At 30.1% G+C, this 230,686-nt stretch carries 215 protein-coding genes and 8 tRNA genes (2 of these 223 cut by a window edge); 86 read left to right on the top strand and 137 right to left on the bottom strand.

The window, feature by feature from the left end; translation table 11 throughout:
- The 3 genes in view from WHD07_RS06065 to WHD07_RS06055 are tightly spaced (at most 1 nt apart) and all read left to right on the top strand, a layout consistent with a single transcriptional unit that may run on beyond the window.
- Positions 1–636: the 3' portion of a glycosyltransferase family 4 protein gene (locus tag WHD07_RS06065; RefSeq protein ID WP_343330458.1), read on the top strand. The gene continues 555 nt to the left of window position 1, outside the view; the window shows 636 of its 1,191 coding nt (coding positions 556–1,191); its start codon lies beyond the left edge, outside the window; its stop codon occupies positions 634–636.
- Complete coding sequence (locus WHD07_RS06060; protein WP_343330457.1) at positions 633–1,898, top strand: glycosyltransferase family 4 protein; 1,266 nt, start codon at positions 633–635, stop codon at positions 1,896–1,898. The genes WHD07_RS06065 and WHD07_RS06060 overlap by 4 nt, the downstream gene beginning before the upstream one ends.
- A gap of 1 nt (position 1,899) precedes the next feature.
- The gene (locus WHD07_RS06055) at positions 1,900–3,387 is read left to right on the top strand and encodes a lipopolysaccharide biosynthesis protein (RefSeq protein WP_343330456.1); all 1,488 of its coding nucleotides are present in this window, start codon (positions 1,900–1,902) and stop codon (positions 3,385–3,387) included.
- Here WHD07_RS06055 and WHD07_RS06050 read toward each other — a convergent pair.
- The 10 genes from WHD07_RS06050 to WHD07_RS06005 all read right to left on the bottom strand — a co-directional run bounded on the left by WHD07_RS06050 (position 3,378) and on the right by WHD07_RS06005 (position 12,197).
- A complete protein-coding gene (locus WHD07_RS06050) occupies positions 3,378–3,686 on the bottom strand; it encodes a DUF6122 family protein (protein ID WP_343330455.1) in 309 nt (102 codons plus the stop codon). The two genes, WHD07_RS06055 and WHD07_RS06050, sit on opposite strands and share 10 nt — an antisense overlap.
- 137 nt (positions 3,687–3,823) lie before the next feature.
- Entirely contained in the window at positions 3,824–4,414 is a 591-nt protein-coding gene (locus WHD07_RS06045) for a Crp/Fnr family transcriptional regulator (protein ID WP_343330454.1), read from the bottom strand.
- A gap of 61 nt (positions 4,415–4,475) precedes the next feature.
- Complete coding sequence (locus WHD07_RS06040) at positions 4,476–5,078, bottom strand: WbqC family protein (RefSeq protein WP_343330453.1); 603 nt, start codon at positions 5,076–5,078, stop codon at positions 4,476–4,478.
- Between the two features lie 84 nt (positions 5,079–5,162).
- Positions 5,163–6,860: a signal peptidase I gene (gene lepB / locus WHD07_RS06035; RefSeq protein WP_343330452.1), complete on the bottom strand. Its 1,698-nt coding sequence runs from the start codon at positions 6,858–6,860 to the stop codon at positions 5,163–5,165.
- Between the two features lie 79 nt (positions 6,861–6,939).
- Positions 6,940–7,641 carry a 4-hydroxy-tetrahydrodipicolinate reductase gene (dapB, locus tag WHD07_RS06030; RefSeq protein WP_343330451.1) on the bottom strand — a complete coding sequence of 234 codons (702 nt, stop codon included), beginning with the start codon at positions 7,639–7,641 and terminating at the stop codon, positions 6,940–6,942.
- A gap of 1 nt (position 7,642) precedes the next feature.
- The gene (locus WHD07_RS06025; RefSeq protein WP_343330450.1) at positions 7,643–8,233 is read right to left on the bottom strand and encodes a DUF5683 domain-containing protein; all 591 of its coding nucleotides are present in this window, start codon (positions 8,231–8,233) and stop codon (positions 7,643–7,645) included.
- On the bottom strand, positions 8,234–9,118 hold the full coding sequence (locus WHD07_RS06020) for a ParB/RepB/Spo0J family partition protein (protein WP_105050496.1): 885 nt from the start codon (positions 9,116–9,118) through the stop codon (positions 8,234–8,236).
- A 1-nt stretch (position 9,119) separates the two neighbouring features.
- Complete coding sequence (locus WHD07_RS06015; protein ID WP_105050497.1) at positions 9,120–9,884, bottom strand: ParA family protein; 765 nt, start codon at positions 9,882–9,884, stop codon at positions 9,120–9,122.
- Between the two features lie 192 nt (positions 9,885–10,076).
- Positions 10,077–11,537, bottom strand: coding sequence for an aminoacyl-histidine dipeptidase (locus WHD07_RS06010; protein WP_105050498.1), 1,461 nt, complete (start codon positions 11,535–11,537; stop codon positions 10,077–10,079).
- A gap of 27 nt (positions 11,538–11,564) precedes the next feature.
- Positions 11,565–12,197, bottom strand: a complete 633-nt coding sequence (locus WHD07_RS06005; protein ID WP_343330449.1) for an NAD(P)H-dependent oxidoreductase — start codon at positions 12,195–12,197, stop codon at positions 11,565–11,567.
- A gap of 111 nt (positions 12,198–12,308) precedes the next feature.
- On the opposite strand from WHD07_RS06005, the gene WHD07_RS06000 reads away from it, so the two are divergent.
- A complete protein-coding gene (locus WHD07_RS06000; RefSeq protein WP_343330448.1) occupies positions 12,309–13,580 on the top strand; it encodes a DUF2851 family protein in 1,272 nt (423 codons plus the stop codon).
- Between the two features lie 3 nt (positions 13,581–13,583).
- On the opposite strand, the gene WHD07_RS05995 is transcribed toward WHD07_RS06000, so the two are convergent.
- The 5 genes from WHD07_RS05995 to uvrA all read right to left on the bottom strand — a co-directional run bounded on the left by WHD07_RS05995 (position 13,584) and on the right by uvrA (position 25,345).
- Positions 13,584–16,010: a zinc-dependent metalloprotease gene (locus WHD07_RS05995; protein ID WP_343330447.1), complete on the bottom strand. Its 2,427-nt coding sequence runs from the start codon at positions 16,008–16,010 to the stop codon at positions 13,584–13,586.
- Positions 16,011–16,153: 143 nt separating this feature from the next.
- On the bottom strand, positions 16,154–18,607 hold the full coding sequence (locus WHD07_RS05990) for an alpha-ketoacid dehydrogenase subunit alpha/beta (protein WP_343330446.1): 2,454 nt from the start codon (positions 18,605–18,607) through the stop codon (positions 16,154–16,156).
- Between the two features lie 156 nt (positions 18,608–18,763).
- Positions 18,764–21,523, bottom strand: coding sequence for an aminopeptidase (locus tag WHD07_RS05985; protein WP_343330445.1), 2,760 nt, complete (start codon positions 21,521–21,523; stop codon positions 18,764–18,766).
- 192 nt (positions 21,524–21,715) lie between these two features.
- On the bottom strand, positions 21,716–22,423 hold the full coding sequence (locus WHD07_RS05980) for a TIGR00730 family Rossman fold protein (protein WP_105050506.1): 708 nt from the start codon (positions 22,421–22,423) through the stop codon (positions 21,716–21,718).
- A 99-nt stretch (positions 22,424–22,522) separates the two neighbouring features.
- Positions 22,523–25,345, bottom strand: coding sequence for an excinuclease ABC subunit UvrA (gene uvrA / locus WHD07_RS05975; RefSeq protein ID WP_343330444.1), 2,823 nt, complete (start codon positions 25,343–25,345; stop codon positions 22,523–22,525).
- Positions 25,346–25,526: 181 nt separating this feature from the next.
- On the opposite strand from uvrA, the gene WHD07_RS05970 reads away from it, so the two are divergent.
- The 26 genes from WHD07_RS05970 (at position 25,527) to WHD07_RS05845 (ending at position 51,051) form a co-directional block, all read left to right on the top strand.
- Positions 25,527–25,748 (top strand): PspC family transcriptional regulator, encoded by a 222-nt coding sequence (locus WHD07_RS05970; RefSeq protein ID WP_105050508.1) that lies wholly within the window; start codon positions 25,527–25,529, stop codon positions 25,746–25,748.
- Between the two features lie 3 nt (positions 25,749–25,751).
- On the top strand, positions 25,752–26,756 hold the full coding sequence (locus WHD07_RS05965; RefSeq protein ID WP_105050509.1) for a potassium channel family protein: 1,005 nt from the start codon (positions 25,752–25,754) through the stop codon (positions 26,754–26,756).
- Between the two features lie 115 nt (positions 26,757–26,871).
- Positions 26,872–27,771, top strand: coding sequence for an SDR family oxidoreductase (locus WHD07_RS05960; RefSeq protein WP_343330443.1), 900 nt, complete (start codon positions 26,872–26,874; stop codon positions 27,769–27,771).
- 88 nt (positions 27,772–27,859) lie between these two features.
- The gene (locus WHD07_RS05955) at positions 27,860–29,446 is read left to right on the top strand and encodes an alanine/glycine:cation symporter family protein (RefSeq protein ID WP_105050511.1); all 1,587 of its coding nucleotides are present in this window, start codon (positions 27,860–27,862) and stop codon (positions 29,444–29,446) included.
- Positions 29,447–29,455: 9 nt separating this feature from the next.
- Positions 29,456–30,343, top strand: a complete 888-nt coding sequence (locus WHD07_RS05950) for a helix-hairpin-helix domain-containing protein (protein WP_343330442.1) — start codon at positions 29,456–29,458, stop codon at positions 30,341–30,343.
- A 25-nt stretch (positions 30,344–30,368) separates the two neighbouring features.
- Positions 30,369–31,535, top strand: coding sequence for an acyl-CoA dehydrogenase family protein (locus WHD07_RS05945; protein WP_343330441.1), 1,167 nt, complete (start codon positions 30,369–30,371; stop codon positions 31,533–31,535).
- A 306-nt stretch (positions 31,536–31,841) separates the two neighbouring features.
- A complete protein-coding gene (gene rpsU / locus WHD07_RS05940) occupies positions 31,842–32,039 on the top strand; it encodes a 30S ribosomal protein S21 (RefSeq protein WP_105050514.1) in 198 nt (65 codons plus the stop codon).
- A 106-nt stretch (positions 32,040–32,145) separates the two neighbouring features.
- Positions 32,146–33,039 (top strand): tyrosine-type recombinase/integrase, encoded by an 894-nt coding sequence (locus tag WHD07_RS05935; RefSeq protein WP_343330440.1) that lies wholly within the window; start codon positions 32,146–32,148, stop codon positions 33,037–33,039.
- A gap of 3 nt (positions 33,040–33,042) precedes the next feature.
- A complete protein-coding gene (gene hpf / locus WHD07_RS05930) occupies positions 33,043–33,351 on the top strand; it encodes a ribosome hibernation-promoting factor, HPF/YfiA family (protein WP_105050516.1) in 309 nt (102 codons plus the stop codon).
- Positions 33,352–33,457: 106 nt separating this feature from the next.
- A tRNA-Thr gene (locus WHD07_RS05925) sits at positions 33,458–33,531 on the top strand.
- 57 nt (positions 33,532–33,588) lie between these two features.
- Positions 33,589–33,670, top strand: a tRNA-Tyr gene (locus tag WHD07_RS05920).
- A gap of 16 nt (positions 33,671–33,686) precedes the next feature.
- Positions 33,687–33,759: transfer RNA gene (locus WHD07_RS05915), tRNA-Gly, on the top strand.
- Positions 33,760–33,774: 15 nt separating this feature from the next.
- Positions 33,775–33,847 (top strand) — tRNA-Thr (locus WHD07_RS05910).
- Between the two features lie 59 nt (positions 33,848–33,906).
- Positions 33,907–35,094 (top strand): elongation factor Tu, encoded by a 1,188-nt coding sequence (gene tuf, locus WHD07_RS05905; RefSeq protein WP_105050517.1) that lies wholly within the window; start codon positions 33,907–33,909, stop codon positions 35,092–35,094.
- A 73-nt stretch (positions 35,095–35,167) separates the two neighbouring features.
- Positions 35,168–35,239: transfer RNA gene (locus WHD07_RS05900), tRNA-Trp, on the top strand.
- Between the two features lie 20 nt (positions 35,240–35,259).
- Positions 35,260–35,457: a preprotein translocase subunit SecE gene (secE, locus tag WHD07_RS05895; protein WP_105050518.1), complete on the top strand. Its 198-nt coding sequence runs from the start codon at positions 35,260–35,262 to the stop codon at positions 35,455–35,457.
- A gap of 2 nt (positions 35,458–35,459) precedes the next feature.
- Positions 35,460–36,011 carry a transcription termination/antitermination protein NusG gene (nusG, locus tag WHD07_RS05890; protein ID WP_105050519.1) on the top strand — a complete coding sequence of 184 codons (552 nt, stop codon included), beginning with the start codon at positions 35,460–35,462 and terminating at the stop codon, positions 36,009–36,011.
- Between the two features lie 76 nt (positions 36,012–36,087).
- On the top strand, positions 36,088–36,525 hold the full coding sequence (rplK, locus tag WHD07_RS05885; RefSeq protein ID WP_105050520.1) for a 50S ribosomal protein L11: 438 nt from the start codon (positions 36,088–36,090) through the stop codon (positions 36,523–36,525).
- A gap of 20 nt (positions 36,526–36,545) precedes the next feature.
- Positions 36,546–37,235 (top strand): 50S ribosomal protein L1, encoded by a 690-nt coding sequence (rplA, locus tag WHD07_RS05880; RefSeq protein WP_105050521.1) that lies wholly within the window; start codon positions 36,546–36,548, stop codon positions 37,233–37,235.
- 19 nt (positions 37,236–37,254) lie between these two features.
- Positions 37,255–37,773 (top strand): 50S ribosomal protein L10, encoded by a 519-nt coding sequence (gene rplJ, locus WHD07_RS05875; RefSeq protein WP_105050522.1) that lies wholly within the window; start codon positions 37,255–37,257, stop codon positions 37,771–37,773.
- Between the two features lie 50 nt (positions 37,774–37,823).
- Complete coding sequence (rplL, locus tag WHD07_RS05870) at positions 37,824–38,198, top strand: 50S ribosomal protein L7/L12 (RefSeq protein WP_105050523.1); 375 nt, start codon at positions 37,824–37,826, stop codon at positions 38,196–38,198.
- Between the two features lie 148 nt (positions 38,199–38,346).
- Complete coding sequence (rpoB, locus tag WHD07_RS05865; protein WP_343330439.1) at positions 38,347–42,156, top strand: DNA-directed RNA polymerase subunit beta; 3,810 nt, start codon at positions 38,347–38,349, stop codon at positions 42,154–42,156.
- Positions 42,157–42,234: 78 nt separating this feature from the next.
- Positions 42,235–46,509 carry a DNA-directed RNA polymerase subunit beta' gene (gene rpoC, locus WHD07_RS05860; protein WP_105050525.1) on the top strand — a complete coding sequence of 1,425 codons (4,275 nt, stop codon included), beginning with the start codon at positions 42,235–42,237 and terminating at the stop codon, positions 46,507–46,509.
- A 153-nt stretch (positions 46,510–46,662) separates the two neighbouring features.
- Positions 46,663–46,974, top strand: coding sequence for a DUF3467 domain-containing protein (locus WHD07_RS05855; protein WP_343330438.1), 312 nt, complete (start codon positions 46,663–46,665; stop codon positions 46,972–46,974).
- Positions 46,975–47,172: 198 nt separating this feature from the next.
- Positions 47,173–50,022 (top strand): TonB-dependent receptor, encoded by a 2,850-nt coding sequence (locus WHD07_RS05850; protein ID WP_343330437.1) that lies wholly within the window; start codon positions 47,173–47,175, stop codon positions 50,020–50,022.
- Positions 50,023–50,028: 6 nt separating this feature from the next.
- The gene (locus WHD07_RS05845) at positions 50,029–51,051 is read left to right on the top strand and encodes a phytase (RefSeq protein WP_343330436.1); all 1,023 of its coding nucleotides are present in this window, start codon (positions 50,029–50,031) and stop codon (positions 51,049–51,051) included.
- A 35-nt stretch (positions 51,052–51,086) separates the two neighbouring features.
- Here WHD07_RS05845 and WHD07_RS05840 read toward each other — a convergent pair whose 3' ends face one another.
- Together WHD07_RS05840 and aroC are read right to left on the bottom strand one after the other, a co-directional pair.
- Positions 51,087–52,565 (bottom strand): hypothetical protein, encoded by a 1,479-nt coding sequence (locus WHD07_RS05840; protein WP_343330435.1) that lies wholly within the window; start codon positions 52,563–52,565, stop codon positions 51,087–51,089.
- A 31-nt stretch (positions 52,566–52,596) separates the two neighbouring features.
- On the bottom strand, positions 52,597–53,661 hold the full coding sequence (aroC, locus tag WHD07_RS05835) for a chorismate synthase (protein ID WP_343330434.1): 1,065 nt from the start codon (positions 53,659–53,661) through the stop codon (positions 52,597–52,599).
- 246 nt (positions 53,662–53,907) lie between these two features.
- Between aroC and WHD07_RS05830 the strand changes: the two genes are divergently transcribed.
- A tRNA-Ser gene (locus WHD07_RS05830) sits at positions 53,908–53,992 on the top strand.
- Positions 53,993–54,112: 120 nt separating this feature from the next.
- Here the strand turns inward: WHD07_RS05830 and WHD07_RS05825 are convergent.
- The 4 genes from WHD07_RS05825 to WHD07_RS05810 all read right to left on the bottom strand — a co-directional run bounded on the left by WHD07_RS05825 (position 54,113) and on the right by WHD07_RS05810 (position 56,332).
- Positions 54,113–55,102: an ISAon1 family transposase gene (locus WHD07_RS05825; protein WP_422897657.1), complete on the bottom strand. Its 990-nt coding sequence runs from the start codon at positions 55,100–55,102 to the stop codon at positions 54,113–54,115.
- Positions 55,089–55,439, bottom strand: a complete 351-nt coding sequence (locus WHD07_RS05820) for an ISAon1 family transposase N-terminal region protein (RefSeq protein ID WP_343329009.1) — start codon at positions 55,437–55,439, stop codon at positions 55,089–55,091. Before WHD07_RS05820 ends, WHD07_RS05825 begins: the two co-directional genes overlap by 14 nt.
- 306 nt (positions 55,440–55,745) lie before the next feature.
- Positions 55,746–55,818: transfer RNA gene (locus tag WHD07_RS05815), tRNA-Gly, on the bottom strand.
- Positions 55,819–55,885: 67 nt separating this feature from the next.
- On the bottom strand, positions 55,886–56,332 hold the full coding sequence (locus tag WHD07_RS05810) for a GNAT family N-acetyltransferase (protein ID WP_343330433.1): 447 nt from the start codon (positions 56,330–56,332) through the stop codon (positions 55,886–55,888).
- Between the two features lie 162 nt (positions 56,333–56,494).
- Between WHD07_RS05810 and WHD07_RS05805 the strand changes: the two genes are divergently transcribed.
- From WHD07_RS05805 to WHD07_RS05775, 7 genes are all read left to right on the top strand, one after another.
- Entirely contained in the window at positions 56,495–58,345 is a 1,851-nt protein-coding gene (locus tag WHD07_RS05805) for a tetratricopeptide repeat-containing sensor histidine kinase (protein WP_343330432.1), read from the top strand.
- Positions 58,345–59,082, top strand: a complete 738-nt coding sequence (locus WHD07_RS05800; RefSeq protein ID WP_343330431.1) for a LytTR family DNA-binding domain-containing protein — start codon at positions 58,345–58,347, stop codon at positions 59,080–59,082. The genes WHD07_RS05805 and WHD07_RS05800 overlap by 1 nt, the downstream gene beginning before the upstream one ends.
- A gap of 107 nt (positions 59,083–59,189) precedes the next feature.
- Positions 59,190–59,600: a hypothetical protein gene (locus WHD07_RS05795; RefSeq protein ID WP_343330430.1), complete on the top strand. Its 411-nt coding sequence runs from the start codon at positions 59,190–59,192 to the stop codon at positions 59,598–59,600.
- A 41-nt stretch (positions 59,601–59,641) separates the two neighbouring features.
- Entirely contained in the window at positions 59,642–60,613 is a 972-nt protein-coding gene (locus WHD07_RS05790; protein ID WP_343330429.1) for a hypothetical protein, read from the top strand.
- 15 nt (positions 60,614–60,628) lie between these two features.
- The gene (locus WHD07_RS05785) at positions 60,629–61,285 is read left to right on the top strand and encodes a hypothetical protein (protein WP_343330428.1); all 657 of its coding nucleotides are present in this window, start codon (positions 60,629–60,631) and stop codon (positions 61,283–61,285) included.
- 51 nt (positions 61,286–61,336) lie between these two features.
- On the top strand, positions 61,337–62,494 hold the full coding sequence (locus tag WHD07_RS05780; RefSeq protein WP_343330427.1) for a DUF6882 domain-containing protein: 1,158 nt from the start codon (positions 61,337–61,339) through the stop codon (positions 62,492–62,494).
- Positions 62,495–62,500: 6 nt separating this feature from the next.
- Positions 62,501–63,991, top strand: coding sequence for a M48 family metallopeptidase (locus WHD07_RS05775; RefSeq protein WP_105050548.1), 1,491 nt, complete (start codon positions 62,501–62,503; stop codon positions 63,989–63,991).
- Between the two features lie 88 nt (positions 63,992–64,079).
- Here the strand turns inward: WHD07_RS05775 and WHD07_RS05770 are convergent, their stop codons facing one another.
- From WHD07_RS05770 to WHD07_RS05720, 11 genes are all read right to left on the bottom strand, one after another.
- On the bottom strand, positions 64,080–64,688 hold the full coding sequence (locus WHD07_RS05770; RefSeq protein WP_343330426.1) for a hypothetical protein: 609 nt from the start codon (positions 64,686–64,688) through the stop codon (positions 64,080–64,082).
- A 345-nt stretch (positions 64,689–65,033) separates the two neighbouring features.
- Positions 65,034–65,219 (bottom strand): DUF3024 domain-containing protein, encoded by a 186-nt coding sequence (locus tag WHD07_RS05765; RefSeq protein WP_343330983.1) that lies wholly within the window; start codon positions 65,217–65,219, stop codon positions 65,034–65,036.
- A gap of 196 nt (positions 65,220–65,415) precedes the next feature.
- Positions 65,416–66,045, bottom strand: coding sequence for an NAD(P)H-dependent oxidoreductase (locus WHD07_RS05760; RefSeq protein WP_343330425.1), 630 nt, complete (start codon positions 66,043–66,045; stop codon positions 65,416–65,418).
- A 6-nt stretch (positions 66,046–66,051) separates the two neighbouring features.
- Positions 66,052–66,912, bottom strand: coding sequence for an MBL fold metallo-hydrolase (locus tag WHD07_RS05755; RefSeq protein WP_343330424.1), 861 nt, complete (start codon positions 66,910–66,912; stop codon positions 66,052–66,054).
- A 187-nt stretch (positions 66,913–67,099) separates the two neighbouring features.
- Complete coding sequence (locus tag WHD07_RS05750) at positions 67,100–67,684, bottom strand: TetR/AcrR family transcriptional regulator (RefSeq protein WP_343330423.1); 585 nt, start codon at positions 67,682–67,684, stop codon at positions 67,100–67,102.
- Between the two features lie 506 nt (positions 67,685–68,190).
- Positions 68,191–68,895, bottom strand: coding sequence for a hypothetical protein (locus WHD07_RS05745; protein ID WP_343330422.1), 705 nt, complete (start codon positions 68,893–68,895; stop codon positions 68,191–68,193).
- A gap of 153 nt (positions 68,896–69,048) precedes the next feature.
- On the bottom strand, positions 69,049–69,453 hold the full coding sequence (locus WHD07_RS05740; RefSeq protein ID WP_343330421.1) for a hypothetical protein: 405 nt from the start codon (positions 69,451–69,453) through the stop codon (positions 69,049–69,051).
- A 120-nt stretch (positions 69,454–69,573) separates the two neighbouring features.
- On the bottom strand, positions 69,574–69,723 hold the full coding sequence (locus WHD07_RS05735; RefSeq protein WP_343330420.1) for a hypothetical protein: 150 nt from the start codon (positions 69,721–69,723) through the stop codon (positions 69,574–69,576).
- Between the two features lie 282 nt (positions 69,724–70,005).
- A complete protein-coding gene (locus WHD07_RS05730) occupies positions 70,006–70,512 on the bottom strand; it encodes a hypothetical protein (RefSeq protein ID WP_343330419.1) in 507 nt (168 codons plus the stop codon).
- A gap of 9 nt (positions 70,513–70,521) precedes the next feature.
- The gene (locus tag WHD07_RS05725; protein WP_343330418.1) at positions 70,522–70,965 is read right to left on the bottom strand and encodes a hypothetical protein; all 444 of its coding nucleotides are present in this window, start codon (positions 70,963–70,965) and stop codon (positions 70,522–70,524) included.
- 90 nt (positions 70,966–71,055) lie between these two features.
- On the bottom strand, positions 71,056–72,108 hold the full coding sequence (locus WHD07_RS05720) for a type I restriction endonuclease (protein WP_343330417.1): 1,053 nt from the start codon (positions 72,106–72,108) through the stop codon (positions 71,056–71,058).
- 454 nt (positions 72,109–72,562) lie between these two features.
- On the opposite strand from WHD07_RS05720, the gene WHD07_RS05715 reads away from it, so the two are divergent.
- Positions 72,563–75,112, top strand: coding sequence for an adenosylcobalamin-dependent ribonucleoside-diphosphate reductase (locus WHD07_RS05715; protein WP_343330416.1), 2,550 nt, complete (start codon positions 72,563–72,565; stop codon positions 75,110–75,112).
- Positions 75,113–75,257: 145 nt separating this feature from the next.
- Here WHD07_RS05715 and WHD07_RS05710 read toward each other — a convergent pair whose 3' ends face one another.
- The 10 genes from WHD07_RS05710 to WHD07_RS05665 form a co-directional block, all read right to left on the bottom strand.
- Positions 75,258–75,647: a nuclear transport factor 2 family protein gene (locus WHD07_RS05710; RefSeq protein WP_343330415.1), complete on the bottom strand. Its 390-nt coding sequence runs from the start codon at positions 75,645–75,647 to the stop codon at positions 75,258–75,260.
- A 68-nt stretch (positions 75,648–75,715) separates the two neighbouring features.
- On the bottom strand, positions 75,716–76,606 hold the full coding sequence (locus WHD07_RS05705) for an MBL fold metallo-hydrolase (RefSeq protein WP_343330414.1): 891 nt from the start codon (positions 76,604–76,606) through the stop codon (positions 75,716–75,718).
- Between the two features lie 84 nt (positions 76,607–76,690).
- On the bottom strand, positions 76,691–77,272 hold the full coding sequence (locus WHD07_RS05700; protein ID WP_343330413.1) for a Crp/Fnr family transcriptional regulator: 582 nt from the start codon (positions 77,270–77,272) through the stop codon (positions 76,691–76,693).
- Positions 77,273–77,451: 179 nt separating this feature from the next.
- Complete coding sequence (locus WHD07_RS05695; protein WP_343330412.1) at positions 77,452–77,844, bottom strand: ACT domain-containing protein; 393 nt, start codon at positions 77,842–77,844, stop codon at positions 77,452–77,454.
- Positions 77,845–78,663, bottom strand: coding sequence for a type 1 glutamine amidotransferase domain-containing protein (locus WHD07_RS05690; protein ID WP_343330411.1), 819 nt, complete (start codon positions 78,661–78,663; stop codon positions 77,845–77,847).
- A 69-nt stretch (positions 78,664–78,732) separates the two neighbouring features.
- Positions 78,733–79,131, bottom strand: a complete 399-nt coding sequence (locus WHD07_RS05685; RefSeq protein WP_343330410.1) for a DoxX family protein — start codon at positions 79,129–79,131, stop codon at positions 78,733–78,735.
- Positions 79,132–79,226: 95 nt separating this feature from the next.
- Positions 79,227–79,790, bottom strand: a complete 564-nt coding sequence (locus WHD07_RS05680) for a Crp/Fnr family transcriptional regulator (RefSeq protein ID WP_343330982.1) — start codon at positions 79,788–79,790, stop codon at positions 79,227–79,229.
- A gap of 263 nt (positions 79,791–80,053) precedes the next feature.
- Complete coding sequence (locus WHD07_RS05675) at positions 80,054–80,734, bottom strand: N-formylglutamate amidohydrolase (protein ID WP_343330409.1); 681 nt, start codon at positions 80,732–80,734, stop codon at positions 80,054–80,056.
- Positions 80,735–80,736: 2 nt separating this feature from the next.
- Positions 80,737–81,969 carry a glutamate-cysteine ligase family protein gene (locus WHD07_RS05670; protein ID WP_343330408.1) on the bottom strand — a complete coding sequence of 411 codons (1,233 nt, stop codon included), beginning with the start codon at positions 81,967–81,969 and terminating at the stop codon, positions 80,737–80,739.
- Position 81,970: 1 nt separating this feature from the next.
- Positions 81,971–83,416: a RimK family protein gene (locus tag WHD07_RS05665; protein WP_343330407.1), complete on the bottom strand. Its 1,446-nt coding sequence runs from the start codon at positions 83,414–83,416 to the stop codon at positions 81,971–81,973.
- Between the two features lie 666 nt (positions 83,417–84,082).
- Between WHD07_RS05665 and WHD07_RS05660 the strand changes: the two genes are divergently transcribed.
- The 3 genes from WHD07_RS05660 to WHD07_RS05650 all read left to right on the top strand — a co-directional run bounded on the left by WHD07_RS05660 (position 84,083) and on the right by WHD07_RS05650 (position 87,131).
- The gene (locus WHD07_RS05660) at positions 84,083–85,042 is read left to right on the top strand and encodes a 1-aminocyclopropane-1-carboxylate deaminase/D-cysteine desulfhydrase (protein ID WP_343330406.1); all 960 of its coding nucleotides are present in this window, start codon (positions 84,083–84,085) and stop codon (positions 85,040–85,042) included.
- Positions 85,039–85,887 (top strand): glucosaminidase domain-containing protein, encoded by an 849-nt coding sequence (locus tag WHD07_RS05655; RefSeq protein WP_343330405.1) that lies wholly within the window; start codon positions 85,039–85,041, stop codon positions 85,885–85,887. Before WHD07_RS05660 ends, WHD07_RS05655 begins: the two co-directional genes overlap by 4 nt.
- 146 nt (positions 85,888–86,033) lie before the next feature.
- Positions 86,034–87,131: a DUF2652 domain-containing protein gene (locus WHD07_RS05650; RefSeq protein WP_343330404.1), complete on the top strand. Its 1,098-nt coding sequence runs from the start codon at positions 86,034–86,036 to the stop codon at positions 87,129–87,131.
- A gap of 84 nt (positions 87,132–87,215) precedes the next feature.
- Here the strand turns inward: WHD07_RS05650 and WHD07_RS05645 are convergent, their stop codons facing one another.
- A complete protein-coding gene (locus WHD07_RS05645; protein WP_105047874.1) occupies positions 87,216–88,256 on the bottom strand; it encodes an RluA family pseudouridine synthase in 1,041 nt (346 codons plus the stop codon).
- 108 nt (positions 88,257–88,364) lie between these two features.
- Positions 88,365–88,922 (bottom strand): PASTA domain-containing protein, encoded by a 558-nt coding sequence (locus tag WHD07_RS05640; protein WP_105047875.1) that lies wholly within the window; start codon positions 88,920–88,922, stop codon positions 88,365–88,367.
- Between the two features lie 92 nt (positions 88,923–89,014).
- Here WHD07_RS05640 and WHD07_RS05635 point away from each other — a divergent pair, with 92 nt between their 5' ends.
- From WHD07_RS05635 to WHD07_RS05600, 8 genes are all read left to right on the top strand, one after another.
- A complete protein-coding gene (locus tag WHD07_RS05635; RefSeq protein WP_343330403.1) occupies positions 89,015–89,989 on the top strand; it encodes a D-alanine--D-alanine ligase in 975 nt (324 codons plus the stop codon).
- Positions 89,990–90,273: 284 nt separating this feature from the next.
- The gene (locus WHD07_RS05630; RefSeq protein ID WP_105047877.1) at positions 90,274–90,633 is read left to right on the top strand and encodes a four helix bundle protein; all 360 of its coding nucleotides are present in this window, start codon (positions 90,274–90,276) and stop codon (positions 90,631–90,633) included.
- A gap of 86 nt (positions 90,634–90,719) precedes the next feature.
- Positions 90,720–91,175 (top strand): pantetheine-phosphate adenylyltransferase, encoded by a 456-nt coding sequence (gene coaD, locus WHD07_RS05625; RefSeq protein WP_105047878.1) that lies wholly within the window; start codon positions 90,720–90,722, stop codon positions 91,173–91,175.
- A gap of 2 nt (positions 91,176–91,177) precedes the next feature.
- Positions 91,178–92,935, top strand: a complete 1,758-nt coding sequence (locus WHD07_RS05620; protein WP_343330402.1) for a M14 family metallopeptidase — start codon at positions 91,178–91,180, stop codon at positions 92,933–92,935.
- A gap of 3 nt (positions 92,936–92,938) precedes the next feature.
- Positions 92,939–94,060 (top strand): lactonase family protein, encoded by a 1,122-nt coding sequence (locus WHD07_RS05615; protein WP_343330401.1) that lies wholly within the window; start codon positions 92,939–92,941, stop codon positions 94,058–94,060.
- Between the two features lie 252 nt (positions 94,061–94,312).
- Positions 94,313–96,001: an LIC_10190 family membrane protein gene (locus tag WHD07_RS05610; protein WP_343330400.1), complete on the top strand. Its 1,689-nt coding sequence runs from the start codon at positions 94,313–94,315 to the stop codon at positions 95,999–96,001.
- Positions 96,002–96,348: 347 nt separating this feature from the next.
- On the top strand, positions 96,349–96,747 hold the full coding sequence (locus WHD07_RS05605) for a (deoxy)nucleoside triphosphate pyrophosphohydrolase (RefSeq protein ID WP_343330399.1): 399 nt from the start codon (positions 96,349–96,351) through the stop codon (positions 96,745–96,747).
- Positions 96,740–100,102, top strand: a complete 3,363-nt coding sequence (locus WHD07_RS05600) for a DUF3427 domain-containing protein (RefSeq protein WP_343330398.1) — start codon at positions 96,740–96,742, stop codon at positions 100,100–100,102. The genes WHD07_RS05605 and WHD07_RS05600 overlap by 8 nt, the downstream gene beginning before the upstream one ends.
- A gap of 59 nt (positions 100,103–100,161) precedes the next feature.
- Here the strand turns inward: WHD07_RS05600 and WHD07_RS05595 are convergent, their stop codons facing one another.
- Positions 100,162–102,054 (bottom strand): SulP family inorganic anion transporter, encoded by a 1,893-nt coding sequence (locus WHD07_RS05595; RefSeq protein ID WP_105047884.1) that lies wholly within the window; start codon positions 102,052–102,054, stop codon positions 100,162–100,164.
- Positions 102,055–102,104: 50 nt separating this feature from the next.
- Positions 102,105–102,701 (bottom strand): NUDIX hydrolase, encoded by a 597-nt coding sequence (locus tag WHD07_RS05590; protein WP_343330397.1) that lies wholly within the window; start codon positions 102,699–102,701, stop codon positions 102,105–102,107.
- Positions 102,702–102,708: 7 nt separating this feature from the next.
- Here WHD07_RS05590 and pyrE point away from each other — a divergent pair, with 7 nt between their 5' ends.
- Positions 102,709–103,350 (top strand): orotate phosphoribosyltransferase, encoded by a 642-nt coding sequence (gene pyrE / locus WHD07_RS05585; protein ID WP_343330396.1) that lies wholly within the window; start codon positions 102,709–102,711, stop codon positions 103,348–103,350.
- A gap of 10 nt (positions 103,351–103,360) precedes the next feature.
- Entirely contained in the window at positions 103,361–103,750 is a 390-nt protein-coding gene (locus tag WHD07_RS05580) for an SRPBCC family protein (RefSeq protein WP_343330395.1), read from the top strand.
- Here the strand turns inward: WHD07_RS05580 and WHD07_RS05575 are convergent.
- Entirely contained in the window at positions 103,747–104,478 is a 732-nt protein-coding gene (locus WHD07_RS05575) for a biotin--[acetyl-CoA-carboxylase] ligase (RefSeq protein WP_343330394.1), read from the bottom strand. The two genes, WHD07_RS05580 and WHD07_RS05575, sit on opposite strands and share 4 nt — an antisense overlap.
- A gap of 87 nt (positions 104,479–104,565) precedes the next feature.
- Here WHD07_RS05575 and rsfS point away from each other — a divergent pair, with 87 nt between their 5' ends.
- From rsfS to WHD07_RS05540, 7 genes are all read left to right on the top strand, one after another.
- Positions 104,566–104,934 carry a ribosome silencing factor gene (rsfS, locus tag WHD07_RS05570; protein WP_343330393.1) on the top strand — a complete coding sequence of 123 codons (369 nt, stop codon included), beginning with the start codon at positions 104,566–104,568 and terminating at the stop codon, positions 104,932–104,934.
- A gap of 20 nt (positions 104,935–104,954) precedes the next feature.
- Positions 104,955–106,925 carry an ATP-dependent zinc metalloprotease FtsH gene (ftsH, locus tag WHD07_RS05565; protein ID WP_105047889.1) on the top strand — a complete coding sequence of 657 codons (1,971 nt, stop codon included), beginning with the start codon at positions 104,955–104,957 and terminating at the stop codon, positions 106,923–106,925.
- A gap of 181 nt (positions 106,926–107,106) precedes the next feature.
- The gene (locus WHD07_RS05560; protein WP_105047890.1) at positions 107,107–107,691 is read left to right on the top strand and encodes a hypothetical protein; all 585 of its coding nucleotides are present in this window, start codon (positions 107,107–107,109) and stop codon (positions 107,689–107,691) included.
- Position 107,692: 1 nt separating this feature from the next.
- Complete coding sequence (locus tag WHD07_RS05555; RefSeq protein ID WP_343330392.1) at positions 107,693–108,487, top strand: phosphatidate cytidylyltransferase; 795 nt, start codon at positions 107,693–107,695, stop codon at positions 108,485–108,487.
- A gap of 2 nt (positions 108,488–108,489) precedes the next feature.
- Positions 108,490–109,146, top strand: coding sequence for a phosphatidylserine decarboxylase family protein (locus tag WHD07_RS05550; protein WP_343330391.1), 657 nt, complete (start codon positions 108,490–108,492; stop codon positions 109,144–109,146).
- A gap of 4 nt (positions 109,147–109,150) precedes the next feature.
- Complete coding sequence (locus WHD07_RS05545; RefSeq protein ID WP_105047893.1) at positions 109,151–109,417, top strand: acyl-CoA-binding protein; 267 nt, start codon at positions 109,151–109,153, stop codon at positions 109,415–109,417.
- A gap of 7 nt (positions 109,418–109,424) precedes the next feature.
- Positions 109,425–110,054, top strand: a complete 630-nt coding sequence (locus WHD07_RS05540; protein ID WP_105047894.1) for a YceI family protein — start codon at positions 109,425–109,427, stop codon at positions 110,052–110,054.
- 6 nt (positions 110,055–110,060) lie between these two features.
- On the opposite strand, the gene WHD07_RS05535 is transcribed toward WHD07_RS05540, so the two are convergent.
- Positions 110,061–110,936 (bottom strand): TIGR01777 family oxidoreductase, encoded by an 876-nt coding sequence (locus tag WHD07_RS05535; protein WP_343330390.1) that lies wholly within the window; start codon positions 110,934–110,936, stop codon positions 110,061–110,063.
- A gap of 124 nt (positions 110,937–111,060) precedes the next feature.
- On the opposite strand from WHD07_RS05535, the gene WHD07_RS05530 reads away from it, so the two are divergent.
- Together WHD07_RS05530 and WHD07_RS05525 are read left to right on the top strand one after the other, a co-directional pair.
- Positions 111,061–112,185 carry a vWA domain-containing protein gene (locus tag WHD07_RS05530; RefSeq protein WP_343330389.1) on the top strand — a complete coding sequence of 375 codons (1,125 nt, stop codon included), beginning with the start codon at positions 111,061–111,063 and terminating at the stop codon, positions 112,183–112,185.
- 81 nt (positions 112,186–112,266) lie between these two features.
- The gene (locus tag WHD07_RS05525; RefSeq protein ID WP_343330388.1) at positions 112,267–113,733 is read left to right on the top strand and encodes a magnesium chelatase; all 1,467 of its coding nucleotides are present in this window, start codon (positions 112,267–112,269) and stop codon (positions 113,731–113,733) included.
- Positions 113,734–113,737: 4 nt separating this feature from the next.
- Here WHD07_RS05525 and WHD07_RS05520 read toward each other — a convergent pair whose 3' ends face one another.
- From WHD07_RS05520 to WHD07_RS05480, 10 genes are all read right to left on the bottom strand, one after another.
- Positions 113,738–114,313 (bottom strand): YdeI/OmpD-associated family protein, encoded by a 576-nt coding sequence (locus WHD07_RS05520; RefSeq protein WP_343330387.1) that lies wholly within the window; start codon positions 114,311–114,313, stop codon positions 113,738–113,740.
- Between the two features lie 39 nt (positions 114,314–114,352).
- Positions 114,353–115,048: a DUF4369 domain-containing protein gene (locus WHD07_RS05515; RefSeq protein WP_105047899.1), complete on the bottom strand. Its 696-nt coding sequence runs from the start codon at positions 115,046–115,048 to the stop codon at positions 114,353–114,355.
- A 40-nt stretch (positions 115,049–115,088) separates the two neighbouring features.
- A complete protein-coding gene (locus tag WHD07_RS05510) occupies positions 115,089–116,396 on the bottom strand; it encodes a DUF819 domain-containing protein (protein ID WP_105047900.1) in 1,308 nt (435 codons plus the stop codon).
- Between the two features lie 3 nt (positions 116,397–116,399).
- Entirely contained in the window at positions 116,400–117,077 is a 678-nt protein-coding gene (locus WHD07_RS05505; protein WP_343330386.1) for a DUF2490 domain-containing protein, read from the bottom strand.
- Between the two features lie 158 nt (positions 117,078–117,235).
- A complete protein-coding gene (locus tag WHD07_RS05500; RefSeq protein WP_343330385.1) occupies positions 117,236–117,406 on the bottom strand; it encodes an Arc family DNA binding domain-containing protein in 171 nt (56 codons plus the stop codon).
- Position 117,407: 1 nt separating this feature from the next.
- The gene (locus tag WHD07_RS05495; RefSeq protein ID WP_343330384.1) at positions 117,408–117,677 is read right to left on the bottom strand and encodes a hypothetical protein; all 270 of its coding nucleotides are present in this window, start codon (positions 117,675–117,677) and stop codon (positions 117,408–117,410) included.
- A complete protein-coding gene (locus WHD07_RS05490) occupies positions 117,674–118,327 on the bottom strand; it encodes an alpha/beta hydrolase family protein (protein WP_343330383.1) in 654 nt (217 codons plus the stop codon). The genes WHD07_RS05495 and WHD07_RS05490 overlap by 4 nt, the downstream gene beginning before the upstream one ends.
- Positions 118,324–118,824, bottom strand: coding sequence for a hypothetical protein (locus tag WHD07_RS05485; protein ID WP_343330382.1), 501 nt, complete (start codon positions 118,822–118,824; stop codon positions 118,324–118,326). The genes WHD07_RS05490 and WHD07_RS05485 overlap by 4 nt, the downstream gene beginning before the upstream one ends.
- A 2-nt stretch (positions 118,825–118,826) precedes the next feature.
- Positions 118,827–119,057 carry a DUF4177 domain-containing protein gene (locus WHD07_RS18260; protein WP_422897652.1) on the bottom strand — a complete coding sequence of 77 codons (231 nt, stop codon included), beginning with the start codon at positions 119,055–119,057 and terminating at the stop codon, positions 118,827–118,829.
- 3 nt (positions 119,058–119,060) lie between these two features.
- A complete protein-coding gene (locus WHD07_RS05480) occupies positions 119,061–119,921 on the bottom strand; it encodes an SPFH domain-containing protein (RefSeq protein WP_343330381.1) in 861 nt (286 codons plus the stop codon).
- Positions 119,922–120,042: 121 nt separating this feature from the next.
- On the opposite strand from WHD07_RS05480, the gene WHD07_RS05475 reads away from it, so the two are divergent.
- The 3 genes from WHD07_RS05475 to WHD07_RS05465 all read left to right on the top strand — a co-directional run bounded on the left by WHD07_RS05475 (position 120,043) and on the right by WHD07_RS05465 (position 122,068).
- Positions 120,043–120,822, top strand: a complete 780-nt coding sequence (locus WHD07_RS05475; protein ID WP_422897651.1) for a S1/P1 nuclease — start codon at positions 120,043–120,045, stop codon at positions 120,820–120,822.
- Positions 120,823–120,937: 115 nt separating this feature from the next.
- Entirely contained in the window at positions 120,938–121,444 is a 507-nt protein-coding gene (locus tag WHD07_RS05470) for a TlpA disulfide reductase family protein (RefSeq protein WP_343330379.1), read from the top strand.
- Between the two features lie 18 nt (positions 121,445–121,462).
- Positions 121,463–122,068 carry a thioredoxin family protein gene (locus WHD07_RS05465; RefSeq protein ID WP_343330378.1) on the top strand — a complete coding sequence of 202 codons (606 nt, stop codon included), beginning with the start codon at positions 121,463–121,465 and terminating at the stop codon, positions 122,066–122,068.
- A gap of 119 nt (positions 122,069–122,187) precedes the next feature.
- On the opposite strand, the gene WHD07_RS05460 is transcribed toward WHD07_RS05465, so the two are convergent.
- The 8 genes from WHD07_RS05460 to WHD07_RS05425 all read right to left on the bottom strand — a co-directional run bounded on the left by WHD07_RS05460 (position 122,188) and on the right by WHD07_RS05425 (position 132,041).
- A complete protein-coding gene (locus tag WHD07_RS05460) occupies positions 122,188–123,423 on the bottom strand; it encodes a DEAD/DEAH box helicase (RefSeq protein ID WP_343330377.1) in 1,236 nt (411 codons plus the stop codon).
- A gap of 179 nt (positions 123,424–123,602) precedes the next feature.
- The gene (locus WHD07_RS05455) at positions 123,603–124,244 is read right to left on the bottom strand and encodes an alpha/beta hydrolase (protein WP_343330376.1); all 642 of its coding nucleotides are present in this window, start codon (positions 124,242–124,244) and stop codon (positions 123,603–123,605) included.
- A 26-nt stretch (positions 124,245–124,270) separates the two neighbouring features.
- Entirely contained in the window at positions 124,271–124,597 is a 327-nt protein-coding gene (locus tag WHD07_RS05450) for a DUF4870 domain-containing protein (protein WP_105047911.1), read from the bottom strand.
- Positions 124,598–124,602: 5 nt separating this feature from the next.
- Complete coding sequence (locus WHD07_RS05445; RefSeq protein WP_343330375.1) at positions 124,603–125,856, bottom strand: dihydroorotase; 1,254 nt, start codon at positions 125,854–125,856, stop codon at positions 124,603–124,605.
- Entirely contained in the window at positions 125,853–127,802 is a 1,950-nt protein-coding gene (locus tag WHD07_RS05440; protein ID WP_343330374.1) for a BatA domain-containing protein, read from the bottom strand. The genes WHD07_RS05445 and WHD07_RS05440 overlap by 4 nt, the downstream gene beginning before the upstream one ends.
- 198 nt (positions 127,803–128,000) lie before the next feature.
- Entirely contained in the window at positions 128,001–128,765 is a 765-nt protein-coding gene (locus WHD07_RS05435; RefSeq protein WP_343330373.1) for a TIGR02757 family protein, read from the bottom strand.
- 5 nt (positions 128,766–128,770) lie between these two features.
- Entirely contained in the window at positions 128,771–129,439 is a 669-nt protein-coding gene (locus WHD07_RS05430; protein WP_343330372.1) for an ABC transporter ATP-binding protein, read from the bottom strand.
- A 178-nt stretch (positions 129,440–129,617) separates the two neighbouring features.
- Positions 129,618–132,041, bottom strand: coding sequence for a DUF5916 domain-containing protein (locus WHD07_RS05425; RefSeq protein WP_343330371.1), 2,424 nt, complete (start codon positions 132,039–132,041; stop codon positions 129,618–129,620).
- Between the two features lie 240 nt (positions 132,042–132,281).
- Here WHD07_RS05425 and sucC point away from each other — a divergent pair, with 240 nt between their 5' ends.
- Positions 132,282–133,484 (top strand): ADP-forming succinate--CoA ligase subunit beta, encoded by a 1,203-nt coding sequence (gene sucC / locus WHD07_RS05420; protein WP_105047917.1) that lies wholly within the window; start codon positions 132,282–132,284, stop codon positions 133,482–133,484.
- 114 nt (positions 133,485–133,598) lie between these two features.
- Here the strand turns inward: sucC and WHD07_RS05415 are convergent, their stop codons facing one another.
- The 6 genes from WHD07_RS05415 to WHD07_RS05390 form a co-directional block, all read right to left on the bottom strand.
- On the bottom strand, positions 133,599–135,065 hold the full coding sequence (locus tag WHD07_RS05415; protein ID WP_343330370.1) for a potassium/proton antiporter: 1,467 nt from the start codon (positions 135,063–135,065) through the stop codon (positions 133,599–133,601).
- 71 nt (positions 135,066–135,136) lie between these two features.
- Positions 135,137–136,183 (bottom strand): ACR3 family arsenite efflux transporter, encoded by a 1,047-nt coding sequence (gene arsB, locus WHD07_RS05410; RefSeq protein ID WP_343330369.1) that lies wholly within the window; start codon positions 136,181–136,183, stop codon positions 135,137–135,139.
- A gap of 2 nt (positions 136,184–136,185) precedes the next feature.
- Complete coding sequence (locus tag WHD07_RS05405; protein ID WP_343330368.1) at positions 136,186–136,818, bottom strand: protein-tyrosine-phosphatase; 633 nt, start codon at positions 136,816–136,818, stop codon at positions 136,186–136,188.
- A 161-nt stretch (positions 136,819–136,979) separates the two neighbouring features.
- Positions 136,980–137,447 carry a DUF6428 family protein gene (locus tag WHD07_RS05400; RefSeq protein ID WP_343330367.1) on the bottom strand — a complete coding sequence of 156 codons (468 nt, stop codon included), beginning with the start codon at positions 137,445–137,447 and terminating at the stop codon, positions 136,980–136,982.
- Between the two features lie 51 nt (positions 137,448–137,498).
- Complete coding sequence (locus WHD07_RS05395; protein ID WP_343330366.1) at positions 137,499–137,831, bottom strand: metalloregulator ArsR/SmtB family transcription factor; 333 nt, start codon at positions 137,829–137,831, stop codon at positions 137,499–137,501.
- 263 nt (positions 137,832–138,094) lie between these two features.
- Entirely contained in the window at positions 138,095–139,093 is a 999-nt protein-coding gene (locus tag WHD07_RS05390; RefSeq protein WP_343330365.1) for a YhdH/YhfP family quinone oxidoreductase, read from the bottom strand.
- A 141-nt stretch (positions 139,094–139,234) separates the two neighbouring features.
- Between WHD07_RS05390 and WHD07_RS05385 the strand changes: the two genes are divergently transcribed.
- The 3 genes from WHD07_RS05385 (at position 139,235) to WHD07_RS05375 (ending at position 141,075) form a co-directional block, all read left to right on the top strand.
- Entirely contained in the window at positions 139,235–139,555 is a 321-nt protein-coding gene (locus WHD07_RS05385) for a helix-turn-helix domain-containing protein (RefSeq protein ID WP_343330364.1), read from the top strand.
- A 312-nt stretch (positions 139,556–139,867) separates the two neighbouring features.
- Positions 139,868–140,179, top strand: a complete 312-nt coding sequence (locus tag WHD07_RS05380) for a transposase (protein WP_343328339.1) — start codon at positions 139,868–139,870, stop codon at positions 140,177–140,179.
- Positions 140,180–140,187: 8 nt separating this feature from the next.
- Positions 140,188–141,075, top strand: a complete 888-nt coding sequence (locus WHD07_RS05375) for an IS3 family transposase (RefSeq protein WP_343330977.1) — start codon at positions 140,188–140,190, stop codon at positions 141,073–141,075.
- A 647-nt stretch (positions 141,076–141,722) separates the two neighbouring features.
- Here WHD07_RS05375 and WHD07_RS05370 read toward each other — a convergent pair.
- From WHD07_RS05370 to WHD07_RS05350, 5 genes are all read right to left on the bottom strand, one after another.
- The gene (locus WHD07_RS05370; protein ID WP_343330363.1) at positions 141,723–142,271 is read right to left on the bottom strand and encodes a hypothetical protein; all 549 of its coding nucleotides are present in this window, start codon (positions 142,269–142,271) and stop codon (positions 141,723–141,725) included.
- Positions 142,272–143,560: 1,289 nt separating this feature from the next.
- Positions 143,561–143,968 carry a hypothetical protein gene (locus WHD07_RS05365; RefSeq protein WP_343330362.1) on the bottom strand — a complete coding sequence of 136 codons (408 nt, stop codon included), beginning with the start codon at positions 143,966–143,968 and terminating at the stop codon, positions 143,561–143,563.
- A 61-nt stretch (positions 143,969–144,029) separates the two neighbouring features.
- Positions 144,030–144,302, bottom strand: coding sequence for a hypothetical protein (locus WHD07_RS05360; protein WP_343330361.1), 273 nt, complete (start codon positions 144,300–144,302; stop codon positions 144,030–144,032).
- A 192-nt stretch (positions 144,303–144,494) separates the two neighbouring features.
- Positions 144,495–144,908, bottom strand: coding sequence for a hypothetical protein (locus WHD07_RS05355; RefSeq protein ID WP_343330360.1), 414 nt, complete (start codon positions 144,906–144,908; stop codon positions 144,495–144,497).
- A gap of 2 nt (positions 144,909–144,910) precedes the next feature.
- Positions 144,911–145,285, bottom strand: coding sequence for a hypothetical protein (locus WHD07_RS05350; protein WP_343330359.1), 375 nt, complete (start codon positions 145,283–145,285; stop codon positions 144,911–144,913).
- 381 nt (positions 145,286–145,666) lie between these two features.
- On the opposite strand from WHD07_RS05350, the gene WHD07_RS05345 reads away from it, so the two are divergent.
- Positions 145,667–146,635 (top strand): IS110 family transposase, encoded by a 969-nt coding sequence (locus WHD07_RS05345; protein ID WP_343328560.1) that lies wholly within the window; start codon positions 145,667–145,669, stop codon positions 146,633–146,635.
- 144 nt (positions 146,636–146,779) lie between these two features.
- Here the strand turns inward: WHD07_RS05345 and WHD07_RS05340 are convergent, their stop codons facing one another.
- The 11 genes from WHD07_RS05340 to WHD07_RS05290 form a co-directional block, all read right to left on the bottom strand.
- Complete coding sequence (locus WHD07_RS05340) at positions 146,780–147,376, bottom strand: YhgN family NAAT transporter (RefSeq protein WP_093145555.1); 597 nt, start codon at positions 147,374–147,376, stop codon at positions 146,780–146,782.
- Between the two features lie 175 nt (positions 147,377–147,551).
- On the bottom strand, positions 147,552–149,615 hold the full coding sequence (locus WHD07_RS05335) for a DUF262 domain-containing protein (RefSeq protein ID WP_343330358.1): 2,064 nt from the start codon (positions 149,613–149,615) through the stop codon (positions 147,552–147,554).
- 180 nt (positions 149,616–149,795) lie between these two features.
- Positions 149,796–150,449, bottom strand: coding sequence for a hypothetical protein (locus WHD07_RS05330; RefSeq protein ID WP_343330357.1), 654 nt, complete (start codon positions 150,447–150,449; stop codon positions 149,796–149,798).
- A gap of 123 nt (positions 150,450–150,572) precedes the next feature.
- Complete coding sequence (locus tag WHD07_RS05325; protein WP_343330356.1) at positions 150,573–152,513, bottom strand: hypothetical protein; 1,941 nt, start codon at positions 152,511–152,513, stop codon at positions 150,573–150,575.
- Between the two features lie 180 nt (positions 152,514–152,693).
- A complete protein-coding gene (locus WHD07_RS05320) occupies positions 152,694–152,969 on the bottom strand; it encodes a hypothetical protein (protein ID WP_343330355.1) in 276 nt (91 codons plus the stop codon).
- 1,555 nt (positions 152,970–154,524) lie between these two features.
- Entirely contained in the window at positions 154,525–155,997 is a 1,473-nt protein-coding gene (locus WHD07_RS05315) for a vanadium-dependent haloperoxidase (RefSeq protein WP_343329323.1), read from the bottom strand.
- Between the two features lie 168 nt (positions 155,998–156,165).
- Complete coding sequence (locus WHD07_RS05310) at positions 156,166–157,110, bottom strand: hypothetical protein (RefSeq protein ID WP_343330354.1); 945 nt, start codon at positions 157,108–157,110, stop codon at positions 156,166–156,168.
- 267 nt (positions 157,111–157,377) lie between these two features.
- Entirely contained in the window at positions 157,378–159,066 is a 1,689-nt protein-coding gene (locus WHD07_RS05305) for an ATP-dependent nuclease (protein WP_343330353.1), read from the bottom strand.
- Entirely contained in the window at positions 159,066–160,397 is a 1,332-nt protein-coding gene (locus WHD07_RS05300) for a restriction endonuclease subunit S (protein ID WP_343330352.1), read from the bottom strand. The genes WHD07_RS05305 and WHD07_RS05300 overlap by 1 nt, the downstream gene beginning before the upstream one ends.
- A 7-nt stretch (positions 160,398–160,404) precedes the next feature.
- A complete protein-coding gene (locus WHD07_RS05295) occupies positions 160,405–162,678 on the bottom strand; it encodes an N-6 DNA methylase (protein WP_343330351.1) in 2,274 nt (757 codons plus the stop codon).
- A gap of 5 nt (positions 162,679–162,683) precedes the next feature.
- The gene (locus WHD07_RS05290) at positions 162,684–162,890 is read right to left on the bottom strand and encodes a helix-turn-helix transcriptional regulator (RefSeq protein ID WP_343330350.1); all 207 of its coding nucleotides are present in this window, start codon (positions 162,888–162,890) and stop codon (positions 162,684–162,686) included.
- A gap of 490 nt (positions 162,891–163,380) precedes the next feature.
- Here WHD07_RS05290 and WHD07_RS05285 point away from each other — a divergent pair, with 490 nt between their 5' ends.
- Positions 163,381–164,349 carry an IS110 family transposase gene (locus WHD07_RS05285; protein WP_343328560.1) on the top strand — a complete coding sequence of 323 codons (969 nt, stop codon included), beginning with the start codon at positions 163,381–163,383 and terminating at the stop codon, positions 164,347–164,349.
- A gap of 99 nt (positions 164,350–164,448) precedes the next feature.
- Here WHD07_RS05285 and WHD07_RS05280 read toward each other — a convergent pair whose 3' ends face one another.
- The 11 genes from WHD07_RS05280 to WHD07_RS05230 form a co-directional block, all read right to left on the bottom strand.
- The gene (locus WHD07_RS05280) at positions 164,449–164,889 is read right to left on the bottom strand and encodes a UPF0158 family protein (RefSeq protein ID WP_343330349.1); all 441 of its coding nucleotides are present in this window, start codon (positions 164,887–164,889) and stop codon (positions 164,449–164,451) included.
- Between the two features lie 7 nt (positions 164,890–164,896).
- Positions 164,897–165,334 (bottom strand): hypothetical protein, encoded by a 438-nt coding sequence (locus WHD07_RS05275; protein WP_227478119.1) that lies wholly within the window; start codon positions 165,332–165,334, stop codon positions 164,897–164,899.
- Between the two features lie 342 nt (positions 165,335–165,676).
- On the bottom strand, positions 165,677–166,891 hold the full coding sequence (locus WHD07_RS05270) for a GIY-YIG nuclease family protein (RefSeq protein WP_343330348.1): 1,215 nt from the start codon (positions 166,889–166,891) through the stop codon (positions 165,677–165,679).
- Entirely contained in the window at positions 166,884–168,848 is a 1,965-nt protein-coding gene (locus WHD07_RS05265; RefSeq protein WP_343330347.1) for a DEAD/DEAH box helicase, read from the bottom strand. Before WHD07_RS05265 ends, WHD07_RS05270 begins: the two co-directional genes overlap by 8 nt.
- Positions 168,849–168,851: 3 nt before the next feature.
- Complete coding sequence (locus tag WHD07_RS05260) at positions 168,852–171,554, bottom strand: class I SAM-dependent DNA methyltransferase (RefSeq protein ID WP_343330346.1); 2,703 nt, start codon at positions 171,552–171,554, stop codon at positions 168,852–168,854.
- A gap of 10 nt (positions 171,555–171,564) precedes the next feature.
- Complete coding sequence (locus tag WHD07_RS05255) at positions 171,565–171,762, bottom strand: helix-turn-helix transcriptional regulator (RefSeq protein WP_343330345.1); 198 nt, start codon at positions 171,760–171,762, stop codon at positions 171,565–171,567.
- Between the two features lie 843 nt (positions 171,763–172,605).
- Entirely contained in the window at positions 172,606–173,403 is a 798-nt protein-coding gene (locus WHD07_RS05250; protein ID WP_343330344.1) for a hypothetical protein, read from the bottom strand.
- Between the two features lie 125 nt (positions 173,404–173,528).
- Complete coding sequence (locus WHD07_RS05245) at positions 173,529–174,449, bottom strand: DUF4062 domain-containing protein (protein ID WP_343330343.1); 921 nt, start codon at positions 174,447–174,449, stop codon at positions 173,529–173,531.
- A 147-nt stretch (positions 174,450–174,596) separates the two neighbouring features.
- The gene (locus WHD07_RS05240; protein WP_343330977.1) at positions 174,597–175,484 is read right to left on the bottom strand and encodes an IS3 family transposase; all 888 of its coding nucleotides are present in this window, start codon (positions 175,482–175,484) and stop codon (positions 174,597–174,599) included.
- 8 nt (positions 175,485–175,492) lie between these two features.
- Positions 175,493–175,804, bottom strand: a complete 312-nt coding sequence (locus WHD07_RS05235; RefSeq protein ID WP_343328339.1) for a transposase — start codon at positions 175,802–175,804, stop codon at positions 175,493–175,495.
- 270 nt (positions 175,805–176,074) lie between these two features.
- Positions 176,075–176,524, bottom strand: coding sequence for a hypothetical protein (locus WHD07_RS05230; RefSeq protein WP_343330342.1), 450 nt, complete (start codon positions 176,522–176,524; stop codon positions 176,075–176,077).
- 211 nt (positions 176,525–176,735) lie between these two features.
- On the opposite strand from WHD07_RS05230, the gene WHD07_RS05225 reads away from it, so the two are divergent.
- Complete coding sequence (locus tag WHD07_RS05225) at positions 176,736–177,971, top strand: DNA cytosine methyltransferase (protein WP_343330341.1); 1,236 nt, start codon at positions 176,736–176,738, stop codon at positions 177,969–177,971.
- Here WHD07_RS05225 and WHD07_RS05220 read toward each other — a convergent pair.
- The 5 genes from WHD07_RS05220 to WHD07_RS05200 form a co-directional block, all read right to left on the bottom strand.
- Positions 177,966–178,853 (bottom strand): hypothetical protein, encoded by an 888-nt coding sequence (locus tag WHD07_RS05220; protein ID WP_343330340.1) that lies wholly within the window; start codon positions 178,851–178,853, stop codon positions 177,966–177,968. The two genes, WHD07_RS05225 and WHD07_RS05220, sit on opposite strands and share 6 nt — an antisense overlap.
- A gap of 2 nt (positions 178,854–178,855) precedes the next feature.
- Positions 178,856–179,065 carry a helix-turn-helix transcriptional regulator gene (locus WHD07_RS05215; RefSeq protein ID WP_343330339.1) on the bottom strand — a complete coding sequence of 70 codons (210 nt, stop codon included), beginning with the start codon at positions 179,063–179,065 and terminating at the stop codon, positions 178,856–178,858.
- A 1,368-nt stretch (positions 179,066–180,433) separates the two neighbouring features.
- Positions 180,434–181,057 carry a hypothetical protein gene (locus WHD07_RS05210; protein ID WP_343330338.1) on the bottom strand — a complete coding sequence of 208 codons (624 nt, stop codon included), beginning with the start codon at positions 181,055–181,057 and terminating at the stop codon, positions 180,434–180,436.
- A 135-nt stretch (positions 181,058–181,192) separates the two neighbouring features.
- On the bottom strand, positions 181,193–182,281 hold the full coding sequence (locus WHD07_RS05205) for a phospholipase D-like domain-containing protein (protein ID WP_343330337.1): 1,089 nt from the start codon (positions 182,279–182,281) through the stop codon (positions 181,193–181,195).
- Between the two features lie 73 nt (positions 182,282–182,354).
- A complete protein-coding gene (locus WHD07_RS05200; RefSeq protein ID WP_343330336.1) occupies positions 182,355–183,176 on the bottom strand; it encodes a hypothetical protein in 822 nt (273 codons plus the stop codon).
- Between the two features lie 488 nt (positions 183,177–183,664).
- On the opposite strand from WHD07_RS05200, the gene WHD07_RS05195 reads away from it, so the two are divergent.
- Both WHD07_RS05195 and WHD07_RS05190 read left to right on the top strand, forming a co-directional pair.
- Positions 183,665–183,976 (top strand): transposase, encoded by a 312-nt coding sequence (locus tag WHD07_RS05195; RefSeq protein ID WP_343328339.1) that lies wholly within the window; start codon positions 183,665–183,667, stop codon positions 183,974–183,976.
- 8 nt (positions 183,977–183,984) lie between these two features.
- On the top strand, positions 183,985–184,872 hold the full coding sequence (locus tag WHD07_RS05190; protein WP_343330977.1) for an IS3 family transposase: 888 nt from the start codon (positions 183,985–183,987) through the stop codon (positions 184,870–184,872).
- Between the two features lie 350 nt (positions 184,873–185,222).
- On the opposite strand, the gene WHD07_RS05185 is transcribed toward WHD07_RS05190, so the two are convergent.
- From WHD07_RS05185 to WHD07_RS05130, 12 genes are all read right to left on the bottom strand, one after another.
- Positions 185,223–185,657: a hypothetical protein gene (locus WHD07_RS05185; protein ID WP_343330335.1), complete on the bottom strand. Its 435-nt coding sequence runs from the start codon at positions 185,655–185,657 to the stop codon at positions 185,223–185,225.
- A gap of 76 nt (positions 185,658–185,733) precedes the next feature.
- Positions 185,734–186,582, bottom strand: coding sequence for an IS3 family transposase (locus WHD07_RS05180; RefSeq protein ID WP_343330981.1), 849 nt, complete (start codon positions 186,580–186,582; stop codon positions 185,734–185,736).
- Positions 186,528–186,986, bottom strand: a complete 459-nt coding sequence (locus WHD07_RS05175) for a helix-turn-helix domain-containing protein (RefSeq protein ID WP_343330334.1) — start codon at positions 186,984–186,986, stop codon at positions 186,528–186,530. The genes WHD07_RS05180 and WHD07_RS05175 overlap by 55 nt, the downstream gene beginning before the upstream one ends.
- A 414-nt stretch (positions 186,987–187,400) precedes the next feature.
- Positions 187,401–187,589 carry a hypothetical protein gene (locus WHD07_RS05170; RefSeq protein ID WP_343330333.1) on the bottom strand — a complete coding sequence of 63 codons (189 nt, stop codon included), beginning with the start codon at positions 187,587–187,589 and terminating at the stop codon, positions 187,401–187,403.
- A gap of 173 nt (positions 187,590–187,762) precedes the next feature.
- Positions 187,763–188,740 (bottom strand): hypothetical protein, encoded by a 978-nt coding sequence (locus WHD07_RS05165; protein WP_343330332.1) that lies wholly within the window; start codon positions 188,738–188,740, stop codon positions 187,763–187,765.
- A 175-nt stretch (positions 188,741–188,915) separates the two neighbouring features.
- Positions 188,916–189,368, bottom strand: coding sequence for a hypothetical protein (locus WHD07_RS05160; protein WP_343330331.1), 453 nt, complete (start codon positions 189,366–189,368; stop codon positions 188,916–188,918).
- A gap of 249 nt (positions 189,369–189,617) precedes the next feature.
- Positions 189,618–190,142, bottom strand: coding sequence for a GNAT family N-acetyltransferase (locus WHD07_RS05155; RefSeq protein ID WP_343330330.1), 525 nt, complete (start codon positions 190,140–190,142; stop codon positions 189,618–189,620).
- Between the two features lie 63 nt (positions 190,143–190,205).
- A complete protein-coding gene (locus WHD07_RS05150) occupies positions 190,206–190,826 on the bottom strand; it encodes a dihydrofolate reductase family protein (protein WP_138949304.1) in 621 nt (206 codons plus the stop codon).
- 222 nt (positions 190,827–191,048) lie between these two features.
- The gene (locus WHD07_RS05145; protein ID WP_343330329.1) at positions 191,049–192,248 is read right to left on the bottom strand and encodes a hypothetical protein; all 1,200 of its coding nucleotides are present in this window, start codon (positions 192,246–192,248) and stop codon (positions 191,049–191,051) included.
- A 167-nt stretch (positions 192,249–192,415) separates the two neighbouring features.
- Positions 192,416–193,129 carry a hypothetical protein gene (locus WHD07_RS05140; protein ID WP_343330328.1) on the bottom strand — a complete coding sequence of 238 codons (714 nt, stop codon included), beginning with the start codon at positions 193,127–193,129 and terminating at the stop codon, positions 192,416–192,418.
- A 49-nt stretch (positions 193,130–193,178) separates the two neighbouring features.
- Positions 193,179–194,333 carry a site-specific integrase gene (locus WHD07_RS05135; protein ID WP_343330327.1) on the bottom strand — a complete coding sequence of 385 codons (1,155 nt, stop codon included), beginning with the start codon at positions 194,331–194,333 and terminating at the stop codon, positions 193,179–193,181.
- Between the two features lie 609 nt (positions 194,334–194,942).
- Positions 194,943–195,016 (bottom strand) — tRNA-Met (locus WHD07_RS05130).
- 109 nt (positions 195,017–195,125) lie between these two features.
- Between WHD07_RS05130 and WHD07_RS05125 the strand changes: the two genes are divergently transcribed.
- Positions 195,126–195,509: an START-like domain-containing protein gene (locus WHD07_RS05125; RefSeq protein WP_105049249.1), complete on the top strand. Its 384-nt coding sequence runs from the start codon at positions 195,126–195,128 to the stop codon at positions 195,507–195,509.
- Between the two features lie 103 nt (positions 195,510–195,612).
- Positions 195,613–196,446 (top strand): aminotransferase class IV, encoded by an 834-nt coding sequence (locus WHD07_RS05120; protein ID WP_343330326.1) that lies wholly within the window; start codon positions 195,613–195,615, stop codon positions 196,444–196,446.
- On the opposite strand, the gene WHD07_RS05115 is transcribed toward WHD07_RS05120, so the two are convergent.
- From WHD07_RS05115 to WHD07_RS05095, 5 genes are all read right to left on the bottom strand, one after another.
- Positions 196,443–197,000: a YqgE/AlgH family protein gene (locus tag WHD07_RS05115; RefSeq protein ID WP_105049247.1), complete on the bottom strand. Its 558-nt coding sequence runs from the start codon at positions 196,998–197,000 to the stop codon at positions 196,443–196,445. The genes WHD07_RS05120 and WHD07_RS05115 overlap by 4 nt on opposite strands.
- Positions 197,001–197,093: 93 nt before the next feature.
- Positions 197,094–197,366 (bottom strand): HU family DNA-binding protein, encoded by a 273-nt coding sequence (locus WHD07_RS05110; RefSeq protein ID WP_105049246.1) that lies wholly within the window; start codon positions 197,364–197,366, stop codon positions 197,094–197,096.
- 186 nt (positions 197,367–197,552) lie between these two features.
- The gene (gene fmt / locus WHD07_RS05105; protein ID WP_343330325.1) at positions 197,553–198,503 is read right to left on the bottom strand and encodes a methionyl-tRNA formyltransferase; all 951 of its coding nucleotides are present in this window, start codon (positions 198,501–198,503) and stop codon (positions 197,553–197,555) included.
- A gap of 2 nt (positions 198,504–198,505) precedes the next feature.
- A complete protein-coding gene (locus tag WHD07_RS05100; protein ID WP_343330324.1) occupies positions 198,506–200,398 on the bottom strand; it encodes an ATP-dependent DNA helicase RecQ in 1,893 nt (630 codons plus the stop codon).
- Positions 200,395–200,937, bottom strand: a complete 543-nt coding sequence (locus WHD07_RS05095) for an AAA family ATPase (RefSeq protein WP_105049244.1) — start codon at positions 200,935–200,937, stop codon at positions 200,395–200,397. Before WHD07_RS05095 ends, WHD07_RS05100 begins: the two co-directional genes overlap by 4 nt.
- 96 nt (positions 200,938–201,033) lie before the next feature.
- Here WHD07_RS05095 and WHD07_RS05090 point away from each other — a divergent pair, with 96 nt between their 5' ends.
- From WHD07_RS05090 to WHD07_RS05070, 5 genes are read left to right on the top strand one after another with little or no spacing between them, the layout of a single operon-like run.
- The gene (locus WHD07_RS05090; RefSeq protein WP_343330323.1) at positions 201,034–201,315 is read left to right on the top strand and encodes a DUF493 family protein; all 282 of its coding nucleotides are present in this window, start codon (positions 201,034–201,036) and stop codon (positions 201,313–201,315) included.
- 11 nt (positions 201,316–201,326) lie between these two features.
- Positions 201,327–202,961: a peptidylprolyl isomerase gene (locus WHD07_RS05085; protein ID WP_343330322.1), complete on the top strand. Its 1,635-nt coding sequence runs from the start codon at positions 201,327–201,329 to the stop codon at positions 202,959–202,961.
- A complete protein-coding gene (locus WHD07_RS05080; RefSeq protein ID WP_343330321.1) occupies positions 202,961–203,806 on the top strand; it encodes a hypothetical protein in 846 nt (281 codons plus the stop codon). The genes WHD07_RS05085 and WHD07_RS05080 overlap by 1 nt, the downstream gene beginning before the upstream one ends.
- Positions 203,772–205,154, top strand: coding sequence for a peptidylprolyl isomerase (locus WHD07_RS05075; protein ID WP_343330320.1), 1,383 nt, complete (start codon positions 203,772–203,774; stop codon positions 205,152–205,154). Before WHD07_RS05080 ends, WHD07_RS05075 begins: the two co-directional genes overlap by 35 nt.
- Positions 205,154–206,107, top strand: coding sequence for an AAA family ATPase (locus WHD07_RS05070; protein WP_105049239.1), 954 nt, complete (start codon positions 205,154–205,156; stop codon positions 206,105–206,107). The genes WHD07_RS05075 and WHD07_RS05070 overlap by 1 nt, the downstream gene beginning before the upstream one ends.
- A gap of 95 nt (positions 206,108–206,202) precedes the next feature.
- On the opposite strand, the gene WHD07_RS05065 is transcribed toward WHD07_RS05070, so the two are convergent.
- The 3 genes from WHD07_RS05065 to WHD07_RS05055 are packed head-to-tail and all read right to left on the bottom strand — an operon-like array spanning position 206,203 to position 208,275.
- The gene (locus WHD07_RS05065; RefSeq protein WP_105049238.1) at positions 206,203–206,742 is read right to left on the bottom strand and encodes an RsmD family RNA methyltransferase; all 540 of its coding nucleotides are present in this window, start codon (positions 206,740–206,742) and stop codon (positions 206,203–206,205) included.
- A complete protein-coding gene (locus tag WHD07_RS05060; protein WP_343330319.1) occupies positions 206,739–207,560 on the bottom strand; it encodes a DUF3822 family protein in 822 nt (273 codons plus the stop codon). The genes WHD07_RS05065 and WHD07_RS05060 overlap by 4 nt, the downstream gene beginning before the upstream one ends.
- Positions 207,544–208,275: a hypothetical protein gene (locus WHD07_RS05055; protein WP_105049236.1), complete on the bottom strand. Its 732-nt coding sequence runs from the start codon at positions 208,273–208,275 to the stop codon at positions 207,544–207,546. Before WHD07_RS05055 ends, WHD07_RS05060 begins: the two co-directional genes overlap by 17 nt.
- A gap of 106 nt (positions 208,276–208,381) precedes the next feature.
- On the opposite strand from WHD07_RS05055, the gene WHD07_RS05050 reads away from it, so the two are divergent.
- A complete protein-coding gene (locus WHD07_RS05050) occupies positions 208,382–209,806 on the top strand; it encodes an ATP-dependent DNA helicase (protein ID WP_105049235.1) in 1,425 nt (474 codons plus the stop codon).
- On the opposite strand, the gene WHD07_RS05045 is transcribed toward WHD07_RS05050, so the two are convergent.
- Positions 209,803–210,753, bottom strand: a complete 951-nt coding sequence (locus tag WHD07_RS05045; RefSeq protein ID WP_343330318.1) for a lipid A deacylase LpxR family protein — start codon at positions 210,751–210,753, stop codon at positions 209,803–209,805. The genes WHD07_RS05050 and WHD07_RS05045 overlap by 4 nt on opposite strands.
- 94 nt (positions 210,754–210,847) lie before the next feature.
- Between WHD07_RS05045 and ppk2 (WHD07_RS05040) the strand changes: the two genes are divergently transcribed.
- Positions 210,848–211,705, top strand: coding sequence for a polyphosphate kinase 2 (gene ppk2, locus WHD07_RS05040; protein WP_343330317.1), 858 nt, complete (start codon positions 210,848–210,850; stop codon positions 211,703–211,705).
- A 7-nt stretch (positions 211,706–211,712) separates the two neighbouring features.
- A complete protein-coding gene (gene ppk2, locus WHD07_RS05035) occupies positions 211,713–212,492 on the top strand; it encodes a polyphosphate kinase 2 (RefSeq protein WP_105049232.1) in 780 nt (259 codons plus the stop codon).
- Here ppk2 (WHD07_RS05035) and WHD07_RS05030 read toward each other — a convergent pair.
- Positions 212,489–213,121, bottom strand: coding sequence for a hypothetical protein (locus WHD07_RS05030; RefSeq protein WP_343330316.1), 633 nt, complete (start codon positions 213,119–213,121; stop codon positions 212,489–212,491). The genes ppk2 (WHD07_RS05035) and WHD07_RS05030 overlap by 4 nt on opposite strands.
- 64 nt (positions 213,122–213,185) lie before the next feature.
- Between WHD07_RS05030 and WHD07_RS05025 the strand changes: the two genes are divergently transcribed.
- Positions 213,186–213,731 carry a Smr/MutS family protein gene (locus WHD07_RS05025; RefSeq protein ID WP_105049230.1) on the top strand — a complete coding sequence of 182 codons (546 nt, stop codon included), beginning with the start codon at positions 213,186–213,188 and terminating at the stop codon, positions 213,729–213,731.
- A gap of 15 nt (positions 213,732–213,746) precedes the next feature.
- Positions 213,747–214,880 carry a cysteine desulfurase family protein gene (locus WHD07_RS05020; protein ID WP_343330315.1) on the top strand — a complete coding sequence of 378 codons (1,134 nt, stop codon included), beginning with the start codon at positions 213,747–213,749 and terminating at the stop codon, positions 214,878–214,880.
- A gap of 71 nt (positions 214,881–214,951) precedes the next feature.
- Here WHD07_RS05020 and WHD07_RS05015 read toward each other — a convergent pair whose 3' ends face one another.
- The 11 genes from WHD07_RS05015 to dnaN all read right to left on the bottom strand — a co-directional run bounded on the left by WHD07_RS05015 (position 214,952) and on the right by dnaN (position 228,268).
- Positions 214,952–216,502 (bottom strand): hypothetical protein, encoded by a 1,551-nt coding sequence (locus WHD07_RS05015; RefSeq protein WP_343330314.1) that lies wholly within the window; start codon positions 216,500–216,502, stop codon positions 214,952–214,954.
- A gap of 9 nt (positions 216,503–216,511) precedes the next feature.
- Positions 216,512–218,803, bottom strand: coding sequence for an FdhF/YdeP family oxidoreductase (locus WHD07_RS05010; RefSeq protein ID WP_343330313.1), 2,292 nt, complete (start codon positions 218,801–218,803; stop codon positions 216,512–216,514).
- On the bottom strand, positions 218,796–219,605 hold the full coding sequence (gene fdhD / locus WHD07_RS05005; protein WP_343330312.1) for a formate dehydrogenase accessory sulfurtransferase FdhD: 810 nt from the start codon (positions 219,603–219,605) through the stop codon (positions 218,796–218,798). Before fdhD ends, WHD07_RS05010 begins: the two co-directional genes overlap by 8 nt.
- 81 nt (positions 219,606–219,686) lie before the next feature.
- Positions 219,687–220,868, bottom strand: coding sequence for a class I SAM-dependent methyltransferase (locus tag WHD07_RS05000; RefSeq protein WP_343330311.1), 1,182 nt, complete (start codon positions 220,866–220,868; stop codon positions 219,687–219,689).
- A gap of 6 nt (positions 220,869–220,874) precedes the next feature.
- On the bottom strand, positions 220,875–221,957 hold the full coding sequence (locus tag WHD07_RS04995) for an AI-2E family transporter (RefSeq protein WP_343330310.1): 1,083 nt from the start codon (positions 221,955–221,957) through the stop codon (positions 220,875–220,877).
- Entirely contained in the window at positions 221,957–223,234 is a 1,278-nt protein-coding gene (locus tag WHD07_RS04990; RefSeq protein WP_343330309.1) for a hypothetical protein, read from the bottom strand. Before WHD07_RS04990 ends, WHD07_RS04995 begins: the two co-directional genes overlap by 1 nt.
- Before the next feature lie 88 nt (positions 223,235–223,322).
- The gene (locus WHD07_RS04985; protein WP_343330308.1) at positions 223,323–224,213 is read right to left on the bottom strand and encodes an RluA family pseudouridine synthase; all 891 of its coding nucleotides are present in this window, start codon (positions 224,211–224,213) and stop codon (positions 223,323–223,325) included.
- Positions 224,213–224,635 carry a VOC family protein gene (locus tag WHD07_RS04980; protein WP_343330307.1) on the bottom strand — a complete coding sequence of 141 codons (423 nt, stop codon included), beginning with the start codon at positions 224,633–224,635 and terminating at the stop codon, positions 224,213–224,215. The genes WHD07_RS04985 and WHD07_RS04980 overlap by 1 nt, the downstream gene beginning before the upstream one ends.
- Positions 224,636–224,747: 112 nt before the next feature.
- The gene (gene ggt / locus WHD07_RS04975; protein ID WP_343330306.1) at positions 224,748–226,439 is read right to left on the bottom strand and encodes a gamma-glutamyltransferase; all 1,692 of its coding nucleotides are present in this window, start codon (positions 226,437–226,439) and stop codon (positions 224,748–224,750) included.
- Positions 226,436–227,032: an ACP phosphodiesterase gene (locus WHD07_RS04970; RefSeq protein WP_422897650.1), complete on the bottom strand. Its 597-nt coding sequence runs from the start codon at positions 227,030–227,032 to the stop codon at positions 226,436–226,438. The genes ggt and WHD07_RS04970 overlap by 4 nt, the downstream gene beginning before the upstream one ends.
- 117 nt (positions 227,033–227,149) lie before the next feature.
- Complete coding sequence (gene dnaN / locus WHD07_RS04965) at positions 227,150–228,268, bottom strand: DNA polymerase III subunit beta (RefSeq protein WP_105049218.1); 1,119 nt, start codon at positions 228,266–228,268, stop codon at positions 227,150–227,152.
- A 176-nt stretch (positions 228,269–228,444) separates the two neighbouring features.
- On the opposite strand from dnaN, the gene WHD07_RS04960 reads away from it, so the two are divergent.
- On the top strand, positions 228,445–230,686 hold the 5' portion of the coding sequence (locus tag WHD07_RS04960; protein WP_343330305.1) for a PIG-L family deacetylase. Its footprint extends 278 nt past the window's final position; the window shows 2,242 of its 2,520 coding nt (coding positions 1–2,242); its start codon is at positions 228,445–228,447; its stop codon lies off the right edge, out of view.

Raw genomic sequence — 230,686 nt, 5'->3', positions numbered from 1 at the left:
TTGGTGCCTAATACTATTAGAGAATCTTTTTATAAGGATTTTAAGGTTGATGAAACAATTGTAAATAGATATAAAGATAATTTTGTAATTCTATATTTAGGTGATACGCATTTAAGAAGAGGTTTGCAAACCGCTATTGAAGCAATTGGTTCTTTAAAAGAAACGATACCTAATATTAAACTAGTAATTGTTGGTAGAAATACTACAGATGTTATTTTAAAACAGCAAGTTGCAGATTTGAAGCTAGGAGATTTTGTGGATTTTGAAGGTTGGCAAAATGTTTCTTTATTTCAATCGTATATTCTTTCTAGTGCAATTTGTATTTCTCCTTTGCATAGAAATTTACAACACGATGTTGCGTATGCAAACAAGATTTTTCAATATATGAGCTTAGCAAAACCACTTTTAGTAAGTGATGCAACTGCTCAGAAAAGAGTTGTAGAAAAAAACAATACAGGCTTGATCCATAAAGATAGAGATGTAAAAGATTTTTCTGATAAAATTTTAAAACTCTACAATGATGAGGAACTTAGAAATAGGTTGGGACAGAATGGAAAAGAGTTTATAGAAAGCGAATTTTCTTGGGAACAAACCTCTAAAAAACTACTACATTTATACGATAATTTAAAATCTTGAAAGTATTAATAATTACATATTATTGGCCACCTGCAGGAGGTTCTGGAGTGCAACGTTGGTTGAAGTTTGTAAAATATTTACAAGAATTTGGTATAGAACCTGTTGTATATACGGTTGATAATGCTAATTATCCGAAAGAAGATGCTACGCTTATTAATGAAGTACCTGATAATATAGAAATTTTAAAACAACCTATTTGGGAGCCTACAGATGTCCTTTTTTGGAAAAAGAACAAAAAGCAAAAAAGCGGAATTTCTAATGTAAGTAACGGAGGAGTTTTGTCTTTTATTCGTGGTAATTTTTTTATTCCAGATCCTAAAGTTTTTTGGGTAAAGCCTTCTGTTAAGTATCTTCAGAAGTATTTAGATGCTAATAAAATTGATACGATAATTTCTACCGGTCCGCCACATAGTATGCATTTGATTGCTCAGAAATTACATCAACAAAATAATATTAAATGGCTTGCAGACTTTAGAGATCCTTGGTCAGATTTATATTATAACAAAGATTTTAAGCAATTGTCTTTTGCTAAAAATAGAAATAAAAGATTAGAAGAAAGTGTTTTAAAAAATGCAGATTGTGTGTTAACTGTTAGCAATTCTCTAAAAGAAGAATTTGCTAAAAAAGCAAGTAGAATAGAAGTGATTACCAATGGTTTTGATGATGAAGTTTTAACAAGTAACACAACTGTTTTAGATGCTAAGTTTTCAATTTCTTATATAGGTTTATTGCCAAAACAAAGTAATCCTAAAAGATTATTTAAAGTTTTACAACAATTATGTATAGGTAATTCAGCTTTTAAAAATGATTTACAATTAAATTTTATTGGAGATATTTCTGAAGAAGTAAAACAGGAAATAAAAAGCAATAACCTAGGAGAAAACACAAGTTTTGTTGGGTATGTTTCTCATGATGTAGCTATTAATTATCAACAAAAAGCTCAAGTTTTATTATTGTTGATACCGAATGTTGAAAAATCAAAAGGAATTTTAACAGGAAAGTTGTTTGAATATTTAACAGCAAAAAGACCTATTGTAGCCATCGGTCCAGAAGATGGAGATTTATCAGAAATTTTAAAAGAAACCCATGCTGGAGTTGTAATTGATTTTGATAATGAAGAGAAATTATCATCAGAAATAGAAAAATTATATCATCAATATAAAATAGGAAATTTAGATGTAAACTCTAAAAATATAGAGAAATACCACAGAAAAGAATTAACCAAAGAGTTAGCTTTGATTATTAAAAGTTTACATTTATAAAATGGGAATTATATTAAAACAGTCTTTTAAAAACACACTTTTTATTTATCTAGGGTTTGCCTTTGGAGGGATAAATACGTTATTTTTATATACCCGTTTTTTAGAAGATGAGTATTATGGTTTGGTAACTTTTTTATTGTCTACATCTAATTTGTTAATGCCGTTAATTGCATTAGGAATTCATCATACAATTGTAAAGTTTTTTTCTAGCTATTTTACAAAATTAGAAAAAGATAAGTTTTTATCTTCCGTAATTTTTTTACCATTATTAATTGCAATTCCCATAGCTTATTTTGGTAATTTATTTTATCAAGAAATTGGAGATTATCTATCCATAGAAAACCCGATTATTAAAGATTATACATTTGTTATTTACTTAATAGCAGTTGCTTGTTCTTATTTTGAGATTTTTTATTCTTGGGCTAAAGTTCAGTTTCAGTCTGTTTTTGGTAATATATTAAAAGAACTTTGGAATCGAGTAATAGTTATGATACTGTTATTTGCTGTTTACTTTGAATTGATTACAAAACCTGAATTTATTTACTATTTAACGGGTGCTTATTTTTTAAGAATGTTTATAATGATGTTTTATGCACTTAGTTTATACATGCCAAAATTTACACTTTCTAGGCCTGATAACTTTAAAGAAGTAATTCGTTTTTCTGGATATATTATTTTAGCGGGAAGTGCAGGCGCTATTATTTTAGACATTGATAAATTTATGATTCCGGGTAAGGAATCTTTAGTAATTGCAGCTTATTATTCGGTAGCCGTTTTTATAGGTTCTTTTATAGAGGCACCTAGTAGAGCCATGTTAAACATTTTACAGCCTTTAACTTCTAAGACGTTAAATGAAGAAAATCATAAAGAAGTAGCTTCTTTATATAAAAAGAGTTCTATTAACTTATTATTAATTAGCGGCCTTTTCTTTGTGTTAATAAATGCAAATGTTGGTCAGTTATTTAACTTGTTACCAAAAGAGTATGGAGGAGGAACAATGGTAGTTCTTATGATTTCTGTACTGAAGCTTTACAATGGTTTTTTAGGAAATAATGGAGCTATTATAAATAATTCTAAGTTTTATAAAATAACATTACCCATTAGTATTTCTATGGCTTTATCTGTTTACCTTTTAAATAAACTTTTTTATTACGAATTAGATATGGGAACAGATGGTTTGGCTCTAGCAACTTTAATTGTTATCTTTTTAGCAAATACATTTAAGTTGGTTTTTGTTAAAGCTAAGTTTTCTATAACTCCTTTTACAGATAAGTCTTTACAGATGATTTTAATTATCATCGGTCTTTATTTGGCTTTTAATTTCTGGGATTTTCCTATAACAGATATTTATGTTTGGCAGTTTCCTGTATATCCTATTATAAATATTATTTTAAAAAGTATTTTGATTACAGTGGTATATATCTTTTTAATTTTAAAACTTAATATTTCTAATGAGTTTGATAATTTGCTTAAAAAATATTACAAATAACAATCTATATAGTCTGTAAGCATATGAAATAAGAGAGCAATACAGAGTACTCTTGTTTTCTTAAAAAATAGCCCAACACTATAAATTGCGATGGCAATATAAGAATGTAAAGGATGAAAGTTAATACTACATCTATCTTTGTCAAAAATTGGAGTTGCTAATAAATGATCTAAATCTACAAGCATAGAACAGATAAAAATTAAATAAACAACTTTCCAATTACTTTTAAAGAAAAAGTAAGCTATAAAAAAAGGCGCTACAAAATGCAGTCCGTAGTGTATTATAAATGGTATTTTCATAAACTAAAAAAAGGCCTATTTAAAATAAATAAGCCTTTATATTTATTGCTAATGTAACAATAAAATTGGGGAAATAATATTCTGCAAATCTAAGGTATTAACCTATGTTAGAAATTAACATATGTTAATTGAATAGGTTATTTTGAGTATATTTCCTTTCTAATTCGACTTAATTGAACAGGTGTAATATTAAGATAAGATGCTATATGGTATTGTGGTATTAGGTTTTCTATATTTGGTATTTGTTTTTTTAATTTTAAGTATCTTTCTGTAGCGTTTAAAACGGATAAATCGTAAATTTTAGACTCTAAAGTAAGAAATACCATTTCTAAGATTATATTATACAAATTAGACAAACCAATATCATCTTTTGTTAATTCTATAAAATCATTAAAATTAATGGCATAAACGTCGCAATCAGTTAAACAATCATAAGACAATCTAGACGGTTTTTTTAGAATAAGAGCTCCTAATGCTCCTGTTGCTCTAAAGGGGGTAAAAAGATGTCTTATATATTCTTTACCTTTATCATCTGTATAATAAGATCTAATAACGCCAGTTTTAAGAATATAAATATCTTTGGGTAATTCTCCTGCTTTAGCAATTGCGGCTCCTTTTTTTAAACCTTTGCCTCTAATAAGTAACAATATTTTATCTATAGACTTTTTAGGAATATGGTCTATGGTCGCAAAAAAGTCTGTTAGAAATTTCATAATAAAATAGTACATTACCTCTAGTTTTAAAATATAGAAAGAGGTAAAATGATGCTTAAAGTTAAGACTTTTTTTATTATAAATAACTAATTGTATTTGGACCTTCCATAAAAAGCAGGTCTAAAACAGATAAATTAGGGATAAAACCATGCTTGTCATCAAACATTTGAATATATTTTTCTACAGTTTTTTTAGGTTGAAACTTTACATCAGCCAATTCTCTAAAATCATTTTTATCTGCAGTTATATTATATTCCTTAGTTTTAGAATAGGTTAGTGGTATTTGTAAAGCATCTGCAATAAATAAATATGTATCAATATTTACATCTTGTAAAAATGTATATTTTTTTGTAAAAATAGTACGTAAATCATCTTCATAAAATTCGTAGAAAGGAGATGTTCTATAAGCGGTTTGTAAAGATTTTAAATGATGTGTTTGCCAATGAGCATCATTATCTACTAATAAATCTTTTGTTTTTTTTCTTTGAGAAGTACCTTTGTTTTTATCCTTTACAGGGATGTTTAATAGCTGTTTTCCGTTAGCATTAAAGATATAACATCTATTTCTATAGCTTTGTTTCTGAAAATTATCTTCCATTTCAAAAACAACAGAATCTGATTTTACAATTTCTGAATATTGAGAAATAGGAGAGAAGTAAGTTGGTATAAAAAGTGACATTATATTTTAGTTTTCAGTCTTAGTATTCAGTAGCAGTGGTTTCTAATCAATTGAAAATAGAAAATTACCACTGAATACGATGTACTATTTTTTAACCTTTTTCCCTTTGTAAAAACTATAGCCTATATATAAAGCAATTAAAGCTAAAACGTAATATCTGTAAGAAACCGGTTCTCCGTCTCCGCCAACGGTTGTAAACATTCTGTTCCAACGGATTGATTTTATTTTTTCTCCAAAAGTAGGTGCATTTGCATCCCAACTAAACCAAATCATAACCGGTTTACCTAAAACATGATCAAAAGGCACATAACCCCAATAACGGGCATCTAAAGAGTTGTGTCTGTTGTCTCCCATCAACCAGTAATAATCTTGTTTAAAAGTGTAGGAATTTGCTTTTTTACCATTGATAAAAATATTTTCTCCCACAATTTGTAAATCGTTATTTTCGTAGTTTTTAATAATTTGGGCATAATAAGGAATAGATTTAGTATCTATTTTTACTGTTGCACCAGCTTTAGGAATATAAATTGGTCCAAAATTATCTTGACTCCATTTATTTGCTTCTACATGCGGAAAAATAGAATTATCAGCACCATGGTTAACCTTTTTAACCGATACAGTTAATGGATATTTTTTAAGTTCGATAACTTCATCTTCAGTTAAATTGATGTTTATCTTGTTAGCTACATTCGTCATTTTTAAACGACTTGCTAAATCTTGCGAAACACCACCTGCAACTTCAGTATATAGAGAGTCAGAACCTATTTTAGATAAGTTTGCACCTTTTTTAAAGGCTTCTTGTACTTTAGGGTTGTTCCAATATTCATTTAAAATTTTGTAAACACCTGTTCTTTCTTTCTTGATTAAAAACTTAGGAAAGTTATTGATATCAATGGCAGATTTAGATTCGTATGTATAATAAAATTGTATTTTGGCTCTGTAAGGGAGTTTGTTTTTTTGCCCATTTATATATACATAACCATCTTTAATTTCTAAAGAATCTCCTGCAATACCTACACAACGTTTTACATAGTTGGTTTTTTTATCTACAGGTTTGTAGGTAAATTTACCAGAAGTATCTCCCCACATAGTTGCCAATGTATCTGCAGGCCAATTAAAACAAACAATATCGTTATTTTTAATTTCTTGTAAACCAGGTAAACGGGTATAAGGCAATTGTGGCTTTTTTAAATAAGATGCAGTTCCTACAATAGGTAAGGAATCATGAACCATTGGTGCAGCAATTACTGTAGACGGAACTCTAGCACCATAATGAAACTTGCTTACAAAAAGATAATCTCCTACTAATAAAGACTTCTCTAAAGAAGATGTTGGTATGGTAAAAGGTTGCATAAAATAAGTGTGTACCAAGGTTGCTGCAATAATTGCAAAAGTAATAGAACTAACCCATTCCCCTAATTCAGAGCGTGGTTTTAAACTTCTTTCTGCATTGTATTTAGCATCTGTAGCATAGTTGATATAAAAAATATACAAACCTAATGTTAGAATTACTAAAAGAGAATCTATTTTTTTGTAAAAACCAAAAGTTCTAATAGTTTCTATCCAAATAACAGGAAACATTAACAGGTTTACAATCGGAATGAATAGTAAAATAATCCACCATTTTGGGCGTTTAATAATACTCATTAAAACAACACCGTTATAAATAGGTATTGCTGCCTCCCAAGCTTTTCTACCTGCTTTTACATACAATTTCCAAGTTCCTAGAAAATGAATTACTTGTATCACTAAAAAAAAGATAAACCATTCTGTAAATGTCATAATTGTATACTTTAATTTTCTCTAATGAGAATAATTTTATTTTTTTATAAGACGATAAATCGCTGTAATGTTACTGTTTTTAACGGATGTTTAACACATCTTTCATAGAAAAAACACCTTTTTTTCCAAGAATCCACTCTGCAGCAACAACAGCGCCTAAAGCAAATCCTTTTCTGCTATGTGCTGTGTGTTTTATTTCTATAGAATCTACTTCAGAATCATACCAAACAGTGTGAGTTCCTGGTACATCAGGAATTCTTTTTGCCACAATAGGGATGTTTTCTTCGGATGTTTTTTCGTCTAGCTCCCAATTATTTTTAGAAGAATTTTCTATAATTCCTTCTGCCAATGTAATTGCAGTTCCACTTGGTGCGTCTAATTTTTTTGTATGATGAATTTCTTCCATAGAAATATTGTAGTCTTCTAAAGAACTCATCATCTTTGCCAATTGTTTGTTTAGCTCAAAGAAAATATTTACCCCCAAACTATAGTTGGAAGCGTAAATAAAAGCACTGTTTTTTTCTTTACAAAGTGCAACTGCATCGTTATACTTATCTAACCAACCTGTGGTTCCAGAAATTACAGGAACATTTTTATTTATACAGTTTGTTATGTTGTTATAAGCAGAAGAAGGTACACTAAAGTCAATGGCAACATCTGCCAAAGTAATATCAATAACATCATCTACGTCTTTTCTAATAACTATTTCATGTCCACGAGATAAAGCAATTTTTTCAATTTCTTTACCCATTCTTCCATACCCTAATAGTGCAATCTTCATTTTAAAAATTATATTTAATGGTTAGACCTACTTTTGGAGCTTCGACATATATTGGGTCGTTTAAAAAAGTAGGTTTAAATGATAAATTATCATCTGTGTTAAATTGTAGTAAATGTGCATTTACACTTGCTTCTACAATTTGTAAAACATATAAAATTACAGTTGTTAAAAGAGACATATCTCTATTTTCTCTTAATTGATCTTGTGCTCTCTCTAAAGTTTCTAAAGAAATAACCTCTTTTCCATCTACCGTAAACTCATCTACTAAGTTGTTTTTTCTTAGTTTGTATGCAGTTCTATATCTTTTGTATTCTTTGTTGTTGTCTAAATAATAATAAATACTAGTTCCCATGGCTCCCCAAACAATTGGAGCTTTCCAGTATTTTTTATTATAAACTTGTCCCATTCCAGGAAATATAGCAGAATAAAATGCTGCTTTAGATGGGGCTACAGCATCGTAAACTCCACCTTTTTCAATTTTAAGGTCTCCTTTAACCTTTACACCTTTTATATGAAGTGAATCTTTCTGCCCAAAAAAGGTTGCAGAAAAAAAAGCAAGGAATACTACAAGTATATATTTTTTTGAAAGCACTTATTTTAATAAGTTTTTTATTCGGTTGAAATCTTCTTCAGAATGAAAAGGAATTGAAATTTTTCCTTTACCATTATTACTAACAGTAACGTCTATTTTGTGGCCAAAGTATTCGCTAATATCTTTAACACTATTTTTAATGTAATTTGGTACTGCTTTTTTCTTTGGTTTAGCAACGGTACCAGATTTTAAGCTTTTTACTAAGTCTTCTGTTTGCCTTACAGACAATTTGTCTCTTAATATTTTTTCGTAAATAGCTAATTGATCTTCTGTGTTTTCTACATTAATCATAGCACGACCATGCCCCATAGAAATAAAACCATCTCTCATACCTGTTTGCAAAATTGGATCTAATTTTAACAAACGTAAATAATTGGTTACTGTAGAGCGTTTTTTACCAACTCTTGTACTTAACTCTTCTTGAGTTAGCTGAATTTCATCAATTAAACGTTGGTAAGACAAGGCAACTTCTATAGGATCTAAGTTTTTACGTTGTATGTTTTCTACCAAGGCCATTTCTAGCATTTCTTGGTCGTTGGCAAGTCTTATATATGCGGGTACTGTTGTGTTACCAATTAATTTTGATGCTCTAAAACGACGTTCACCAGAAACTAATTGAAATTTATTTTTGTCTAATTTTCTTACTGTAATTGGTTGTATAACCCCTAGTTCTTTAATAGAACTTGCTAATTCTCTTAATGATTCTTCATCAAAATAAGTTCTTGGTTGGTATGGGTTAACCTCAATTAAATCTAATTCTATTTCAATAATACTTCCAACAACTTTGTCTGCATTTTTATCTGTTGCAGAAATAACGTTAGATGATTCTTGTAACAAAGCAGATAATCCTCTTCCTAAAGCTTGTTTCTTGGTTGCTTTTGCCATTTTACGAATTCTTTTTTAATAATTCTTGTGCCAAATTTAAGTAATTTACGGCACCTTTACTTGTTGCATCGTATGCAATAATACTTTCTCCGTAACTAGGAGCTTCTCCTAAACGGGTATTTCGTCTAATAATGGTGTCAAAAACCATGCTAGAAAAATGTTTCCTAACTTCGTCTACTACTTGATTAGATAGTCGTAATCTAGAGTCGAACATGGTTAATAATAAACCTTCAATATCTAACTCAGAATTATGAATATTTTGTACACTTTTTATGGTGTTTAATAATTTACCTAATCCCTCTAAAGCAAAATATTCACATTGAATAGGAATAATTACAGAATCTGCAGCTACTAAAGAGTTTAAAGTAATTAAACCTAATGATGGAGCACAATCAATTAAAATATAATCATAATCGTCTTTTATTTCGATTAATGCTTTCTTTAACATGTATTCTCTGTCTTGCTTGTCTACCAGTTCTATTTCGATAGCCACCAGGTCTATGTGTGCAGGTATAATATCTACATTAGGAGAATCTGTTTTTACAATCGCGTCTTTAGCAGAAATCGAATGTTCTAAAACTTGATAGGTTCCTGACTCTATAGTTTCTATATCAATTCCCAAACCAGAAGAAGCGTTTGCTTGTGGATCGGCATCAATTAATAAAACTTTTTTCTCCAAAACACCCAAAGAAGCAGCTAAATTGATGCTTGTTGTTGTTTTACCAACTCCTCCTTTTTGATTTGCAATAGCAATTATTTTACCCATTATAAAAGTTTTCTTTAGAAAAAGTAAAATTACGTTTTTTTATGTTTTTAGAAAGTGAAAGATGTTAACAAAAAGGTAAAAATGTAAATAACAGTAATTCAGTGTTTTAGGTTTATTTTTTTTAAGCTTTTAAACAAATTTAAATAAAAAAAAACCGAAGGTATACTTCGGTTTTAAACATGCTGTAATCTTTTATTTTTTTGGTATGTTCTTTAGAATTTCTATTAAAAATTTCCAGAATTTTTGTGTTGATGAAATACTTGCTCTTTCATCTGGAGAATGTGCTCCTCTTATTGTTGGTCCAAAAGAAACCATATCCATATCTGGATAATTTTGTCCTAATATTCCACATTCTAAACCAGCATGACAAGCAGCAACATGTGCTTTTTCTCCATGTAAAGTTTCATATAAATTAGAAACTACATCTAAAATAGCAGAATTTACATTTGGTTGCCATCCTGGATATTCACCGGATAAATCAACATCAAAACCAGATAATTCAAAAGCAGATTTTAAAGAATTTGCTAAATCAGATTTATTACTTTCTGATGATGAACGCGTTAAACAACCAATTTTAATATGCCCGTCTTTTACAATTACTCTCGCAATATTGTTAGACGTTTCAACCAAATTAGCAATATCTGGACTCATTCTATAAACTCCATTATGAGCTGCATAAATAGATTTTAATAAACCTTCCTGTACACCTAATTCCATTACATTTTCTGGAGAAGTAGTTTCTTGAATGTCAATGTTTAAGTTAGGTTCTAATGTTAAGAACTCTTCTTTTATAATGTTAATAAGTAAGTTGGTTTCTAAAAGAAAAGCTTCTTTAGAAATAAGGTCTACAGTAACAATCGCACTACTTTCTCTAGGAATTGCGTTACGTAAACTACCTCCATTTATTTCAGAAATTTGTAAACCAAAATTGGTATAACCGTCAAATAATATGCGGTTCATAATTTTGTTTGCATTTCCTAATTCTTTTATAATGTCCATTCCAGAATGGCCTCCATTTAAACCTTTTACCGTAATTGAATATGCAACAGAATTTTTAGAAACTTCTTCTTTAGCATAAGTTCTAGTTGCTGTAACATCTACACCACCAGCACACCCCATTCCTATTTCATCATCTTCTTCTGTATCTAAGTTTAAAAGTATATCACCCTTTAAGATTTCTCCTTCTAATCCCATTGCACCTGTCATACCAGTTTCTTCATCAATGGTAAATAATGCTTCAATATTTGGGTGTTGTAAATCATCCGAAGATAAAATAGACATAATTGCTGCAACACCTAAACCGTTATCTGCACCTAAAGTAGTTCCGTCTGCAGTAACCCAATCTCCATCAACCAACATTTTAATTCCTTCTTTGTCAAAATCAAAATTAGTGTCAGCGTTTTTTTGATGAACCATATCTAAATGACTCTGTAAAACTACTGTTTGTCTGTCTTCTAAACCTTTTGTTGCTGGTTTTGATATAATAACATTACCTACTTTATCTACAAAAGTTTCTAGATTTAATTTTTTACCAAAATCAACCATAAACTGAATTACGCGTTCTTCTTTTTTAGAAGGACGAGGAACTGCATTTAAATCTGCAAAGTGATTCCAAACAATTTTAGGTTCTAAATTTCTTACTGCTTCACTCATTTTATCTAATAATTTTATGGTATAAATTTAGTTTATTTCTATTACAATGTCTTGCGTTTCTTTTCTAACTTTTGTTAAATCTTTCATATAACAATCATCAGCTCTAAAACCTACTGGTAATACCAATACGGATTTTAAATTTTGTGCTTTTAGCTTTAAAACTTCGTCATATTTTTCAGGAATAAAACCTTCCATTGGGCAAGCATCAATTTTTTCTACAGCACAAACAGTCATTAAGTTTCCTAGTGCTATGTATGCTTGGTTTTTATTCCACAAAGTTAATTCTTCTTGTGTTTTTCGTTCAATATCTGCCGTTAAAAAATCTTTAAAAGGTTTTATAATTGCATCTGGTGTATTCCTAATTTTCTTTAACAAACTAAAGTACTTTTCTACTTCGGTATTTGTGTAATTAATAGGAATACAAATTACCAAAACATGAGATGCTTCTAGTATTTGGTTTTGGTTCCAGGAATGAGTTACTAGCTCTTTCTGAATTTCTTTGTTTTTAATTACGATGAGCTTTAAAGGTTGCAAACCGTAAGAAGTAGCGGTTAAGTTAAAGGCTTCCTTTAATGTGTTTATTTGTTTTTCTGAAAGTTGTTTTTCTGAATCAAATTTTTTAACAGCATAACGCCATTTTAAACTATCTATAATATTCATTTATCTTAATTATACTGCAAAAATAAGGCATTCTTTTAGATGAGTTATCTAAAGCGATTATAAATGTTTATAAGTGTATAAATGATTTTTTGTATCTTGAAAACAAAAACTATGAATGAGGATTTTCTTCATTATGTATGGCAATATCAATTATTTTCTATTGATGATTTAAAAACAGCTACTAAAGACGCGTTATCAATTCTTAAAATTGGAATACATAATCATAATTCTGGACCCGATTTTTTAAATACCCAGTTAAAAATAGACAACCAGCTTTGGGTTGGTAATGTAGAAATTCATTTAAAATCGTCTGATTGGTATGTGCATCATCACGAAGTAGATGAAAATTACGATGCTGTTATTTTACATGTTGTTTGGGAAGATGATGCGACAGTTTTTATGAAAAACAACAAACCTTTACCGGTATTGGTTTTAAAAGATTTTGTGTTTAGTAATGCTCTAAATAATTATCGTAATTTATTTTCATCGAAACCACGTTGGATTCCTTGTGAAAAAGAAATCAATACAATTGATAACTTTACGGTTGATAATTGGAAAGAACGCTTGTTTTTTGAAAGATTAGAACGGAAATCAAATGAAATGAATCAACTTTTGGTTGCAAGTAATAATGATTACGAAGTGGTTTTGTTTCAATTATTAGCAAAGAACTTTGGATTAAAAGTAAATGGAGATGCTTTTTTAGATTTGGCTAAATCTTTTGATTTTTCTGTTTTAAGAAAAGTAAGAGATGATGAAAAACAACTTGCCTCTTTATTGTTTGGACAAGCAGGTTTTTTAGAAGATGTTGTAGAAGAGGAATATCATCAAGAATTAAAAAAGGAGTATACATATTTGCAACACAAATATCATTTAAATGCTATTTCTAAGAATCAGTTTTCTTTTTTTAGAATGCGACCACCAAATTTTCCTACCATAAGGATAGCTCAATTAATTTCTTTGTATCATCTGCATGCTAATTTGTTTTCTAAAATGATGCAAACAGAAACATTAAAAGAGTTTTATGATTTATTTGAGGTAAATGTAAATCCGTTTTGGAAAACACATTTTACTTTTGATAAAGTTTCTAAATCATCACCTAAAAAACTAACAAAATCGTTTGTAGATTTATTGTTGATAAATACTATTGTTCCTTTAAAATTTTTATATCAAAAAAATAGAGGAGGAGTAAGTGAAAATGAGTTTTTAGATATTCTTCAAAAAATAAAAACAGAAAAAAATAGTATTATTTCTAAGTTCGATGAAATAGGAGTTAGCGTAAAAAATGCCTATGAGAGTCAGGCTTTGTTAGAGCTTAAAAATAACTATTGCGCAAAGAAACAGTGTTTACAATGCGCAATAGGAATTAAATTAGTAAGAAAATAAAGACTATTTTTTAGGATTTAAAATGTCATTTATTTTGGCATAACAATCTTTATAATGATATTTAGAAATTGTATTTATTGCTCTTTTACTTGCAATATTTACTTGATATTTTAATACTTCTAATTCCCCTCTAACAATAGATGATATATCGTTGTTTTTTGTGGTTTCATCATTTATTAAACTTTCCATTCTAGCTATAAAAACTTTCTGCAGGTTTCTTCTTTGTAAGTCTACATTTTTAGTTGAATTGGTTTCAGAGAAAATACCTTTTCTTAAATCTTTAACCATGTCTGAAGCAGCGTAAAATTCTTTTTGAATTACTTCTGCATCAATCATTCTGTTTAAAGTACGGTAATTTAAGAGTGTACCTAGAGTTCTCTCTTGGTAACGACCTAATTTATCTGTATATCCTGTTTCTTCAATCTTGTTTAAAGTGTTTTTATCTAACAACCAATATTGAGTTGTAAAAACATTTTTTTGCAACCAAGCCATTGCTTCTTTTTGCTTTGCTTTTGTAACGGGTACATAAACGTCTCCAGTTTGCAATGGTTTTTTATTAAACTCATAAACACCACCTATGTTTCCGGTAACATGACCAACGTATCTGCCCCAAACACTTAATAATTCTCCGTATAGTTCATCTAAATCTTCGTAATTATTTGTTTGATTAGAGGTCCAGTTTGGGAGGTTTTTAGCAACAATTTTTAAGTTTTTTACACCATAAGTACTTGCCTTAACCTGGTCGTTTCCAATTCCTTCTGTTTGAGCAGAAGGATCAAAACGCTGTCCGCCAAATCTATAAACAGGGTTGTCTGCTTTGTCTTCAATCCATTTATCTAAAGTCTTTACTTCATCTTCTGATTTTGTTGCATTAGGTATGGCACGATATCCCCAGTTAATAGCATAATGGTCGTAAGGTCCAAGTTGTCTTATAAAACGAATATTTTTATCACCAGGTTGTGCAACATAATTGTAACGCGCATAATCCATTATGGTTGCTGCAATACCATTTTTTTGAGTGAAACTCCCAGAGCGTAAAGAATCTACAGGGTATGCGTAACTTGCAGCCATGTTATGAGGCAAGCCTAAAGCATGCCCTACTTCGTGAGAAATAACCATGCGCATCATTTGTCCAATATCTTCAGCAGGAGTGTCTAATGTTCTTGCAGATGGGTTTGCAGCTCCAGTTTCTAGTAAATATCTATTTCTGTATGAGCGTAGGTGGTTGTGGTACCAAATAATATCACTTTCTAATATTTCTCCAGATCGAGGGTCCGAAACACTTGGTCCGGTTGCGTTTCTTGTTGTGCTAGCCACGTATCTAATAGAAGAATAACGAACATCTTCCATACTAAAATCTGGGTCTTCTTCTTTTGTTGGTGGTAATTTTGCCATAATAGCATTTTTAAAACCTGCTGTTTCAAAAACTTTAGCCCAATCATCAACACCTTGTTTGATGTATTTTCTTAGCTTTTCTGGAGTTGCAGGGTCTAAATAATATACAATTGGTTTTATAGGTTCTACCAATTCTCCACGATTATATGCTTCCGTATCTTTAGGTTCTAGCCTCCATTTTTTAATATATCTTTTTTCATCTGCTTTTAAAGCTTCTGAACTGTAGTCTACGTTTCCGATAGAGAAATAACCAACCCTTTTATCATAGATTCTTGGCATCATTGGTTTTTCTGGTAATAAAATCATAGATTGATTGATGCGCATTGTAATAGTATTTGTGCTTGCATTACTTGGTGGTTCGTCGGCATCAAAAGTAAAGTTTTGTACAACTTCTATGTTTTTAGGAAAACTTCTTATAGAGCTTATAAAACTCCTAGAATCATCTAATCTTTTTATTTTGTATGTTTTTCTGAATCTAGATGGTAATCCAGAAATTGCTTTTACATCAGAAGAAAAGAATTTTGTTACATCTACTAAAACAGTAGTAGAATCTGTGTTTTGTGCTTTAATATCAAAAGAATAAATAATAGGTTCTAAATTGTTAGATTTTACCGATTTATAAATTGGTAGAGAATCATTTGCAACGGCATCATAAGATTTTATTTTTAATAAAACTTTGTCTTTGTAGTGTTCCCAAACGACTACTTGTGTGTTAATTTTAGAACCGGCATTTACATAGCCACCACCTAAACCTGCAGGAATGTCTTTTAATCTGGTTACTAATAGCATTTCTTTACCTAAGTAAGATTTTGGAATTTCATAAATAAATTTTTCTTTATTGATATGAATTTTAAAAAGTCCGTCATCTGTTTTTGTGTCTTTATTTACAAAGTCAGAATATTTAGGCGTTTTACTTTTTGGGGATACTTTTGAGGTTTGATCTGTTTTTTTGTCTTTTGATTTCTTTCTTTGAGCTTCTACAGTTGTAGTTATTGAAAGGAATAAAATAAAGTAAAATAGTAAGTTTTTTTTCATAAAGAGTTTGATAAAAGGATTAAGAAGCGAAATTAGTTAAATAGCTTTTTGTATTTTCTTAAGGTTATCTTATAGTTCTGTTAAAAAAAAGTGCTCAAAATTGATGAATTTTGAGCACTGGTATTTTATTTTAAGATTAGAATTTAATATAAACTCTTATATTTATTTGGATTTGATTCGTGCATAATCTCATAAATTTTTTCAAAAATATCTTCTGCAGATGGTTTAGAAAAGTAATCTCCGTCTGTACCATAAGCAGGTCTATGTGCCTTAGATGTTAATGTAGATGGTTTGCTGTCTAAGTGTATGTATGCATTTTGTTTTTCTAAAATATTTTGCAAAATGTATGCAGAAGCTCCTCCCGGAACATCTTCATCTACTACTAATAATTTATTTGTTTTTGCAACACTTTTTACACAGTCATTATTTAAATCGAAAGGTAGTAAGCTTTGTGCGTCTATAATTTCGATATCAATGTCTACTTGTTGTAATTCTTTTGCGGCTTCCTCAACAATTCTTAGGGTAGAGCCATAAGAAACTACAGTAATATCTGTCCCTCCTTTAACAGTTTCTACAACGCCAATTGGTGTTTTGTATTCTCCTAAATTTATAGGTAATTCTTCTTTTAAGCGATACCCGTTTAAGCACTCTATCACTAATGCAGGTTCATCTCCTTCTAGTAAAGTGTTGTAAAAACCAGCTGCTTTGGTCATGTTTCTAGGTACTAAAACATGAATTCCTCTAACGTTATTTATAATTCCTCCCATAGGAGAGCCAGCGTGCCAAATACCTTCTAATCTATGGCCACGTGTTCTAATAATTAAAGGTGCTTTTTGTTTACCAAAAGATCTATAATGCAGTGTTGCTAAATCATCACTCATAATTTGTAACGCGTAAAGCAAATAGTCTAAATATTGTATTTCTGCAATAGGTCTTAACCCACGCATTGCTAGTCCGATACCTTGACCAATAATAGTTGCTTCTCTAATACCTGTATCTGCAACTCTTATTTCTCCATATTTTTCTTGAAGACCTTCTAAACCTTGATTTACGTCTCCAATAAAACCAGCATCTTCACCAAAAATTACTACTTCAGGATGCTTTTTTAGGATGGCATCAAAATTATCTCTCATAATAATTCTAGCATCAACTAACGTTTTGTTTTTAGCGTAAATTGGGCTTTTTTCGGAAACAGCTACAGCGTTAAAATCAGATTCGCTGTTTAAGTGTGTAGAAAATTTTTCTGTAGCAGCTTCAATTGAATTTTTTATAAAATTTTGAAGTAATATTTTTTCAGCAAAACTTTCATCTTTTATGTAACGAAGCGTTTTTCTTGCGGCAGATAAAATGTCTTTTCTACTTGGTTCTACAATAGCTATTAAATCATTTTTATACTTATTAATAAAACTGCTATTTTTACTTTTACTAGCTACTTTTTCTAATAATTGGCAAGCAGTATTTACTTCTGATTTTATTTCGTTAATAAAAGCGTTCCAAGCATTTCTTTTAGCGCTTACAACTTCTTTTTTTGCTTCTTTTTCTAAGATGATAATTTCTTCTTCCGATTCTACAAAACGTAAAATTTCTCCATCTTCCGTTTCTAGTTCAAAATCTAAAATCCAGTTTCGCATTTTAGTAATGCAATCGTGTTCTTTTTCCCAATTTAATCGGTCTTTACTTTTATATCTTTCATGAGATCCAGAAGTAGAGTGTCCTTGTGGTTGCGTTAATTCTTTTACGTGTACTAAAACCGGTACGTGTTCTTCTCTTGCAATTTTTGCAGCTTTGTTGTAAATGTCTACTAGTTGAACATAGTCCCAACCGTTTACAACAAAAATTTCATATCCATTTTTTTTATGATCTCTTTCAAAACCTTTTAACACTTCAGAGATGCTTTCTTTGGTTGTTTGATGTTTGGCGTGTACAGAAATTCCGTATTCATCATCCCAAACACTCATTAACATAGGTACTTGTAAAACTCCAGCAGCATTTATCGTTTCAAAAAATAAACCTTCACTAGTACTTGCATTTCCAATAGTTCCCCAGGCAACTTCATTTCCGTTGATAGAAAAATTAGATTTATGTTGTACACTTTTTTCGGTTCGGTATATTTTAGAGGCTTGTGCTAAACCTAATAAACGTGGCATTTGACCAGCGGTAGGAGAGATGTCTGCACTGGAATTGTATTGTTTTGTTAAATCTTTCCAGCTGCCATCTTCATGCAAACTATGTGTAGCAAAATGACCACCCATTTGTCTTCCGGCAGACATCGGGTCTGCTTTAATATCTGTATGTGCATACAAACCTGCAAAAAACTGTTGTGCAGTTAGCTCACCAATAGCCATCATAAAAGTTTGATCTCTGTAATAACCAGATCTAAAATCGCCTAGTTTAAAAGCTTTAGCCATTGCTAATTGTGGTACCTCTTTACCATCACCAAAAATACCAAACTTTGCCTTTCCTGTTAAAACCTCTCTACGGCCTAATAAACTACATTCTCTACTAATTTTAGCTATTCTGTAGTCGTTTAAAACTTCTGTTTTAAAGTCCTCAAAAGAAAGTTTTTGTTTATTCTCTATATGTGTATCTTGCAGCATTTATGTGAGATTTTTAAAGTACTACAAAGATAGTTTTTTTAGTTGATATCTAAAAATTTAATAATTTATAGAGAATTGTGTAATAATTATTAAATTTTAGATGGTTTTATTAATAATTATTCAATAAAAAACGAAACTCTGCGAATTGTTGTCAATTTATAAAAAACCACGTTTAAAAAAGTTGTAAATAGATTTGATATCTGCTGATAAAGAAAACCTAATTTTTTGTGGATAAGCGGCTTTAGATACCTCCCAACCATTGTTAGAATAAAAAGGAAAGTAGATTTCGAAGATCTCATGTACAAAGTTAAAACGAACTCCGTTTTCGTAAGCAAAATACAGTGGTTGTTTTTTATTTTTTAAGAAAGCAACATCGTTATAAATTTCTAACCAACGCCATATACCAATGCTAGAGTTGTTAGAAACCATAAACTGATTTGCAAACCTTGTTGGAAGTACAGATTTAAAACCTCCTTCGGTAATAATGTATTGTTGGCTAAAAAAACCAGAGCTTTCAGATCGACCTAAATAGTTTAATTGAAATAGATAATCATTACTTCTGTCTAAACCAAAACTAAAATAATTTCCCTCGGTTTTATTGTTGAAAAAAACACCTGCAAAAAGTCTAAAATCTAATTGAGTGTCTGTTGATGTTAAGGTTCTAAATCTTAGATCTAATGCTGCTTTAGAAAAGTTTTTAGCAAATTCGGTACTAAAACTATATCTAAATTCTTTAATAATGTCTGGGTTAGAGTAATTGTAACTTAGGCTTAAAACACTATAACTATCTTGGTCTGTTTTTGTGGCATCTGGAGCAATTTCTTTTTCGATATGAATTAATTTTGCTCTAAGAGATTCTGAGGTTGCATCTCTTAGGGTTTTTCTTTTAAAAAAAATGTTTACATAAGGTATAAGAGAGTTGTAAGATAAGTTTGGTGCGTAATCCGAGGTGCCACCGGCAAAGCCGTAAGAAACTTTATAGATTTTTGTTTTTTCAAAAAACTGATTATACAATAAAGAAAAACTTCCGATAACGGTATTACTTTTTGTAGCGTAATAAGGAGCAACTTTAAATTCAAAGTTTCTTTTTATGAGTGGTTTGTTGTGTAGTTTTACGCCAAGAATTAAACCGTTGTAAAAATTATAGTTTGCATCTGGTTGATAAAAAATTTGATTGTAGTCTGGACTGCTTATATCTTTTAGAAATGAAACTTTAACAGGTTTGTTAAAAATCTTTTTGTCAATTGTTTTCCAGTTATTTAACGTATTTAATTCTGGATATAAGTTTTCGTAATTTAAAACAAAGGTGTCATAATTACCTTTTTTAAACTTTACAGTTTTAGAACTATCTATGTCAGAAATCCATTTTTTAATTTTAATGTCTTTGCCTTTTAGTGCATAAATAGCCAATGGTGTAGTTATATTTCTTTTGTTTTTTATGGTAACAGAAATACTGTCTTCTTCAATGTTGATGTCTTCTATTTTATGGTCTATCTTTTTATTTGTTTTTACAAAATCATTAAAAAACCAATCTAAATTTTTAGTTGTTTTAGAAGAGAGTAATTGATTAAATGTGTTACTTGAAATAATTTTTAATTGATTTTTTTGATAGAATTCCTGAATTGTTTGGTTTAGAATACTATCACCTAAATACCCTTTTAAGAAACGAAAACCTAAACCAGCTTTGTATTTGCTAACAATTCGTCTATTAAAGTTAGAAAGAGAATCTGCAGAGGTGTTTAATGCTTGATCTAAAAATTTACGTGCTGTAAATTGATATACAAAAGGGTATTTATCATTAAAATTTAATTTAGAAACATTAAATCGTTTTAAAAACCAAGAATCAGAGGCGTTGCCTAAAAGTTTAATTTCTGGATAAAATTGTTCTACATATTCTATCATTAAATAGTTTTGTATTCCATCGATTAACCAATAATCTTTTCTTTTATTTAAAAGGAGTGTGTTTTCTATGTATCTTTTTGTTAGCGCTTTAAACATGGTCATGTCCCATTTAAAAGTATCAGAAAATGGGCGTAAAAAATTTGGTAACTGATTTAAACCATAGATTCTATTTTTACTTTGGGTAGCTTTATCAATATAAATTTCTTTATGTGGGTATTTTCCTAAATATTTTTGAATAAAAAGTAACTCTCTATTTAAGATGCTTGTTGTTAAATTGTAATCTAATTCTTTTGAAAAAACATCTGTATGTATGGTAACAGATTTTGTTTTGTAGGTTTTTAGTTGTTTGGTTTTGTTAATGCCAAGAATTACATCTGTTTTATTTTTTCCAACTAAATAGTAATTATTAATGTTTTCTTTTGCAATTTTATATTGATACAAATTAGATTCTACAACAAAATCTTTTGGTACATCTATTTCGATTTTAAAATCAGTGCCTTTTTCATATAAATCATCTAAGTTTAGATTGCTCATAAGTTGCCAACCCTTATCGTAAATAGCGGGTGTTAGGTACCAGTTTCTAAGTTGATAACCTGTTTTTGTTTTGCCGTATTTAGTAAAACGATCGCTTGGTATTTTTACAATATAGGTAGCAGATATTGTAATTTTTGAATTTGGGTATAAAGGTCTGTCTAAATCTATTTCTATAATGTCTGATTGTTTATCTACCTCTTTAAAATAAACGTTCTCAAAATCTACAGAAATGCTTTTTATTGTTGATGAACCAAGTTCTTTTTCTTTTGCAAAGTATAAATCTTTTCTAAAGTCTTTTATAAACCTTTTAGATAAAGGTGTTTTTCTATCTCTGTAGCTATTTGACCAATTATGAAGATAAATACTAGTTAAAATTGAGTCTGAGGTATTGTAAAAAACAATTTCTTGTTGAATTTTTAATTCGTCTTTTTCTACATCTAGTTTAGATTTTATGTTGATTGAATTCTGTTGAGAAAACAAAAAAGGAGATGCTAGAAAGCAAAGAAGTAGTATGTAGTAACTTTTTTTCAATTAAATCTTAATGATTATTTAGTGTTTTTCTTGCTGTTGTATTTGTAATTAAGATTTTTAAAAAAACAAAAAAATGTATTTTGTCTATTCTATCTTTTTGAATAGGCAAAATACATTAAAAATATAGGTTTTTCTAATTTCTTAGAAATTTGGTTTAAATTGGTATTTGTCGTAGAAGTTATCTAAGTGTTCTATTGCTTCTTCTGCAGTATCTACAAGTCTAAATAAGTTTAAGTCCTTTTCACTAATGTTTCCTTCTTCTAAAAGTGTGTTTTTTATCCAATCGAATAAACCACCCCAGAATTTTTTATCAACTAAAATAATTGGAAAACGACCTATTTTATGCGTTTGAATTAAAGTAATTGCTTCAAAAAGTTCATCCATAGTACCAAAACCACCTGGCATTACAACAAAACCTTGAGAGTATTTTACAAACATTACTTTACGTACAAAAAAGTAGTCAAAATCTAAACTTTTTCCTGGGTCAATCCAAGGGTTGTCATGTTGTTCAAAAGGGAGTTCTATGTTTAACCCAACAGAACTTCCTTTTCCTCTATGAGCTCCTTTGTTTCCTGCTTCCATAATTCCTGGTCCACCACCAGTTATTACACCGTAGCCATGTTGTGTAAGCTGGAATGCAATTTCTTCTGCTAAAATGTAATGTGGGTTATCTGGTTTTGTTCTTGCAGACCCAAAAATAGATACAGAAGGGCCAACTTTACTTAGTTTTTCATACCCATCTACAAATTCTGCCATTATTTTAAAAATAGCCCAAGAATCGTTTGTTTTTATTTCATTCCAAGTTTTTGGTTTTAATTTTTCTTTTATTTTTCTATCATCACTTGTCATATATCTGTAATTTTTTATTTTTATTTAATTGCTTGTAAAAAAGAAAGCTTGCTAAAATACTTCTTTTTCTACATTTCGAATGCTTGCAATGTGATAATTTTAACTTAATTCTTTTTTTAAAAACTTAGCGGTATAACTTGTTTTATGTTGTGCAACTTCTTCTGGAGTTCCTGTACATAAAATTTTACCACCTTTTTTACCGCCTTCCATACCAACATCAATAATATAATCGGCTAATTTTACAACATCTAAATTATGCTCAATAATTAATACTGTATTTCCTTTGTCTGCTAGTTTATTTAGTACATCCATTAAAACTCTAATGTCTTCAAAATGAAGTCCGGTGGTAGGTTCATCTAAAATGTAAAAGGTATTACCGGTATCTCTTTTAGATAATTCTGATGCTAATTTTATACGTTGAGCTTCACCACCCGAAAGTGTAGTAGATTGTTGTCCAAGTGTTATGTAGCCTAAACCAACATCTTTTATTGTTTTTAACTTTCGGTGAATTTTAGGAATATTCTCAAAGAAATTCGTGGCATCTTCAATAGTCATATCTAAAATATCAGAAATTGATTTCCCTTTGTAACGAATCTCTAAAGTTTCTCTATTAAAGCGTTTTCCTTGGCAGGTTTCGCATTCTACTTGTACATCAGGTAAAAAGTTCATTTCTATAACTCGTACTCCACCACCTTGGCAAGTCTCGCAACGACCTCCTTTTACATTAAAAGAAAATCGACCAGGTTTGTATCCACGAATTGCAGCTTCTGGAGTTTTTGCAAATAAGCTTCTAATTTCACCAAAAGTACCTGTGTAAGTTGCTGGGTTGGAACGAGGGGTTCTTCCAATGGGAGATTGATCAATATCAATTACCTTATCTACATGCTCTAAACCTTCAATTTTTTTATAAGGCATTGGTTTTTTTACACCTCTATATATATGTGCGTTTAATATTGGGTAAAGAGTTTCGTTTATTAAGGTAGATTTTCCACTGCCCGAAACTCCGGTAACACAAATCATTTTTCCGAGAGGAAATTCTACAGAAACATTTTTTAAATTATTTCCGGTGGCTCCTTTTAGTTTGATAAATTTTCCATTTCCTTTTCTACGGGTTTTAAGAACCGCAATTTCTTTTCTTCCGGTTAGGTAGTCTGCAGTTAAAGTGTTTTGTTTTTTTAGATCTTCAAAAGTTCCAGCACTTACTATTTCTCCTCCATGTCTACCAGCTCCAGGACCGATATCAAAAACAAAATCGGCATGCTCCATCATGTCCTTGTCGTGTTCTACAACTAAAACAGAATTTCCAATATCTCTTAATTTAACTAAAGAATCAATTAATTTTTGATTGTCTCGTTGATGTAATCCAATACTTGGTTCATCTAAAATATAAAGTACACCAACTAATTGCGATCCAATTTGAGTTGCCAAACGAATTCTTTGTGCTTCTCCACCAGAAAGTGATTTTGATGTTCTGTCTAATGTTAAATAATCTAAACCGACATCTAATAAAAACTGAATTCGAGTTCTAATCTCTTTTAAGATTTCAGCGGCAATTATGAGTTGCTTTTTTGATAACTCTTTTTCTATATTTTTAAACCATTTAGCCAATTCAGAAGCATCCATTTGGGCTAAATCACTAATGTTTTTATCTGTAATTTTAAAATGAAGAGCTTCTTTTTTTAATCTTTTGCCACCGCAAGTAGTACAAGAAACTTCATCCATAAAACCTTTTGCCCAACGTTTTATGGTTGTGCTTTCTGCATTGGCATATTGATTTTCTATAAAAGAAATAATTCCTTCAAAATCAATTTTATAATTTCTTGTAACGCCAACGGTTTTAGATTCAATTTCAAAAGATTCATTTCCGCCATTTAGAATAATATCTAAAGCTTCTTTAGGAATGTTTTTTATAGGGTCTGTTAATTTGAATTTATAGCGTTCTGCAATATTTTCTAACTGTTTAAAAATCCAGCTATTTTTTTGTTCTCCTAACGGGATAATTCCTCCGTTTTGTATGGAAATAGTGGTGTCTGGAATTACTTTTTCTAGGTTAATAACATTAGTAATTCCTAGGCCATTACATTTATTGCAAGCGCCTTTTGGAGAGTTAAAAGAAAAGGTATTTGGTTCTGGATTCGGATAGGCTATTCCGGTTGTAGGACACATTAATTCTCTACTAAAATAACGAGGTTCATTGTCATCAATATCAATAACCATCATAATGTTGTTTCCAGAATACAATGCTGTTTTTATAGTTTCTTCTAAACGTTTTTCTGCAGATTCATTAATAAGAAGCCTATCTATTACAACTTCAATATCATGCGTTTTATACCTGTCTAAACGCATTCCTTTTTCAATCTCTTTTATTTCTCCATCTACACGAACACGTAAAAAACCTTGTTTAGAAATTTGTTCAAAAAGTTCGCGATAATGCCCTTTTCTAGATTTAATTAAGGGGGCTAAAATGGCTGTTTTTTTATCAGCAAAATCAGATAAAATAAGCTGTTTTATTTGCTCATCAGAATAACTTACCATTTTTTCTCCTGTATTATAAGAGTAAGCATCAGCAGCTCTTGCAAATAATAATCTTAAAAAATCATAAATTTCTGTTATTGTACCTACTGTAGATCGAGGGCTTTTATTAGTTGTTTTCTGTTCTATAGAAATTACAGGCGAAAGGCCATCAATTTTATCAACATCAGGTCGCTCTAGTCCACCTAAAAACTGACGCGCATAGGCAGAAAAAGTTTCAATATAACGTCTTTGTCCTTCTGCATAAATGGTGTCAAAAGCTAAAGAAGATTTTCCGCTTCCGCTTAAACCAGTGATTACAACTAGTTTTTCGCGAGGAATTTTTACATCAATATTTTTTAAGTTATGAGCTCTAGCTCCGTACACTTCTATATATTCTTGGTCTTTCAAATGAGATGTTTTTTTTTGGAAAAAAGCAAAGTTAAAGAAACCAATTTTAATTTAAGGACGATTGTATAATGCTTTTAGTATTAAACTTTTTATAAAAATAAGGTTTCCTTAAAAGTGAGAATTAAAAAATGTTGTTATCAAACCATAAAATAGTATCTTGCATCTAATTATTACAATATAAATGATAGATAATATTAGACATTTTTTTGAGAGAAATGGGTTTCATGTTTCTTCGAGATTAGCTGATAGAATAGGAATGAGGGCTTTAAATGTGCGTTTGTTTTTTATTTATGTTACTTTTTTTACAGTAGGCCTGTCTTTTGGATTTTATTTAACATTGGCTTTTTTATTAAAATTAAAAGATATGGTGTATACCAAAAGAAGTTCTGTTTTTGACTTATAATATATGAAGATAAATGTATTAGAATCTAAAATAAATAAAACGTTATTATTAGTTGTTACTATTTTATCGATTGGTACAATAGGGTATATGGGGCTTTCTCATTATTCTTTTATAGATGCCTTGTATATGACCGTAATTACGGTAACCACCGTTGGTTTTGGTGAGTTAAGACCTTTTTCTCCAGAAGAAAAAGTTTTTACAATTTTTTTAATTTTAACCAGTATTACTGTTTTTGGGTATGCAATTTCGGCCTTCTCAGAGTATTTAGTTAGCGGTAAATTATTTGAACATTTTAAGCACAAAAAAGTGGAGAAAAAAATAGCCAATTTAAAAGGACATACCATTGTTTGCGGATATGGAAGAAATGGGAAGCAAGCAATTTTAAAATTAAAAAATTATAACAAAGACTTTGTTGTTGTTGAGAAAAATAAGGAAAGAACAGAAATTTTAGATGCAGCAGAGGTTTTAAATATTAATGGAGATGCTACTTTAGATGAAACCTTATTAAAGGCAGGTATAGAAAGTGCAGCTTTTTTAATTACTGCACTACCATCTGATGCTAATAATTTATTTGTGGTTTTAACAGCAAGTCAATTAAATAAAGACTGTAAGGTGATAAGTAGAGCTTCTAATGAGTCTTCTTATAGTAAATTAAAAATAGCTGGTGCAAGTAATGTAATTATGCCAGATAAGTTAGGAGGAGATCATATGGCTTCTTTGGTAACTACACCAGATGTTATAGAGTTTGTAGATAGGTTAACAATAGAAGGAGAAACAACAGCAAATTTAGAGGAAGTAGCGGTAGATGATTTGCCAAAAAAATATATTAATAAAACACTCTTGCATTTAGATTTAAGAAGGCAAACAGGCTGTACCGTTATTGGTTTTATTGGACCTAATAAAGAATATATTATAAATCCTGAAGCAGATTGTAAATTAATTGAAGGATCACATTTAATAGTTTTAGGTAGGCCAAAGCAAATTATAAAATTAAGAGAATTATTTTAAGATTACAAAAACCAATGTGGCAAGCATTGGCTTTTTTATGCAATGATATTTTTGATAAAATATATGTTTAGAATCAACAGTATTATAAAATATAAAACAAAGAATCTATTTATTTATGAATAAAGTAGTGATTACAGGGAGTAACGGATTGTTAGGTCAGTCTTTATTAAGTTTATTACTTAAAGAAAAAGAAACGTATCAAGTTTTTGGTTTTTCTAGAGGAGAAAATAGAAGTGGTAGAACTGATTTTTCTTATGTTTCTATAGATATCACAGAAGAAGATCAACTTAAAAAAGCATTGCTAGAGATTCAGCCAGATTTTATTATTAATACGGCAGCAATGACGCAGGTTGATGATTGTGAAAACCAAAAAGAGGCTTGTGATTTATTAAATATAACTGTAGTTAAATGGTTGTCTGAAGTTTCAGAGAAATTAAATGCTCATTTAATTCATATTTCTACAGATTTTATTTTTGATGGAATAAAAGGGAATTATAAAGAAACAGATACACCAAACCCTTTAAGTTATTATGGATTATCAAAATTGAAATCAGAAGAACTTTTATTAAAAACAAAAATAGATTATACCGTTTTAAGAACCATTTTGGTATACGGAAAAGTTTTTGATATGAGTAGAAGTAATATTGTACTTTGGGTAAAAAGTATGTTAGAACAAGGTAAGGAAATTACTATTGTAGACGATCAATTTAGAACACCAACTTATGTAGATGACTTAGCTTTAGCGTGTAAATTGTCTATGGATAAAAAGGCAACCGGTATTTTTAACATCTCATCAAACCAATTATTAAGTGTTTATGAGATAGCGCAAGAAATTGCAGATACTTTTAAACTAGATAAAAATTTAATAAAACCAATATCAACATCTACCTTAAATCAAACTGCTCCAAGACCTGCAAAAACAGGTTTCGATTTATCAAAAACAAATAAAGTATTAGAGTTTTATCCGAAATCTTTTAAAGAAGATTTACGGAAATTTAAGGATATCATAATGTAAAAATCACATTTAACGATTAAAAGTTGTCAAAAGAGCAATTTTTTAGGATATTGCAGCGTATTAATTGAAAAACTAACAATAGAAAATTATGAATAAAAAACTCCTTTCGTTGCTTTTATTAGCAATACCAATGTTAACATCTGCTCAAGAAAAAGGTCTAGATCAACAAATTGATGAAGCATTTGGTAATGCAACAGGCTGGTTTGTTAATTTCATTTTTTATCAAATTCCATTTACAGATAATGTAAGTATTTACTGGGTATTATTTCCGCTAATTTTAGGAGCCTTATATTTTACTGTTTATTTTAATTTTATAAATTTTAAAGGCTTTTTTACCTCTATAAATATTGTTAGAGGAGAGTATGATGACTTAGAAGACAGGGTAGATCATAATGTAGAAATTGCTAAATCTCAATTTACAGATGAAGAAGATAATCCAGATACCATAAGAATAGAAGGGCATTCAGGTGAGGTTTCTCATTTTCAGGCATTAACAGCAGCTTTATCTGCAACAGTAGGTTTGGGTAATATTGCAGGAGTTGCAATTGCGGTTTCTATTGGTGGTGCGGGAGCTACTTTTTGGATGATTGTTGCAGGTTTTTTAGGGATGTCGTCTAAGTTTGTAGAATGTACACTAGGTGTAAAATATAGAGATATTGAGGAGGACGGAACCGTTTATGGTGGGCCTATGTATTATTTAACTAAAGGGATGAAAAATAAAACTTTAGGGAAAATATTAGCAACCTTGTTTGCCATTTTTGTAATTGGTGGTTCTTTTGGAGGAGGAAACATGTTTCAAGTAAATCAAGCGTTTCAATTAGTACAAAACATTACAGGTGGTTCAGAATCATTTTTAGTAGGTAAAGGTTGGTTGTTTGGATTGGTAATGGCAATTCTTGTAGGAATTGTAATTATTGGAGGAATTAAAAAAATAGCAAAAGTAACCGATAAAATTGTTCCTTTTATGGTAGCAATCTATGTAGCGGCCTCTTTATTTGTGATTTTTGTTAATTATGATATGATTGGAGATGCTTTTTCTCAAATATTTTACGGAGCTTTTAGTCCAGAAGGAGTTGCTGGTGGGGCAGTTGGAGTTTTAGTACAAGGATTTAGAAGAGCTGCTTTTTCTAATGAAGCAGGTATTGGTTCTGCATCTATTGCACACTCAGCAGTAAAAACAAAATACGCAGCAAGTGAAGGTATGGTTGCTTTATTAGAGCCATTTATAGATACGGTTGTAGTTTGTACTATGACAGCTTTAGTGTTGATTATAACAGGTAACGTAGCAGCAGAAAATGCTTCTTTAAACGATGCACAAGCAATTTTATTAACATCAGGTGCTTTTGAATCTGCAATTTCTTGGTTTCCTTATGTATTAACGGTTGCAGTAGTATTATTTGCTTTTAGTTCTATGATTTCTTGGTCTTACTACGGTTTTCAAGGTTGGGTGTTTTTATTCGGAAGATCTAAAAAAATGGAGTATACCTATAAAATTATCTTTTGTATTTTTGTTGTAGTGGGTGCTGCAGCAAGTTTAGGATCTGTAATTGGGTTCTCAGATGCAATGGTATTTGCAATGATGGTGCCTAATATGATTGGTTTAATTATTCTTGCGCCTAAGGTAAAAGGAGAGTTAAATAAATATATGGATGCTATAAAATCTAGAAAAGCATAATAAACTTTTATGAAAATATTTAAATCCCATTTCTGGTACAACAAAAGCCAAAGAAATGGGGTTTTCTTTTTAGCAATATGTATTATTGTTTTACAGTTAATAATTTTTTTTGGAGATTTCTCAGTAAAAGATAAAATAGATTTAAATTCTTCTCAAGTTTTGTCGTTTCATCAACAAATAGATAGTCTTAGGGCTGTTGAAATAGAAAACAGAAAACCAAAAATTTATCCTTTTAATCCTAATTATATTACCGATTATAAAGGAGAGCAATTGGGCATGTCTATCGATGAAATAGATAGGTTGTTTAGATTTAGAAAAACAAATCAATTTGTCAATTCTAACAAAGAGTTTCAAAAAATAACCAAAGTTTCAGATTCCTTATTAAATAAAATATCTCCTTATTTTAAATTTCCAGATTGGGTTGTAAAACAAAACTCAAATTTGTCATTGCAAAGAACAAAGCAAGCTTATTACAAAAAGGAGGTAAAGGAAGTTTCAACTACAGATATCAATAAAGCCACAGCAGAAGATTTTAAAACCATTAGTGGTATTGGTGCAGCTTTTTCAGAACGTATTATAAAGTACCGCAACAAATTACAAGGTTTTTCTTTAAATGCGCAATTATATGAAGTTTGGGGGTTAGAAAAAGAAGTGGCGGAAAAAGTATTATCAACGTTTAAAATAATTGATAAGCCAGTCATAAAAAAAATAAATGTAAACACAGTCACCTTCAAAGTGTTATTAAAGAATCCATATATAGATTATCAGCTTTGTAAAAAGATTTTTGAATACAGAGATGAAGTCGCTGAACTTCAAGATATTTCAGAATTAAAAAATATCAAAGATTTTCCTTTAGAAAAGTATGATAGAATAGTGTTATATTTGATGGCTGAATAACAACAACAAACACATTTATTGGCTTATGAACAGTATGTATTTTACTGAAGAGCACGAAGCGTTTCGTGCAAGTTTTAAAGAGTTTTTGAAAAAAGAAGTAGTTCCTCATGTCGATAAATGGGAAAAAGAAGGTAGTATAGAACGTTTTATCTGGAAAAAATTCGGAGAAATGGGCTATTTCGGTTTAAACACACCAGAAGAACATGGTGGTTTAAATTTAGATTTATTTTATACAATTATCTTTTTAGAAGAATTACAGAAAGTTAATTCAGGTGGTTTTGCAGCAGCAATGTGGGCACATGCATATTTAGCAATGACACATTTAACAAAAGAAGGTGATGATTTTATCAAAAATAAATATTTAACACCAAGTGTAGAGGGTGATATGATTGGCTGTTTGTGTATTACAGAACCTTTTGGAGGATCAGATGTTGCAGGTTTACGTTCTACAGCAATTAAAAAAGGGGATAAGTATATTTTAAATGGTTCAAAAACATTTATAACAAACGGAGTTCTTTCAGATTATTTAATAGTTGCAGCAAAAACAGACCCTTCAGAAAAATACAAAGGAATCAGTCTTTTTGTAGTTGATAGAAATTTAAAAGGAATTTCATCAACAATGTTAAAAAAATTAGGATGGAAAGCCTCAGATACGGCAGAAATAGCCTTTGATAATGTAGAAATTCCGGCAACTAATTTATTAGGAGAAGAAGGAAAAGGATTTCCGTATATAATGCAACATTTTGCATTAGAAAGATTGGTAATGGCAGTTAATGCACATGCTAGAGCAGAATTTGCAATGGACTATGCCTTAAATTATATGCAAGAACGTGTAGCATTTGGTAAAACGCTAGATAATTTTCAGGTATTAAGACATAAAATAGCAGAGATTGCAAGTAGAGTAGATATGTGTAAAGAATACAACTATTCAATTACAAAACGCTTAGACGATGGTCAGTATGTGGTAAAAGAAGCAAGTATGGCCAAATTACTATCTACAAAAATGGCAGACGAAGTTATTTACGATGCACTACAAATGTTAGGCGGTTATGGTTATATGGAAGAGTACCCAATGGCACGTTTACTTAGAGATAGTAGGTTAGGGCCAATAGGTGGAGGAACCTCAGAAATTTTAAAAGAAATTATCGCTAAAATGGTTATCGACGGTAAAGAGTACAAACCTGCTACTTAGTATTAAGGTTTAAAAGTGCCAAGGTTATTAAGCGTTTAAACCAATATTTTTTTAGTTTTTAACACTGAACACTGAACATTTTTTTATAGCGTTACCTAAAAAGGTCGGGCTTTACACTATATCTTTTTGTAGAAAAACAAAAAGGATGCCGTTTCAATCCCTAACGCAAACAGCATATTTAAAATATAATCGAATAACTAATTGTCAATTCATAATTTGTAATTACCTTTGCAGTCCAAAAAATAAAACCAATAGTTTAAATACTATTCAAAAATATAAAGATACTATGAAGGGAGGTGCCAACTTATGTTAATTATACCAATTAAAGAAGGAGAAAATATAGATAGAGCTTTAAAACGTTACAAAAGAAAATTTGATCGTACAAAAACGATGAAAAACTTACGTGCAAGAAAGAACTTCACAAAACCTTCTGTAGCAAACAGAGCTCAAAGAATTAAAGCTTCTTACGTTCAGAAATTAAGAACACAAGAAGAAGTAGGTTAGAAATAACTTATTTTAGAAATAAAACCCGTATTGAATTTTCAATACGGGTTTTTTATGTTTAATATTTTGTAGTTTTACTAACAACTAACAACTAACAACTAATAATTTGATTGCGTCATTTTTAGAATACCTGTCTTTAGAAAAAAAATATTCTGTACATACAATTACGGCGTATAAAAACGATTTAACATCATTTAGAGATTTCTTAGAAACAGAATATGCTCAAGATAATCTATTAGAAGTTCATTATCCACAAATAAGAAGTTGGATTGTTAGTTTGGTAGATTCTAAAATAGCAAACAGAACTATTAATAGAAAAGTTAGCACTTTAAAATCCTTTTATAAATTTTTACAGAAAACAAAACAAATAGAAGGAAATCCACTTTCTAAACATAAAGCTTTAAAAACAGAAAAAAAAGTACAAGTACCTTTTACGTCAAAAGAAATTAATGCTGTAATAAATCAAATAGAAGTAGAAGAAGATAGCGAGTTTATATCTGTACGAAATAAATTAATTGTAGAATTATTTTATTCAACAGGTATTAGAAGAACAGAGTTAATTAATATAAAAGAAAGAGACGTTAGTTTGTCAGATAAGACAATAAAGGTATTAGGAAAAAGAAATAAAGAACGTTTTGTACCTTTATTAAGTTCTGTAGTTCAAACGGTAATGAGCTATCAAGAATTAAAGAAGCATTATAACAAAGGTTTAGAAGTGTTTTTTATAACCGAAAAAGGAAATAAAATTTATGAAACTCTTGTTTACAGAATTATTAATACTTACTTTAGTAAAGTCTCTTCGAAAGAGAAAAAAAGCCCACACATATTAAGGCATTCTTTCGCAACACATTTGTTAAATGAAGGGGCAGATTTAAATTCGGTTAAGGAGTTGTTAGGGCATTCTTCTTTAGCTTCAACTCAAGTCTATACGCAAAATAGTCTTGATGTTATAAAAAAAGTATATAATCAGGCTCACCCTAGGAGCCATAAAAAACAGTAATGTATGAAAGTATTCACGCAATCAGTAAATTTTAATGCAGATAAGGAACTTATAGCATATGTAGATGAAAAAGTGTTAACATTAACAAAATTTCATGATAAAATAGTTGACGCAGAAGTTTTTCTAAAAGTTATAAATACTAGTGATAAAGAAAATAAAATAACCGAAGTTAAAATAAATATTCCAGGAAGCGAGTTGATTATAAAAAGAGAAGCAAAAACCTTCGAAGAAGGCATTAATGCTGCTGTAGACAACTTAAAAAGACAGTTAAAAAGATCTAAAGAAAAGCATAGAGACTCTATAACTTCATAAAATTTCAAAAAAAAGTAAAAAAAGATTTAAAAAAGTTTTGAAAAGTAAAAAAACTTTGTACATTTGCAATCCGTTAGAAATAGCGGGTTGCTTTTTTATAGCAAAAGCCGATGTAGCTCAGCTGGCTAGAGCAGCTGATTTGTAATCAGCAGGTCGTGGGTTCGAGTCCCTCCATCGGCTCAAGAAAAACAAAAATTACGCGGGTAATTTTAAAGTTCATTGAAATAGTAAATTAAAGGGGAGATACTCAAGCGGCCAACGAGGACGGACTGTAACTCCGTTGACTACGTCTTCGCAGGTTCGAATCCTGCTCTCCCCACAATTTACATATTATTGCGAAAGTAGCTCAGTTGGTAGAGCGTCAGCCTTCCAAGCTGAATGTCGCCGGTTCGAACCCGGTCTTTCGCTCAAAATTACCAGCAAGCCGGTGTAGCTCAGTTGGTAGAGCGCATCCTTGGTAGGGATGAGGTCGTGGGTTCAAGTCCCATCGCTGGCTCAATTTAAAAAGTATTACACACTAAATATATTTAAACTAAAGAATTAAAATTAAGAATCATGGCAAAAGCAAATTTTGACCGTTCGAAACCACACTTAAACATTGGTACTATCGGACACGTAGATCACGGTAAGACTACATTAACTGCGGCTATTACTAAAGTATTAGCTGATGCAGGATTCTCTGAAGCTAGATCTTTCGATCAGATCGATAACGCACCAGAAGAAAAAGAAAGAGGTATTACAATTAATACTTCACATGTAGAGTACCAAACAGCTAATCGTCACTATGCTCACGTTGACTGTCCAGGTCACGCGGATTATGTGAAGAATATGGTAACGGGTGCTGCTCAAATGGACGGTGCAATTTTAGTTGTTGCTGCTACAGATGGACCAATGCCTCAAACTAGAGAGCATATCTTATTAGGTCGTCAGGTTGGTATTCCTCGTATCGTTGTATTCATGAATAAAGTGGATATGGTTGATGATGAAGAATTAATCGAATTAGTAGATATGGAAGTAAGAGAATTACTTTCTTTCTATGAGTATGATGGTGATAATGGACCTGTAATTGCTGGTTCTGCATTAGGTGCACTTAATGGTGAGCAAAAATGGGTTGATACTGTTTTAGAATTAATGGAAGCGGTTGATGCTTGGATTGAAGAGCCTTTAAGAGAAGTTGATAAAGATTTCTTAATGCCAGTTGAGGATGTATTCTCTATTACTGGACGTGGTACTGTTGCAACTGGTCGTATTGAGACTGGTATTGCTAATACAGGAGATGTAGTAGATATTATTGGTATGGGAGCTGAGAAAATGACTTCTACTATTACTGGTATTGAAATGTTTCGTCAAATCTTAGATAGAGGTGAGGCAGGAGATAATGCAGGTATCTTATTAAGAGGTATTGCAAAAGAAGACATAAAAAGAGGAATGGTAATCTGTAAACCAGGTTCTGTAACTCCACATGCTAAGTTTAAAGCTGAGGTTTATGTTCTTAAGAAAGAAGAAGGTGGTCGTCACACTCCATTCCATAACAACTATCGTCCTCAGTTCTATGTTAGAACTACAGATGTAACAGGTACTATTAATTTACCAGAAGGTGTTGAAATGGTAATGCCAGGAGATAACTTAACAATTACAGTTGACTTAATTCAGCCAATCGCATTAAATGTTGGTTTACGTTTCGCTATCCGTGAAGGAGGTAGAACAGTTGGAGCTGGTCAGGTAACTGAATTATTAGACTAAGATTTATTAGTTTGATAAATAAATTCTAAGGGTGTTCCGTTTCTAACGGAACGCCTTTAATAATGAATAAAATACGGGCGTAGTTCAGCGGTAGAGCACTGGTCTCCAAAACCAGCTGTCGGGAGTTCGAATCTCTCCGCCCGTGCAATAAAACATAAAAGTAAAATGAACTTTATACAATATATCAAAGATTCTTTTGACGAATTAAGTAACCACATGACTTGGATCTCTAAAGAGGATGCTCAAAAAACAACGGTAACTGTCGCTGTTTTTACAATTGTATTCGCATTAGCAGTCGCTGGTATAGATTATGTTTTTCAGACAGGATTAGATAACTTTTTTGGAATGTTTAAATCTAACTAATTATGGCAGCTGATTCAGTAATGAAGTGGTATGTTGTTAGAGCCATTGGAGGACAAGAAAATAAAGTAAAAGCTTATATTGAAACTGAAATTTCTAGAGTAGGATTATCTGATTATGTTAGTCAAGTAATCGTGCCAACTGAAAAAGTTATTCAGATTAGAAATGGAAAAAAAGTAAATAGAGAAAGAGTATACTTTCCTGGTTATATTATGGTTGAGGCAAACCTTTCTGGAGAAGTACCTCACGTAATAAAAGGAATCACTGGTGTTATCGGGTTTTTAGGAGAAGTAAAAGGTGGTGAGCCTGTTCCTATGCGTAAAGCAGAAGTTAACAGAATGTTAGGGAAGGTTGATGAATTATCTGTACAAGATGAAAACATTGCAATTCCTTTTAATGTAGGTGAAACTGTAAAAGTTGTAGATGGTCCTTTTAATGGATTTGATGGAACTATAGAGAAAGTAAACGAAGAAAAGCGTAAACTTGAAGTAATGGTAAAAATATTCGGAAGAAAAACACCATTAGAATTAAGTTATATGCAAGTAGAAAAGATATAATTGTTACACAAATATATATTGATATCGATTTATTTTTTGGCTTCCAACTTAAAATAAATCATTAAACATTTTTAAAATGGCAAAAGAAGTTAGTAAAGTAGTTAAGTTACAAGTAAAGGGAGGCGCAGCGAATCCATCGCCGCCGGTTGGACCTGCTTTAGGAGCTGCTGGTGTTAACATTATGGAGTTCTGTAAACAGTTTAATGCAAGAACGCAAGACAAACAAGGTAAAGTTTTACCTGTTGTTATTACTGTTTTCAAAGATAAATCATTTGATTTTCTTGTAAAAACTCCTCCTGCAGCAGTTCAGTTACTAGAAGCGGCCAAAATTAAAAAAGGTTCAGGAGAACCAAACAGAAAGAAAGTAGCATCAGTTACTTGGGATCAAATTAAAACGATCGCAGAAGACAAAATGGTAGATTTAAATGCCTTTGAAATTTCTTCAGCAATGCGTATGATTGCAGGTACAGCACGTTCTATGGGATTAACAGTAAAAGGAGATGCACCAGCATAAACTTTATAAAAAGTAGTAAAATGGCAAAATTAACAAAAAAGCAAAAAGAAGCTTACGCAAAGGTAGACAGCTCTAAATCTTATGATTTAGCAGCAGCTTCAGCGCTAGTCAAAGACATTACTAATGTAAAGTTTGATGCATCAGTAGATCTAGCTATACGTTTAGGAGTAGATCCTCGTAAAGCAAATCAAATGGTTCGTGGAGTTGTAACATTACCTCACGGAACAGGAAAAGATGTAAAAGTTTTAGCATTAGTAACACCAGATAAAGAAGCAGAAGCTACAGCAGCAGGTGCAGATTATGTTGGGTTAGATGAGTACCTTCAAAAGATTAAAGGAGGATGGACAGATGTAGACGTAATTATTACAATGCCTAGTGTAATGGGTAAATTAGGTCCTTTAGGAAGAATTTTAGGTCCTAGAGGTTTAATGCCAAACCCAAAAACAGGTACAGTAACAATGGATGTTGCAAAAGCTGTTACAGATGTAAAAGCTGGTAAAATCGATTTTAAAGTTGATAAAACGGGTATCGTTCATGCAGCAATTGGAAAAGTATCTTTTGATGCTAAGAAAATTGAAGAAAATGCAAACGAGTTAATACAAACTATCATTAAATTGAAACCAACAACTGCAAAAGGAACGTATGTAAAAAGCGTTTTTATGTCTAGTACTATGAGTCCTAGTATTGCTGTTGATGTAAAAGCTGTTTAATACGTTAAAACTTATAATTATGACTAGAGAAGAGAAATCACAAGTAATACAAGATTTAACAGCAGTATTAGCAGATACAAATACGTTATATTTAGCAGATATTTCTGGATTAGATGCACAAACTACCTCTAACTTACGTAGAGCATGTTTTAAAGCAGGTGTTCAGTTATCAGTTGTTAAAAATACATTACTTGCAAAAGCAATGGAAGCTTCAGATAAAGAATTTGGAGACTTACCATCAGTATTAAAAGGTAATACATCAATGATGATTTCTGAAGCAGCAAATGCTCCAGCTAAATTAATCAAAGAATTCAGAAAGAAAACTAAAGATAGACCTATTTTAAAAGGTGCATTTGCAGAAGAATCTGTTTACATTGGTGATGATCAATTAGATGCTTTAGTAGATATTAAATCTAGAGAAGAACTTATTGGAGAAATCATTGGATTATTACAGTCTCCTGCTAAAAATGTTATTTCAGCATTACAATCAGGTGGACAAACACTTTCAGGTATTATCAAAACATTATCTGAAAAATAATTACGCGCACAAATAAACTATAATAAAACAAAATTTTAAAAACAATTAAAATGGCAGAATTAAAAGATTTCGCAGAGCAATTAGTTAACTTAACAGTAAAAGAAGTTAATGAATTAGCTACTATTTTAAAAGATGAGTATGGTATTGAGCCAGCAGCAGCAGCAGTAGCAGTAGCAGGACCAGCAGCAGGAGGAGATGATGCAGCAGATGAGAAAACAGAATTTGACGTTATCTTAACAGCAGCAGGAAGTTCTAAATTAGCAGTTGTAAAATTAGTTAAAGAATTAACTGGATTAGGTTTAAAAGAAGCTAAAGGTATTGTAGATAGTGCTCCTGCAGCAGTAAAAGAAGGTATCTCTAAAGATGAGGCTGAAGGTCTTAAAAAATCTTTAGAAGAAGCTGGAGCTGAGGTAGAGCTTAAGTAAGCTACATATCCCGAGTACGTGAAGAACGTAACGGGAAAACAAATTTAGGTTTAGGTACTAAGAACTAACGTTTTTAGACCTAAACCATTTTGTGTATATATTCGTTTTTTATTTTAATTTAGATTTTTAATCAAAAAAATACTCTCTTTTGGCAACGAAAAACACTACTGAAAGAATCAACTTCGCTACTTCTCAAATGATTAAGGAATATCCAGACTTTTTGGATATTCAGGTAAAATCTTTTCAAGATTTTTTCCAACTTCAAACAAAGGCAGAAGAAAGAGGTGAAGAAGGTTTGTACAAAACCTTCATGGATAACTTTCCAATTACAGATACAAGAAATCAATTTGTATTAGAATTTTTAGACTACTTTGTAGATCCGCCAAGATATTCAATACAAGAATGTATTGAAAGAGGTCTTACACACAGTGTGCCGTTAAAAGCACGTCTTAAATTGTACTGTACAGACCCAGAACATGAAGATTTCGAAACAATTGTACAAGATGTTTATCTTGGTACAATTCCTTACATGACAAACTCAGGTACCTTTGTAATCAATGGTGCAGAGCGTGTTGTGGTTTCTCAGTTACACAGATCACCAGGTGTATTCTTTGGACAGTCTTTCCATGCAAACGGTACAAAATTATATTCTGCTAGGGTAATTCCTTTTAAAGGTTCTTGGATAGAATTTGCTACCGATATCAATCAAGTAATGTATGCTTATATTGATAGAAAGAAAAAATTACCAGTTACAACATTATTCAGAGCTATTGGTTTTGAAAGAGATAAAGATATTTTAGAGATTTTTGACCTTGCTGAAGAAGTAAAGGTATCTAAAGCTGGATTAAAAAAAGTATTAGGTCGCAAATTAGCAGCTAGAGTTTTAAAAACTTGGCATGAAGATTTTGTGGATGAAGATACTGGTGAAGTTGTATCAATCGAAAGAAATGAAATAATTTTTGATCGTGATACTATTTTAGATAAAGAACATATTGATGAAATAATTGATGCAGGTGCTAAAACCGTTTTACTTCATAAAGAAGATAACGATATGGCAGATTATGCTATAATTCATAATACACTACAAAAAGATCCTACCAATTCAGAAAAAGAAGCAGTAGAACATATTTATAGACAATTACGTAATGCAGAACCGCCAGATGAAGAGACTGCAAGAGGTATTATAGATAAGTTATTCTTTTCTGAACAAAGATATAATTTAGGGGAAGTTGGTCGTTTTAGAATGAACACTAAACTTCAGTTAAATGAACCTATTGATCAAAAAGTTTTAACCAAATTAGATATTATAACTATTATTAAATATTTAATTGAGTTAATCAACTCTAAAGCAGAGGTAGATGATATTGATCACTTATCTAACAGACGTGTAAGAACTGTTGGTGAACAACTAGCAGGCCAGTTTGGTGTTGGTTTAGCTCGTATGGCTAGAACCATTCGTGAACGTATGAATGTACGTGACAACGAGGTGTTTACACCTATCGATTTGATTAATGCTAAAACGTTATCATCTGTAATTAACTCATTCTTTGGTACCAACCAGTTATCTCAGTTTATGGATCAAACAAATCCATTAGCAGAGATTACACATAAGCGTAGATTATCTGCACTTGGACCAGGTGGTTTATCAAGAGAAAGAGCAGGTTTTGAGGTACGTGATGTTCACTATACTCACTATGGTCGTTTATGTCCAATTGAAACTCCAGAGGGACCAAATATTGGTTTAATTTCTTCACTTTCTGTTTTTGCAAAAGTGAACAACTTAGGGTTTATTGAGACTCCATATAGAAAAGTTAATGATGGTGTTGTAGAAACAGTAGAACCTACCTATTTAAGTGCTGAGGAAGAAGAGGGAATGAAATTTGCTCAATCTAACTTAGAATTAAATGAGGATGGAAGTTTTATCGCTGAAAGAGTGATTGCTCGTGAAGGTGGTGATTTCCCAGTTGTTGGGCCAGATGCTATTGATTATATGGATGTTGCTCCTAATCAAATTGCTTCAATTTCAGCATCTTTAATTCCTTTCTTGGAACATGATGATGCCAATAGAGCTTTGATGGGATCTAACATGATGCGTCAAGCAGTACCATTATTAAGACCAGAATCTCCTATTGTAGGTACAGGTTTAGAGCGTAGAGTTGCAAAAGATTCTCGTATCTTAATCAATGCAGAAGGAGCCGGAGAGGTAACTTATGTAGATGCTAATAAAATTACAATTAAGTATGATAGATCTGAAGAAGAAAAACTAGTAAGTTTTGAATCTGATGAAGTATCTTATAACTTAATTAAATTTAGAAAAACCAATCAAGGAACAAACATCAACCTAAAACCTATTGTAGAAAAAGGTGATAGAGTAGAAGAAGGACAAGTTCTTTGTGAAGGTTATGCTACACAAAAAGGAGAATTAGCTTTAGGAAGAAATATGAAAGTAGCCTTTATGCCTTGGAAAGGGTATAATTTTGAGGATGCAATTGTAATTTCAGAAAAAGTTGTTCGTGAAGATATATTTACATCTATACATATTGATGAGTATTCTTTAGACGTAAGAGATACAAAATTAGGAACTGAAGAGTTAACTAATGATATTCCTAACGTTTCTGAAGAAGCTACAAAAGATTTAGATGAAAACGGAATGATTAGAATTGGAGCAGAAGTGAACCCAGGTGATATCTTGATTGGTAAAATTACACCAAAAGGAGAATCTGATCCAACTCCAGAAGAAAAATTATTACGTGCTATTTTTGGTGATAAAGCAGGTGATGTAAAAGATGCATCATTAAAAGCTTCTCCATCATTAAGAGGTGTAGTAATTGATAAAAAATTATTTAGAAGAGCTGTTAAAGATAAAAACAAACGATTAAGAGATAAAGAAGCTGTATCTAAGTTAGAGGCATCTTTTGTATCGAAATTCGAAAGTTTAAAAGATGTTTTAATAGACAAATTGTTTATGCTTATTAGCGGAAAAACTTCGCAAGGAGTTTATAATGATTTAGGTGAAGAAGTTTTACCAAAAGGTAAAAAATATACACTTAAAATGTTAAATTCTGTTGATGATTATGTGCATTTAACAGGTTCTTGGACAACGGATAAAGAATTGAATAATTTAGTAGGTGAATTAGTTCACAATTACAAAATTAAAGTAAATGATTTACAAGGTTCTTTACGTCGTCAAAAATTTACAATCTCTGTAGGAGATGAATTACCAGCAGGTATTTTAAAACTTGCCAAAGTTTACATTGCTAAGAAACGTAAATTAAAAGTTGGTGATAAAATGGCAGGACGTCATGGTAATAAAGGTATTGTTGCTCGTATTGTTAGAGCAGAAGATATGCCTTTCTTAGAAGACGGAACTCCAGTAGATATCGTATTAAACCCATTAGGGGTACCTTCTCGTATGAATATTGGTCAGATTTATGAAACTGTTCTTGGTTGGGCAGGTCAAAAATTAGGAACTAAATATGCAACACCAATTTTTGATGGAGCATCTTTAGAACAGATCAACGAAATTACAGATACAGCAGGTGTACCAAGATTTGGTCATACTTACTTATACGATGGTGGAACAGGAAAACGTTTTGATCAACCAGCAACAGTTGGTATCATTTATATGATCAAGTTAGGTCACATGATTGATGATAAGATGCACGCTCGTTCTATTGGACCATACTCTTTAATTACGCAACAACCATTAGGTGGTAAAGCACAATTTGGAGGACAACGTTTTGGTGAGATGGAAGTTTGGGCACTTGAGGCTTATGGTGCTTCAAGTATCTTAAGAGAAATCTTAACTGTAAAATCGGATGATGTGATGGGTAGAGCTAAAACATACGAAAGTATTGTAAAAGGTGAAACTATGCCAGAACCAGGTTTACCAGAATCATTTAACGTATTAATGCATGAACTTAAAGGTTTAGGTTTAGACGTTAGATTAGAAGAATAAATTTTTTCAGTAACCAATAATCAGTAACAATTTGTTACTGATTATTGAATACTGCCAACTGAATACTTATTAAAAGACATGGCAAGAAAACAAGAGAAATACACTGTAAAAAAGTTTAACAAAATCTCAATTGGTTTATCATCACCAGAAGCTATTTTAGAAATTTCTAAGGGTGAAGTTTTAAAACCAGAAACTATAAATTACCGTACACACAAGCCAGAAAGAGATGGTTTATTTTGTGAGCGTATTTTTGGTCCTGTAAAGGATTATGAATGTGCTTGTGGAAAGTACAAAAGAATTCGCTACAAGGGTATCGTTTGTGATAGATGTGGTGTAGAAGTAACAGAAAAGAAAGTACGTAGAGATAGAGTAGGACATATCAATTTGGTAGTTCCTGTGGCTCATATTTGGTACTTTAGATCATTACCTAACAAAATGGGATACCTTTTAGGTCTGCCATCTAAAAAGTTAGATATGATTATTTACTACGAACGTTACGTAGTAATTCAACCAGGTATTGCAAAAAATGTGGAAGGAGAACCATTACAAAAAATGGATTTCTTAACGGAAGAAGAATATTTAGATATTGCTGATGAGTTACCACAAGATAACCAATACTTAGATGATTCTGACCCAAACAAGTTTATCGCTAAAATGGGTGCTGAATGTTTAATTGATTTATTAGCACGTATCGATTTAGATGGGTTGTCTTTTGAATTAAGACATAAAGCAAATACAGAAACGTCTAAACAACGTAAAACTGAAGCTTTAAAACGTTTAAATGTAGTTGAAGCATTTAGAGATTCTCAGAAAAATAGAGAAAATCATCCAGAATGGATGATCATGAAAGCAATTCCGGTTATTCCACCAGAATTAAGACCATTAGTGCCATTAGATGGAGGTCGTTTTGCTACTTCAGATTTAAATGATTTATATAGAAGAGTTATTATTAGAAACAATCGTTTAAAAAGATTGGTAGAAATAAAAGCTCCTGAAGTTATTTTACGTAATGAAAAACGTATGTTGCAAGAATCTGTAGATTCATTATTTGACAACACTCGTAAATCATCTGCAGTAAAAACAGAATCTAACAGACCTTTAAAATCGTTATCAGATTCATTAAAAGGTAAACAAGGACGTTTCCGTCAGAATTTATTAGGAAAACGTGTTGATTATTCTGCACGTTCTGTAATTGTTGTTGGACCAGAAATGAAATTGTCTGAATGTGGATTGCCAAAAGATATGGCAGCTGAACTTTACAAACCTTTTGTAATTAGAAAACTAATTGAAAGAGGAATTGTAAAAACAGTTAAATCTGCAAAGAAAATAATAGATAGAAAAGAACCAGTAGTTTGGGATATTTTAGAAAATGTAATTAAAGGTCATCCAGTTTTATTAAACAGGGCTCCTACTTTACACAGACTTGGTATACAAGCTTTTCAACCTAAATTAATTGAAGGTAAAGCAATCCGTTTACATCCATTAGCATGTTCTGCATTTAATGCCGATTTTGATGGGGATCAAATGGCGGTTCACTTACCATTAGGACCAGAGGCTATTTTAGAAGCACAATTATTAATGTTGGCTTCTCATAATATTTTAAATCCTGCAAATGGTGCTCCAGTTACTGTACCTTCTCAGGATATGGTACTTGGTTTATACTATATGACCAAAGAAAGAATTTCTACACCAGAAGTTCCTATTAAAGGTGAAGGTTTAACTTTCTATTCGCCAGAAGAAGTAACTATTGCTTTTAACGAAGAAATGGTAGACTTAAATGCTGGAATTAAAGTTAGAACTTATGATGTTGATGAAAACGGAGAACAAGTAAGAAAAATTATAAAAACTACTGTAGGTAGAGTTTTATTTAATGAAGTTGTTCCTCCTGCGGCAGGATATATTAATGAGGTATTAACTAAGAAAAACTTACGTGGAATTATTGGTGGTATTTTAAAAGCTACAAATATTCCTACAACAGGAGAATTCTTAGATGCAATAAAAAATATGGGATATAAATTTGCCTTTCAAGGTGGTTTATCTTTCTCATTAGGGGATATCATTATTCCTAAAGAAAAACAATCTATGATTGATGAAGCCAATAAAGAGGTAGACATCATTATAGGTAACTATAACATGGGTATGTTAACGCAAAAAGAGCGTTACAATCAGGTAATTGATGTTTGGGGTTCTACCAACAATAGATTAACTGAATTATCGATGAAAAACTTACGTGAAGATCAACAAGGTTTCAACTCGGTATACATGATGCTTGATTCTGGTGCAAGGGGTTCTAAAGAACAAATTCGTCAGTTAACAGGTATGCGTGGATTGATGGCAAAACCTAAAAAGTCTACAGCAGGTGGTGGAGAAATTATTGAAAACCCGATTCTATCTAACTTTAAGGAAGGTTTATCGATTTTAGAATACTTTATTTCTACGCACGGTGCGCGTAAAGGACTTGCAGATACCGCCTTAAAAACGGCAGATGCTGGTTACTTAACTCGTAGATTGGTAGATGTTTCTCAAGACGTTATTGTTAATGAAGAAGATTGTGGTACTTTAAGAGGTTTAGAAGTTGCTGCATTAAAGAAAAATGATGAGATTGTAGAATCTTTATCAGATAGAATTGAAGGACGTGTTTCTTTACAAGATGTGTATCATCCATTAACAGATGAACTTATTTTAGGAGCAAATCAAGCAATTACTTCTAAATTAGCAGAGGCTGTAGAAAAATCAGGAATTGATAAATTAGAAGTTAGATCTCCATTAACTTGTGAGTCTACTAGAGGTATCTGTGCTAAATGTTACGGACAAAGTTTATCTACTCTTGGTAAAGTACAAATTGGTGAAGCAGTTGGTGTTATTGCTGCACAATCTATTGGAGAACCAGGTACACAGTTAACATTACGTACATTCCACGTTGGTGGGGTTGCAGGTAATATTTCTGAAGAGAATAAATTAATAGCTAAGTTTGATGGTAAAGTTGTTATCGATGATTTACGTACAGTTGTTGGAAAAGACAATGACGGTAAAGAAATTGATATTGTAATATCTAGAACTGCAGAGATTAAAATTATAGATAAGAAAACAGGAATTACTCAGAGTACAAACATTTTACCTTACGGTTCTATCATTTTTGATAAAGAGCGTAAATCAATTAAAAAAGGTGAAGTAATTGTTCAATGGGATCCATTTAATGGTGTAATTGTTTCTGAATTTGCAGGAAAAGTGAAGTTTGATAACTTACAACAAGGTATTAACTACTCTGTAGAAGTTGATGAGCAAACAGGTTTCCAAGAGATTGTAATGATCGATTCTAAGAACAAGAAACTAATTGCATCTTTAATTATAGAAGATGAAGACGGTAATGCTTTACGTTCTTACAGTTTACCTTTAGGTGCACACTTAATGGTTACTGATGGAGATAAAGTAGAAGCAGGTCATACTTTAGTAAAAATTCCTAGAAAATCTGGTAAAGCAGGGGATATTACAGGAGGTTTACCACGTGTAACAGAATTGTTCGAAGCACGTAATCCTTCTAACCCATCTGTGGTTTCTGAGATTGATGGTGTGGTTTCTTTCGGTAAAATTAAGCGTGGAAATAGAGAAATTATTGTTGAATCTAAAACAGGTGAAATTAGTAAGTATTTAGTTAAACTTTCTAACCAAATCTTAGTTCAAGAAAATGACTTTATTAAAGCAGGTATGCCATTATCAGACGGAGCTACAACTCCTTCAGATATTTTAAGAATTCAAGGACCATCTGCAGTACAAGAATACTTGGTAAATGAAATACAAGAAGTATATCGTTTACAAGGTGTAAAAATTAACGACAAACATTTTGAAGTTGTTGTTCGTCAAATGATGCGTAAAGTTAAAATTATAGATTCTGGAGATACTTTATTCTTAGAGAATCAATTAATTCATAAAATTGACTTTATCAAAGATAACGATGCAATCTACGGAATGAAAGTTGTTGAAGATGCTGGAGACTCTGAAAATTTAAAACCAGGTCAAATTATTTCTGCACGTCAATTAAGAGATGAAAATTCTTTATTAAGAAGAAATGATCAGAACTTAGTAGAAGCAAGAGATGCTAAACCAGCAACGGCAGAGCAAGTTTTACAAGGTATTACAAGAGCATCACTACAAACAAAATCGTTTATTTCTGCAGCTTCCTTCCAGGAAACTACAAAAGTATTAAACGAAGCTGCTGTAAGTGGTAAAATAGATACTTTAGAAGGATTAAAAGAAAATGTAATTGTTGGTAAGAGAATTCCAGCAGGTACAGGTATGAGATCTTATGAAAAAATTCTAGTTGGTCCTAAAGACGAAATGGAAAAAAGTTTCTAAATAAACGTTTAAACGTTAAAATTTTTTAAAAGTTGAATTGTTTACTGTAACTTATTACACTATTCAATTCAACTTTTTTTATTTCTTCTCGAGCGCAGTCGAGAGGTTTATCATTTAGGTGTCGACTGCGCTCGACCTGACAAATTTATTAATATGGAAGAAGATCAAAACAAAGACGGACAAATAAATATAGAATTAGATCAAGAAATTGCGGAAGGAACCTACTCTAATCTTGCAATTATTAATCATTCAATGTCAGAATTCATTGTAGATTTTATTAATATTATGCCTGGTGTACCAAAAGCTAAAGTAAAATCTAGAATAATTTTAACGCCTCAGCATGCTAAAAGGTTAACACAAGCTTTAGCAGATAATGTTCGTAAATTTGAACAAGCTCATGGAGAAATCAAAGACTATGAACAGCCTCCAATTCCTATGAATTTTGGACCTACTGGTAAAGCTTAAAAAAATATAAAGACTGCTAAATAGGCAGTCTTTTTTTATTTATACAAAATTTAAAAGGCTATAAAAACGTAAAATTATAATTACTTCAACGTTAAAAATGTATTTTTTGGTTAAAGAATTATCTTTTTGTTTTCATTTAGTTAATCATTTTAAAACGCCGCTATAAATACTTTTGTTTCATTATAAACTATTATTAAAATGAAACAATACAGTTATTTAAAGTTATTTATTTTAACGATATTTTTATCGTTAAGCGCATTTAAAACAATTGCCCAAACGGGTAAGATACAAGGTGTAATAACCGATAAAGATGGATTTTATGTACCTGGAGCAAATATTGTTTTAGAGTCTTTAAGAAAAGGAGATATCTCTAATTTTGATGGAAAATTTACTATTGTTGCAATTCCCTCTGGAAAATATACTCTAAAAATTACTTATTTAGGTTATAAGGATATTGAAGAGGAAGTTGTGGTAAAAGAAAATGAAACCACCAACCTTCATTTAGAGTTAATTTCAGAAAGTATAGCTTTAGATGTTGTTCAAATAAGAAGTTACAGATTAGGCAGCCAGTCTAAGGCGCTAAACACCCAAAAAAATAATTTAAATATTACCAATGTGGTTTCTACAGATCAAATTGGTAAATTTCCTGATGCTAATATTGGTGATGCTGTAAAAAGAATACCTGGTATTACAATGCAAGTAGACCAAGGTGAGGCAAGAAATATTATTATTAGAGGACTTTCTCCTCAATTAAATTCGGTAACACTTAATGGAAGTAGAATTCCTTCCGCCGAAGGCGATAATAGAAATGTTCAAATGGATTTAATTCCTTCGGATATGATACAATCCATACAAGTTAACAAGGCTGTAACTCCAGATATGGATGCAGATGCCTTAGGAGGCTCTGTTAACTTAATTACAAAAACAGCACCACGTGCATTTCGATTATCGGCAACAGCAGGTTCTGGTGTAAACACAATTACCAACAAAAGGATTTTAAATGGTTCTTTTTTGGTTGGTGATCGTTCTAAAAACGGAAAATTTGGTTGGATGATTTCTGCAACCATCAATGATAATGATTTTGGTTCTGATGATGTAGAGGCAGAGTGGACGGATGAATTTGCCTATACTGATCTGTTAGGAAATGAAGTTGAAATGGATGTAAACCCGTATACAAATGTATTTGAAGAAAGAACTTATTTAGTGCAAAGAGTTCGTAGAAGTTTTTCTGCAAATTTTGATTTTAAAGTGAATGATAATAATAATCTGTATTTTAAATCGATGTATAATTGGAGAGATGATAGAGAAAATCGTTTTAGATTAGAACATGAAATTTTAGATGCGGAAGATATTTTTATTGGAGACTTTGCAATTACAGACAATACACCAACCATGTTTCCTGTAGAAGTTAAAAGACAATCTAAAGGAGGTATTGACAACAACAGAAATAAAAATAGACGTTTAGAAGATCAAAAAATGCAAAATTATACGCTTGGTGGTCATCATTTAGCTGGATCATTAAAAATAGATTGGATGTCTTCTTTTGCAAAAGCATCCGAAGAAAGATTGCATGAGCGTTATGCAGAGTTCGAGTCAGAGCATAACATCAATAATGATATTTCTGATATTAGATTTCCATTATTTACACCCGTAAATACATCAGATTTTAATGACCTTTCTAATTTTGAGTATGGAGAAATAACAGAGGAAAATCAATATACAGAAGAAAAAGATTTTAATACGTTTATTAATTTCGAGCTTCCTTCAGATTTTTTTGGAAATGGAGATGGTTTTATAAAGTTTGGATTTAGAGGTCGTTTTAAAACGAAATTAAGAGATAATGATTTCTTTGAATATGATTTAGAAAGTAGTTACCCAACTTTAGCGGCTATACCTACTAAAAACTATTCTGATGCCGATTACTTAGCAGGGAGTCAATATCAAGCAGGTTTGTTTGCAGACGAAAAATGGTTAGGTTCTTTAGATTTAACTAGTGGAGATACGGTAGAAGATGAGTTTTTACGTAAAAATTACAATGTAAAAGAAAACGTATTAGCTTCTTATGTAATGACAAATCAAAAGTTATCGGATAAATTAAGCGTTTTAGCAGGTGTTCGATTAGAGCATACAAAATTAACGGCTACAGGAAATAATATTTTAGATGAAGATACTTTAGATGGCACATTAACAAAAGAGAGTTCTTATACTAATATTATGCCTGGGGTACATTTTAAATATGATGTTTCAGATAAAACAGTAGTTAGATTTGCTTGGACAAATACATTGGCAAGACCAAATTACGTAGATATTACACCTACTTTAGATGTAGTTACTGGTGATGAAGAAGTGTTTTTAGGAAATCCTGATTTAAAACCAACAACCTCTATGAATTTTGATGTAATGGCAGAAACGTATTTTGATAATGTTGGTATTTTATCAGGAGGGTTGTTTTACAAAAATATCAAAGATTTTATTTACACTTTTCAATCAGAAACCACAACCAATGATTTTGGTGCAGATACAGCAGGTTTTGAAGTTTATCAACCTTTAAACGGAGACAATGCTTCCATTTTTGGTGTAGAGTTGGCAATTCAAAGAAAATTAGATTTCTTACCTGGTTTCTTAAAAAACCTTAGTATTTACGCTAATTACACTTATTTAACTTCGGATGCCAACGGAATACGTAATGAAGATGGAGAGGAAAGAGATGATTTAGATTTACCAAATACAACACCTAATATGTTAAATGGATCTTTAGGGTATGCAGATACCAAGTTAAGTTTAAGACTTTCTGCTAATTTTTCTGATGCTTATATAGATCAAATAGGAGGGAATGCCTTTGAAGATCGTTATTACGACAAACAGTTTTTCTTAGATTTTAGCGCAGGCTATACGATCAATAAAAATTTAAGCATTTATGCCGGTGTAAATAACCTTACCAACCAACCTTTGCGTTATTACCAAGGAGTTAGTGACAGAACTATGCAAATGGAATACTATGGTAAAAGGATTACTTTTGGTTTAAAGTATGATGTTTTTAAAAAATAAAGAAAAATGAATTTTAATTTCAAAAATATCATAGCATTTTTAGGGGGTTTACTATTACTATCTTGTAATTCTAAAAGTAAGTTACCTGCCATTACACCAGATGTAATTACAGAAAAATCTATAAATGATACCGATGATCCAGCAATATGGATTGATCCAACAGACGCGTCAAAAAGTATTGTTTTTGGTACGGATAAAAAAACAAATGGAGCCATTTATGCATACGATTTACAAGGTAAAGTTATTGAAGGGAAAACTATCAGAAATATAAAAAGACCTAATAATGTAGATGTAGCATACGGTTTTGCAATAAATGATTCTGTAAAAGTAGATGTTTTGGTATTTACAGAAAGAGAAAAACAACAGATTAGAATGTTTTCTATACCAGATATGAAACCATTAGATAATGGAGGTTTTTCTGTTTTTGAAGATGAAACAACTATAGAAAATAGACTGCCAATGGGAATTGCAATGTATAAGAGTCTGGTTGATGGTAGTTTTTACGCAATTGTAGGCAGAAAAATCGGACCAACAGAAGGGTATTTATATCAATATAAATTAGTTTCGGATAACAATAAAGTAAAATCTGTTTTGGTTAGAAAATTTGGAAACTTTAGTGGGAAAAAAGAAATAGAAGCCATTGCTGTAGATGCAGAAATGGGATATGTTTATTATGCTGATGAAGGGCACTGTATTCGTAAATATTATGCAGAACCATCTAAAGGTAATGAAGAGCTTGCCTGTTTTGGTGGTGAGTATTTTCTAAAAGATATCGAAGGAATAGCGATTGCCAAACTAGAAAACAAAAAAGGTTATCTTATTGTTTCTGATCAACAAAAAGGACAGTTTAACTTATTTGATAGACAAACAAATGCGTTTGTAAAAGCCGTTAATTTAACCACAACAGAAACCGATGGATGTGATGCGGTAACAGTACCTTTAAATGCTACTTTTAAAAGTGGGTTATTTGTTGCAATGAATAACGAAAGAGATTTTTATTTTTATGATCTAGATAAGATTTTAAAATAATCAGCATTACTATATTTTAGTGAAAAACTGAAGCTTTATAGCTTCGGTTTTTTTATATTATAAAGTAAGAATACCTTATTTCCCAGATTTGCTTTCTTAAATAAAGGAAATGAAAACTTTGGGAATGTATGTTCTATTTCAACCAGTTTAAATTTAGATTGTAGTTTTTTTAAGGTTTTTTTATGTAAGTCATCAATTGAAACAATCAATACATTTGTTGTATTGTTATTAAAAATAGGGGAAAACTTATCTTTTTCTATGTTTATAAAATTAGCATTTTTTTCTTCATAAAACTTTGAGTTTAATGGCCACAAGTATTTTGGGTAAAAATCTTCAGTTACTAAAATATTTAGATTTTTTTTATTGTTAAGTTGATGTATTTTTTCTGTAATTGCAGCTCTACCATCTCCAGATGCTTTTGTATTGGCAAAAAATAAAGCATAAAAATTTAAGGACATAATTAGAAGTAAACTGATGTGTATCCATTTTTTATTTTTAGCATACCATTTTTTTTCTAAAAGGTATTCATAACTAATAATTATAATAAGGGGAATAAAATTAATTAAGGGAAAAAGAAAGCGTATTTCTTTATGAGGAACAATAAAGTGAATGGTTAAAAAAGGTATAATTATCCATGTAATTAAATTTTTTCTTTTAGTTAAAGAAAAAGTAATAGATGAGAATATTATAATAATACCAATAGGTAATAGACCATAAAGTGAAATTAGAACAAGATAAAAATACCATGGGTATATACCAAACTCAGAAGCTTTGTCGTCTACAATATTCACTAAAAAATAATTATAAGGTGCTAGTGTCCATTCATTATAAAACCAAGAATCTAGCAATGCACCTAAAGAAATAATACATAGAATAGCAGCACAACAAGTAGATATTTTAAGTAAATTTTCTTTGTAAATTAAAAATAACCATAAAAGTAAGCCCAAAATGGCAAAAGAAATTTGATATCTAAATAAAAAGCTAAAACCAAGAACAGTACCAAGTAGAATATAGTGATAATAATTTGTTTGTTTTTTTAAAATAATGGTTACTCCATATAAAAAGAATAAACCAGACCAAGTTTCTGAAGAAAATCGAACATTTATAAATGGTAGAAACCATAAAAAATAACTAAGAAAATAAAAAACAATCCAGTGTTTTGAGGATATAAATCTTTTAGCCTCTTTTATAAAATTAGTAATTACAAATACCGAGAGTAATGCTGTTATTAATCGAAGAATAAATGCTTTTGAATAAGGATCTGTTATCGAAAAAAAACTAGATACCTTAAAGATAGCAAAAGCTATAGTAGGTTGAATTATCGATCTAATTTTTTTAGAATATTCCCAAGGAAGGTTGCTAGTACTATTAGTACCATCTATTACTCCTGCAAACTCAATTATTTGATAATGCTCATCCGCATTAAAGTAACCAATACTAAAAAATGCGGTAAGCGTATATACAAGTAAAGCTATTATTAAAATAGATTTATTGATTGTAAATTTATAATTCACAACATAGATAATTACATAAATTTAGGTTAAACTAGATTTTTCTCGTTTTATTTAATAACCAAAAATCTGCTAAAACTAAAGCAGTCATAGCTTCTACAATTGGTACAGCTCTAGGCACAACACAAGGGTCATGACGTCCTTTACCTGTAATTTCTGTAATTTCATTTTCAGAATTTATGGTTTGTTGAGAACTCATAATGGTTGCAACGGGTTTAAAAGCAACTCTAAAGTAAATGTCCATTCCGTTACTAATTCCACCTTGAATTCCACCAGATAAATTAGATTCAGTAGAACCATCTGCATTAAAAATATCGTTATGCTCAGATCCTTTCATTTTAGCACCACAGAAACCACTACCAAATTCAAAACCCTTTACAGCATTTATAGATAACATGGCACTACCTAATTGCGCATGTAATTTTTGAAATATAGGTTCGCCTAAGCCAACAGGTACGTTTTGTGCAACACAAGTAACGGTTCCACCAATGGTGTCTCCTGCTTTTCTTATTTCTTGTATTCTAGTAATCATTTTTTCGGCAGAAGTTTCATCCGGACAACGAACAATGTTACTTTCTGTTTTAGAAAAATCTAAATCTTGGTAAGGTTTGTCTATAAAAATATCACCTACAGAAGATGTAAAAGCATTAATATTCATGCTAGCAATAAGCTGTTTAGCCAAAGCACCAGCAACAACCCAATTTGCAGTTTCACGAGCAGAACTTCTTCCGCCACCTCTATAATCTCTATTTCCAAACTTTTTATCATACGTATAATCTGCATGAGAAGGTCTGTAAACATTTGTATTGTGATTGTAATCTTTAGATTTCTGATTGGTGTTTCTAATTATAAAACCAATAGAAGTTCCTGTTGTTTTTCCTTCAAAAATACCAGAAAGAAATTCTACGGTATCAGGTTCTTTACGTTGAGTTACAATTTTAGATTGTCCAGGTTTACGTCTGTTTAACTCATTTTGAATAGCATCAAAGTCTAGTGCTAATCCTGCAGGAAAACCATCTATAACCCCTCCAATAGCAGTTCCATGAGATTCTCCGTACGTTGTTACTTTTAATAAATTTCCAAAGGAATTAAATGACATAATTATATAATTAGAATAATGAAGACAAATATAATAAACTAGTATACAAGAATTCTATATTTACACATTTTTGTAATGATTTCTAAAAAAATAATATTATTTAGAATACTTGATTTATAGAGAGATATGAATTATTATGAATGATATTCAAAAAAAAAATAAAAAAAAATCATTTTTTGTTTTTTTAAACTAAAAAACCTTTCTATATTTGCAGCCGCAATCAGGGAATACCTGATGAGACACACTGGAGAAATGGCAGAGCGGTCGAATGCGGTAGTCTTGAAAACTATTGACTGTAACAGGTCCGGGGGTTCGAATCCCTCTTTCTCCGCAGCAAACCTCGTAATCTTTTGATTACGAGGTTTTTCATTTTATAGATATTGTATGAGGTGTTGCTTTTGTTGGATCAAGTCAAAAAGGGATCAAGTCAAAAAGTTGTGGGATTTAAGGATTACGCAAAAATAGTGCTAAGTCTAAATAAGAAAAAATCCACATTTCTGACGCCTCTAAACTGTGCTCTAAAGGCTTTAATTTTAGCGTTGAATGATTCTGCAGAAGCATTAGTACTTCGATTATCAAAATAGTTTAAGATGTTTTTGTAATGTATGGACATTGTTCTAGCTATAGTATTGAAGCTTTTAAACGCTGCTTGCCTTACTTTTTCATCCCATTTAGCAAGTCTTATAAGTGCTGATGTTTTATCTTTAGTGTTATTGAATATCCAAGATAGATTTTGGCATAACTTGTATGCTTTCTCTAAATCCGGATATTTTTCAAACAGTATTTCTGCTCTTATAGATTGATTTTTAGTCCATTTACGACTTGATTTATATAATAGATATCTGCTTCTAGCTAATAGTTGTTTGAGTGTATCTCCATTAGGTAATAGTTTTGGGTTGTATTTTAAAGATTTACTTCTGGCGTTTTCAATGGCATCATTCTCAGTATCAATCGCTTCCCATCGATGTTTAATTCTTATTTCTTGCAGTGCATCTAAGGCTAATTTTTGCACATGAAAACGGTCTATTACTAAGGCAGCGTTTGGAAAGGATTTCTTGACTATAAGCCCCATATTTCCCGCCATATCCAAGGTTACTTCCATAACTTTCTTCCTGTGTTTTAAAGGAATTTTATGAAGTATTTTTATGACAACTTCAGCTTTAGTTCCTTTGATCATGGCTACTATTGCGCCTTTCTTTCCTTTAGCTAATTTATTTGTTATTATGGTATATAAATCACCGTTAGAAAAGGCAGTTTCATCAAGTGATAAGTGAGTCCCTAAATTCTTTGCAAACAATAACCAATCTGTTGCGTGCTTCTGTTGATCCCAAGCTTTAAAATCACTTAAATAATCCTTATACTGTCTTTGTAAACTTCTGGGATTTACCCCGTAGAAATTAGCTACAGTACTAGCGCTAGTAGCGTTATTACTGACTGATATCTTTTAAAAAAGCAGCAAATTCACTAGTTATTCTAGTGCCTTTTGCTACTAATTGCCAATTTCTTGTAACTACTTTTTTAGAATTTTCTTCAACCCAACGTCGTCTAATAACATGTAGAAAAACGTTTTTACCACGTATTGGAAAATCTTGCACCGTAGCCTCTGGGAAAAAGCCTTTAGAGCTTAATTTAAGGGGTTTAAATTCTTCTGGAATTGTATTTAATTCTGTAAAATAGAAATGAAGTTCTCCATTTTTAACTTCGTGTTTCGTTAATTTAAAATAGTCAACAAGAATTTCTGGTAATAATAGTTTTGTTAGTTCAATTGAAGTATCCAAAATAGAGGTTTATTAGAAAGCAAAGTTCATGCTTTTTAATTTACTCCACAACTTTTTGACTTGACCCCTTTTGTTTCTTTTTATTTTAAATGATTAATGTAGAAGGTAGTTTTATTATAAAATATTTTGTTGAGAGATAAGAGTATTATTGTTTTAAAAAGATAATAGAAGATGTGTTGGTTATCTCTATTTGATAATTTCACCTTTTGATTAAATTGAACGATTGATTCTGTAGTTTTTTTTGATTGAATTAGCGCCTTAAATTTAGCGCATAAAAAAAACCTTATTATTTCTAATAAGGTTTTGAGCGAAAGACCGGGTTCGAACCGGCGACATTCAGCTTGGAAGGCTGACGCTCTACCAACTGAGCTACTTTCGCGTATATTGGTAAGCGGTTGCAAATATACAACCTTTATTAAGTTCTGCAAGTTTTTTTTAAAAAAAAATTAATAAAATTTTTTATCATCACGTAATACCTTTAAAAAGTGAAAGCCATAGATATTGTACCCTTCATTATAATAGAATTTGTGAGATTGTGGATTGTTTACATAGGCATTTAATTCTATAGCCTCACAACCTTTCTTTTGAACATGATTATCTATCCAATTAAAGAATTGTTTTCCAAGTCCTTGACCTCTTATTGTATCATCAATAATTACATGATCGGGCTCTACAGTTTTACCTATATAATGTCTTGTTGAATACCAAAGTCCAGAAATTCCTACTAGATTATCATCAATATATAAACCTATACATTCATAATTAGGTAATTTTGCTATTTCTACGACTCTTTCTTTGAGTATTTCTAGCGGTGTTTTGGAGTTTAATTTTGTTAAAAGTGGAATTATCGTTAGAATGTTATCTACTTCAATGATTTTTATTTGTGTTTTCATTCTTTAGAATTGTGATTTTTAATATTTAAAAAGCGAATATATAACTGTCTCTTTAAAATTTAGGGATTTTTTTATTTACACAAAAATAAAAGTAAATTCTTTTATTAGAGATTGATGATTATGTATTTTAGCTTATTCAAATTGTTATTCCGTTTTTCTTTTATGATTTTAAAAAACAAAAGAGTAAGGCAATTAATTTTTGCTATCACTTTACTACTATTATTTTTAGCATGTTCTAGGCAAGATGTTATTCGCCCTGATATACAAAAAAAACTAACTAGCATAGATAGTTTAATTCAAAAAGAACCACAACAAACACTCTTTAAATTAGATAGCTTACTGCAAAATAATAAAGATTTAACGTCTTTAGAGCAAGCTATGTGTTTATTTAAAAAGGGCGAATTTTTATATCTAAATTTTAAATATAATGAAGCGCTGAATACGCATTTAAAATGTTATGAATTATTTGTTGAATTAAAAGATACTTATAATCAGGGACGATGTTTAATTACATTAAGTGGTGCTTCTCTTCATATGGGAGACATAGAAACATCGCAAATGTATGCACTAAAGGCGCTGCATTTGGCTAAATTAATAGAAGATAAGCGTATTGAGGGTAAAGCGTATAATCAGTTATTTAATCTTCATTTTAAATTAAAAGATTACAACAAAGCATTGTCTTATATAAAAGTAACCGATAGTTTGTTTTCTAAGGGAATTGATACCGCTTCTATCATATCAATAAAAAACAACAAAGCCAGCGTTTATTTACAGCTAAAAGAATACAACAAAGCTTTAAAAAGTTATTCTGAAGCAATGCAGTTAAGTCATGCTACAGGAAACCCTAAAATATTAGCAAGTGTTTTAAATAATATAGGATATACCTACATAGAAGCTGGCGAATACCAAAGTGCTGAAAAATTTCTAAGAGGTGCTGCTACTTTAAACAAAAATATAAAAGATGTAAATGCTTCACCTTACAAAGGTTTGGGAAACCTGTTTTTATTGCGAGCTAAAAACGATTCGGCAGCAATTAACTATAAGAAAGCTTTAAATATTTATGTTTCTAATAATAATGCTAAGGATGAAATAGAGGTAAGAGATAAACTTGTTGCAATAGCAATTATGTCTGGAGATTATGTAAAAGCTTTAGATAACCAAATAATTAGAGATAGTTTACAATTAAATGTGAGTAGATTAGAACAAAATAGACTTTTAAATTTTGCAAATGTTAATTATGAAGTTAAACAAAAGGAAACTGAAATAAATCATCAAAAAGAAATTAATAGTAGAAACCAGTGGCTTTTAATAAGTACCGTATTGTTATTTGTTTTGTTAGCAATAGTAACTGCTTTTTATATATACAATACAAAACTAAGAGCAGCTAATAAGGCATCTAAATTAGAGCAAAGTTTACTTCGGATACAAATGAATCCTCATTTTATCTTTAACACCTTGGCAGCGATTCAGAATATCACTTTAGAAGGAAATCCTATAAAATCATCTAATTATATTGCAAAATTTTCTAAGCTGATTCGACAAAATTTCGATTATGTTAGAAAAGATGCTATTTCTTTAGATAAAGAGATTGCCATGATTTCTAATTATATAGAAACACAACAATTACGTTTTAATAATGTTTTTACCTATTCATTAGAAATTAACAACTCTATTGATACTACAAAAATACAAGTGCCACCAATGTTATTGCAACCTTTTTTAGAAAATGCTATAGAATATGGATTAAAAGAGAAGAAAGAAGGAGGGAAGCTTCAATTGAAAATAGAAAAGGAAGGACAAGAATTGTTATTTGTAATTTTAGACAACGGTTTAGGCAGATCATCAAAAGCTAAGCAAGAAGAATTAACGGAAGATTTACACGCTACAGCTATTTTTAAAGAACGTTTAAAAATGCGAAAAAAAGGAGAAGAGAAATCCTTTATTCTTCAAGATTTATTTGATGAAAACAACAAGCCTTCTGGAACAAAAGTATTTTTTAAATTAAAACTATAATGATAAAAGCCGTTATAATAGAAGACGAATTTAATGCTTTAAATACATTAGATAAACTGATAAAATATACTCAGAAAGATATTGAGGTTATTGCAAAAATAGATACTGTTACAGATGCTATTTCGTTTCTAAAAAAGGAACTGATAGATTTAGTTTTTTTAGATATAGAATTAATTGGCGGAAATGCATTTCAGATTTTAGAAGCTTTAGAGAGTATTGCGTTTAAAATAATTTTTACCACTGCGTATGATGAGTTTGCCATAAAAGCAATAAAATTTGATACCATAGATTATTTACTAAAACCGATAGATTCTGAAGAGTTATCAGAATGTATAGATCGCTTTAGAATTGGTTATAAAAAAGAGCAAGTTTATAAAAATGCTTTAGACAAGGTTTCTGAAATTAATAAAAAGGAAATTGAGAAAACCTTGTTAATTAAAACTGCGGATGCTCAGTATTTTTTGCAAACAAAAGATATTGTACGTTGCCAATCAGATGGAGCGTATACTATTTTTCATACAGTTGATAAAAAAATAATGAGTGCTCGTAATTTAAAATATTATGAGAATATTTTAAGTGAACACACTTTTGTACGTGTGCATCAATCTCATTTAGTAAATATAAAATACATAAAAAAGGTGAATGCTAACAATACGGTTCACTTAACAAACCAAGAAATAATACCTGTTGCTACACGTAAAAAATCGTATTTAAAACAGGTTTTAGATAGCTTATAAATGCGAATATAAAACGAAAAAGAGCATATGTAAAACGGTTTTAAAATCATCCTAATCAAGTCTTAGTTTTGAGGTATACAAAGAAATAACCTTTAAATTAAAATATCATGGGATTAAAAGAAAACAGATTTACAAAAACATTTCAAGAAGCACAATTTCCAGAATTAAAAGCACAAATAATAGCAGCTGCAGGTTTTGATGTTCCTTTAAACATTGAATGGAGTACTTTATTTGAAGATCGTTTTTTACACTTATACAACGATTCGTACCCTAAAATATATTTTTTACCACTTGTAGCGGCTTTTAAGTCTATTGCGGCAGATGAAATGGGGAAAGAAGCTTTAGCTGAAAGCTTAAAAGAAATTCACATATTAAATACCAAAGACCACCACAATCCTACTAATGCGTATGCATTTTCTAATGGAGTTTTAACTGTAGACCATAGTCCTATTTTAAATGCAGATGATGTTGATAGAAGGACGAAAGTATTGGTTAATTTATTAGAAAATAATTTATAAGCAAAGGGCAAGGCTTTGTGTAATTGGTAAATAATATTGGTATGTATAAATTTATTTTTTATAGTATTTTAATCGGAATTCTATTTTTGCTGGTTGGTTGTGGCGTTTCTAATATGAAAGCAAAAAAAGGGTTTGTAGCCTATTTAAAAGAGCATCATCATAACAAATATGAGATTTTAACTTTTAAAAGAAACTTTAATGCAGCAAACATGAATCCTAATTTGTTTTGGGTAGAATTAGCACTTAAAGAAAACCGTAACATTGTTATAAATTTTGAATGGAATGCAAAAGACAATGCACTTTATGTTCCGTTTCATTATACAGAAGATAGAAGTATAGAGGCCTTAACTCATTATCAAAAACAAGAAATTGTATTAAGAGAAGCGTTGTACCAAGCATTAGATAAGGATGTTTTTAATATGGATGTTAATGTATTTAATCATATCATTAGTATTGGCTTAGAAAGCGAACCAACATTTAAAGAGTTTCAATATTTTTCAGATAAAATTAGTGCCATTTTAGAAGATTATCCAAAGACCTGGACCAGAGAAGCGCATATAGAATTTAAAATTAAAGAAGAAGCAAAAGGTTTTTATGAGTTGATTGTTAAGCCCAATACATTTAATGATAGCAACGAGTCTTATAGATACAAACAACACGCTATTGTTGCTAATAATTACGGGTCTATAAAAGCAGTACATATAAACCATATTGTAGAACAAGAATTTTCTAAACCAAATTCTCCTGTGTATTTGAGTAACATTTGGGTCAATCAAAAAGATTTAAATTCATTTTACATCGCTTTCGAAAAACACGAGCCATTAAAAAGACCCGAAACAAATAAAAATTTAACTGAAGGTGTTGGTATGTATGTTGTAAAAATGAGTTACCCTAATTTAGAGAAGGAAACCTTAACCTATTACGATTACAAAACAACTTCTAGAGACGGAATTTTTCTGTATCTCATAGACCAATTACCAGAAGATTACCAATTTCTTATAGAACACTCATAATATCTAATTTACATCATGGAAAAAACATCATACTATAAAGCGTTTGTAGCCCAAACGCCAGAGGAAATCTTACGATCTGTTTTTAAGAAAGAAGAAGCTGTTTTAATTGCTATTTCTTTAAATAATGGAACGTATCTAGAAGGCATAATTCTAGATTTAAAGGAAGATCATAACCACAATAAATCGGTTTGCATGCTTTCTCAGAATGAAGATGTACTCTTTTTTAATACGCACAGTATTGTGTCTGTTATAGTAAAACAACCCAAAAAAATGGTTGTAGAATTATCTAAAGGTGCTATTAGCAGGCCCATATCATCAGAAAATGAAAATCTAACGGTTTTGCAATTAAAACGCTGGTTACAAAGTGAAAAAAGCCTATTAGGAAATCAAATAAAGGAATTTAATGTTGATAAACTTCCGCTAGGAGAATTAAACAATCGATTAAATATTAAAGATGTTTTTACCGCATTAAAAAGTACTGTTGATGAAATTACAAAAGATATTTTAGGTAAAGAAGCATGGCAAGGTATTGATAGAATTGTACTGCAACAAGAAAATAAGTTAGGTGTTGATAATCAATCTGGAGTATTAACAATATCAATTGCAATTAATAAAGCTTTACCAGAAAACTTATTGAATATTTTAGAAGAAAAATTACTTCAAATATTATAAAACAAACAAAAAAATCATTTTAAACAATTAATAAATTATAAAATAAAAATTATGGGACTTAAAGAAAAAAGAATTATTCAAGCATTTCAAAAAGAATTATTTCCAGCATTAGAAACAGAAATTAATAAAGCAGCAGGTTTTGCCGTTCCTTTAGATATTTCTTGGAACACTTTAATGGAAGATCGTTTCTCTCACTTGTACAATGATACGTTTCCTAAAATATATTTTTTACCATTAATAGAAGCTTTTAAATCTATTTGTATAGATGAAATGGGTGTTGAACTTTTAAAAGCTGGATTAAAAAATGTAATTATTATTAATGAAAACGAAGAGCATAATTTAGAACGTGCAATTACATTTGAAGAAGGCGTTTTAAAAATAAATCATAGCCCTGTTATAAATGCCGATGCTGTAGATAGAAAAACAGCTCGTATTATTTCTTTATTAGAAGAAAAGTTAGAAGAATTTGCAGAAGGAACTTCGGATGCAGCATCTACGGAAACAGAAAGTGCTCAAGAAGCATCAGCAGAAACAACAAAAGTAACTATTCAAGAATTGTATAATCAATCGTTTGTAGTTTCTACCGAAAAACAAGAGATTTTTGGAGAAATGGTAGAAGGTTTAGGTTGGAGTTGCGATATGTTAGAAGGTACATTAACCTACGGAGACGATAAAGTTTTTGACATTCAGGTGATAGGTACTTATTCTGAAAATGAAAAAAGTTGGTTATGGGCTTGGGCAAATACACAAAGTGGTATTCCAGAGAAGTTTTTACAAACAGCTTTAGCAGCAAAAGCAATAGGAGAGGCTTATCAAATTGAAGATTTTGTTACATCTAAAAAAGAATTTAGTTCAGATCCGGGAGTTTATTTTTCTACAATAATTTCTGCAATGGCAAAAGAAAGTTGTTACGTGCCATTAACTTTTAAAGGCTTAACGGTTTATGTTACCATAACATCTGCAGAAGCAGATAGCAAAGCAAGAACGGTGCCTGCTTTAATTTGTTCTCATTTTACAAAGGTAGCCGCAAACTATACGTTTCCTCATAAATACAGTTTGTATTTTTATTTAAAAGGAAAGGGGTACGAAGTAGAGTTGCCAGGTAATAATATTGTTGCTAAAAATGGAGATGATCAAATTCTTGGAATTTTCGACTTAAAAGGTCGATTAATGAAAATTTCTAATTCAAAATTAACTCTTCAAGCCTAAAATAGTATGTCATATATATCAGAAACACTTTCAGAATTAGAAAAAGAACATCAAGCTGCTTTAAACGCAGCACAAGAAAAAATGTTAACCGATTTAAATGATGCACAAGCATCAGGAAATTTCGAAAAAATACAAGAAGCCAGTGTTGTATTTCAAAATATAACAACAGAATTGGCATCAGAATACACCAAACGTATTGAAGAAATAAATGCTTTAAACCATAAAGCAATTGTAGATACAGCACCAGAAATTTATACGAATAACAGAGCCGATATCGATTTAAATTTATTAGTATATGATGGTGATAGAGATTACGTAATTGCTTTTCAGCAAGACGAGTTGATACAAAAAACGTTAGAAAAGGTAAACAAAAATAGTGGTAAATTTAAGTCTAGAAAACATTTGTTAAAATCTAGTTTAAGGCTTACTAAAACCTTAGCACCAATGCTTCATGAAATTGGTGAGCATTGTAAAAGTACCTTAAAATTAAAAGCAGATATTGAGTTTTTTGTGTATCAAGGAGATACTTTTAACGCTTCTTGCTATCCGCCAGATGAGAATAAATTATACATTATTTTATCCTCAGGAATCTTAGAGCGTTTTTCTAAAGAAGAGTTAACTTTTGTAGTTGGTCATGAAATAGGCCATGTACTTTTTGAACACTTCGATTATCCGGTAAGACAAATATTAGATACAGGAGAAAATGATTTAGCTCCTATCCATGCCATGAAATTGTATGCTTGGAACAGAAATGCAGAAATTAGTGCAGATAGAGCCGGTTTATTATGTTGCCAAAACTTTGAAGCTGTAGGACGTACTTTCTTTAAATTATCGTCTGGTGTAACCACAGATTCATTAGACTTTCAATTAAATGCTTACATAGAGCAATTTGTAGATTTAGAAGAGGTTTTAAACGATTCTAATTTAGATCCATCAGATTGGTATAGTACTCATCCTTTTAGTCCTTTAAGAATAAAAGCTCTAGAACTTTTTAATAAAAGTGAAACGTATGCCGCTTTTAATACGTCTGTTTCTGGTGAAATTACAGAAGAAGCTATGGAGGTAGAAATTAAACGTATTATGTCTTTAATGGAACCAGAAAACTTAGAAGAAGAAGGAGAACATTCTGAAAAAATACAACGTTTAATGTTTTTAGGAGGTTATTTAATATCTAATGCCGATGGTGTTGTAGATGATTCTGAAATACAAGCACTAAGTAGTATTGTGGCGCCTAAAGTTTTTGCCAATTGTATGATGACTATAAAAGGTCTTACAGAAGATGAAATGATTGAAGAGGTACAACAACTTACTAAAGATTTAGACGTTGTGTTGTCTGTAATGCAAAAGCTAAATATATTAAGAGATTTATCTATTATTTCTTATGCCGATGGAGAAATAGATGATAGTGAAGTAAATGTTTTATACAACTTAGCAAGACTTTTGTATATCAATACAGATTTTATAGATCGTGTTATTGGTGATGCACAAGGAGTCTAATAAAAAGTTTATAAGTGCTGTTTAAGAATTGGGGGATTCTTACTACAGCAATAAGAAGGGTGGTAATTTTAAATTACTGCCTTTTTTTTTAAAATCCTAAAGCTTCTAAAACTTCTAATTTTGGTAATTCTTTACTTAATATGCTGTCAACAAAAATACCAGATTTGTATGTGCCATCTCTAAAATAGAGAATACCAAATCCACTCCATATTCCGTTTTTATATTCACCAATATATTTTATTACATTTTTATAATTGTTATTGCTAAAAGGTTTGTAGTTAGACCATTTTGTAATTCCAAAACCATTTTTAACAGCATCTTGGTAGGTTCCCATAAAACTATAATCAAGACTTTGAGATAACGTCATACCGTTTGGTTTTGTGTTTTTCCAATTGCTAAAAATATAACTATTGTTTTTTGATTTAAATTGAATTCCGTATCCCGTATAGTTTTCATTTTTACCTAAGCCAGCATACCAACCACCATCTTCTAGTTCCCAAGAAACCATTTTGTTTTTAGAAAGGTTATCGCTACTATTTGAAGAACCAAATAACCAATACCAAGTGTTGGTATATCTTTTTAGTTGAGGTTGCTTTTGGTAATAATCTTCTGCTTTTTTCTTTTGAACTTCTGTTTGTGCTAAAATAGCATTGGTTGTGCTATATATTAAAATTAATAGTAATAATAGATTTTTCATTTTTTGTAAACTGTACTTAAATCATTTTACTGATGTAGATTGATTCTTTTATCGAAAATAAATCAGCTAGGGTTTTTAATCTTTAAGCAGGTAAAATTACATTATTTATATGATTTCTATTTAATATTGGGTTTAAAAGAAATTTCTATTGCGTCTTATAATTTGATGGTTAGCTATTCTTTTTAAGTTGGTCAATTATAATTTCAATGTCAGTTAAATTTGTTCGCCAATAGACAAAGGAAGCTTTAATGGCTTGAGTGTTGTTGTACCTTGTAGGAGTCATATAAACTATTTTAGAATTATTTAATTCTGTTAAAAAATCTAAAACATTATTTTTTTTTCATCTTACTGGTGCAAGTAATTCAAATTTTGAATTGAATTATCCATAAACCCCCCATGTTTGTCTTTTTTTATGATTTCTATTATTTTTGATAAGTGTGTAGACAAAGGAAAAGGCTCATAAAGTTCCCATTTTAAATTAGCTCTGATCCAATATAAATTCCATTCTTTTCTCGATTTGTAATATCGAATTTTAGCAAATTCAATGTGTTCCTTTTTTTTGGGGTCATCCCATTTAGGGCGAATTTCAAACAGGATTACTATGTTTTTTTTATAAGAATATCCAATATCAACTTTTTTACGGATCTCTAGATCTTCAGGTCTTAAAGATGCTACATACTTTTAAAAGTGTTTGGAGTTTTTTTGCTTTCTAAGCATTTAAAGTGATTTATAGAGTTTCAAACAAAACTTCATTTGATTTTCTTACTTTAGGGAAACTCTGAGTTTGATCCTCATCAGAACGATATCCGACTGCTGCTAATACCACTGCATTTAAGTTTTTACTCTCCAAATCCAAAATCTCTCCTACTTTTTTGGGATCAAAACCTTCCATTGGACAAGCATCAATTTTTAACTCTGCACAGGCATTAATTAAGTTTCCTAAACCAATATATGCTTGCCTTGAGTTCCATATCCCTTGTACATCAGATGATTTTTCTGCCACTTTTCCTTTTATAAAGGAGATATATCCTTCAAATTCAGATTTATCTTTACCAAAAGCAGAAGCTTTTAAATCAAACAACTCATCAATGTGTTCATCTTTCAAGTGTTTATAGCTACAAAAAACAAATAAGTGTGAGCAATCAACAGTTTGCCCTTGTCCCCAAGCTGCTGCTTTAATTTTTTCTTTTACGGTTTGAGATTCTATTACAAATACCTTATAAGGTTGTAGTCCAAAAGAAGAAGGCGATAATCGAATGGCTTCTTTAATTTTCTCTAAATCATTTTTCGCCACTTTCTTAGTCTTGTCAAATGTTTTGGTGGCATATCGCCAGTTTAAATTTTTTAGTAATTCCATTATTTTTTATTTTATTATTAAGTGATTGGTGTTTTCTTTATCGAGAATCATTAATTTATCGCTAATGCCCAATATTTCGAATACTTTTTTAGCTGGTGAAATTGTTCCAGAAAAATGAGCCCATCCTTCAAAATGAACAGGAATAATAGTAGCCTCAGGAAAAGCAAAGGAAGTATCAACCAAATCATTTTCATTCATTGTAATGTAAAGTAATCCCATTGCTTTTACTGCGCCAGCGCAGGCGATGATATATTGAGGATTAAATCGGTCGGATACTTCTTTAATTCCCTCGTAATATACAGTATCACCAGTGAAGTAGATTTGGTATTCCTTATTATTTTTTTTGACAGATATGATAAAGCCAATTACATTACCCGTAAATTTTGTAAAACCTGCTGGACCGTGTCTTGCTGGAGTTGCGGTAATGGTTATTTCTAATTTTTTTGAAATAACAATCGTTTCGCTTTCCCAAGGTTTTAAGCCAACACTATTATTTTTTAGATTTTCTGAAGCACTTTTAGATGTAAAAACTTTTTTTACATTTTTCAATAACGTTCTACCTTTGGTATCAAGATTGTCTTGATGAGAATCGTGTGATAAAAGAACATAATCTATCGGAGGAAACTTTTCCAAATAAGGGTTGCCTGTTTTTTCTAATTGAATAGTTGGTGTCATTTGATAGGTGCTTCCCTGCTTATCTAAAGTTGGATCTGTCATAAATCGAACACCTTCTATTTCAATAATAACCGTTGGTCCACCTAGGTAGTCTACTTTGATTGGGTTTATATTAAGTTCTGAAATGGAAGTTTGAGAATAGGATGTTAGAATAGTGGTGCTAAACAAGAATGCTAGAATTATTTTTTTCATTTTTATAAGTTTTTTAAATTAGTTTTAGATGGAAATAGTACATCAGTTGTGGCGTTTTTTATACCGTAAAACAATAGAAATTTGCCTATTGTTATTCTTAAAATTAGTCTACCTATTTCTAGGTTTAGTTTTATCATAATACTTGATTTTAAATTGTAACAATCGTTACAATATTGATTAAAAAAATTTAATTTAATATTTGAAGATTCATTTTTAAAAGTGATTTCAGTGCTTTTTTATCCGTGTACATTTTTTGAGTTATATTAAGTCCGTTCCATAAATTAATTAAATGCATAGCGATCAATTTAGGCGATTTATCGTTGTCTAATTTCCCCATATTTTGAGCCTTGATTAAAGCAGCCTCAAAGCCACTTTCTAGTTTTAAAAGTAACTTTACCGATAATTCTTTGGTTTCTTCATCTAAATTACTTAATTCAACAATTGCATTTCCTAAATAACAACCATTATTACTTTTGGGTTTTGGTTGTTCAATAATTCGTGTAAAGAAAATATTTAAAAATTCAATTGGGTCTTGGCTCTCTTCAATACCTTTAGAGAATTGTTTGTTTGCATTTTCTACAAACTGAAATAATGACTTTTGATATAACTCTCTCTTGCCTCCAGGAAAAGAACGATAAAAACTCCCTTGCCCTATTTCCATCGCTTTTAATAAATCTTGAGCAGAAGAAGCTATAAAACCCTTTTTCCAGAAGACTTTTGTTGCCTTCTCAATTAATTCTTCATTTTCAAAATGTTTAGGTCTACCCGCCATTATTATTTAATTATTCTGCAAATATACATATTGTAACGATTGTTACAATATAAAAATACATTTTTTTATAATTTTATTTTACCTTAGAATTAGTTTCTGATGCTTTAAAAGATAGAGCAACTATTCTATTAGATATTTATCTACTTTTAGGATAGTGTTTTTTTACTTTTATTTGATTGGTTTTTTAGCTTATAGTTAGCGGAGTTTTGTATAAGGTTTCCATCTCAAAGTCGTTTAACGTAGATGCTAAAATTGTAGGTAGAGTAGAAGCTTCAGCAACTAAAAAACTAACAATTACAAGTGAGTTTGGTGTTTTTGAGTATTAAAAATGATCAAACCATAAGGATATAAAAAACTCCAAATACTTTTAAAAGTGTTTGGAGTTTTTTTGTTTAAGTTGTTTATAGTTAATGTGATTCAGTATTTGCCAAATAGAAATTTTATGTGGAGTTTCTAAAGTGACTTAAAACTAGTATTAAGTTTGCTTTAGGTTATAAAATGTAATTTTAATTTTTATTCCTAATAATTGGACCTAGTTCCTTTTTTAGGTTTTCAAATTCTTCTTTAGACATCATGTCTATTTCTAGTAATTCTTTTGATTCTCTTAATTTTGCAATAGCTTCATCTCTTGTCATTTTTCTGTTCTTAAGTAAAACTTCTCCTGATTCAATTGCTAATTCAGTGTCCATGACACTTAAGAATTTATTAATTCCAAAAGCTCTTCCATTCATCTCTCCAAGAACCATAACTAAGTATAATGGTTTCTTTTTACTTCCTCTATGGTAAGCTTTTATTTCTTTTACTATGGCTTTTGAGTTTTTTAAACTATTGCTAGCCATTGATTGAGCATCTCCGTTTAAAGAAGCCATAACACTTCCAAATCCAGCTGGTCTTCCCATTTTTATAAATTCATAAGTCTTTTTTGTAGTGCTTCTAGATTTTGAAATACCGCCTCGAGCTTTATTACCATAGCTTCCAGAGTAAGTTTTTGAACTAAATTCTTGTGATGTTGGGTTTCCTAAGATAACAGTGTCTCCAACTTTAATTACATTTTTATTAATCGTTTTATATTTTTGAACTAATGTTCTATTTTTTATGTTCTTGAAAAAACTTATGTCTTGCGTATTTTCATAAGTTAAAGAATCTATTTCTTTTTGTCCAAATATACTTGTGACTAATAATAATGCAAATAATGTAATAATTCTTCTCATAGTTTTCGTTTTAGATTTATTTTCTTTTTAACAATTTTGTTGTTTTTTGGCTGTTTTTGTGGAGTATTCTAATTCTGTAATTAGAATTAATAAATAATTTTTTTATTTAAAATGACGTCTAAAAAAATAGACGTCATAAATCAATTCTATTTTTTATTTATTTAGGGTTAAGGTTTTTTTGTAATTATCACCTTTTTTTATAGTCACTCCAATTGTTCCTTTTACTGAATAATTAGTGCTTGAAGTTTTCTCTAGTACAGTAAAGTATAGTGTAGATTGAGAGTTTATTGGATCTAAGTCAATTACTTCTTGTAATTCAAAAGTTGCTATTCCGCTCTCATCTGTTACTGAGCTTTGTTTAGCGTGAATTGGATTGCTGCCAAATGTTTCGGTAGTTGGCTGACTGAACATATAGACAGTCTCATTTGAAATTGAGTTTCCTGAAACATCATTAACAGTAATTTGCACAATAGAAGAGATAGTGTCTTCATCGTTTTCACAGTTAGAAAAACTAAAAATCATTGCTATTACGGCAATAAAATAAAATTTTATTTTCATCTAAATTTAAATTTAATTATTTTTTCCTACTTCTTTTTTATAGAGTTTATTCGGATTATTCACTCTACTATTTAAGTTTTTTAAATAGTTATTATTTTTTATATACATCTTAAGTTTATTTTATTTAAATACTTTGTTTATTTTATTTATGATAGGGTAAAAGTCTGTGAAAATATTTAAATTATTCTTTTTATCTTCTTCCTTAAATGCTTCAAGAACTTTCGTTTTAATTTTAGATCTTGCAGATTTTCTATCTTCTGAATTTTCCATTGATTGTTGGACTAAATCTACATTTTCAGAATAAACCTTGGAAAGTAAGTCAGAAGGAACAAGTCTTTCCTAAATTTTTACTCTTTCTTCTTCTAAGTATTCGATTTTTTTTGAATTTTTTCCGTCAAACATTTTTCTCTTTTTTTTGGGGGTCATGCGCAACAACGGTCTAGTATATGGTTTGTTACGTGATTTGAGTACCTAATCTAGCAAATACAAACCGAATAGAAAATCCGCTAGAACTAGCAATTAATTTTATACGGCGTTGTGCACTGGCTTTTTTTACCTTAATGCAAAGGAATAAATTATTATTGAAGTTATTCCGATTATGAAATATCCATAGCTTTTAATTTTTGTTCTCCGTTTTTGGCTATCATTAATTTCAACTTTTACGGGAATTTTAACTTGTTTATTTCCCTCGTATCTACGTCCAGATTTATATCTTTTATCGCTGGTATAAACTGATTGACTTTCAGTTCTGTACATTTTCATAAGTTTTCTATTGAAGTTTACAAAACCTCGATAAATAATTATTAAACCACCTAAAATTGGTAAAATTCCAGAAATTATAATTGCCCAAAAAAACTTTACCCAAACATATTCCTTTTCTTCTATAAGATTTGAAGTATCAATATTTTGAGGCTGTGATTGATTATTAGAAACAACTCTTACTGGTGTAGAATGAGAATTGCCATAAATTTGATTACTAATAACTTTTCCACCATCTCTTCCTACTTGATTTACGGCTGACCTTACAAATCCTTTCGCTAAATTATTTAGAAATGACATATTTAATTTTTAATCATTTTTACTTATACTTAATACTGTAAAATTTTCGTCATTCAAAACATTGGCTGAATATTTAGACTGTATTACTCCTCCAAAACTATTTGTGCCTTTAGCTACAAAATCATAACGATATAAAGCTGTTTTATTTTCATCGGTTTGTTTTTCAAGAAAAGAATATTCGGTTTCCATACTATTTAATAGGTTTGGTGAAGGGACAGATTTATTAAGTTCTCTTATTTTTTCCAAATCCGCTTTGGTAGTTGTTTCTTTTCTTTTTTTTACTGTAAAAGAATTAGTTAAATTCATACTTACAAATTCATAGCTGTCTGGGTTTTTTAATTGTTCTTTTAATTTGTTTCCTATATTTTCTTTAATTATTTCATCTTTGTTTACCTCATTTTTACAAGAAGTCATAATTATTAAGGTTAAACACAGTAGTAAGATTTTTTTCATATTTTCTATTTTAAGTTAATGTTTATGTAGTAGTTACTATTTTTTTTAGATTTTGCTGACGTTTTTATACAAGAAGTTGCTCACCTTTTTTTATTCAGACTCGTAATTTTCAATTGTTTTTAAAAGCTCTTTTTCAAATTTGTATATTTCATCTATTGACTCAATAGGTTCTTTAATTTCTTTTTTGTTTTCGTTAAATAAACTGATATATTTTTTACCTCCATTTAAATGAAGTCTACAAATTGGTTTTCTATTATTATCATCTAGTAATATTCCAAAATATGATTGTGTATCTCGATGAACAATTCTTTCTTTCAAAAGATTACGTCTTAAAATAGCTACAACAATTTGAAAAGCTTCTAATTCTTCTTCTGTTGTTATTATATTGCTTTTAGGTTCTTCTTCTACAACTTGTTCTTGTTGTTTTTCTGTTTCTTTATTTAGGGCAGAAGTTAATCTGTCATTTACTTTTTCACTGATGTATTGATTTGTTGCTTTTAGAACTAATTCCTTAAATTGTTCCATAACTTTTTCTGTTAATCTACCAGAATAAACAGGGTTTGCAAAATGCCTAACAAATTCAAATGATGGGTTTTGTAATTCTTTGTCAAGGATTTTTTTGATTTCTTTAGTATATTTTAATGAACTAGCGTTGTCAACAATTTTGTTTACGTCAAAATTTGATTTATGGAATTTTGCAATTTCATTAATTGTTGATTCTTTAATGTTGCAAACGTTGAATTCAAGAAATGGTTTTTCATCCATTTTATTTGATTCTTCTAAATCTGAATAAAATTTATATTCAATTCCATTTGTTAGAAGTGCAAATCTTGTTTTAGTTACATGAAAATATCTAAATAACTGTGAATTATGAATGTTTAAATCTTCTTTCCAGTTTTTACATTCTATTATTAAAATGGGTTCGCTATTTTGAAAAATAGCATAATCAACTTTTTCCCCTTTTTTAAGACCTAGGTCTGCTGTAAATTCAGGAATAACTTCTGTTGGGTCAAAAATATCATATCCTAAAATATTTATAAATGGCATTATGAAAGCATTTTTTGTAGCTTCTTCAGTTCCAATTTTTTCTTTCATTTGGACAATTTTGTCGGCTAATGATTTTAGTTTATTTTGTATTTCCATAGTTTATTTTTTTTATACAATTATTATGTTTTTTATTTTTCGTAATGATTATCAACTTTAGATACTAGAAAAAAAATCATCCCAATTTATAGCTCGTATAAAATTGCAATAAAAAAAAAGATTTGTTTTACGGGTTTCCGTAGTTAGAGAAATTTGTTTTGAATAAGAGTCAAAAAACGGTCTAATTTAAAGGTGTTTCCTTTATTTCAGCAGCGTTAACCTTTTACATAAATAATCTAAAATCAACTTTAAAATGCTGATATTTAGAAGCTTTATTTTATGCACTATTAATTTCATAAAAATTAAATTATTTGTTAACTTTTGGGTGTTCATAAGTTTTTATACGTCTATTTTACAGTAAGTTAACGTTTTTTTTATGAAACTTTATGATTTTTATCATCTTTTAGGTTGTATATTTGCGGGATATTTATTCCTCAAAAACTCCTTAATTACTATGAAATCTGAAACTGTAATCACACCTCGAAAAATCTATTCTAGAGACGAAGCTTTAAAAGCTGCTCTCAACTATTTTAAAGGCGATGAATTAGCGGCAAGTGTGTGGCTAAATAAATATGCTTTAAAAGATTCTGCCGATAATATTTACGAAAGCACTCCAGATGAAATGCATCATAGAATTGCATCAGAAATTGCAAGAGTAGAAAAGAAGTATGCAAACCCATTAACCGAATCAGAAGTTTTTGAGGCTATAAAAGATTTTAAATATATTGTTCCTCAAGGAAGCCCAATGGCAGGAATTGGGAATCCTTTTCAAATAGCATCTTTGTCTAATTGTTTTGTAATTGGTAATAATGGTGAGTCAGATTCTTATGGTGGCATCATGAAAATAGACCAAGAACAAGTACAATTAATGAAACGTAGAGGTGGTGTTGGGCACGATTTGTCTCACATTCGCCCAAAAGGATCTCCTGTAAAAAATTCAGCATTAACATCTACAGGTATTGTTCCGTTTATGGAGCGTTATTCTAACTCAACAAGAGAAGTTGCGCAAGATGGTAGAAGAGGCGCGTTAATGTTGTCTGTTTCTATCAATCACCCAGATGCAGAAGATTTTATAGATGCAAAATTAGAGCAAGGTAAAGTTACCGGTGCCAATGTTTCTGTAAGAATTGATGATGCGTTTATGAACGCTGTAAAAGGCGATGGTAAATACTTGCAAAAATACCCTACGTTTAGTGAAAACCCTGTGTATACCAAAGAAATAGAAGCTACTAAAATTTGGAAGAAAATTGTACACAATGCTTGGAAATCTGCAGAACCAGGGATTTTATTTTGGGATACCATAATTAATGAATCAGTACCAGATTGTTATGCCGATTTAGGGTATAAAACCGTATCTACAAACCCTTGTGGAGAGATTCCTTTATGTCCGTATGATTCTTGTCGATTATTGGCGATAAACTTGTTTTCTTATGTAGAAAATCCGTTTACAAAAAAGGCTAAATTCAATTTTGAATTGTTTAAAAAACATATTGTAATAGCTCAAAGAATGATGGATGACATTATTGATTTGGAGTTAGAAAAAATAGACGGAATTTTAGCAAAAATAGATGCCGATCCAGAAGAAGATGTTGTAAAAGCAACAGAAAGAAACTTGTGGTTAAACATTAAACAAAAAGCTTTTGAAGGTAGAAGAACCGGTATTGGTATTACTGCAGAAGGAGATATGTTGGCGGCTTTAGGTATTCGTTACGGAAGTAAAGAAGGAAACACTTTTTCTACCGAAGTACATAAAGTTTTAGGTGTAGAAACCTACAGATCTTCTGTAAATTTAGCAAAAGAAAGAGGGGCGTTTTCTATTTTTGATGCCGATAGAGAAAAAAACAATCCGTTTATTTTAAGAATAAAAGAAGCAGATAGTAAATTGTATTATGAAATGTTAGAGCATGGTCGTAGAAATATTGCCTTGTTAACCATTGCACCAACAGGAACTACAAGTTTAATGACCCAAACATCATCTGGTATAGAGCCGGTGTTTATGCCTGTGTATAAGCGTAGAAAAAAGGTGAACCCAAATGATAAAGAGGCACGTATAGATTTTGTAGATGAGGTTGGCGATTCTTGGGAAGAATATGTGGTTTTTCATCATCGTTTTAAACAATGGATGGATGTAAATAACATTGACTCTTCTAAGAATTTTACGCAAGAAGAAATAGACGAGTTGGTAAAACAATCGCCATATTATAAAGCTACTTCTAATGATATTGATTGGAATAGCAAGGTAGAAATGCAAGGAGCAATTCAAAAATGGGTAGATCATTCTATTAGTGTTACCGTTAATTTACCAAATGATGCTACCGAAGAATTGGTAGGAGAGTTGTATTTAAAAGCTTGGGAAGTAGGTTGTAAAGGGGTAACGGTTTATAGAGATGGATCTCGTTCTGGGGTGTTAATTTCTGCGGATGATAAAAAAGATAGCAAAATAATAGCGACTACTTTTTCTAAGAAACGTCCTCAAACTTTAGAAGCAGATGTGGTTCGTTTTCAAAATCAAAAAGAAAAATGGATTGCTTTTGTTGGTTTGGTAGATAACAGACCTTATGAGATTTTTACAGGATTAACAGATGATGAAGACGGAATTTTAATTCCGCGTTGGGTAGATAAAGGATTGATTATTAAAAATAGAAACGAAGACGGATCTTCTCGTTACGATTTTCAATATCAAAATAAAAGAGGTTACAAAACAACTATCGAAGGCTTGTCTCATAAGTTTAATCCAGAATTTTGGAACTATGCAAAATTAATTTCAGGAACCATCCGTCATGGAATGCCAATTGATAAAATTGTAGAATTGATACAGAGTTTACAATTCGATTCTGAGTCTATTAGTTCTTGGAAAAACGGCGTGCAACGTGCTTTAAAACGTTATGTAGAAGATGGTACAGCGGTAAAAGGACATACGTGTGATAATTGTGATTCGACCAATTTAATTTATCAAGAAGGTTGCTTAACTTGTAAAGATTGTGGTTCTTCTAAATGTGGATAGAATTTTATATATGAAATAAAAAACGCCAAATACTTTTTAAGTATTTGGCGTTTTTTTTTGTTTGAAAATTTGGTTGTTGGTAGCTATTTTATATTTGAAAAATAGCAAGTTTAAAACAAAAGAAAACTAACAAAATTTGTCTTGTTTAATGCATTGCTTCATCTACGGTTTTGCTATCTACAAATTGCTCGAAACTAATTATTTTACCGTTGTTTAGTTTCCATATATGGGCAACTCTTGCTTCAAAGTAACGATTCGTTTTTTTATAAGTACCAGCATATGTACCAAAAGCAACTACTTTGTCTTCGTTTGCAATATAATCTTCGGGTATAAATTTATAATCAATCCATTCGCTGCCCAAACGTTTAAAAACATTTTCTGTAACGCTTTCTAAACCTATGTAAGTTCCTGCGTACGGAAAACCTTTGGCTTCTGTCCAACTGATATCTTTGGCAACATATTTGGCTAAATTTGCACCATTTTCCTCTGAAGTTTTACCTTCGTATGTGCTTTTAATAATTTCTAGATTTGTCATTGAAGTATTTTTTAATGAACAACTTGACAATAATAAAAACAATGTCAAGCTGTATATACTTAAAGATCTTACCATTTCATTTCTCCTGTATTCACTTTTGCACCTAGCATTAAAGCTGTTTCAAAAGTTAAATTAGGGTATTTAGATTTTATAGTTGCAATTAATGCTTCAGAAGTTTTATTATTTTTTAAAGCATCTTCATAAAATTGAATATAATTTTTGGTGTGCTTTGCAGCAGCCACCGTAAAATCTGAATTAGTATTTGCGTGAGCAGGTATTACAATTTCAGGGTTTAAAGCAATAATTTGGTCTAAAATAGTTATCCAGGTATTACGAACTTCTGTTGTTTGCGCATCTGCCATCCAAAGATTAAAGGTTGTACCAAAAATGTTAATACCTCCTACAACTGTTTTTATGGAAGGAATCCATACAAATGTTCTTTTTGGAAAATCATTTAACCCAATAATTTCTATTTTTTCGCCTTCTAAATGAATCGCATTCCCTTTAAGAACCTGAGGTAGTACTATGTTAGAAGTAATATTGTTTCCTAATTTTTCACCCCAAACGTCTAGTTTCTTTTGTGCTGTAGCTTTGATGTGTTCTACGGTTGCTGGTGAAGCATAAATGGTAACATTTGGAAAATGTTTTTTAAATACTTCTAAACCAAAATAAAAATCAGGATCTCCATGAGAAATATAAATTGTCGTTAAGATTTTTCCTGAATCTTTAATTTCTTGTGCTACTTTTTCTGCATCTGCTAGCGTAAACTGAGCATCTATTAATACTGCATTTCTTTTACCTGAAATAATTACTGATGCTACACCAAAACTATTTTCTGATGCGTTATAAACCTGTAATTTAAGGTTGCTTGTTTTTATTGTTTTAAAACTTTGTGCTTGTGTATTCATTTTGAATAAAATTAAAATTGTTAAAAAAAGTGTTGAAATAATCGGTTTCATTTTGTTTTGTTTTAAATGATGCTGCAAAGATGCTAAGCTTGTAGGCAACAAAACATTGAACAAGTTCAATAAATGAATTTCAACTTATTTTTTAGTAGCAATTTTTCGTCTAATTTTACTCAAAAACTCGTGGCTTATACCTAAATAAGCGGCAATTTGTATATTGGTTAATCGTAGAAAAAGTTTAGGATATTTTTCAATGAAATCTATGTAGCGCTGGTCTGCAGTTTTACTCAAATTATCAATCATTCTTCGTTGCAACGCAATATGCGTTTTTTGAGTCATGATTCTAAATAGTTTTTCTATTTTCGGAATAGTATTATAGGCAAACTCTTTATCTTTTTTTGAAATTAATAGTACCTCACTATTTTCTAGAGCTTGTATATAAAGGTGCGATGGTTTTTCATTAGTAAAACTGTCTATATCTGTAATCCACCAACTTTCTTGTGCAAAATAAAGCACTTGTTCAACGCCATTATTGTCTATGTGGTATACTCTAAAAAGTCCTTTAGTAACAAAGCCTTCAAACTTACATATTTCACCTTTTCGCATAAGGAAATTCTTTTTTTTAACTTCCTTTTTTTTGAATAAGCTGTAAAAATTTTCCATCTCTTCGTTAGATAGAGTAATGTGTTTTGATATATTTTGGATGAGTAGTTCTAGCATGTTAGTAGAGGGGCTACATTTTTTTTAAGGGATGATTTATAAGGGGTATATAATTTTAAAAACTTTATTTTTTTAGATTAAGGTAAGATAATAAAAAAAGCGTAAACCTTAATGGCCTACGCTAATATAACTGCTTTTTAGTGAAAAATCAATCCTTTTCACTTGTAAAAGTGAGATTCTTATTTAGAAAAATCATTTAAAATATCCATCGCTTTTTCGGTGTCTTTTGTATCAACAAAAATATGATCGTGATAATAAGCTGCAACAACATTACAGCTAATTCCGTTTGCTGACAACGCATTTGAAAAGGCAGCGGTTAATCCAACAGCTTCTAAAGAAGAATGCACGGTAAGTGTAATCCAAGAAGCAACAAAAGTATAGTCTAGATTTAATGTATCTGCCACTTCTTTTTTAGCGATAATGGTAATACTTTCTTCTTCTTTAAAAGTCATAACAATTTGACTCAAATTTATTTGATCCAAATTTTCAGCTTTACAAAAAACAAATTCGCCTAAATTATGTTTAGGTTTCATTGATTTTAAAAGGGCTTCTAAATTTTTTTCTCCACTCATTTATTTTACACTTTTGCTTAGTTTTTGCAACTCTTTTAAGGTAGCCTCACCAACACTATGAGCAGATTGTGGGTTTTGACCTGTTACTAACCTCTGGTCTGTAACAACGTGTTTATTAAAAGGTGCCGATTTTTCGAAAATAGCGCCATGTGCAATTAATTGATCTTCTAATAAAAAAGGAACCACATTTTCTAGGTTAACCTTAACTTCTTCTTCGTTGGTAAACGCATTTACTTTTTTACCGTCTACAAGATATTTTCCGTTGCTTAATTTTATGTTTACAAGGCCTGCAGGTCCGTGACATACGGCACTTACAATACCATTGTTTTCATAAATTTGTTTTGCAATTTCGGCAATTGCAGTGTTGTCTGCAAAATCCCACATGGCTCCATGACCACCTGCATAATGAATGGCTACATAATCATCCGGATTTACTTCACTCGGTTTTTTTGTGTTTTCAATTTTTGTACGATAAACATCGTTATCCCAAAATTTCTTATTGATAGGGTCCTCCATGTTAAATGCGTCTACAGGCGCTTTTCCACCTTGTGGACTAACAAAATCTATTTCATAACCAGCAGCGTGTAAAACATCCCAAGGGTGAGAAACTTCTCCTAGATAATAACCTGTTTTTTCTCCCGTATTTCCTTTTTTATCGTGACTGGTAACAACAAACAATATCTTTTTTAATTGTTTATTCTCTTTGATTTCTTTTTTTGAAATTTGCTCACTTGTATTGCTTTTATTTTTACAACTAAAAAGAATAAAAGCAGATGTAAAAAGTAATAATAATGTTTTTGTTTTTAAAGTATATAACATGTTTTTGTTTTAATGAATGATAATATGTGTATGAAAATGAAAAAAGTTATTAGGATTTGTTTTGTGTTACTAATCCCATTTATGGGACGATGAAACCGCTATTTTACCGCCACCAGTAAAAAATAAAGCTACGGCACCAAAGGTATACAAACCTAATAATTCAAGTTCCCAACCTCCGAATTTATTTAATTGAAAAATCTCTTTTAAATGTACTAAGAATAACGCGAATAAGATTCCAAATGCGTATACGGCAGCAGAGAGTCGAGTTCTAAAACCAATAAGTACAAGTATAGGTGCAATAATTTCTGTTATATAAACACCATAGGCAAGAACAGTAGGTAAGCTACTTTCTCTTAACATGTCTTTAATGTAAGAAATTCCTTTTAATTTAGCAATACCGTGTAATAGCATTAAAGCTCCTAATGTAATACGAAGAATTAATAAACCTATAGAAGTATTTCTATTCATAAATTTGTTTTTATTAAATTATAATTTATTTTTATAAGATGACAAATTTGAGAAACATACTAGAGATATTATTTAACAAATGATAAAAAAGGAATTTATTTTATGTTTGCTCTAATTCTGCTTAAACTAACTTGAGTAATGCCTAAATAAGATGCGATATTAGATAGTGGTACGCGTTGTATAATGCTAGTGCAATTTTTAAGAAGTGATGCATACCTTTCCGTTGCGGTATTAAATTGCAAAGAAATAAGTCGTTCTTCTGATTTTATAAGTTCTAATTCTGCAAATTTTCTGCCCCAATTAGCAATCTCTATGTCTTCTAAAAAAAGTTCTTGAAGTTTTTTTATTTTTAATTCGTAGAGTTCGCAATCTTCTAACAATTCTACATCTTCGTATCCTTTTTGGTTATTCACATAACTTTGCATGGACACAATTGGGTCTCCTTCTTTACCAAACCAAAAAGTAATTTGATTTTCATCAGAATAGGCATACGCTCTTGCTATTCCTTTTTTAATAAAATAAATACTTGTTTCAACTTTATTTGCTTTAAATAAAATATGACCTTTTGGAAACCGCGTTTCAACTATTGATTCTTTTATTAAATTTTTAGATTTGGTGGATAATGGATAAATAGTATCAATAATTTGGTTTATTTCCATAGGTTTATTCATTATCCGGTTTTTAATATTTAAGTTCTTCGAACTGAAAATAGGGGGGTGTTAAAAATAATAATTAAGTTGGTAATTTCTAAACTTTGCTCGGTTATTTAATGCCTAAAGATACGTGTAATTTTATTTTCTTTTAATTTTTTTGTTATTTTTCAGCTTTTTGATTTTCGTTATCTAGCTGTTTAAAATTGATGATTATTCAAGTTTATTAGAGATGTGTTACGTATTGAAAAGACAATTGATAGAAATATTTTCTATTTAATTGTACTAGCAATCGCTTTGTGTAAATCTTCTTTTAACTGAAAATTCATGATGCTGTTTTTAGAAAATTTCTGATTTATTTCAATCTCAATTCCGATGTAATTTTCTTTAAAATGCTTTCTTAAATACGTTGTAAATCCGTCTGCTTTTCCGAGATAAGGATAATTAAAACGCACATGCCATTTCGGATTTATTCTATGCAAAGCCTCTTTAAGTTGTAGCACTATCTTTTTTTCTTGTTGATTTGAGGAGTCGTATAAAAAACCAATATCACAATGTCTTACACTATCATTTAAAATAGGCGTAAACGAATGTATAGAAAGGTGTACAACAGTGTTTTGGTTGGTAACAAGTGTTTCAATCTCATTTTCTACAGCATTTCTATAAACGTTATAGTGTGTTTTAATGATATTTTTTTTCTCTAAATCCGATAGTTTTTTTGTGAAATCTGAAAACAAGTTTTTATGCCAAATCGATCTGTTCAGTTCTATTAATAATCTACTTGTTGTGCTGTAATTGGTGTAAATAGCTAAGTGCTTTAGCGTATTAAAAACATCTAAAGCACCTAAGTCATAACCTCTATGGGTATTTAAAATTTCTTTATCATTAAATAGAAAATTAAACTTATCCGGAATTTCATTTCCACCATGTTCACAAGTAATTACCAGTTTCATTTCTATTTATTTGGGATAAAAAGCCTGTTGGTTTCTAAGCAATTTGCTAATTGCGTATATACGTTTATAATATTTTTATCCGAAGTATCAGCAGCAAGTGCATTTTCAATTCTTGTTGCAAGTGTTCCGTGTTCAAAAATTATCGTTAAAGCTTCTTTGTAGTTTTTAGAAATATTTTCTTTGACCAATTCAAAAAGATGTTTCCAAACCTCTTTTACAGTGCACTTATCAGAAAGATTAAAAAGAGTTAAGTATTCTTTATTACAGATTTTATAATTTTCACCTTCCTTAATAATTGGGTTTAAAATATTGAACAAATCTTGCTCGTTCCAGCTTTTTTGCATTTCTAAACTCGCTAATTTTCCGTTGACCAATTGTTTTAAAACTTCAATAATGAACACACAAATAGCAATATCTGCCTTTGGGCATTCTTGTATGTCTACCAATCTAATTTCGATGGCATTTCTATCAAAACGCGCAATGGCACCTCTAGAGTTTAAAAAATGATGGTCTAAAATATTATTGGTATCGTGTTGTTTAATCTGTTTTTTAATAGGATCAAAGATCGTTTTATGATAAGCTGATTTAGAAAATACTTGCTCAGGAATCACCATTCCTGTCATTTCCGGAATCTCTTTTTGATTGGTTTTATAATACTCTAATCGGGTGTCTTTAAACCCCGTAAAATTACCTTCTAAAATAGGTGAACTTGCGCTTAAACCCGGAATTAATGGTAAAATAACACGAATTGCAGCATGTAGTTTTTCAAACTCAACATCATCAAAAAAAGGTAAATTAATATGTGTGCTTTGTACATTAGACCAACCGTGACCTTTACAATTAAAAATTCTATTATATAACTCATAAACCTCGCTATAACTGTGTTTCCATAGTTGTGTGTCTTGCAAAGGATTCATTAAAGGATGGCAAGCCGTTGGTAATAATTTAGTGTTTAACGGTTTTAAAATAGCATTAATTTCTAGAATGTTTTTATGAAATTCTTCCGATAAGTTGGTAAGATCTGTTGTTGGTCCGTTTGTTTTTATTTCCACAACATGTGCAACCAATTCGTTGCTCCAGGCAATGGTTCCATTATCAATATCAGAAGTAAGTGCTCCATTTTTTTTTGTCAATAAAACATCTACAATGGGCGCTACTTTAAAAGTGGTGTTATTAATGAGCATGTATTCTAATTCGATACCAAAAACCTCAAACAATTTATATTTTGTTCCCATTTTATTCTAAACGTTTTTTTAATGCTGATAAAATTTCTGTGTACACTACATCACCATAATAGGCGTCTTCTACACCAAAATCTACATTTGGATTGTCGTTAATTTCAATCACCATCGGTTTGTTGTTTACAACTTTAATGTCTATTCCGTACAAACCTTTTCCCATAATTCTTGCCGATTTTAAAGCCATGTCTAAAACTTTTTTAGGCACTTTTTCTATCGGTAAACAATCTGCATCACCATCTTGCTCTTTTTTCTTTTTAGCATTCCAGTTATATATTTGCCAATGCCCTTTTGCCATGTAGTATTTACAGGCAAAAAAAGGTTTATCATCTATAATACCAATTCTCCAATCGTAATCAGAAGGGCAAAATTCTTGCGCAATAATAAGATCTGATTCTTTTAGCATTTCATTGACCAAAACGGCATATTCGCTTTCTGTTGTTGCTTTTTTTACACCAAAAGAAAAGGTAGAATCAGGTGCTTTTAATACACAAGGCAAACCAACTTTGTTAAGCACATCATCTATATTATCTCTATGCACAATAATTGTTTTTGGCGTTGCTATATTGGCATTGTTTAAAGCTTCTGCCATAAAAACCTTATTGCAGCACTTTAAAATAGCATCCGGATAATCAATAATAGCAATTCCTTCTTGTTGTGCCTTACGTGCAAATGCATACGCTTCGTTATTTACCTCTGTACTTTGACGAATAAATAAAGCGTCAAAAGACGATAATCTACTGAGGTCTTTTGGTTGAATAATTTCTGCATAGATGTTCATCTTTTCAGCAATATCAACAAACTTTTTTAAGGCTTTCGCGTTGCTTGGTGGCGCAGGATCATTTGGGTCTACCAAAATAGCCAAATCAAAATCAGATTTTGCTAACTTAGGCGTGTCATATCGTTTTTTAGAAAAATATTGATTCGCAAATTCATAGACACATTCTAGGTGTTCGTTTGGTATTTCAGATTCAGAAATAGCTTCGATACTTTGAATGTTCCATTTGTTGTTAAAACTAAAGTGAACACGTAAAAACGGAACTTGAAAGTGCTTATAAAACAAGCTACTGAGTCCTTTGTATTTTTGCGCAACATTCTGACCAAAATAAATACTTAAAGTAAAGGATCTAGATTTGATATTTTTTAAACTTTGCTGAATTTCATCATCAAACTCTTCTGAAACTATTTTTACAAGTTTTAGCGTTTTTAAATCGACAATGTTTTTTACAGTAGGTATGGCTAAATGACCTCTTGCTTCTGCTAATAGAGAAACATAGTATCCTTTAGATTGGTAACTGTAGTTTTTACAAAGATTAAATATTCTAGCTTTTTTTATGGTAGAATATTTTGGATTGGTAAGATATTCTTGTGAGGAAATTACGGTAATATTATCAATCGAAAAAAGCCATTTTTCAGGTTGATTGGCAACAATGTATTTGTTCATTTAAGAAGCATAATCGCGATATAAATTTTAAGTAAAATTATACTATTTTTTGATTCGAATTACAAAAGTTGAAAAATAAATTATGTTTTTTTAAAGATTTTTAGAGTTGCTTTTTTTAGGTTAAGTTTCTTTATAATAGTGGCTTAAGAATGTTGTGTCTTTTGATGTAATATTTTATTGAACACTCGTATTGATGGTTTTAGAAAAGAAAAAAGGTAGTCTTCAAATTTTTTGTTTCAAAATTTTAGAATCTTAATCATTTGTAAGTTAGATTGCACCTGTAGCAATTTCAATTTGGCTAACAAATTTGTATTTAAAGGATATTAATTTACTGTAAAGAAATCCCTATCTGATAAGAAGAAAATAAACTTATTTGTGCTTTTAAAAGAGATGGCTTTGAAAATGGTAAGATGACGAATCTTAAAATTAAGTTCGTTATTTTTTTGTTTTAGGAAGTTTTATGCTATTTGTAGGCTCTTTTTTTTTGTGAGAAGGTAAATAGTTAAGAATTATAAAAGCAATAATATTTTTAAAGTGTTGGTTTGTAGTTTTTTATGGTGTTTTAGTTAAAAAACAGTACGGACTTTTAATTTTAACTTTAAAAAGTAAAGATTGTGTAGGTAACAAAATAATATCTGTTATTTTTGTGCTAACAAATTCTTAACATTGAGTAACACAAACAATACTTTTTTCGAGAGTGATTTTATCGCTCAAAACCAACAAGTTTTTCTCCCAATCTTAGAAGAAAAAAAGATAGAACTCTTTATTAAAAGAGAAGATTTAATTCACCCTTTTGTTTCGGGTAATAAATTTAGAAAATTAAAATACAATTTAGAAGAAGCTAAAAAGCTTAAAAAGAAGGCAATACTTACATTTGGTGGGGCGTATTCTAATCATATTTTGGCAACTGCAGTTGCTGGTAAATTAGAAGGCTTAAAAACATTTGGAATTATTAGAGGCGAAGAGTTGGGTAAAAACCTAACGCAGACTTTAGAAGAAAACCCTACATTAAGAGAAGCTCATGAGCATGGCATGAAATTTCATTTTGTGTCTAGAGAATTATACAGACAAAAATCATCTTTTGGTTTCATTGAAAAAATGAAAAATAAATGGGGCGATTTTTATTTAGTTCCGGAAGGAGGTACCAATTTTTTAGCCGTAAATGGTTGTGAAGAAATTTTAACAAAAGAAGATGCTACCTTCGATTATGTTTGTGCTGCTGTAGGAACAGGAGGAACATTAGCAGGATTGATAAAATCGTTAAAAAGACGTCAGAAAGTATTAGGTTTCCCTGCTTTAAAAGGAAATTTTTTATCCGAAGAAATAAAAAAATACACCATAAAAAATGATAGTTGGAAACTACAAAAAGGGTATCATTTTGGAGGGTATGCAAAACATACAGAAGAATTAATTACTTTTATCAACGATTTTACAGAGAAAACAGGTATTTTGTTAGATCCTATTTATACCGGAAAAATGATGTTTGGTATTATCGATTTAATTAAAAAAGATACCTTCTCTGAGGGAACTAAAATTTTAGCAATTCATACAGGAGGAATTCAAGGAATTGCAGGTTTTAATCAGGTTTTAGAAAAGAAAAATGAGCAGATAATTAAAAGTGTATGAAGTTAAGAGTTGTAGTATTTTGTGTTAGTTTATTGGTGTTTGCAAGTTGTGGTTCTAGTAAAAAAGCGAGTAAGAGTAAAGGTAGTAAAAGTGCTGGCGTTGTTTTAAATGAGCCAAAACCAGTAAAATTACCTTCTGTAAATGAAAAAGAACTTACCAAAAAATTAATAAAGAAAAACTCAAATTTAAACAAACAGACTTTAGATTATATTAGAAAATATGCACCTATTTCTGTAAAAGAAATGCATGAAAATAATATACCTGCTAGTATTACTTTGGCTCAAGGAATTTTAGAATCTGGTAGAGGAAGAAGTGAGTTGGCTTTAAAATCTAACAATCATTTTGGGATTAAATGTCATACACAATGGCAAGGAGAACGCGTGTATCATGATGATGATGAAAAAGGTGAGTGTTTTAGAAAATATCAATATGTAGAAACTTCTTATGATGATCATTCTGCATTTTTAACCCAAAGAAAACGATATGCTTTTTTGTTTAATTACAGTGCTAAAGATTATAAAAGATGGGCAAAAGGGTTAAAAAAAGCGGGTTATGCTACGGATAAAAAATATCCAGATAAACTGATTAAAATTATTGAAGATTATAAGTTGCATGAGTTTGATAACGTAAAAAAGAAAGACTTTAAAGTAGATCCTAAAACGGAAGCAGTTTTAAAAGCAGCTGCAAACCCAAGCAATACTGTTGTTAAGTATTACGAAGTAAAAAAAGGAGATACACTGTATTCTATTGCTAGAAAATTTAATACAACAGTTGCTGCTATAAAAGAAGTGAATGCTTTAAAAGATAATGTAATTTCTATAGGACAGCATTTACAGATAAAATAAAAAAAGTTTTTATAAAAAAATAACCTCGAGGAGAATCTTCGAGGTTATTTTTTTACAATTTAGAAAAGGAAGAACGAATATGTAAATAATAATTGTTTGTATCTGTTTTTTAGTTAGTTTTAAGTTTTAAAATCGACAAACAGAGCATGGGCAAATCTTTACTTTTTTTACCTGATATTTCTGGTTTTACAGAATTTGTTCAAACTACAGAAGTAGAACACAGTCAGCATGTAATTTCAGAATTATTAGAAGTTTTAATAGCCGCTAATACAGAAGAGTTACAATTAGCAGAAATAGAAGGAGATGCTTTGTTTTTCTATAAAGAAAATGAGATTCCTTCTTTAGAAAGGTTGTTGGCTTTATCAGAACATATCTTTACGGCCTTTTATAGCCATTTAAAACTGTTAGAAAAAAACAGAATTTGTCCGTGTAATGCCTGTTCTACAGCCCCTAAATTACAGTTGAAAATTATTGCACATTGTGGTGAGTTACAATTTTTAACTGTTCAGAATAATAGAAAACCTTTTGGGAAACAAGTTATTGAAGCGCATCGACTCATGAAAAATTCTGTTGATAGCGACAATTATGTGTTGTTTAGCAAAGAATTGACAGATACGATTGGTTTGTCTGGCAATTATCAATCAAAATTATATAATTTTAAACAAGGAAATGATCGTTATGATGGCAACCAATTAGATTATTTATATTCTATAATAGATAATCGTCATTTAAAGTTAAAATCATTTCTTATTCCGAGTAAAGTTGTTTTTAACAAATCTCCGAGTTTTATTGTAGAAAAAGAGTTTCCTGTTGCGGCAGAAGAATTGTTAGAAGCGTTAACTAATTACGCTTATAGAACACAATGGAAAGAGGAGGTTAATGAAATTAAGTATCATGTAAATGAAGTTACAAGATTAGGATCAGAGCATGTTTGTGTTGTTAATCAAAAGCATTTAGATTTTGTGGTGGTTACAAAAGAAGTAAAACCTGGGCAATTGGTTTACGGAGAAATGACAAAGAGTCCAATTCCTGTAGATAAGTTGTATCAGTTTTATGTGATAACTCCAATTAGTTCTAATAGTTGTAAATTAGTTTTAGAAACGTATTTAGAAGCAAAATCTCCGATTAAAAAGTTGGCTATTTTTTTAATAGTAAAAAAAGTATTCGAAAAAAATACAGCAAAAGGAATTCATAAATTATATGAATTCTTAAGTGCTAAGGCTATGCAAAAACAAGTTAATTAATCAAAAAAAAGAAAATAAAATAAAAAACAACGATTTGTATTTAAATACAAATCGCTGTTTTATTTTATATAAGAACGAAGTATTCTAGTCTAATTCTACATCTTTAGAATTCTCAGAATACGTTCTCCATTTTTCTAAACACTCTGTAATATCATTAGGAACCTCTGAATTAAATTGCATAAATTCTCCCGTTTTAGGGTGTGTAAATCCTAATGTTTTAGCATGTAGTGCTTGTCTAGGTAGTACTTTAAAACAGTTGTTTACAAATTGCTTGTATTTGGTAAACGTTGTTCCTTTTAAAATATCATCTCCACCATAGCGCTCATCATTAAATAGCGTATGCCCAATATGCTTAAAATGCGCTCTAATTTGATGAGTTCTACCCGTTTCTAATTTACATTGCACTAAAGTTACATAAGTTAAACGTTCTAAAACCTTATAATGTGTAACCGCGTGTTTACCAAAATCTCCATTAGGAAAAACAGCCATTTGCAAACGGTTTTTTAAACTACGTCCAATATTTCCTTCAATTGTACCTTCATCTTCATCTATATTTCCCCAAACTAAAGCATAATATAAACGTTCTGTAGTTCTGTCAAAAAACTGTTTAGACAAATTAGCCATGGCAAATTCTGTTTTTGCCACTACTAATAATCCACTAGTATCTTTATCTATTCTATGCACCAAACCAGGTCTTTCGTTAGAATTGGTTGGTAAATTTTCTATATGATGAATTAAACCATTCACCAAGGTTCCAGAATAATTTCCGTGTCCTGGATGCACCACCATTCCTGCTGGTTTGTTTACTACAATAACTGTATCATCTTCATAAACAATATCTAAAGGAATATCTTCTGCAACTAATAAATTTTCTGCTGGTGGATATGCTAAAACAACTCTAACAACGTCGTTTGGTTTAACTTTATGGTTCGATTTTACAACCACTTCATTTACCAAAATATTACCTGCTTTTGCAGCTTGCTGAATTTTATTTCTGGTAGCGTTTTCTACAAAATTCATTAAAAATTTATCTACTCTTAAAGGTTCTTGACCTTCACTAGCTGTAAATCTGTGATGTTCGTATAAATCGTCGTTTTCTTGATCTTGAGGTTGATTTTCTTGCAAAATTTATTTTTTAAGTTTTAGGTGACATCCGTAAAGAATCTCAAACTTCAACTGTTTAATTTTTATTTTTGAATACTGAATACTGAATACTGAATACTGAATACTGATTTAATTCCCGTTTCCATCACCTAAAACTAAATCTACAATAGAATTTAGCGGTAATTTATCTCCTTTGTTTAATATTTTTCCATTGTAACGCAATCCACGTACTACATCTTTACCAATATCTCTCACAGAAATAGGGTTTGTACCAATATTAAAACCGATTGATCTTAAATGAGAAATAGCTTGTCTTTTGGTTTTTCCGTTTAAATCTGGTATGGTAACATCTCTATATTTAGAAGGGTTTAAGGTTAGATAAATTTTACGTTTTTCTTTAACAAAATCTCCTGCTTCTGGCGATTGCTCAATAACAGATTTTTTAGGATAGTCTGGATTGTAACTAGCACTGTCTATAACAATAAAATCTAAATTAAGTTCTTTTAATTTGTTTTCTACATTCTCTAAAGACATTTTATGCAAATTAGGAACCTGAATTTTTTGATCGTGATTGGTAGAGTACCCTAACCAATATTTTAGAGCAAAAATAAAGATTAACAAACCTACAATGGCAATAGTTACTTGTATAAAGAAAGATTTACTTTTTATAAATTGAAAAACACTCATTTTTTGATTTTTAGAACGCACAAAGATATAAAAACTAAACGTTGCTATTTCTATAATTATTTTGATAAATTTGTTTTATTATTTTATAATCCATGAAAAAGAACATTGCCATTGTTATGGGTGGTTATTCATCCGAAGTTAATATTTCGCTTACCAGCGGAAATGTAGTGTATAACCATTTAAATAAAGAGAAATACAGTCCTTATAGAATTCATATTTTAAAAGAGAAATGGGTTGCTTTAGATGCTGCTAATAATGAGTATCCTATTAATAGAGACGATTTTTCCTTTATGTTAGGTGATCAAAAAATAACTTTCGATTGTGTTTTTAATGCAATTCATGGTGCGCCCGGAGAAAACGGAACTTTATTAGCCTATTTTAAGTTGATCAATTTAAAACATACTTCGGCTCCTTTTTACCAAATGGCCTTAACTTTTAATAAAAGAGATACGTTAAGTGTGGTAAAAGAATATGGCATTAAAACAGCTGTATCTGTGTATTTAAATAAAGGAGATGTTGTAGATGTAGATGCTATAATTAGTAAAGTTGGTTTGCCTTGTTTTGTAAAACCCAATAATGCAGGTTCTAGTTACGGTATTTCTAAAGCGCATACAAAAGCAGAAATGTTGCCTGCTTTAGAAAAAGCGTATCAAGAAGATTCAGAAATTTTAATTGAATCTTTTTTAGACGGACCCGAAGTTTCTGTGGGAGTCATTCAATATAAAGGAGCAATTAAAGTGTTGCCAATTACAGAAATAGTTACAGAAAATGATTTCTTTGATTACGAAGCTAAATATGAAGGAAAATCAAAAGAGATAACTCCCGCAAGAATAGAAGAAAGTGCAAAAATAAAAGTAGAAGAAATTGCTAAAAAAGTATATGCAATTTTAAATATGTCTGGTTTTTCACGTTCAGAATATATTTTGGTAAATGGAGAACCACATTTCTTAGAAATGAATACGGTACCAGGTTTAACAGAAAATAGTATTTTACCACAACAAGCACAAGTAGCAGGAATATCATTAGAAGAATTATTTGATAACGCTATAGAATCTGCTCTTAAATAGAGTTTTTAGAAACAAGATGTTTTTGAACCATGAAACAAGATGATGATCACTGTTGTGGAATTGAGTCAGGATGTTTTTGAACTATGAGACAAGATGAAGATCACTGTTGTGGAATTGAGTCAGGATGTTTTTGAACCATGAGACAAGATGAAGATCACTGTTGTGGAATTGAGTCAGGATGTTTTTGAACTATGAGACAAGATGAAGATCACTGTTGTGGATTTGAGTCAGGATGTTTTAAAAGTAATAGACAAAAATATTTATAACGTTAAAATAAGAAAGCTATGAAAAGACATAATTTTAAAAAGTTACAAATTTGGCAAGAGGCAATAGAATTAGTTACTTTAAATTATAAATTCACCTCAACATTGCCAGATTACGAGAGGTTTGGTTTGATTAGTCAATTAAATAGATGTGCTGTTTCTATTCCTTCAAATATATCTGAAGGGACAAGTAAAAGAACAAATAAACATTTTGTTACTTTTTTAGAGCATAGTTTAGGTTCTGCTTTTGAATGGGAAACTCAACTTATAATTTGTAATAATTTAAATTTTATTTCTAATGAAACTTTTATCGATTTTGAAAAAAGAATCCAAAAATTACAACAAAAAATATCAAATTTCATAGATTCGTTAGACAAGTGATACTATTTTAAGATAAGAATTTTAAAGTATACATTGTCAGTCGTGTTTCATGTGTCTAAAACATCAAAAAAATCAAATTCAATAGAATGAAAAGAGCAATTTTTCCAGGATCATTTGATCCAATCACATTAGGTCATTATGATATTATAGAAAGAGGTGTAAAATTGTTCGATGAACTTATTATTGCCATTGGTATCAATGCCGATAAAAAATACATGTTTTCTTTAGAGGAACGTAAAAAGTTTATTGAAGACTGTTTTGCGCACGAACCAAAAATTAAAGTAGTAACCTACGAAGGGTTAACGGTAGATTTCTGCCAAAAAAACAATGTAGATTTTATTTTTAGAGGCTTAAGAAATCCGGCAGATTTTGAATTCGAAAAAGCAATTGCCCACACCAATAGAGATTTAGCACCTATAGAAACAGTGTTTTTACTTACGGCAGCAAGTACATCTTATATATCATCATCTATAGTTAGAGATGTAATTAGAAACAATGGAGATTATACAAAATTAGTACCCAAACCGGTAAGAGTTAAATAAATATGCGTTATTATTTTAAAGAAGTACTGTTGTCGGCTGTTTTATTATTGATGATTTCTTGTGATAATTCATCAAAAGCACCTAAAAATTTTACAACACTTTTTGAAACATCAAACGGAATCGAAACTCCAGAATACAAAGATGTAATTTCTTATTACAAAGATTTAGCAGAAGAGTATGCAGTCATTTCTTTATTTTCTTTCGGAGAAACAGATTCGGGCAAGCCGTTGCATTTGGTGGTTTATAGTAACGAGGGTGTTTTTAATGTGGATGAAATTAAGCACTTACCAAAAAATAGGGTCTTAATTAACAACGGAATTCATCCCGGAGAATCAGACGGAATTGATGCTTCTATGTTGTTGCTTAGAGACATTGTACAAAACGATTCTTTAAAGGAAAAGTATAAAAACACCATTATTTGTGTCATTCCTGTGTATAATATTGGTGGTTCTTTAAATAGAAATTCAGCTACGAGAACAAATCAAAACGGACCAAAATCATATGGTTTTAGAGGAAATGCTAGAAACTACGATTTAAATAGAGATTTTATCAAACAAGACTCTAAAAATGCGGCAGCTTTTGCTGATATTTTTCATACTGTAAATCCTGATGTTTTTATTGATAATCACGTAAGTAACGGTGCCGATTATCAATATGCCATTACTCATTTATTTACACAATACAATAAATTAGGCGGTAAATTAGGGGCTTTTATAGAGGAGAATATGCGTCCGAGTTTAGAGAAATCACTAGAAAATAAAGGCATTGCAATTACGCCTTATGTAAATGTTTGGGGCACAACTCCAAAAGAAGGTTGGTCTCAGTTTTTCGACTCACCAAGATATTCTACAGGCTACACAACTTTATTTAATACCTTAGGTTTAATGGTAGAAACACACATGTTAAAACCGTATAAAACAAGAGTAGCACAAACGTATCAATTGCTGTTTTCTGCTTTAGACTTTACAGAAAAAAATGCCGTAAAAATTAAAGAATTAAGAGCAAATGCTGTGGATGAGGTATTGGCACAAGAAACATATCCGATAGCTTTTAAGGTTGATGCAAAAAATTCTACAGAATTGCAATTTAAAGGATACGAAGGCGAATATATAGATAGTAAAGTAACCACAGGGAAACGCTTGTTTTACGATAGATCAAAACCGTATACCGAGCCTGTAAAATATTACAATAATTTTGTAGCCACAAAGTCTGTGAAAATTCCAAAAGCGTATGTTTTACAACAGGGTTGGCATAAAGTGTTAGAACGATTAAAAAACAATAAAATTGAATTTTCACGTTTTAAAAACGACACGATAATTGCTGTTGAGGTAAATCATATTGATGATTTTGAAACCAGTAAAACAGCTTACGAAGGGCATTATTTACATGCTAATACTTCGGTAAAAACATCCACACAGAATTTTAAATTTAGAAAAGGAGATGTATATATTGATACCCATCAAAAGGGTGTTCGTTATTTGTTAGAAACCTTAGAGGCAGCAGCAACAGATTCTTTTTTTAATTGGAATTTTTTTGATACCATTTTACAACAGAAAGAAGGCTATTCTGCCTATGTTTTCGAAGATATTGCAGCACAATTTTTAGCAGAGAATCTATCAGTAAAGAAAGAATTTGAAGAGAAGCTAAAAACGGATACTGAGTTTGCAGAAAATCCAAGAGCACAATTGAATTTTATTTACAAAAAATCACCTCATTACGAACCGGCACATTTACGTTTGCCAATTTTTAAAATATTTTAATTTATGAAATTATTACCATTATTTTTAGTATCCTTATTTTTCTTCGGATGTAAATCTGAAACAGGTAAAAAAGCATCCCTAAAAAATGAGACTATGGAGACTACTTTTTATGTAGGTACGTATACCAAAAAAGATTCTAAAGGAATTTATAAATATAAAATTTCTGAAGAAGGAAAACTACAAAAAATAGGCTTGGTTACAGAAACCATAAACCCTACTTTTTTGGCAAAATCTAAAGACAAAAAAACACTTTTTGCTGTGGGAGAAACCAATGTTAACGGAACAGGCTTTATAAAGTCGTTTAAGATTACAAAAGATACTTTAGAATTAATTAGTAAAGAAGAATCGGGTGGAGCAGGACCTTGTTTTGTGGCTGTAAATGATGATAATTATGTAGTAACTGCAAATTATGGCGGCGGAAGTGTTGGTTTACTAAAAGCAGATGCTCCGGGTAAATTATCTAAATTATTAGATGTGCAACAACATGTTGGTAAAGGAACAACAAATAGACAAAAAAAGCCTCATGCACATTCTGCTTGGTTTCATCCAGCTAAAAAAGAAGTGATTTCTGTAGATTTAGGAACCAACGAATTGTTGTTTTCTACAATTGATACACACACAAATCAACTAGTGGCTACGGCTCAAAAATCTTTAAAAATGGCAGCCGGAGCAGGACCAAGACATTTAACTTTTCATCCAAATAATAAATGGATTTACGTATTAAATGAGTTAGATAATACGGTTTCTTTGGTAAAAGAAAAAGATGGAAAATATTTTGTAGATTTTTCAATTGCTACTTTACCAACAGACTTTACAGCGTTTAGCAAGGCAGCAGATATTCATATAACCAAAGACGGAAAATTTTTATATGCTTCTAACCGCGGACACGAATCTATTGTAATGTATGCCGTTAATTCAGAAAACGGAACTTTAAAAACAATTGGTTACGAGCCTGTTTTAGGGAAACATCCTCGTAATTTTTCACTGTCTCCAGATGAACAGTTTTTATTAGTTGCCAATCAAGATACAGATAATATTGTTTCTTTTAAAAGAGATGCTACAACGGGTACATTAACTTTTGTTAGTGAAGTTGCTGCGCCAATGCCAGTTTGTATTTTGTTTTAGGCTTTTAATATTTACAATTATTTTAATTTCAAATCCAATGCAATGCTAGTACGAACGTCTCGCTCGTACTAGCGGATGTTTATAAATGGGTTGACCATTTATATTGAATTCATTTTTATAACACGATCTATGGGATCAAATTTTTTAAAGAGTTATCCGTTAGAGCGGAGTAGAGAACAATTGGATATTTAACGAAGTAGAAATTTATTTTATTCGTAACTTGTAGTCTCTAAAATCAATTTTAAAAAACACATGCTTTTAATTTTAGTTAATTGGATTTATATTTTCATGTCCTCCTTAAGCTTTGGGTTTTTATTAAAAAAACTATTTAAAATTGAGAATCAAAACTTTACCATTCACCATATTTTAGGGCTATTTGCCATAACATTATTTAGTTGGGTGTATGCTTTTTTCTTTGCTTTAGATCTTGTTTTTTACGGCTTCATGGCTAGTGTAACAATGGCAGTAATTTGGTTGTTAAAAAAAGACGTTAAAGTACATCTCATTCAGTTTAAAAAATGTTGGCTTTTATTTAGTAACACTTATAAATTGTGTATTATTTTTATTGGTGTTGCTGCGTTGGCAATGTCGTCGGTTACGCCTGCTATTTTTGATAATGAGAGTTATTATATACAAACCATAAAATGGTTAAATGAATACGGATTTGTTAAAGGATTGGGAAATTTACATATCTTTTTTGCACAAACCTCTAGTTGGCATATTTTACAAGCGGCATTTTCTTTTCCGTTTTTAGAAACCTCTTTTAATGATTTAAACGGTTACTTTTTAGTCATTTTTTCTTTTTTCTGCTTTCAACAATTACATCATTTTAAAACAAGTAAAAAAATAAACCAATTGTATATAGGTAGCGTCTTAATAAGTCTGCCTTTTCTTATTTTTTTTATCAATGCACCTTCACCAGATTTATCAGTATTTTTAATTAGTCAGTTGTTGTTTTTCCTTTTTATAAAGCATTATAAAGCCATTGACTTTTCTAGTTTTAGTATTGTGCTATTGCTCACAATTTTTTTGTTTGTCATAAAAATCACCACTTGTGTTTTGGTGTTGTTGCCTTTAATTTTAGTTGTTAAGCATTTTAAAACATTAAAACCAAATCTTGTAAAACCCATTCTTTTTTCTGTTTTTGTACTGTTTTTATTTTTGATTAAAAATGTAATTCTTACAGGTTATTTATTATATCCGTTAGAAAATTTTGATGTTTTAAATGTAGATTGGAAAGTGCCAAAAGAATTGATTCATTTGTTTAAAGTGGGTACGTATAGTGCTGCTTTTGATTATCAAGAATTAGAAAACCTTTCTACCTATCAATTGTTTATTGCTTGGGTTACCTCATTTAAATTTAATGGAATTATCAATATTATTTTTACAACGTTATTACTCTCTTTTCCTTTTTTATGGTTTCTAAAAAGTAAAGAAAAGTCCGTTTTTATCTTGTACATAATTGGAGTTTTACATTTTGTATTGGCGTGGGTTTTTTCTCCTCAATACCGATTCTTCTTTTTTTATATGTTGTTTTTTTCCATGCAAATTTGCGTTTGGTTTTTTAAAAAAGAAAAAATAATTGTGTTATTTACCTATATAAGTTTATTGCTAAGTTTGGTCCCTTTTTTAACCGAATTAAAATTGAGCAACTACACCACCATAAAAAAAACGAATACAAAAACCAGTATTTTAAAGTTTAAAAATATTGTACAACCAAATGTAAACTCTAGTATGAGTTTAGAATATGACCAACATATAGAAGGTGTTTTTGCTTATAATTCTCCCACAAAAGATAGTTTTTTCTGGACGGTAGGGATTGTGCCTTTACCTGCGGTTAATGCAAAACAAGTGGCCTTTATTAAAAAGTATTATAACATTGTTCCGGCTTTAAGAACTGCGGATGTTGAAGATGGTTTTAAGAGTATGCACGTTAAATAGTTGTTGTTCTTCAATTGAAGAATCTATTTTTTGTTTTTTAGATAAGGAGTAGAGTAACTTAGGTGTTTAAAATGGTTTTCTTAGTTGTAAAGCTTGTATTAATGATATAGGAAAACGTGTTACAAGTTTTTTTTTGTGGGGTTTGTGGTGGTTTTGGAATTAAGGATAAACTTTTTTATTTTTAAAGCTAACTTTATCAGGCTTTGTATAGGTTTTTGTGATTAGTTTTTTACTTTAGAGGAACAATAATTTTTCTAAATAATTAATCATAGATTGTTGTTTATGAGGTGTGTAGTTGTGTGGTTGTACATTTTTAAGTTTAGATAATAAAGACATGTTAAAGGCAAATGAAAAAAATTGAAGTTGTAGCAGCTATAATATATTATAAAAATGAAATTTTTTGTGTTCAAAGACCCAAGAGTAAACTGATTTATACTTCGGAAAAATTTGAATTTCCTGGTGGGAAAATTGAAAAAGGCGAAACAAAAAAAGAAGCATTACGAAGAGAACTCATTGAGGAGTTAAATTTCACTCCCAATAAAATAGATGATTTGTTTTTAACTGTTGTTCATCAATATCCTGATTTTGAATTAACAATGCACACTTTTAAATGTTATTCAGAAACAAAAGATATCCAATTAAATGAGCATATTTCTTCAAAATGGTTAACTCTAAAAACTTTAAAAGAACTTGATTGGGCAGAAGCAGATATACCTATAGTAAATAGATTAATTGATAATGAGTAAAACATTTAATGATGATTTTAAAGAAAGCGTACTAACAGGATTTATTGATAAATCATTAGAGTCTGATGCTCTTTATCAACCAGAGCTATTAGTAAATCGAAAAATTCCTCGCAAGAAAGTATTAACAACAATAATAAAGGAATTAGAAAACTGCGAAAGTTTTTTTATATCTGTAGCTTTTGTAACAACAAGTGGAGTTGCAGCACTAATAAACACTTTCAAGTTTCTTGAAGAGAAAGGTGTAAAAGGAAAAGTTCTTGTTTCTCAGTATCTAAACTTCACACACCCCGAAGCGTTAAAAAGACTTTTAAAGTTTAAAAACATAGAATTAAAAATAATAACGAAAGAAAATTCACATTCTAAAGGTTATATTTTTAAGCATTCTGAATACTATAACTTAGTAATTGGAAGTAGTAATTTAACTTCATCCGCATTATCTACAAATAAAGAATGGAATATGAAGGTTTCAGCAAGAAACTCAAGTTCTATAGTAGATAAAGTAATTAACGAATTTCAAAATGATTTTGAAATAGGTGAAATTGTTAATCAAACCTATATTGAAAAATATGAAGAGATTTACAGAAAGCAATTTCTAGTTGGCAAAAAAAGTGAGGTGGAATTATCTGAAAAGTTTAATTTAAAAATACTTCCAAACTCAATGCAAACTGAGGCATTAGAGAACTTAAAAAACTTAAGAAAAGATAATAATAAAGCGCTTATAATTTCAGCAACAGGAACAGGTAAAACATATTTAGCCGCTTTTGATGCTAAAGCTTTTAATCCTAAGAAACTATTATTTGTAGTCCATAGACGAAATATAGCAGAAAAAGCGATGAAGACTTTTAATACTATATTTGGAAGGTCTAAGACTATGGGCTTATATTCTGGTCAACAAAGAGAGTTAGATAAAGATTTTGTTTTTTCGACTGTTCAAACAATTTCAAAATCAAATCATTTAGAACAATTTGATAAGAATTTCTTCGATTATATTATTATAGATGAGTCTCATCGTTCAGGAGCAGATTCATATTTAAGGTTAATAGAGTATTTCAATCCAAGTTTCCTTCTTGGAATGACCGCAACACCTGATAGAACGGACGACAAAGACATTTATAGCTTGTTTGACCATAATATAGCTTATGAGATTAGACTTAATAAAGCTATGGAAGAGAATATGCTTATTCCTTTTCATTATTATGGCGTAACTGATTTATCAGTTAATGATGAAATCCTCGAAAACGAATCAGACTTCAGACTTTTAGCTGCTGACGAAAGAGTTGATAAAATCATTTCTAAAATTGATTTTTATGGTTCTGATAATGGAATAACACGAGGTTTAATTTTTTGTTCAAGAAAGAATGAAGCAAGAGAATTATCAGGAAAATTTAATCAAAGAGGATATAAAACTATTGCTTTAACGGGAGATAGTTCTGAAGATGAAAGAACAAAAGCTATAGAATTACTAGAAACTGACGATTTATCAAAAAAAATAGATTACATATTTACTGTTGACATTTTTAATGAAGGAATTGATATACCCAAAATCAATCAAGTTATTATGATTCGTCCAACACAATCTGCAATAATATTCATACAGCAATTAGGACGAGGATTAAGAAAAACCGATAACAAATATTACTTAACTATCATTGATTTTATTGGCAACTATAAAAACAACTATTTAATACCAATAGCTCTATATGGTGACACCTCATTCAATAAAGACAAAATAAGAAAATTGATTTCAGAAGGTAGTAGTATGATTCCAGGAGAGTCAACAATTAATTTTGACGAAATTACTAAAGAAAGAATCTATGCTTCAATTGATTCTGCAAAAATGCAATTGTTAGCCGATTTAAAAATCGATTATAATAATTTAAAAAGTCGAATTGGACGTATTCCAATGATGATGGACTTTGTAAATAATGAAGCAAGAGAGCCGTTCTCATTTGTTGCGTACTCTAAGTCGTACTTTAATTTCGTTAACAAAGTCGACAAAACATTTGATAAATCATTAGATAAAAAACTATCTGAATTATTAGAAATCTTTTCAAAAGAAATAAATAATGCAAAAAGAATTGAAGAAAGTATTATTTTAAAAGAGCTACTTAACAATCACGAGATAAGCATATCAAAACTAAATGAAATAATACTTAGCAGATATCAATATAAGCCAAGTATAGAAACAATAAAATCGTGTATTTCAAATATTAATTTCGGCTTCATCCGAAAGGAAGAGAAAATTATTTTTAAAGAGAATAACACTTTCAAATTTTACGATGAATTTATAAAGTTACTTTCTAATACAATTTTTAAAGAGTTCTTACTTGACTCTGTAAAGTATTCAATTCATACCTTCAACAAAAATTTTAGCAAAGATTATTATAGAGATGGTCTGCTTCTTTTCAATAAGTATAGTCGAAAAGATGTTTGCAGATTGTTAAATTGGGAAAACGATATAAGTAGTACTGTTTATGGATACAGAACAAGAAATGAAGTCACCCCTTGTTTTGTAACTTATCATAAATCGGATGATATTGAAGACACAATAAAATATAATGATTATTTCGTTTCTCCTTCAGTTTTTGCATGGGAGTCAAGGTCAAACAGAAAACTATCTAGTCAAGAAATAAAAAACGTAATCAATTCAAAACGTATATTATTATTTGTAAAAAAAGAAGATGCAGAAGGAACTGATTTTTATTTTATGGGAGATGCTTCAATTATTGAAGATTCTATTCAACAAGCAGAAATGCCTGATTCAGGACAACCAGTTGTTCATTTTAAATTTCAATTAGAGCAACCAGTAAAAGATGATTTATACAACTACATAACTGCTATTAACAGAGAAAAAATTCCTAAAAACGACTCTAAACCTGAAATAAAATTAATAAAAGAGGAAGAAAAAACACCACAATTTACTATTCCTCTTTACAATTTTTACGCAGCTGCAGGTAGTTTTAGTGAAATGCAAGATGAAAAAGAATACAATCTAATTCCTGTACAGGAAAGATACTCCACAGATGATTATTTCGCTTGTAAAATAATAGGGGAATCAATGAATAAGGTTATTCCAAATAATTCAATATGCATATTCAAAAAAAATGTAACAGGCTCTCGTAGTGGTAAAATTTTATTAATAGAAAATAACGATTCTTTCGACCCAGATTTCAATTCCGCTTTTACGGTAAAAACTTATTCAAGTGAAAAAACTATTACAGAAGATGGTTGGCACCACAATTCGATTGCATTGAAACCTAACTCTTATGATAATAGTTTTAAAAGTATAATTCTTGATGAAGAGATGACCAAAGAAATGAGAGTTGTAGGGGAATTTGTAAAAGTCTTAGATTAACAAAAAAAAAGCTCAACTTTTAAAAGTTGAGCTTTTTTTATGATGTATTTTAGTTTCCATTAAAACTTATACTCACCTAAAGGTTTAGGAAAATCTTCTGGGTTTGCAGCTAAGTGATAACGAGGATCATCGATATCTTCTATAATGATTTCCTGAAATATTGGGCTCGATTTAAATAATAACAATTTACAATCTTCACTCAAGTGTTTTAAGGTAATTTTTTTGTTGGCTGCTTGGTACTTTTCAACCAAATTAAAAATAGCTTCTATGGCAGAATGATCTGTAACACGTGCCTCAACAAAATCTATTTCTACAACATCTGGGTCGTTTTTAATATCGAACTTTTCATTAAATTCGGTAATACTTCCAAAGAATAAAGGACCCCAAATTTCGTAAATTTTTGTTCCGTCTGCTTTAAAACGTTTTCTAGCTCTAATTTTCTTAGCACTTGTCCAAGCAAAAGATAAAGCAGAAATAATAACCCCTACAAATACGGCAATGGCCAAATCAAAGAAAACTGTTACTGCAGAAACAATGATTAATACAAAAGCATCTGCCATTGGTATTTTCTTTAAAATTCTAAAACTAGACCAAGCAAAAGTTTCAATCACCATCATAAACATTACACCAACAAGCGCTGCAATGGGCACTTGCTCTATATATTTATCTGCAAATAAAATAAAAGTTAATAGTGTTAATGCCATCATTACGCCAGATAAACGTCCACGTCCCCCAGCATTAATATTAATTACGGTTTGTCCAATCATACCACAACCACCAGTTCCACCAAAGGCGCCACTTACAATGTTTCCTGCACCTTGCGCAATACACTCTTTGTTTCCGTTACCTCTAGATTCTGTTAATTCATCAACCAAATTCATGGTCATTAACGTTTCTATTAAACCAACCGATGCTGCTAAAAAGGCATAAGGAGCAATAAATTTTAAGGTATCTAAATTAAAAGGAAGGTTGCTCCACAATTCTAAAACATTTAAATTCTTAGAAAGTTCTGCAATTCCATTTAAACCAGCGCCACCACCATCTCTAATAAAATCGCCAACATTAATAGAACCCAATCCGCTAAAAATAGAAATTAGAGTAACGATTAAAATGGCTGTTAATGCAGCAGGTATTTTTGTAGTTAATTTAGGCAATCCCCAAACAATTAGCATGGTTAATAATACCAAACCAATCATTATATATAAGGTTTTTCCCTGCATAGTTGTTTTTACAACACCGCTATCTTTTACGGAATAAAAGCCTTCATCGGAAGCATTAAAAACAACTTTTTTAGTTTTTGCATCAAATACTTGTCCGTCAGACACAAAAAATACTTCTTGGTTGGTGGCTTTGTTTTTTATTGATTTTCCATCAATAGTAAATAAAACGGTACCAGACATTATATCTTTTACTTGGTTGTTAGATACATTATAGACCAATTCTTTCGATTCGGTTTTACGCATATTTTGTCCGAAGAAATCTTTTTTGTTTTCTTTAAACATGCCTAATTGTGCCATAAAAATAACAATGGCCAAACCATTTACAAACCCCATCATTACAGGATGTGGAATTAAACGTACAAATTTTCCTAACTTAAAAACACCTGCAAATATTTGTATAATTCCCATTAATACTACGGCGGCTAAAAGATAAAAGTAGCCCATATTTTCTACAGGATTGTCAAATAACAAGCCTTTTGCGTGTCCTTCTTGTATCATATGCACAAAAATAACAGCAACAGCACCTGCAGCACCAGAGATTAATCCGGGTCTTCCACCAAAACTAGCAGAAATAATTCCCACTACAAAAGCACCAAACAAGGCAACTATTGGGCTTATTTGCGCTACAAAGGCAAAAGCGACAACTTCTGGTATCATTGCTAGGGAAACGGTTATTCCTGCAAGGACATCATCTTTTGCATTTGGTAAAATTTTTCTAATAAACTCAGTCATAATTGGTTGATTTTTTCGAGTCGGCAAAGATAGAAGGTTTTTTTAAAAAACTATCCTTCTTTGTAAGTATCGTACACTAATTGAATATTTGCATAAGAATTTGCCAGCGCCTCTTTGGTTTCAGCTTCGTTTTTAAAGGTAACTTGGGTTATTCCTTCTTCTAATTGAGGTGTTAATTCTTTTTGATCATCCGAAGACATTAAAAACCAATAGGTTTGTTTTAGCTTTATTCCTTTATGAAAATAAATATGGTAGGTGGTTACTAAAGGTTTTATAAGGTGTAAGTTAGAAATGCCACACTCTTCTTCTACCTCTCTAATAGCGGCTGTTTTTATGGTTTCTCCTTTTTCTACCCAACCTTTTGGTAGGTCCCAAACGCCATTTCTAAAAATAAATAGAATTTCTTTTTTGGGGTTTAGCACCAATCCGCCTGCGGCGGGAATTACCTTCATATTACTTAAAAAAGATTTCCAATCATTCTCTAAGTCAGTGCTATATAAATTAATACCTTTTAGCTCTTTGTTGTTTATTTTATGAATGATATCATCAAAAAGAACATTCTTAAAGTTGTAAACAGGAAAAATATTTTCTTTTTTTGAAGAAGAAGTGATAATTATTGGCGTATCATTTACAAAAACTTTATACATTTGCGATATGATTTTAAACAAAGATACGGCAAAAAAAACAGCTGAACTTTTATTGCAAATAAAAGCAATAAAGTTAAGCCCCAATGACCCTTTTAATTGGGCATCAGGTTGGAAATCTCCAATATATTGTGATAACAGAATAACGCTATCTTATCCTCCAGTTCGTGTTTTTTTAAAAGAAGAAATTGCAAAAATTGTAGAGTTACAATACGGTAAACCAGATGTAATTGCTGGTGTTGCTACCGGTGCAATTGCAATTGGAGTTTTAGTGGCTCAAGAAATAGGAGTTCCTTTTATTTATGTAAGGCCAGAGCCAAAAAAACATGGTAGAAAGAACCAAATTGAAGGGCATTTAGAAAGAGGGCAAAATGTTGTAGTTATTGAAGATTTAATAAGTACAGGTAACAGTAGCTTAAATGCGGTAGATGCTTTAAAAGAAGCAGGTGCTGTTGTAAAAGGTATGGTGGCCATTTTTTCTTACGGATTTGATGTAGCAACTAAGAATTTTGAAGAAAAAAATGTAGGGTTAACTACGTTAAGTAGTTACGAAAACTTGTTAGAACAAGCTTTAGATAGTAATTATATTACTGATAAGGAATTGATTACGTTAAACGATTGGAGAAAAAGTCCGAGTACCTGGAAACAATAAAATAAAAAAGATGAATATTAACGGAAATACAGTAACCATAGATAAATCTGCCCAAGAAGTATTTACTTTTTTTACAAATTTGAAGAATTTTAAAGAAATAATGCCAGAGAACATTCAAAAGTTTGAGGTAGATGGAGATTCTTTTATATTTGGATTACCGGGGATGCCAGAAATTAGATTGGTGTTAAAAGAAAAAACAGAATTTTCTAACATTACTTTAGGGGCAGCAAGTAGTAAATTACCTTTTACATTGTCTGCGGATATTAATGAGTTGTCAGAAAATAAAACGGAAGTATCTTTAAAATTTGATGGTGAGTTTAATGCTATGATGGCAATGATGATAAAAAAACCATTGACTAAATTTGTAGATACACTTACAGAAAATATCGGAAAGCTTTAAAGAAAAGAAACTTCTTTAATTCCGAATTCTAGGATGCGATCATCTTCTAATTGAATTTGTAGTTTTCCGTGATACGAAATTCCGAAAATAATACCCATAAAAATTTCGCCCTTACTATTTTTAAACATAGTAGGGGTGTTTTTTTTGTATAAAACGTTGAGGTATCGCTCTTCTAAAAAATCAAATTCTTGCCTTTCTAATAATTTTATATTTTTTTGAAATGCAATCAAAATAGTATTTAGTAAACGATCTAAATTGTATTCTAAACCGGTTTCTAATTTTAAAGATGTGGCGTTAGTTAGGTGCTCCGGAAAAATTTCTTGATTCACATTTAGGCCAATTCCTATAAAAGAATTCTTAATTTTATCTCCAGAAAAAGTATTTTCTATTAAAATTCCACAAATTTTATGGGTTGCTGACAGAATGTCGTTTGGCCATTTTATAGCAATTTTAGCTAAATTTTTAGTCAATAAAACATCATAAATAGCCAAGGAAATAGCAAAATTTAAATATTTTTTTTGAAATACTTTTAAATCTTTAAAAGAGATAAAAGTGCTGAACGTTAGGTTTTTATAAGGTTCAGATACCCATTTACTTTGTTGCTGACCCCTTCCGTTGGTTTGGTTTATGGCAACAACAGTAGTAAAATTCTCTAAGGGAGAATTTTGAGATAAATCCTTTAAAAAAGAATTTGTAGAATCGGTGGCACTAAGTTTGATTATTTTCAAGTGTTAAATAAAGTGTAAACAACTGTAATAATACATAAAATACTCGCAAAAAAATAATAACTTTGCGTTAAATATAGAAAAAAGTTAATGACAAAAAAACAAGTAAGTACAGATGATTTAATTGCTTTAATTATTAAAGGGATTGATGAAGTTAAAGGGGAAGATATTCAATTATTAGACTTACGAGATATAGAGAATACTGTATGCGATTATTTTATAATTTGCTCTGGTAACTCAAATACACAAGTAAATGCAATTGCTGGTTCTATTCAGAAAATAGTGAGCAAAGAGCTTAAAGACAAACCTTGGCACATAGAAGGACAAACAAACTCTGAGTGGGTTTTAATGGATTATGTAAACGTTGCTGTTCATATTTTTCAAAAACACATTAGAGAGTATTATGATATAGAAAGTCTTTGGGGTGATGCAAAAATAACAGAGATAAAATCAGTTTAATTTTTTTATTTTTTAAGTAAATGAGTGATTTAAAGAAAGATAGTAATTCGAATATGCCTAAATTTAAGTTTAATGCGTATTGGATATATGGTGCAATATTTGTTATAATAATGGCCTTTCAGTTTTTTAGTAGCGGAGATTTAGCTACTAAAAGCATTTCAAAAAATGAGTTTAATGAGATTTTAAAAGAGAACGATATTTCTAAAATTGTTGTTTTAAATAACAATATAGCTCAAATTTATATCAAAAAAGAGGCTCAAAAGAAAGAGCGATACAGAAAGACAATTAATTCTGCTTTTTATACACAAGGATCGTCTTTTTATGATTATAATTTTGGTGATTTACAAAATTTTGAAAATAATATAGAAAAATCAAGACAAGAAAATGGTTTAGATTTTGATATAAAAAACGAGAATAAAACAAGTATTTTTGATACTATTTTAGGCTTTTTACCATTCATTATATTAATAGGAGTTTGGTTGTTTTTTATGAAAAGAATGTCTGGTGGCGCTGGTGGATCTGGTGGTGGCGGTCAAATTTTTAGCATCGGAAAATCGAAAGCTAAATTATTTGATAAAGACACTAAAGTAAAAACTACGTTTGCAAATGTAGCAGGTTTAGAAGGAGCTAAAGAAGAGGTACAAGAAATTGTAGACTTCTTAAAAAACCCAGAAAAATATACCTCTTTAGGAGGTAAAATACCAAAAGGAGCTTTATTAGTAGGCCCTCCGGGAACAGGAAAAACATTATTGGCTAAAGCCGTTGCTGGTGAAGCAGATGTTCCTTTTTTCTCTTTATCTGGTTCAGATTTTGTTGAAATGTTTGTAGGTGTAGGTGCTTCTCGTGTAAGAGATTTGTTTAAGCAAGCGGCTCAAAAATCGCCTTCTATTATTTTTATTGATGAAATTGATGCTATTGGTAGAGCGCGTGGTAAAAACAGTATGACAGGTGGTAATGATGAACGTGAAAATACGTTGAATCAATTACTAACAGAAATGGATGGTTTTGGTACCGATGTAAATGTTATTGTATTAGCAGCAACCAACAGAGCAGATGTTTTAGATAGTGCGTTAATGCGTGCAGGTCGTTTTGATAGACAAATTTATGTAGACTTACCTAATATCAACGAAAGAAAAGAAATTTTTGAAGTTCATATTAAACCATTAAAATTAGCAGAAGATGTTAAAATTGGTTTCTTAGCACAACAAACTCCTGGTTTTTCTGGAGCAGATATTGCTAATATGTGTAATGAAGCTGCCTTAATTGCTGCCAGAAATGGTAAAAAAGCAGTACATCATCAAGATTTCTTAGATGCTGTAGATAGAATTGTAGGAGGTTTAGAAAAGAAAAACAAAGTAATTACGCCAAGTGAGAAAAAAGTAATTGCTTTTCATGAAGCAGGGCACGCAACCATTAGTTGGATGTTAGAACACGCTGCTCCATTGGTAAAAGTAACGATTGTTCCAAGAGGTCAATCTTTAGGAGCTGCTTGGTATTTGCCAGCAGAAAGAATGATTGTGCAAACAGAGCAAATGTTAGATGAAATGTGTGCTACCATGGGAGGTAGAGCTGCAGAAAAAGTAATGTTTGATAAGATTTCTACAGGAGCTTTAAGTGATTTAGAAAAAGTAACCAAACAAGCAAGAGCTATGGTTACCGTTTATGGATTAAATGAAGAGTTAGGGAATATTACCTATTATGATTCTTCTGGTAACGATGGTTTTGTAAAACCTTATAGTGAGGATACTGCAAAGAGCATCGACAAAGAAATTTCTAAAATGATTGAAGCGCAATACGAAAGAGCGATTCAAATATTAGGGGATAATAGAGATAAGTTAACCACTTTGGCTGAATTATTATTAGAAAAAGAAGTAATCTTTAAAAATGATTTAGAAAAGATATTTGGAAAAAGACCTTTTGATGATGTTCAAGCTGAAATAATTGAAGAAAAGAAAGATGTTACTTCTGTAGAGCCTACTACTGAAAAATAAATATCTTTAATCAAAAAGAATTCGTTGTTGTAATACTTCGGTGTTTCTGTTGTGATTAATTACTTTGAAAACAAGTATTTTAAAATACAGATTTTTGATTTTGATCTTAATTTCAAAATAAAATGAATTATCCTCGAAGCGATGCCTCGAGGATAGTTGGTTTAAATAAAATATTTATTAAATGAATTTTTTTAAAAAGTTATTCAATATACCGGTTACGGAAGATAAGGAAATCCAAAAACAAGAAGTAGATCTTTCTTTGGACGACTTGTTCGTGCATAATTTTGTAGAAAAAGGAGGTAAGTTTTTATATTGTTTAAAGGAATCTGAAGTTATAGATAACTTAAAAAACATTTTAAAAGAGAATAATTGGAAACAATTAACGCTTTTAGATAATGAACTAGCTTCTTTTTTTAATAAAGAAGATGTAACAATATATAAAAATTTTAATTCAGAGATTCCTGTTTTCTTAAATTGCGAACATTTAATAGCAGATAATGGCGATATTTTATTTTCTTCAAGACAGTTAAAAAGTACAAAGTTGTCTGAAATGCCACAAAACTTTATTGTTTACGCAACTACAAGTCAGTTGGTTAAAGATATGGGGCAAGGGTTAACAGGTATTAAAATACATCACAAGGGGAATTTACCCACAAATATTTCTGCTGTAAAAAATTATAAGATCAATAAAAGTGATGATAATTTCTTAAACTACGGTAACAGTAACTCAAAAAACTTATATTTGCTGCTATTAGAAGATTTATAATATGAGTAACCTTTTAAGAAGGAGTCTTTCAGGCATAATTTACGTTTTAATTTTTTTATCAGCGATTCTTTTTTCGAAAGAATCGTATGTCATTTTAACTGCTATATTTGGTTTATTATGTGTTTGGGAGTTTTCTAAACTAATTAAATTTAAAGGTTTTATTGGGTATATTTTCTTTTGTTTAACATTGTTTTTAATGTTAAAAAGACCAGAAAGCTATGCTGTTGTTTTTGTTTTAGGAATTACAATACTTTCGTCTTTATCTCTTATTTATAATTTATTTACAAAAAAAGAAATCTCTTTTACAGATGAGAGATCTAAATTAGGTTTGTTAATAAGGTATGCCATATTTTCTATGGTTTTTTTAATTCTTTTGCCTATTCATAAAGGAGTTTATAACCCACAGTTAATCATAGCCATTCTTGTTATGATTTGGGTAAATGATAGTTTTGCTTTCTTAGTGGGTAAAAATTTTGGAAAAAGAAAGTTATTTGTTTCCGTTTCACCTAAAAAAACACAAGAAGGGTTTTTAGGCGGTTTGGTTTTTTCGCTAATTTCGGCTTTTATTATTAGTAAATTTTGTTTAGATTTTACGTTAGTAAATTGGTTAGTAATTGCAGTGATAGTAAGTGTAATTGGTACTATTGGAGATTTAGTAGAATCTAAATTTAAAAGACATGCCAATATAAAAGATAGTGGTACTATTATGCCTGGTCATGGTGGTATTTTAGATAGATTAGATAGTTTGTTGTTTGCAGCACCATTTGTATATTTGTATATTAATTTTATAATTTAAGTATGATTCGTTTTCACAAAGAGGGATATAAAATAATTGTTATTACGTTTATAATATCAATTGTAGGTATTTTACTAGCAGACTATTTTTTAGAGATAGCGTGGTTGGTTAAAGCTATTCAGATTTTAATTATTGCTTTTTTAGTTATTGTGCTACAATTTTTTAGAAATCCTAAAAGAGTGGCTCCATTAGATGATAATGTTTTAGTGGCACCTGTTGATGGTAAGGTTGTTGTTATAGAAGAAGTAGAAGAACCAGAGTACTTTAAAGGAAAAAGATTACAAGTATCTATTTTTATGTCTCCAATTAATGTACATGTTACAAGGTATGCTATGAGTGGAGTAGTAAAATATAGTAAATATCATCCAGGAAAATATTTATTTGCATGGCATCCAAAGGCATCTACTGAAAATGAAAGGACTACAGTTGTTGTTAATAATGCAGCTTTTGGAGACGTTTTATACAGACAAATAGCAGGAGCACTCGCTAAAAGAATTGTTAACTATGCAAAAGTAGGTGATACCGCAGTGCAAGGTGCTGATGCAGGCTTTATTAAATTTGGATCTAGAGTAGACCTTTTTCTTCCGTTAGGTACAAAGTTAAATGTGGCTTTAGGAGACAAGGTTAAAGGTGGAGTACAGCTAATAGCAGAAAAATAGTTATATGGAATCTGATTTAGACAAAGAGTTTAATGAAGCTTTCTATAAAATTTCTAAATTAGGAAAAGCCATTGCTCCGGATATTAAGTTAAAGTTTTATGCGTACAATAAGCAGGCAAACTTTGGGAATAAATTTTCTTTTAATGATGAGCATAATGTTGTAAATGCTTTTAAGTTAAATGCTTGGATGCAATTAAACGGAATGAAATCTGATGAAGCAAAAAAAGAATATATAGAATTAGCAAAAGTAGTTTTAAATAATAATAAATAAAGACGTCATGAAAAAAGTAGTAATTTTATCATTATTAATGGTTATAGCATTTAACTTTTCTTCTTGTAAATCAGAAAAAAAATCTGAACAGAAAACAGAAGATAAAATTGAAACTAAAAAAAGTACAGCAGCTTTTTCTTTAGAGAAAGCGCAAAACGAAATTAACTTTGTTGCTTATAAGACTACAGACAAAGTGCCTGTTGGTGGTCAGTTTAAAAAAGTGGATATTATTTCTGGTGGAGAAGGAAACTCTATTAAAGAAGCTATTAATAATACAGAGTTTTCAATTCCTGTAAGCAGTGTTTTTACAAAAGATACAAGTAGAGATTTTAAAATTAAAAAATTCTTTTTTGGTATTATGGAGAACACCAAATTACTTTCTGGGAAGTTATTGTTAACAGATGATACTAATGGTGTAGCAGAAATTAAAATGAATGGAGTTACAGAAAAAGTAGCTTTTACATATACTATTACGGGTAATGTTTTTAATTTAACGGGTACAATGGATATTACAAAATGGAATGCAGGTGCTGCTTTAGCTTCTTTAAATACAGCTTGTTTAGATTTGCATAAAGGTGCAGATGGGGTTTCTAAAACATGGAGTGAGGTTGCTTTAAATATTACAAGTACTTTCTAAGAAGTATTATAAATTATTCAACGCTTTTTTAAGTGTTTTAAATCGAAAAGAATATCCGTTCTTTTCGATTTTTTTTGCCGAAACTTTACTGCCTTCTAAAAGAATATTGGCCATTTTACCAAATAACAGTTTTAAGATAACTGCAGGGACACCAATACCTAAATAAGGTTTTTTAATGCTTTTGGCCAATTCTTTAGAAAAAGTGATACTTGTGTGATGTTCGGGTGCCACGGCGTTATAAATACCTGCAAAGTTCTCTTCTACGGCTTTGATGTAAATTAAACTTAAATCTTCTATATGTATCCAAGGTAAAAATTGTTTGCCAGAACCTAAAGGAGTTATAATTGGTGTTTTCATTTTTTCTAAAGCACCTCCTTTTTTAGATAAAACAATGCCTGTTCGTAAAATAGTTACAGAAATGTCTTTTTTAGAAAATTGATGGGCTGCATTTTCCCATTTTTGGCAAACATCACCTAAAAAGTCTGTACCTACGTTATCTGTTTCTTTAAAAGTAATTTGCTTTGTAATGGCTCCGTAATAGCCAACACCAGAGGTAGAAATAAATCCCTTTAAATGAACATTTAGAGCAGTTATTTTATCAAAAAGTAAATTAGCTGTTTTAACCCGGCTATCAATAATTACCTGTTTTCTTTCTTCTGTCCAGCGTTTATCTGCAATTCCTGCACCCGCCAAATGAATAATATAATCGGTATCTATGAGTGCTTTTTCATCAATATAATTGGCAGAAACATCCCATTTAAATTCGTTTTTGTTTTGTGGGTTTCTACTAAGAATTACTACTTCATGCTTTTTAGCAATCAGCATTTCTGTTAGTCTTGTTCCTACAAGTCCTGTTCCTCCGGTAATTAATATTCTTGACATAAAGTAAAGATACTTAAATTTTGTTGAATCTTTTTAGTGTTTTATAAAACAAACTTATAGCCAGATATATTAAACTAATGTTAATCCTTTTTTAGACGTTGCTTAAAAGCGTATTTTTATAGTGATGAAAAATAACAAAAAAAGAAAAGGTTTTGTTTTTAAAACCTATGAAGCAGAAAATCAATCTCCTTTCGAAAAACTATTTGAGATTTTTAAGGAATTGATTACTTATACTTCTGGCGATTTTGATGAAGCCATTGATTGGTTACGTTCTTTAGATAAAGAGTATAAATTAACGGATGAGAATTATACCATTGATGATTTTATTGAAGATTTAAAGAAGAAAGGATATATAAAAGAAGAAATAAAAGGTGATGGAATCGGAGGAACAAAAATTACTCCGAAAACAGAACGTGCCATTAGACAGCAAGCATTAAACCATATTTTTGGTAAAATAAAAAGGAGTGGCTCAGGGAATCATAAAAGTAAATCTCCAGGAATTGGAGATGAGCATACAGGAGATTTTAGGAATTATCAATTTGGTGATGCGTTAGACAAAGTATCAATGACAGAAAGCATTAGAAATGCTCAAATAAATAACGGAATTGATAATTTTAATTTAACCGAAAATGATTTGGTGGTAGAAGAAACGCTGCATAAAAGTCAAATGAGCACTGTTTTAATGATTGACATTAGTCATTCTATGATTTTGTATGGCGAAGACAGAATTACACCTGCAAAAAAAGTAGCCATGGCATTGGCAGAGTTAATAACTACGCGTTACCCAAAAGACACCTTAGATATTATTGTTTTTGGTAATGATGCTTGGGCTATTAAAATTAAAGATTTACCGTATTTACAAGTAGGTCCTTATCACACCAATACCGTGGCAGGTTTGCAATTGGCAATGGATTTACTCCGAAGAAAAAGAAATACCAACAAACAAATTTTTATGATTACCGATGGTAAACCTAGTTGCTTGCGTTTACCAGACGGTCAATATTATAAAAATAGTAATGGCTTAGATAAGTATATTGTAAACAAATGTTATGCAATGGCACAACAAGCCCGTAAATTACATATTCCTATTACCACTTTTATGATTGCACAAGACCCGTATTTAATGCAATTTGTAAGAGCGTTTACACAAGCCAACCAAGGAAAAGCATTTTATACAGGATTAAAAGGTTTGGGAGAAATGATTTTTGAAGATTACGAAACAAATAGAAAAAAGAGAATTAAAGGTTAAAAAAGAAACTAGAATAAAGATAAAAGAAGATGAGTGCTATCTCTTTTCTTGTATCTTTTTTCTTGCATCTAAAACAAAAACATGAATTTAGAAAATATAAAAACATTAGGAGAATTAATAAAGTCTGGTTACAAATCTAGATCTATTAAAGACGAGTTACGAGAAAACCTTATTAGTAAAATAATGAGTAAAGAAACCGTTTTTAAGGGAGTTCATGGCTACGAGAATACCGTAATCCCAGAATTAGAGCGTGCTATTTTAAGTAAGCATAATATTAATTTATTAGGATTAAGAGGACAAGCAAAAACACGTTTGGCTAGATTAATGGTAAATTTATTAGACGAATATATTCCTGTAGTAGAAGGTTCTGAAATTAATGATGATCCTTTAAACCCTATTTCTCGGTTTGCCGTTGAGTTGATTAAAGAAAAAGGAGACGCTACACCTATTTATTGGTTGCACAGAGATGAACGTTTTGCAGAAAAATTGGCTACGCCAGATGTAACTGTGGCAGATATTATTGGTGATGTAGATCCAATAAAAGCGGCAAATCTAAAATTATCTTATGCTGATGATAGAGTAATTCATTACGGAATGATTCCACGAGCAAACAGATGTATTTTTGTAATTAATGAGTTGCCAGATTTACAAGCTAGAATTCAGGTTGCTTTGTTTAATATTTTACAAGAAGGCGATATTCAAATTAGAGGTTTTAAATTAAGATTGCCTTTAGATATGCAATTTGTGTTTACGGCAAACCCAGAAGATTATACCAATAGAGGGAGTATTGTTACGCCTTTAAAGGATAGAATTGGCTCGCAAATTTTAACGCATTATCCAGCAGATATAAAAACCGCAAAAGCGATTACACAACAAGAAGCGAACAAAACAAGTTCTCAAAAAGAGTTTATTACAGTACCAGAACTTGCTAAAGATTTGTTAGAACAAATTGTGTTTGAGGCAAGGGAAAGTGAATATATAGATGCTAAAAGTGGTGTAAGTGCACGTTTAAGTATTTCTGCTTTCGAAAATTTATTAAGTACTGCAGAAAGAAGGGCGTTATTTTCTGGTGATGAAAAAACAATGGTTCGTTTAAATGATTTAGACGGAATTATACCTGCCATTACAGGTAAGGTAGAGTTGGTGTACGAAGGTGAACAAGAAGGTGCACATGTAGTTGCAGAAACCTTAATTAAAAATGCTGTTAAAACGTTGTTTCCAAGCTACTTTCCTGAGATTAAAAAATTAGAAAAGCAAGATGCAGAAACTCCGTATGATGACATTATTTCTTGGTTTTTTAATACCGATGAAGATTTTGAATTGTTAGATGATTATACAGAAGAACAGTACAAAGCAGCATTAGATAAAGTGAAGCCTTTAGATACTTTTGTTAAAGAATACCAACCAAACTTAAATGCAGTGGATACTTATTTTATGAAAGAATTTGTATTATGGGCGTTGGTAGAATTTAAAAAATTAAGCAAATATAGATTTGCAGAAGGCACACAATTTAAAGATCCTTATGGTAATTTTATAAGCGGGTTATAAGAACCTACCAGTTATTACGAGATTTAATATTAAGATTACAAAACCGAATTATTTCTTTAATTCGGTTTTTTCTTGTAGTTTCTCTTTTGGCTTGTTGTAACCAATACAGATATCCTTTTCTGTAACTAGGTGCAAAGTTTTTAAAATTAGTAAATGCATTTTTATTAGCATCAAACTCAATTTGTAAATCTTCAGGAATAATTCCCTTTTCAACATCATCTAAAGCAGTCCAAGAGCCATTTTGTTTCGCAATTTCAATAATTTCTAAACCCTTTGGATGCATTAAATCATCAGCCATTAAATTTTTAATATGCTTTTTATTTACAGCACTCCAAACACTTTTAGGTTTTCTTTGGCAGAAATATTGTTTGCGTTTTCCATCTCCCAAACTTTTAACGGTAGCATCTATCCAACCAAAACATAGGGCAACCTTTACAGCCTCTTCCCAACGCATCGATTCTTTTTTATGATCTACTTTATAAAAAATAAGATGTATTCCGTTAGAAGAATCATGATTTTTAGACAGCCAATTACGCCATTCTATATCATTTTTAAAGTAAAATTCTTCTATTGCAAACATAGGTGACAAACAGCAGTACTAATTAAACAAGCGTAAATATTATTTGCTTTTAATTTTGTTTAGATACTCTTGAAAGCGTTTTCCGTAATCAGAATTTTTTACATTTTCAGATAAAGAGTTGTTAACAGTATCTAACATTTGTAAACTAGCATCATACATTTCTGTTAAAGCAATATAAGGAGCCACTTCTGTGTTTGCATTGTTAATTGCAAAGTTAGTGGTAAATAAAACTCTTCTTTTTGTTAGTTTTTGATAGTCTTTTTCTAGTTGTTTCACTAAAGCTTCGTCATTTTCTTTTTTTGCGTTAAAATCTTTTTGAATAAATTCTAAACGCTGGTTTTGAAACTGTCTTTTAATTTTATTGTATTTATCTAAAATTTCTTGGTTTTTTGAGCCTGAAATTTCTGGGTTAAATCCAAATTGTTCTACGTTGTCGTTAATTGTAATGTTTCCTTTTTCACCAAAAAATAGAATTCTTTTGTTTGTTGTATTTCCATCAAAAGTTAAATAATACAATACTGGCGATTCTACGTTGTCCGTTAACGTAAATTGATCACTTCCTAATAAGTTTACAGAGTCTACAGAAACTAAAAGGGTGTCTTTCATTTTCTGAAGGTATAAAGTTCCTTTTTTAAGACCTTTAATTTGCCCTTTTACAATCATGTTTCCTTCTTTCTTAGAAGAACAAGCTACTATTAAAATAGATAGGACTAAAAGTGTAATTATTTTCTTCATAAATTTAATATTTTCCGTCTGCAAATATGCTTATTTTTATTTAAAGTGTGGCTGATAATTCCATTAAAATGGTACATAAAATGGCGCCAATTGTTCCTATAGCGTAACCAAATACCGCCAATAAAACACCAACAGTTGCTAATGAAGGGTGAAATGCTTGCGCTACAATAGGAGCAGAGGCTGCACCACCAACATTTGCTTGACTACCTACGGCTAAAAAGAAGTAAGGAGCTTTTATTAGTTTGGCAACTAAAATTAATAAACCAGCGTGTATAGACATCCAAACAAGACCAATAGCAATTAAGCCTACGTTGTCAAAAATCATTGCTAAATCCATTTTCATACCAATAGTGGCAACCAAAATGTAAATAAAAACACTTCCAATTTTACTAGCTCCTGCACCTTCGTAATTTTTAGCTTTTGTAAAAGATAAGATAATGGCAATAATTGTAGAAATACTAATCAACCAAAAGAAACCAGAGCCTAAAAAAGTGAAAATATTTCTCCATGTTTCCGATTCTATTCCTGCAACTAAATGGCTAAAAAAAGAACTTAAATATCCCGATGCAAAATGACCAAAACCAACAGTAGTAAAAGCTATGGCTAGAATAATCATTAAGTCTGTAACAGATGGGTTTCTTTTTACCTTTTGAGCAAAGTTAGAAACTTTTTCTTTTAACTCTTCTATGGCAGAAGTATCTGCACCAAGCCATTTATCAATTTTATCTTTTTTACCAATACCTATTAATAAAACAGCCATCCAAATATTGGCAACAACAATATCAACAAACACCATTCCTCCATATTTTGCAGGGTTGTATTTGTAAATTTCTAACATGGCCGTTTGGTTTGCACCACCACCAATCCAACTTCCTGCAAGTGTAGATAGACCACGCCAAACAGCATCAAAATCTGCGCCACCAACTGTTTCTGGAGAGAAAGCAGAAATTAATAAAATAGCCAAGGGCCCACCAATTATAATTCCTACGGTTCCTGTAAAAAACATAATTAATGCTTTAGAACCTAAGTTAAAAATTGCTTTTAAATCGATACTTAACGTCATTAAAACTAAAGCAGCAGGCAATAAAAAACGACTAGAAATATAATACAATTGAGATTTTCCTTTAATAACCTCTCCTGCGGTGTTTAAAGTTTCCCATTCTGGGGATATAATGCCAGATGTGGTAAAAATAGCCGGAATAAAATACGCCATAAATAAACCAGGTACAATCTTGTAGAACTTGTACCAAAAACCACTTGTTTTGCTTTCTGTGTAAAAAACAAAACCGAGTGATAGCATTAAGATTCCAAAAACGATTGCATCATTTGTAAAAATAGGGGTTGTCATATTTTATATGTTTTTTTTAGTAAAGTCTGTGTTTAAAATAACACCTAATTGCATTCTATGTAGGCTGCTGTTTGTAAATTTTGTGTAAAAATAACCTAATTTAAGTTTTAAATTTTTACTTAATTTTTTAAGCATGCCAAAACCAGTTCTGTTTTGACCATATGCTTTTGAAGCAAATTTTATAAAAAGATCATTAAAAGTATATATTTCATAATTTTTAGAAATAGGGTAGTTTAAAAATAAACCGTACCGTATTCTATGCGCTACCTCATTTTTAAAGTTTTTTCTTTTAAATCTTTGCGCCAAACGTATACGGTGTTTTACCTGAATATTCCTCCAATTATTTTTAATGTTTAAATCTTGATAAAACCGATATTCATATAAATTAGGAGAAGTAGTCTTATAGGAAGTGTCTGTTATAGAATATACGCCACCCGCTGTAACATTAATTTTATCATTAAAAGTATAATTGATTCCTAATCTATAAATTTCTTGTTGATATTCGCTAGCCAGTTCATAATATCTAAAATGGGCATTTGTTTTAAGTTTTATTTTTTTAGAAATTTTATATGTGCCATTATACATGTACCAAGTTCCTAGTTTATTTTCTTCGGATGGTGTTTGAGCGTAAAATTTGAAGCCTATAATTAATAAACAAAATAGAATTATATTTTTAGTCATAAATTATTTAGAGAAAATAGTTTTTTTGCATTTAACTTTAAGAAGAAGGCAATATACAAAATAGAAAATGCTCCGTAAAAAATGAGCGTTTATTTTTATTAATTAGATGTGTTAAGTGTTCTTTTAAAAGATAGGTTACTTTGTTTTTTGTATCAATATTAAATATTGTCTTCTTTCTTTTTAGGTTCTCTTTTTGCATTTTTAAGAGCTTGCATCAGCATCCATTCTATTTGTCCGTTTGTAGAACGAAATTCATCTGCAGCCCACTTTTCAATAGCTTTAATCATGTCTTCATTAACTCGCAACGCGAATGCCTTTTTTTTAGCCATGTTACTTTTTTATAAATAAAACGATTGTTTTAACTAATTCTTCTGATATTGGGTATTCTGATGAATAATACGATTTTAGATTGTCTTCTTCTTTTTGGATGTCTTTTAAAACATGATTCATATTTTTTATAATAACCAATTTAGAATTTAAGTTTGCAGTATGCAAAGCTTCAGCATCTTCAATTTGTACTTGTAAATCCTTGTTACCATTAATAATTAAACTTGGAATTTTTAATTCTTTTATTTTTTCTAAAGGATTTATTTGCATCAAGAATATAAAAAATTTTGATTTTGTTTTGCAAATACACTCATTAAAAATGGATTTACAACTTCTATTTTTCCTTTTATTCTTAAAGTATCAAACTGTTTTTTAGCAGCAATACCTAAGGTGGCATTATTCTTTGATATCTGTTTTATTATGGTTTTATCAATGGTTTCTCCTGCGCCTGCAATAGAAATATATTTGTCAATATTTTTAGCAGCCATCATTGCAATTAAAGAACCTTGACTATGACCTATTAAAATAATTTTAGAAAAACGTTTGTCATTTTTAAAATGAGAGATTACCTTTTCTACATCAAGTGAAAAATCTACAATTTTGGTGCCTTTTAAAAAAGCGGTGTTGTTTTTAGTAGCGGTTCTTTTATCATAACTAAAAAAAGCAATGTTTTCTTCATTTACGGCATCTCTAAATTGTTTAATATAATTGGCCTTAATTATTGGAAACTGATTTCCGTTTCTATCTACATTACCAGATCCATGCACCCAAATAATTAATGGAACCTTTGTATTTGTATAGGTTAAGGTTCCTGGAAGTTCTATGGCTTCATTTTTTATCAATATTTCTTCAGATTTTATCTGAGCAATAGAAATAAAGGTCCCAAAAAATGTAATTACTAAATAGCTGATAAAACGAATCATATTAATTTGTTTTTATAAGTTTCTAATACTCTTGTAGCTTCCTCCTTTTTTTGTGTACCAATTAATAATTTCTCTCCATTTTTAAGAATTAATTGAATGCCAATATTACCAGAAACATTTATCGCTTTGTCTTTTCCTTTATTAAAGAAAAATCCTCTTCTTATTCCCCAACCACCAAATTCAGTTATCGGTTGATATTTTCTTACATAAGCTTTAGAAATTTCACGCCAAGGAATCATTTTTACTGAAAAGTGAAACGGAAAAAATTGGTAATGAATTCCTTTTTCATCTATTCTTGTGGTTAGTTTAAAGAAGAATATTGTGGTAACTGAAACCAAAATAACTGCAATTGTAATTACAAATTCTTGGGTGGTTAGTGTAGTGTTTTTTTGTAAGTATTTCTTCAGCATCATTGCTATAGGGGCAATTGAACTAATAACTAACAAGATAATCAACCAAGTTTGTCTAAAACGTTGTTCTTCTTTAAAAATTTTCATTTTTATCTGTTTTTATCTTTTTCTAAAAGCGCATAAACACCTCCATTTACATTGGAGTATACGTTAATTACGCGCCAACCTTGTTTAGCATGAGCGTTAATTGCGTCCTCAAAATTATTTAGGCTATTAGACCAACTTACTTTTTGTTTTTGAGCTTTTGACCTGCAAAAGCACAAAGATTTAAAGTGAATAAAGTTGTGGAGTAGTTCTTCTTTTTTAGCTCCATTAACCACTAATTAATGACTCAACGTACCTGTATTTACAACGGGAGAGGCTTCTTTGTCTCCACATAAAATAACTAATAAATTACTTACCATTGCAGCCTTACGTTCTTCATCTAACTCAACAATTTGTTTTTTATTTAATTCATTTAAAGCCATTTCTACCATTTCTACAGCTCCTTGTACAATTTTATGTCTTGCAGCAACTATTGCAGTAGCTTGTTGTCTCTTTAACATGGCAGATGCAATTTCTTGTGCATAGGCTAAATACCCAATTCGTGCTTCTAAAACCTCTATTCCTGCAATCGATAAGCGTTCGTCGATTTCTTTTTCTAAAGCTTCCGAAACTTCATTTACACTAGATCTCAAAGTAATATCTTCATCAGAACCTTCGTCGGCAAAATTGTCATAAGGATACATGCTCGCTAATTTTCTAACAGCTGCATCTGTTTGTACACGTACAAAGTTTTCGTAATTATCAACATCAAAAGCCGCTTTGTAAGTGTCTGTAACTCTCCAAACCAGAATTGTGGAAATCATGATAGGGTTACCTAGTTTATCATTCACTTTTAAACGTTCACTATCAAAATTACTAGCTCTTAATGAAATTGTTTTTTTTCTAAATAGTGGATTTGCCCAATACAAACCGTTGTCTTTTATAGTACCCACATATTTACCAAATAATAAAATTACTTTAGAGGTGTTTGGGTTTACCAAGATAAATCCGAAAAAGCCAATAAAACCAAGCAAAGAAACCAATAGAAATAGAATTGTTTCATTGATTGCAGTTAAGGCAATTCCTCCAAAAAATAATAATAAAACGATTAATAACATTAAATAACCGTTTGCGGGTTTAATAATTTTTTCTTCTTTCATGAGTTTTATTTATTATGATATTAAAATGATATCACAAAGATATACTATATTTTTTGTTATTTCCAAAATTGGTGATGATTATTTTTATAAATTTGTAGCAACTTAATTTTAAAAGCATAAGATGAATATTAAAATATTTTTAATGATATCGTTATTTTTTTTCTCAAAACCTTCAACAGAAGAAACGGTATTTTGGGGCCCAACAGGTCATAGAACTACAGGTAAAATTGCAGAAAAACATTTAACAAACAAAGCCAAAAGAAAAATAGATAAACTATTAAAAGGGCAAAGTTTAGCATTTGTAGCTACCTATGGAGATGAAATAAAATCGGATAAAAAATACAATGAGTTTTATTCTTGGCATTATGTAAATATGGATTTGGATGAAAAGTATGCAGATGCAGAAAAAAATCCTAAAGGAGATTTAGTTACAGGGATTCAAAAATGCATTCAAGTTTTAAAAGATGAGAATAGCGCGGAAGAAGATAAAGTGTTTTACTTAAAAATGTTGGTGCATTTAGTGGGAGATTTACATCAGCCATTGCATATTGGGCAAAGAGAAGATAAAGGAGGAAACGGTATACAGGTTCAGTGGTTTGGTAATGGTACTAATTTACACACTGTTTGGGATTCTAAAATGATTGAAGAATGGAATATGAGTTATATAGAATTGGCTAATAATGCAGAAGATTTATCAAAAAAAGAAATTAAAGCTATTGAAAAAGGAACGCTTGTAGACTGGGTAGATGAAGTTCATGAAACTACAAAAGAAGTGTACAATTCTGTAAAAGTTGGTGAAAATTTAAAATATAGATATTCTTATGATTATTTTGGAACTGTAAGAACTCAGTTGCAAAAAGGAGGAATTCGTTTGGCTAAAATTTTAAACGATATTTTCTAATAAAAAGCTTATTTACTTATAATTAAAGGCCTCATAAATTTATTTTTATGAGGCTTTTTTGTTAATGATTCGTTAATTGTTTTTTAGTAAGAATTCTTCTTTGTAGCTTTATGGTATGGTAAAAAAATGTTTTTATTCCTTCTTGTTTTTAGGTCTTTTGTTTTCTTGTAAAGACAAAGAAGTAAAAGAGGTTTCGCAGAAAGTAACCTCTGTTAAGTCTTACACTTATAATGAATTAAAACCTTTGTTAGAAAAAAATGATGGTAAAACTTACGTTGTTAATTTTTGGGCAACTTGGTGTGCACCATGTGTAAAAGAATTGCCTGCTTTTGAAAAATTAAACCAAGAATATGCAGCTAAAAATGTAGAAGTTATTTTGGTAAGTTTAGATTTTCCGAAACAAATAGATAAAAGATTAATACCTTTTATCAATAAAAATAATTTGCAATCTAGAGTGGTTTTGTTAAATGATGTAAATGAAGATGTTTGGATAAAAGCAATAGATACTACTTGGTCTGGTGCTTTGCCTGCAACCTTAATTTATAATGCAAAAAGTAGAAAGTTTTACGAAGAATCTTTTGATTATGAAAAATTAGAAACCGAGTTGCAATCCGTTTTATAAATTTAAAATAAAAACCTTATGAAATTTACAAGATCAATTTTAATATTACTAGTAGTTGTTGTGGCAAGTGCTTTTACGGTAAAAAATAATGGAGGTTACCAAGTAGGAGATACCGTGGCTGATTTTAGGTTGAAAAATATTGATAATAAAATGGTTTCTTTATCTGATTATAAAGATGCAAAAGGGTTTGTTATTATTTTTACCTGTAATCATTGTCCGTATTCTATTGCAAATGAAGATAGAATTATTGCCTTAGATAAAAAATATAAAAAATTGGGATATCCTGTAATAGCTATAAACCCTAATGATCCGAAGGCATCTAAAGGAGATAGTTTTGAGGATATGCAGGTTAGAGCTAAAGAAAAAGGATTTACGTTTCCTTATTTGTATGATGAAGGTCAGAAAGTATATCCAAAGTTTGGTGCAACTAAAACTCCACACGTATTTATTGTGAGTAAGCCTGCTATGATAGTTGAATATATTGGTGCTGTAGATAATAGTTCTAGAGATGCTGATGCGGTTACAGAAAAATATGCAGAAGATGTTATAGATGCTTTGTTAGCTGGCAAAAAACCATCAAAAACAACAACAAGAGCAATTGGTTGTTCTATAAAAGTATTATAAAGATAAATGATTTAGATGATTAATTGAACTTTTCTCTAAAGAGTTAAAAACCCAAGTGAAAACTTGGGTTTTTTTAATGATAGATATTTTTAATAGGTTAGTATGGTATTCTTTAAAATTTAATACCAACGTTTTTTATTCTTTTTAGAAGCTTCAGATTTTCTTCCTTTACTGTGTTTGCTAACCGTATTTGGTTGTTTTTTTCTATGTTTTGGTGGAGCAATTGGGTAAGGGTGTTCTGCTATTACCTTAATTGGTTTTTCAATTAAAGTTTCAATTAATTTAATGTATGCATTTTCATCCGGAGAACAAAAAGAGAAAGCTATTCCAGATTTTCCTGCTCTACCTGTTCTTCCAATTCTATGAATGTAGGTTTCTGGTATGTTAGGGATATCAAAATTAATAATAGCATCTACGTTTGTAATATCAATTCCACGTGCGGCAACATCAGTAGCAATTAAAATATTTGCTTTTTTATTTTTAAAATCTTCAATAGCTTTATTTCTAATTGCTTGGGTTTTATCACCATGAATACTGGTAACTTTATATCCGTTTTTAAGTAAAGATTCTTCTAATTTATCAACACCAAATTTTGTACGTCTAAAAATAATTATTTTTCCATTTATAGTATTTCTCAATAAGTGTAAACATAAATCTGTTTTGTTCTTTTTAGGAAGATAATATAATAACTGTCCAATGTTTTTTGCTGTTGTTTCCTCTGGGTTTATTTCTACTTTAACAGGGCTTTTTAGAATCCTTTTTGCTAATTCATCTATTTTTTCTGGAATTGTAGCAGAGAAAAGCATGGTCTGTTTTTTCTTAGGACATAAAGCTTCTATTTTTTTAATATCAGCAATAAACCCCATATCTAACATTAAATCTGCTTCATCTAGTACAAAGATTTCAATAGCGCTTAAGTCTATGTTTCCTTGCATTTGAAGATCAATTAATCTTCCAGGAGTTGCTACTAAAACATCTACACCATTTGCTAATATTTCTTTTTGAGGCTCTAAAGAGACTCCTCCAAAAACTGCAGTAGTTGTTAAATCTGTGTATTTGCCATAGCTTACAAAGTTTTCTAGTATTTGTATGGCTAACTCACGAGTTGGCGTAATAATTAAAGATTTTATTTTCTTGTCTTTTATATCTTTCTCTTCTTTTTCTAACAAAAGTTGAAGAATAGGTAGTGCAAAAGCTGCTGTTTTACCAGTACCTGTTTGTGCAGAAACAATTACATTTTTTTTAGCTAAAACTAATGGAATTGCTTTTTCTTGTACTTTGGTTGGTGTGTGAAAGCGCTCTTCAGCAACTGCTTTTAAAATAGATTTATGTAAAGGTAATTCAGAAAACTGCATTGATATATTTTTAATGCAAAGATAGTTTAATTGTATCTATTGTTTTTGATGAATTTAGTGTTTTAAAATGGAGAATGTTTTCACTAAAATATTTAATGAAAGTTCGGTAAGAAGAGTAAAAATATTTCTTATTATTTTTTTTAAAAGTAATAAGAAATATTTTTAAGATTTAATAAAACTTATAAACGTTCTTCAATCCAAGATTTAAAACCATGAAAATTCTGAGGAGGAACTCCGTGACCAACAGGGAATTCAGTATACTCGCTATTAAGGCCTAAGTTCTCTAAAAAAGGTTTGCTTTTTCTAGCCCATTCTATAGGGATAATCTGGTCTACAGTTCCGTGAGAACTATAATAGTCTGTTTTAATTTCTTTAGAAATAGTAGTTGGTAGTAATTCTGTGTTTATGTACGCGCTTAAAGCGATTACATGTTGTACTTTATTTGGGTAGAAAAAGCTTAAAGAGTAACTAAGAGCTGCTCCCTGACTAAAACCTAGTAAAAATGTTTTATCTGGGTTTGTGTTGTACTTTGCTTTTATTTGGTCAATAAAAAGAGCAATTTTATCAATAGATTCTTTGGCTTGTTCTAAATCAGAAAATTTACCATTCATATCATCAAAATTAATAGCATACCACGCATAACCTCCAGATCCCATGGCATAAGGAGCTTGTGCGCTAATTATTAATAAATTATCTGGTAATTCTTCTGCAAAAGAAAACAAATCTTGTTCGTTGCTTCCGTAGCCATGTAGTAAAACCAATAAAGGTGGGTTTTCAGTAGGTGTTTTTGGTTGTCTTATCAGATAATGTAAATCGCTCATTTTGTATGCTATATTTTTTATTTTGATTATATATTTTTAAACCATTCTTGAAACTGATCTCCAACTACAGGAATACTTTTTTCTTCTCCTTTAACAGCTCCAATAAGTGAAATAACCCATAAAACTAATAAAAGAATACCAACAATAGAACCCGCTGTCATTCCAACAAATTTATAAATAATCCATCCATTTAAAAGTTGAATTAAGTTTAAGCCAATCATTTGTTTGATGTAAAAACTAGCAAAAGAATTCTTTTTACTGTTGTTCATAAAAAAAGCAATGATTAGTCCAATAATCCATAAGTGACTTATGATTGCCATTGTTTTTCCTTCGTTTACTGTTTGATTTTCCATAGTTTTTAATTTAGTATTAATTGATTGTTAGCGTATATTCCGTATGCTTTTCCTTTTAACTTCTTATTTAGAAATGCACTGTTTTTAGATATTGATAAAATATCATCCTTTGTAAATGTATAGTTACTTTCTGGGTTAAATAAAGTAATTTCTGCTTTGTTGTTTTCTTTTATAGAATGATGCTCTAACCCAAAAATAGTTCTAGGTTTTTGTGTGATGTTTTCTATAAAATCTTCTAAACCTAAAACCGAATTGATGGCTCCAAAAGCACTTTCTAAACCAATAGTTCCGTCCTTGGCTTCACTAAATTCTAGTTTTTTATGTTCGATGTCTATTGGGTTGTGGTCAGAAGTAATAATGTCTATAACTCCAGATTTAATTCCTTTTTGTAAGCTTTTTACGTCAGCTTTGGTTCTTAAAGGAGGGTTTACCTTATAGTTACTATCAAAACCATGTAATTCATCGTCAGACAAGGTTAAATGATGTGCAGAAACACTACAGGTAACTTGCAATCCTTTCTTTTTTGCAGCTGCAATTAGTTCTACAGATTTTGTTGTAGAAATTGTTGGAATATGTAGTTTTCCACCTGTATATTCTAATAAAAACAAATCTCTAGCAATTTGTATGTGTTCTGCTAAAGCAGGGCTTCCTTTTAGTCCTAATTTTGTGCTATTAATACCTTCATTAGCAATACCTTCTCCGGCAATAGAATTGTTTTTGGGAAAGCTAAAAACTAATCCGTTAAAATTTTGCGCGTACAAAAGTGCAATTTTCATCAAATTATCATTTGCCACTGGTTGGTTGTAATCGGCAAAGGCAATGGCACCAGATTGTTGCATGTCGTATAATTCAGCCATGTCTATCCCTTCGCTATTTTGAGTTAAAGCAGCAATAGGGTATAGGTTGGTAGCAAATCCAGCTGCCTTGTGTATTAAAAATTCAACAGCTGCCTTGTTGTCTATTACGGGATTAGAGTTGGCATTTACTGCCACTGCTGTAAAGCCGCTTTTTGCAGCAACATTTAATCCGTTTTTAATGTTTTCTCTTTCTTCAAAACCGGGTTCTCCAAAAGAAACACTCGTATCAAACCATCCGCAAGAAACATGTAAATTATCTAGTGTTACCACTTTATAATTGTTGTTTTCTATAGAATCCTCTATTTTTTCAATGATTCCGTTGGTAATTAAAATGTCTTTTTTTTGTTGATGATATGGGCTTGAAGAGTCTATAATCGTTGCCGATTTTAAAAGCGTAGTCATGGTTTATAGAATTTTAAAATCAAAATTTCTAAAAGCAAAGATACAATTGCCAACGATAAAAACCATTTCCAAAGCCAATGAACTTCATTTTTTTTGTTGATTTTTTTAAAAACATCTGCAATTGAATTAGAAATAGTAATGTTTTTGTTTGTTTTTTGTAGCTCACTTACATCCATAAAATTTAGTAAGCTTTCTTCTTTTGGGTAATTAAAGGCTAATTTTTGAATGGTATCGACACCTTTTACGATGCTATAAAAACCAGATTTTAAAGGTTGCTCTTTGGTAGTAATGCGTACTTTATTTTGAAATTTTTGTTGCAATGGAATAAAAGAATTTTTGGTATTAGCAACTTTTAAAACTTTGTCTTTTTCGATAGCTGTTTCAATGTCAATTTTATTTTCTGTAGCAATTCTATAGAATAATTTTGGATGCCTAAAACTCCATTTTCCAAAGTTATAAAACACCGGAACTATGAGTGGAGAATTTATAAAATTGCTGTTTTTTTTGTCCAAAGAACTAGCAATCCAATAGAGGTTATTTTTGTTATTTGTAATTTGAGAAATAAACGGAATATTATTTTCAAAAGAAATTATTGTACTTGTATTTTTTGATGAAATGCTAAAGTAATTTTGAACCGTTGGATTTTGAAAATTGGTTACTTTTTTAGAAAAAACATTCTTAAAAATGGGGTGTTTATAATTGATGTTTGTAATCTTTAAAGTGTCTGTTTTTTTAGAGGTAATTTTTCCTGAATTTAACTTTTGAAGCAAAGAATTATAAGAGTCAATATTCAAATTTTCATTTGGAATAATAACAACACTTCCTCCGTTTTTAGAAAATTCTATGATTTTTTTTGATAAAATTTCAGTAAAATTTTCTACTTCATTTAGTACAATTAATTGCTGTTTTAAAATGGAATTATAGTTGATGTTTTGTACCGTGGTTTGTGTGAGGTTAAATTCGTTTTTAGTATAAATTTTAGAAAGAAAATCAGCCTGTTTTCCTATCGATAAAGCATTGATTTTTTGATCGTTTTTAAAGGTGAAATAAAAGGTGTTGTCAAACGAAAAAGCATCACTAAAAGTAATCACTATTTTTCCGCTAAATTCTTCCTGATTTTGAATTTTAAATTCAATGTTTTTTTGAGAGTCTTTTTCGAAAGAGGAGGTAAGTTTGCTAATTAGTTTTTTGTTGTTGTAAATAGCAATCGGAATATTTTCTTGTGCTTCACCTTGGTTTTTTACAAGAACATTTAAAGTAAAATTTGTTGCATTTGTATTGTTGATAAAAACACTATCAACAGAAATGTTGTTTTTTACAGAAGAAGTTAGTTTTATGGCCGAAAAAGAGGGTGTTACATTTGTAAACTCGTTTTTATAAGTGTTCTGAAAATCAGATATTAATATTGTTTTATTTAAAGCTTTTGTTTTGTTTTTTGTGTTGTTGCCAAATTTCAGTAAAATGGTAGGTAAATCTACTTTTTTTGAAGTTTCTTTTGTTTCTAGCAAGACTTTTTTTAGTGTTGTCTTGGTAATTTTATCATAGAAATTAGAATTTGTCTGTAGCGAATATACGTCTTTTTCTGAAACATTTTCAATAATTTCTTGCGCAGCTATTTGTAGTAAATTTCCTTTTTCTCCTTTAGTATTTGTACTTAAAGAATTGTCTAAATAAATAAAATTATGTTGATTTTGGTTTGCTGTTTTATTGCTAAAATAAGGTTGTGAAAAAGCAAAAATGATAGCAGTAAATAAAAGCATTCTTGTAGCTAAAATTAACCACTTTTTTATGCGAGAACTTTTACGTGTTTGCTGTACTATTTTTTGTAAATAAGCAACGTTACTAAAAGGTGTTTTTACAAATTTTTGTAGTTGAAAAAGATGCACTATAATAGGGATAATTAACAGTGCTAAAAAGTATAATATTTCCGGATTTTTAAATTGCATTTATGGTATTTCTATGTGATTCAAAAATAGTTGATTTTATTATTTTGTTTTTGAGAGGTGAAGATAATCTTTTGAAATTAAAATATCATTTATCAATCTAAATAGAGAATACGAACATCTGCGGAAAGCATAAAAAAAACATTTTTAAAGCGAACTAGTTTGTTGTTATTGTATCTTTTTTTGTGTTCAAAATTGAGGTTAAAATTTTTCAAAAACACCTAAACCAAACAAAGCAAAATCATATTTTACAGGATCGTTTTTGTCTAATTTTCTTAAATTTTTATCCAATTCAGAAAGTGCTTTCCAATCGTTTTGTTTCCTTAAAAGTAGTTTTAATTTTCTTGCAACATTGCCAGAATGCACATCTAAAGGACAAGATAAATTTGCAGATTTATGTGTTTTCCAAAGTCCGAAATCGACTCCTTTATTATCATCTCTAACCATCCAACGTAAGAACATATTTATTCTTTTTGCAGCCGAATTTTTTAGCGGATCAGAAATGTGTTTTTGTGTTCTTTGTTGATGATCAACTTCAAAAAAAACGTCTTTTAAATGATGAATTGCGTTCTTATAATCGGTTTCTTTTTCATTTACTAATAAAACATTTTCTAATCCTTTATGATGGGTGTAAATGTGTTTTAAAGACCTAACAAATTGTTGTAGGTCGATTGCATTAAAAGTTCTGTGTACAAAACCGTCAAGAGATGATAAATCGCTTTCTTGATGATTCATTACAAAATCAAAAGGAGCGTTATCAAAAAGATTCATCATTTTTGTAGCGTTCCTGATAATCATGGTTCTGTTACCCCAAGAAATGGTTGCAGCTAAAAAAGCAGCAATTTCAATATCTTCTTTTTTAGAAAATAAATGTGGTATTTGTATCGGATCAGACTCAATAAACTTTGGGTTGTTGTATAGAATTACTTTTTCATCTAAAAACTCTTTTAGTTCTTTTTGAGTCATAAAAATTAGTTTTTTTCTACTATTTTACCATCAATCATGGTTAGTTTTCTATCTGCCATATTGGCTAATTCTTCGTTATGAGTAATAATTACGAAGGTTTGTCCAAATTCATCACGTAGTTTAAAAAATAGCTCATGTAAATTCTTTGCAGACTCACTATCTAAATTACCACTAGGTTCATCAGCTAAAATAACAGAAGGATTGTTAATTAAGGCTCTTGCAACCGCAACTCTTTGTTGTTCTCCTCCAGAAAGTTCGTTGGGTTTATGGCTTACTCTATGAGATAACCCTAAGAAATTTAAAATTTCGTTTGCTCTTTTTTCTGTTTCTTGTTTCGTTTTTTTAGCAATAAATGCAGGTATACAAACGTTTTCTAAAGCGGTAAACTCTGGTAGTAATTGATGAAATTGAAAAATAAAACCAATATGCTTGTTTCTAAACGAAGAGAGCTCTTTGTCTGCTAAGTTTTTAAGTGAAACATTGTTTAATTTTAGTTCGAAATTTTCGTTCTTTTTAGGTTTGTCTAAAGTACCTAAAATTTGAAGTAAGGTAGTTTTTCCTGCTCCAGATGGACCAACAATAGCAACAATTTCTCCTTTTTTTATGTGTAAATCTACTCCCTTTAAAACTTCTACATCCCCATAATATTTGTGAATGTTTTTACCTATTATCATACTTAAAAACTTTGTAACGAATGTATAAAAAAGAAATCAGAAAAATATACAACTGAATTTTAAATCTAAACCAATTAAATTGTTTCTTCTGTAGAGTTTCAAAACCTTGTAGATCTAGAAAGTGAGCAAAAAACACCTACAAGGTTAGAAAAACCTTGCAGGAGGAGTAGGATAGCATTTAAAAAATATTTTTCAATTTATTATAATCGATAAAATATACAAGTCTTACAGAAAAGGTATGTCTTTGGGATTGATCGAATAGGTTGTCTAAATTCTTACTAAAATTTAAATCTGCATTGGTGTCTTCATTAAAAATAGAATTTCTGTAAAAAGCAATTAATTGACTACCAGGAGCAAACTGCCAAATGTAATTTAAGTCTAAATTCCAACTATTAAAGTTTACGTTGTCTCCCGTATATGTGGTGTTTGGGTTTAAATTTCCTTCAGAATTTAGGTTGTGATATCCTGTGTAATTTACAGCACCCCAATAATGTCTAAAACTTAATGATAATGAAGATTTTGTACTAAAACTATATTTACCAGCAATAGTGTTGGTATAGTTTTTTCGATCTCTCATTCCGAAAATAATGGTTGTGTTTTCTTCATCTACATAACCTTGATCGTTGTTTGTTTTGTTATAACTTAATTTATATTGTAAAGAAAATTGATTGGTAAAACGGTAACGAGGAGCTACACTAAATCCGTAAGCTAGTTTTGGGTTTTCGCTATACCCCGTGTAATAGATATCTGCGTTTAATTCTAATTTTTTTTGTGAGTTGGTAGAGATCCAGCCACTGATGTTTTTTCGTTCAGGTTGTAAAAAATAAATTCCACTTGTAGTACCTTGTCTAGGTTCAAAGAAGTCTTTTTCTTGGGTGCCATAATTTAGATTCCCTCCAAAAGTAAACCGTTTTCTTGTTTGGGCTTCAAACCCAGCACTCGCATTATAACCTGTATAGATACCAGAAAAATGCTGAAAATTAAGGTTATTGTAATAATAAAAATTATACCAATTATAGTTTTTAGTGGGTTGTAAAGTTCTCCAACCAGCACTTCCGTATATTGTTTGTTCATTATTACTAAATAGAATTCCTAAGTCGTTTGGGTTAAAATCTTTGTTTTCAAAATTGTAACCGAGTTCCCAATTCCAATGTCCAGAATTATATCCAAAGCTATTATCAAAAGTATAGCCAGTGTTAGGGTTATTAATATCATCAGTAATATTACTCATTTTTACAGATCCATCTGCATTGTATTTACTATCTTTTGTTTCTATATGCCAATCTAGGGCAGTAACATTGGCGTCTCTAAAGCGTCCATCTCTAGTAACATTTGTATTGATTAATGTTACCGTAGAATTCTGATTAAACTGTTGGTCTAAAACTAAAATATTATAATTTGTAAAAGGAGCTATTACTTCTTTTCTAGTGTCTCCTGTAGTATTGTTTTTTATGGTTGCTTCTGTTTTTTCTGTAATTGCATTAAAGAAACCTATTCCTAATCCATCTTTTGTTCTTCCGGAAACTTTTACAGCATTTAGCATGGTAACTTTGTTAGGATAGTCTGTAATTTCTTCATCAGATGCTAATGTGCTTTCTACATTAAATTGATCTATTGGGTCGCTACCAATTCTTCTAGAATAAAAAAGATTTGCTTTGTTAAAGAGCTCTGTACCTTCTGTAAAAAATTGTCTTTGTTCTGTAAATTGTTGTTCAAAAGGGCCTAAATTTAATTCAACATCATCAAAACCAACTTGACTAAAATCTGGAATTAATGTTGCGTCTAATGTAAAATTTTCTGTTAAACCATATTTAATATCCATCCCAACACTCCAATCAAAGTCCGTTTTTCCTTCAAAAGTATTGGTGGTTGCAGATGCATACGGATAAAAGTTTAATCTAGTTGGTGGTTTTATATCTCTAAAATCTTCAATTAAGCCATCATATTGTGTCCATCTTCCTACAGTGTTATCAACGTGTGTCCAAGTATGTTGTGCATTTAATTTTTCTAACCTTCTATGAAAGTTAAACCCCCAAGATTGTACAGGTCTGTTTGCAAAACGAAGTGCTCTGTACGGAATTTTCATTTCAACATTCCAGCCTTTTTTAGTGATTTTTGCAGCGCTTTCCCATACGGCACTCCAGTTATAATCTTCATCACCGTTAGATACTTTGGCATCAGCTTGATTTCCGGTAACTTGTACCAGAAATTCAAACGGGTTTTGGCCATCATCATTAGGGTTTATAGTAACTAAAAAGAAGTCTGCAATACTAAAATTATCTCTTGTAGAAAACTCCTGAGGGATTCCTTTAGGGTCAGGATCATTCATTTGAGCAGAAATATAAACAGCATCATCATCATAAATTACCTTTACTATAGTTTGATATTCTTTTGAAACAAGTGCACCGTTGTCTGGTTTTAAAATAACAAAATCAGTACAAATCTCAGCATTTACCCATGATTGATCATTTAAAACACCATCTATTTTAGGAGATTTTCTAACCCTTGTAGTTTTAATTTTTTTTCTGATTTTTTTCTGTTGCGAAGAGAGCATCTGTACTGATAGCAGTGCAATTAGGCATAAAGTGATTTTCTTTAACATATTAGTTTTGGTTGATTATATGTATACATAATAGCTATCTGTTTACCTTCTTTTTATAAATGATAAATAGATGTATGCTAAAGGAAAGACTTCGTAAATATAAGAGTGTGACAAAAACGAAATGTTAAAATTTTCTTAAAGAAAAAGAGGTGAGGCTATATAAGATTTTTTTTTAATTAAAAAGATGCACCGTTTTATATATGAATTTGTATTTTTGAAACCGTTAATAAAATTTTACAAATGAACTTACACGAATATCAAGGAAAAGAAATTTTGAGCAGTTTTGGCGTTAGAATTCAACGTGGAATTGTTGCAAGCAACCATAAAGAGGCTGTAGATGCAGCAAAACAATTAACTGCAGAAACTGGTACTGGTTGGCATGTTATTAAAGCACAAGTTCATGCAGGTGGACGTGGAAAAGGAGGAGGAGTTAAGTTAGCAAAAAACTTAGCGGAAGTAGAAAGCATTGCCAATGATATTATTGGAATGATGTTAATTACACCTCAAACTTCTGCAGAAGGTAAAAAAGTAAACCAAGTTTTAGTAGCAGAAGATGTGTATTATCCTGGAGATTCTGAGCCAGAAGAATACTATATGTCTGTTTTATTAAATAGAGCCACTGGTAAAAATATGATTATGTATTCTACCGAAGGTGGTATGGATATCGAAACAGTTGCAGAAGAAACTCCGCATTTAATTTTTACAGAAGAGATTGATCCTTTATTAGGGATCATGCCTTTTCAAGCTCGTAAAATTGCATTTAACTTAGGTTTATCTGGAGCTGCTTTTAAAGAAATGACAAAATTTGTTACTAATTTATACAAAGCATACATTGGTTCAGATTCTTCTATGTTTGAAATTAATCCTGTTTTAAAAACATCTGATTCTAAAATAATGGCTGTTGATGCTAAAGTTTCTTTAGATGAAAATGCATTATACAGACACAGAGATTATGCAGCAATGCGCGATTTACGTGAAGAAAACCCAATTGAAGTAGAAGCTAAAGCTGCTGGTTTAAACTATGTAGATTTAGACGGAAATGTTGGTTGTATGGTAAACGGAGCTGGTTTGGCAATGGGAACTATGGATTTAATTAAAGAATCTGGAGGAGAGCCAGCTAACTTTTTAGATGTTGGTGGTACTGCAGATGCACAAAGAGTTGAAACTGCTTTTGGTATTATTTTAAAAGACCCAAATGTAAAAGCAATTTTAGTAAATATTTTTGGAGGTATTGTACGTTGTGACAGAGTTGCACAAGGTGTTGTAGATGCTTACAAAAGTATGGGAGACAAAATTAATGTGCCAATTATTTGTAGATTACAAGGTACAAATGCTAAAGAAGCAAAAGAGTTAATTGATAATTCTGGAATGGAAATTATTTCTGCTACAGAATTTCAAGAAGCTGCAGATAAAGTGGCCGAAGTTTTAGAAGCTGCTAAATAAGTAGTTTTATAGATATTAAAAACGCCTCATGAAAATGAGGCGTTTTTTTATGCTTTAAAAAGATATTTTTACTCTTTCTTTAGTGTGTTTAACTTTTGTAGGTATGTTTACTAACTATTGTTTTTTATCAAGCACAGCGTAAACTTCAGTTAAGCTTTCTTCATTATCTAACAAAACAACAAGCGTGTCGTTTGGTTTTATAATAGTTGTACCTCCTGGACGCACAAATTTTCCGTTTCTTTTTATCATACTAATAAAAGCAGATTTAGGAAAATGTAAATCAATAATACGCTTATTCACGGCATCGCTATCTTTATGAATATCAATTTCTTTCATTGCCGATTTAGGTAGGTTTAAAATATATCGATCATTTTCTGCAATTGGTTTTGTTTCTTCTGGTAAGGCAACATTTAGCCATTTAGAAAAAATAGACAATGTAGTACCCTGAATTAAAATAGAGGTTACCGATATAAAAAACACAATATTAAAAATGATATTGGCTTTTTCTATTCCCGCTAAAAGCGGATATGTGGCAAATACAATAGGCACAGCACCACGCAAACCAACCCAAGAAATATAAAAACGTCTGCGAAGTTTCATTTTAAAAAACAGCAAGCTGATAAAAACACTTAGCGGTCTTGCAATTAAAATTAAGAACACAGAAATTAAGATTCCAACGCCCATATAAGGGATTATCTGAGAAGGAAATACAAGTAATCCTAAAGTAAGGAATAGTACAATTTGCATAAGCCAAGCAATACCATCAAACATTTTTAAAATAGTTGCTTTATGTATAAGATCTTGATTTCCTAAATAAACGGAACAAATATAAATTGCTAAAAACCCATTTCCACCAACTGCATCTGTAGCAGAAAAAGTAATAAACATAAGGGCAATTACTAAAACAGGGTACAAACCTTCAAAATCTAGTTTAATTCTGTTGATAATAATTTTACTTAATTTACCAAAACCAAAACCTGCAATTCCACCAAATATCATTTGTTGAAAAAACATAGGTATAATAGAAGCAATACTTAAATCTTGATTAATCACTAAAGTTAAAAAAGCCAATGTTAATACATAGGCCATAGGGTCGTTACTACCGCTTTCTAACTCTAGCGTTTGTCTTAAATTGTTTTTTAAAGCCAAATTTTTAGATCGTAAAATAGAAAATACCGCAGCAGCATCTGTAGAGGAAACTATAGAACCTAATAATAAACTTTCATAAATTGTAAAATCGGTAACATACCAAACAAAAGTACCTAAGGTAAGAGCTGTCAATAATACACCTACGGTGGATAAAACTAGGCCTTCTTTTAGGATTGGTTTTATGGCATTAAAATTTGTGTCTAATCCACCAGAAAACAAAATAAAGTTAAGCGAAACAATCCCTATAAATTGTGCGGTTTTTGGATCGTCAAAACGAATACCTCCAATACCTTCCGAACCCGCCATCATTCCGATAGCCAAAAAAAGTATTAAAGTTGGTACTCCAAATTTATAGGAAGTTTTACCAACAATAATACTTATAAAAAGTAATATAGAGCCAACTAATAAAATGTTTTCAATGGTTAAATTCATACTTCTTGCGTCTTAAAAAGAATAAAGACAAATTTAACTTTTATACATTAAAATGCTGACTATTATGAGGTTTATATATTGATTTTTTTGAAATATTTTTTTCGCAACCAAAAAGAAACTCTTACTAATAAAATTAATGCAGGTACTTCTACTAAGGGGCCAATTACTCCTGCAAATGCTTGTCCTGAGTTTAAACCAAAAACGGCAATGGCAACTGCAATGGCCAATTCAAAATTATTACCTGCTGCTGTAAAAGCAACGGCTGCTGTTTTATCATATTCGGCTCCTGTTGCTTTGGTAACGAAAAACCCAATGATAAACATCAACGTAAAATAGATTAATAAAGGAACAGCAATTATTAAAACATCCATAGGTATTTCTACAATTAATTCTCCTTTTAAAGAAAACATCACCACAATTGTAAACAACAATGCAATTAATGTCATTGGCGAAATAGTAGGAATGAATTTGTTTGTGTACCAATCTTCTCCTTTTAGTTTTACTAAAATAAGTCGACTTAAAATACCTAATACAAACGGAATTCCTAAATAAATAGCCACACTTTCTGCAATGGTATCTACAGAAATATCTACAATGGCACCTTCAAACCCAAAATAAGGTGGAAGTACGGTTATAAATAACCACGCATAAAAACTGTATGCAAATACCTGAAAAATACTGTTTAAAGCTACTAATCCAGCACCATATTCGGCACTACCTTCGGCAAGATCATTCCAAACTAAAACCATGGCAATACAACGTGCCAATCCAATTAAAATAAGTCCCACCATGTATTCTGGATACTCACGTAAAAATGTAATTGCCAAAATAAACATTAAAACAGGGCCAACAATCCAATTTAAAAGAAGCGAAATAGATAATATTTTTGTGTTCTTAAGAACCTTAGGTAATAGAGCGTAATTTACTTTCGCCAAAGGCGGATACATCATTAATATTAACCCAATAGCAATAGGAATATTTGTGGTTCCGCTACTAAATGAATTGATAACGTCTGGAAAAGTTGGAACAAAATAGCCTAAACTAACACCAAATGCCATAGCGACAAAAATCCATAAAGTGAGGTAACTGTCTAAAAAACTTAATTTTTTTAAAGCCATTTTTATAAATTTACTTGAGAGAAAACATAAAATAATTCTGTTGCAATTTGCAGACTTCTTTCTTGGTATTTTTCAGCTTGTAGAGGTGTATTGTCAAATGCCTTTGGATCCTCAAAAGTAATCGGAATGCGTTTTTCTGCGCCAGCAATAAACGGACAACCACCATCTGCTTGCGAGCAAGTCATAATAGCTGCAAATTCAGATTTTGGATTAAAATCATCATCTAATTTTTTAGAAAACCCAATAATAGGATGCGCATTGTTGGCGTATTTAATACTATAAATAGGATTGCTCGTTTCGGCAATTGTTTTAATTTGAAATCCAGTACTTTTTAAAGTCTCAGCAACCATAGGAAAAAGCGCTGTAGCTTCTGTTCCGCCAGAATAACAAAACACATTCTTAATATTAAAATAATTAGCTATTGTTTGTGCCCAAACTTGAGATAAATGGCTTCTTCTAGAATTGTGCGTACAAATAAAGTTGATGTTTATTTCTTGTTGATTCCTAACTTTATCTTGAATAAAATCTGCTAACGGTTGTAAAACAGCTTTTCGTTCTTCTGATATCGTTGCAGGGTTTAAGTCTTTAATTGCATTTTCTATTTCAGAAAATAGCGTTGTTTGTGTTGTGATCATTATTTTAAGTTAATTTTTTTTATTTTTGGTAAGCTTGTTAAGTTTTTTTTAAAATAATTGTAGTGTCTTTTTATGCTGCGTAAATCTGTGAAATCTGCAAATAATATTGAATAGATTAATATTATTTGCAGCTGATTGCGCAGATGTTCGCAGGTTTTATGTTAACAACATCCGCCTCCAGGTGTACAAGTGTTTCCTGTAGCTAATTCTGAAAATTGTAATTTTGGTTTTTCTTCCGGAATTCCGCAATTGTCTTTGGCTAAACAATCTGTTTGCTTAGAAGTTAGTAAGAAGTTTGTTCCATCAAAATCAAGTCCAAATTTACCAATTGTATCTGCTTGGTATTCTACTTCAATCTCTAAATCTTCAATATTTAAAACCTTTTCAGAAAGTTCTATAATGTTTAATAATTTTTCTGGATGCAATCTATGGTCGTAATCATCTGCATTCCAAAGTTGAAAGTTTACCACTTCTTCATTTCTTACGGTTCCGCCACAATCAATAAAATGTTTGGTGATTTTACCAACCTCTGTAACATGAAAATGACTTGCTACTAATTCTCCGTTTGGTAATTGAAAACCGATGGTTTCTAATTTATTTAATGCTACTTTAACTTCTGATAATTTCATAATGAATGTTTTTATTAATTGTAATTATACGATGAATGCTGATAAATTTTTTTAACAGCAATCTGTTTTTTGAGATAAATCTTGATTCAAAAATTCTGACATAATCGTTTTCATTGCGGTCCAGTTTTCTTTATGAATACAGTAACAAACACTTGTACCTTCCACACTTCCTTTTATCAACCCTAAATGTTTTAATTCTTTTAAATGTTGAGAAATAGTGGGTTGTGCCAATCCTATTTCGTTTACTAAATCACCACACACACAAGAATCAATCTTAAACAAATGTTGTAAAATAGTTACTCTTGCTGGGTGACCAAAAACTTTAGCAAACAAGGCTATTTCATTTTGTTGATCGGTAAACATTTCGGTTTTTGCTAATCCCATATATTTGCTTTATTTATTAATTGCAATATTACGATTAATATTTTATTTGCTGAAAAATATTTTGAAATATTTTTTTGAGAGGATGTATTTAATTTATAAAGAGGTATGAGTTAGCTTTTTAGATAAAAAAATAGGTTCTAAATTAATTATATTTTATTTGACGTTTAAAAAGACCTTTAAATTAAAATGCCTCTAATATAGAGGCATTTTAGTTTATTAAAAAATTAGCAATTTTTTTTAGGAATTGGGGGAATCGATGTAATTTATTGTGTTAATGAAACCAAGGTTCTACCTTTTAATTTTCCTTGTAACATTAAATCTATTTTTTCGCTTATTTTATCTAAAGGTATTTCAGCTGAAGCTTCGGTTAATTGGTCATTTTTCCAATCTGTGGCTAATTTATTCCATACTTTTTCTCTGTAGATCATTGGGTAATTTTGAGAATCGATACCAATCAAAGTAACTCCTCTTAAAATAAAAGGGAATACGGTTAACTCAAGTTTTGGAGAAGCTACATTTCCGCAACAAGTTACAACGCCCATCGGATGTGTCGCTTTTATAATGTTTTCTAGAATTACGCCACCTACAGTGTCAATTCCTCCTGCAAAAAGAGGTTTTAAAAGCGGTTTTTTTACCATTTCTTCAAAATCTTTTCGTAGGATAATTTCATCTGCTCCAAGTTTTTGTAAAAAATCAATTTCAGTTTCTTTCGCTGTAATTGCAGCTATTTTATAGCCTAATTTTTTTAAGATGGCAATACTTGTAGAGCCAACGCCACCTGTAGCGCCAGAAACTACGATAGTGCCGTCTTCTGGTTTTACCATTTCACTTAATCTTAAAACCGACATACCAGCGGTTAACCCAGCTGTACCAATGGTCATGGCTTCTTTCATAGAAAGGTTGTTTGGTAACTTTACAACCCAATCTTCGGGTACTTTAACATATTCTGCAAAACCTCCGTCTGTATTCATTCCTAAATCGTAACTTGTTACAATAACATCGTCAGAAGTTTTAAATTTTTCAGACTCAGAAGAAACAATGGTTCCTGCAGCATCAATGCCTGGTGTGTGTGGGTAATTTCTAGTAACGCCTTTATTTCCAATACTAGACAATGCGTCTTTATAGTTTAGGGAACTATAGTGTACTTTTATTAATATTTCGCCTTTTTTTAATGCTGTAAAAGGTGTTTTTTTAACAGAAGAAATATAGCTTCCATCTTTTTCTTCTACTCTAAAAGCATTGTAATTCGATTGATTATCCATATTGTTGTTTTATCTGTTTTTCCTTATTTTTACATCAAAGTTCAATTAAAATATTTTGATACACAAGAGCTTACAAATTGTATCCTAACGAACATTTTGTGCTGTTTTGTCTGTTTATAATACTTGTAAGCCTAAAAAAAAATGAAAAAAAGTTATTGTCCTATAGATACTTTTATAAATACTATTAAAGGAAAAAGAAAAGGTACCATTATTCTGCATCTTTATCAGGGTAAAAAAAGATACAGTGAGTTGGTTAAGTTAATGCCGGATATAAGTGAGCGTATGATGTCTAAGCAGCTAAAAGAGTTAGAAAACGATGGTTTAATTATTAGAACGGTTTTTCCGGAAGTACCACCAAGAGTAGAGTATAGTTTAACGCAATTAGGAATAGATATTCGGCCTGTTTTAAAAGGAATGTATAAAGGTGGTTTGTTGTTTGAACAAAGTATTGAAGGGGTTTAAAGTGAGTTGATGTAGTATTGCATTTAATATTAATAATTTTTTCTTTTGCTTTTTAGTGTTTATTTAATTTCATTTTTCAAGTTAGTCCAACATTCTTTTGAAACAATTTTTATTTCACTTAATGCTCCGTCCAAATTATCCTTACTGTCAATTTCATTACATTTTTGTATTAATATACTTATTGGTACTTTGTTAATTAATTTTTTTGAAAGACTTTGATTTATTTGTTTTAAATTTATGAAACAAGTTGTAGTTTAGCCCCTTAATAGTTCGGAGTGATATTTTAAATTTCAAAACTAATATATTTGAGATATGAAATACAAGAAATGGACATTAGAACAGAAGTTAGAAATTCTATCAGTTTCAGAAGAAATAGGTATTGTAGAAGCCTGCCGAAAATACAGTGTAAGCACTGGAACATTTTACAGTTGGCGAAAGAAGTTTGAGCACAAAGGAGAAGCAGGTTTGAAGGTAACTTATGATACCAAGAGTAAAGAACTTAAAGAGGCAGAAGAAGAGAATCGAGTTTTAAGAAAATTATTAAGTGATAGAGAAATTGAGCTTGAAGTACAACGAGAACTTTTAAAAAAAAAGTTTGGAACGTCCGATCCAAGAAAGATTTAGTCAATGCAATTTATAAAAAATATAAGTGTAGCAAAACAAAAATCCTAAAAATGGTAGGTATTGTAGAGAGTAGTTACTACAGAGAACCTAGTGGTGGTAAAAAAGGAAATAAGCCAACTAAAGAAACTTTTCATAAGACCAAAGGCTTTGTATTACAAAACGATGTAGTTGCAGCTATAAAAGAAATTTTACAGCATGAGTTTATAGATTGTGGTTATCGATTAATGACCAGCTATTTAAAAAGAGAGGGGTACACTATAAATCATAAAAAACTATATAGAATTATGAAAGAAGAAGGCTTACTCAAACTAGATAATAGGATAGATAGAAGTGGTTCAGGACGCAAGTTTGTAAAGTTCAGAAAAGTTCACACTTCTAAGCCCTTAGAATGCCTGGAAATGGATATAAAAATGGTTTGGATACCAAGTGTAGGAAAGAATGCTTATTTACTCTCGGTCATAGACGTTCATACTCGTAGAATACTAAAAGACTATTTTTCTTTTACCATTAAACAGCATCACGTTATTACATTACTATCTGAGTTGTTTCAAGATTATGATTACCCCAATAATGTAGTTATTAGAAGTGATAATGGAAGCCAATTTATAGCTAAAAGAGTACGTGAATACTTAGGTTTAATCGGAGTACAACAAGAATTTACACACATTGCAACACCTGAGGAAAATGCACATATAGAAGCGTATCACGGAATATTAAAAAAAGAAGTTTTTAAAAGGTTCGACTATCAATATTTTGGTGAAATAGAGCAAATATTAAAACGATACGTGAAATTTTATAACAATAGAAGACTTCACGGATTGTTGGGACGTATAACCCCAATGGAAAAATGGAATACAGATAAACATCTAATTATGATGAAAAATTTAACAGCTTAATTAATAATCGAAATTTAAAAGATTACTCTTGTTTTATAGGGGTCAAAACAGGGACGTATAACCCCAATGGAAAAATGGAATACAGATAAACATCTAATTATGATGAAAAATTTAACAGCTTAATTAATAATCGAAATTTAAAAGATTACTCTTGTTTTATAGGGGTCAAAACACTCCGTTATAATTGGCAAAATCGGAAATGTTTCTCGATTTAGCTAGAATTTATCATTTTAGGATTTCGTTCTGCTGATTTCTCCGTTATTTTGCTAAAATGAAACCGTTTCGTTGCTTAATTCCGTTCTGATTGGTGATTTTATCCGTTTCAACTTTTCACTCCGCAATTGTGCTAAAAATCGTACCGATTCAATTTGTTAATCTTTTTGCGTTTCTATTTTCAAAATCCGACAACTTGATAGTTGAACAATTTTTATTTTTAATAAAATGCCTCTTGTGGATTTCCGACTGGAAATCCGCCATTAAATACAACGAGTTTGTGTAAGGAAAGTTGCGTTAAAAACGCTTAAACTTTCCGATTTATAAATATAGTAAATAAGGAAAAACAGAACAAATGATAATTACAGAAATAAGCAATTTTTTTTACACGGTGTTGGCAATAGTTTTATTCATAACAGTATATTCAGCCTTTTTTATTTATTTGAGGTTTTATTATTTTCAAGATTGTTGGGAGTATGCAAAGAATCAATATGAACTTGGTTTAAAACTAAAGTATTCAATTTTTCTTTTTCCTCTTCCTTTTGCAATATGGATTCCTCAGCCAATTTTCCTTTTGGTTTTTTACATACATACTCATATATTTTGATACAGCTATATATTCCACCAATAACAGATATTACAAGAAATAAATAGAAAGACCAAGATTTTGTTTTTGAAATGTTAAAATCATATTTCAACTTATTCCTTCTTAACCAATATTCAGTCATTCCTCCGTTATTTAAGAATGATTTAATTTCAGTTTTTTTAGGGGTTAAGCAATTTAACTTTTCATTGTATTTTATTAAATCTCTGTTATGTAATTCAAAACACATTGAAACATAAGTTTCTTTTACTATATTAAATTCATTACAAAACTTAAAACAAAAACCATTAGAAATATTGATATTTGAATCTATTGTCAAGAAATTTTCCAACATTAAATCTATTAACTCAGATTCTTTTTTCGTAAATTTATTTTTCATTCCTTTATTTAGGTGTGATTGGAAATTATTGCCAACGTTGTTGTGTTATGAAAAGTTGCGATTAAAATGAACGGCTATTTTCCGAAGGAAAATAGGAGTTTATAGAAATGCGACTAATTTTTATTAAGCTAAAATTAAGCAATTTTTTTTACACGGTGTTGCCTAAAGTTGTTTTTTGTTTTTCCTATTTTGGTTATTATTTTCGAGATTTAGCGTTCGAGTGACAATTCCGCAAAGATTTTCAATTCCGCAAAGATTTTCAATTCCGCAATATTGGTAATTCAACAATTGAGTGTTTTTTCATGTTTTGACTTACGAGATCTTTCCTAATTTTCAAATTTTGCGTTTGAGTGATAATTCCGCAAAGATTTTCACTCCGCAATAATTGGAAATTCAACATTTGAGTGGTTTCTTTTATTCTTGAAAAACGAGATTTCTCCGCCTTTTAAAATTTTGAGTTTGAGTAAAAATTCCACAAACTTTGTTTTAAGAATCTATATATTTTCAACTTTTTTAATTTTTATAAAAACTAAATTTTTGACTCGCGAGAGAGTGTCTAACATTTTAAAATTCAAGAGTTTTGTTGTTTTTTTTTCCAACGGTTTGAGTGGTTCTGGACAATTTTTGGCAACGTATTTTTGTATGGAAAGTTGCGATTTTTGTGAACGAGGAATTTCCAACGGAAATTCAGAAGTTTACAAAAATGCAACAGCCTTTGTTTAAGCTAAAAGTAGCAATTTTTTATACAAGTTGTTGGCAAATGCGTGATTTTTTTATTTCGTTCAACTTTTTCATAATTTTCTTTTTTTTCAAAATTCAAACTCTGAGTGAGAATTCCGTAAACTTTATAAATTCAGAGTTTGAGTAAGAATTCCACCATTTTGTTTTTCCGTATTTTGCTAAATTCCGCAAACTTGCTAAATTCAAGGCTTGAGTGAAAATTCCACAATTTTGGATTTTCAGGGTTTGAGTAAATTCCATTTTATTAAATTTTTCAAACTCTCCAATTTTTACAAAATTTCACGAGCGAGAGACTGTTCCATAAATTTTAAATTTCTACATTTTCCGAAATTGGGTTTCGAAAAGAGAGGAAAAGCAAGAAGTAAATTTATAAAACAGACTTTATTTCGGCGCCTTTCCCGAGTTTTTGCCAACGTTGTTTTGTATGGAAAGTTGCGTTTTAAATGAACGGCATTTTTCCGCAGGAAAAATAGAGTTTATTAAAAAAGCAACAAACTTTGATTAAGCCAAATTTAGCAATTTTTTATACAAGGTGTTGGCTGTAGTATTTATTCAAAAGCATTATGAATTTGATGTCTTTGTTGAAACCCCATTTTTGACTCAATTTCATTAAAATATCGATTTTTTTCAAGAATTCCAGATATAAATGTAGAAGTTGATGAATTGTAGGAAGCTAATAATTCAATTTTTTCAACAATAATTTCAATAGCATTTTCTAATGTATATTTTTTAACACGGAAAAACCCATTACTTATTAATATCATATTTTTTCGCAATAGCCATTCAGGATTATTATCTATTTTATCTACTATTCCTATTCTAATTGAATATGCTAACATAGCTAATTCTGAAAAACCTTCATCACAAGTTCTTGAGTCGTAAATATCTTTTTCAAGTGAATCAAGTATGTCAAAAATTTTACTAAAATTGTCATTCAATTTAGTGTACTCTTTCATATTTTTTAATTTAATTATAGATTTTAATACCAAATCTATTCATTGTGTTTTCTTATGTTTATTAACTAAACCTTTTAATCGTTATTTCAGCAGCTTGTTCAATTAATTCAGAAATTTGTTTTTTGTCAACTTTATAAGTTTCTATGATTCTATTTCCTGCTTCAGTTCCAATATATTGATTTTTTAATGTTTTGGTATATTCTGATACCATTAAGTTTAAAGGTAAATTTTTTGTTGATTCATTATTTTTCGCTTGATTAATTATTCCGTCAAAATTTTTTGTAAATTCAAGTCTTAGTTTTCCTCTTCTTCTTACGTGTTCTATTGGATTCATTTTTTTGATATATATTATTATTATTATTACCTCAAATTTTCGTCTTGGATATTACAGCCAACGTTGTTGTATAAGCTTTGTTGCGTTGGTTTAGCAGTGAATTTACTAAATAAAATACGAACGGCGAAATTCCGAAGGAATTTCCCAAGTGAGCTATAACCAGCAATAAAGTTTATACGGTGTTGTACACAGTTATTCTTCGTTTAGCTTGTTCGTTGTTTGTTTTTCAATCTTCTTAATAATTTCCTGTGGTGTATATACATTGAGCGAAATCAATATTAGACAAATTCCAGTAATTCCTGAAATTCCTGATATCATCCAATTATCGTGATTAAATTGAATTATGACAACAATAGCTCCTAACAAAAGAAATAATCCTAAAATCAAAACTTTAAATAATGATGGGTTTAATGGTGCTGCCCACACTAAACAACATAAAATAAAAAATAAGGGAACTGTAATGTATATCCAAATTTTATTTATTTGTTTTTTTACTGGCTTTTCATTCAAATAGCTATTTAAGTCAAATCCTAAATTTTTACATAAATCAGTTATTTGTCCAGCGTCTCCCTCAATGTCTTTTATTCGTATTTTTCCATCACTCATAATTACGACTGTTTTTGAGGTGTTAGAATTTTACTTACATCATCTGAGGCTTGTTTATCTGTCCATTCGTTATCTGTTAAATCTTTTATTATTGCTATGTTATTATCAAACATAACCGTATTCGTACCTTGGAAAGTTAAATTGTCATTAGTTTCTCCAAAAAATGTAATTTTAGTTTTTTTTAGAACTTCACTTATTTTTTCAGATTTCGACCTGTATTCATCTTTGTTTTGAACATTTGGACCAAATTCAAATAATAACAAAACACCTTTAGAATATGGGTAAACAATTGTTTTAAGTCCTATGTCTTTTTTTAGATAAGGACTTATTTTTCTCCGAAAATTATTAATGTAATGTTGAATTTTATTTTTGTTCATTTAATTATTTTTATAGGTATCTCACTAATTGTGTACAACGTTGTTGTGTTATGAAAAGTTGCGATTAAAGTGAACGGCTATTTTCCGAAGGAAAATAGAAGTTTATAAAAAAGCCACTAATTTTTATTAAGCTAAAATTAAGCAATTTTTTTTACACGGCTTAAGTTAGCATTTTATAATAAAAGACTAAATTTAAGTATATAAATCAGAAAGAATAAAAGAGAGAATTAAGGTTAATATACACGGTGAAGCCAAGACTTCGACAACATTGATAATCCTCTCTCTTTTCTACTAACAATCACGTTCAGTTCTGTGAGACCTAGATCTCGATTTCAAGTTGTTGTGAGTAAAAGTAGGTTATTCTTTCATAAATCAGTTCTTATGAATAAATATAAGGAAATTTTTGGAGTTGACATCAGTAAAGACGTTTTTGATGTTTATGGAAGTACAAATGGTCATGATCAATTTAAAAATGATGAATTAGGGTTTAAAACCTTTTTAAAAAGTTTACCTAAAAACTCATTAGTTATTATGGAAGCAACAGGTTATTACCATTACAGATTAGCTCAGTTTTTATACAAACAAAGCATTTTTGTATCGGTGGTAAATCCTTTGTCTGTAAAGCGTTTTATCCAAATGAAATTATCTAAAGTAAAGACGGATAAAAGTGATGCAAAGGCTATCTGTGAATATGGAAGTATCAATGAAGTTCCATTGTATACGGCTCTTACTAATGTTCAGAGTGAGTGTTTACAGTTGTTTAGGTTATTAGATAGTGATATTAAAAAACGCACAGCGGTTAAGAATAAAATCCACGGAGAAGAAGTTTTAGGGATTCCCTCTAAGTGGGTTTATGGTTCATTAAAACGGACTAAAAAACATTTAGACAAAGAGATTTTAGGAATCGAAACAAAAGTACTATCATTAGTAAAACAAGACCAACAAGCACAGTTAACATTGCTAACTAGTATTCCAGGAATAGGATTGAAAACGGCATTGTTTTTAATTGTAATTACTGATGGATTTAAGAAATTTGAAACAGCTTCACAATTATGTAGTTATGTAGGAATTACTCCAACGATAAGAGTATCTGGGAGTAGTGTACGTGGAAGAAGTAGAATAAGTAAGGTTGGAAATAGGAAGTTACGCAACCTCTTGTTTCTCTGTGCTTTTACAGCTTGCAAGCATAATAAAGGATGTCGCGAGATTTATGAGCGAATTGTTAACAAGGGTAAGAGTAAGAAATTGGCTTTAATAGCGGTTTCAAATAAACTGATAAAACAGAGTTTTGCTATTGCAAAATCAGGTTTACCATATGACGAAACGTACGTTTCTGTTTTATCAAAATAAGTAGTATTTACATAAAAAATAAAAGCTCAAAATACGAATTCATAGCATTATGAGCCTAAAATAATAGTGCGTAAATTTAATGAAGAAAAGAGTTGTTTTTTAGCTCAGTTCTTTGTTGGCAATACGTGCCTTTATTAAATTATATTAGAAAAGAATTTTAATCCCATTTATTAACATTTGTACTGCCATCATAACTAAGATCATTCCCATTAAGCGTTCAATAGCTTTCAACCCTCGCTCACGAAGAATTTTATAAAGAAATGGGGCAGTCAGCAACAATAATGCAGATAGTGACCAGGCGATAAGAAGAGCGAAAAACCAATTACCCAATTGATCTGGTTCATTACTAGTCATTAGAATTAGCATCGCTAAAACTGAAGGGCCTGCAATCATAGGTATTGCAATCGGAACTATAAAAGGTTCTCCATCAGGTTGTTTTCCCATTACACCTTCTGGACGAGGAAATATCAATCGAAGACCTATTATTAATAAGATAATTCCTCCAGCGATTGTAACTGATTCTTGTTGTAAATGAAGAAAATTTAAAAGATTCTGCCCTCCAAAAAGGAAAATAATCAATATTACCAGAGCGATTAAAAGCTCTCTAATAATAATAAATCGCTGACGTTTAGGGCTTATGCCCTTCAAAACTGATAGTAATACAGGTATATTACCTAATGGATCCATTAAAAAAAAGAGTAATACTGCAGCCGACCAAATTGAGCCTCCTAAATCATTCATATTTTTATTATTTATTATTTATTATTCTTGCATTATTGCCAACGTTGTTGTACAAGGTTAGTTGCGTTGGTTAAGCAATAAAGTTAATAAATAATTACTGACAAAGAAAATCCGCGAGGATTTTCGTAAGTAAGCAAAAAGTAAGCAATTAATTTTGTACGGTGTTGGGCGTTCGTTATTGTTTTTCCGCATATTTTATTGTCAATTCATCTTCTGAATCGAAAATTGTCAATGCGTGTTTTATTTTTTCAAATTTTCCTATATTATCTATATTTCCTTCTATAAAATAGGTATCGTTAATTTTAACTGCTTGTCTTGGATTTCCTTCTTTTGGATTTTTGGTCAATGTGATTTTTTCAGCTAAATCTGTTGTGAAAAATGTTTCAGGTTGTAAGTCAAATAACTGTTTAAAAACTTCTACATATAATTTAGACACTTGATTAACTTCAATTTTTTGGTCAAAGAATATAGCGTATTCTAATTTTTTAAATTTAGGATCTTCGGCTTCAAAAATGTTTACTTCGTTATTTTCGTCTCTATCGTCTAAATCAATTGCTGGATATTCCCAAATTTTCAGGAAACGTTCAGCTAATAAGTCAAAACGTCTTTCAATTTCAGTTTTGTTCCATTTTTCGGCAATAGATAAATATTTGTTCAACCAAAGCCTACTATCTTTATAACCTGCATTTTCTAAATCTCTTTTGTACGTGAAAATTTTGTTTCCTAGTTTTCCATTATTCCCAGATAAAGTAAGATTTCCAATTGTATTTAAATAAGTTTCTTTTATGAAATTATACTCATCTGTTCCTAAATCAATTTTCCATTTTGGGTCTGGATTTTGTGGAAATATATGTTCAATAGTTATATCTGTATTTCCTTCTATTTTTACAGGTTCTTTGTTTTCAAAGTTTTCAAGGCGTTCTAAAAGATAAGTTCTGTTTTTTGATTTTACATTATAAACATCTTTTAATTTTAGGCTTTCTATTAATTCATTATTTTTAGGAAACCTTTGAGAACCAGGTCTTTTTAAAAGCCATTTTTGAAGTGAAACCAAATAATTGTCTTTATCGATTTTTTCATAAAGAGTCATAAATATTTTATTCAAAGCATTGGTTGGTAAGCCAAGTATGAATCTTCTCCAAGCAAATGATTGAATGAAATCTAACACTTTAATAAAAGTCTGTTTGTCAATTATGTTTTCAGAATAATCTTCATAGACTTTCATTAAAAACGGGAATGCAACATTAACTTCTAAACGATTTATATATTCTAATTGAGTTCTTATTTCTCTATCAGATTCATTTTTTGGATTTAGTAACTTGTTATAATATTTAACAAGAGATTTAATTGGTAATAAATTGTTCTCCAATTCTTCTAAATCAGTTGTTGGAAATTTAGCCTTAAACTCTAAATAAACTTTACTTTTATTTGGTATCTTATTGTTTACTAAGGTCAAATAATCTCTAATAAAGTCAGAGACTTTACTCGTATTTAAACTTTCGTCCTTTGCTAATTTTTCTATAATTTCCCAGTAGTTATTATATATTTTATTCTGACTTTTTCTATTTAGTCCCATTAAAATATAATTGCGAATTAAATCTGCTTGGGATAATTCTAAACCTGTTGAGTTCAAACTTTCAAAAATTCTTTGTGGGTCATCTTTTTCTCTGTCAAGAGAAATTTCTACGAACATAAGTTTGGAAAGTCCTTTTAATACATATTCAATGTTTTCTGCTGTAATTCTACTTTTGAAGTAATTAAAGTTATCAATGACTTTTGAAAAATCGTTAAATTCTTCATTGGAATCACTTCTCAATAAATATTTTATTGCTTTATCATTATTTTCAGTTGGTCTTAGTTTCAACTTTTCTTCTTCTGGAGCAAATTTATTTGTCAAATAAGTTTCGCTTATTTCAGCCTCAAGTGCTTTGTCGTCCATTTCAATTGCCAAACGATAAAGAGTCAAATAAATTAAAGTTAAAGTAGTCAAACGTTGTTGTCCGTCAATAACTGTCAATTCCTTTATTCTTGAAGAAGTATAAACATCATCGTGGACATAAACTACGCTGCCAATAAAATGAGCATTTGTTCTTTTGCTCGTTCCTACTTCGAGAATGTCGTCTAAAAGTTGTTTACATTGACTAGTTGACCAATCATAATTTCTCTGGTAAACTGGAATTACAAATTGTGTTTTGTTTGAAGATAAAAAGTCCTCAACTTTTGTTTCGTTTGCTTTCATTTATTCAATTATTTTTTCTTTTTCTAAGGTTTTTTTTAATGACGCCCAACGTTGTTTTGTATGGAAAGTTGCGTTTTAAGTCGACGGCTATTTTCCGCAGGAAAATAGGAGTTGACAGAAATGCAACAAACCTTGATTAAGCCAAATTTAGCAATTTTTTATACAAGGTGTTGTGTACTGTTATTTTAATTTCTCATACATTGTTTCAGTGTTTCCACAAGCAATATCTAATACGTCTCCATTTTTTAGCATTTTTCCAGTGTTTATAAAGTAAATATACTTTTTAGATTTATTAAATGAAATACTCCAAATATGATTATCAGAGTAAATTAATTCACTAATTGTTGGACCTCTATAATTAATGTCTTTTAGGACTTTAATATTTTCAGACTTAACAAGTGTTCTTTTTTTAGACTTAATATTTTCATTATAAAACTCTATCTTATTATTAGAAATGATTAAAATTTCATAACTATTATTTTCACTATAAGTAGAATTTATTCCATTGCTATTGCCATTTATTTTCCGTTTCCAGACTCCTTGCATATTATTCAAGAGATTCGTAATTATTATTACTTTTAAAGAGTCAGCTTTTTTTAAAGCTATTTGTCCAATTTTACTGTTTTTGTTTTTTTTATAGCAAAAATAATAATTCGTGTATGCTCTTTCAATATGAGACTTTTCTATTTCAGGATAGTCGACTTCAACTTCAGAATTACTCAGCTCTATATTTGCCCTTAAGAATAATACTTTTTGAATTGAGTCGCCCCTTTCAGTTTGACCAAAATTTGGAATACAATTCAAAATTATAATAATTACTAGAATTTTCTTCATAATTGTACACAACGTTGTTGTATAAGCTTTGTTGCGTTGTTTAAGCAGTGAATTTAGTAAATAAAACACGAACGGCGAAATTCCGGAGGAATTTCCCAAGTGAGCTAAAACTAGCAATAAAGTTTATACGGTGTTGGCACCAGTTTTTTGTTCCGCTTTATATAAATTCAAATCGTCTTGAATCTTATAGATGACAAGTATTAATAGTTTTAATAACATCAGATAATCGTTCTGTTGACTATCAACTGAACTGCTGTTAGTTCCGTGTAAATATTTATTTCTTAAATCCAGTCCATTAGAAAACTCTTTTTGATTCAGATAATAATTCAAATATCTTCTTTCTTCGATTGTGAATAAAGTATTTTCAAATTTTATCATTCCTTTTTTTTCCATTTCTAAAACTCCGTTTCTTATTCGTTCGGAATAATGCCAAAAATTTAGAACATCTTCATAATGTAATTTTCCAATTACAAAAATTAACTCTTGATTGCTAATTCTTAAAAATCCATTTTTATCAGTAGTTAAATATTCATTTGAAATTAAATAGTCAATATCTCTTTTTTGATAGTCTTGGAAGTCATTATAACTTATGTTTTCATTAACTATTAAATGATAAAATGTACGATATTTTTCTTTGTATGGTTCTATGTAATATAGCATAGATTGATTTGAAAAGAAACAGTATTTTATTCTTAAATATTCATTTCCTTGACCATAAACATACTTCTTTTTTAGTTTACTCTTTACTTTACTTAAATGCAATTGAGAGGTGCTTATTCTTATAAGGTCAAAGTCTATAAAACCCTCTTCGATATAACATTGATATTGCTTAATTAGAAATTCTAATTCAGGTGCAATAAATCGGATTTTTTCTAATGGTGAAGCATTTTCTGAAGCGAAAGAAATTGTTAAGCCTTTAATTTCAAATCTTTCATTTAAGACTTCATTTACTTGATGAAATAAAACTTGCTCAAGAGTTATTTTATTCTCTTGTAAATAGTTTAAGTAGATTACTAATTGTAAATGAGATAATATACTTTTCCCGTGAAACTTAAAACTAATTAAGTATTCATTTTTAGAACGCATAAAAGTTCTTTCAAATGAATCAATCTCGTGATTTTTACCTACTAAATCAATACAACCTTGTGCATTTATATATTTAAACAAGTAAGAGAAATTACGAAAGACATTTTCATTTGATTTTGTAGCATTCAACCATTTTTCAGAATAGCAATGCGTGAATTGTCCATTGTGATTTTCTAATTTATAAGGTTCTTCTTGCTCTTTTGAAATTGAAACTTGCACAACGTTAGTAGAACCTGTTCCTTTTTCAAAAATTTCATCGTTTTGTTTTTTCTCTAATCTTTTAGCTTTTAATTTAGTTTTGTCAGATATTTTTAAAGTTCTCGATTTAACTACTAATCTAACATAGTTTAAATTAGGATTTGGGGAATTCAAATAGTTTAATATTATAGATTCCTTATCGTTATCATTTAATGAAGTTGGAAAGAAAAGTTTTGGTTTTTCCGATAAAACGTGGTCTTCTTCAAATTGAGAAAGTAACAACTCCGCAGATTCAGTCGATTCAATAAGGTGATTTTTAATCAAATTTGAATAATGATTAACTATATTCTTTTGCTTTAAAAACTGTCTTATATAAAAACTGCTATTTTGTAAAATTGCAGTAATATTTTCCGATGATATTTTTTTGTAAATACTTAATTGACTTATTAAAGTCCAAAATGAATCATAATATTGATAATCTATTGTATTAAAATATGAGGAAATATTTTGATTATTAATTTTAATAAAAAATGAAATTATTACGTTCCAAAATGAACCAACAGTTTCGATATATTTTGTTTTGATTTCTATACTCCAAGCATTACGAAAGAGTTCATTGTCAAAATAAAGTTTAATATGATATAATTCTAAAATGTCGTTTATTTTATAGGTTTTTTTAGAATAGAAATTGTCAATTATGTGTTCAGCATTTTGTAGATTTCTATCACTTGATAAATCTTGTTTAGAATAAAAAACTACTCGATTTATATCTCTTTTCATTGTGGAATTTCAAATTCGGGTGATTTTGGTCAAATTGGTGCCAACGTTGTTGTGTTATGAAAAGTTGCGATTAAAATGAACGGCTATTTTCCGCAGGAAAATAGAAGTTTATAGAAAAGCCACTAATTTTTATTAAGCTAAAATTAAGCAATTTTTTTTACACGGTGTTGCCAGTAGTTTTTATTCCGCTGGTTTATTTATTTCGGTTGAGTTGTTGATTGAAGATAAAATATCAATCCAATCTTCTTTTTTGCTAACTCTTAATTCCAAAAGGTCATACAAATCTTGTTCATCTACATATTTTATTGATAATACATCAAATCCGAAATCGAATATTCTCGTATCTAATTTGTTGCTTACTATTTTATCTACTTGGATAATCTTTTCAGCAGTTTTATTTATTCCAGCGTAATATTTGATTTTTAATTCATTCGATTCAGCATTATATTCAATCAAATGGTTTTTCTGTTTGTAAAAGATAAACAGAGAAACTATTAACCATAAAATGAGGTAATAAATTATAAATCCGAATTCTAAATAATTTTGTCTTAATACATAGATTATTAGGATAACCAACAATATCGCAGGTACAAGAAATTTATTCAATAATATTTTATTCTTTAAAGTCATTTTCGGTTAAAATTCTATTTCCTTATTTAAATATAATTGTGATTTTAGTTTTCTATTCGTTCAATTCAAATGGCTTCTAGCTGTTCCGTTAAATTACTGGCAACGTGTTTGAGCATGAAAAGTTGCGACTTTTGAAATCGTAATTTTTCAGGCGTATAAATATATTATTTTTTTGTTTTAGAACCATTCTATTTTACTGAATAAAGCAATTTTTTATGCGCGTTGTTGTATTTTAGTGGCTTTTCATTCCATTGCTAAAAAATCGTACCGATTCAATTCTCAAATCCGCAATAATTGATAAAATCATAAATGTTTCTCTATTTGTTAAAATTTATCATTTTACGTTTTCGTTCTGCTCATTTCTCCGTTATAATTGGCAAAATCGGAAATGTTTCTCGATTTAGCTAGAATTTATCATTTTAGGATTTCGTTCTGCTGATTTCTCCGTTATTTTGCTAAAATGAAACCGTTTCGTTGCTTAATTCCGTTCTGATTGGTGATTTTATCCGTTTCAACTTTTCACTCCGCAATTGTGCTAAAAATCGTACCGATTCAATTTGTTAATCTTTTTGCGTTTCTATTTTCAAAATCCGACAACTTGATAGTTGAACAATTTTTATTTTTAATAAAATGCCTCTTGTGGATTTCCGACTGGAAATCCGCCATTAAATACAACGTTGTTGTGTTATGAAAAGTTGCGATTAAAGTGAACGGCTATTTTCCGAAGGAAAATAGAAGTTTATAAAAAAGCCACTAATTTTTATTAAGCTAAAATTAAGCAATTTTTTTTACACGTTGTTGCCTAAAGTTGTTTTTTGTTTTCCGATTTTGGTTATTATTTTCAAGATTTAGCGTTCGAGTGACAATTCCGCAAAGATTTTCAATTCCGCAATATTGGTAATTCAACATTAGAGTGTTTTTCCATGTTTTGACTTACGAGATCTTTCCTAATTTTCAAATTTTACGTTTGAGTGACAATTCCGCAAAGATTTTCATTCCGCAATAATTGGAAATTCAACATTTGAGTGGTTTCTTTTATTCTTAAAAAACGAGATTTCTCCGCCTTTTTTAAATTTTGAGTTTGAGTAAAAATTCCACAAACTTTGTTTTTATAATCTCTATATTTTCAAGCTTTTTAATTTTTATAAAAAACTAAATTTTTGACTCGCGAGAGAGTGTCTAACATTTTAAAATTCAAGAGTTTTATTGTTTTTTTTCCAACGATTTGAGTGATTCTGGACAATTTTTGGCAACGGTTAGTATATGAAAAGTAGGCGATTTAGAAGCGCATACTTTCAGTTAAACACAAAATTTGATGCGAGCCAAAAGCCTTGATATTACTACTATTTTGCCTATTTTTTATATACATTGTTGTGTGTTGTTATTCTTCTCCTATATGTTTTTTGTAAAACTTCCATGCTTCCTTTGCCACATTTCTTCCTAATTCTAATCCTGCTACATTATCGGATTGAATATGATAACCTCCCAATACCCTCGAAATACCAGCCATTTCTGCTGTTTCTGTGAATGTTGGAAATTTCAAAGTAACTGTGTCTCCCAAGTTGTCAGGTTCTGTCATTGCACCTGCTACTAATTGTGCTTCAGAGCCAAATTTGTCACTACCCGTCCACAATTTTAAAGCTTCTGCACAGCCTCCACTAATGGTACTGTGCCCCGATGTATAACTTGGAAAAGGAGGGCATAAAAATGTTTCAGGTGAATAAGGTCTCCATTGATTTCCTTTTATTTCCATCATTCCTTTTCCTTCTCCTCCCCAAGCTTTGATTTTCTGTTCATCATAATATTGATGGACCAATGCATAAGGTCTGGCATAATCGTAAAACATTTTTGAATCCCAAGAAGCTATGAAGGCATCCATGGCAACCACTTGATTATAAAAATACATTTTTACATCCTCATCAAGTGTATGATTATCTCTTCGAGAAACATCTTGGGCAAATTTTAGCCAATGCCCCGCTTGTTGTACAGACTGTGGACCATCTCGCATAAACTCTACCAATGCCTTTTGATAATCTGTTAGGTTGTATTGTAATTCTATAACTTCTCGAACTTCTTTTTCCAGTTGTTCCGAACCAATCATTGGAGGGGGTCCAGGTCGAAATTGGTCTCCTGATTTTAGGGCAATAGGTTTGACCTTGTCCCAAAATGGAGTTAAGCATCCTGGTGCAAATTTTCCACCTTTCCCGTCAGAAAAATACTTAGGTTGCCAGCGGTTAGGGTCAACATTTTTATCAGCGGAATTAACTGGCTCATATCCAACGTAATTAAAATATGGTTCGCCATTAGAACCCGCTTCTTCACCATATTGATTAGAGCCGTCTCCTTTTCGAGCTTCAATTACTGCTTTTGCAGCTAAATTACCAATACCCTCAGGTGTTGTGGGATCCAATGATTTGTTTGTTGGGTCTAAGCCCAATTCTTTCATAAATTCCGCAAACAATGGTTTATCTGAAAAATAGTATTCATTCATTGCTCCAAATGCGGCATAACTAATGGCAATTTCTTTATTTTTCAAGGTCTGTTCTTTTGATGGTCTTCTATCAACGCCTTCAAGATAAACAGGAACAGCTTTTTCGTCATACATCGACCAAGCATCAAATACAGAAACAAATATTAAACCCAAATACCGAGAAGTGACGGTCGGTCTTGGTTTGAATTTTTCAGTATCATTGGCTTGGGCGGTCAATGCCATATATCCCCATTTATAGGCGATATTATCAACTCCTTTAGGTTCAAATGTTTCTGTTGAACTTTGGTGTTCCTTTTGATTTTGGTTCTGTTTACAGCCAAAAAGGATTAGGGATGTAATAAAAAGTAAAATCGTTTTTTTCATTTTTATTTTGATTTGTTTTTTTTAATGACACACAACGTTGTTGTGTTAAGGAAAGTTGCGTTTAAAGTGAACGGCTATTTTCCGCAGGAAAATAGGAGTTTACAAAAATGCGACTAACTTTGATTAAGCTAAAATTAAGCAATTTTTTTTACACGGTGTTGGCAATAGTTATTTTTCTTCGTGGCTAATTTCAAGTTTTATTGATTCTTTCGGTTCAGTTCTGATATTTTCTCCAGAATTGCATAATTCGAACATTGTTTGTTTTAGTAATTCATTGTTTTCTGATTCTATCCAATAAGTTACTGCTAAATTTAAGTATTGATAATATCTTAATTCTATGGTTCCATTAAAATTCTCTTTCTTATTATTCTCTTCTGAAATCAGCGTGAATAAAGTCCAGGTATGATTGTTATTCATTTCAAGGTTAATGATTCCGAGTTCTGGGTCTCCATTAAATCGTCTCGTGTCCGTTTCTTTTTGCGCTTTAACAATTTTTGAATTATTTATTAATTCAAGTAGTAAATCAAACCTATCCTTATTCGCCTTTAATTCATTTACTAATCCTGTTTTACGTTTAAAAATAAGTGGACTTTTATAACCACCTTCATACATAAATGAATAATCAATTATTCTTCTTTTGTCAATATTAATTTTGTTCTCAATATTAAGTTCATTCGCATTTTGTGGGACTTCTGTGTTTTTTAAATCAAATGCGACTAATTTGTATGAATCATTTTTATTAACGAAATGTAACTGAACAAAATAACTTGGAACAGGTGAAGGCATCTCTACAGCCACAGGAACATAAGCAGATGTTATTAAAACTGAATCTTTTGGAAAAAAACCATTAGATATTGTTCCTTTTCGAGTTTCTAAAATAATATTTTCTTTCTTGTCAATTTCAAGGTCTCCAATTAATGTTTTATATTTTTTAATTATTTGGTCGGCATTTTGTAAGTCATTAAAATACTCGTCAGAATAAAATTCCTTTTTGATTTTTTCTACATCTCCTTTTTGAAAACTCTCAACAATACTAATAGATTGTTCGTTAATATCCTTTTTGCAACTTTGAAAAAAGAATGAAATTATTAATATCAGAAGTATGTTTCTCATAATTATTGCCAACGGTTTAGTATAAGAATAGTAGCGGATTTTCACGCACTGTCTTTTCGGTTAAACACAGACCTTTTTTATATTTACTTACTTTCGTTTTAGCGATTAAACCGCTATTATTTTTATACATTGTTGTACACTGGCTTTTTCTATTCAGCTTGTTTTACTGGTGTTTCTTTCAATTCAAACGTGAGCGTTGGCGTGAAAGCTCTTTTGACTTTTTGAGGTACGAAAAAAAGGCAAATGTGCTTGAACATTGCTTCGGCTTTATTTGTTTTTAATAATCAATATTTCGTCAAATAATTTTTTAAAGAATCTAAATTCATTATCAGGTATATTTCCATTTCTACATTCCGATTCCAGTTTCCTTTTCACGTTGTCTTTAGAACTTATTGAATCTAGTCCTCTAAAATTCTGAAACACATATTTATTCAATAATTTTTTGCTAAAATAATCCTCAACATTAAAGTTCGAGCCTCTAAAATGAGTTCTTACAGGAAAAAAACTCACCCAAATATCATTCTTTATTCTGTGTGTAAAATTGCTCGTATTGTATTTGTTGTTCCTATTTCTTCTGAAAATTTTATTAATTCCATCAACTCCTGCTTGGTCTCTATCAAAAAATGCAATTATGGTTTGATTGGGTTTAGGTGCAAACTTTCCTAACATTAATTCCACACCAGCTGCTCCACCACAAGGCATAAAAGCAAAATCTAAACCTGCATATCTAGGTTCAGAGGTTTTAAGAACTTTAAGTGCTTCTGTAATAAATGTTTCGTCTGATGGTCCTTCTACTAAAAGAATATCTTTTTGTGTGTTCAAGAATATATTTTGTTCTTGATAAGACCAAATTCCATTAGTTAGCTTATTTACAATTTCTTGCTTTTCTTGTTCTTCAATTTCTGCATCATTATTGGCATTTCTGTTTAGCATAATTATATGCTTATTATCAAAACAATGAGTTAGAGTAGGTGAATGAGTTGTTAAGATGTTTTCACGACTTGCATAATTGTTTAATAGTTTTTGCAAATCTTGTTTACGTGAAATATGTATATGAGAATCAGGTTCATCAAGTAGAATCAATGAATTTTCATCTCCAATGACTTCAAGAATTAGTTTTACAAGAATTAGTTTTTTTTCTCCTTCGCTAAAGCAAGAAGCGTTTAAGTTATTGTTAAAGTTGAATTCAATATTTGTTATAAGTTTATCATCTTTTGGCATTGAAGCTGCTGTGAGATAATTAAAAAAATCAATCTCGTTAGATATATAACCAAGTCTTTGCTTTAATTCGTCAAGAGTTAAAGTTAGTGTCGCATCATTGTTTGGGTTAATTTGCTGCACAAAGTTTACAACAGGATTTAATTGAAATGTGCCTATTTTTTGTGTGTCAAAGTCAAATTTGATGTTATTTACCTGCGTAATACCTAAATCAGTTTCACAGAATTTTTTAATATCTGTAAATGCTTCAAAATCGTAGAAGTAGAATGTCAGTAAGGCAATATTCCAATAATATTTATTAATGAAAATTAAATCTTGATTTGGTAAAGTAGCACCTTTTATCGCTTGAATATATTTTTGATAAAAAGGCCAATAATATGTTTCCCATAATCTGGTTTCTTCGCCACTATAACTTGCTACAACTTGTGATGGTAAATGTTCTGGTTTAATGTTATCTACAACATTATTAGCTTTTAATTCGTAAGCTTGGGTTACGTTGTTGTATACAATTTTAATTTCATTTCCATTTATTTCATAAATCAAGAAATAACGAAAACTAGGATTAAAAGTTTGGTCATAAAGTCCAGCAAAAATACTACTCAACGCTTCAAGAATATTACTCTTACCACTACCATTATTTCCAATTAGTACAGTTAAGCCTTCTTTTGTTCTAAAGTCTATTTTTAAGTTCTCAATGTTTTTAAACCTAGTTTGAATATGTAGTTGTACTAATCTCATTAACTTTTAAATATTTCTTGTTCAAACTCAATTAACGCATATTTTTTATTGTTTTTTGATGATGCAATAAGCTCGTTAATCTCACTATTTATTTTTAAAATTCTTGAAGCAATTTCTATTTGTATATTTAATGGAGGTAAAGGAAAAGGTATGTTTAAAATCTTACTTTGATTCACAATTGGTATTGTAGCTTGTGTTCTTTCTTTTGTTGTGATGTGCTGAAAATAATTAAAATAGAAAAAGGCGAATTCTACATTCACTTTAGTTTCATCTAAAGTTAAACCAGTAATTTGTTGATTGCTTGATGCATATTCATTCTTAATAATACCTACCTTTCCAACAGTTGAGCCAATTCCTACAAAAAGCAAAGTGTTTTTCATAAATTTCCTTGCTTTTCTATTATTAATTGCTAATTGGGTAACTTTTCTTTGTGATTCTGTCAGATATACCTTATTTGTTAAATCGGCTGGTGTATAGAAATTTATTTTGCCATTCTCAAAATACTCACTTCGTGAAGTTGTAGGAGTTGTTCCTGTAGATATTGTTTTCAGAATATCATTAATTTTTACTATTGGAAAGCTAGAATCAAGATTATGAGACGGTTTGTCATCCCATCGATTAAGTATTGAAGAATATTTAATAAATTGTAAGCTACTAATTTTTTCTTTTTTCGCCTCCTTCTCAATACCTAATGATTTGTACATAAAGGCTTCAATACTTTTTTCTAGTTGAATAGCTTTTTCTTCTTGTTGAAAAGAAATTTTTAACTTTGATTTATAATTTTCAACAATTCTATTTTGTTCTTTTAATGATGGAAGCGGTATTTTTATTTCTTCTCTTAATTGGTCAGGTTTTATGTATTTTCTATTTGTGGTACCAGAGACGTAACCATCCATATAATCATTAACTTTTTTGCTTTTAAAAAGTAATTGTACATATTCTGGATTTGCTTTATTCGTTTCAATTTTTGCAAATGTCATATTGGATGAACCAACACCATCTGCCAATTCTGGTGTTATAATTCCAAAAGCTCCATTTTTAGTATCAACTTTACACCAAAACAAATGATTTTCTTTAGCCTGCTGGTAGGTTCTCATCTTTAAAGTAGAACCTTTTACTATTCGGTTTACAAAAACACCTTTCCCATAGGAACGAGCACCTAAAATTTTATATTCACCAGAATCTACAATTTTAATTTTTTCGATTTGAGGCTTTGTTAAAAACTCTCCAAACAGCACCACAGGATGTTTCTCACTAAAAACATCTGCTTGATGAAAAAAGCTTTTTACGTCCCAAATGTTTAATTCAGAAAATGGTATTTTATGTATCATTGTTATACTATTTTCCATAAAACACTTCTGGTTCTTTAGCTATTGCAGGATTACCTGCAAAAGGAATACGATAAAAATTATTGCTTTCGTCTATTTCATATTCTATAAAATCAAATTTTTTCTGCCATAATTGATTGTCTATTCTATAAGTAGTAAACTCTTCTGCTAATGGTTTTAGCTCATTTTCAATTTGAGCACCTGTGGTGCTTATACCTGCTTTTTCTACTTCAGCAATTGGAATTTCATAATCAAATTCTTTTTTGATTTGAGCCTTAATTTCAGATTCAATTTTTTCATTCAGTTCTTTTAACTGTTTGCGAATTTCTTTCTTTTCTGCTGTTGTAAGTGCATCTTTTCCTTTTAATACAAGTTTTTCTTTGAGAGGTTTGAGTTCGTCTGCATATTTGGCTTCTATTTCTTTTTTTGCTTTTACAGTAACTGCTTTCCAGTTTTTAGCTTCTTCTTCAGTGAATTTTTTAAAGAATAATAGACTTGGTTTGACAGTTGCACCACTAGCAATAAATACATCTTGTGGGATAGAAGTAATTAGAATTAATTTGGCTTTGCTTTCTACAAATTCTCTGATTTTTTGAAGATTACTGTTATTTAAAACTCCTTCAGGTAAAACAATTCCCATTCTACCACCTGGCTTTAATAAGTTAAGGCATCTTTCAATAAAGAGAACTTCTGTTAAAGAACTCATTTTACCAGTTTTATATAAACCTAAAAGTGGCTCACCAATATTATCATTTATTTGTTTTAAAGCTGTTTCGTATGCTTTTCCATAACGCTTTTTATATTCGGCAATTCTTACTTCGTCTGTATATTTATCAGATTCGGTAATTTTTAGACTTTTCTCAATTCTTGCACCAAAAGGCGGATTGGTAAGTATAACATCAAATCTATTTTCAAAAATTCCATTAATATTTAATAATCCGTCATTATGATGAACACCTCCGTGACCATCTCCGTGCATTATCATATTCATTTTAGCAGTTCTGCTCATTCTTGGATTTGCATCTGTTCCAAAAATACAGTCATAAGAAAGTACACGTAAACGACTCTTTTCATTATTAATATCTAATTCTTGATTTAGATAATTGAATAGTTCGTTTACTTTTTCTTCAACCTCTTCTTTTTTCTTGTCAGTGAGTTTCTCGTAATTTTCATCAAAGTATTTTGCTTTTATTTTTTCTTTCTGTTCCTGAATTTCATCTTCAATTTTTGCACGAACATATTCAAACGCTTTGATTAAAAAACCACCTGAACCACAACAAGGGTCGCAAAGTACTTCTCCTTCTTGTGGGTCTAGCACTTCAACCATAAAATCTACGACTGTTCTTGGTGTAAAAAATTGACCAAGTTCACCTCTAAACGTTCTGCCTAAAAATTGCTCAAATGCAATTCCTTTGACGTCATCAGAAGTTGTTGAAAGATTATATTTTTCAAGCTTTTCTACGATTGCTTCAAAACTATTTTCTCTGATTTTTACGGTTTCGTTTTCTGCAAAAAGGTCATCATTTTTGAAGTCTTCTTTTGTGCTTTCAAAAAGTTGTTGGTAAAATGGTCTGCTATCTTTTGATTTATGTCTATCGTAAGCTTCTTTGTCAGATAAAAATTGTTTTTTTGAAAAAATTTGACTTCCAGAATTTGTGCGTTCGTATCTGATTTTGATAAAAAGGATTTTGGAAATTTCGTCAAAAGCTGCTTCTGGTGATAGCTTGTCATTATTTCTAATGATGTTATGGCAATTAAAAAGTAGTTTAGAAAACTCATCTCTAGTAAAAGCTTTTGTTTGCTTTAAAATTTCATCAATTTTCTTTTCACTCTGAATACTCGAAGCATCTGGAATATCTATAATTTCTTCAAGTCTTTTTGGAATTTTTCCTTTTACAACTTTAAATATTCTAGTCTCTTTTAAGTTTGTTGTAACAAAAAAATCTGCTCCTGCCCAAGAAGCGTAATTATAACCTTGAAAATAATCTTCTTCTCTTACAGTTATATGTTCTGCTTTACATTCAACAACAATTATTGGACTAATTGATTCTTGTCTGTCTTTTTTGTTTTTCCAAATTACAATATCTGCACTTGCTCTTCCTTGTCCTCTTTGAGAGTTGTTGACTTGTATTTCTTGAGCCATTTGCTCTAAAGAAAAACCATAATCATTTACAAGTCTCTTTATATATTCTTGTCTTACTAACTCCTCTGGTGTACGTACTAACCACTTGTCTTTAAGTGGTGCAAAAATTTGATTGCCTTTTGATTGAACTTCTATTTTCATATTGCCTAAAGAGTTGAATTGATTAATTCTTTTACATCAACTGCTAATAAATCCGCAATGATTATTAAGCTATCCAATGAAGGTTGAACCTCATTCGTACACCATCTAGAAATTGTAGTTTCGTTTTTGTCCAACTTTTCAGCAAGCCATTTATTGGTCTTACCGTGTTCGGCTAAAACAACTTTCAGTCTATTAATTGCCTTTTTATTCATATTTATTAGCATTTAATGCAAATATATCAACTTTAAATGAATTATCACTATTTGAGCGTAGGGAAGTGAAAGCTCTTTTTATTTTGTGAGGTACGAGCAAAATGAAATGTGCTTGAACGTGCGGCTGGTTCTTTTTTCAGCTTGTGTACAACGTTGAGTGTATGGTGTCGTAAGGGATTGCGGGCTTCAAACCTATCAAATTACCACTCAAATTTAATGCGAGTGATACCGCCCGAAAACCTCTGAAACCCTTATGCACTATACACATCTTAAGTTAGCATTTTATAATAAAAGACTAAATTTAAGTATATAAATCAGAAAGAATAAAAGAGAGAATTAAGGTTAATATACACGGTGAAGCCAAGACTTCGACAACATTGATAATCCTCTCTCTTTTCTACTAACAATCACGTTCAGTTCTGTGAGACCTAGATCTCGATTTCAAGTTGTTGTGAGTAAAAGTAGGTTATTCTTTCATAAATCAGTTCTTATGAATAAATATAAGGAAATTTTTGGAGTTGACATCAGTAAAGACGTTTTTGATGTTTATGGAAGTACAAATGGTCATGATCAATTTAAAAATGATGAATTAGGGTTTAAAACCTTTTTAAAAAGTTTACCTAAAAACTCATTAGTTATTATGGAAGCAACAGGTTATTACCATTACAGATTAGCTCAGTTTTTATACAAACAAAGCATTTTTGTATCGGTGGTAAATCCTTTGTCTGTAAAGCGTTTTATCCAAATGAAATTATCTAAAGTAAAGACGGATAAAAGTGATGCAAAGGCTATCTGTGAATATGGAAGTATCAATGAAGTTCCATTGTATACGGCTCTTACTAATGTTCAGAGTGAGTGTTTACAGTTGTTTAGGTTATTAGATAGTGATATTAAAAAACGCACAGCGGTTAAGAATAAAATCCACGGAGAAGAAGTTTTAGGGATTCCCTCTAAGTGGGTTTATGGTTCATTAAAACGGACTAAAAAACATTTAGACAAAGAGATTTTAGGAATCGAAACAAAAGTACTATCATTAGTAAAACAAGACCAACAAGCACAGTTAACATTGCTAACTAGTATTCCAGGAATAGGATTGAAAACGGCATTGTTTTTAATTGTAATTACTGATGGATTTAAGAAATTTGAAACAGCTTCACAATTATGTAGTTATGTAGGAATTACTCCAACGATAAGAGTATCTGGGAGTAGTGTACGTGGAAGAAGTAGAATAAGTAAGGTTGGAAATAGGAAGTTACGCAACCTCTTGTTTCTCTGTGCTTTTACAGCTTGCAAGCATAATAAAGGATGTCGCGAGATTTATGAGCGAATTGTTAACAAGGGTAAGAGTAAGAAATTGGCTTTAATAGCGGTTTCAAATAAACTGATAAAACAGAGTTTTGCTATTGCAAAATCAGGTTTACCATATGACGAAACGTACGTTTCTGTTTTATCAAAATAAGTAGTATTTACATAAAAAATAAAAGCTCAAAATACGAATTCATAGCATTATGAGCCTAAAATAATAGTGCGTAAATTTAATGAAGAAAAGAGTTGTTTTTTAGCTCAGTTCTTTGTTGTGCGCAGGCTTTCCACGTTCTAATTCGTTTTCTACTCTTTTTTCGAGCTCTTTTTGTTTAAATTCAAACCAGTTTTGTCTAAAATCAGAATGGTCAACTTTATGCTTAAAATTCTGAAATGGCTTTTTATTTGCTAATACATTTTCCAATTCAGCCTTTAGATTTTGGTCAGACATCTGCTCAACAAAAAGTTCCATAATTTTGAACGACTCAAAACTTTCTAAAGTCTCAATTTTTATAAAATCCTTTTTATGCTTTTTCACTTTTTCTAAACTGTCACTAAAAGCCTCTTTAAAGTCTTCGTCATCTGAAAATTGCGAGAAGTTTGGAATTGCAACAATTTCATCAGTTTTGGAATTGTAATAGCAGTTAAATCCGCTATCCAATTCTTGCGCTATTTTCTTAATTATTGCTTTCTCCAATTCCGTTTTAGTTTACTTGTTTTACTAAACTTTTGCTCTTATTCATTAAATATATTACTCTACCAAAATACATTAAAAATGGTATTCCAGAACCTAATGTAATAGCAAATAAGAATGTATCATAATCCCAAGCTCCATAAACAACTATTAAAAACGCAATTATCATCAATAATAATCCGATATAAATCCAGAGTTTTTTTTCCAATATTCTCTTTGAAAATAGGCAAACAATTAATATTATTTTGCCAATCAAAGAAACCAAAGCTGTTATTATCAAACTACTTTCAAAAGGATATTCTTTTTGGAAATCAATTCCATTTTTTAAAAGCGAAGGAATACTTATAAATTCGAACATTGCCATAATTCCGTATCCGTGTCCAGCTGGAACACCAATCAGAATTATTGAGTTCAAAATTAAGGTTATTATTATAGCTCTTTTTATCAATTCGAGTGAATTTTTCAGCTTGCGCACAACGGTCTTGTGTATGAAACGTAGCGTATAAATAGACGCTAACTTTTCGGATTTAGCACTAGCCGAATTTTTTGTTTTTATGTTTAATTTGCTTTTATAAATATAACCAAATAAAAAATTTGGCGTACTTTGTAAATATACAAAAACCTCTCGGAAAGCCTATAATAGCTATGTTTTATACACGTTGTTGTAAGTAGTGCTTTTTCTTTCCGCAAACTTGCTAGCGTTGGCAGAAGACATACTCTTTGCCAAGTTTTGGCTTTTAGCGGTTGGCTTTTGAGCGACTTGGCAATGTGTATGGCTTTGAGCGTTGGCTTATTCTTTCAGTTTAATTCTTTTCAATTCTGTGTCGTATTCGTAATTCACAATATTTTCATTCAAAATCAATTGGATTGATTCCTCAATTACCTCAAAAGGAACAACAAACCATTCTCTAGGATTTAGTCTTTGTCCTTTTTCGTTAAACAAGTCAATATCCAAACAAGCACTTGCAAAAAATCTGTGTAAAAGGTTTTCCAACTTATCTGCGTTTCGGTTATAAACTTTGTAAGTGGCAATTTTCTTTACGTCAGCAAACAAATAGGTCGCTTCGTTTTTCGCATTTTTAATTCTGTCATCTACAGAATTACTCGCAAATCCAATTTTATATAAATTCTGAATACTTGATAATTCCGCATTCGTTGATTTGGATTTCAAAACATAAATCCAACCAGTTTGTAAATCTTCTTCTTTTACAAGTCCAGTATTTACAAACAATTCCTGTTCTAGTTTTTCATTGGTGTTAGTAATCAGTTTTCCACTTTTTTGGATTTGTTTACCTAATGAACGAAAAAGCATATTGCTAAAAGTTCCATTTTCAAAAACGGTTCTAGTTCTACCTTCAATTCTAACTCTGTTTCCAGAATCTAATTCAGTTTCCTCTTGCTTTAAATTCGCAGATTCCAGATACAAAAGAATTCCGTCCATTATATAATAGTCGCCAATGTGTAGATTTTTTTCAATGTTCTTAAATGGCTTTATTTTTCTTCTTCCTTCTTTTATTTCTTTGTGGACTTTCTGAAACATTGTTTCGTACTTTTCAAAGTCCTTTTCTTTCATTGCTTTTCTTCTTGCAACAAAATCCGATTCTGCTCTGTCTTCTGGTTTTGGTGTGTGTTTAAATCTGAAAATGTCTAAATCTTTATCAGAATCTAATAATCCAAAATCATCATCTTCATTGAAAATATCATCAATGGTTTGTTTTTCCATTTCTACAAAACCTAACAAATTATGTCTGTCAAAAGGTTTTAAAGTTTTCTTTTGTTTCTCGTTTTGTCTAAAGTTCTTCAATTTTGCTAAAAGTCCATATTCAGACATACTGCTAGAATTTGGCTCTCTATTATTCTTGTCAAAAAACACATTTATTTCTTCAAAGGAATCAATAAGCCTGTCTTCATCTGTTTTTACGGTTGAAGTTTTAGCTTTTGAATCTAATAATCCAAAATCATCATCATTAAAAATGTCGTCTATTGTTAGTTTCTTTTTAGCCATCTGCAAGTGCTTTTTTACGTTTAAGTTCTCTCAAAAACACTAACGCTTCTGCCATTCTTTTTTCCTTGTGGTCAAACGCTTGAATATTTGGTTGCAATCCTTTATTATTTTTTACCCATTCTTTAATTTTTGGCCATAATAAAATTGCTTCTTCTTCTGTCATTTCAAACTTCGTAGCTTGAATATGCTCTTCAATTAGTTTTAAAACTTGTGTAGTTACTGATTTTGATAAAATTTCAAATGCTTTTTGAAATGGATTTATCTGGTCAATCAAGTCAATGTGAATATCATCAATATTCACAAAACTTCCAGCCATTCTTATAAATTTCTTATCGCCTTGTTCTTCGATTGTACTGTTTTTAATTACAGAATCTACAACTACGTGTTGTCTTACTGCTTCCACATCATCATCATCTAAATCTGGATAAATTTCTCTAATTATTTTAGGAATTAAAACTGTGTTTATTACTTCAGGCTCTACATTTCCTGGCATTGCCTTTAGCATTTGAGGGTTTTGCAATAATTTTGCCTTCAAATCATTCAAATCTGTTTCAATGATGTCTTTGGCTCTTTGAGAAGTAGGTAATTTAAAACCTCTTATTTTAATGGTTTTGTCATCATCTTCGTCATCTTCATCATCTTCGTCTTTTTTAATTTTGAATTTGAAATTTGGTGCTAAAACCTGTTCCATTAATAAAGATGCTGTAATTGCTTTAAGCATATTATTTACAGATAGTTTTACTTCTTCACTTTCAGCATCAGGATTAGCAATTAGGTTGGTAAATTGAGCGTGAGTTTTATTGTTACTATCTCTAGTTGCTCTTCCAATTATTTGAATTATTTCGGTTAATGAACCTCTATAACCTATAGTTAATGCGTGTTGACAATAAGGCCAATCAAAACCTTCTTTTGCCATTCCTAAAGCAATTATGATATCAATATCATCTGCTGATGTTATTTCTCGTAAATAAGCACTTATTTTATCTCGCGATTTTGGATTGTCATTTACCAAATCGGCAACTTTTAAAATCTTACCAGTTTTATGACTTTTTATGTGTAATACTCCTGTTTCTTCATCTTGAAATTCCAAGTTTCCTAGAACGTCAATAATATGATTTACTTCTTCGTATTTCTCTTTGGAAGATTCTGCCGAATTTACACTTGGAATATGAATTATAGTTTTTTGGTTTTCATCTAATATTTCTGCCAATGCTGACTGTTCTTTATCAGGATGCTTTTTAAAATATTTACCTGTATAAAAATGATATCCAATTCCTAAAGATTTTAAAAACTCGTAACCATTTAATTGTTGGTAATATGTGTATGTTACTTTGGTAAATTTTGCTTCATCTTCTGGCATTAAAACTGGAACACTATCTCCTCTAAAATATGAACCTGTCATTGCTACTATGTGAGCATCTGAATTTGCCATTATACTTTTTAGAACTTGACCTAAAATATTATCGCCTTCTGCTGAAACGTGATGAAATTCATCAATAGCAACTAAAGTATTATCTAGTTTTTTAACATCTAAACCATCAAAAGCAAAACGCAAAGTTGCGTGAGTACAAACCAAAATTTGTTCGTCAGAATCTAAAAAGTTTAAGAATGCCGTTACTTTACTCTTTTCTTTTCCTGGTGTGCAGAGGTTATATTTTGGGTTTGGTTTCCAATCCGCAAAAAAGCCATACTTTTTTAATTCTGTTGTTCCAAAAGATGCACCAATAGACTTTTCAGGAACTGCAACAATTACTTTTTTTAAACCTTGATTTTTCAATTTATCTAAAGCTATAAACATTAACGCTCTGGATTTTCCTGATGCTGGTGGTGCTTTTAACAATAAATATTGTGCAGTTCTGCCTTCAAATGCTTTTTCTTGCATTTCTCGCATACCTAAAGCATTTGTGCTTTTGCTTTTCCCTGTTTGGTCGTAATTTACGTGTACTAAATTTGGCATATTTTATAGTTTGGCTTTCTTCTTTCTTGTTTTCTTTTGCTTTGCAAATAGTGTGTCTTTTTTTATCATTTCTTCATACTGCTTAAACAAATATTCTAAACGTTCTGTATCGTTTTTAAATGGTTGTAAACGATAACATTGTTCTATTGCAGTATCTAATTCTTGATGTGCTTTGAGCAATCCTTTTGGCATTGTTGTAGGATTGTACAATTGTGCCATAGTTTTGTTATGCTTCGCTCTTTCGTCTAAAATGGCGAAAACATACAAGTTTAAGTTTTCCTTTTGCTTCGTTGTTATATCTGGAAAAGGGAATGTATTGTAGCAAATATCTTTTGAATATCTTATCCTCGTTTCTAGTTTTCCACCAACATTTCTAATCCATACCATATGCATTTTAGAATTTATAATGGCAAACATAAAAGGTTCGGCATCATATATTACTTGTGCAGAATTTGAAACAATTGTATTACTGTCTAAATAACCACAAGGAATATATTGTCTTGATTCTGACGAAACACTTGGGATTATTAATTGACTTTCTTTAGCTGTATTTCTATCTCTAAATTGATGAGACCGTTCTGCTAATCTGTTTGTCCCATTATCTTTACTATTTAATCTATGAATTTCCGTTTTTTCAATCCGATTTGCAATTTCAGGGATTTTAATTGCCTCTTTTAATTGATTGTCTTCTATCCATAAACAATATCTTTTGTTACCTCTTATGAATTCTGAAGAACCTAAAAGTAATTTTGTAAATTTTTGAGATTCTGGAAATTTCTCAACTAGTTGTTCGTGTTCTTCTTCTGTGAAAATTAGACCACCTCCATCATTTGGCATATTGCCAAATTTCATTTCAGGAAAATTGGATAATGGTTTGTTTCTACCTGAAACGATTGTGTTTGAGCTATCTAATAAATAAGGATTTATGTTTTTAGCTAATTTTTTAAAATTATCAATAAATAAATATTTAGGATTGTTGCTTATGTTTCTCAATCCAATTATAATAACTGTTACTCCAGCATTTCCTTTTGCATTGTTTGTCCATTTGAAAGATTGATGAGCGAAGTCAATTTCTAAACCTTTAGATAGAATATGAGGCCAAATAAGTGGCACTTGTTGACCTTGACAAATAGAGTTGGTAGTTACAAAAGCACATTTAGCATTATTACCTAATATATATTGAGCTCCTTTATAAACCCAACAGTTGATATAATCTAAATCGCGATATTTTTTTAATTTATGAAAAACAAAATCCATATCTTTTTTCTGCTCTGCATCTTGTAATCTTGCTCCCAAATAAGGCGGATTTCCAATTATATAAATTTCATCCGTTTTATTAATTGAACAAGCTTTTTTCCAATCTTCTCTAGTTGCATTTCCTTGTGTTATTTGTCCTGCTTCTTTTAATGGAAGAATAGGGTTGGACCTACCAAAATCAAACAATGTTTCTTCAAAAATTCTGTTCATTTGATGTTCTGCCAACCAAAGTGAAAGTATTGCCATTTCGTGGGCAAAATCATCTATTTCTATTCCATAAAATTGTGAAAGTTGAATTTGTGTAAATTCTAATGTTGGATTTGGACTTAAATCAATAATTTTCTCTAAAATTTTAATCTCCAACAAACGAACTTCTTTGTAGGTAATAATCAAAAAATTTCCACTCCCACAAGCTGGGTCGAAAAACTTAATTTTTGATAATCTTTTTATTAATGTCCTTAATTGGTTAACTGTTGTTGAATTTTCAAATACTTCGTATAATTCATCAAGAAATAAAGGATAAATGAGCTTCTTTATATTTTCTACTGAAGTATAATGCATTCCTAAATCGCTACGATAATCTTTATCTACCACAGCTTGAATCATTGAGCCAAAAATATCTGGATTGATATCTTTCCATTGCAATTCTCCAAGGTCGATTAATGTTTTTCTTGCTTTTGCTGTGAATCTTGGTGAATCTATTTTATCACTAAATAAACCACCATTTACATAGGGAAATTTTGCTAAATAGTTTGGATATTTATTTGCCTTTTCATCATTTAGTCTGTCAAATAAATCATTTAAAAAAGTATGTGTGTCTTTTCCGTTTTCAGAAGTATGTTGTGCTAATGTATTTGTGAAAATATTTTCGTCAAAAATTTCTGTGTCTTCTGCAAAGAAGCAAAATAGTAGGCGAGACAAAAATATATTTAAGTTATGAATACTTGCTTTTGAGTTGTAAATCTGTGGATTTTCTTCAATAAGCAAATCGTATAAATCTGCCATTTTGTACGAAGCGTTTCTGTCAGCTTCATTGTCGTTTTTTGCATTGTAAACCTCACTATTTGCTAATGGCAGAAAGAAATCAAAATAATTCGGCAATTCCTTTAGTTCGATATCTAAATTTTTACCAAGTTTAAGGTCTTTAGCAACTATTTGTTTATAGTCGGTAAGAATAGCAAATCTTGGTTTGTGTTTTGTGATTCGTTCCTCTTTTGCAATTTCTTCAATGCTACTTAACAACTTGTCAGCCGTTTCTACTTTAAAGAATATTTTCTTTTTGTATAAAATTTCGCCATCAATTTTCGCGAAATTGTAATCGCCTTTTTTTAGTCGAGTTACAGATGTTTTAGAAATTCCGTAGGCAATCAACAAATCATAGATAAATTCTTCTTTTGAGAAGTTATCTATTAAGTTCTGAACGTTAGTTTTTATTTCGGTTGATTTCATTTACTTTTTTCTATTCAGGTTTATTTGAAACTAACAATTCTTTGATGTCAACATTTAGAATTTCCGCAATTTTATACAAATCGTCTAAACTCGGTTGTCTTTTGTTTTGAGCGTAAGAGTGAACCATATTGTAACTCTTTTCCAATTGTTCAGCCAACCAGATTTGTTTTATTCCTTTTTGTTCCAAAACCTCTTTTATTCGGTTCATTTCGAATTTTTTTAATTCCGTTCACTAAAGTAAAGAACATTTTCAAAATACTCACTAAATGAGTATTAAAATTATCATTCCGTAAAAGTGTGTGGTGGGAAAAGGCAAGCTCTTTTTATTTTTTGAGGCACGAAAAAAATGAAATGTGCTTGACTGTGCGGTTGGCTTTTCAGCACGAAAATTTACTGTTTTGCTCGATTTTCCGCATTACTTACAACGTGTTTGTGTTATTGAAAGTTGCGATTTTTGTGAACGAGGAATTTCCGTAAGGAAATTCAGAAGTTTGCAAAAATGCAACAGACTTTAGTTTTAGCTAAAATTAGCAATTTTTTATACACGGTGTTGCAAAATGCGTGTTTTTTTGTTTTCCAATTTGATTTTCCTTTTTTTTTTAGTTTTAAAAAATTCAGAGTTTGTGAAATAAATTCACAAAAATTTTCAATTCCTAAATTTGCTCAAATTTTCCAATTTTTGTTTTTTCATTTTTTGAGTAAATTCCACATTTTGGTACTTTTTCAAACGTAATAAATTCCTATTTTTTCAATATTTCAAAAACGATCAAAATTCTTTCAGAATTTTGATTAGCGAGAGAGTGTTCCACAATTTATTTTTCTTTTTTTTCTCAATTTTCAGTTTTCAAACTTTAAAAGAAAAAGTTGTTTTTAAAGAACTTTTACTAGCGAATTAACTTTTCGCCCAGTTTTTTGCAACGTGTTTGTGTATGGTTAGTTGCGTGTTTCAGCAACTAATTTAGCAAACATTCACGAGCCAGAGAAAATTCCGAAGGAATTTTCCAAATAAGCAACGACCAAAGCAATTAATTATACACGTTGTTGGCAATAGTTATTTTTCATATTTACAATTAGTTCCTTCGTCAAAAGAACCGTCAGTATCACAAGTCTTAATTAACTTTCCGTTTTTATAATATTTTCGAAAGGTATATTTTCTGTTTTTCATAAAGGTTTCCACTTTGTCAAACCCTTCAAAACTGTAATAAGTATTTGTTATTCCACTAACTTTTTCATCGTCAACATATTCAATTCTCGAATATTGTTTTCCATCTTTTCTGTTATGAATATGTAGCCCTTGTTTTAAGCCATATATGTCTACATAGTTTATAGTATCATTTTTAGCAATTTTAAATGAAGGCTCATTTTTTCTTATCTTGAATTTATGGTCAGTTTTGGTTATTTTTTTACCATTAACAGTTACTATGTAGTCTTTATTTGTTAATCCTTTTATCTTATAAGATAGATTGAAAGCACAATCACAATCGGCAATTTCTTCAATCCATTCTTCGGTTACAATTTCAATTGAATCATTCTTTTTCTCTCTAAAAACTCTATGTTCTCTTGTTCCGTGAAAGGCTAAATTTAATGTGTCGTTTTTTAATTCTATTTCACCTTTTTCTGTGCTACTACAATTTGCAACTATAAATATGTTATAAAGATGAAAGGCGTTTGTTTTATTTATTCCTAAAATTCGATTTTGCAATTTATGTAAATTTGGATAATAGATTCCTTCTTTGCACTCACTGGAATTATAATCCAATAATTCAATTTTTGACTGGGAAGTACAGCTCAAACTTACTAAAGATGAAATAATTAGAATTAAAGAAAGTATTTTACGTGAATGTTTCATTTAATTATTGCCAACGTTGTTGTGTATTGAAAGTTGCGATTTTGTGAACGAGGAATTTCCAACGGAAATTCAGAAGTTTGCAAAAAAGCAACAAGTTTTAGTTATGCTAAATATAGCAATTTTTACTACACGGTGTTAGGCACATGTGGTTTTTCTAAGATCTGTACAATTTTCTTATTCCATTCCATTTTCTCAGGATGTTCCATTGCCATTTCATTAATTACACTAATTACTATATCTAAATCAACATTAGATTGTAGTAGCTTAGAAATAAGCTTGTCGTAAGTATTTATTTGATAATCAAATAAGTAGTTAATGCCTACAATGGTTGTTTTGTAACCTCTTTTATTAACATACTGAAAACTAAATTGCTGAATACCATCTTCTTCTTCTAATATTAGTTTTCCGTCTATAACAAATCTAGGTATTAAAATTCCATCTTCATCGTCCGCCAAACCGGAGAAAATTTCAAATGCTTTACCATTTAAAAAGCTAATAAATACAATCCATTTTTCGTTACCTAGATTTATTCTAAACACTTTTGAATATAGTTCTTTAGGCCGTTCAATAGTCAATCCTTGTTGAGGAATGATTTTTGCTAGTCGATTAAATATTTTCTGACCTAATTCGATTTCATTATTAAAAAAATCGATAGTATGATTCTTTTTAAGAACTTTTTTAAAACTTTCAAGTCTAAGTTGTTTCTCACCGTAATCTATATTTCCTGTTTTTATCTCGCCATTGCGTTCATCAATAAGGTATATTAAAACTTCAAGACCAAACTCTTTTGCTTTTTCATATTCAATTTGTGTGTATGATTTACCTGTTATGTCATCAACACTTCCATAGCACAAAGAAATTATACCAATATAAATATCGCTAGCTTGAAGTTCTTTAATACAGGTTTCTAAAGGAGTACTTTGTCTTGCTCCAAAAGCTTCCATTCCTGTAATATTAATATCAAAATTCTGAAGTACTTTCCATATTTGGTTTCTGTGTGGTTGTAAATCTCGGTATGTAGATGATATAAAAACAGTTTTCTTCATATAATATTTAATGTAAAAATTAATTTATTGATTGCTTTTCATTTCGGAGCGAGTATTTCGGCCATTGTGCCTAACGTGTTTTTGTATGGTTTGTTGCTGTTTTGACCCCTATAAAACAAGAGTAATCTTTTAAATTTCGATTATTAATTAAGCTGTTAAATTTTTCATCATAATTAGATGTTTATCTGTATTCCATTTTTCCATTGGGGTTATACGTCCCAACAATCCGTGAAGTCTTCTATTGTTATAAAATTTCACGTATCGTTTTAATATTTGCTCTATTTCACCAAAATATTGATAGTCGAACCTTTTAAAAACTTCTTTTTTTAATATTCCGTGATACGCTTCTATATGTGCATTTTCCTCAGGTGTTGCAATGTGTGTAAATTCTTGTTGTACTCCGATTAAACCTAAGTATTCACGTACTCTTTTAGCTATAAATTGGCTTCCATTATCACTTCTAATAACTACATTATTGGGGTAATCATAATCTTGAAACAACTCAGATAGTAATGTAATAACGTGATGCTGTTTAATGGTAAAAGAAAAATAGTCTTTTAGTATTCTACGAGTATGAACGTCTATGACCGAGAGTAAATAAGCATTCTTTCCTACACTTGGTATCCAAACCATTTTTATATCCATTTCCAGGCATTCTAAGGGCTTAGAAGTGTGAACTTTTCTGAACTTTACAAACTTGCGTCCTGAACCACTTCTATCTATCCTATTATCTAGTTTGAGTAAGCCTTCTTCTTTCATAATTCTATATAGTTTTTTATGATTTATAGTGTACCCCTCTCTTTTTAAATAGCTGGTCATTAATCGATAACCACAATCTATAAACTCATGCTGTAAAATTTCTTTTATAGCTGCAACTACATCGTTTTGTAATACAAAGCCTTTGGTCTTATGAAAAGTTTCTTTAGTTGGCTTATTTCCTTTTTTACCACCACTAGGTTCTCTGTAGTAACTACTCTCTACAATACCTACCATTTTTAGGATTTTTGTTTTGCTACACTTATATTTTTTATAAATTGCATTGACTAAATCTTTCTTGGATCGGACGTTCCAAACTTTTTTTTTAAAAGTTCTCGTTGTACTTCAAGCTCAATTTCTCTATCACTTAATAATTTTCTTAAAACTCGATTCTCTTCTTCTGCCTCTTTAAGTTCTTTACTCTTGGTATCATAAGTTACCTTCAAACCTGCTTCTCCTTTGTGCTCAAACTTCTTTCGCCAACTGTAAAATGTTCCAGTGCTTACACTGTATTTTCGGCAGGCTTCTACAATACCTATTTCTTCTGAAACTGATAGAATTTCTAACTTCTGTTCTAATGTCCATTTCTTGTATTTCATATCTCAAATATATTAGTTTTGAAATTTAAAATATCACTCCGAACTATTAAGGGGCTAAACTAGTTGCGACTTTAAGCAATAAAGTTACTAAATAAAACACGAACCAAGAAAATCCGAGAGGATTTTCGCAAGTAAGCGATTTGTAAGCAATAAATTATACAAGTTGTTGGGCAATCGTTTTTTAGTTCAGATTATTAATTTTTAATTTAAAGATTATGAAATTTTTCAAATCAGATAAACATAGAATTCAATTCAATTTTATAGTTACAGTTATTTCGTTGTTAGTATATATAATTCTTTCAACATTAAGACAATTCCAATGATAATACTTATTCTTGAAATCAATTTAGTTTTAGGATATTCTTTTAGCATTTTTTCAGCTAATTCAAGGTCAACTTTAGTTTTTCGTAATTCAATTTTTTCTTTTTCAAGATTGAACTTATTAAATTCAGATAATTCTTTTTCAATTTTTGTAAAACCTCCTTGATTTAAAAATTCAGAAATCAAACCAGTTGGTTGATATGCTAAACCAACTTCGTAAATAAAATCGTGTTTTTTTATTAATTCGGGTTTTTCTTTTTTAATTGAATCTAAAAGGTGTTTTACTTTGTCAAAATTATATTTAGGAAAAATTTCTTCTATTAATGAAGTTGGTGTGAAATATGAATAAGGATCTGGATTAGAAATCATTGTTTTCAAAATTAAATCTTTATCATTCATTTTTCATTTCTTTTGAGTGTGATTGGTAATGTTGCCCAACGTATTTATATATGAAAAGTTGCGTGTAAAAATGCGATAACTTTCCAAGTTTAAAAATACCAAAATAAATATTATCTTACTAAAATATTATGACAAATGAAGCAATTTTTTATATACGGTGTTAGGCACTGGCTTTTTCAATCTTAAATTTGATATATTTGTCGTTCAAATTATGGATAAAAACAAAAAACATACAGTAGCAGGACTTTTTTCAGGTTGTGGAGGATTAGATTTAGGATTTATTAATTCAGGATTTGATGTAGTTTGGGCAAATGATTTTTTCAAAGAAGCAGTAGAAACATATAAAAATAATATAGGTAACCATATTGTTTTAGGAGATATAACTAAAATTCCGAGTTCTGAAATTCCAAATGATTTTGACGTTCTTTTAGGAGGATTTCCTTGTCAAGGTTTCTCAATTGCGAATATAAAAAGGTCAATGAAAGACGAACGTAATTTTCTTTACAAGGAAATGTTGCGAATTATAAAGGATAAACAACCAAAATATTTTGTTGCTGAAAATGTTAAAGGATTGCTTTCTATGCAAAAAGGAAAAGTAATTGAAATGATAATTAAAGATTTTCAAGAAATTGGTTATGATGTTGATTATGAGCTTTTAAAAGCATCTGAATATGGTGTTCCACAACATAGAGAACGTGTTTTTATTATTGGGAATAGACTTGGTCTAAAAAATCCATTCCCTAAAAAAACTCACGGAGAAGATGAAGGTCTTTTACCTTTTGTTTCCACTCAAGAAACTGTAGGTTTTCTTTCAGATGTTAGAATTAGAGATAAAAGTTTTAAGCTAAATGGTCATAAAATTATTAATCATAAAGCAAGAACAAATGTTCACGACCAATTTTGGGGAAGAAAGCATAAAGTAAATCAGCACGATATTTGTGATTATTTAAAATATTGGAGAACAAAAAGTGGTTGGAGTACAAAAAGAGTTGACGAACATTTTGGATATGCGCATACAGCAGGTCATTGGTTTAGAAAAGATAATAACTCTGGAAGTATTCCAAACCCAAGTGATTGGTGGGAATTAAAAAAGATTTTAGGTTTTGATGATAAATATGATAAACAAGTTACAGAGTTAGAATTAAAGCCAATAACATTTGAACAATCGTTAAGAATTAATAATTGGGAAACTCCAAGTGATACAATTACTGCAACTGGACCAGAAATACACCCAAATAAAGAGCGAAGAATGTCAGTTCGTGAATGTGCTTTAATTCAAACATTTCCTATGGATTTTGAATTTGTTGGTAGTTTAGGAAATATGTATAAACAAATAGGAAATGCAGTTCCTGTTTTATTAGCTCAAAAAGTTGCTGAAGAGATTAAAAGAGAATTAAAAAATTATGAAAAAATTAATAAGAAAAATAAGATAAAAGTTGCTTTATAAAGCAACTTTTATCCAACCTTTCCATTTATTATTATTGTCATCAATTCTATTTTCGATTAAATCTTTTTTCACTCTTATTGTATGACCTCCGATTAGAACGTGCCATTTTCCTGCGACTAAACTCCATACAAGTAGTTTATTATTATCGAAAGGATGTGTCATCTTATTATCATAATAATATTTTTTACTTCCAATCCTAAATTCAACCCAATGAGGTTTTGGGTTTTTAACAGGTTGATAATAGTTACTAAATTTTATTGCTTGATTTTCTTTAAGATATTTATAAGTTTTAAAATTCTGAATGATATTAGAGTTGAAATCTTTTTTAACTGATTCATTATGTGGTAGACAGCATATTTCTAATTCTTTTATTTTAAATGAATTACCATTGTCAAAATAGTTAATAAAAATAAAATAAGATAAAACTGGTTTGTTTTGATGAAATTTCTCTAATGTAGGGTAGAATGAAACTCCTTCATATGTTAAGCCTGTATTTGGAATTGGACTTAAGTATAAATTAACATTTTCAAAGTTAGCTTGATTTTGTTCACATTGAATGTACTTTTTATCTCCACTATTACCACTTAAATCTATTGTTTTACAATCAATATTCATTATGCAGTCATTGTATATAAAAGCTACATCAGAACTTAAAGGTGTATTATATAAATCTACCAATGCGTAACCTTTCCATATATGAAATCTAACTAACCTTTCAGCTGCTAATTTTAATTTATTTTTTATTCCCCAATGATAGTGTAATTTTTGATAGTTGTTTTGAATATAACTTTCAATTTCTTTTAAATCTGTTTTGAATTTAGTTGATTTTATAATTCGTTCTAAATTCTGCATTTGAAATCTTTCAATGTTTCTTATATCCATAGCTAAAGGTCTTTAAGTAATTCGGAGATTTGAATATTTAAACCTTTAGAGATTTTTTCAATAGTTACAATAGAGATATTTCGTTCTCCTTTCTCAATACTTTGTATGTAAGTTCTATCTAAATCAGAAAGATGAGCAAGTTTTTCTTGTGAGATTTTTTTTTCAAGTCTTATTGACTTAATCTTTATACCCAATTTAGCTTTAATATTCATATTTAGCAAAATTGGATAAATGTTTACTATTGTGCAACGGACTATTGTCTACAGTTCGGTTTTTTTTAGCTTGTGCCTAACGTTGTTGTGTTATGAAAAGTTGCGATTAAAATGAACGGCTATTTTCCGAAGGAAAATAGGAGTTTATAGAAATGCGACTAATTTTTATTAAGCTAAAATTAAGCAATTTTTTTTACACGTTGTTGCCTAAAGTTGTTTTTTGTTTTCCGATTTTGGTTATTATTTTCAAGATTTAGCGTTCGAGTGACAATTCCGCCAACATTTTCAATTCCGTAATATTGGTAATTCAACATTTGAGTGTTTTTTCCATGTTTTGACTTACGAGATCTTTCCTAATTTTCAAATTTTGCGTTTGAGTGATAATTCCGCAAAGATTTTCACTCCGCAATAATTGGAAATTCAACATTTGAGTGGTTTCTTTTATTCTTGAAAAACGAGATTTCTCCGCCTTTTAAAATTTTGAGTTTGAGTAAAAATTCCACAAACTTTGTTTTAAGAATCTATATATTTTCAACTTTTTTAATTTTTATAAAAACTAAATTTTTGACTCGCGAGAGAGTGTCTAACATTTTAAACTTCAAGAGTTTTTTTGTTTTTTTTCCAACGGTTTGAGTGGTTCTGGACAATTTTTGGCAACGTGTTTGTGTTATGAAAAGTTGCGATTAAAGTGAACGGCTATTTTCCGAAGGAAAATAGAAGTTTATAAAAAAGCCACTAATTTTTATTAAGCTAAAATTAAGCAATTTTTTTTACACGTTGTTGCCTAAAGTTGTTTTTTGTTTTCCGATTTTGGTTATTATTTTCAAGATTTAGCGTTCGAGTGACAATTCCGCCAACATTTTCAATTCCGCAATATTGGTAATTCAACATTAGAGTGTTTTTTTCATGTTTTGACTTACAAGATCTTTCCTAATTTTTAAATTTTGCGTTTGAGTGAAAGTTCCGCAAAGATTTTCATTCCGCAATAATTGGAAATTCAACATTTGAGTGGTTTCTTTTATTCTTAAAAAGCGAGATTTCTCCGCCTTTTAAATTTTAAGTTTGAGTAAAAATTCCACAAACTTTGTTTTAAGAATCTCTATATTTTCACCCTTTTTAATTTTTATTAAAAACTAAATTTTTGACTCGCGAGAGAGTGTCTAACATTTTAAACTTCAAGAGTTTTATTGTTTTTTTTCCAACGGTTTGAGTGGTTCTGGACAATTTTTGGCAACGTTGTTGTATATTGAAAGTTGCGTTTAAAGTGAACGGCTATTTTCCGCAGGAAAATGGACGTTTACAAAAATGCGACTAGTTTTGTAAAGCACTAATTTAGCAATTTTTACTATACGGTGTTAGCTAACGTTTTTATTTAATTTTGTAAACTTCAATTGCCATATTATGTGTATTTCTTTTATTATCTACTGGTATTTGTGTCGTAATTACGTCAACCATATCTTTTCCCGCTTTATCATTTTCAATTACTCTAGATTCAGTCATTATTCCTACTACTTGGTTGTCTTCAAAGTTAATTAGTTTAAATTTTATTTCATTACTCGCTTTGGATTCAAATGTCTGGAAATAAAAGCTGTCTTTTGATTTTTGAAAAATAGAAAGACTCAAAGTTTTCATTTCATTAATATTTTTTTGATTTGACTCGTTTTCAGAATAATATCTTAATTTTCCTTCATAAATGTCTGTATTTTCAATTTTTTTAAGATTTAATTCATAAAAGCGACTTTTTGTTGAATCTAATTTTCCATTCTTATAAGTTTTATATTGGTTGAAAATTGTGTCTTTTTCTTTAGTTAAATAAGCTTCTACAGTTTCCCTAATATTATTTGGATATTTATATTCAATCCAAATCCTTTTATATTTTTCATTATTTATTTTTTCACTGTAATGTTTTTTTTTGATTTTCGTTTTTTTGTTATTTGAACAAGAACTTATTCCAATTAACACAATTAATATTAAAATCTGAATGTTTCTCATAAATGTTAGCTAACGTGATTGAATATGCTTTGTTGCGTGTTTAAGCACCTAATTTAGTAAATAAATACCGAATAGAAAATCCCTGAGGATTTTCGTAAATAGGCGAAAACCGAGCAATAAAGTATATGCGGTGTTCTACGCAGTTTTTTCATCTTTTACCTCTTCTAAAATTCCAGTTATTCTCTTAATCAAAATTTGTCTTTTTCCGTTGTCAAGGGAATATTTTTCCATTTTCAAATTTCCTTTTAGGTCAATTGTAAAATGGTATTTCATTTTAGCTTCGCCTGCTGGTTTTTGTGGAAGTCCGTTAAGTCGAATTTCTGCGAATTTCGGATTTTTACTAGCTCTTGGATTTTCTCCGTAATGAATTGTAGCTAGAGAACTAATTTGGTTATCAGCAGCAGTAACAACCACGGTAGAAGATGATACAGGTATCATTTCTCCCTTTTCTACTATAATTTTATAACCGTCATTTAATAGACTTGAACCTATAGAATGCTTTAGTCTATATTTTTTTGTTAAGTTTAATGCAAAAGCAGTCTTTTGTACTTCGATATTATTTGGTGCAATTTCAAATGCAGTCTCAATAATCTCTGGTCTGTTTGTCTCTTTAGCTTGAAAAACAATATCATTTGCTAAATAATCTCGTGCACTTAAAACATTATTTTCATCAACTTCGAAACGAGTTAATTGTCTAATTTCTGTAACTTTTTCGGTTAAGGATTTTAATCTCTCAAATTCACTAATAAAAGACTCAATCGTGTCTTTTTCATTTTCGATTATTATTATATTCTCTCTGTTTTTACTTTCTGCGTAATAAGTCCAATTGTATGAACCATTTATCAATATTTGATTGTCAATAACACAGAATTTATTATGCATTGGGTTATTGATATCTGAGAAGTAAAATTCTCCGCCTTTATCAACAAATTGCTGAAAATCTAATCCAGTATTTCTATTATTTATAAAGTCATTGTGTATAATTAATTCGACCTTTTTACCCTTTTCAATTTGCTCAAGCAATTTTTCAAATAACTCTTCATTTGTAAACCAATATACTGCAACAAGTATTCTATCAGTTGCTTTGTCTAGAGCTTTGATAATTTGATGTCTTATATTATCGAAATGTGTTTTTACCATCTTGGTTTGTTTTTCAAATTGCGTAGAACGTGATTTTATATGATTTGTGCGACTGGAAAATCGGAGATTTTTCTGCCGTGGCAAATCGTTTGTTGAATGTTTGTCGTTAATGTTAGTTCGAATGTAAGCATAAATTATATGAGGTGTTGGGGTTAGTTTATTTTCTATATTTTATTTTTCTTTTGGCTATGCTCTTGATTTTTTTATTCTTAAATTTTCCATCAATTTTGTTTACCGTATATATCTTTTTTTCAGTCCAGTTTCCTAACTTGTCATATTTATACTCAATTTGATTGTATGTATTGTCATTTTTATTCCAATTTATTGGATAAAGTATACAATCTCCAAAATCGTTATATTTATTTATATCACTTTCGTTTTTATCTGCAATTATTGTTGAAATTCCTTCACTTATTTTTTTTCCAGAACCATTATAAACTTTCCAAATCTTTTTATTTTCTAAATAAAAGTATTGAGTTTCTTCATATCCTACAAGTTGGTTGTTAGAATTGTAAATTTTTGATGATGTCCTGTTTTTTAAGGAATCGTTCTTAATAATTTCCAATTCTATTAGGTTTCCATTTCTATCTATTGTTCTTGATTCAATCCTTCCATTTTCATCATATTTGTACTCTGTTGATTTATGTTTCCAACCAATTGTGGGAATTTTGCTATTGAATGTCCTATAAATCAAATTTCTGTTCTTATTAAAAATAAAAACTAACTCAGCATTAAATTCTGAATTTTTATATCTCTTCTCGGAAATTGTATCTAGATTTTTAGAATAAAAAATTATTGATTTTTGATATTCAATACCACTTCTATTATAAAAAGTATAATCTTTTATTATTTTTAAAGGGACTCCAAATTTTGTGTTATAGCTGTCGTAAGTATCAGTATCAAATGACTCATTTTGTTGGGCATTCAACTTTGAAAGAAAAATGATGAATATTCCTAAAGTAATAATTATTGTTCTCATATTGTAATTAACCCCAACGTTGTTGTTTATGGGAAAGTTGCGTTTAAATGTGAACGGCTATTTTCCGAAGGAAAATAGGGGTTTACAAAAACGCGACTAGTTTTGATGAGGCACAATTTAGCAATTTTTTATAAACGGTGTTGCAAGTAGTTGGTTTTTTTTCAGTTTGTAGCACTTTTTCATTTTTCAAAATTCAACGTTTGAGTGGTAATTCCGCCAAGTTTGTCATTCAAGGTTTGACTGAATTTCACGCTCTAGATTTTTCGTGTTTTGCTAAATTCCTCAAACTTGCTAAATTCAGGGTTTGAGTGAAAATTCCGGCATTTTGCTAAATTTCGCAATTTGGGGTTCTCAAGGTTTGAGTAAATTGATTTTGATTAAATTGCTAAAACTCTCCAATTTTACAAATTTTGCCGAACGAGAGAGTAGTTTAGCCCCTTAATAGTTCGGAGTGATATTTTAAATTTCAAAACTAATATATTTGAGATATGAAATACAAGAAATGGACATTAGAACAGAAGTTAGAAATTCTATCAGTTTCAGAAGAAATAGGTATTGTAGAAGCCTGCCGAAAATACAGTGTAAGCACTGGAACATTTTACAGTTGGCGAAAGAAGTTTGAGCACAAAGGAGAAGCAGGTTTGAAGGTAACTTATGATACCAAGAGTAAAGAACTTAAAGAGGCAGAAGAAGAGAATCGAGTTTTAAGAAAATTATTAAGTGATAGAGAAATTGAGCTTGAAGTACAACGAGAACTTTTAAAAAAAAAGTTTGGAACGTCCGATCCAAGAAAGATTTAGTCAATGCAATTTATAAAAAATATAAGTGTAGCAAAACAAAAATCCTAAAAATGGTAGGTATTGTAGAGAGTAGTTACTACAGAGAACCTAGTGGTGGTAAAAAAGGAAATAAGCCAACTAAAGAAACTTTTCATAAGACCAAAGGCTTTGTATTACAAAACGATGTAGTTGCAGCTATAAAAGAAATTTTACAGCATGAGTTTATAGATTGTGGTTATCGATTAATGACCAGCTATTTAAAAAGAGAGGGGTACACTATAAATCATAAAAAACTATATAGAATTATGAAAGAAGAAGGCTTACTCAAACTAGATAATAGGATAGATAGAAGTGGTTCAGGACGCAAGTTTGTAAAGTTCAGAAAAGTTCACACTTCTAAGCCCTTAGAATGCCTGGAAATGGATATAAAAATGGTTTGGATACCAAGTGTAGGAAAGAATGCTTATTTACTCTCGGTCATAGACGTTCATACTCGTAGAATACTAAAAGACTATTTTTCTTTTACCATTAAACAGCATCACGTTATTACATTACTATCTGAGTTGTTTCAAGATTATGATTACCCCAATAATGTAGTTATTAGAAGTGATAATGGAAGCCAATTTATAGCTAAAAGAGTACGTGAATACTTAGGTTTAATCGGAGTACAACAAGAATTTACACACATTGCAACACCTGAGGAAAATGCACATATAGAAGCGTATCACGGAATATTAAAAAAAGAAGTTTTTAAAAGGTTCGACTATCAATATTTTGGTGAAATAGAGCAAATATTAAAACGATACGTGAAATTTTATAACAATAGAAGACTTCACGGATTGTTGGGACGTATAACCCCAATGGAAAAATGGAATACAGATAAACATCTAATTATGATGAAAAATTTAACAGCTTAATTAATAATCGAAATTTAAAAGATTACTCTTGTTTTATAGGGGTCAAAACAGAGAGTGTCTAGCTTTTTTCCGTTTTTAAATTCAAGAGTTTTGAACCGCAAATTTCAAGTGTCTGAGTGGTTTCCGCCAATTACTTGCAACGTGTTTGTGTAAAGAAAGTTGCGTTAAAAACGCTTAAACTTTCCGATTTTTAAAGATAGTAAATAAGGAAACAATGAACAAAATGAAAGCAATAATTAAGCAATTTTTTTTACACGGTGTTGGCAACCGTTTTTTTCAATCCGCCAAAAGTATATTAAAATTCAAAATGTTTAAAAATGATATTCAAGAAATTAAATTTTATTTGATATTCAGTTTATTTTGCTCCATAACATATATAATTCTTTCAATAATAAACAACCAGATATAATGGCACTTCCAATAGCTAACTTTTTTGTAATAGGGAATTGTTTCAGAGTTTCTTTAGATAATTTAATATTTACTCGTTTAGATTCTCTTTCGAGCCAAATATCTGTCATTCCTCCATTGGATAAAAACTCAGTTATTTTGTCTTTAAAAAAATGTATTAACAATCTAAGTTTACCTTCGTGTTTTAATTCGAAAAGGTTTAATACACTTAGTTTTTCGCAAATATATTCAACTCTTTCTATATCTGTTATTCCGAATTTTTTAAAGGTAAAAGATGTTCTGCCAGAAGGTAAGAAATTTTCATTTTTAAGAGTTAGTAAAAACTCTAGTATTAAATCTATTTGTTTTGATTCTTGTTCTGTTATTTCCTTTTTCATTCCTTTTGAGTGTGATTGTATTATACTGATATAGGTTGACCTTTTTTTTGGTTTAATTTTTAGATTTAAACTATTTTTAAAAAGTTAGTTCATGTAAATTTACATTATTTCTTCGATATGATTTGTATTTGATATTCGGATTCAAATGAACTTCTGCAGGTTTTCTCAAGTTAAGGCTAAAATGGGTTCTTAAATTATTGTAAATATAAACAGCTTGTTTTGTAATTTTTTGAGCAATAGCGGTATTTTTAATACATTCTTTAAGTCCGTATTCGTATTTTAAAGTTCTATTAATTCTTTCTGCAATAGCGTTTTCATAAGGGTCGTATTGTTCTGTCATGCTCATTGTAATTCCATTTTTTTCAGCAAAGGTTGTGTATTTAGGATTGCAATATTGAAAACCTCTATCTGAATGATGAATAAGTTTTTTAGTAGGATATTTTCTGTTTTTAATAGCCATAGCCAGTGCTTCTATACAAAGTGATGTCTTCATATGATTATCTAACTTATACCCCATAACCTGTTTAGAATACGCGTCTGTTACGATTGCTAAATAATTGTGTCCTTTTTCTGTTTTAATATAAGTAATATCGCTTACCCAAAGTTGTTCAGGTCGAGTAGGGACGTTGTTTTTAACAATGTTTTTATATTTTCTAAAAATGTGATTAGAATTCGTAGTTGTTACGTAGTTTTTCCTTTTTGGAACTAATAAGCTATGAGCTCTTAAAAAGCGATAAAATTTGTCCCTTCCGATGTTTATATTTTGAATTTCCATCTCCTTTTTAAGTTCAGAATACAGTTTTATACCCCCTGTTTTAGATCCTACTTTTTTACGGTATTCTAAAACCATTTTAAGTAGTTTTTTATCGTTTACTTGTTTGTTTTTGATTGTTTTACATCTTTTGTAGAAGGCTTGTTTAGATATCCCAAAACATTGATAGAGCCATTTTCTTTTAAAATGTTTTTCTTTTTTAGTTCTATCTCTTTTGCTAATGTTTCGGGCAATGACTTTTTTGCCATATCGACCCCTGTAATAATCTCCATATCCGCAATAATATCTTGCTGAAAGTCTTTTACAAACTCCAATTCTTCAATGCGTTCTTTTAATTTTTTAATTTCGTCTATTTTACTCATACCTTTATTTTGTAGGGCTAAAGTACTATATTTTCTAATCCAATAGGAAATAGTAGTTCTAGGTACCTCATACTTTTTAGAAGCGAAATTAGTAGAGATCTGACCATTTTGAATTTGGTCAACGACGAATAATTTAGTTTCTAGATTTACTTTTTGGTAGCTTTTTTTTCGCCAGTGTTGTTTTTGTGTTTTCATAAGGGACTATCAATAAATGATGAATTTTTAGTCAACCTATTTCAGTAAAGTACAGATTGGTAATGGTTGCCAACGGTTTTGTGTATGGTTAGTTGCGTGGTTAAGCAACTAAGTTAATAAACATTTACGAACCCGTGAATATTCCGCAGGAATATTCGCAAGTAGGCTAGAACCAAGCAATTAATTATACACGGTGTTGGCATTTCGTTGTTTTTATTCGGCTTAATTCCGTTTTCCGATTTTCCAGCGTTAGAGTGAATTCGGTCAGCCATTTGTTCCGCAAAATTTTTCAATTCCGATTGAGTGAGTAATTCCGCAGCTTGCTAAATTCCGCATTCAGTTCGAGTTTTGGTTTTCGATTCAGTTTCCGATTCCGCAAACAAGCTAAAATTCCAACATTAAATTATTCCTTATTTAGTCAGATGTCGATTTTTTCTTTTCTTTAATAATTATTTTCACAATAGCGGCAATGAGTACAATTGTAGCACAAAAAGATAGCCAAAAATCAAATGATTCGATACTGATATTTGAATAACCAAAATTCAAGATATTTAATATCATAGCTATGATAACTAATATCATTGAAAAATTTCTTTTAATCATAATTTCTCCATTTTGAGTGCGTTCCGCCAATGAATGCCAACGTGTTTGTATATGGTTTGTTGCGTGGTTAAGCAACTAAGTTAACAAATAAAAACCGAATAGAAAATCCGCGAGGATTTTCGTAAGTAGTCTAGAACTAGCAATAAATTATATACGGTGTTGCCAACTGGCTTTTATTTCATATTATCATTATTCGAAGCAAATAAATCAAATTGTCTTTCATCTGCTTCTTTCTTTTGTCTGTGTTTTTTTCCTTCTTTTGTTTCTATTGGTTTGTCATTTTCAAAATAATGGTTAATTCTCACAACGTCATAACCAGCAATTGTTTCAATTCCCTCGTTATTTACTTTTTTTCTTATTATTAAAAAACAGTTTATAGAAGAACCATTTTTAAATTCAATTTCTCCGTTTTGAACTAGAGTTTTAAATTCATTTGATTGCATATTGAAAGAGATTGATTCTCCATTGTAATATCCTGTCCATTTATATTTTCCCTTTTTTAAAACAGGTGATATTATTTCAATTATTGCATTTTCGTTATTTATCGGTTCTAAATCATTTGATGTTAAAATGAATTTTTTAAAATCGGTTTTCTCAATTATTTTGTCTTTTGTTTTTATTGTTTTTTCCTCATTAGAAATTTGGTAAGAAACTTTTTTGACTTTTGGATATTTCTCTAAAGTTTCATAAAAATTTGATTTCTTTTTTTTGATAAGTGAGTTATTAACTAGTTTATTTGAAGTTTCTTGTTTTAATTTTAGAATTTCTAGTTTTATTTTCTCCTTTTCTAAATCCTTAAGTTCTGTATCTTCAAATATTTTATCAATTATATTTTCAGAAATTTTGGCAAGTGGTGTTGTCAATAGAGTAGTAACTAAAGCAACAACAACCGCAGTTGTAATTGTCGCATTTTTGTTTTCTCCTTTTGTGATTACTTTAAGCCATTTCCTTAAGCCACCTTCTCCTAAAGGTTCTGTCTCAATTTCTATGTTTACTGATAATAAAGTTGAAATTTCCTTTATTATTCCTAAAATTTCGTAATCGCAACGATTAGCTACAGAAGCATCCATTGAATGAGAGTTGTCTCCAAACCAATAATGAATTTCTAAAGTATTCCCAAAAATGTCTTCTTTCGGTTTATATAGTAGCATTTGTTTTTCTTTAGAGTTCTGTTTTTAGCTTGTTGGCAACGTGTTTATATATGGTTTGTTGCGTGTTTCAAGCAACTAATTTAGTAAATAATTACTGACAAAGAAAGTCCGCGAGGACTTTCGTAATTAAGCAAAAAGCCAGCAATAAATTATATATGGTGTTGTAGGTAGTATTTTATCTATATCCAACTTCTTTTTCCTGATGATAAAAGTTCGTTTCAATTCCATTTGTTTTGAGAATAGAACTAATTTTTTTAGATTCATTTCCACTACAATTAAATCGTAATTTTCCGCCATTAAATTCAATTTTATAGTGAGCTGGTGTTCTACTCATATATTCATAATATGTTGCTTTTTCAATTTCAGAGAATGAAAGATTCATTTTTTTATTTCCAATAAGATTCATTGGGTATTCAATTCTAAATTCAGCTCTTTTTGAGTCAATTTTCACTCTTTTAATCCATTTTTTATTTTTCAGATTTAGAATGATTGGAAATAGAATAATTGATATTCCAAATAGTAAATATGGGTTTTCATTTTCCAAAAAGTAATTTGGTAAAATAGAAATTAATAAAGTTAAAATCAAAACTTTACCAATTCCACTTATATATTCTGGTTCAAATTCCATTTCGTTATTTTTATTACCTACAACGTGTTTGTATATGACCAGTGGCGGACCTTGGCAAGCTGTGGCTCAAACAGTTTTGCGGAGCAAAAGCTGGAAGCCGCGTCGCGGCGTGCGATTCAGCAGCCACGGCGAAGCCGTTAACTGGTTTATTCGGTTTTGATAAATTTACGATAAAAAGTAGGAATTTCAATTCATTACCAATCTTAGCCATTGGTTATATACGGTGTTAGCGGTTCGTTGTTCTTTCTTTCAGCCATTAGATGTTAATTTAAATGTCAGTAGGTTATTGCCGTCAACATTATGTATTTTAAAATTAAATTTCTCCAAAAGTTTAGTTGAACTTTGGTTTTCAGAATGCGTATATGCTTCTATTGAATTTAGTCCTAAAAGTTGAATTCCAAAGTCAATTACTTTTGAAGTTGCTTCCTGCATTATTCCTTTTCCCTGAAAGTCGGGTAATAACTCATAACCAATTTCTGCCTTTAAATTGTCATCTGAAAAGTCAAATAAACAAATTGTTCCAATTAGGTTGTCAGTATCGCTAAATGTAATTGCCCAATAAATTGAATTGTTCTTTTGGATGTTTTCATTAATTGTCTGAATGAAAACCTTTGCATCATCAATTGATTGACTTGGTTTTCTGCCTAGATATTTGTTAACGTTGATGTCTGAACGTAGAGCGAATATTTTATTATCATCACTACTAACAAGCTGTCTCAATGTTAGCCGTTCGGTTTTTAAAACTGGAAACGGTGTAAAATTTCGATCTCCCATTTATAATGATTAAAAGTGTTATTAAGCTCGGTTGGAATAGCCGTTGATAGCGGTTCGTTGTTTCTATTTATTTGTCAATTTATATCTCAAATGAGTTGTCAAGTCAGATGGTATTACTTCTTCAATTTGTATGTCATATTTGTCTTTGTCAATGCCGTCAAAGAGTCGGATACCACTTCCTAAAAAAACAGGGGCAATGTGAATGAAAAACTCGTCCACAAGTCCGGCATTCAAAAACTGTTGGATAGTGTTTGCACCACCTTGTATTCTTATGTCCTTTCCTTTTGCCGATTGTCTTGCCTTGTCCAAAGCACTTTCTATTCCATCGTTTATAAAGTAAAAAGTTGTCGTGCCTTCTTGAACCCAAGGCTCTCGTATTTCGTGTGTTAAAACATATACGTCTGCTTTGTATAGGTTATTTGGCCAACTGGCTTCGCCTTCTTCAAACATTCGTTTACCCATAATGAATGCACCCGTTCTTGCAATTGTTTCTCTAATGTATTTTCCGTCAGCACTGTCTTCTGTTCCTCCTTCAAACCCAAGGTATTCCCAAAAAGCTTTTTGATTAAACATCCACGAATGGATTTGTCCTGAAACTCCACCCATAGGATTCTTAGGACTTCTGTTGTCTCCTGCGAAAAAACCGTCAAGCGATATTCCGCTGTCAAAGATTATTTTGCTCATACTTTTTACTTCTTTATTTTTAGATTATGTTAATCTTTGTCTGTCTGTTCAATTGTTAGTACTGTCGCTCTACAATGACCGCTAACGGTCTCGGCTATGAGTAGTTGTGTGGTTTAGCGATTAACTTTGCAAGTACGCACTGAACTGAAAATCCGCGAGGATTTTCAGAAGTAGGCGAGAACAAGCAATTACTTATAGCCATTGTTGTGCGTAGGTTTTATTCTACATTTTTGTTTTTAATTTATTAATATTCTCTTTCAGTTCATTTACAAATTTATCAATATCATCATCTGGATAAACATAAAATAAAGTGCAATTATTTTCTTCACATAATCTTTGTTTTCTTTCGTCTCTTTCTTGCCCTTTTTTAAATGCTGTTTCACCTCCGAAATATTCAATTGGTTTTTGATGTTGTGTACCTTGATATTCAATTGCTATATTTAATTCGGGAATGAAAATATCAAAATGTTGCAAACCAAGCCATTCAGGACTTCCGTGATGAATTACAATATAATTTTTTAGACTCTTTTTTATTTTGTAAAATAGTAGAGTTTCTGATATCCAACCTTCTCCAATTTTAGGTAATTCTCTTTCTTCCCTAATTTCATTTTCGATACTTCTTATCTTAAATTTTACAATTTTGAAAAGTGGCGTGTGAGTTTCAGGTAAATCAATTTTATAATACTCATAATTTTTTTCACCTATTTTACTTGGATAAAAACAAGGCAAATCATTATTATTATAAGTTACTGCATTATAAGTATTGTTTCTATCCATTGTGGTCATATGATGACCATCATCGCCATAAAATTCTAATTTAGAATCTGTAATTCGCCAAAGGTTTTTTTTATTTTTATAGTCAATTGCAACTATTTCAGGGAATAAGTCTAACAAATAGTTTAAGAATTGCTTTTTCTTAAATTCTTCAAAAGTAAACTTTTCTATGTTTGGGAAAAATTTATAGTAGTATTCATAATATATACTAAAACCTGGAAATTGAGAAGACTCAAAATGCTTTTCTAATTTGTCATAAATATTTCCGCTTATGTCTTTTTTAGAGAATTTATTATACCAAGGAATAATAGAGCTAGTATTGAGAGTATATAATACTTCATTATTAATAACATTTTTATTATACTTTCTTTCAAACCAATGATAAAATAAAAGATTATTTGTTTCTTGAAACTGACGATTTAATAAAGTGCTTTCTAATATTATATCAAAAGTATCTTTTGTTTTGGAATGTAGTTGATTGATTAATTTATGTTCATCTAATAGACCAACATATTTTAATTGCTCTTTATCGACTTTTTCAATAAAATCTTCCTCAGAAATCGCTAATCTTTTAGCCGAATATTTGGGATGATAAAATCCATCCTTTAATTTAATTTCTTCAGATATTTTTTGGTAATTAGTTGTCAACTTTATTTCATTTGAGTTTTTTTCAACTTACGCACAACGTGTTTGTGTATGCTTTGTTGCGTTGGTTTAGCGTAAATTTAGCAAATAAATACTGAATAGAAAATCCGCGAGGATTTTCGTAAACTGGCTAAAAGAAAGCAATAAAATATACACGGTGTTGGCAAACGTTATTTTTCATTTCCTAATTTTCTATATTTACTGATATAAAAAATACAACCTAAAATTCCGAATATTATTATTCCTATATTTGATTTTCCAGAATTCCAGTTGTTGTAAACATATTTAATTCCTAAAACTCCAGAAAATATATAAATAAAAAACAAAATTTTCCCAATATTAGATTTATAATGTTCTTGTTCCTTGTCTATTATTAATTCGTTTTTTTCTTCTTTAATTTTATTTTCATTCAGGTTTTCAGTTCTCCGTTTTCTTTTTTCGTTTAGATTCTCAATTCTTTTTTTAAATGTAAATAGGAAATTTTCAAATTCATCTTTTTGAGGATTCCAATTTGGAAGTCTCATAACAGTAATAACTTCTGAAGGATTATAAATCTTAAAATAACTATATTGAAATTCAGTTCTATATTTCCAACTTTCAATATCTTCTATGTTAACAGATTCATTTTTTTGCATTGTCAAAATTGGTTTCTCAACCCACAAGAATTCCACTTTTTTATTTGATAATGTAATTTGTGCTTTTCCGAATGTTAATTTAGAAGCAATTAAATAAGATATTATAAACGTTGAAATTACAAATAAAAATGCTGGGATAGATTCCATTATTCCAACTAATTTCATTCCCGTAATTCCAATAACAAGAATTAAGGTCAAAAGTATAGTTATAAAATAAAAAATTGAAATCGTTCTAAATTTGTATTCCATTTTTATGTTTGCCAACGTGTTATATGCAATCAAATATATTGATTATCGGTCAAATTCTTCCGGATAATAAAAGTTTTTTGTTTTCATTATCATGTTTATTTATTTTTTGTAAAGCAATATCTAGTGGGTTTTGTATATCCATTAGATCTTTTCTTTTTACATGAGTGTAAATCATGGTGGTTTCTGGTTTAGCATGGCCCAAAAGGGATTGTATATATCTTATGTCTACTCCATTTTCTAATAAATGAGTAGCATAACTATGCCTAAGTGTGTGGGGAGTAACAATTTTTTTAATATTTGCTTTTAAGCAACTTTTTCTTAAAAATTGGCGTACACTTTCTGCACTATATTTACCTCCATTTTGTCCTTCAACAAAATAAAATTGGGGTTTGTATGAATAGTAATAATTAGATAATAAAGGTAAAAAACTATCCGCTAAACTAACATATCTATCTTTTCTTCCTTTTCCATTTTTTACAATAAGTTGTTTTCTTTCTAAATAAAAATCGGTTAATTTTAAATTAATTAACTCACTTATACGTAATCCACAAGAATAAATTAAAGCCAAAATAGCTCTGTGTTTTAAATTTTGAGTAATTTGTATAATTGTTAATACTTCTTCTTGCGATAATACACTAGGGAGTTTTCTAGATTTTTTAGGTCTTTCTAATACAAGATCGTTAATCTTTGTATGAGGATAAAAAATTATAAAAATTTTTAAAGCGCTTATAAATTGTCTTTGAGAACTAACAGAGTAATTTCGCTCTATAAATACTTTTTCTATAAAAAGCTCTACATCTCTATTTGTAAGTTCATCTAGAGATTTATTTGTGTGAAAATTAATAAAATCAGCAACAAAAAAAGTATAGGTTTGTATGGTACTTTTACTATATCTTTTTCCTTTTAAAAAAAGATAAAAATTATTAAGAAGTTTTTTTTCTTCAGGAGTTAAATTTCTCTTAAACAAATCCTTTTTAGGGAGCTTATCTGAATTTACGTTTGTTAAATCTTTAAAAGTTTTTAGAACAAGAGCTAAGTTTTCTTCACTATATTTAAGGTGCCAACTATGTAGCGTTTTACTCCATTGAGCACCATCTAATTTTCTAGTTGCATCAATAAGTGTATTGTTGTAATTGAACTTTAAAAGTAGTCGAAGTTCTTTTCTATGAGTTTTTTGTTCTAAAAATATTGTTGGATATGTCAAACTTATTCAATTTATAGCAGTTTAAATATAGCATTTTTTTTTGAATTAATTGTTATAAAAAGAAACAATATTATAAGTAACAATAAAAAAAGATTAGATTTAACCTGTTGCGCATTTATACTTTTTTTAACTATAAAATGTCAGTTCTAGTGATTTTGAGGAACTAAAAATTGTATGGAGAACAATTTAATAATTTAAAATACGTATTCTCGATACAAATTTTAGGCATTACAATCGTAAAATTGACTCATATTGACAGAATTTCACCAAATGTACAACAGGTTAGGTTTATATAGTTAATATTCTCTAAAAGGAGCGGGAGTATTTATTTTTATCTTGGATAAAATATTACTAGAGTACCTCTTTTGATGTTCCTAGTAATAATTTCTCATTTATTGATATTGTAATAATAAACAATTAAACCGTTTAATATTTAAAATTATTTAAAAGAAGGAAGTTGTTTCTTTGGGTTTTTTTATTCAGAAAAGTTCAATTTCATAGTGCAATCGTGTACTTTATCGTGTACTCTTTGTAAAAGTAAGAAAAATGTAGACATAAAAAAAACGAATTGTGAGACACAATTCGTTGATTTAATTAACTTTAAGCTTGTAGCGAGAACGGGATTTGAACCCGTGACCTCAGGGTTATGAATCCTGCGCTCTAACCAACTGAGCTACCTCGCCGTGGTTTTGAGGCTGCAAAGATAGTAGAGTTTTATTAACTGGCAATAATTATTTAAAATTTTTTTTAAAAAGAATTAATAACTATATTGTGAGCCTAAGAAAAATAATAATGGATAAAATAAAATTCGAACTAGAAATATCAATTCACGCATCTCCACACATGTTATATCAATACATCTCATCACCATCTAATTTACAAGAATGGTTTGCAGATAAAGTGAATTCTAGAGGGAAAGAGTATAGTTTTACCTGGGAAGGAGAAGAAGAAATTGCAGAATTGATCACTAAAAAAACAGATGATAGAATTCGTTTTAAATGGTTAGAGAGCGAAGGAGATGATAGCTACTTTGAAATTAAAATTCAAGTAGATGCATTAACTAAAGACGTCTCTCTAGTTATTACAGATTTTGCTGATGACGAAGATGATGTTGAAGAAGCAAAACAATTATGGGAAAATCAAATAGATGAATTAAGGCATACCATTGGTGCTTAAAAATATTTTTTATTAATTATAAAACTCAGCATTATTGTTGAGTTTTTTTATGCTTAAACATTTTAAATACATTAATTTTGCAAGGCTAAAAAAAATCTTATTTATGATCAATTTTAATGGACAATTATTAAATTCAGAAGATGTAAAATTGTCTTCAGAAAATAGAGCTTTTAAATATGGTGACGCCATTTTTGAAACCGTAAAAGTAATGCATAAAAAAGTTGTTTTTTGGGAAGATCATTATTTTAGATTAATGGCTTCTATGAGAATGTTACGCATGAAAATTCCATTAGAATTTACCTTAGAATTTTTAGAGCAAGAAATTTTAAAAACCGTTGCTACTCTTGATGATGCAAATACGTGCAGAGTTCGTTTAAACATTTTTAGAAAAGATGGTGGTCTTTATACACCTAAAACAAATAAAATCGATTACACCATAGAGGCTAGTGAGAGTTCTTATCAAACTAAAGAAAAGTATTCTTTAGATGTATATAAAGATTTTTACAACTTTTCTGGACTTTTGTCTACCATAAAAACCAATAACAGAATGCTAAACACATTGGCGAGTATTTTTGCTGATGAAAATGATGTAGACAACTGTATTTTATTAAATGAAAAAAAGGGAGTAGTAGAAGTAACCAACGGAAACATTTTTATAGTTAAAGGAAATGTTATAAAAACACCTGCTTTAACAGAAGGATGTATTAAGGGGATTACTCGTAATAAGGTGATTGAAATTATATCTAAAAACAAAGATTTTACGTTAGAAGAGACTTCAATATCGCCTTTCGAAATTCAAAAAGCTGATGAAGTATTTATAACAAATGCAATTATTGGGGTACAACCAGTTACAAGTTATAAGAAAAAAACGTTTATAACAGAGCTCGGGTCTAAAATAGCTGGTAATTTAAAAGTATTGCAAATTACGGGTGTTTAATTTAAATTAAAATCGCTAGGCGCATTTGCCCAAAGTTTGTAATTGCCACCTTTTTTTAATAGTTTGTTTTTCCAAAGGCTTTCATCATCCATAGAGAAAATGTTTTCAGAATCATTTTCTTCTACAAACCAAGAATTTTGATTCATTTCTTCTTCTAGTTGTTCTTTTTCCCAACCAGAATAGCCTAAGAAAAAACGAATGTCAGAAGTGTTTAGAGCTGCATTGTTTAATAAATCTTTTAAACATTCAAAACTGCCACCCCAAAAAATGCCATTTGCAACTTCAATACTATCTGGGAGTAGCTGTGGAATTTTATGTACAAAATATAAATTATCTTGTTCTACAGGTCCGCCTTGATAAACAGGGAAATTACAATCTATTTCTGGTAATAAATCGTTAATCGTATAATTTAAGGGTCTGTTTAAAATAAAACCAACAGAGTTGTTACAAGTGTGTTCTGTGAGTAAAACAATGGTTCTATTAAATGAGCTATCATTTAAAATAGCGGGTTCTGCAATTAATAATTTACCTTTATTTAGTTTCAAATTATCGATTTTAAATAATTATGTTAAATATAACAAAATTATTCATAAAAAAAAACTCCCTTAAAAAAGAGAGTTTTTAAATATACTTTAAAACAATAGGTTTTAGTTTACAGCATCGCTTAAACCAGCTCCTGCTTTAAATTTTGCTACGTTTTTAGCTGCAATTTCGATTGTTTTTCCTGTTTGAGGATTTCTACCAGTTCTAGCAGCTCTGTTAGATACAGAGAATGTTCCAAATCCTACTAAAGCAACTTTATCTCCACCTTTTAAGGCAGCTGTTACGTTATCTGTAAAAGATTCTAATGCCGCTTTAGCTGCTACTTTAGAAATTCCTGCATCAGCAGCCATTGCATCGATTAAATCTGACTTGTTCATAATAAATAAATTTTTTAAATTAATTGAATATTTTTTCGCTTAAAAGCTTAACAAATATAGATGGATTAAGGGTTTACGCAAATTTGAGTGCTAAAAATGTACCTTTTTGTTAATAAATATGTCTAAATTGTTAATAAAGCTAGTTGTAAAACACAAAAATCTATAAAAACCTTATTGATAAAGGCTTTAGAAGACATTGGCTTCTGATAAAAATGTATAGCCATTTAATAAACTTTTTGCTTCCATTTTTTTCTTTCCAGATAGTTTTATTTCATTAATTATAATGAAACCGCCATTAACAGCCACTTTCAATTCTTTTTTAGTGGCTATAATTTTACCGATCGCAAAGTTATGCGGTGTTTCTTCTTCTGATTTTTGAATTGCATAAATTTTGGTTGCTATTTCTTCTTCTCCATTTTTTATAATAGTCCAAGCTGCCGGAAAAGGGTTTAAGCCTCTAATTTTATTGTAAATATTATCTAAAGAGTCGGTCCAATCTATTCTACAATTTTCTGGATTTAATTTAGATGCAGATTTTTCTTCTAAATCGGGTTGTTTTGTTGTCGTTACTTTTTCGGTAGCTATTAAGTCTATTGTTTTTGCAACTAAATCGGCGCCTAAAAACATAAGCTTGTCATGAAGTGTACCAACGGTTTCTGTATCTAAAACAGGTATTTCTTCTTGTAAGATAATTTCTCCGGTATCAATTTTATCATCAATAAAAAAGGTAGTAACGCCTGTTTTGGTTTCTCCGTTAATAATGGCCCAATGTATGGGTGCTGCTCCTCTATACTCAGGTAATAAAGAAGCGTGTAGATTAAAAGTACCATATTTTGGCATTTGCCAAACAACTTTAGGTAACATTCTAAAAGCCACTACAATTTGTAAATCTGCTTTTAACTCTTTTAAAGTGGTTAAAAAGTCTTCGTTTTTTAAATTGGTAGGTTGCAAAATTGGTAAATTTACCGAAGTTGCATATTTTTTTACGGCAGATTCATTTAACTTACGTCCTCTTCCTGCGGGTTTATCTGCTGCTGTAATAACACCAACAACATTATAGTTTTTTTCTACCAAATGCTTTAAAATGGTAACAGCAAAATCTGGAGTTCCCATAAAAACAATACGCGTGTCTTTCATAATTAGTTGTTTAATTGGTATTTGTTTTGATGATTTATTGTAATTACATCATCCGTTAATAATTGTCGCAAATGTATTAAAATGTCTTTTTCATTCGCTACTAAAGCTGCACTAATTTCTAAGGAGGATAAAGCTTGTTGCTTTTGTAAAAGTTGAATTATTTCTGATGATAAATTTTTAGAGGGCTTTCTGTTATTAGAAATACAAACATCACAAATACCACATTTTTCTGTTTTTATTTCATCAAAATAACCTAAAACCTGAATACTTCTACAAATGGTATTGTTATTTAGAAAGGCAATTAAATCATCTGCTTTTTTCTTTTTTTGATGTATAAATTGCTTTATTTCTCTAGAAAATCGATTGATGGTATAATTGTCTTCTCTTGGAAGTAAAAAAGTAAGTTCAGCTTCATTTTTTACAGGTTTGTATTCAATAATAGCATCATTTTGTAAACGTTCTAAATTAGATAAAACAAGGCTCGTTGTAAGGCTCGTTTTTTTTGCGATAAAAAATTCGTCAATCTTAACTTCTTGCTCAAACAAACCAGCATAAGTTCTTAAAATAGAATTGGTAAATTTTTTAATAATAGGATTTTGATCTAAGTAGTTTAAAACAGTTTTACTAGGTACAATAAATAATAACGTAGATTTCTTATTGTACTCATTGCTAATTTCTATAACTCCGTTATTTGCTAATATTTTAAGAGCGGTATCTACCTTTAAAACCGAAAATTTATATTTTTTACAGAATGCTAAAAGATTAAAAGAAAAAGTTTCTTCGCTTATTTCTCCTAAAGCAATTCTAAAATATTGATATAATTTTCTGTGAATTTCTTTAATTTCAGTAATGCTTAATAATGTTTTTTCTAATCGATCTTTAAATAATAAGATATCACTTTTATTAAATAACAAAACGGCAAACGATTTTGTACTATTTCTACCAGCTCTACCTGTTTCTTGCACGTAATTCTCTATGCTAGAAGGTAAATCTAAATGGATAACCAAACCAACGTTTGCTTTATCAATTCCCATTCCGAAGGCATTTGTAGCCACCATAATAGGTGTTTTTTCTGTCATCCAATTGTTAAAAGAAATATTTTTTTCTATGGATGATAATCCGCCGTGATAAAAAGAACTTTTAAAATTATTAGCATTTAGAAAAGCCGCAATTTGTTCTGTCTTTTTTCTTGAATTGACATAAACAATTGCGGGTGTTTTTGTTTTGGTAAATATTTGAAGTAAACGCTGTAATTTATCTTCAACCGTAAATATTTGATACGCTAAATTTTTTCTAAAAAAGGATTTTTTAAAAACAATATGTTCTTTTAAAGTTAGGTTTGTAGCAATATCATTAAGTACTTTTTTATTGGCTGTTGCGGTTAAAGCAATAAAAGGCACCTCTGGTTTTAGTTCTCTTAAAATTTTAATATTTCTGTAAGAGGGTCTAAAGTCGTGGCCCCATTCAGAAATACAATGTGCTTCATCAATAGCAATTAAATTAATATTTAATTCTTTTATTTTTTGTTGAATAAAAAATGATTGTAATCTTTCGGGAGAAATATATAAGAATTTAATGCCTCCAAATTTTATGTTATCAAATAACATAATAATTTCATCTTGTGTAGCACCAGATTTAATGCTTGTTGCTTTAATTCCTTTTTCGGTTAAGTTTTCTACTTGATCTTGCATTAAGGCTATTAATGGAGAAATTACCAAACAAACACCTTCTTTTGCCATTGCAGGTACTTGAAAACAGATAGATTTACCGCCACCTGTTGGTAACAATGCAATGACATCTTTTTGAGCTAGAGCAGCAGTAATTATTTCTTCTTGCTGTGATCTAAATGTAGAATACCCCCAATATTCTTTTAATATTTCTTTAGGCGAAATCATAAATCGCAAGCAAGCGAATTAATTACAAAATCGGTTCTTTCTTTTAAAGTACCAAAGGGAATGTTGATAATGGTGTAGCCTAAATCTGTATAAGATTTCATTAAAAAACGATCAATTTCCATGGTTTCTTCAAAAGACTCATAGCGTTCATTATCTGTTGTATGGATGTCTTCCCAAGGGGAAAAATGAAAAATTTTGGTATATTTATAAAGATTACTTTTTTCGAAAAAAGTAGCTGGATATGCTGTTTTAAAGTAATCCATATAGGCATGAACATCAGGGATTCCTCTATCAAAAAAAACAAGTTCTTCATTATTTTTACTAGCTGTTAAGTATTGTTTTTCTCTACCTTCTAAAAGCATTTTACTAAACAATAGCGGTTCTGTTAAAAACAATTGGTCTATTCCTTTTTTTTGAGCTTCTAAAGTAACTTCTCTAGATATTTCTGGCATACAAAAATACCCTCTCTTTATTAATTCATTTATTACTGAAGTTTTCCCTGTTCCTGGTCCACCAATTAAGACTATTTTTTGCTGCATTTCACAAAAATAAATGATTCCCTTTATAAAACTAATTTTTAATGTAATTTTGTGTCTTGTTATTTGTAATTAATTTATATTTAAGAAAGTGTTTTTATGAGTGATAAAAAAGAGTTTTATGCAAAGTTAAAGGTTCAATTAGATGATACTACTACCTTTCCGGCAGATTATATGTATAAATTTATTGTACCTACAGATGGTAATCAGGTGCAAGAAGTAGAAGATTTATTTAATAATACTGGCGCTGTTATAAATACAAAAAAATCTAAGACAGGAAAATATGTGAGTGTTTCTATCGTATTAAAGATAGAAAGTTCAGATAAAGTAATTTCTTATTATTTAAAAGCAGAAAGCATTAAAGGGATTATATCATTATAATGAAGTACGTTATGAAAAAAATAGTTTTATTATTTGCATTAAGTTTATCAATAGCTGCCTTTGCTCAGAAAAAAGATAAAACATTACTCACAATAGATGGTGAAAAAACAACCGTTTCTGAATTTAAAAGGGTCTATGAAAAAAATTTAGACGCTATAGATAATGAAGAAGCAAAAAGCATCAACAAAAATTTAGATTTGTATATAAATTACAAACTAAAAGTTAAAGAGGCGTATGCTATTAAATTAGACACGTTGCCTTCTTATAAAAGGGAAATGGAGACTTATAAAAATCAACTTTCTGCGCCTTATTTACAAGATACTACTTTTATAGATCAATTGGTTAAAGATGCTTACTTTAGAACCAAATATCAAGTTAAAGCAAAACATATTTTAATACGTTTGCCAAGAGAAGCATCACCAAGTGATACTTTAGTAGTCTATAATAAGATTTTAAAATTACGAGAAAGAATTTTAAATGGCGAAAAATTTGAAACGATTGCAGCTCAGTATTCAGAAGATAGATCTGCAAAAGACGATCCTAAAACAGGTAGAAAAGGGAATGGTGGTAATTTAGGTTATTTCTCTGCTTTTAATATGGTATATCCATTTGAAGTTGCTGCTTACACAACCAAAGTTGGTGATATTTCGATGCCTTTTAAAACGCAATTTGGGTATCATATTGTACAAGTTGATGATTTAAAGGAATCTAAAGGAGAAATTGAAGCTGCTCATATTTTAGTGGCAGATACAACCTTAATAGGTAAAGTAAGAATAGATAGTGTTTATACTAAATTAAATAATAATGAAAAATTTGATGATTTAGCCAAACAGTATTCCGAAGATCCAGGATCTAAAAACAGTGGTGGTAGCTTGGGTAAATTTGCTGCGGGAAGAATGGTGAAATCATTTGATGATGCTGCATTTGGTTTAGAGAAAGTAAATGAGTATTCTAAACCTTTTAAAACTCGTTTTGGTTGGCATATTGTTAAGCTATTAAAGAAACATCCTATTAAATCTTTTGAAGAAATGAAAAAAGATTTAAAATCGAAAGTAAAAACAAGCTCTAGAATGGAGTTGTCTGAAAAAGCTGTTATAAATAAATTAAAAAAAGAATATACAATTACAGAATTTGAAGAGGCTAAAAAAATACTAGATAAAAAAAACATAAGAGGATTGCCTAAAGATTCTCTGCAACATACAATTCTTGCAATTAACAATAAAAATATAACACAAGAAGCTTTTGTAAAGTATATTAGAAACAGAAGGCAATTTCCTGTTTTTAAACTATATGAAATGTTTAAGGAGAAAGAAATATTAGAATATTATAAAGAAGATTTGGTAAATAGAGAGCCAGAATATGCTTATACTTTAAAGGAGTATGAAGATGGTTTGTTGCTTTTTGAATTAATGCAAGAAAAAATTTGGAATCAATCATCTAAAGATACTTTAGGGTTACAAACCTATTTTAAAACAAATGCAACTAATTATAAAACAACAGATTTAAAAAGTATAAAAGGTCAGGTTATTAATGATTATCAAAACTTTTTAGAGAAAAACTGGATTGCAGATTTAAGAAAGAAAAGTAAAATTAAAGTAGATAAAAAGCAGTTAAAAAAATTAATTAAATTTTACGAAAATAAATAATGAAGTATATAGCTATCTTGTTCTCTGTTATTCTTTTTACTTCTTGCGATTATTTTAAAATGCAAGAGAAGGAGAGTAGTACCTCAGAAATTGTGGCTATTGTAAATACAGAAAAACTTTTTAGAAAAGATTTAGTAAATATATTGCCTAAAAATATTAATAAATTAGATAGTGTTATTTTAGTAAAAAGCTACATTCAAGATTGGGCAATTAAAAGGCTTTTACTAGAAAAAGCTAAGAATAACAGTTCTTTAGAAACCGTTACGCAAATAGATAACTTAGTTAAAGATTATAAAGAAAGTCTTTTAATTAATAACTATAAAGAAGAATTGGTAAAACAGCAATTAGATACCGTTATCTCAGAGGAAGAATTAACGACCTATTATTTGCTAAATAAAGAGAATTTTAAATTAAATGAAGAACTAATTAAAATAAAATATCTTTATGTAGATAATAATATAAAAGATAAAAAGGAAATTATAAAACTCTTTAAATCGGATAGTATTAATGACTTGGAGAAGTTAGAAAAAAAAGAATTAAGTTTTAAATTTCATCAATTTAACGATTCCATTTGGACTCAATTAGATAACATTTTGTTAAAACTTCCTTTTTCAAAGGAAAAACTGTTAAAAAAAACAAAATTCATCGAAAAACAAGATTCAATAGGTTTATATTTGGTGGCTATAAAAGACGTTTTAGAGCGTAATTCTATTGCGCCGTTAAGTTATATTACACCAACAATAGAACAAATGATTTTACATAAACGTAAAATTGAATTATTAAGAGAGATAGAAAAAATAATAGTAAAAGATGCAACACAGAAAAACAATTTCAAAATATATTAAAGTATTAACTTTTACCTTTTTCTTAGGTTTTTTAGGGTTGCAAACTTCTGCACAAAAAGTAAAAATAGACGGAGTAGCAGTTGTTATTGGTAAAAACATTGTGCTAGAATCTGATATTGCTAAATTTAAGCAAGAAGTAGAGTTAAGAAGTGAAGGGAAAGTAACCATTACAGATTGTGAAATGCTAGAAGAATTAATGCAGCAAAAATTATTAGCGCATCATGCAATTGTAGATAGTGTTACCGTTTCTGACGCAGAAGTTTCTGCGAGAGTAGATAGAAGTATACAGTACTTTACGCAACAGTATGGTAACGTAGAAAAAGTAATTAAGGCGTATGGTTTTAATGATTTAGATGATTTAAAAAAGGAATTAACTACCGTTCAAACAGAAAATATTTTAATAGAAAAAGAGCAGCAAAAAATTACAGAAAAAATAGATGTTACTCCAGAAGAAGTGCGTTTGTATTTTAATGGATTAAAAGAAAAAGGAGAGTTGCCTCAGTTTCCTGCAGAAATAGAATTGGCGCAAATAGTTATCAAAGCAATACCTACTAAAGAAGAAACAGATAGAGTTATTGCTAAATTAAATGCATTAAAAAAAGAAATTGAAGAAGGGTCTAATTTTAGAATGAAAGCAATTATTAACTCAGATGATCCTGGAGTTACAAGTAATGGTGGTGAGTATACTGTAACTAAAGAGTCTAGTTTTATTAAAGAATTTAAAGAAATGGCTTTTACTTTAGATGTTGGTCAAGTTTCTAAACCTTTTAAATCCCAATTTGGATATCATATTATGCAATTACATGCTATAAAAGGTAATACAAGAGTTGCATCACATATATTAATGCAGCCAAAAGTGCCAGATGAGAAGATGAATGAGATTAAGGATAAGGCAGAAAATATTATTAAAGAAATTAGAGCGGGTGACTTAACTTTTGCAGAAGCGGTTAAGAAATACTCTAATGACGATGAAACGAAGAACAATGGAGGTCTTATTATTAATCCATCTACAGGAGAATCTAAATTTGATTTAACAAGAATGGATCCTGCATTTTATGCTAGAGTAAGTGATCTTAAAAAAGGAGAAATGACAGAACCTTTTTATGATGAAGAAAGATCTGGAGATAAAATGTTTAAGTTTATTTTAATGAAAGATAGAACAGATACGCATGTTGCCGATCTTGTAGAAGATTACGTTAAAGTACAACAATTAGCACTTCAAAAAAAGAAAGAAGAAACCATTACTAAATGGTCTAAAGAAAAAATAAAGGATACGTACATTAACATAGGTCCTACTCATAGCAATTGTACTTTTGAAAAAAACTGGAAAAAAGAAGTAAATAAATAATGTCTGACGTTAAAGCAGTAACTGATTTAGTAGCTAAATTTAAAAACATAAAAGCAGAAATTGCAAAAGTAATTATTGGTCAGCATGAAGCTGTAGATTTTACTTTGTTATCTGTTTTTTGTGGCGGGCACTCGTTATTAGTTGGTGTGCCAGGTTTGGCAAAAACGTTGTTGGTTAATACCGTTTCTGATGCGTTAGGTTTAAACTTTAAAAGAATACAATTTACACCCGATTTAATGCCTTCTGATATTTTAGGAAGTGAAATTTTAGATGAAAACAGACATTTTAAATTTATTAAAGGGCCTATTTTTTCTAATATTATTCTTGCTGATGAAATTAATAGAACGCCTCCTAAAACGCAAGCAGCATTATTAGAAGCTATGCAAGAGCGTTCTGTAACGGTTTCTGGGAATCATTACAAGTTAGATTTGCCTTTTTTTGTATTGGCAACACAAAACCCAATTGAGCAAGAAGGAACTTATCCTTTGCCAGAAGCACAATTAGATCGTTTTATGTTTTCAATTTATTTAGAATATCCTTCTTTTAAAGAAGAGGTAGAGGTTGTAAAAAGTACAACAGGAAATAAAAAAGAAACGATAAACCCTTTATTTTCTGCGCAAGAAATTGTTGAAATTCAAAAACTAATACGTAAAATACCTGTTGCGGATAATGTTATAGAATATGCGGTTCGATTAGTAGGTAAAACAAGGCCTAAATCTAAAGAAGCTACAGAGTTAGTAAAATCTTATTTAGATTGGGGAGCAGGTCCAAGAGCTTCTCAAAATTTAATTTTAGCAGCAAAAGCACATGCAGCAATTAATGGTAAATTTTCTCCCGATATAGAAAATGTAAAAGCCGTTGCGGTTCCTATTTTGTCACATAGAATTGTAAAGAATTACAAAGCAGAAGCAGAAGGAGTTACCGTTTCTGATATTATAAAATCACTCTTGTAACTGTTTTTTATTTCTTTGGATAAAAAAAAACGCTCTAAAAGTCAAAATATTGTCTCTTTAAAGCGTCTTCTTTTTTTATACTAAAATGCTATTGTTTATTCGTTTTCAAAAAAGCTAAATACATTTCCACCATAACGTTTGTCGTAACTATGGTTTTTGTGTTTAGATAAATCGGTATGTTTAGAATGCTCTACAATTAACACACCTTCTTCTTTAAGTAGGTTTCTTGTAAAAACCAAATCTACTATTTTTAAAAATTGTTCCTCATCAAAATCATAAGGAGGATCTGCAAAAATAACATCTGCTTGTAGCGAGGTTTTTTCTAAAAATTTATAAACATCACTTTTAAAGGTGTTTATAGGTAAATCTAATGTTTTTGATGTTTCGTTGATGTATTTTATACAGCCAAAATGTGCATCAATTGCATAAATATCTTTTGTACCTCTAGAAGCAAATTCATAGCTAATGTTTCCTGTACCAGAAAAAAGATCGATAACCGAAATACCATCAAAGTAGTACGTGTTGTTTAAGATGTTAAACAACGATTCTTTTGCCATATCTGTTGTAGGACGAACAGGTAAGTTTTTAGGCGCTGATAAACGTCTGCTTTTGTGTTTTCCAGAAATTATTCTCATGAACTTAAAAGGATGTAATTAGAATGTTTAGATACATCTAATTGATTAAAAATTTTATTATTGCTTTCTAGAAAAGATACATTTCTAATATATTGATAGGTTATTTTATAAATTTCAGATGTTTTTTCAATATCACCAATAAAAGAAAGTGGTGTTTTTTCTACATCTAATTTTAATTGTTCAAAAGTAAATAAGATGTAATAGATAAAATCTTCTTTTGTATCAAAATAAAAAGAATTCGAAAACTCTAATTGTTTGTTTTGTAGTACAACGATATCAAAATTATTTTTAGAGACATTTATAAATACTTTTTTTTCATCACTACTATTTTTTAAAATTAATTTTTCAATTAAAATAGTGAAATGATGCTTGTATTCGAACTCTCCAAAATTTTGAAATAAATAATTATTAATATTTACATAAGGCACATATACATTTTTAGCATTGCAGTTTTCGATATCATCAAAAGCAATAAAATCTGTAGCTAATGTTTTAATATTAAAATTAAGGTATTCAGAGAGTTTATCTTCAGAAAAATAAGGTGTAGGTACAAGTGTAAATAAATTGTTTTGATGTACCACTAAAACAGAAGAAAAGTCTTTTTGTAGATGTGTATCTGTTTTAAAGATTTCTTCTATTTTTTTTAAAAGATTTTCTGGAGTTACTTGTTTTTCATTAAATACGTATTCAGAAAAATAGATGGTTTCTTTTGTTGTTGCATTTGTGATACAAAAAGAAAATCCATCCAAATTAAATTGGATGGATAACTTTGTATCTTTTGAGTGTTCTAATGTAATTGTACTATTCGTTTTTATCACCGTCTTTGTCATAAAAAGGAGGCCAGTTACCACCTGTAGAAACTTCGTCTAAAGAACCAACAGAAACAAATTCACCTTTAATTTGATCTGTAGCTAATTGTTCTAATTCTTGTTTTAGAAGAGATTCATCCATTCCTTTTAAAATGTCTGTTTTATGAGATTTTACATAAAAAGTTGGTACAACCATACCAGGTACTTTTTCTACAGTTCCTACCTCAACTTCAAACTCTTTACCTTCTACACCAGGAATTTTAAACATTTCTTTGTAGTTTTTACCTTTAAAGTATTTAGAAACAGGTTCGTATCCAATAGTATCTGTTTGTCTTTTTTCAACATCAATAATAATACCACCACCTCTGTTTTCTTTTTCTACAATAGTTTTAGTTTCTGTTAAAGCTAATTTTGCAGTATCAATAAATTGAATTAAAGCTGCTTTGTCTTTTGTATACTTTCCGGTAACTTCAAAATGCTTTACTTCTGCATCTCTAATTATTTTTAAGTTTTGAATAACTTTACTGTATTTGATAACTTTATTTTTGTTAAAAATAATCGGTTCCATAATACCGTAATATATTTTATAAACCAAGAATACTGTTAAACCTAAAAGTAAAATAGATGCAATCCATCTTAATTTTAACGGTAAAAATTTAACTATAACAATAGCTAGTAATACTGCAACTATAACAGCTGCCAAAATCATTCCAAGTAATCCCATTTTACGTATATTTATTTTAATAGTCTTAAGGCAAATTTACACTTTTTTTTTTATGATAAAAACTTTTATTTACAAATCAATGTATCTTTGTGGTATTAATTTTTATATGATAAATAAAACAACCGATTTTTACGGAGAATTACTGAAAAAATTTCATTTTACACCTACTTCTAAGCAAGATAAATTATTACGCCTTTTAAGCGATTTTAGTTTTAGTGAGGATACTGATGCTCTCTTTTTATTAAAAGGGTATGCAGGTACAGGAAAAACAACTACCATTAGTGCATTTGTAAATAGTTTAAAAACTATAAATAAAAAAGCAGTTTTATTAGCGCCAACAGGTAGAGCGGCTAAAGTGATTGCTGTTTATTCTAAAAGACCTGCATTTACAATTCATAAAAAAATATATTTCCCTAAAAAACAGGCAAATGGTGGTGTTGGTTTTGTTTTACAGCCCAATAAGCATAGAAATACAATTTTTATTGTAGATGAGGCTTCCATGATTCCTGATAGTAGACAAAATCAACAATTATTTGATTCTGGTTCTTTATTAGACGATTTAATTAGATATGTATATTCTGGTCATCAATGTAAATTGATTTTTATAGGAGATACGGCACAGCTTCCGCCTGTAAAATTAAATATTAGTCCTGCTTTAGAGCAAGATACATTAATGTATGATTTTCATAAAAATGTTACAGAAATAGAATTAGATGAAGTGATGCGTCAGCATGAAGATTCTGGAATTCTTGCAAACGCTACTTTATTACGATTGATGATACAAAACGATACCACTAACTTTAAGTTTGATATTGATTTTCCGGATATTGTAAGATTAGATGATGGTTATGATATAGAAGATGCTTTGGTAACGGCTTATGATAGTGGAGGTATAGAAGATACTGCTTTTATTGTGCGATCTAATAAAAGAGCAAATCAATACAACCAACAAATTAGAATGAATATTCGTGGGCAAGAAAATGAAATTTCTGCGGGTGATTTTATAATGGTGGTTAAAAATAATTATTTCTGGTTAAAAGAAAATTCAACCGCAGGTTTTATTGCCAATGGCGATATTTGTGAAGTATTAAAAATATTTTCTATTAAAGAATTATACGGCTTTAAATTTGCAGAAGTAGAAGTAAGGATGATTGATTATCCAGACATGCAACCTTTCGAAACCGTTTTATTATTAGATACTTTAACTAGTGAATCTCCATCGTTAACTTACGACGAATCCAATAAACTGTATCAAGCGGTAAAAGAAGATTATGCCCACTTAAAATCAAAGTCTAAACAGTTTATGGAAATTAAAAAGAATGTTTTCTTTAATGCTTTGCAAGTAAAGTTTTCGTATGCTATGACCTGCCATAAATCTCAAGGAGGACAATGGAAAACGGTTTTTATAGAGCAGCCTTATTTACCCGAAGGTGTATCTAAAGAATATTTTAGATGGTTGTATACAGCATTAACAAGAGCGCAAGAAAAATTATATTTAATTGGTTTTAAAGACGAATTTTTTAATGATTAACGTATTAAATAATTTATGATAACGCTGCCGTATCTATGACCATACGTAAATCTTAAATCTTTAGACTTACTTGTGTTGTAGTTAAAACTGTAACCAAAATTAAATCGATTAGCAGTAAATTTTAAACCAACTTCAATATCAAAAACAAAAGGCATAATGTTTTTTGTAATTGGGCTTGTTTTGTTTAAAAAACTGCCTTGTAAGGTTGCATCATAAAATGCATAACGTAACATTGGTTTAACAAAGAAAAAACTTTCTATTTCTCTGTAATTACTTGTTTTGTCATCATTTAAATTGGTATTAAATGCTATTGAGTTTGTTAAATTTTGCAGTGGTTTTAAACCAATTCTACTGTAAAAACCAGAGGCAATATTTGTATAAACAGTACCAGCATTTAACGTATTAACCCAAGTAATATCTAAGTTATTATCATTGGTTGTTGCAAGGGTTTTTAAGTATTCTGCATTAAAGTTTAGTGCAAAAGCATTTTTTATTTGATATTGCCAACCTACGGCTTTTTTAAAACCATAAATATCATGTATAAATTCTTGTAATTCCTCGGCATAAGAGTCAGCGCCAATAACACCAATTTGTGCAGAAGTATTAAAAATTTGATTGCTTTTATAGACTCTTTGTATTTTAAAGCCTCCATATAAGTAGCCTGCAAAAGGTCTGTCGTGTTCATTCATGTTTTCAACCGTAGCTTTGTACGGTGTGTACATTTCATGACCAATTTTCCATTCAAAAATTCGCTTTTCTAAAGATTCATTTTTTTTGCTCGAAAGATATCTGTATTCTAAAAAAACTCCACTAGTATAATACCTGTCTCTAGTTGCAGAAACATACAAATCATTGTCTGTTCTAAAACTAATTTCTTTTGAAAATTTTTCTTGTGCAATAATAACAGAGTAGGTAAATAGTGCAAGAACAAAGATGAAATTTTTCATAGATAGCAAATATAAAATAACTTATTTAAAATGATGTTTTTTTTATGGATTTCTAAAAAAAAGTAGTTATTTTTAGACCAAGTAAAAAGAATGAATGGAGACAAAAAAAGGATTAACTGCAGCAGACTTTCAAAGTGCTAAAAATACAGAAGAACTTCTGGCGCTTATAGCGGATAAAAACGAGACTTATAACAAAGTAAAAAAAACACTTCAGTATAATGAAGAGTTAAGATTGCTTCAAATAGAGTTGGTTAAATTACAACGTTGGATATCTAATAACAACAAGCGGGTTGCTATTATTTTTGAAGGTAGAGATGCAGCTGGTAAAGGTGGTAATATTCGTAGATTTATGGAGCATTTAAACCCGCGTTCTAGTAGGTTGGTGGCTTTAAATAAACCTACCGAAATAGAAAAAGGGCAGTGGTATTTTCAACGTTATATAAAAGAATTACCAAACCCAGGAGAAATTGTTTTTTTTGATAGAAGCTGGTATAATAGAGCGGTTGTAGAACCTGTTATGGGGTTTTGTACAGACCAACAATATAAAGAGTTTTTGGTGCAAGTGCCAGAGTTTGAGCACATGATGTACGAAGATGGTGTGGTAATCATTAAATTTTGGCTTTCTATATCTAAAGATGAGCAATTAAAACGTTTTGAAGGCAGAAAAGAAAATCCATTAAAAAGATGGAAATTTAGTCCTGTAGATAAGCAAGGTCAAATTCTTTGGGATAGATACACTCACTACAAAAGAGAAATGTTTTCTAAAACTCATACCTCATACAGCCCTTGGATGATGATTAAAACGAATGATAAAAAAGTAGCAAGATTAGAAGCTATTAGACATGTTTTATCTATGTTTGATTATGATGAAAAAGAAGACTCAAAAACAGTTTTAAACCCAGATCCTAATGTTGTAATGCGTTATTATAGATCTAATACTAATATAGATTAAATTTAATATGGAAATATCACCTAAAAATTTAAAGAAGTTAAATTCTAAAAAAGGCTTATTAGCGTTGTTGTCTAAAGAACCGTTAAATATTGGTAGAGCAATTAGATATGTAGATTATCAACGTAAACTAGAAAAGTTACAAGTAGAGTTAATTCGTTTACAAACTTGGGCAATTAATCAAGAAGAAAGAATAATTGTTGTTTTTGAAGGTAGAGACGCTGCAGGTAAAGGTGGGGCAATTAGAAGGTTAACAGAACGTATTAATCCTCGTCATATGCGTATTGTTGCATTACCAAAACCAACAGAAGACGAGCAAACACAATGGTACTTTCAAAGATATATAGAGCAATTACCAAAAGCTGGTGAAATTGTTTTTTTTGATAGAAGCTGGTACAATAGAGCGGTTATTGAACCCGTAAACGGATTTTGTACTCAAGAAGAGTATCAGATTTTTATGAATCAGGTAAATGATTTTGAAAGAATGATTTTAGAATCTGGAATTCATGTAGTTAAAATTTATATGTCTATTTCTAAAAAAGAACAAGCAAAACGTTTTGAAGACATTAAAAGCAATCCATTAAAACAATGGAAAATGACAAAACTAGATGAAAAAGCACAAGATTTTTGGGATGAATATACCGAGTATAAAAATGCAATGTTCGAAAAAACAAATACTGCAATTTCTCCTTGGAAAATAATTAGAGCAAATAGAAAAACAGAAGCACGCGTAAATGTTATCAATCACATTTTAGATCGTATTCCGTATGATAAAAATTTAAAAGTTTAAAGGAGTGCTTTTTTTACTTCTGCAAAAATAAAATAGATTTCACCTGCAATTTGTTGGTTTGTATTTAGATAAGTTTCTTTCTGTAATGGAGTTCCATCAGAAGGTTTAGGGTCTACAAAGGGTAAGTGAAATCTATAAATAGCTTCTGCTATAAAAGGACATTTTGTATCGGCGTTGTTACAAGTAGTTATTGCTATAAAAGGTTTTTTATTATCTACATGATCATATCTTTTAGAAAAACCTAAAATTGTTTTAGGTGATTCATCAAAAGAAATAAGATACTTTGGGTTTTGATGCGAAAAATCTTCTAAATTAAAAGAAAAACTAGCTTTTTGTAATGTTTTTATGGTGTTTCTATAAAAAGAAGTTACTTCTGTTCCGCCAGAAAAACTATAAATGTTTAGGTCAAAATAATGGGCTGCAAAAAATGCCCAAACTTGTGCTATTTGACTTCTTCTAGAATTGTGTGTGCAAATAAAGTTTAAATTAACAAGACCTTCGCTTTTATATTCTTTAGAAATTGTTTCAGAAATTTCTAACAATAAATTCTTTCTGCCTTCACTTAATGTAATTTTATTGTGAGCATTTGTAAAGAATTTTCTTGTAGAAATAGCTGAAGTCTTAATCATCTTGTTATTTTTGTCTCAAATATACTATCTTAAAAACTGAAAACAAATTAATACAAGGTTAAGAATGTGTTTAGAAATTGGAAATAAAGTGGCGGTTTTAGATGATGTTTTAAAAGGAAAAGTCATCCATATTATGGGTGATGAAATTTCGATTGAAACTAGCGATGGCATGGTTTTTAAGTTCAATTCGTCTGAATTAGTAAGAATTGGAATAGAGCAACATGAACTCTCTAAATTTAGTGATATCAACAATGCACTACTAAAGGATAAAATTGCTCAAAATAAGCCAAAGAAAAGCTTGTTTAAAAAAGAAAAAAAGGAAATAATTTTAGAGGTTGATTTACATATTAGTAAATTAACAAAATCTACAAGAAACATGGATAATTACGACATGTTAAACCTTCAGTTAGATACTGCAAAAAATAAAATTGAGTTTGCTATTTCTAAACGAATTCCTAAAATAGTTTTTATTCATGGAGTTGGTGAAGGAGTTTTAAGGTCAGAGCTTCAACGATTATTAAATAAATATCCGGTTCAATTTTATGATGCTTCCTATAAAAAATACGGTTTAGGAGCAACAGAAGTTTATGTTTTTCAGAACGCTAATTAATTGTAATTTTACAGTATGAAAACGGTTTATTTAGACAACGCAGCTACCACACAAATTGATGAAGAAGTTATAGAGGTAATTTACTCTTCTATGAAGCAAAATTATGGTAATCCATCTTCAATACATCAATTTGGAAGAAAAGCTAAATCGGCAGTAGAAACTGCTAGAAAAAATATTGCAAAACATTTTAATGTAACTGCTAGCGAAATTATTTTTACAGCAGGTGGTACAGAAGCAGATAATTTAATTTTACACAATGCTGTTTTTAATTTAGGAGTGCGAAGAATTGTTACTTCTAAAATAGAGCATCATGCAGTTTTACATACTTGTACTTATTTAAAAGAAGCACATAACCTAGTTGTAGATTATGTTAATGTTGATGAATTTGGAACTGTTGATACAGGGCATTTAGAACAGCTTTTATCAACATCAAAAGAAAAAACATTGGTAAGTTTAATGTTGATCAATAATGAAATTGGTAACATTTTAGAAATAGATGTAATTGCTGATATTTGTAAAAATAATAAGGCTTTATTTCATTCGGATACCGTTCAGTTGATAGGGCATTATCCGCTTGATTTACAAAAAATACCAGTTGATTTTATAGCAGCAAGCGCACATAAATTTCATGGACCAAAAGGAGTTGGTTTTGCTTTTTTTAGAAAAGGATTTGGAATCTTACCAATGTTACATGGTGGCGAACAAGAAATGGGCGCAAGGTCTAGTACAGAAAATGTACATGCTATTTTAGGGATGGAAAAAGCATTAGAAATTGCTGTTTCTAATTTAGAGGAAGATAAAGTTTACATAGAAAATTTAAAAAAGTATTTTATTTTTGAACTACAAAGTATATCCGAAAAGATTCAGTTTAACGGACTTTCATCCGATATAGAAAAAAGTAGTTATGCAATTTTAAATGTGCGTTTTCCTTTTACAAATGATATGTTGTTATTTAGTTTAGATATGGCAGGAATTGCTGTTTCTGGAGGAAGTGCTTGCCAAAGCGGAAGCAATAAAGGCTCTCACGTATTAAGAGCGATTTTAAGTGACGCAGATGCGGATAAAACGTCTATTCGTTTTTCTTTTTCAAAATATACAACAAAAGAACAAATTGATTTTGTTGTAAAATATTTAGAAACTGCTATATAAGTAGAGCGTTTTAATAAAGGTTAACGAATGAATAGGGTTGCTTAAAATATTTTAACCAACCCTATTTTTAATTATTTTAACTTTAAAAATGAGATGTTATACTTTAGTCCTAAATTGATAAAAGGACTACTTAACTCTCCACCTTTTGCTTTTACATAACCAGCGGCAGCTCTAAAGTTTAACGTATTAGAAAGTTTATAATCTAAACCTAAACTTGGTTTTATAATAAAACCTTGGCCTGTGCTAATATTTCCTCCACCTGCTGCACCACCTAAAATTTGTGTAAAAATAGAGGTAGAATTATTAAAGAAAGGCTTTGGTTTTATACCTAAACCAACCAAACCTTCTGCATAAGCACCTGCATTACCAAAGTTTGCAAAAGAGGTTTGTCCTGCAACAAAAAGATGTTTGTTTAAATCTAAATTTATTTGCAAAGAAATTTGATGCATGTGTTCCGTAGGGTCTTCTATCCTCTTAGCATTAAAGTACAGGTCTTGTTTTACAATAACATCAAATCCTTTAAACTTTCCTTTTGTAAAAGAATTGTGGTCTTTTTTTGTACCATTTCGTTCTATGTAGTATTTAATTCCGACTCCAAATGTTGAGGTATAAAAATCTTTATTAGGTGTTAATAAATATCCTTTATTAACGGAAACATAAATATCTTTGAATAACTGCTGTTCTATGGATATATCTGGGTAAAATAAAAAACCACCTTTTGTATCTACACCACCACCACCACCAGCACCAAAACCTAATTTAGCTAAGATATTGGTTCTGTTTTTATTCATTGATAAATGATACCCTCCACCTAAAAAGACGTCCATGTAACCTGCTCTAATACCATCGTAGGCACCATCTACTTTTAAAAATGCAAACCAATTGTCATTAAGGTAAGACGTGAATTCAAAACCAGCTAATTTTATTGTTTTTCCTTTTAAAACTTCTCCAGTAGTAGAATTTGCTTCACTTAAAACTTTTAAATTGTTAAAATGAACCATCAAGGAATTTTGTTTCGGATTTTGATTCCAATTTGTGTTTTCAAAATTATCCAAACCAAATTCTTTTTCTGTATGCTTATAATTTGCATATTCAAAATCTAAAGGAATTTCTAATCCAATATTTAGTTGATGTCCTTTAATTCTTCCACCGTCAAAAAAGTTAACATAACTCCAACCTCCATTTAAAGAGAAGTTTTTAAATTGATACCCTAAATTAGCATGAGGCAAAATGAAAGCGCCACCACCATCGGGAGCACCAGCGCCACCACCACCACCAAAGTGAAAACCTGTATCGATATATAATTTTTTAGAAAAATATTTTTTTAGACCTGCATTAATTCCTAAAGTAAAAAAGCCACCTCTAATGCCAGAAATAGAGCCATAAAGGCCAACACCTGTGTAAAAAGATTCATTTAAAAATAAATTATAATGGATACCCGTAAACCCCATATTTGGTTCATTAAAAGTAGTTCCAATATCTTCTGGAGGCGGCATTTTTATAGAAAGAAAATCTATTTTGGCAAACCCTTTTTGAGTAATTCTTTCAGGAATATTTTCTGTTTGAGAAAATAATGCTTGAAAAGAAATAAGCGTTATTAATAAGAATATAAACTTTTTCATAAGCTAATTTTATCTTTTTTTGATGGTAATAATTACAGTTTTAGAGGTAGGTGTATTGCTAATATCTGCTTTACTTTTTAAAGGCACTAAAACATTTGCTTCTGGAAAATAAGTAGCTGTACATTGTTTAGGAATCTCATAAGGAACTACTAAAAAACCTTTGGCTTCTCTTTCTTCATTATTAAAATGACTTGTTAAATCTACCAAATCTAATTTTTTTAAATGTAATGAATTCATATCATCTGTATTCATAAAGATAATTCTTCTTTCATTTAAAACCCCTCTATATCTGTCATCTAAACCATAAATAGTGGTGTTGTATTGATCATGAGTTCTAATCGTCATCATCATAAATTGGTTATTTTCTAACTCAATTTCAGAAGGTCTATTGATGCTAAAATTAGCCTTTCCTGTTTTTGTAGGGGTAAAATCATTTTCTCTTGCATTGTTTGGCAAGTAAAAACCACCTTTAATTCTTACGCGGGTATTAAAATCATTAAAACCAGGAATGGTTGCTTCAATTTTATCACGAATAAAGTCGTAATTAGAAATTAATTCAGACCAATTGGTTGTTGTATTCTTAATAGTTGCATTGGCAACACCCGCCACAATAGCGGTTTCACTTAATAAGTTTTTAGAACAAGGTTCTAAAGTTCCTTTAGATTGATGTACAACTCCCATAGAATTTTCTACGGATACAAATTGTTCTCCTGTAGCTTGGTAATCTTTTTCTGTTCTTCCTAAACAAGGCAGTATTATTGCTTTTTTACCTGTAATTAAATGACTTCTGTTTAGTTTGGTAGATACTTGCACGGTTAAGCTACAGTTTCTTAGAGCATTTGCCGTAAAAGTAGTATCTGGTGTTGCAGAAATAAAATTACCGCCCATTCCAAAAAATACTTTTGCTTCTTTTTTATGCATGGCTTCTATAGATTCAACCACGTCAAAACCAAATTTTCTTGGTGCTTTAAATTGAAACTCTTTTTCTAAATTGTCTAAAAATGAAGCGGGAGGTCTTTCCCAAATCCCCATGGTTCTGTCTCCCTGTACATTAGAGTGTCCACGAACCGGACAAGTACCTGCTCCTTTTTTACCAATGCTTCCTTTTAGTAATAATATGTTTACAACTTCGCGGATATTATCCACTCCGTTTTTATGTTGCGTTAAGCCCATTGCCCAACAGATAATAATATTTTTATTATTGATAATGAGGGCTGTAGTTTCTTTAATTTTATCTAATGTTAAACCTGTTTGTGGTAATAATTCATCAATAGAATAGGTGTCTAAATTTTTTAATAACTCTTCTAAACCGGCGGTTTTTTCTTCAATAAATTGATGATCGAAAACGCTATTAGGTTCTGCATCTTCCTTTTCTTTCATCAACTTTAAGATGATTTTTAACAAAGCCACATCACCATTTATTTTTACGGGTAAAAACAAATCCGTTAAATCTTGTCCAGCTCCCACCCATTTTAAAGGATTTTGAGGGTCTTTATAATTCATTAAACCTACTTCAGGTAACGGATTTATTGTAATTATTTTTCCGCCTTTCTTTTTTGTTTCACCTAAAGCACTTAACATTCTTGGGTGATTGGTTCCTGGGTTTTGACCAATAACAATAACTAAATCTGCATGATTGAAATCGTCTAAAGTAACAGAACCTTTTCCAATACCTAAAGTTTGAGAAAGTGCAACACCACTAGATTCATGACACATGTTAGAGCAATCTGGTAGATTGTTTGTTCCAAACTGACGTACAAACAACTGATATAAATAAGCTGCTTCATTACTAGTTCTTCCAGAGGTGTAAAAAATAGCTTCATCAGGAGAGTTTAATGAATTTAATTCTTCACCAATTATATTAAAAGCATGCTCCCAAGAAATTTCTTCGTAATGTGTTGCGCCTTCTGGTAAATACATGGGGTGTGTTATTCGTCCGCTTTTACCAATCTCATAATCAGATAATTCAGAGAGTTCTTGTATCGATTTTGTGGTAAAAAAGATTGGAGAAACTTTATTTTTGGTAGCTTCTTCTGCAACTGCTTTTGCACCGTTTTCGCAATATTCTGCTATAAAAGCTCTTTTTTCATCAGGATCTGGCCACGCACAACCTGGGCAATCAAAACCATCTTTCTGGTTTAATTTTGATAATAATTGAATCCCTTTAGAAATACCAACTTCATCTTTTATATGAGTTAAGGCAGAAACAATTGCTTTTACTCCTACTGCTGTTTTAGGAACTTCTGTTAACTGAATTCCTGTAAATTTTTCTGGTGGTTGTTCTTTTATTTTTTTAGACATATGTGGTTTTTCGTTTAACAAATGAGGGGTTGGAATAAATGGTCATTTTTTGTTCTCTGGTAAAGCCTATTAAGCAAATACCAAATTCTTTAGCAAAATCTACAGCCAATGAAGAACAAGCAGAAACAGCTACAATAATTGGTATTTTTGCGATAAATGCTTTGGATACAATTTCGTAAGAAACACGGCCGCTAACAATTAAATAATTTGCTTCGCTTAATTTCTCTTTTATTAATAAATCTCCAATAACTTTATCTACAGCATTGTGCCGTCCAATATCTTCTTTAATGGTTAAAAAATCATTATTTTTATTAAAAAGAGCTGCGGCATGACTTCCTCCAGAATCTTTGAAAGTATGTTGAAATTCGTTCATTTTAAAAAACATTTCATATAAAATATCGCTTGAAAAAGAATTTGTTTGTGCTAATTTTTTTCCATCAATTTTAATGTCTTTTAGTTCTTTTTTGCCGCAAATACCACATGACGAAACAGACAACAAGGTTCTTTTATTTAAGTACCCTTTGCCTAATATATCTTTAGAAATAGTAACGTTTATAATGGTAGGAACTCCGTTTTCTGCTTCTTCAACATTAAAAGTCAACGTTTTTTTACTTTTATAAATATCTTCAGCATAAAGTAAACCTCTTATCAATTCCTTATCATTATCAGGAGTTCTCATCACAACGGTATAAGGTTCTTTATTAATATTTATCTGTAAGGCAGCCTCTACCACCAAAACATCATCAATAAAATTTTGAGTGTTTTGGGTGATTTTTAATGCTTGATAGGTAAGTGTCTGCATGTATATAAGTTGAGCTTTTGCAGCAAATTTAATAAAAATGTAGTCGTTTAGAGTTACTAGTCTCTTATTAACTTACTTTACTTAAATTTGACTTTTAGAACATGAAATACAAATGAGCTTATTTTGTACATCTGTGGTAAAAAATAAATACTTATTTCCACCATCTTTTAAATTGGTTTCCTTTCTTATTTGAGCAACTGTTTTAGGGAAATTTCTTATGGTAATATTGGCTTTATTATCAGTAATTAACTTTTTAATTTTTTTCTTATCATAATTTAAAATTTGCTCAATTTTAAAAATTCTTCCAGGGAAATTGATGATTTCTTTAGAGGTGTATAAGTGTGAATGTTGATGAAGTTTAAAAAGGTTTAATTGCTCTGATATTTCATGAAAACCACCAGATTTTAAAATTGCAGCATTAGGCTCGTACAAATAGGTAAGTGGTTCTGAATAAATTGATGTTACTTCTTCTTTGTACTTAAAATTAAAAGTTTGAATATCTTTTTTACCAATATTTACGGTTTTAATTTTGATAGGATTTTCGTATCCTTTTTCTAATAAAAATAATAACTCTTTTACTTCATTATTTAAGGCAACAATATGAATTTCTTTTACAAATTTTAACTCATTTATGGTGCTTGTAATATCTAAAATAGGCGAATTCTTAATTAGAATTTGATTGGTTTTAGAAAACAAAAAATCAATGTTTTCGGGTACGTTTGGTAAACAATCATTTAATAAAAACACTTTCCCTTTTAGATCATTTCTTCTGGATGGATCTATATAAATACAATCGAAATTATCTTTAGTATTTTTTATAAATTCGATTCCATCACCAGAAAAAGTAGTGATATTTTCTTTTTTTAATTGTTGATAATTGTGCTTTACAATTGTTGATAACTGATGGTTAATTTCACAATGTGTAACCTCTTTAAAGTGGTTAGAAAAATAAAAACAATCTACACCAAAACCGCCTGTAATATCAATAATAGATGTCCCGTTTACTAAAGTTGCTTTATAGTTTGCAGTAATTTCAGATGAGGTTTGCTCAATGCTTATTTTCTCTGGATAGTAAATATTTTTAGTTGTAAACCAAGAATGTAGTTTTTGCTCAGACTTTTGTTTAGCAACAATTTGATTTGCCAGTTCTTGTACCGTAATGTCATCAAAAGGACTTCCTTTTAAAATTAGTTTTGTAATGTCTGATTTTAAATGATCTGTAATAAATTGTTGTACTTCTGGTCTTAAAATGGCTAAATTCAAAAGAAATTATAGGTCTTTGGTTAGTGACTTTACGATTTTGTTTTCGGCTAAAAATTCTTTCAGTATTACTTTTAAAGCTGTGTACATTGGTACTGCAGTGATCATACCTACAATTCCAAATAGTAAACCACCAATAATGATAATTAAAAATATTTCTAAAGGATGCGACTTTGTTGTTTTAGAAAATATTATAGGTTGACTGAAAAAATTATCGACTAATTGCGCAATAAAATAACCAATCATCACGTAAAGTGAGGTTGGTAAAATTTCTGTTTGAAAATCTAATCCAATATTACTTGTCATCGATAAGATAAACATAATAACGGCTGCAATTAAGGGACCTATGTATGGTATTAAGTTTAATAGGGCGCATAAAAAAGCAATAACGATGGCATTCGAAATTCCGAAAATGAATAGAACAATGGTGTAAATAACAAATAAAATAGTAATTTGAAGTATCAAACCGATAAAGTATCTAGATAATAAATCGTTAATGGTTTCTAAGGATTTAGAAAACCGGCCTTCATTTCCTCTAGGTATAATTGCCATGACACCTTTTTCTAGTAATTGGCTGTCTTTCATAAAAAAGAAAGAGATAAATAGCACAGAAAATAACCCAACACTTAAAGTGCCAACAGCACCTAAAATGGCATTTAAAAAATCAGGAATTTCTTTAAAATGAGAAGCGATATCTATATTTTCTAATTCTTTTAAAACATTGATACCTCTAGATGAAAAATAAGAGTTTATTTGGTTAATGATTTCTTGAATGTTTGCTTGTAATTTATCTATATTTAAAAGTGATAAACTTTCTCCTTGTTCAGCAATTAAAGGGATAAACATACCTATTAAACCAGCTAAAAAACCTAACATTAACAGCATTGTAGTAATTACTGCTAGTGTATTGGGGAATTTTAATTTTCTTCTTAAAAATTGAATTAGTGGTCTTGCAATTAAAGATAAAACACCTGCAATAATAATGTAAACAATTACAGATTGTATTGCGTATAAGAAGTAGCCCAAAAGTAAAATACCTACCAGAATAGCTACCGCTCTTAAAATTCCGTTTGCAATTGTTTTCGATTTCATTAATTATATCCTTTTACAGTTCCCATACTTAAAATTCGTCCATTGCCAAAAGTATGGTTTGTTGGTAACAAAGTACCACTTTTTGAGGTTATCCAATCTTGCCAAGTAGCATCAACTCCATCCATTTTCATGCTTGGTACAAACATTTTATAACTTTTAGGAACAAAATTAGAATCTAAAAGCCACAAATAAGAATCACCAGGAGTAGAACCACCAGTGGTATATTTAACTAATAGCGCATCTTTATCATCTACTTTTTGAATGCTTCTTATAATTCCGTTTTCGAATAATTTATGCGGAGCAACCAACCAAAAAGAATCGTTGTTAAAAATATTCCACGCTTTTTTTACAATGGCAGTATCTGTAATTTCTTGTTTTTTATTGTTGATGTAAACCGTGCTTTTTTTGGTGTTTCTTGTGTCTAAATTTACACGAATAGAATCCCAAAAAACGTCTGCAACATTTTTTTCTTTGTCCCATTTAAAAGATCTTTTACCCGCAAAACTCCATTCTAAATATCTAGTGTTTTTATACGCTTTATGTTTTATCGCTTTTAAAATTTTATCAGCTAACTCGTCTGCTTTTTCATTATAAGCTTTTACATCGCCCATGTTTATTTCCATTCCAAAAAGAGACAATGTGTGTTTTGTAGGTAATTTAATTCCAGATGCTGTGTTTTTTAAATCAGACCAAGTGGCAGCAACACCGCCAATAGGAATAATGCTTGTCCACATTTTAAAAGAAGTAGGTAAGTAGTTGTCATCTAAAATCCATAAGTAAGAATCTCCAGGAGTAGAACCGCCAGAAGTGTAGGTAATTAACAGTGCGTCTTTACCTTCATGTTTTACAATACGTCTTTCTGTACCAGGGTCAAAAACTTTGTAAGGAGCAATTAGCCAAAAAGAATCGTTATTAAAAAAGTCTTGTGCTTGTTTAACCAATTCTGGTTTATTAGTAATATTTCCATCAACATATACTTCAGATTTATTAGGAGCATTTGTTTGCAGTGTTACTTTGTAATTTGCCCAAGAAATATGTACAATATTTTCTTGTTTGTACCATCTATAAGAGTGTGCTTCTCTAAAGCTCCACTTTAAAACCTCTGTTTTTTTATAAGCATCAATATTTAATGCATTCAGCATTTTAGTAGCCAATGCATCTGCTTTTTTTCCTTGTTCTCCTTTAGGTAAAGGTTTATTATTTATAAAATAATAGAGTCCACCAGCAACAATTAAAAGCAATAAGATAATTCCAATAAATTTAAAAAGCTTCTTCATTTTTATAAATTAAAAAATCAGAAGCTAAATTAATATTTTTTAAAAGAAGAAACTATTTGTTAGCTTCATAATAATCTATCAATCTGTTTTAAGTTGATAAACCTAGTAGAGGAGGTTGTGAATTTGGAAATATTTTTATAAACTTCTTAGGCAATTCTTTAGTAACTAAAATTTTCCGTTTCGTAAACGGATGTATAAAGTCTAAAGTAGCGGCATGTAAAAACAAGCCTTTTCCGTTTAAAATTTTATTTTCTAAAAAGTATTCTTTATCACCCAAAATAGGATTTCCAACAGCAAATAAATGCTTTCTTAATTGATGTTTTCTTCCTGTTTTTGGTTGTAGTTTTACCAAGTTTAAAAACTCAAAACGTTCTGAAACAACAGTCTCTAAAACTTCAAAATCGGTGTGAGATTTTTTTTCATCAACAGGGAAATTTATAAATCCAGTAGGATTCATTTTACCTATAGCAATGGCGTAATACGTTTTCTGAATTTCTTTATCTTTAAATAATCTTCCTAATTTTGTAATTGCAGCACTTGTTTTTCCTACTAATAAAAGTCCACTTGTAGGATAATCTAAACGGTGAATTGGTTGCGGTTTTACAGCATCAGAAAGAATACTTTTTTTTAGGTTTTGAGACAACCCGTTTGCAATGGTTACAAACTTATTTCCACTAACTAAAATTCCTGCGGGTTTGTATATTATTGCCAAGTAATCATCTTCAAATAGTACCTCTAAATCGAGCTTTAATCTTTCGAATGTAGAAGCGTTTTCAGATTCAAAAAGTGTTATTTTTTCATCACCAGAAATATATTTAGAGGTTGTAGCTAAATTTCCATCAATAAAAACAAGTCCTTTTTTAATCGCTTTCTTAATACCAGATTTAGTAGGAATTGTTTTAAAAATGCCCACAGCGTATTCTTGAAAACGAATTGGTTCTTCTAGTTTAGGAACAATATGAGTTTCTTGTAATTGCATTATTTAGCAAATAATTGATTTATATCTTGAAAAGCTTTAAACTCTAAAGCATTATTTTCTGGATCTTTAAAAAACATGGTTGCTTGTTCTCCAACTTTTCCTTTAAAACGAATACAAGGAGCAATCTCAAATTTTGTATTTAAGGTTTTTAATCGATCCGCTAAAGTATGCCAATCTTTCCAAGTTAATACAACTCCAAAGTGCGGAACCGGAACATCATGACCATCAACAGGGTTTGTAACCGCTTCTGTTGGTTGATATTCTTCTTTTTGGTGAATTACCAATTGATGTCCGAAGAAATTAAAATCTACCCATTGGTCTGTACTTCTTCCTTCTTCACAGTTTAAGATGTCTCTATAGAAAGTTCTGCATTTTTCTAAATTCTGTACAGGTATTGCTAAGTGAAATGGTTGTATTTGCATAAGTTTCAAAGTTTCAAAGTTTCAAAGTTTCAAAGTTGAGATTTCTCAATCGCTTAAAAAAGCTCATTTCGAAATGACATTCGTTATAGTTTTTATTTTTACAAACTACTAACTAAAATCCAGCAGCTTTATCATCTCCTCTATAATCTGCACCACCTTCTAATTGTCCGTTTGGTAATACTAAAATACCTTCTACTTTACCAATAACAGGGGCGTCTTTTTCGTTGATATGATATCCTTTATTTTTTAATTCATCTGTTATTTTTTGATCAAATTGATGAGGTTCCATCATAATAACATCAGGCAACCATTGATGGTGAAAACGAGGTTGATTTATTGCTTCTTGCATGCCCATTTTAAACTCGTGTACATTTAAAATTGTTTGTAAAACAGAGGTAATAATTGTAGAGCCACCAGGAGTTCCAACCACCATCCAAAGGTTACCGTTTTTCTCTACAATTGTAGGAGTCATAGAACTTAACATCCTTTTTTCTGGTGCAATTTCATTTGCTTTAGCACCAATTAATCCAAACATATTTGGCACACCAGGTTTGCTAGAAAAATCGTCCATTTCATTATTTAGAAAGAAACCTAAATCCGAACAATACAATTTAGAGCCATAAGCACCATTTAAAGTGGTGGTTACAGAAACAGCATTTCCAAATTGATCTACAATAGAATAATGTGTTGTTTCATCACTTTCTACCATTTCTATAGTTCCGTGTGCAACATCTGCCGATTTGGTTGCTTTGTCAAAAGAAAAATCATTCATTCTTCCTTTTGTATAATCTTTAGAAATTAAGGTTTCTAAAGGAATCTTTACAAAATCAGGATCCCCTAAAAAGAAACTTCTATCTGCATACGCACGTCTTTCTGCTTCTGTAATAACTTGAATAGCTTTTACAGAATTATGACCATAAGTATCTAAATCGTACGGCTCAATTCCGTTCATAATTTGTGCCAAACAAATTCCCCCACTAGAAGGAGGTGACATTGAAATTATTTTTAAATCATCATATTTAAAAGTAATAGGGGTTCTCCATTTTGCTTCGTATTGAGCCAAATCATCAAGCGTCATAATTCCGCCATTTGCTTGCATAAACTTTACCAAACGTTCTGCCGTTTCGCCTTTGTAAAACTCATCTCTACCGTTTTTAGAAATTCTTTCTAGTGTTTCTGCTAAAGCAGGATATTTTATAACGTCGTTCTCTTTCCAGATACTATCAAAAAGAATTAAAGACTGATTCGCTTTTTTAAATTTAGGTTGATATTCTTTAATTCTAGCTTCTTGTTTTTTAGTGACAATTACGCCACGTTTTGCCAATTCTATCACTGGTTTTAAAATATCTTGTATTGGTAATGTTCCAAATTTTCTATGTGCTTCAAAAACACCTGCAATTGTTCCAGGAATACCAACTGCCATAGAACCTAACGTACTTTTATTAGGAATTACATTTCCATCATCATTTAAATACATGTCTTTTGATGCTGCCAAAGGCGCTTTCTCCCTATAGTCTAAAGCACCAATTTCTCCGTTGTTTTTACGATATACCATAAAACCACCACCACCGAGGTTTCCGGCATAAGGGTAGGCGACGGCTAAAGCTAATTCTGTAGCTGCCATTGCATCAAAGGCATTTCCTCCTTTTTCTAATATAAGTAGACCTGTTTTAGAAGCTTCTTCTCTTGCAGAAACTACCATTGCTTTATTAGCAATTAAACCTACAACTTTCTCTTTGTGAGTTGCAGTTTTACAGTGAATGAATACTAAAGAAAATGCGAATAGTAAAATGATGTTTTTCATAGGTTCGTTTTAATTTCTTTAATTTTTTTGTTAGTATGTGCTATTAAATCTTTAAAAAATAAGGTAAAATCTTCTTGTAATTCTGTTTCTAAAATTCGTAAATCTTCGATGGCTAAATTCATTTGAGATTTGCCTTTTGTTCTCGCGTTCATTCCGTTTAAAACCTTTTCTATCCCTTCTTTATTTTGATAATTGAATAAGATGTTATATTCAATCATATATTTAATAAAGTTTTGAGATTTTACAGGCAATTGATTAGAGATGCTACCAAACAATTTATTGATAGAATCTGTGTAAATAGCTAAAGGAATTTCTGAATAATCTGCCCAATTTTTAGCCAAGAAGTAATCGTAAAAAATGTCGATAATTACACCATCATAATGTCTGTATCGTTCGTGCAAACGACGTTTACTTTTTCTAACAATTTCATGAGCGTCTGTAAACGTATCTATTTCTCTGTGTAAAAAAATACCTTGCTGAATTTCTTTAGAAAAACTTTCGTAATTATTTCCTCTAATATGATCTGCAATAAAATTGCCAATCATAATATTGGTATTGTTTTGTGATAAATATAAATGGGCTAAAAAATTCATGAAAGTAAATGTAAAGAAAAAACCACAATTAATTTTTAATCAATTGTGGTTTTAAATTGTATAGATTCTTGTTTTTACAAGAAAGAGAAATCATTTTAATAAATGACACTAAGTGTATTAACTATTTAACATTACCGGCATTACCAACATTGTAACTTGTTCACCTTCGTCAGTTCCATCAATAGGTGTTAAAATACCTGCTCTGTTTGGTAAAGACATTTCAATTAAAACTTCGTTAGAACTTAAATTGTTTAACATTTCGCTTAAAAAACGAGAGTTAAAACCAATTTGCATATCGTCTCCTTGGTAATCACAACTTAAACGTTCGTCTGCTTTGTTAGAAAAATCTAAATCTTCAGCAGAAATATTTAATTCAGTACCCGCCATTTTTAAACGAATCTGATGTGTTGTTTTACTAGAGAAAATAGAAACACGTCTTACAGAGTTTAAGAAAGAAGCTCTATCTACCGTTAATTTATTTGGATTCTCTTTTGGTATTACTGCTTCGTAATTAGGATATTTCCCATCAATTAAACGACATACTAAAACTACGTTATCAAACGTAAATTTTGCATTTGCGTCATTATATTCAATAGTAACATCTGTTTCAGAACCACCTAAAATTCCTTTTAATAAATTTAAAGGTTTCTTTGGCATAATAAATTCTGCCGTTTGATCTGCAGTAACATCTGTTCTTGTATATTTTACCAATTTATGGGCATCCGTTGCAACAAAAGTTAAACTTTGTGAACTAAACTGAAAAAACACTCCACTCATTACTGGACGTAAATCGTCGTTTCCTGCAGCAAATATTGTTTTAGAAATTGCTGTTCCTAAAATATTTGCAGGTACCACTGTTTTACTTGGTGATGGTAAAGAAACCGCTTTCGGAAACTCATCTCCACCAAAATAAGCCATGTCGTATTTACCTTGGTCAGAACTAATTTCAATAGCGTTGTCACCTTCCGTTTTAAACGTTAAAGGTTGGTCTGGAAACGTTTTTAAGGTATCTAATAATAAACGTGCAGAAACAGCTATAGAACCAGAACTATCGCTTTCTACATCTATTACAGAACTCATGGTTGTTTCTAAATCTGATGCAGAAACTTTTAATTGATTTTCAGATAACTCAAATAAAAAGTTATCTAAAATTGGTAGGGTATTGTTGCTATTTATAACGCCGCCTAAAACTTGTAATTGTTTTAATAATTGCGAACTCGATACAATAAATTTCATTGATTTTCTATCTTTATTAGTATTACAAATATAATCTTATTAACTGATTCTGAAAATTAATTTATTAACAGGTTATGAGCATTTTGTTAATGAAAATTGAAACGTTATAATTATGTTAACAAATTTTAAGAACCCTCATAAAAAACTACATTTGTTTTTATTGACCAATTATAATTATGAAGAAAATTTTACTTTCAATAGTTTCGGTTTTATTGATTTCAATATCCGTATTTGCACAACAACCTCAAAAATTAACCTCGAATCAGATTTATGAGAAAATTCAAAAACTGAATTTCCTTGGTACTGCTCTGTACATTGCTGCACATCCAGATGATGAAAACACACGATTAATTGCTTACTTAGCAAATAATGTAAAAGCAAGAACGGGTTATTTATCTTTAACAAGAGGAGATGGTGGTCAGAATTTAATTGGACCAGAAATTAGAGAATTATTAGGGGTTATTAGAACGCAAGAATTATTGGCAGCAAGAAGTATTGATGGTGGAGAACAACTATTTACAAGGGCGAATGATTTTGGATATTCTAAACATCCGGATGAAACCTTAGAAATATGGAATAAAGAAGCCGTTTTAAGTGATGTTGTTTGGGCAATTAGAACTTTTAAACCAGACGTTATTATTAACAGATTCGATCATAGAACTCCAGGCACAACACATGGGCATCATACAAGTTCTGCAATGTTAAGTGTAGCCGCTTTTGATATTGTTGCAGATTCTACAAAGTATCCATCTCAATTAAAATATACAGAAACTTGGTCTCCTAAAAGATTGTTTCAGAATACCTCTTCTTGGTTTTATAGAGGAAGAGAAGCGGAATTTAAAGAAAAAACCAAAAATTTTACAAAATTAGATGTAGGGGTTTATTATCCTTTAAAAGGTGTTTCTAATAACGAGTTGGCATCTATAGCAAGTAGCCAACATTTATGTCAGGGTTTTGGTAGGTTAACAACTAGAGGAAGCGAAAATGAATATCTAGAGTTTTTAAAAGGAGAAGCCTTAAAAGATGAAAATGATATTTTTTCAGGAATAAATACCACTTGGAACCGTCTTGAAAATGGAGGTGAAATTGGTGAGATTTTATATGATGTAGAAAATAATTTCGATTTTGTTAATCCATCTAAACATTTACCAAAATTGATGAATGCATATACTTTAATTGAAAAGCTAGAAGATACTCATTGGAGAATAATTAAAGAAAAACAAATTAAAGAAATTATTGAGGCTTGTGTAGGCTTATATATAGAGACTTCTGCAGTAAGTTCTTCTGCAATACCAAATTCTAAAATAGATGTAAATTTTGAAGTACTAAACAGAAGTTCTTTTCCGATGATATTGACTTCAATTACACCTACACTGGATAAAAAAATCATTTACAAAGGGTTTGATTTAGAGCAGAATAAAAAAATAAATTTTAAAGAAAATCTTTTAATAAAAACAGATGACTTTACAGATCCTTATTGGTTAAAAAAAGAACCATCTTTAGGGATGTATAAAGTAGACAATCAAGAATTGATTGGAAAACCAGAAACACCGAGAGTTGTAAAAATTGATTTTAATTTGGTGATTAATTATTTACCAATAACAATTACTAAAAATGTTGTTATGAGGTATGCGGAAAGAGATAAAGGAGAAATTTATGAGCCTTTTGAGGTGTTGCCAAAAGTAACAACTAAACTTAAAAATAAAGTACTTATTTTTTCTGACAGTATTGCTAAAAAAGTTAGTGTAGAGGTTAGGGCAGGAGCGAGTTATGTAAACGGAAAAGTGAGTTTAAAGGTTCCTGAAAATTGGAGCGTTACTCCTAATGAAGTTTCTTTTGATATTGCACAGAAAAAAGATAAACAAACCGTTTCTTTTATGGTATCTCCACCAAAAGAACAATCTGAAGGAAAGTTAGAAGTGCAAGCAACGATAGAAGGCAAAACGTATACAAAAGAATTGGTAGAAATTAACTACAGTCACATTCCTAAGCAATCTGTTTTATTAAATTCTGAAGCAAAAGTTGTTCGTTTAGATATTAAAAAAGCAGGAAATAAAATTGGGTATATTAAAGGTGCAGGAGATGTGGTTCCAGAAAGTTTACGTCAAATTGGGTATACTGTAGAAGATATCAATCCGTTAGAAATTAATGGTACTAATTTATTAAAGTACGATGCAATTGTTGTGGGAATTAGAGCTTATAATGTTGTTGATGAATTAAAATTTAAGCAAAAATTCTTATTAGAATATGTAGAAAAAGGAGGGAATATGATTGTACAATACAACACGAATAGAGGTGTAGATGTTGCAGCTCCTTTTGCTTTAGAGTTGTCTAGAGATCGTGTTACGGATGAATTTGCTGAGGTTACTATTTTAGATGCAGAGAATTCACTTTTAAACTTTCCTAATAAAATTACAT

The organism is Polaribacter staleyi (genome assembly GCF_038024045.1).
GTDB lineage: Bacteria > Bacteroidota > Bacteroidia > Flavobacteriales > Flavobacteriaceae > Polaribacter > Polaribacter butkevichii.
This window is presented reverse-complemented; position numbering and strand designations above follow the sequence as displayed.

What these genes read in the sequence shown, in the direction of transcription:
- WHD07_RS06055 (WP_343330456.1), top strand. Translation starts at nt 1,900, where the DNA reads ATGGGAATTATATTAAAACAGTCTTTTAAAAACACACTTTTTATTTAT.
- WHD07_RS06050 (WP_343330455.1), bottom strand. Translation starts at nt 3,686, where the DNA reads ATGAAAATACCATTTATAATACACTACGGACTGCATTTTGTAGCGCCT.
- WHD07_RS06045 (WP_343330454.1), bottom strand. Translation starts at nt 4,414, where the DNA reads ATGTACTATTTTATTATGAAATTTCTAACAGACTTTTTTGCGACCATA.
- WHD07_RS06040 (WP_343330453.1), bottom strand. Translation starts at nt 5,078, where the DNA reads ATGTCACTTTTTATACCAACTTACTTCTCTCCTATTTCTCAATATTCA.
- lepB (WP_343330452.1), bottom strand. Translation starts at nt 6,860, where the DNA reads ATGACATTTACAGAATGGTTTATCTTTTTTTTAGTGATACAAGTAATT.
- dapB (WP_343330451.1), bottom strand. Translation starts at nt 7,641, where the DNA reads ATGAAGATTGCACTATTAGGGTATGGAAGAATGGGTAAAGAAATTGAA.
- WHD07_RS06020 (WP_105050496.1), bottom strand. Translation starts at nt 9,118, where the DNA reads ATGGCAAAAGCAACCAAGAAACAAGCTTTAGGAAGAGGATTATCTGCT.
- WHD07_RS06015 (WP_105050497.1), bottom strand. Translation starts at nt 9,884, where the DNA reads ATGGGTAAAATAATTGCTATTGCAAATCAAAAAGGAGGAGTTGGTAAA.
- WHD07_RS06010 (WP_105050498.1), bottom strand. Translation starts at nt 11,537, where the DNA reads ATGAGTGAAGCAGTAAGAAATTTAGAACCTAAAATTGTTTGGAATCAC.
- WHD07_RS06005 (WP_343330449.1), bottom strand. Translation starts at nt 12,197, where the DNA reads ATGAATATTATAGATAGTTTAAAATGGCGTTATGCTGTTAAAAAATTT.
- WHD07_RS06000 (WP_343330448.1), top strand. Translation starts at nt 12,309, where the DNA reads ATGAATGAGGATTTTCTTCATTATGTATGGCAATATCAATTATTTTCT.
- WHD07_RS05995 (WP_343330447.1), bottom strand. Translation starts at nt 16,010, where the DNA reads ATGAAAAAAAACTTACTATTTTACTTTATTTTATTCCTTTCAATAACT.
- WHD07_RS05990 (WP_343330446.1), bottom strand. Translation starts at nt 18,607, where the DNA reads ATGCTGCAAGATACACATATAGAGAATAAACAAAAACTTTCTTTTGAG.
- WHD07_RS05980 (WP_105050506.1), bottom strand. Translation starts at nt 22,423, where the DNA reads ATGACAAGTGATGATAGAAAAATAAAAGAAAAATTAAAACCAAAAACT.
- WHD07_RS05970 (WP_105050508.1), top strand. Translation starts at nt 25,527, where the DNA reads ATGATAGATAATATTAGACATTTTTTTGAGAGAAATGGGTTTCATGTT.
- WHD07_RS05965 (WP_105050509.1), top strand. Translation starts at nt 25,752, where the DNA reads ATGAAGATAAATGTATTAGAATCTAAAATAAATAAAACGTTATTATTA.
- WHD07_RS05960 (WP_343330443.1), top strand. Translation starts at nt 26,872, where the DNA reads ATGAATAAAGTAGTGATTACAGGGAGTAACGGATTGTTAGGTCAGTCT.
- WHD07_RS05955 (WP_105050511.1), top strand. Translation starts at nt 27,860, where the DNA reads ATGAATAAAAAACTCCTTTCGTTGCTTTTATTAGCAATACCAATGTTA.
- WHD07_RS05950 (WP_343330442.1), top strand. Translation starts at nt 29,456, where the DNA reads ATGAAAATATTTAAATCCCATTTCTGGTACAACAAAAGCCAAAGAAAT.
- WHD07_RS05945 (WP_343330441.1), top strand. Translation starts at nt 30,369, where the DNA reads ATGAACAGTATGTATTTTACTGAAGAGCACGAAGCGTTTCGTGCAAGT.
- rpsU (WP_105050514.1), top strand. Translation starts at nt 31,842, where the DNA reads ATGTTAATTATACCAATTAAAGAAGGAGAAAATATAGATAGAGCTTTA.
- hpf (WP_105050516.1), top strand. Translation starts at nt 33,043, where the DNA reads ATGAAAGTATTCACGCAATCAGTAAATTTTAATGCAGATAAGGAACTT.
- tuf (WP_105050517.1), top strand. Translation starts at nt 33,907, where the DNA reads ATGGCAAAAGCAAATTTTGACCGTTCGAAACCACACTTAAACATTGGT.
- secE (WP_105050518.1), top strand. Translation starts at nt 35,260, where the DNA reads ATGAACTTTATACAATATATCAAAGATTCTTTTGACGAATTAAGTAAC.
- nusG (WP_105050519.1), top strand. Translation starts at nt 35,460, where the DNA reads ATGGCAGCTGATTCAGTAATGAAGTGGTATGTTGTTAGAGCCATTGGA.
- rplK (WP_105050520.1), top strand. Translation starts at nt 36,088, where the DNA reads ATGGCAAAAGAAGTTAGTAAAGTAGTTAAGTTACAAGTAAAGGGAGGC.
- rplA (WP_105050521.1), top strand. Translation starts at nt 36,546, where the DNA reads ATGGCAAAATTAACAAAAAAGCAAAAAGAAGCTTACGCAAAGGTAGAC.
- rplJ (WP_105050522.1), top strand. Translation starts at nt 37,255, where the DNA reads ATGACTAGAGAAGAGAAATCACAAGTAATACAAGATTTAACAGCAGTA.
- rplL (WP_105050523.1), top strand. Translation starts at nt 37,824, where the DNA reads ATGGCAGAATTAAAAGATTTCGCAGAGCAATTAGTTAACTTAACAGTA.
- rpoC (WP_105050525.1), top strand. Translation starts at nt 42,235, where the DNA reads ATGGCAAGAAAACAAGAGAAATACACTGTAAAAAAGTTTAACAAAATC.
- WHD07_RS05855 (WP_343330438.1), top strand. Translation starts at nt 46,663, where the DNA reads ATGGAAGAAGATCAAAACAAAGACGGACAAATAAATATAGAATTAGAT.
- WHD07_RS05850 (WP_343330437.1), top strand. Translation starts at nt 47,173, where the DNA reads ATGAAACAATACAGTTATTTAAAGTTATTTATTTTAACGATATTTTTA.
- WHD07_RS05845 (WP_343330436.1), top strand. Translation starts at nt 50,029, where the DNA reads ATGAATTTTAATTTCAAAAATATCATAGCATTTTTAGGGGGTTTACTA.
- aroC (WP_343330434.1), bottom strand. Translation starts at nt 53,661, where the DNA reads ATGTCATTTAATTCCTTTGGAAATTTATTAAAAGTAACAACGTACGGA.
- WHD07_RS05810 (WP_343330433.1), bottom strand. Translation starts at nt 56,332, where the DNA reads ATGAAAACACAAATAAAAATCATTGAAGTAGATAACATTCTAACGATA.
- WHD07_RS05805 (WP_343330432.1), top strand. Translation starts at nt 56,495, where the DNA reads ATGATTTTAAAAAACAAAAGAGTAAGGCAATTAATTTTTGCTATCACT.
- WHD07_RS05800 (WP_343330431.1), top strand. Translation starts at nt 58,345, where the DNA reads ATGATAAAAGCCGTTATAATAGAAGACGAATTTAATGCTTTAAATACA.
- WHD07_RS05795 (WP_343330430.1), top strand. Translation starts at nt 59,190, where the DNA reads ATGGGATTAAAAGAAAACAGATTTACAAAAACATTTCAAGAAGCACAA.
- WHD07_RS05790 (WP_343330429.1), top strand. Translation starts at nt 59,642, where the DNA reads ATGTATAAATTTATTTTTTATAGTATTTTAATCGGAATTCTATTTTTG.
- WHD07_RS05785 (WP_343330428.1), top strand. Translation starts at nt 60,629, where the DNA reads ATGGAAAAAACATCATACTATAAAGCGTTTGTAGCCCAAACGCCAGAG.
- WHD07_RS05780 (WP_343330427.1), top strand. Translation starts at nt 61,337, where the DNA reads ATGGGACTTAAAGAAAAAAGAATTATTCAAGCATTTCAAAAAGAATTA.
- WHD07_RS05775 (WP_105050548.1), top strand. Translation starts at nt 62,501, where the DNA reads ATGTCATATATATCAGAAACACTTTCAGAATTAGAAAAAGAACATCAA.
- WHD07_RS05770 (WP_343330426.1), bottom strand. Translation starts at nt 64,688, where the DNA reads ATGAAAAATCTATTATTACTATTAATTTTAATATATAGCACAACCAAT.
- WHD07_RS05760 (WP_343330425.1), bottom strand. Translation starts at nt 66,045, where the DNA reads ATGGAATTACTAAAAAATTTAAACTGGCGATATGCCACCAAAACATTT.
- WHD07_RS05755 (WP_343330424.1), bottom strand. Translation starts at nt 66,912, where the DNA reads ATGAAAAAAATAATTCTAGCATTCTTGTTTAGCACCACTATTCTAACA.
- WHD07_RS05750 (WP_343330423.1), bottom strand. Translation starts at nt 67,684, where the DNA reads ATGGCGGGTAGACCTAAACATTTTGAAAATGAAGAATTAATTGAGAAG.
- WHD07_RS05745 (WP_343330422.1), bottom strand. Translation starts at nt 68,895, where the DNA reads ATGAGAAGAATTATTACATTATTTGCATTATTATTAGTCACAAGTATA.
- WHD07_RS05740 (WP_343330421.1), bottom strand. Translation starts at nt 69,453, where the DNA reads ATGAAAATAAAATTTTATTTTATTGCCGTAATAGCAATGATTTTTAGT.
- WHD07_RS05735 (WP_343330420.1), bottom strand. Translation starts at nt 69,723, where the DNA reads ATGGAAAATTCAGAAGATAGAAAATCTGCAAGATCTAAAATTAAAACG.
- WHD07_RS05730 (WP_343330419.1), bottom strand. Translation starts at nt 70,512, where the DNA reads ATGTCATTTCTAAATAATTTAGCGAAAGGATTTGTAAGGTCAGCCGTA.
- WHD07_RS05725 (WP_343330418.1), bottom strand. Translation starts at nt 70,965, where the DNA reads ATGAAAAAAATCTTACTACTGTGTTTAACCTTAATAATTATGACTTCT.
- WHD07_RS05720 (WP_343330417.1), bottom strand. Translation starts at nt 72,108, where the DNA reads ATGGAAATACAAAATAAACTAAAATCATTAGCCGACAAAATTGTCCAA.
- WHD07_RS05715 (WP_343330416.1), top strand. Translation starts at nt 72,563, where the DNA reads ATGAAATCTGAAACTGTAATCACACCTCGAAAAATCTATTCTAGAGAC.
- WHD07_RS05710 (WP_343330415.1), bottom strand. Translation starts at nt 75,647, where the DNA reads ATGACAAATCTAGAAATTATTAAAAGCACATACGAAGGTAAAACTTCA.
- WHD07_RS05705 (WP_343330414.1), bottom strand. Translation starts at nt 76,606, where the DNA reads ATGAAACCGATTATTTCAACACTTTTTTTAACAATTTTAATTTTATTC.
- WHD07_RS05700 (WP_343330413.1), bottom strand. Translation starts at nt 77,272, where the DNA reads ATGCTAGAACTACTCATCCAAAATATATCAAAACACATTACTCTATCT.
- WHD07_RS05695 (WP_343330412.1), bottom strand. Translation starts at nt 77,844, where the DNA reads ATGAGTGGAGAAAAAAATTTAGAAGCCCTTTTAAAATCAATGAAACCT.
- WHD07_RS05690 (WP_343330411.1), bottom strand. Translation starts at nt 78,663, where the DNA reads ATGTTATATACTTTAAAAACAAAAACATTATTATTACTTTTTACATCT.
- WHD07_RS05685 (WP_343330410.1), bottom strand. Translation starts at nt 79,131, where the DNA reads ATGAATAGAAATACTTCTATAGGTTTATTAATTCTTCGTATTACATTA.
- WHD07_RS05680 (WP_343330982.1), bottom strand. Translation starts at nt 79,790, where the DNA reads ATGGAAATAAACCAAATTATTGATACTATTTATCCATTATCCACCAAA.
- WHD07_RS05675 (WP_343330409.1), bottom strand. Translation starts at nt 80,734, where the DNA reads ATGAAACTGGTAATTACTTGTGAACATGGTGGAAATGAAATTCCGGAT.
- WHD07_RS05670 (WP_343330408.1), bottom strand. Translation starts at nt 81,969, where the DNA reads ATGGGAACAAAATATAAATTGTTTGAGGTTTTTGGTATCGAATTAGAA.
- WHD07_RS05665 (WP_343330407.1), bottom strand. Translation starts at nt 83,416, where the DNA reads ATGAACAAATACATTGTTGCCAATCAACCTGAAAAATGGCTTTTTTCG.
- WHD07_RS05655 (WP_343330405.1), top strand. Translation starts at nt 85,039, where the DNA reads ATGAAGTTAAGAGTTGTAGTATTTTGTGTTAGTTTATTGGTGTTTGCA.
- WHD07_RS05650 (WP_343330404.1), top strand. Translation starts at nt 86,034, where the DNA reads ATGGGCAAATCTTTACTTTTTTTACCTGATATTTCTGGTTTTACAGAA.
- WHD07_RS05640 (WP_105047875.1), bottom strand. Translation starts at nt 88,922, where the DNA reads ATGAGTGTTTTTCAATTTATAAAAAGTAAATCTTTCTTTATACAAGTA.
- WHD07_RS05635 (WP_343330403.1), top strand. Translation starts at nt 89,015, where the DNA reads ATGAAAAAGAACATTGCCATTGTTATGGGTGGTTATTCATCCGAAGTT.
- WHD07_RS05630 (WP_105047877.1), top strand. Translation starts at nt 90,274, where the DNA reads ATGAAAAGACATAATTTTAAAAAGTTACAAATTTGGCAAGAGGCAATA.
- coaD (WP_105047878.1), top strand. Translation starts at nt 90,720, where the DNA reads ATGAAAAGAGCAATTTTTCCAGGATCATTTGATCCAATCACATTAGGT.
- WHD07_RS05620 (WP_343330402.1), top strand. Translation starts at nt 91,178, where the DNA reads ATGCGTTATTATTTTAAAGAAGTACTGTTGTCGGCTGTTTTATTATTG.
- WHD07_RS05615 (WP_343330401.1), top strand. Translation starts at nt 92,939, where the DNA reads ATGAAATTATTACCATTATTTTTAGTATCCTTATTTTTCTTCGGATGT.
- WHD07_RS05610 (WP_343330400.1), top strand. Translation starts at nt 94,313, where the DNA reads ATGCTTTTAATTTTAGTTAATTGGATTTATATTTTCATGTCCTCCTTA.
- WHD07_RS05605 (WP_343330399.1), top strand. Translation starts at nt 96,349, where the DNA reads ATGAAAAAAATTGAAGTTGTAGCAGCTATAATATATTATAAAAATGAA.
- WHD07_RS05600 (WP_343330398.1), top strand. Translation starts at nt 96,740, where the DNA reads ATGAGTAAAACATTTAATGATGATTTTAAAGAAAGCGTACTAACAGGA.
- WHD07_RS05595 (WP_105047884.1), bottom strand. Translation starts at nt 102,054, where the DNA reads ATGACTGAGTTTATTAGAAAAATTTTACCAAATGCAAAAGATGATGTC.
- WHD07_RS05590 (WP_343330397.1), bottom strand. Translation starts at nt 102,701, where the DNA reads ATGTATAAAGTTTTTGTAAATGATACGCCAATAATTATCACTTCTTCT.
- pyrE (WP_343330396.1), top strand. Translation starts at nt 102,709, where the DNA reads ATGATTTTAAACAAAGATACGGCAAAAAAAACAGCTGAACTTTTATTG.
- WHD07_RS05580 (WP_343330395.1), top strand. Translation starts at nt 103,361, where the DNA reads ATGAATATTAACGGAAATACAGTAACCATAGATAAATCTGCCCAAGAA.
- rsfS (WP_343330393.1), top strand. Translation starts at nt 104,566, where the DNA reads ATGACAAAAAAACAAGTAAGTACAGATGATTTAATTGCTTTAATTATT.
- ftsH (WP_105047889.1), top strand. Translation starts at nt 104,955, where the DNA reads ATGAGTGATTTAAAGAAAGATAGTAATTCGAATATGCCTAAATTTAAG.
- WHD07_RS05560 (WP_105047890.1), top strand. Translation starts at nt 107,107, where the DNA reads ATGAATTTTTTTAAAAAGTTATTCAATATACCGGTTACGGAAGATAAG.
- WHD07_RS05555 (WP_343330392.1), top strand. Translation starts at nt 107,693, where the DNA reads ATGAGTAACCTTTTAAGAAGGAGTCTTTCAGGCATAATTTACGTTTTA.
- WHD07_RS05550 (WP_343330391.1), top strand. Translation starts at nt 108,490, where the DNA reads ATGATTCGTTTTCACAAAGAGGGATATAAAATAATTGTTATTACGTTT.
- WHD07_RS05545 (WP_105047893.1), top strand. Translation starts at nt 109,151, where the DNA reads ATGGAATCTGATTTAGACAAAGAGTTTAATGAAGCTTTCTATAAAATT.
- WHD07_RS05540 (WP_105047894.1), top strand. Translation starts at nt 109,425, where the DNA reads ATGAAAAAAGTAGTAATTTTATCATTATTAATGGTTATAGCATTTAAC.
- WHD07_RS05535 (WP_343330390.1), bottom strand. Translation starts at nt 110,936, where the DNA reads ATGTCAAGAATATTAATTACCGGAGGAACAGGACTTGTAGGAACAAGA.
- WHD07_RS05530 (WP_343330389.1), top strand. Translation starts at nt 111,061, where the DNA reads ATGAAAAATAACAAAAAAAGAAAAGGTTTTGTTTTTAAAACCTATGAA.
- WHD07_RS05525 (WP_343330388.1), top strand. Translation starts at nt 112,267, where the DNA reads ATGAATTTAGAAAATATAAAAACATTAGGAGAATTAATAAAGTCTGGT.
- WHD07_RS05520 (WP_343330387.1), bottom strand. Translation starts at nt 114,313, where the DNA reads ATGTTTGCAATAGAAGAATTTTACTTTAAAAATGATATAGAATGGCGT.
- WHD07_RS05515 (WP_105047899.1), bottom strand. Translation starts at nt 115,048, where the DNA reads ATGAAGAAAATAATTACACTTTTAGTCCTATCTATTTTAATAGTAGCT.
- WHD07_RS05510 (WP_105047900.1), bottom strand. Translation starts at nt 116,396, where the DNA reads ATGACAACCCCTATTTTTACAAATGATGCAATCGTTTTTGGAATCTTA.
- WHD07_RS05505 (WP_343330386.1), bottom strand. Translation starts at nt 117,077, where the DNA reads ATGACTAAAAATATAATTCTATTTTGTTTATTAATTATAGGCTTCAAA.
- WHD07_RS05500 (WP_343330385.1), bottom strand. Translation starts at nt 117,406, where the DNA reads ATGGCTAAAAAAAAGGCATTCGCGTTGCGAGTTAATGAAGACATGATT.
- WHD07_RS05490 (WP_343330383.1), bottom strand. Translation starts at nt 118,327, where the DNA reads ATGATTCGTTTTATCAGCTATTTAGTAATTACATTTTTTGGGACCTTT.
- WHD07_RS05485 (WP_343330382.1), bottom strand. Translation starts at nt 118,824, where the DNA reads ATGAAAATTTTTAAAGAAGAACAACGTTTTAGACAAACTTGGTTGATT.
- WHD07_RS05480 (WP_343330381.1), bottom strand. Translation starts at nt 119,921, where the DNA reads ATGAAAGAAGAAAAAATTATTAAACCCGCAAACGGTTATTTAATGTTA.
- WHD07_RS05475 (WP_422897651.1), top strand. Translation starts at nt 120,043, where the DNA reads ATGAATATTAAAATATTTTTAATGATATCGTTATTTTTTTTCTCAAAA.
- WHD07_RS05470 (WP_343330379.1), top strand. Translation starts at nt 120,938, where the DNA reads ATGGTAAAAAAATGTTTTTATTCCTTCTTGTTTTTAGGTCTTTTGTTT.
- WHD07_RS05465 (WP_343330378.1), top strand. Translation starts at nt 121,463, where the DNA reads ATGAAATTTACAAGATCAATTTTAATATTACTAGTAGTTGTTGTGGCA.
- WHD07_RS05460 (WP_343330377.1), bottom strand. Translation starts at nt 123,423, where the DNA reads ATGCAGTTTTCTGAATTACCTTTACATAAATCTATTTTAAAAGCAGTT.
- WHD07_RS05455 (WP_343330376.1), bottom strand. Translation starts at nt 124,244, where the DNA reads ATGAGCGATTTACATTATCTGATAAGACAACCAAAAACACCTACTGAA.
- WHD07_RS05450 (WP_105047911.1), bottom strand. Translation starts at nt 124,597, where the DNA reads ATGGAAAATCAAACAGTAAACGAAGGAAAAACAATGGCAATCATAAGT.
- WHD07_RS05445 (WP_343330375.1), bottom strand. Translation starts at nt 125,856, where the DNA reads ATGACTACGCTTTTAAAATCGGCAACGATTATAGACTCTTCAAGCCCA.
- WHD07_RS05440 (WP_343330374.1), bottom strand. Translation starts at nt 127,802, where the DNA reads ATGCAATTTAAAAATCCGGAAATATTATACTTTTTAGCACTGTTAATT.
- WHD07_RS05435 (WP_343330373.1), bottom strand. Translation starts at nt 128,765, where the DNA reads ATGACTCAAAAAGAACTAAAAGAGTTTTTAGATGAAAAAGTAATTCTA.
- WHD07_RS05430 (WP_343330372.1), bottom strand. Translation starts at nt 129,439, where the DNA reads ATGATAATAGGTAAAAACATTCACAAATATTATGGGGATGTAGAAGTT.
- WHD07_RS05425 (WP_343330371.1), bottom strand. Translation starts at nt 132,041, where the DNA reads ATGTTAAAGAAAATCACTTTATGCCTAATTGCACTGCTATCAGTACAG.
- sucC (WP_105047917.1), top strand. Translation starts at nt 132,282, where the DNA reads ATGAACTTACACGAATATCAAGGAAAAGAAATTTTGAGCAGTTTTGGC.
- WHD07_RS05415 (WP_343330370.1), bottom strand. Translation starts at nt 135,065, where the DNA reads ATGAATTTAACCATTGAAAACATTTTATTAGTTGGCTCTATATTACTT.
- arsB (WP_343330369.1), bottom strand. Translation starts at nt 136,183, where the DNA reads ATGGCTTTAAAAAAATTAAGTTTTTTAGACAGTTACCTCACTTTATGG.
- WHD07_RS05405 (WP_343330368.1), bottom strand. Translation starts at nt 136,818, where the DNA reads ATGATCACAACACAAACAACGCTATTTTCTGAAATAGAAAATGCAATT.
- WHD07_RS05400 (WP_343330367.1), bottom strand. Translation starts at nt 137,447, where the DNA reads ATGAAATTATCAGAAGTTAAAGTAGCATTAAATAAATTAGAAACCATC.
- WHD07_RS05395 (WP_343330366.1), bottom strand. Translation starts at nt 137,831, where the DNA reads ATGGGATTAGCAAAAACCGAAATGTTTACCGATCAACAAAATGAAATA.
- WHD07_RS05390 (WP_343330365.1), bottom strand. Translation starts at nt 139,093, where the DNA reads ATGGATAATCAATCGAATTACAATGCTTTTAGAGTAGAAGAAAAAGAT.
- WHD07_RS05385 (WP_343330364.1), top strand. Translation starts at nt 139,235, where the DNA reads ATGAAAAAAAGTTATTGTCCTATAGATACTTTTATAAATACTATTAAA.
- WHD07_RS05380 (WP_343328339.1), top strand. Translation starts at nt 139,868, where the DNA reads ATGAAATACAAGAAATGGACATTAGAACAGAAGTTAGAAATTCTATCA.
- WHD07_RS05370 (WP_343330363.1), bottom strand. Translation starts at nt 142,271, where the DNA reads ATGAAAAATAAATTTACGAAAAAAGAATCTGAGTTAATAGATTTAATG.
- WHD07_RS05365 (WP_343330362.1), bottom strand. Translation starts at nt 143,968, where the DNA reads ATGAAAGAGTACACTAAATTGAATGACAATTTTAGTAAAATTTTTGAC.
- WHD07_RS05360 (WP_343330361.1), bottom strand. Translation starts at nt 144,302, where the DNA reads ATGAATCCAATAGAACACGTAAGAAGAAGAGGAAAACTAAGACTTGAA.
- WHD07_RS05355 (WP_343330360.1), bottom strand. Translation starts at nt 144,908, where the DNA reads ATGAGTGATGGAAAAATACGAATAAAAGACATTGAGGGAGACGCTGGA.
- WHD07_RS05350 (WP_343330359.1), bottom strand. Translation starts at nt 145,285, where the DNA reads ATGAACAAAAATAAAATTCAACATTACATTAATAATTTTCGGAGAAAA.
- WHD07_RS05345 (WP_343328560.1), top strand. Translation starts at nt 145,667, where the DNA reads ATGAATAAATATAAGGAAATTTTTGGAGTTGACATCAGTAAAGACGTT.
- WHD07_RS05340 (WP_093145555.1), bottom strand. Translation starts at nt 147,376, where the DNA reads ATGAATGATTTAGGAGGCTCAATTTGGTCGGCTGCAGTATTACTCTTT.
- WHD07_RS05335 (WP_343330358.1), bottom strand. Translation starts at nt 149,615, where the DNA reads ATGAAAGCAAACGAAACAAAAGTTGAGGACTTTTTATCTTCAAACAAA.
- WHD07_RS05330 (WP_343330357.1), bottom strand. Translation starts at nt 150,449, where the DNA reads ATGAAGAAAATTCTAGTAATTATTATAATTTTGAATTGTATTCCAAAT.
- WHD07_RS05325 (WP_343330356.1), bottom strand. Translation starts at nt 152,513, where the DNA reads ATGAAAAGAGATATAAATCGAGTAGTTTTTTATTCTAAACAAGATTTA.
- WHD07_RS05315 (WP_343329323.1), bottom strand. Translation starts at nt 155,997, where the DNA reads ATGAAAAAAACGATTTTACTTTTTATTACATCCCTAATCCTTTTTGGC.
- WHD07_RS05310 (WP_343330354.1), bottom strand. Translation starts at nt 157,110, where the DNA reads ATGAGAAACATACTTCTGATATTAATAATTTCATTCTTTTTTCAAAGT.
- WHD07_RS05305 (WP_343330353.1), bottom strand. Translation starts at nt 159,066, where the DNA reads ATGAGATTAGTACAACTACATATTCAAACTAGGTTTAAAAACATTGAG.
- WHD07_RS05300 (WP_343330352.1), bottom strand. Translation starts at nt 160,397, where the DNA reads ATGATACATAAAATACCATTTTCTGAATTAAACATTTGGGACGTAAAA.
- WHD07_RS05295 (WP_343330351.1), bottom strand. Translation starts at nt 162,678, where the DNA reads ATGAAAATAGAAGTTCAATCAAAAGGCAATCAAATTTTTGCACCACTT.
- WHD07_RS05290 (WP_343330350.1), bottom strand. Translation starts at nt 162,890, where the DNA reads ATGAATAAAAAGGCAATTAATAGACTGAAAGTTGTTTTAGCCGAACAC.
- WHD07_RS05285 (WP_343328560.1), top strand. Translation starts at nt 163,381, where the DNA reads ATGAATAAATATAAGGAAATTTTTGGAGTTGACATCAGTAAAGACGTT.
- WHD07_RS05270 (WP_343330348.1), bottom strand. Translation starts at nt 166,891, where the DNA reads ATGGCTAAAAAGAAACTAACAATAGACGACATTTTTAATGATGATGAT.
- WHD07_RS05265 (WP_343330347.1), bottom strand. Translation starts at nt 168,848, where the DNA reads ATGCCAAATTTAGTACACGTAAATTACGACCAAACAGGGAAAAGCAAA.
- WHD07_RS05260 (WP_343330346.1), bottom strand. Translation starts at nt 171,554, where the DNA reads ATGAAATCAACCGAAATAAAAACTAACGTTCAGAACTTAATAGATAAC.
- WHD07_RS05255 (WP_343330345.1), bottom strand. Translation starts at nt 171,762, where the DNA reads ATGAACCGAATAAAAGAGGTTTTGGAACAAAAAGGAATAAAACAAATC.
- WHD07_RS05250 (WP_343330344.1), bottom strand. Translation starts at nt 173,403, where the DNA reads ATGAAACATTCACGTAAAATACTTTCTTTAATTCTAATTATTTCATCT.
- WHD07_RS05245 (WP_343330343.1), bottom strand. Translation starts at nt 174,449, where the DNA reads ATGAAGAAAACTGTTTTTATATCATCTACATACCGAGATTTACAACCA.
- WHD07_RS05235 (WP_343328339.1), bottom strand. Translation starts at nt 175,804, where the DNA reads ATGAAATACAAGAAATGGACATTAGAACAGAAGTTAGAAATTCTATCA.
- WHD07_RS05230 (WP_343330342.1), bottom strand. Translation starts at nt 176,524, where the DNA reads ATGAATGATAAAGATTTAATTTTGAAAACAATGATTTCTAATCCAGAT.
- WHD07_RS05225 (WP_343330341.1), top strand. Translation starts at nt 176,736, where the DNA reads ATGGATAAAAACAAAAAACATACAGTAGCAGGACTTTTTTCAGGTTGT.
- WHD07_RS05220 (WP_343330340.1), bottom strand. Translation starts at nt 178,853, where the DNA reads ATGGATATAAGAAACATTGAAAGATTTCAAATGCAGAATTTAGAACGA.
- WHD07_RS05215 (WP_343330339.1), bottom strand. Translation starts at nt 179,065, where the DNA reads ATGAATATTAAAGCTAAATTGGGTATAAAGATTAAGTCAATAAGACTT.
- WHD07_RS05210 (WP_343330338.1), bottom strand. Translation starts at nt 181,057, where the DNA reads ATGAGAAACATTCAGATTTTAATATTAATTGTGTTAATTGGAATAAGT.
- WHD07_RS05200 (WP_343330336.1), bottom strand. Translation starts at nt 183,176, where the DNA reads ATGAGAACAATAATTATTACTTTAGGAATATTCATCATTTTTCTTTCA.
- WHD07_RS05195 (WP_343328339.1), top strand. Translation starts at nt 183,665, where the DNA reads ATGAAATACAAGAAATGGACATTAGAACAGAAGTTAGAAATTCTATCA.
- WHD07_RS05185 (WP_343330335.1), bottom strand. Translation starts at nt 185,657, where the DNA reads ATGAAAAAGGAAATAACAGAACAAGAATCAAAACAAATAGATTTAATA.
- WHD07_RS05175 (WP_343330334.1), bottom strand. Translation starts at nt 186,986, where the DNA reads ATGAAAACACAAAAACAACACTGGCGAAAAAAAAGCTACCAAAAAGTA.
- WHD07_RS05170 (WP_343330333.1), bottom strand. Translation starts at nt 187,589, where the DNA reads ATGATTAAAAGAAATTTTTCAATGATATTAGTTATCATAGCTATGATA.
- WHD07_RS05165 (WP_343330332.1), bottom strand. Translation starts at nt 188,740, where the DNA reads ATGCTACTATATAAACCGAAAGAAGACATTTTTGGGAATACTTTAGAA.
- WHD07_RS05160 (WP_343330331.1), bottom strand. Translation starts at nt 189,368, where the DNA reads ATGGAATTTGAACCAGAATATATAAGTGGAATTGGTAAAGTTTTGATT.
- WHD07_RS05155 (WP_343330330.1), bottom strand. Translation starts at nt 190,142, where the DNA reads ATGGGAGATCGAAATTTTACACCGTTTCCAGTTTTAAAAACCGAACGG.
- WHD07_RS05150 (WP_138949304.1), bottom strand. Translation starts at nt 190,826, where the DNA reads ATGAGCAAAATAATCTTTGACAGCGGAATATCGCTTGACGGTTTTTTC.
- WHD07_RS05140 (WP_343330328.1), bottom strand. Translation starts at nt 193,129, where the DNA reads ATGGAATACAAATTTAGAACGATTTCAATTTTTTATTTTATAACTATA.
- WHD07_RS05125 (WP_105049249.1), top strand. Translation starts at nt 195,126, where the DNA reads ATGGATAAAATAAAATTCGAACTAGAAATATCAATTCACGCATCTCCA.
- WHD07_RS05120 (WP_343330326.1), top strand. Translation starts at nt 195,613, where the DNA reads ATGATCAATTTTAATGGACAATTATTAAATTCAGAAGATGTAAAATTG.
- WHD07_RS05110 (WP_105049246.1), bottom strand. Translation starts at nt 197,366, where the DNA reads ATGAACAAGTCAGATTTAATCGATGCAATGGCTGCTGATGCAGGAATT.
- fmt (WP_343330325.1), bottom strand. Translation starts at nt 198,503, where the DNA reads ATGAAAGACACGCGTATTGTTTTTATGGGAACTCCAGATTTTGCTGTT.
- WHD07_RS05100 (WP_343330324.1), bottom strand. Translation starts at nt 200,398, where the DNA reads ATGATTTCGCCTAAAGAAATATTAAAAGAATATTGGGGGTATTCTACA.
- WHD07_RS05095 (WP_105049244.1), bottom strand. Translation starts at nt 200,937, where the DNA reads ATGCAGCAAAAAATAGTCTTAATTGGTGGACCAGGAACAGGGAAAACT.
- WHD07_RS05090 (WP_343330323.1), top strand. Translation starts at nt 201,034, where the DNA reads ATGAGTGATAAAAAAGAGTTTTATGCAAAGTTAAAGGTTCAATTAGAT.
- WHD07_RS05085 (WP_343330322.1), top strand. Translation starts at nt 201,327, where the DNA reads ATGAAAAAAATAGTTTTATTATTTGCATTAAGTTTATCAATAGCTGCC.
- WHD07_RS05080 (WP_343330321.1), top strand. Translation starts at nt 202,961, where the DNA reads ATGAAGTATATAGCTATCTTGTTCTCTGTTATTCTTTTTACTTCTTGC.
- WHD07_RS05075 (WP_343330320.1), top strand. Translation starts at nt 203,772, where the DNA reads ATGCAACACAGAAAAACAATTTCAAAATATATTAAAGTATTAACTTTT.
- WHD07_RS05070 (WP_105049239.1), top strand. Translation starts at nt 205,154, where the DNA reads ATGTCTGACGTTAAAGCAGTAACTGATTTAGTAGCTAAATTTAAAAAC.
- WHD07_RS05065 (WP_105049238.1), bottom strand. Translation starts at nt 206,742, where the DNA reads ATGAGAATAATTTCTGGAAAACACAAAAGCAGACGTTTATCAGCGCCT.
- WHD07_RS05055 (WP_105049236.1), bottom strand. Translation starts at nt 208,275, where the DNA reads ATGGGATTACTTGGAATGATTTTGGCAGCTGTTATAGTTGCAGTATTA.
- WHD07_RS05050 (WP_105049235.1), top strand. Translation starts at nt 208,382, where the DNA reads ATGATAAATAAAACAACCGATTTTTACGGAGAATTACTGAAAAAATTT.
- WHD07_RS05045 (WP_343330318.1), bottom strand. Translation starts at nt 210,753, where the DNA reads ATGAAAAATTTCATCTTTGTTCTTGCACTATTTACCTACTCTGTTATT.
- ppk2 (WP_343330317.1), top strand. Translation starts at nt 210,848, where the DNA reads ATGGAGACAAAAAAAGGATTAACTGCAGCAGACTTTCAAAGTGCTAAA.
- ppk2 (WP_105049232.1), top strand. Translation starts at nt 211,713, where the DNA reads ATGGAAATATCACCTAAAAATTTAAAGAAGTTAAATTCTAAAAAAGGC.
- WHD07_RS05030 (WP_343330316.1), bottom strand. Translation starts at nt 213,121, where the DNA reads ATGATTAAGACTTCAGCTATTTCTACAAGAAAATTCTTTACAAATGCT.
- WHD07_RS05025 (WP_105049230.1), top strand. Translation starts at nt 213,186, where the DNA reads ATGTGTTTAGAAATTGGAAATAAAGTGGCGGTTTTAGATGATGTTTTA.
- WHD07_RS05020 (WP_343330315.1), top strand. Translation starts at nt 213,747, where the DNA reads ATGAAAACGGTTTATTTAGACAACGCAGCTACCACACAAATTGATGAA.
- WHD07_RS05015 (WP_343330314.1), bottom strand. Translation starts at nt 216,502, where the DNA reads ATGAAAAAGTTTATATTCTTATTAATAACGCTTATTTCTTTTCAAGCA.
- WHD07_RS05010 (WP_343330313.1), bottom strand. Translation starts at nt 218,803, where the DNA reads ATGTCTAAAAAAATAAAAGAACAACCACCAGAAAAATTTACAGGAATT.
- fdhD (WP_343330312.1), bottom strand. Translation starts at nt 219,605, where the DNA reads ATGCAGACACTTACCTATCAAGCATTAAAAATCACCCAAAACACTCAA.
- WHD07_RS04995 (WP_343330310.1), bottom strand. Translation starts at nt 221,957, where the DNA reads ATGAAATCGAAAACAATTGCAAACGGAATTTTAAGAGCGGTAGCTATT.
- WHD07_RS04990 (WP_343330309.1), bottom strand. Translation starts at nt 223,234, where the DNA reads ATGAAGAAGCTTTTTAAATTTATTGGAATTATCTTATTGCTTTTAATT.
- WHD07_RS04985 (WP_343330308.1), bottom strand. Translation starts at nt 224,213, where the DNA reads ATGCAATTACAAGAAACTCATATTGTTCCTAAACTAGAAGAACCAATT.
- WHD07_RS04980 (WP_343330307.1), bottom strand. Translation starts at nt 224,635, where the DNA reads ATGCAAATACAACCATTTCACTTAGCAATACCTGTACAGAATTTAGAA.
- ggt (WP_343330306.1), bottom strand. Translation starts at nt 226,439, where the DNA reads ATGAAAAACATCATTTTACTATTCGCATTTTCTTTAGTATTCATTCAC.
- WHD07_RS04970 (WP_422897650.1), bottom strand. Translation starts at nt 227,032, where the DNA reads ATGAATTTTTTAGCCCATTTATATTTATCACAAAACAATACCAATATT.
- dnaN (WP_105049218.1), bottom strand. Translation starts at nt 228,268, where the DNA reads ATGAAATTTATTGTATCGAGTTCGCAATTATTAAAACAATTACAAGTT.